The organism is Acinetobacter silvestris, from assembly GCF_002135235.1.
Classification (GTDB): Bacteria; Pseudomonadota; Gammaproteobacteria; order Pseudomonadales; family Moraxellaceae; genus Acinetobacter; species Acinetobacter silvestris.
Map to the genome: position 1 here is coordinate 1 of NZ_NEGB01000005.1, position 230,686 is coordinate 230,686.

General features: G+C 36.8%; 219 protein-coding genes and 8 pseudogenes (1 of these 227 cut by a window edge). 90 read left to right on the plus strand and 137 right to left on the minus strand.

Annotated features, from left to right (window positions below; genetic code table 11):
• Together B9T28_RS09225 and B9T28_RS09230 are read left to right on the plus strand one after the other, a co-directional pair.
• Positions 1–658, plus strand: a 658-nt coding sequence (locus B9T28_RS09225) for an IS3 family transposase (RefSeq protein ID WP_143222608.1), incomplete at its 5' end; no start/stop codon positions are given.
• A gap of 339 nt (positions 659–997) precedes the next feature.
• Positions 998–1,234: a VF530 family protein gene (locus B9T28_RS09230; protein WP_086203696.1), complete on the plus strand. Its 237-nt coding sequence runs from the start codon at positions 998–1,000 to the stop codon at positions 1,232–1,234.
• Positions 1,235–1,646: 412 nt separating this feature from the next.
• Here the strand turns inward: B9T28_RS09230 and B9T28_RS09235 are convergent.
• Positions 1,647–2,583 (minus strand): annotated as a pseudogene (locus B9T28_RS09235) (LysR family transcriptional regulator).
• 203 nt (positions 2,584–2,786) lie between these two features.
• Between B9T28_RS09235 and B9T28_RS09240 the strand changes: the two are divergent.
• A pseudogene (locus tag B9T28_RS09240) lies at positions 2,787–6,168 on the plus strand (indolepyruvate ferredoxin oxidoreductase family protein).
• 212 nt (positions 6,169–6,380) lie between these two features.
• Positions 6,381–7,079 carry a DUF1826 domain-containing protein gene (locus tag B9T28_RS09245; RefSeq protein ID WP_086203697.1) on the plus strand — a complete coding sequence of 233 codons (699 nt, stop codon included), beginning with the start codon at positions 6,381–6,383 and terminating at the stop codon, positions 7,077–7,079.
• Between the two features lie 140 nt (positions 7,080–7,219).
• Here B9T28_RS09245 and B9T28_RS09250 read toward each other — a convergent pair whose 3' ends face one another.
• From B9T28_RS09250 to salA, 7 genes are all read right to left on the minus strand, one after another.
• The gene (locus tag B9T28_RS09250) at positions 7,220–8,020 is read right to left on the minus strand and encodes a sulfite exporter TauE/SafE family protein (RefSeq protein WP_086203698.1); all 801 of its coding nucleotides are present in this window, start codon (positions 8,018–8,020) and stop codon (positions 7,220–7,222) included.
• 45 nt (positions 8,021–8,065) lie between these two features.
• Positions 8,066–8,557: a flavin reductase gene (locus tag B9T28_RS09255; RefSeq protein ID WP_086203699.1), complete on the minus strand. Its 492-nt coding sequence runs from the start codon at positions 8,555–8,557 to the stop codon at positions 8,066–8,068.
• A 165-nt stretch (positions 8,558–8,722) separates the two neighbouring features.
• The gene (locus tag B9T28_RS09260) at positions 8,723–9,769 is read right to left on the minus strand and encodes a methionine synthase (protein ID WP_086203700.1); all 1,047 of its coding nucleotides are present in this window, start codon (positions 9,767–9,769) and stop codon (positions 8,723–8,725) included.
• Positions 9,770–9,805: 36 nt separating this feature from the next.
• Positions 9,806–10,792 (minus strand): putative oxygenase MesX, encoded by a 987-nt coding sequence (locus tag B9T28_RS09265; RefSeq protein WP_086203701.1) that lies wholly within the window; start codon positions 10,790–10,792, stop codon positions 9,806–9,808.
• A gap of 679 nt (positions 10,793–11,471) precedes the next feature.
• Positions 11,472–12,362 carry a LysR family transcriptional regulator gene (locus B9T28_RS09275; protein ID WP_252053604.1) on the minus strand — a complete coding sequence of 297 codons (891 nt, stop codon included), beginning with the start codon at positions 12,360–12,362 and terminating at the stop codon, positions 11,472–11,474.
• 54 nt (positions 12,363–12,416) lie between these two features.
• Positions 12,417–13,769, minus strand: a complete 1,353-nt coding sequence (locus B9T28_RS09280) for an MFS transporter (RefSeq protein WP_086203704.1) — start codon at positions 13,767–13,769, stop codon at positions 12,417–12,419.
• A 45-nt stretch (positions 13,770–13,814) separates the two neighbouring features.
• Positions 13,815–15,104 carry a salicylate 1-monooxygenase gene (gene salA / locus B9T28_RS09285; RefSeq protein WP_086203705.1) on the minus strand — a complete coding sequence of 430 codons (1,290 nt, stop codon included), beginning with the start codon at positions 15,102–15,104 and terminating at the stop codon, positions 13,815–13,817.
• 234 nt (positions 15,105–15,338) lie between these two features.
• Here salA and B9T28_RS09290 point away from each other — a divergent pair, with 234 nt between their 5' ends.
• On the plus strand, positions 15,339–16,250 hold the full coding sequence (locus tag B9T28_RS09290; RefSeq protein WP_086203706.1) for a LysR family transcriptional regulator: 912 nt from the start codon (positions 15,339–15,341) through the stop codon (positions 16,248–16,250).
• A 65-nt stretch (positions 16,251–16,315) separates the two neighbouring features.
• Here B9T28_RS09290 and madM read toward each other — a convergent pair whose 3' ends face one another.
• The 10 genes from madM to B9T28_RS09340 form a co-directional block, all read right to left on the minus strand.
• Positions 16,316–17,077 carry a malonate transporter subunit MadM gene (madM, locus tag B9T28_RS09295; protein ID WP_086203707.1) on the minus strand — a complete coding sequence of 254 codons (762 nt, stop codon included), beginning with the start codon at positions 17,075–17,077 and terminating at the stop codon, positions 16,316–16,318.
• 48 nt (positions 17,078–17,125) lie between these two features.
• Positions 17,126–17,527, minus strand: coding sequence for a malonate transporter subunit MadL (gene madL, locus B9T28_RS09300; RefSeq protein WP_086203708.1), 402 nt, complete (start codon positions 17,525–17,527; stop codon positions 17,126–17,128).
• Between the two features lie 64 nt (positions 17,528–17,591).
• Positions 17,592–18,515, minus strand: a complete 924-nt coding sequence (mdcH, locus tag B9T28_RS09305; protein ID WP_086203709.1) for a malonate decarboxylase subunit epsilon — start codon at positions 18,513–18,515, stop codon at positions 17,592–17,594.
• A 12-nt stretch (positions 18,516–18,527) separates the two neighbouring features.
• Positions 18,528–19,136 carry a malonate decarboxylase holo-ACP synthase gene (locus B9T28_RS09310; protein WP_086203710.1) on the minus strand — a complete coding sequence of 203 codons (609 nt, stop codon included), beginning with the start codon at positions 19,134–19,136 and terminating at the stop codon, positions 18,528–18,530.
• A complete protein-coding gene (locus B9T28_RS15030; RefSeq protein ID WP_086203711.1) occupies positions 19,126–20,808 on the minus strand; it encodes a biotin-independent malonate decarboxylase subunit beta in 1,683 nt (560 codons plus the stop codon). The genes B9T28_RS09310 and B9T28_RS15030 overlap by 11 nt, the downstream gene beginning before the upstream one ends.
• Entirely contained in the window at positions 20,801–21,100 is a 300-nt protein-coding gene (locus B9T28_RS09320; RefSeq protein WP_086203712.1) for a malonate decarboxylase subunit delta, read from the minus strand. The genes B9T28_RS15030 and B9T28_RS09320 overlap by 8 nt, the downstream gene beginning before the upstream one ends.
• A gap of 2 nt (positions 21,101–21,102) precedes the next feature.
• Positions 21,103–21,987 carry a triphosphoribosyl-dephospho-CoA synthase gene (locus B9T28_RS09325; protein ID WP_086203713.1) on the minus strand — a complete coding sequence of 295 codons (885 nt, stop codon included), beginning with the start codon at positions 21,985–21,987 and terminating at the stop codon, positions 21,103–21,105.
• The gene (mdcA, locus tag B9T28_RS09330; RefSeq protein WP_086203714.1) at positions 21,987–23,666 is read right to left on the minus strand and encodes a malonate decarboxylase subunit alpha; all 1,680 of its coding nucleotides are present in this window, start codon (positions 23,664–23,666) and stop codon (positions 21,987–21,989) included. Before mdcA ends, B9T28_RS09325 begins: the two co-directional genes overlap by 1 nt.
• 601 nt (positions 23,667–24,267) lie before the next feature.
• A complete protein-coding gene (locus tag B9T28_RS09335; protein ID WP_086203715.1) occupies positions 24,268–25,233 on the minus strand; it encodes a lipase secretion chaperone in 966 nt (321 codons plus the stop codon).
• A gap of 9 nt (positions 25,234–25,242) precedes the next feature.
• Positions 25,243–26,565, minus strand: coding sequence for a sphingomyelin phosphodiesterase (locus tag B9T28_RS09340; RefSeq protein WP_171263502.1), 1,323 nt, complete (start codon positions 26,563–26,565; stop codon positions 25,243–25,245).
• Between the two features lie 403 nt (positions 26,566–26,968).
• Here B9T28_RS09340 and B9T28_RS09345 point away from each other — a divergent pair, with 403 nt between their 5' ends.
• From B9T28_RS09345 to B9T28_RS09360, 4 genes are all read left to right on the plus strand, one after another.
• Positions 26,969–27,283: an ArsR/SmtB family transcription factor gene (locus tag B9T28_RS09345; protein WP_086203717.1), complete on the plus strand. Its 315-nt coding sequence runs from the start codon at positions 26,969–26,971 to the stop codon at positions 27,281–27,283.
• A gap of 110 nt (positions 27,284–27,393) precedes the next feature.
• Positions 27,394–29,148 carry a SulP family inorganic anion transporter gene (locus tag B9T28_RS09350; protein ID WP_086203718.1) on the plus strand — a complete coding sequence of 585 codons (1,755 nt, stop codon included), beginning with the start codon at positions 27,394–27,396 and terminating at the stop codon, positions 29,146–29,148.
• A gap of 167 nt (positions 29,149–29,315) precedes the next feature.
• Positions 29,316–30,512, plus strand: a complete 1,197-nt coding sequence (gene sstT, locus B9T28_RS09355; protein WP_086203719.1) for a serine/threonine transporter SstT — start codon at positions 29,316–29,318, stop codon at positions 30,510–30,512.
• Positions 30,513–30,890: 378 nt separating this feature from the next.
• A complete protein-coding gene (locus B9T28_RS09360; RefSeq protein ID WP_086203720.1) occupies positions 30,891–31,427 on the plus strand; it encodes a DUF2058 domain-containing protein in 537 nt (178 codons plus the stop codon).
• Positions 31,428–31,521: 94 nt separating this feature from the next.
• Here the strand turns inward: B9T28_RS09360 and B9T28_RS09365 are convergent, their stop codons facing one another.
• Positions 31,522–32,178 carry a hypothetical protein gene (locus tag B9T28_RS09365; protein WP_252053588.1) on the minus strand — a complete coding sequence of 219 codons (657 nt, stop codon included), beginning with the start codon at positions 32,176–32,178 and terminating at the stop codon, positions 31,522–31,524.
• A 108-nt stretch (positions 32,179–32,286) separates the two neighbouring features.
• Complete coding sequence (locus tag B9T28_RS09370) at positions 32,287–34,407, minus strand: TonB-dependent siderophore receptor (protein WP_434057133.1); 2,121 nt, start codon at positions 34,405–34,407, stop codon at positions 32,287–32,289.
• 588 nt (positions 34,408–34,995) lie between these two features.
• On the opposite strand from B9T28_RS09370, the gene B9T28_RS09375 reads away from it, so the two are divergent.
• From B9T28_RS09375 to gcvH, 4 genes are all read left to right on the plus strand, one after another.
• The gene (locus tag B9T28_RS09375; protein WP_086203722.1) at positions 34,996–36,849 is read left to right on the plus strand and encodes an ABC transporter ATP-binding protein; all 1,854 of its coding nucleotides are present in this window, start codon (positions 34,996–34,998) and stop codon (positions 36,847–36,849) included.
• Position 36,850: 1 nt separating this feature from the next.
• Positions 36,851–37,294 (plus strand): MaoC family dehydratase, encoded by a 444-nt coding sequence (locus B9T28_RS09380; protein WP_086203723.1) that lies wholly within the window; start codon positions 36,851–36,853, stop codon positions 37,292–37,294.
• 102 nt (positions 37,295–37,396) lie between these two features.
• Entirely contained in the window at positions 37,397–38,425 is a 1,029-nt protein-coding gene (locus tag B9T28_RS09385) for an AraC family transcriptional regulator (RefSeq protein WP_086203724.1), read from the plus strand.
• Between the two features lie 70 nt (positions 38,426–38,495).
• The gene (gene gcvH, locus B9T28_RS09390; protein WP_086203725.1) at positions 38,496–38,870 is read left to right on the plus strand and encodes a glycine cleavage system protein GcvH; all 375 of its coding nucleotides are present in this window, start codon (positions 38,496–38,498) and stop codon (positions 38,868–38,870) included.
• Between the two features lie 164 nt (positions 38,871–39,034).
• Here the strand turns inward: gcvH and B9T28_RS09395 are convergent, their stop codons facing one another.
• Together B9T28_RS09395 and B9T28_RS09400 are read right to left on the minus strand one after the other, a co-directional pair.
• Positions 39,035–40,207, minus strand: a complete 1,173-nt coding sequence (locus tag B9T28_RS09395) for a PilT/PilU family type 4a pilus ATPase (protein WP_086203726.1) — start codon at positions 40,205–40,207, stop codon at positions 39,035–39,037.
• Between the two features lie 305 nt (positions 40,208–40,512).
• A complete protein-coding gene (locus B9T28_RS09400; protein WP_086203727.1) occupies positions 40,513–41,568 on the minus strand; it encodes a 3-deoxy-7-phosphoheptulonate synthase in 1,056 nt (351 codons plus the stop codon).
• Positions 41,569–42,235: 667 nt separating this feature from the next.
• Here B9T28_RS09400 and B9T28_RS09405 point away from each other — a divergent pair.
• Positions 42,236–43,837, plus strand: a complete 1,602-nt coding sequence (locus tag B9T28_RS09405) for an ATP-binding cassette domain-containing protein (RefSeq protein WP_086203728.1) — start codon at positions 42,236–42,238, stop codon at positions 43,835–43,837.
• Between the two features lie 149 nt (positions 43,838–43,986).
• Here the strand turns inward: B9T28_RS09405 and B9T28_RS09410 are convergent, their stop codons facing one another.
• Positions 43,987–44,751 carry an alpha/beta fold hydrolase gene (locus tag B9T28_RS09410; RefSeq protein WP_086203729.1) on the minus strand — a complete coding sequence of 255 codons (765 nt, stop codon included), beginning with the start codon at positions 44,749–44,751 and terminating at the stop codon, positions 43,987–43,989.
• A 447-nt stretch (positions 44,752–45,198) separates the two neighbouring features.
• On the opposite strand from B9T28_RS09410, the gene B9T28_RS09415 reads away from it, so the two are divergent.
• A complete protein-coding gene (locus B9T28_RS09415) occupies positions 45,199–46,404 on the plus strand; it encodes an amino acid aminotransferase (protein WP_086203730.1) in 1,206 nt (401 codons plus the stop codon).
• Positions 46,405–46,459: 55 nt separating this feature from the next.
• Here B9T28_RS09415 and B9T28_RS09420 read toward each other — a convergent pair whose 3' ends face one another.
• A complete protein-coding gene (locus B9T28_RS09420) occupies positions 46,460–47,569 on the minus strand; it encodes an S-(hydroxymethyl)glutathione dehydrogenase/class III alcohol dehydrogenase (RefSeq protein WP_086203731.1) in 1,110 nt (369 codons plus the stop codon).
• A 190-nt stretch (positions 47,570–47,759) separates the two neighbouring features.
• On the opposite strand from B9T28_RS09420, the gene B9T28_RS09425 reads away from it, so the two are divergent.
• The gene (locus B9T28_RS09425) at positions 47,760–49,238 is read left to right on the plus strand and encodes a phospholipase D family protein (protein WP_086203732.1); all 1,479 of its coding nucleotides are present in this window, start codon (positions 47,760–47,762) and stop codon (positions 49,236–49,238) included.
• Between the two features lie 33 nt (positions 49,239–49,271).
• On the opposite strand, the gene B9T28_RS09430 is transcribed toward B9T28_RS09425, so the two are convergent.
• Positions 49,272–50,690, minus strand: coding sequence for an aminotransferase-like domain-containing protein (locus B9T28_RS09430; protein ID WP_086203733.1), 1,419 nt, complete (start codon positions 50,688–50,690; stop codon positions 49,272–49,274).
• Positions 50,691–50,830: 140 nt separating this feature from the next.
• Here B9T28_RS09430 and B9T28_RS09435 point away from each other — a divergent pair, with 140 nt between their 5' ends.
• On the plus strand, positions 50,831–51,694 hold the full coding sequence (locus B9T28_RS09435; protein ID WP_086203734.1) for a DMT family transporter: 864 nt from the start codon (positions 50,831–50,833) through the stop codon (positions 51,692–51,694).
• Positions 51,695–51,727: 33 nt separating this feature from the next.
• Here the strand turns inward: B9T28_RS09435 and B9T28_RS09440 are convergent, their stop codons facing one another.
• From B9T28_RS09440 to B9T28_RS09465, 6 genes are all read right to left on the minus strand, one after another.
• Positions 51,728–52,321, minus strand: a complete 594-nt coding sequence (locus B9T28_RS09440; protein WP_086203735.1) for a uracil-DNA glycosylase family protein — start codon at positions 52,319–52,321, stop codon at positions 51,728–51,730.
• Positions 52,322–52,327: 6 nt separating this feature from the next.
• Positions 52,328–53,062: an SGNH/GDSL hydrolase family protein gene (locus B9T28_RS09445; RefSeq protein WP_086203736.1), complete on the minus strand. Its 735-nt coding sequence runs from the start codon at positions 53,060–53,062 to the stop codon at positions 52,328–52,330.
• 395 nt (positions 53,063–53,457) lie between these two features.
• Positions 53,458–54,201 (minus strand): SDR family oxidoreductase, encoded by a 744-nt coding sequence (locus tag B9T28_RS09450; RefSeq protein WP_086203737.1) that lies wholly within the window; start codon positions 54,199–54,201, stop codon positions 53,458–53,460.
• Positions 54,202–54,229: 28 nt separating this feature from the next.
• Positions 54,230–54,928 carry a histidine phosphatase family protein gene (locus B9T28_RS09455; RefSeq protein WP_086203738.1) on the minus strand — a complete coding sequence of 233 codons (699 nt, stop codon included), beginning with the start codon at positions 54,926–54,928 and terminating at the stop codon, positions 54,230–54,232.
• On the minus strand, positions 54,925–56,046 hold the full coding sequence (locus tag B9T28_RS09460) for a phosphotransferase family protein (RefSeq protein ID WP_086203739.1): 1,122 nt from the start codon (positions 56,044–56,046) through the stop codon (positions 54,925–54,927). The genes B9T28_RS09455 and B9T28_RS09460 overlap by 4 nt, the downstream gene beginning before the upstream one ends.
• A 133-nt stretch (positions 56,047–56,179) precedes the next feature.
• Entirely contained in the window at positions 56,180–57,418 is a 1,239-nt protein-coding gene (locus B9T28_RS09465) for an acyl-CoA dehydrogenase family protein (RefSeq protein WP_086203740.1), read from the minus strand.
• Between the two features lie 94 nt (positions 57,419–57,512).
• Here B9T28_RS09465 and B9T28_RS09470 point away from each other — a divergent pair, with 94 nt between their 5' ends.
• Both B9T28_RS09470 and B9T28_RS09475 read left to right on the plus strand, forming a co-directional pair.
• Positions 57,513–58,430 (plus strand): LysR family transcriptional regulator, encoded by a 918-nt coding sequence (locus B9T28_RS09470; RefSeq protein WP_086203741.1) that lies wholly within the window; start codon positions 57,513–57,515, stop codon positions 58,428–58,430.
• A 268-nt stretch (positions 58,431–58,698) separates the two neighbouring features.
• On the plus strand, positions 58,699–59,253 hold the full coding sequence (locus B9T28_RS09475; RefSeq protein ID WP_086203742.1) for a thermonuclease family protein: 555 nt from the start codon (positions 58,699–58,701) through the stop codon (positions 59,251–59,253).
• Between the two features lie 55 nt (positions 59,254–59,308).
• Here B9T28_RS09475 and B9T28_RS09480 read toward each other — a convergent pair whose 3' ends face one another.
• The 5 genes from B9T28_RS09480 to B9T28_RS09495 all read right to left on the minus strand — a co-directional run bounded on the left by B9T28_RS09480 (position 59,309) and on the right by B9T28_RS09495 (position 63,547).
• The gene (locus B9T28_RS09480) at positions 59,309–60,790 is read right to left on the minus strand and encodes an aminotransferase-like domain-containing protein (RefSeq protein ID WP_086203743.1); all 1,482 of its coding nucleotides are present in this window, start codon (positions 60,788–60,790) and stop codon (positions 59,309–59,311) included.
• A gap of 94 nt (positions 60,791–60,884) precedes the next feature.
• Entirely contained in the window at positions 60,885–61,049 is a 165-nt protein-coding gene (locus B9T28_RS14825) for a cbb3-type cytochrome oxidase assembly protein (RefSeq protein ID WP_143222610.1), read from the minus strand.
• Positions 61,046–61,714 (minus strand): hypothetical protein, encoded by a 669-nt coding sequence (locus B9T28_RS09485; RefSeq protein ID WP_086203744.1) that lies wholly within the window; start codon positions 61,712–61,714, stop codon positions 61,046–61,048. Before B9T28_RS09485 ends, B9T28_RS14825 begins: the two co-directional genes overlap by 4 nt.
• A gap of 586 nt (positions 61,715–62,300) precedes the next feature.
• The gene (locus B9T28_RS09490) at positions 62,301–62,903 is read right to left on the minus strand and encodes a nitroreductase family protein (RefSeq protein ID WP_086203745.1); all 603 of its coding nucleotides are present in this window, start codon (positions 62,901–62,903) and stop codon (positions 62,301–62,303) included.
• A gap of 149 nt (positions 62,904–63,052) precedes the next feature.
• Entirely contained in the window at positions 63,053–63,547 is a 495-nt protein-coding gene (locus tag B9T28_RS09495; protein WP_086203746.1) for a hypothetical protein, read from the minus strand.
• 435 nt (positions 63,548–63,982) lie between these two features.
• Here B9T28_RS09495 and B9T28_RS09500 point away from each other — a divergent pair, with 435 nt between their 5' ends.
• Together B9T28_RS09500 and B9T28_RS09505 are read left to right on the plus strand one after the other, a co-directional pair.
• Entirely contained in the window at positions 63,983–64,204 is a 222-nt protein-coding gene (locus tag B9T28_RS09500; protein ID WP_086203747.1) for a hypothetical protein, read from the plus strand.
• Between the two features lies 1 nt (position 64,205).
• Positions 64,206–64,910, plus strand: coding sequence for a hypothetical protein (locus B9T28_RS09505; RefSeq protein ID WP_086203748.1), 705 nt, complete (start codon positions 64,206–64,208; stop codon positions 64,908–64,910).
• 140 nt (positions 64,911–65,050) lie between these two features.
• Here B9T28_RS09505 and B9T28_RS09510 read toward each other — a convergent pair whose 3' ends face one another.
• From B9T28_RS09510 to B9T28_RS09525, 4 genes are all read right to left on the minus strand, one after another.
• Positions 65,051–66,094 carry a linear amide C-N hydrolase gene (locus tag B9T28_RS09510; RefSeq protein ID WP_086203749.1) on the minus strand — a complete coding sequence of 348 codons (1,044 nt, stop codon included), beginning with the start codon at positions 66,092–66,094 and terminating at the stop codon, positions 65,051–65,053.
• Positions 66,095–66,106: 12 nt separating this feature from the next.
• The gene (locus tag B9T28_RS09515) at positions 66,107–66,862 is read right to left on the minus strand and encodes a hypothetical protein (protein WP_086203750.1); all 756 of its coding nucleotides are present in this window, start codon (positions 66,860–66,862) and stop codon (positions 66,107–66,109) included.
• 318 nt (positions 66,863–67,180) lie between these two features.
• Positions 67,181–68,575 carry a class II fumarate hydratase gene (gene fumC / locus B9T28_RS09520; RefSeq protein WP_086203751.1) on the minus strand — a complete coding sequence of 465 codons (1,395 nt, stop codon included), beginning with the start codon at positions 68,573–68,575 and terminating at the stop codon, positions 67,181–67,183.
• 117 nt (positions 68,576–68,692) lie between these two features.
• Positions 68,693–69,697: an SDR family NAD(P)-dependent oxidoreductase gene (locus tag B9T28_RS09525; RefSeq protein ID WP_086203752.1), complete on the minus strand. Its 1,005-nt coding sequence runs from the start codon at positions 69,695–69,697 to the stop codon at positions 68,693–68,695.
• A gap of 70 nt (positions 69,698–69,767) precedes the next feature.
• Between B9T28_RS09525 and tusD the strand changes: the two genes are divergently transcribed.
• From tusD to B9T28_RS09545, 4 genes are all read left to right on the plus strand, one after another.
• On the plus strand, positions 69,768–70,136 hold the full coding sequence (tusD, locus tag B9T28_RS09530) for a sulfurtransferase complex subunit TusD (protein ID WP_086203753.1): 369 nt from the start codon (positions 69,768–69,770) through the stop codon (positions 70,134–70,136).
• Positions 70,137–70,179: 43 nt separating this feature from the next.
• The gene (locus B9T28_RS09535; protein ID WP_086203754.1) at positions 70,180–70,530 is read left to right on the plus strand and encodes a hypothetical protein; all 351 of its coding nucleotides are present in this window, start codon (positions 70,180–70,182) and stop codon (positions 70,528–70,530) included.
• Positions 70,531–70,541: 11 nt separating this feature from the next.
• Complete coding sequence (locus B9T28_RS09540) at positions 70,542–70,829, plus strand: DsrH/TusB family sulfur metabolism protein (protein ID WP_086203755.1); 288 nt, start codon at positions 70,542–70,544, stop codon at positions 70,827–70,829.
• A 79-nt stretch (positions 70,830–70,908) separates the two neighbouring features.
• A complete protein-coding gene (locus B9T28_RS09545; protein ID WP_434057134.1) occupies positions 70,909–71,217 on the plus strand; it encodes a TusE/DsrC/DsvC family sulfur relay protein in 309 nt (102 codons plus the stop codon).
• Between the two features lie 30 nt (positions 71,218–71,247).
• Here the strand turns inward: B9T28_RS09545 and B9T28_RS09550 are convergent, their stop codons facing one another.
• The 3 genes from B9T28_RS09550 to B9T28_RS09560 all read right to left on the minus strand — a co-directional run bounded on the left by B9T28_RS09550 (position 71,248) and on the right by B9T28_RS09560 (position 72,831).
• Positions 71,248–71,727 carry a winged helix-turn-helix transcriptional regulator gene (locus tag B9T28_RS09550; protein WP_086203756.1) on the minus strand — a complete coding sequence of 160 codons (480 nt, stop codon included), beginning with the start codon at positions 71,725–71,727 and terminating at the stop codon, positions 71,248–71,250.
• A gap of 360 nt (positions 71,728–72,087) precedes the next feature.
• Positions 72,088–72,480, minus strand: coding sequence for a hypothetical protein (locus B9T28_RS09555; protein ID WP_086203757.1), 393 nt, complete (start codon positions 72,478–72,480; stop codon positions 72,088–72,090).
• A 12-nt stretch (positions 72,481–72,492) separates the two neighbouring features.
• Positions 72,493–72,831 (minus strand): immunity protein Imm33 domain-containing protein, encoded by a 339-nt coding sequence (locus tag B9T28_RS09560; RefSeq protein WP_086203758.1) that lies wholly within the window; start codon positions 72,829–72,831, stop codon positions 72,493–72,495.
• Positions 72,832–74,001: 1,170 nt separating this feature from the next.
• Between B9T28_RS09560 and aroQ the strand changes: the two genes are divergently transcribed.
• The 3 genes from aroQ to accC are packed head-to-tail and all read left to right on the plus strand — an operon-like array spanning position 74,002 to position 76,257.
• Positions 74,002–74,457, plus strand: a complete 456-nt coding sequence (gene aroQ / locus B9T28_RS09565) for a type II 3-dehydroquinate dehydratase (RefSeq protein ID WP_086203759.1) — start codon at positions 74,002–74,004, stop codon at positions 74,455–74,457.
• An 18-nt stretch (positions 74,458–74,475) separates the two neighbouring features.
• Complete coding sequence (gene accB / locus B9T28_RS09570; protein ID WP_086203760.1) at positions 74,476–74,892, plus strand: acetyl-CoA carboxylase biotin carboxyl carrier protein; 417 nt, start codon at positions 74,476–74,478, stop codon at positions 74,890–74,892.
• A 15-nt stretch (positions 74,893–74,907) separates the two neighbouring features.
• Positions 74,908–76,257 (plus strand): acetyl-CoA carboxylase biotin carboxylase subunit, encoded by a 1,350-nt coding sequence (gene accC, locus B9T28_RS09575; protein ID WP_086203761.1) that lies wholly within the window; start codon positions 74,908–74,910, stop codon positions 76,255–76,257.
• A gap of 67 nt (positions 76,258–76,324) precedes the next feature.
• Here the strand turns inward: accC and B9T28_RS09580 are convergent, their stop codons facing one another.
• On the minus strand, positions 76,325–76,822 hold the full coding sequence (locus B9T28_RS09580; protein ID WP_086203762.1) for a hypothetical protein: 498 nt from the start codon (positions 76,820–76,822) through the stop codon (positions 76,325–76,327).
• A gap of 481 nt (positions 76,823–77,303) precedes the next feature.
• On the opposite strand from B9T28_RS09580, the gene B9T28_RS09585 reads away from it, so the two are divergent.
• Positions 77,304–78,794: an amidase gene (locus B9T28_RS09585; protein WP_086203763.1), complete on the plus strand. Its 1,491-nt coding sequence runs from the start codon at positions 77,304–77,306 to the stop codon at positions 78,792–78,794.
• 57 nt (positions 78,795–78,851) lie between these two features.
• On the opposite strand, the gene B9T28_RS09590 is transcribed toward B9T28_RS09585, so the two are convergent.
• The 12 genes and pseudogenes from B9T28_RS09590 to B9T28_RS09645 all read right to left on the minus strand — a co-directional run bounded on the left by B9T28_RS09590 (position 78,852) and on the right by B9T28_RS09645 (position 90,386).
• Positions 78,852–80,015: an MFS transporter gene (locus tag B9T28_RS09590; protein ID WP_086203764.1), complete on the minus strand. Its 1,164-nt coding sequence runs from the start codon at positions 80,013–80,015 to the stop codon at positions 78,852–78,854.
• A 228-nt stretch (positions 80,016–80,243) separates the two neighbouring features.
• Positions 80,244–80,417 carry a hypothetical protein gene (locus B9T28_RS09595; protein WP_252053593.1) on the minus strand — a complete coding sequence of 58 codons (174 nt, stop codon included), beginning with the start codon at positions 80,415–80,417 and terminating at the stop codon, positions 80,244–80,246.
• Between the two features lie 526 nt (positions 80,418–80,943).
• On the minus strand, positions 80,944–82,812 hold the full coding sequence (locus B9T28_RS15110; protein WP_086203765.1) for an autotransporter outer membrane beta-barrel domain-containing protein: 1,869 nt from the start codon (positions 82,810–82,812) through the stop codon (positions 80,944–80,946).
• A gap of 338 nt (positions 82,813–83,150) precedes the next feature.
• Positions 83,151–83,246, minus strand: a pseudogene (locus tag B9T28_RS14830) (glycoside hydrolase family protein); the annotation flags it as partial.
• 178 nt (positions 83,247–83,424) lie between these two features.
• Positions 83,425–84,222: a trimeric autotransporter adhesin/peptidogylcan-associated protein TpgA gene (tpgA, locus tag B9T28_RS09605; RefSeq protein ID WP_086203766.1), complete on the minus strand. Its 798-nt coding sequence runs from the start codon at positions 84,220–84,222 to the stop codon at positions 83,425–83,427.
• Between the two features lie 75 nt (positions 84,223–84,297).
• Positions 84,298–85,689, minus strand: a pseudogene (locus B9T28_RS09610) (YadA-like family protein); the annotation flags it as partial.
• A gap of 44 nt (positions 85,690–85,733) precedes the next feature.
• A complete protein-coding gene (locus B9T28_RS09615) occupies positions 85,734–86,972 on the minus strand; it encodes an ESPR-type extended signal peptide-containing protein (protein ID WP_171263499.1) in 1,239 nt (412 codons plus the stop codon).
• 418 nt (positions 86,973–87,390) lie between these two features.
• Positions 87,391–87,759 (minus strand): hypothetical protein, encoded by a 369-nt coding sequence (locus tag B9T28_RS09625; RefSeq protein WP_086203770.1) that lies wholly within the window; start codon positions 87,757–87,759, stop codon positions 87,391–87,393.
• Positions 87,759–88,151, minus strand: a pseudogene (locus B9T28_RS09630) (glycoside hydrolase family protein). Before B9T28_RS09630 ends, B9T28_RS09625 begins: the two are co-directional and overlap by 1 nt.
• Complete coding sequence (locus B9T28_RS09635) at positions 88,135–88,425, minus strand: hypothetical protein (RefSeq protein ID WP_143222611.1); 291 nt, start codon at positions 88,423–88,425, stop codon at positions 88,135–88,137. Before B9T28_RS09635 ends, B9T28_RS09630 begins: the two are co-directional and overlap by 17 nt.
• A gap of 61 nt (positions 88,426–88,486) precedes the next feature.
• Positions 88,487–89,446 (minus strand): acyltransferase family protein, encoded by a 960-nt coding sequence (locus B9T28_RS09640; RefSeq protein ID WP_086203771.1) that lies wholly within the window; start codon positions 89,444–89,446, stop codon positions 88,487–88,489.
• 37 nt (positions 89,447–89,483) lie between these two features.
• The gene (locus B9T28_RS09645) at positions 89,484–90,386 is read right to left on the minus strand and encodes a glycerophosphodiester phosphodiesterase (RefSeq protein ID WP_171263500.1); all 903 of its coding nucleotides are present in this window, start codon (positions 90,384–90,386) and stop codon (positions 89,484–89,486) included.
• A 117-nt stretch (positions 90,387–90,503) separates the two neighbouring features.
• Between B9T28_RS09645 and B9T28_RS09650 the strand changes: the two are divergent.
• The 4 genes and pseudogenes from B9T28_RS09650 to B9T28_RS09665 all read left to right on the plus strand — a co-directional run.
• A pseudogene (locus B9T28_RS09650) lies at positions 90,504–91,135 on the plus strand (exodeoxyribonuclease VII large subunit); the annotation flags it as partial.
• On the plus strand, positions 91,128–91,322 hold the full coding sequence (gene xseB, locus B9T28_RS09655) for an exodeoxyribonuclease VII small subunit (RefSeq protein WP_086203773.1): 195 nt from the start codon (positions 91,128–91,130) through the stop codon (positions 91,320–91,322). The pseudogene B9T28_RS09650 and the gene xseB, both read left to right, overlap by 8 nt.
• 107 nt (positions 91,323–91,429) lie before the next feature.
• Positions 91,430–92,248 carry a PAAR domain-containing protein gene (locus tag B9T28_RS09660; RefSeq protein WP_086203774.1) on the plus strand — a complete coding sequence of 273 codons (819 nt, stop codon included), beginning with the start codon at positions 91,430–91,432 and terminating at the stop codon, positions 92,246–92,248.
• An 8-nt stretch (positions 92,249–92,256) separates the two neighbouring features.
• Positions 92,257–92,928, plus strand: coding sequence for a hypothetical protein (locus B9T28_RS09665; RefSeq protein ID WP_086203775.1), 672 nt, complete (start codon positions 92,257–92,259; stop codon positions 92,926–92,928).
• 33 nt (positions 92,929–92,961) lie between these two features.
• Here the strand turns inward: B9T28_RS09665 and B9T28_RS15045 are convergent.
• Positions 92,962–93,173: pseudogene (locus tag B9T28_RS15045) on the minus strand (hypothetical protein); the annotation flags it as partial.
• Positions 93,174–93,561: 388 nt separating this feature from the next.
• Between B9T28_RS15045 and B9T28_RS09675 the strand changes: the two are divergent.
• The gene (locus B9T28_RS09675; protein WP_086203776.1) at positions 93,562–94,659 is read left to right on the plus strand and encodes an OmpW/AlkL family protein; all 1,098 of its coding nucleotides are present in this window, start codon (positions 93,562–93,564) and stop codon (positions 94,657–94,659) included.
• A gap of 392 nt (positions 94,660–95,051) precedes the next feature.
• Here B9T28_RS09675 and B9T28_RS09680 read toward each other — a convergent pair whose 3' ends face one another.
• The 5 genes from B9T28_RS09680 to B9T28_RS09700 form a co-directional block, all read right to left on the minus strand.
• A complete protein-coding gene (locus B9T28_RS09680) occupies positions 95,052–95,453 on the minus strand; it encodes a helix-turn-helix domain-containing protein (RefSeq protein WP_086203777.1) in 402 nt (133 codons plus the stop codon).
• A 1-nt stretch (position 95,454) separates the two neighbouring features.
• Positions 95,455–95,745: a type II toxin-antitoxin system HigB family toxin gene (locus B9T28_RS09685; RefSeq protein WP_086203778.1), complete on the minus strand. Its 291-nt coding sequence runs from the start codon at positions 95,743–95,745 to the stop codon at positions 95,455–95,457.
• 329 nt (positions 95,746–96,074) lie between these two features.
• Complete coding sequence (locus B9T28_RS09690) at positions 96,075–96,275, minus strand: hypothetical protein (RefSeq protein WP_086203953.1); 201 nt, start codon at positions 96,273–96,275, stop codon at positions 96,075–96,077.
• Positions 96,276–96,488: 213 nt separating this feature from the next.
• A complete protein-coding gene (locus B9T28_RS09695; protein WP_086203779.1) occupies positions 96,489–98,426 on the minus strand; it encodes an acyltransferase family protein in 1,938 nt (645 codons plus the stop codon).
• Between the two features lie 469 nt (positions 98,427–98,895).
• Entirely contained in the window at positions 98,896–99,165 is a 270-nt protein-coding gene (locus B9T28_RS09700) for a hypothetical protein (RefSeq protein ID WP_086203780.1), read from the minus strand.
• 313 nt (positions 99,166–99,478) lie between these two features.
• Between B9T28_RS09700 and B9T28_RS09705 the strand changes: the two genes are divergently transcribed.
• Positions 99,479–99,928, plus strand: a complete 450-nt coding sequence (locus B9T28_RS09705; protein ID WP_086203781.1) for a universal stress protein — start codon at positions 99,479–99,481, stop codon at positions 99,926–99,928.
• Positions 99,929–100,027: 99 nt separating this feature from the next.
• Here B9T28_RS09705 and B9T28_RS09710 read toward each other — a convergent pair whose 3' ends face one another.
• Positions 100,028–100,312 (minus strand): hypothetical protein, encoded by a 285-nt coding sequence (locus B9T28_RS09710; RefSeq protein ID WP_086203782.1) that lies wholly within the window; start codon positions 100,310–100,312, stop codon positions 100,028–100,030.
• Positions 100,313–100,536: 224 nt separating this feature from the next.
• Between B9T28_RS09710 and B9T28_RS09715 the strand changes: the two genes are divergently transcribed.
• On the plus strand, positions 100,537–100,986 hold the full coding sequence (locus B9T28_RS09715; protein ID WP_086203783.1) for a universal stress protein: 450 nt from the start codon (positions 100,537–100,539) through the stop codon (positions 100,984–100,986).
• A gap of 41 nt (positions 100,987–101,027) precedes the next feature.
• Positions 101,028–101,471 carry a universal stress protein gene (locus B9T28_RS09720; protein WP_086203784.1) on the plus strand — a complete coding sequence of 148 codons (444 nt, stop codon included), beginning with the start codon at positions 101,028–101,030 and terminating at the stop codon, positions 101,469–101,471.
• A gap of 70 nt (positions 101,472–101,541) precedes the next feature.
• On the opposite strand, the gene B9T28_RS09725 is transcribed toward B9T28_RS09720, so the two are convergent.
• The 5 genes from B9T28_RS09725 to B9T28_RS09745 all read right to left on the minus strand — a co-directional run bounded on the left by B9T28_RS09725 (position 101,542) and on the right by B9T28_RS09745 (position 105,893).
• Positions 101,542–101,778: a hypothetical protein gene (locus B9T28_RS09725; protein WP_086203785.1), complete on the minus strand. Its 237-nt coding sequence runs from the start codon at positions 101,776–101,778 to the stop codon at positions 101,542–101,544.
• A gap of 231 nt (positions 101,779–102,009) precedes the next feature.
• The gene (locus tag B9T28_RS09730; protein ID WP_086203786.1) at positions 102,010–102,768 is read right to left on the minus strand and encodes a COG4705 family protein; all 759 of its coding nucleotides are present in this window, start codon (positions 102,766–102,768) and stop codon (positions 102,010–102,012) included.
• Between the two features lie 529 nt (positions 102,769–103,297).
• Positions 103,298–104,392, minus strand: coding sequence for a chorismate synthase (gene aroC, locus B9T28_RS09735; protein WP_086203787.1), 1,095 nt, complete (start codon positions 104,390–104,392; stop codon positions 103,298–103,300).
• Between the two features lie 12 nt (positions 104,393–104,404).
• The gene (prmB, locus tag B9T28_RS09740) at positions 104,405–105,415 is read right to left on the minus strand and encodes a 50S ribosomal protein L3 N(5)-glutamine methyltransferase (RefSeq protein WP_086203788.1); all 1,011 of its coding nucleotides are present in this window, start codon (positions 105,413–105,415) and stop codon (positions 104,405–104,407) included.
• A gap of 94 nt (positions 105,416–105,509) precedes the next feature.
• The gene (locus B9T28_RS09745; RefSeq protein WP_086203789.1) at positions 105,510–105,893 is read right to left on the minus strand and encodes a lysozyme inhibitor LprI family protein; all 384 of its coding nucleotides are present in this window, start codon (positions 105,891–105,893) and stop codon (positions 105,510–105,512) included.
• 272 nt (positions 105,894–106,165) lie between these two features.
• Here B9T28_RS09745 and B9T28_RS09750 point away from each other — a divergent pair, with 272 nt between their 5' ends.
• The 5 genes from B9T28_RS09750 to B9T28_RS09770 all read left to right on the plus strand — a co-directional run bounded on the left by B9T28_RS09750 (position 106,166) and on the right by B9T28_RS09770 (position 111,337).
• The gene (locus B9T28_RS09750) at positions 106,166–106,471 is read left to right on the plus strand and encodes a hypothetical protein (protein ID WP_086203790.1); all 306 of its coding nucleotides are present in this window, start codon (positions 106,166–106,168) and stop codon (positions 106,469–106,471) included.
• Positions 106,472–106,618: 147 nt separating this feature from the next.
• Complete coding sequence (locus B9T28_RS09755) at positions 106,619–107,992, plus strand: ABC1 kinase family protein (RefSeq protein WP_086203791.1); 1,374 nt, start codon at positions 106,619–106,621, stop codon at positions 107,990–107,992.
• A gap of 245 nt (positions 107,993–108,237) precedes the next feature.
• Complete coding sequence (locus B9T28_RS09760) at positions 108,238–109,524, plus strand: acyl-CoA dehydrogenase family protein (protein ID WP_171263501.1); 1,287 nt, start codon at positions 108,238–108,240, stop codon at positions 109,522–109,524.
• A gap of 28 nt (positions 109,525–109,552) precedes the next feature.
• A complete protein-coding gene (locus B9T28_RS09765; RefSeq protein ID WP_086203793.1) occupies positions 109,553–110,752 on the plus strand; it encodes an acyl-CoA dehydrogenase family protein in 1,200 nt (399 codons plus the stop codon).
• 99 nt (positions 110,753–110,851) lie between these two features.
• Positions 110,852–111,337 carry a GNAT family N-acetyltransferase gene (locus tag B9T28_RS09770; RefSeq protein WP_086203794.1) on the plus strand — a complete coding sequence of 162 codons (486 nt, stop codon included), beginning with the start codon at positions 110,852–110,854 and terminating at the stop codon, positions 111,335–111,337.
• Between the two features lie 173 nt (positions 111,338–111,510).
• Here B9T28_RS09770 and B9T28_RS09775 read toward each other — a convergent pair whose 3' ends face one another.
• The 5 genes from B9T28_RS09775 to B9T28_RS09795 all read right to left on the minus strand — a co-directional run bounded on the left by B9T28_RS09775 (position 111,511) and on the right by B9T28_RS09795 (position 118,137).
• A complete protein-coding gene (locus tag B9T28_RS09775) occupies positions 111,511–112,536 on the minus strand; it encodes a fimbrial protein (protein WP_086203795.1) in 1,026 nt (341 codons plus the stop codon).
• Position 112,537: 1 nt separating this feature from the next.
• Positions 112,538–115,144: a fimbria/pilus outer membrane usher protein gene (locus B9T28_RS09780; RefSeq protein ID WP_086203796.1), complete on the minus strand. Its 2,607-nt coding sequence runs from the start codon at positions 115,142–115,144 to the stop codon at positions 112,538–112,540.
• A 30-nt stretch (positions 115,145–115,174) separates the two neighbouring features.
• Complete coding sequence (locus B9T28_RS09785; RefSeq protein ID WP_086203797.1) at positions 115,175–115,882, minus strand: fimbrial biogenesis chaperone; 708 nt, start codon at positions 115,880–115,882, stop codon at positions 115,175–115,177.
• Between the two features lie 21 nt (positions 115,883–115,903).
• Positions 115,904–116,506 (minus strand): fimbrial protein, encoded by a 603-nt coding sequence (locus B9T28_RS09790; RefSeq protein WP_086203798.1) that lies wholly within the window; start codon positions 116,504–116,506, stop codon positions 115,904–115,906.
• A 404-nt stretch (positions 116,507–116,910) separates the two neighbouring features.
• Positions 116,911–118,137 (minus strand): alkane 1-monooxygenase, encoded by a 1,227-nt coding sequence (locus B9T28_RS09795; RefSeq protein ID WP_086203799.1) that lies wholly within the window; start codon positions 118,135–118,137, stop codon positions 116,911–116,913.
• A 187-nt stretch (positions 118,138–118,324) separates the two neighbouring features.
• Here B9T28_RS09795 and B9T28_RS09800 point away from each other — a divergent pair, with 187 nt between their 5' ends.
• Complete coding sequence (locus B9T28_RS09800; RefSeq protein ID WP_086203800.1) at positions 118,325–119,281, plus strand: AraC family transcriptional regulator; 957 nt, start codon at positions 118,325–118,327, stop codon at positions 119,279–119,281.
• Positions 119,282–119,330: 49 nt separating this feature from the next.
• Here B9T28_RS09800 and B9T28_RS09805 read toward each other — a convergent pair whose 3' ends face one another.
• The 3 genes from B9T28_RS09805 to B9T28_RS09815 form a co-directional block, all read right to left on the minus strand.
• The gene (locus tag B9T28_RS09805) at positions 119,331–121,205 is read right to left on the minus strand and encodes a SurA N-terminal domain-containing protein (protein WP_086203801.1); all 1,875 of its coding nucleotides are present in this window, start codon (positions 121,203–121,205) and stop codon (positions 119,331–119,333) included.
• Positions 121,206–121,333: 128 nt separating this feature from the next.
• Entirely contained in the window at positions 121,334–121,606 is a 273-nt protein-coding gene (locus tag B9T28_RS09810; protein WP_010114788.1) for an HU family DNA-binding protein, read from the minus strand.
• Between the two features lie 158 nt (positions 121,607–121,764).
• Positions 121,765–122,232 carry a phasin family protein gene (locus B9T28_RS09815; RefSeq protein ID WP_086203802.1) on the minus strand — a complete coding sequence of 156 codons (468 nt, stop codon included), beginning with the start codon at positions 122,230–122,232 and terminating at the stop codon, positions 121,765–121,767.
• Positions 122,233–122,436: 204 nt separating this feature from the next.
• On the opposite strand from B9T28_RS09815, the gene B9T28_RS09820 reads away from it, so the two are divergent.
• The 8 genes from B9T28_RS09820 to fdx all read left to right on the plus strand — a co-directional run bounded on the left by B9T28_RS09820 (position 122,437) and on the right by fdx (position 128,633).
• The gene (locus B9T28_RS09820) at positions 122,437–123,090 is read left to right on the plus strand and encodes a hypothetical protein (RefSeq protein WP_086203803.1); all 654 of its coding nucleotides are present in this window, start codon (positions 122,437–122,439) and stop codon (positions 123,088–123,090) included.
• Between the two features lie 137 nt (positions 123,091–123,227).
• Positions 123,228–123,701 carry an Rrf2 family transcriptional regulator gene (locus B9T28_RS09825; RefSeq protein WP_086203804.1) on the plus strand — a complete coding sequence of 158 codons (474 nt, stop codon included), beginning with the start codon at positions 123,228–123,230 and terminating at the stop codon, positions 123,699–123,701.
• A gap of 1 nt (position 123,702) precedes the next feature.
• Positions 123,703–124,920: an IscS subfamily cysteine desulfurase gene (locus B9T28_RS09830; RefSeq protein ID WP_086203805.1), complete on the plus strand. Its 1,218-nt coding sequence runs from the start codon at positions 123,703–123,705 to the stop codon at positions 124,918–124,920.
• Between the two features lie 112 nt (positions 124,921–125,032).
• On the plus strand, positions 125,033–125,419 hold the full coding sequence (gene iscU / locus B9T28_RS09835) for a Fe-S cluster assembly scaffold IscU (RefSeq protein ID WP_086203806.1): 387 nt from the start codon (positions 125,033–125,035) through the stop codon (positions 125,417–125,419).
• Positions 125,420–125,448: 29 nt separating this feature from the next.
• Positions 125,449–125,769 (plus strand): iron-sulfur cluster assembly protein IscA, encoded by a 321-nt coding sequence (gene iscA / locus B9T28_RS09840; RefSeq protein ID WP_086203807.1) that lies wholly within the window; start codon positions 125,449–125,451, stop codon positions 125,767–125,769.
• 96 nt (positions 125,770–125,865) lie between these two features.
• On the plus strand, positions 125,866–126,381 hold the full coding sequence (hscB, locus tag B9T28_RS09845; protein WP_086203808.1) for a Fe-S protein assembly co-chaperone HscB: 516 nt from the start codon (positions 125,866–125,868) through the stop codon (positions 126,379–126,381).
• Positions 126,382–126,418: 37 nt separating this feature from the next.
• Positions 126,419–128,278, plus strand: coding sequence for a Fe-S protein assembly chaperone HscA (hscA, locus tag B9T28_RS09850; protein ID WP_086203809.1), 1,860 nt, complete (start codon positions 126,419–126,421; stop codon positions 128,276–128,278).
• Positions 128,279–128,294: 16 nt separating this feature from the next.
• Positions 128,295–128,633 carry an ISC system 2Fe-2S type ferredoxin gene (gene fdx / locus B9T28_RS09855; RefSeq protein WP_086203810.1) on the plus strand — a complete coding sequence of 113 codons (339 nt, stop codon included), beginning with the start codon at positions 128,295–128,297 and terminating at the stop codon, positions 128,631–128,633.
• A gap of 75 nt (positions 128,634–128,708) precedes the next feature.
• On the opposite strand, the gene B9T28_RS09860 is transcribed toward fdx, so the two are convergent.
• The 8 genes from B9T28_RS09860 to B9T28_RS09895 form a co-directional block, all read right to left on the minus strand.
• Positions 128,709–130,145 carry an adenylate/guanylate cyclase domain-containing protein gene (locus B9T28_RS09860; protein ID WP_086203811.1) on the minus strand — a complete coding sequence of 479 codons (1,437 nt, stop codon included), beginning with the start codon at positions 130,143–130,145 and terminating at the stop codon, positions 128,709–128,711.
• A gap of 51 nt (positions 130,146–130,196) precedes the next feature.
• On the minus strand, positions 130,197–130,631 hold the full coding sequence (locus B9T28_RS09865; RefSeq protein ID WP_086203812.1) for an HIT domain-containing protein: 435 nt from the start codon (positions 130,629–130,631) through the stop codon (positions 130,197–130,199).
• Between the two features lie 241 nt (positions 130,632–130,872).
• Entirely contained in the window at positions 130,873–134,337 is a 3,465-nt protein-coding gene (gene mfd / locus B9T28_RS09870; protein ID WP_086203813.1) for a transcription-repair coupling factor, read from the minus strand.
• 246 nt (positions 134,338–134,583) lie between these two features.
• A complete protein-coding gene (locus tag B9T28_RS09875) occupies positions 134,584–134,937 on the minus strand; it encodes a hypothetical protein (RefSeq protein ID WP_086203814.1) in 354 nt (117 codons plus the stop codon).
• 115 nt (positions 134,938–135,052) lie between these two features.
• Positions 135,053–135,994, minus strand: a complete 942-nt coding sequence (locus tag B9T28_RS09880; protein WP_086203815.1) for a Dyp-type peroxidase — start codon at positions 135,992–135,994, stop codon at positions 135,053–135,055.
• 161 nt (positions 135,995–136,155) lie between these two features.
• Positions 136,156–136,941: a glutathione S-transferase N-terminal domain-containing protein gene (locus B9T28_RS09885; RefSeq protein ID WP_086203816.1), complete on the minus strand. Its 786-nt coding sequence runs from the start codon at positions 136,939–136,941 to the stop codon at positions 136,156–136,158.
• A 33-nt stretch (positions 136,942–136,974) separates the two neighbouring features.
• Positions 136,975–137,487 (minus strand): ribonuclease E activity regulator RraA, encoded by a 513-nt coding sequence (gene rraA / locus B9T28_RS09890; RefSeq protein WP_086203817.1) that lies wholly within the window; start codon positions 137,485–137,487, stop codon positions 136,975–136,977.
• A 12-nt stretch (positions 137,488–137,499) separates the two neighbouring features.
• The gene (locus tag B9T28_RS09895) at positions 137,500–138,165 is read right to left on the minus strand and encodes a Rossmann-fold NAD(P)-binding domain-containing protein (protein WP_086203818.1); all 666 of its coding nucleotides are present in this window, start codon (positions 138,163–138,165) and stop codon (positions 137,500–137,502) included.
• Between the two features lie 215 nt (positions 138,166–138,380).
• Between B9T28_RS09895 and rpsT the strand changes: the two genes are divergently transcribed.
• Positions 138,381–138,647 (plus strand): 30S ribosomal protein S20, encoded by a 267-nt coding sequence (gene rpsT, locus B9T28_RS09900; RefSeq protein WP_086203819.1) that lies wholly within the window; start codon positions 138,381–138,383, stop codon positions 138,645–138,647.
• Between the two features lie 118 nt (positions 138,648–138,765).
• Here the strand turns inward: rpsT and B9T28_RS09905 are convergent, their stop codons facing one another.
• The 3 genes from B9T28_RS09905 to B9T28_RS09915 all read right to left on the minus strand — a co-directional run bounded on the left by B9T28_RS09905 (position 138,766) and on the right by B9T28_RS09915 (position 143,755).
• Positions 138,766–141,825 (minus strand): M66 family metalloprotease, encoded by a 3,060-nt coding sequence (locus B9T28_RS09905; RefSeq protein ID WP_086203820.1) that lies wholly within the window; start codon positions 141,823–141,825, stop codon positions 138,766–138,768.
• Between the two features lie 756 nt (positions 141,826–142,581).
• On the minus strand, positions 142,582–143,178 hold the full coding sequence (locus B9T28_RS09910) for a YidB family protein (protein ID WP_086203954.1): 597 nt from the start codon (positions 143,176–143,178) through the stop codon (positions 142,582–142,584).
• Positions 143,179–143,284: 106 nt separating this feature from the next.
• Positions 143,285–143,755 carry a DUF6231 family protein gene (locus B9T28_RS09915; RefSeq protein WP_086203821.1) on the minus strand — a complete coding sequence of 157 codons (471 nt, stop codon included), beginning with the start codon at positions 143,753–143,755 and terminating at the stop codon, positions 143,285–143,287.
• Positions 143,756–143,788: 33 nt separating this feature from the next.
• Between B9T28_RS09915 and B9T28_RS09920 the strand changes: the two genes are divergently transcribed.
• Positions 143,789–144,658: a DUF2797 domain-containing protein gene (locus B9T28_RS09920; RefSeq protein WP_086203822.1), complete on the plus strand. Its 870-nt coding sequence runs from the start codon at positions 143,789–143,791 to the stop codon at positions 144,656–144,658.
• 96 nt (positions 144,659–144,754) lie between these two features.
• Here B9T28_RS09920 and B9T28_RS09925 read toward each other — a convergent pair whose 3' ends face one another.
• Positions 144,755–147,124, minus strand: a complete 2,370-nt coding sequence (locus B9T28_RS09925; RefSeq protein ID WP_086203823.1) for an AAA family ATPase — start codon at positions 147,122–147,124, stop codon at positions 144,755–144,757.
• A gap of 599 nt (positions 147,125–147,723) precedes the next feature.
• Here B9T28_RS09925 and B9T28_RS09930 point away from each other — a divergent pair.
• Positions 147,724–148,377, plus strand: coding sequence for a TetR/AcrR family transcriptional regulator (locus B9T28_RS09930; protein WP_086203824.1), 654 nt, complete (start codon positions 147,724–147,726; stop codon positions 148,375–148,377).
• Positions 148,378–148,494: 117 nt separating this feature from the next.
• On the plus strand, positions 148,495–149,415 hold the full coding sequence (gene argF, locus B9T28_RS09935) for an ornithine carbamoyltransferase (protein ID WP_086203825.1): 921 nt from the start codon (positions 148,495–148,497) through the stop codon (positions 149,413–149,415).
• Positions 149,416–149,551: 136 nt separating this feature from the next.
• Here argF and B9T28_RS09940 read toward each other — a convergent pair whose 3' ends face one another.
• The 8 genes from B9T28_RS09940 to rpiA form a co-directional block, all read right to left on the minus strand.
• The gene (locus B9T28_RS09940; protein ID WP_086203826.1) at positions 149,552–149,905 is read right to left on the minus strand and encodes a YnfA family protein; all 354 of its coding nucleotides are present in this window, start codon (positions 149,903–149,905) and stop codon (positions 149,552–149,554) included.
• Positions 149,906–149,989: 84 nt separating this feature from the next.
• Positions 149,990–152,266 carry an ATP-dependent Clp protease ATP-binding subunit ClpA gene (clpA, locus tag B9T28_RS09945; RefSeq protein ID WP_086203827.1) on the minus strand — a complete coding sequence of 759 codons (2,277 nt, stop codon included), beginning with the start codon at positions 152,264–152,266 and terminating at the stop codon, positions 149,990–149,992.
• Positions 152,267–152,275: 9 nt separating this feature from the next.
• Positions 152,276–152,692: an ATP-dependent Clp protease adapter ClpS gene (gene clpS, locus B9T28_RS09950; RefSeq protein WP_086203955.1), complete on the minus strand. Its 417-nt coding sequence runs from the start codon at positions 152,690–152,692 to the stop codon at positions 152,276–152,278.
• Between the two features lie 18 nt (positions 152,693–152,710).
• Complete coding sequence (locus B9T28_RS09955; protein WP_086203956.1) at positions 152,711–153,460, minus strand: DUF6776 family protein; 750 nt, start codon at positions 153,458–153,460, stop codon at positions 152,711–152,713.
• Positions 153,461–153,539: 79 nt separating this feature from the next.
• Positions 153,540–154,589 carry an N-acetyl-gamma-glutamyl-phosphate reductase gene (gene argC / locus B9T28_RS09960; RefSeq protein WP_086203828.1) on the minus strand — a complete coding sequence of 350 codons (1,050 nt, stop codon included), beginning with the start codon at positions 154,587–154,589 and terminating at the stop codon, positions 153,540–153,542.
• 121 nt (positions 154,590–154,710) lie between these two features.
• Positions 154,711–155,817: a GGDEF domain-containing protein gene (locus tag B9T28_RS09965; RefSeq protein ID WP_086203829.1), complete on the minus strand. Its 1,107-nt coding sequence runs from the start codon at positions 155,815–155,817 to the stop codon at positions 154,711–154,713.
• 183 nt (positions 155,818–156,000) lie between these two features.
• Positions 156,001–156,681: a M48 family metallopeptidase gene (locus B9T28_RS09970; RefSeq protein ID WP_086203830.1), complete on the minus strand. Its 681-nt coding sequence runs from the start codon at positions 156,679–156,681 to the stop codon at positions 156,001–156,003.
• 23 nt (positions 156,682–156,704) lie between these two features.
• Positions 156,705–157,376 (minus strand): ribose-5-phosphate isomerase RpiA, encoded by a 672-nt coding sequence (gene rpiA / locus B9T28_RS09975; RefSeq protein WP_086203831.1) that lies wholly within the window; start codon positions 157,374–157,376, stop codon positions 156,705–156,707.
• 105 nt (positions 157,377–157,481) lie between these two features.
• On the opposite strand from rpiA, the gene ilvA reads away from it, so the two are divergent.
• The 3 genes from ilvA to B9T28_RS09990 all read left to right on the plus strand — a co-directional run bounded on the left by ilvA (position 157,482) and on the right by B9T28_RS09990 (position 161,418).
• Positions 157,482–159,020 carry a threonine ammonia-lyase, biosynthetic gene (ilvA, locus tag B9T28_RS09980; RefSeq protein WP_086203832.1) on the plus strand — a complete coding sequence of 513 codons (1,539 nt, stop codon included), beginning with the start codon at positions 157,482–157,484 and terminating at the stop codon, positions 159,018–159,020.
• A 384-nt stretch (positions 159,021–159,404) separates the two neighbouring features.
• Entirely contained in the window at positions 159,405–160,055 is a 651-nt protein-coding gene (locus tag B9T28_RS09985) for a potassium channel family protein (protein WP_086203833.1), read from the plus strand.
• A gap of 10 nt (positions 160,056–160,065) precedes the next feature.
• On the plus strand, positions 160,066–161,418 hold the full coding sequence (locus B9T28_RS09990; protein WP_086203834.1) for a TrkH family potassium uptake protein: 1,353 nt from the start codon (positions 160,066–160,068) through the stop codon (positions 161,416–161,418).
• A gap of 45 nt (positions 161,419–161,463) precedes the next feature.
• On the opposite strand, the gene B9T28_RS09995 is transcribed toward B9T28_RS09990, so the two are convergent.
• Both B9T28_RS09995 and B9T28_RS10000 read right to left on the minus strand, forming a co-directional pair.
• Positions 161,464–162,612, minus strand: a complete 1,149-nt coding sequence (locus B9T28_RS09995) for a phospholipase A (RefSeq protein WP_086203835.1) — start codon at positions 162,610–162,612, stop codon at positions 161,464–161,466.
• Between the two features lie 17 nt (positions 162,613–162,629).
• Complete coding sequence (locus tag B9T28_RS10000; RefSeq protein WP_086203836.1) at positions 162,630–165,569, minus strand: insulinase family protein; 2,940 nt, start codon at positions 165,567–165,569, stop codon at positions 162,630–162,632.
• A gap of 473 nt (positions 165,570–166,042) precedes the next feature.
• Here B9T28_RS10000 and B9T28_RS10005 point away from each other — a divergent pair, with 473 nt between their 5' ends.
• The 8 genes from B9T28_RS10005 to B9T28_RS10040 all read left to right on the plus strand — a co-directional run bounded on the left by B9T28_RS10005 (position 166,043) and on the right by B9T28_RS10040 (position 171,945).
• Positions 166,043–167,047: an adenosine kinase gene (locus B9T28_RS10005; RefSeq protein ID WP_086203837.1), complete on the plus strand. Its 1,005-nt coding sequence runs from the start codon at positions 166,043–166,045 to the stop codon at positions 167,045–167,047.
• Positions 167,048–167,062: 15 nt separating this feature from the next.
• On the plus strand, positions 167,063–167,380 hold the full coding sequence (locus tag B9T28_RS10010; RefSeq protein WP_171263505.1) for a Rieske (2Fe-2S) protein: 318 nt from the start codon (positions 167,063–167,065) through the stop codon (positions 167,378–167,380).
• 36 nt (positions 167,381–167,416) lie between these two features.
• Complete coding sequence (locus B9T28_RS10015) at positions 167,417–168,031, plus strand: OB-fold-containig protein (protein WP_086203839.1); 615 nt, start codon at positions 167,417–167,419, stop codon at positions 168,029–168,031.
• A gap of 547 nt (positions 168,032–168,578) precedes the next feature.
• Positions 168,579–168,770: a cytochrome oxidase putative small subunit CydP gene (gene cydP / locus B9T28_RS10020; protein WP_086203840.1), complete on the plus strand. Its 192-nt coding sequence runs from the start codon at positions 168,579–168,581 to the stop codon at positions 168,768–168,770.
• Positions 168,770–170,362, plus strand: coding sequence for a cytochrome ubiquinol oxidase subunit I (locus B9T28_RS10025; protein ID WP_086203841.1), 1,593 nt, complete (start codon positions 168,770–168,772; stop codon positions 170,360–170,362). Before cydP ends, B9T28_RS10025 begins: the two co-directional genes overlap by 1 nt.
• A 2-nt stretch (positions 170,363–170,364) precedes the next feature.
• Positions 170,365–171,510, plus strand: a complete 1,146-nt coding sequence (gene cydB, locus B9T28_RS10030; RefSeq protein ID WP_086203842.1) for a cytochrome d ubiquinol oxidase subunit II — start codon at positions 170,365–170,367, stop codon at positions 171,508–171,510.
• 32 nt (positions 171,511–171,542) lie between these two features.
• Positions 171,543–171,644, plus strand: coding sequence for a cytochrome bd-I oxidase subunit CydX (cydX, locus tag B9T28_RS10035; RefSeq protein ID WP_002120988.1), 102 nt, complete (start codon positions 171,543–171,545; stop codon positions 171,642–171,644).
• Positions 171,645–171,648: 4 nt separating this feature from the next.
• On the plus strand, positions 171,649–171,945 hold the full coding sequence (locus B9T28_RS10040) for a cyd operon YbgE family protein (RefSeq protein ID WP_086203957.1): 297 nt from the start codon (positions 171,649–171,651) through the stop codon (positions 171,943–171,945).
• 196 nt (positions 171,946–172,141) lie between these two features.
• Here B9T28_RS10040 and B9T28_RS10045 read toward each other — a convergent pair whose 3' ends face one another.
• Together B9T28_RS10045 and lpxB are read right to left on the minus strand one after the other, a co-directional pair.
• On the minus strand, positions 172,142–172,570 hold the full coding sequence (locus B9T28_RS10045) for a GNAT family N-acetyltransferase (protein ID WP_434057132.1): 429 nt from the start codon (positions 172,568–172,570) through the stop codon (positions 172,142–172,144).
• Between the two features lie 151 nt (positions 172,571–172,721).
• Entirely contained in the window at positions 172,722–173,894 is a 1,173-nt protein-coding gene (gene lpxB / locus B9T28_RS10050) for a lipid-A-disaccharide synthase (RefSeq protein WP_086203843.1), read from the minus strand.
• Between the two features lie 230 nt (positions 173,895–174,124).
• Here lpxB and B9T28_RS10055 point away from each other — a divergent pair, with 230 nt between their 5' ends.
• The 3 genes from B9T28_RS10055 to B9T28_RS10065 all read left to right on the plus strand — a co-directional run bounded on the left by B9T28_RS10055 (position 174,125) and on the right by B9T28_RS10065 (position 176,823).
• Complete coding sequence (locus B9T28_RS10055; RefSeq protein WP_086203844.1) at positions 174,125–175,000, plus strand: sulfite exporter TauE/SafE family protein; 876 nt, start codon at positions 174,125–174,127, stop codon at positions 174,998–175,000.
• Between the two features lie 148 nt (positions 175,001–175,148).
• Positions 175,149–176,240, plus strand: a complete 1,092-nt coding sequence (locus B9T28_RS10060) for a 3-deoxy-7-phosphoheptulonate synthase (RefSeq protein WP_086203958.1) — start codon at positions 175,149–175,151, stop codon at positions 176,238–176,240.
• A 58-nt stretch (positions 176,241–176,298) separates the two neighbouring features.
• The gene (locus tag B9T28_RS10065; protein ID WP_086203845.1) at positions 176,299–176,823 is read left to right on the plus strand and encodes a protein tyrosine phosphatase family protein; all 525 of its coding nucleotides are present in this window, start codon (positions 176,299–176,301) and stop codon (positions 176,821–176,823) included.
• Positions 176,824–176,916: 93 nt separating this feature from the next.
• On the opposite strand, the gene ispF is transcribed toward B9T28_RS10065, so the two are convergent.
• Positions 176,917–177,411, minus strand: coding sequence for a 2-C-methyl-D-erythritol 2,4-cyclodiphosphate synthase (gene ispF, locus B9T28_RS10070; protein ID WP_086203846.1), 495 nt, complete (start codon positions 177,409–177,411; stop codon positions 176,917–176,919).
• Positions 177,412–177,511: 100 nt separating this feature from the next.
• Between ispF and B9T28_RS10075 the strand changes: the two genes are divergently transcribed.
• Positions 177,512–178,165 carry an A1S_1983 family putative colistin resistance protein gene (locus tag B9T28_RS10075; protein WP_086203847.1) on the plus strand — a complete coding sequence of 218 codons (654 nt, stop codon included), beginning with the start codon at positions 177,512–177,514 and terminating at the stop codon, positions 178,163–178,165.
• Between the two features lie 52 nt (positions 178,166–178,217).
• Here the strand turns inward: B9T28_RS10075 and B9T28_RS10080 are convergent, their stop codons facing one another.
• The 4 genes from B9T28_RS10080 to B9T28_RS10095 all read right to left on the minus strand — a co-directional run bounded on the left by B9T28_RS10080 (position 178,218) and on the right by B9T28_RS10095 (position 181,909).
• Positions 178,218–179,066, minus strand: coding sequence for a DMT family transporter (locus B9T28_RS10080; RefSeq protein ID WP_086203848.1), 849 nt, complete (start codon positions 179,064–179,066; stop codon positions 178,218–178,220).
• A 75-nt stretch (positions 179,067–179,141) separates the two neighbouring features.
• Positions 179,142–180,179, minus strand: coding sequence for a class II fructose-bisphosphate aldolase (fba, locus tag B9T28_RS10085; RefSeq protein ID WP_086203849.1), 1,038 nt, complete (start codon positions 180,177–180,179; stop codon positions 179,142–179,144).
• Positions 180,180–180,307: 128 nt separating this feature from the next.
• Positions 180,308–180,571: a hypothetical protein gene (locus B9T28_RS10090; protein ID WP_086203959.1), complete on the minus strand. Its 264-nt coding sequence runs from the start codon at positions 180,569–180,571 to the stop codon at positions 180,308–180,310.
• A 150-nt stretch (positions 180,572–180,721) separates the two neighbouring features.
• Entirely contained in the window at positions 180,722–181,909 is a 1,188-nt protein-coding gene (locus B9T28_RS10095; protein WP_086203850.1) for a phosphoglycerate kinase, read from the minus strand.
• Positions 181,910–182,050: 141 nt separating this feature from the next.
• Here B9T28_RS10095 and B9T28_RS10100 point away from each other — a divergent pair, with 141 nt between their 5' ends.
• From B9T28_RS10100 to B9T28_RS10115, 4 genes are all read left to right on the plus strand, one after another.
• Positions 182,051–182,434, plus strand: coding sequence for a DUF2237 family protein (locus tag B9T28_RS10100; RefSeq protein WP_086203851.1), 384 nt, complete (start codon positions 182,051–182,053; stop codon positions 182,432–182,434).
• Between the two features lie 14 nt (positions 182,435–182,448).
• Positions 182,449–183,042: a Maf family protein gene (locus B9T28_RS10105; RefSeq protein WP_171263506.1), complete on the plus strand. Its 594-nt coding sequence runs from the start codon at positions 182,449–182,451 to the stop codon at positions 183,040–183,042.
• Positions 183,043–183,089: 47 nt separating this feature from the next.
• Positions 183,090–184,256, plus strand: coding sequence for a ribosomal protein uL16 3-hydroxylase (locus tag B9T28_RS10110; protein WP_086203853.1), 1,167 nt, complete (start codon positions 183,090–183,092; stop codon positions 184,254–184,256).
• Positions 184,257–184,443: 187 nt separating this feature from the next.
• Positions 184,444–186,114: an FMN-binding glutamate synthase family protein gene (locus tag B9T28_RS10115; protein ID WP_086203854.1), complete on the plus strand. Its 1,671-nt coding sequence runs from the start codon at positions 184,444–184,446 to the stop codon at positions 186,112–186,114.
• 115 nt (positions 186,115–186,229) lie between these two features.
• On the opposite strand, the gene B9T28_RS10120 is transcribed toward B9T28_RS10115, so the two are convergent.
• From B9T28_RS10120 to B9T28_RS10135, 4 genes are read right to left on the minus strand one after another with little or no spacing between them, the layout of a single operon-like run.
• Positions 186,230–187,258, minus strand: a complete 1,029-nt coding sequence (locus B9T28_RS10120; protein ID WP_086203855.1) for an alpha/beta hydrolase — start codon at positions 187,256–187,258, stop codon at positions 186,230–186,232.
• A complete protein-coding gene (locus B9T28_RS10125) occupies positions 187,259–188,389 on the minus strand; it encodes a YdcF family protein (protein ID WP_086203856.1) in 1,131 nt (376 codons plus the stop codon).
• A 5-nt stretch (positions 188,390–188,394) separates the two neighbouring features.
• Positions 188,395–189,429, minus strand: a complete 1,035-nt coding sequence (gene murB / locus B9T28_RS10130; protein ID WP_086203857.1) for a UDP-N-acetylmuramate dehydrogenase — start codon at positions 189,427–189,429, stop codon at positions 188,395–188,397.
• Positions 189,430–189,444: 15 nt separating this feature from the next.
• The gene (locus B9T28_RS10135; RefSeq protein ID WP_086203858.1) at positions 189,445–189,945 is read right to left on the minus strand and encodes a low molecular weight protein-tyrosine-phosphatase; all 501 of its coding nucleotides are present in this window, start codon (positions 189,943–189,945) and stop codon (positions 189,445–189,447) included.
• Positions 189,946–190,065: 120 nt separating this feature from the next.
• On the opposite strand from B9T28_RS10135, the gene B9T28_RS10140 reads away from it, so the two are divergent.
• Together B9T28_RS10140 and B9T28_RS10145 are read left to right on the plus strand one after the other, a co-directional pair.
• Positions 190,066–191,226: an iron-containing alcohol dehydrogenase gene (locus B9T28_RS10140; protein WP_086203859.1), complete on the plus strand. Its 1,161-nt coding sequence runs from the start codon at positions 190,066–190,068 to the stop codon at positions 191,224–191,226.
• A gap of 36 nt (positions 191,227–191,262) precedes the next feature.
• On the plus strand, positions 191,263–191,697 hold the full coding sequence (locus B9T28_RS10145; RefSeq protein ID WP_086203860.1) for an acyl-CoA thioesterase: 435 nt from the start codon (positions 191,263–191,265) through the stop codon (positions 191,695–191,697).
• 46 nt (positions 191,698–191,743) lie between these two features.
• On the opposite strand, the gene B9T28_RS10150 is transcribed toward B9T28_RS10145, so the two are convergent.
• The 8 genes from B9T28_RS10150 to B9T28_RS10185 form a co-directional block, all read right to left on the minus strand.
• Complete coding sequence (locus B9T28_RS10150; protein ID WP_086203861.1) at positions 191,744–193,987, minus strand: phosphocholine-specific phospholipase C; 2,244 nt, start codon at positions 193,985–193,987, stop codon at positions 191,744–191,746.
• Positions 193,988–194,280: 293 nt separating this feature from the next.
• Positions 194,281–196,380, minus strand: coding sequence for a DNA polymerase III subunit gamma/tau (dnaX, locus tag B9T28_RS10155; RefSeq protein ID WP_086203862.1), 2,100 nt, complete (start codon positions 196,378–196,380; stop codon positions 194,281–194,283).
• Between the two features lie 273 nt (positions 196,381–196,653).
• Positions 196,654–197,316 carry a YccT family protein gene (locus B9T28_RS10160; protein ID WP_086203863.1) on the minus strand — a complete coding sequence of 221 codons (663 nt, stop codon included), beginning with the start codon at positions 197,314–197,316 and terminating at the stop codon, positions 196,654–196,656.
• A 195-nt stretch (positions 197,317–197,511) separates the two neighbouring features.
• On the minus strand, positions 197,512–198,105 hold the full coding sequence (locus B9T28_RS10165) for a nitroreductase family protein (protein ID WP_086203864.1): 594 nt from the start codon (positions 198,103–198,105) through the stop codon (positions 197,512–197,514).
• Between the two features lie 210 nt (positions 198,106–198,315).
• Positions 198,316–198,999: a nitroreductase family protein gene (locus B9T28_RS10170; protein ID WP_086203960.1), complete on the minus strand. Its 684-nt coding sequence runs from the start codon at positions 198,997–198,999 to the stop codon at positions 198,316–198,318.
• A gap of 193 nt (positions 199,000–199,192) precedes the next feature.
• Positions 199,193–200,320 (minus strand): signal recognition particle-docking protein FtsY, encoded by a 1,128-nt coding sequence (gene ftsY, locus B9T28_RS10175; protein ID WP_086203961.1) that lies wholly within the window; start codon positions 200,318–200,320, stop codon positions 199,193–199,195.
• Positions 200,321–200,504: 184 nt separating this feature from the next.
• Positions 200,505–200,840 carry a hypothetical protein gene (locus tag B9T28_RS10180; protein WP_086203865.1) on the minus strand — a complete coding sequence of 112 codons (336 nt, stop codon included), beginning with the start codon at positions 200,838–200,840 and terminating at the stop codon, positions 200,505–200,507.
• Between the two features lie 117 nt (positions 200,841–200,957).
• Positions 200,958–201,317: a hypothetical protein gene (locus tag B9T28_RS10185; RefSeq protein ID WP_086203866.1), complete on the minus strand. Its 360-nt coding sequence runs from the start codon at positions 201,315–201,317 to the stop codon at positions 200,958–200,960.
• Positions 201,318–201,543: 226 nt separating this feature from the next.
• Between B9T28_RS10185 and B9T28_RS10190 the strand changes: the two genes are divergently transcribed.
• Together B9T28_RS10190 and B9T28_RS10195 are read left to right on the plus strand one after the other, a co-directional pair.
• Positions 201,544–201,777 (plus strand): hypothetical protein, encoded by a 234-nt coding sequence (locus B9T28_RS10190; RefSeq protein WP_086203867.1) that lies wholly within the window; start codon positions 201,544–201,546, stop codon positions 201,775–201,777.
• Between the two features lie 410 nt (positions 201,778–202,187).
• Complete coding sequence (locus B9T28_RS10195) at positions 202,188–202,619, plus strand: CBS domain-containing protein (protein ID WP_086203868.1); 432 nt, start codon at positions 202,188–202,190, stop codon at positions 202,617–202,619.
• A gap of 77 nt (positions 202,620–202,696) precedes the next feature.
• Here B9T28_RS10195 and trpB read toward each other — a convergent pair whose 3' ends face one another.
• From trpB to B9T28_RS10240, 9 genes are all read right to left on the minus strand, one after another.
• Positions 202,697–203,905, minus strand: coding sequence for a tryptophan synthase subunit beta (trpB, locus tag B9T28_RS10200; RefSeq protein ID WP_086203869.1), 1,209 nt, complete (start codon positions 203,903–203,905; stop codon positions 202,697–202,699).
• Positions 203,906–203,943: 38 nt separating this feature from the next.
• Positions 203,944–205,131, minus strand: a complete 1,188-nt coding sequence (locus B9T28_RS10205) for a vWA domain-containing protein (RefSeq protein ID WP_086203870.1) — start codon at positions 205,129–205,131, stop codon at positions 203,944–203,946.
• 14 nt (positions 205,132–205,145) lie between these two features.
• Positions 205,146–205,997, minus strand: a complete 852-nt coding sequence (locus B9T28_RS10210; RefSeq protein ID WP_086203871.1) for an AAA family ATPase — start codon at positions 205,995–205,997, stop codon at positions 205,146–205,148.
• A gap of 20 nt (positions 205,998–206,017) precedes the next feature.
• On the minus strand, positions 206,018–206,434 hold the full coding sequence (locus B9T28_RS10215; protein WP_086203872.1) for a hypothetical protein: 417 nt from the start codon (positions 206,432–206,434) through the stop codon (positions 206,018–206,020).
• Positions 206,427–206,732: a YcgL domain-containing protein gene (locus B9T28_RS10220; protein ID WP_086203873.1), complete on the minus strand. Its 306-nt coding sequence runs from the start codon at positions 206,730–206,732 to the stop codon at positions 206,427–206,429. The genes B9T28_RS10215 and B9T28_RS10220 overlap by 8 nt, the downstream gene beginning before the upstream one ends.
• A 141-nt stretch (positions 206,733–206,873) precedes the next feature.
• Positions 206,874–208,016, minus strand: coding sequence for a ribonuclease D (locus tag B9T28_RS10225; RefSeq protein WP_086203874.1), 1,143 nt, complete (start codon positions 208,014–208,016; stop codon positions 206,874–206,876).
• A 275-nt stretch (positions 208,017–208,291) separates the two neighbouring features.
• Positions 208,292–208,888 carry a recombination mediator RecR gene (gene recR, locus B9T28_RS10230; RefSeq protein ID WP_086203875.1) on the minus strand — a complete coding sequence of 199 codons (597 nt, stop codon included), beginning with the start codon at positions 208,886–208,888 and terminating at the stop codon, positions 208,292–208,294.
• Between the two features lie 29 nt (positions 208,889–208,917).
• Positions 208,918–209,247, minus strand: coding sequence for a YbaB/EbfC family nucleoid-associated protein (locus B9T28_RS10235; protein ID WP_086203876.1), 330 nt, complete (start codon positions 209,245–209,247; stop codon positions 208,918–208,920).
• 39 nt (positions 209,248–209,286) lie between these two features.
• Positions 209,287–210,474: an O-succinylhomoserine sulfhydrylase gene (locus B9T28_RS10240; RefSeq protein WP_086203877.1), complete on the minus strand. Its 1,188-nt coding sequence runs from the start codon at positions 210,472–210,474 to the stop codon at positions 209,287–209,289.
• Positions 210,475–210,614: 140 nt separating this feature from the next.
• Between B9T28_RS10240 and B9T28_RS10245 the strand changes: the two genes are divergently transcribed.
• From B9T28_RS10245 to B9T28_RS10265, 5 genes are all read left to right on the plus strand, one after another.
• Positions 210,615–211,706, plus strand: a complete 1,092-nt coding sequence (locus B9T28_RS10245) for an alpha/beta fold hydrolase (protein ID WP_086203878.1) — start codon at positions 210,615–210,617, stop codon at positions 211,704–211,706.
• A gap of 37 nt (positions 211,707–211,743) precedes the next feature.
• Positions 211,744–212,616, plus strand: coding sequence for an NAD(P)-dependent oxidoreductase (locus tag B9T28_RS10250; RefSeq protein WP_086203879.1), 873 nt, complete (start codon positions 211,744–211,746; stop codon positions 212,614–212,616).
• An 83-nt stretch (positions 212,617–212,699) separates the two neighbouring features.
• A complete protein-coding gene (locus tag B9T28_RS10255; protein ID WP_143222612.1) occupies positions 212,700–212,969 on the plus strand; it encodes a YARHG domain-containing protein in 270 nt (89 codons plus the stop codon).
• A gap of 32 nt (positions 212,970–213,001) precedes the next feature.
• Positions 213,002–213,415 carry an HIT family protein gene (locus B9T28_RS10260; protein ID WP_086203962.1) on the plus strand — a complete coding sequence of 138 codons (414 nt, stop codon included), beginning with the start codon at positions 213,002–213,004 and terminating at the stop codon, positions 213,413–213,415.
• Positions 213,416–213,653: 238 nt separating this feature from the next.
• The gene (locus B9T28_RS10265; protein ID WP_086203881.1) at positions 213,654–214,733 is read left to right on the plus strand and encodes a porin; all 1,080 of its coding nucleotides are present in this window, start codon (positions 213,654–213,656) and stop codon (positions 214,731–214,733) included.
• A 190-nt stretch (positions 214,734–214,923) separates the two neighbouring features.
• On the opposite strand, the gene B9T28_RS10270 is transcribed toward B9T28_RS10265, so the two are convergent.
• Together B9T28_RS10270 and B9T28_RS10275 are read right to left on the minus strand one after the other, a co-directional pair.
• A complete protein-coding gene (locus B9T28_RS10270; protein ID WP_086203882.1) occupies positions 214,924–216,147 on the minus strand; it encodes an acyl-CoA dehydrogenase in 1,224 nt (407 codons plus the stop codon).
• Between the two features lie 585 nt (positions 216,148–216,732).
• Complete coding sequence (locus B9T28_RS10275) at positions 216,733–217,071, minus strand: hypothetical protein (RefSeq protein ID WP_086203883.1); 339 nt, start codon at positions 217,069–217,071, stop codon at positions 216,733–216,735.
• A gap of 104 nt (positions 217,072–217,175) precedes the next feature.
• On the opposite strand from B9T28_RS10275, the gene B9T28_RS10280 reads away from it, so the two are divergent.
• From B9T28_RS10280 to B9T28_RS10300, 5 genes are all read left to right on the plus strand, one after another.
• Positions 217,176–217,601 carry an HD domain-containing protein gene (locus B9T28_RS10280; protein ID WP_086203963.1) on the plus strand — a complete coding sequence of 142 codons (426 nt, stop codon included), beginning with the start codon at positions 217,176–217,178 and terminating at the stop codon, positions 217,599–217,601.
• An 89-nt stretch (positions 217,602–217,690) separates the two neighbouring features.
• The gene (locus tag B9T28_RS10285; RefSeq protein WP_086203884.1) at positions 217,691–218,590 is read left to right on the plus strand and encodes a LysR substrate-binding domain-containing protein; all 900 of its coding nucleotides are present in this window, start codon (positions 217,691–217,693) and stop codon (positions 218,588–218,590) included.
• A gap of 126 nt (positions 218,591–218,716) precedes the next feature.
• The gene (gene trmA / locus B9T28_RS10290) at positions 218,717–219,802 is read left to right on the plus strand and encodes a tRNA (uridine(54)-C5)-methyltransferase TrmA (protein ID WP_086203885.1); all 1,086 of its coding nucleotides are present in this window, start codon (positions 218,717–218,719) and stop codon (positions 219,800–219,802) included.
• Positions 219,803–220,034: 232 nt separating this feature from the next.
• Complete coding sequence (locus tag B9T28_RS10295; RefSeq protein WP_086203886.1) at positions 220,035–220,262, plus strand: hypothetical protein; 228 nt, start codon at positions 220,035–220,037, stop codon at positions 220,260–220,262.
• 235 nt (positions 220,263–220,497) lie between these two features.
• A complete protein-coding gene (locus B9T28_RS10300; RefSeq protein ID WP_086203887.1) occupies positions 220,498–220,743 on the plus strand; it encodes a hypothetical protein in 246 nt (81 codons plus the stop codon).
• Between the two features lie 39 nt (positions 220,744–220,782).
• Here B9T28_RS10300 and B9T28_RS15160 read toward each other — a convergent pair whose 3' ends face one another.
• The 3 genes from B9T28_RS15160 to B9T28_RS10315 form a co-directional block, all read right to left on the minus strand.
• Complete coding sequence (locus tag B9T28_RS15160) at positions 220,783–220,911, minus strand: helix-turn-helix domain-containing protein (RefSeq protein WP_143222613.1); 129 nt, start codon at positions 220,909–220,911, stop codon at positions 220,783–220,785.
• Between the two features lie 66 nt (positions 220,912–220,977).
• A complete protein-coding gene (locus B9T28_RS10310) occupies positions 220,978–222,606 on the minus strand; it encodes a long-chain-fatty-acid--CoA ligase (RefSeq protein WP_086203888.1) in 1,629 nt (542 codons plus the stop codon).
• A 126-nt stretch (positions 222,607–222,732) separates the two neighbouring features.
• On the minus strand, positions 222,733–224,088 hold the full coding sequence (locus B9T28_RS10315; protein ID WP_086203889.1) for a flavin-containing monooxygenase: 1,356 nt from the start codon (positions 224,086–224,088) through the stop codon (positions 222,733–222,735).
• Positions 224,089–224,189: 101 nt separating this feature from the next.
• On the opposite strand from B9T28_RS10315, the gene B9T28_RS10320 reads away from it, so the two are divergent.
• Positions 224,190–224,807, plus strand: coding sequence for a TetR/AcrR family transcriptional regulator (locus B9T28_RS10320; protein WP_086203890.1), 618 nt, complete (start codon positions 224,190–224,192; stop codon positions 224,805–224,807).
• 1 nt (position 224,808) lies between these two features.
• On the opposite strand, the gene B9T28_RS10325 is transcribed toward B9T28_RS10320, so the two are convergent.
• Entirely contained in the window at positions 224,809–225,675 is an 867-nt protein-coding gene (locus B9T28_RS10325) for an alpha/beta hydrolase (protein ID WP_086203891.1), read from the minus strand.
• 183 nt (positions 225,676–225,858) lie between these two features.
• On the minus strand, positions 225,859–226,590 hold the full coding sequence (locus B9T28_RS10330; protein WP_086203965.1) for a phosphodiester glycosidase family protein: 732 nt from the start codon (positions 226,588–226,590) through the stop codon (positions 225,859–225,861).
• A 223-nt stretch (positions 226,591–226,813) separates the two neighbouring features.
• Here B9T28_RS10330 and B9T28_RS10335 point away from each other — a divergent pair, with 223 nt between their 5' ends.
• Positions 226,814–227,347 (plus strand): lecithin retinol acyltransferase family protein, encoded by a 534-nt coding sequence (locus tag B9T28_RS10335; RefSeq protein WP_086203892.1) that lies wholly within the window; start codon positions 226,814–226,816, stop codon positions 227,345–227,347.
• Positions 227,348–227,423: 76 nt separating this feature from the next.
• Here the strand turns inward: B9T28_RS10335 and B9T28_RS10340 are convergent.
• From B9T28_RS10340 to B9T28_RS10350, 4 genes and pseudogenes are all read right to left on the minus strand, one after another.
• A pseudogene (locus tag B9T28_RS10340) lies at positions 227,424–228,371 on the minus strand (IS5 family transposase).
• A 56-nt stretch (positions 228,372–228,427) separates the two neighbouring features.
• Entirely contained in the window at positions 228,428–228,529 is a 102-nt protein-coding gene (locus tag B9T28_RS15220) for a hypothetical protein (RefSeq protein ID WP_491046941.1), read from the minus strand.
• 30 nt (positions 228,530–228,559) lie between these two features.
• A complete protein-coding gene (locus tag B9T28_RS15050) occupies positions 228,560–228,769 on the minus strand; it encodes a biotin/lipoyl-binding protein (protein WP_252053600.1) in 210 nt (69 codons plus the stop codon).
• Between the two features lie 381 nt (positions 228,770–229,150).
• On the minus strand, positions 229,151–230,686 hold the 3' portion of the coding sequence (locus tag B9T28_RS10350; protein ID WP_086203893.1) for a glutamine--tRNA ligase/YqeY domain fusion protein. Its footprint extends 186 nt past the window's final position; 1,536 of the gene's 1,722 nt are visible here — the last part of the coding sequence; the start codon falls outside the window, past its right edge; it ends in the stop codon at positions 229,151–229,153.

Below are 230,686 nucleotides of genomic sequence, written 5' to 3' on the forward strand. Positions count from 1 at the left end.
ACACGCTCAAGGTGTTCAAATTAGCCAATATGCAGTACGTACAATAAAGAAGGTCAATAAACTCTTTTGCAAGCGCCATAAGCGCTTTAAAAGAACAACAAACAGTGATCACAACCGTCCCGTCTACAAAAACTTATTAGAGCAAAAATTTAACGTGAGCACTCCAAACCACGCGTGGGTAAGTGACATTACCTACATTTGGACAAACGAAGGATGGCTATATCTGGCTGCTTCAAAGGATCTTTATACAAAGCAGGTTGTTGGCTATAGTCTAAATGAACGTATGACAGCACAGTTGGTCTGTGATGCTCTTAAAATGGCTATTCGGAATCAAAAACCGCCACAAGGCTTAATTGTTCACTCAGACAGAGGCAGTCAATATTGCAGTCATGTATATCGAAATATGATTGAAAAATATGATTTTCAAGGTTCAATGAGTAAGCGTGGAGACGGCTTTGATAATGCACCAATTGAAAGCTTCTGGGGCATATTAAAGAATGAACTTATACACCATCGTACTTATGAAACGAGGGAAAAAGCGAAAGCAGATATTACAAAATACATAGAGCTATTTTATAATCAGCAAAGAATCCAAAAAGGATTGGATTTTAAGACACCAAATCAAATGGCAGAGGACTTTTACAGGTTGGCTGTCTAGAATCCTCCCAAGCGAAAGCCTCCGTTTTTATCAACACACATCAAAATAAAATAAGCAGTAAAAAGGGAAAAATTAAAATGAATTTTTCATACAGAATATATTAAAGCAAAATAAGACTGAGCATGATGACAAAAAATAGCCTGATAAGGGCTTTTTTTTTAATAGCTTGGAAATCGCATAACGGGATTTTATGTTAAATAGTGTGCACCTGAAAGAGGCCGTTTTCTTTAGGAAGATAAGCTGTAATTTTCTATGTTAATTACGTTTAAATTCCAACCCTCTCATTTTCCAACTAGCTCAGGTTATAATAATGGCCTCCCAAAATATGGTTGATCTATTATGAACACCTCCAATGACCCTCTACACGGCAAAAAACTTGCTGACATTTTGGATGAACTATTGGATTACTACGGTGGCTTTGAAGGCTTAAGTCGTAAAATTGAAATTAGATGTTTTTGCATAGATCCAAGTGTTAACTCATCATTACGATTTTTACGTACCACACCATGGGCACGTGAAAAAGTAGAAAGCTTATATTTGTATGTCTTACGCCAAAAAGCCAAACAAAAATCGTAGTTATCAAAACACAGGCCTCAGCAAAATATTTTATACCAAATACTAAACTTATTGAATAGCCATCGATTTTGTAGACACCTGTTAGTTAGTGGTGGACTGCCACTACTCTCCTAGACAAATTTAGTCTATTCTTAAGACTTTTTTAGTAGGAAACTATGTATTCATAGATAGGTTCATGAACTAAATAATTTATAAGTTATCATTTTAATACTCTAAGTAATTAAATTTATTGTTTATTAAACATAAATTTAATTGTGAACTAGATTCTAGGTGAACATAAGTTAAATAGAATATCTAAGACTGTGGCCTGCACAGTTCAACTTTCGTGGTTCGTGGTTCGTGGTTCGTGGTTCGTGGTAAATCTACTCTTTTATTTCATGTTTTCTTTAATGATTTGAATCACGAATTGGAATTATAAAAAATATTCTGTATCACTCTGAATTTTAGGCGAAATATACTGCTCAACCCACGTTAACCATGCTCTTGTTTTAGCATCAATAAAATGACGTGATGGTTAAGGTATAAACACCAATATCAGGTGATCTCCAATCGGCTAAGACGCGACGTAATCGTCCAGTGCGCACAGCCTCAATCACAGCAAAGGTTGGAAGCAATGCAATACCCATGTCTTGCTGAACCATGTCCAGTAATAGTTCTGGTGTATCTGCAATCAATGGCCCTGTAATATCGATTTGATACGAACAACTATTTTCACTTACGAGATGCCATTGCGGTGTAATCGATGGGTTCACCAATCTTAAACATGCGTGTTTTTGTAGATCGTCTAATGATTTCGGTTCGCCATATTTTTCTAAATAAGCTGGTGATGCGCAAAGTAATGAAAATATTGTTCCAATTCTGCGAGCAACAAATCTGGAGTCAGCCAAAGATTCGGTGAGATATAAACTGACATCAATTCCTTTGGCTAAAAGGTCTGGTACATTCTGCGAAGTACGGTATTCAACCGTAAGCTCTGGATAGGTTTGACAGAACTCGGCCAGCATCGGGGATACATAATGATGACCAAAACTGGCCATACTCAAAACACGTAACTTGCCCTGCGGTTTGCTTGCCATTCCCATGGCTTGAGCTTCAGCCTCTTCCACCATTGCAAGTACTTGACGGCATTGCTCTGCATAAGCTGCACCAATATCGGTCAATGCATGCTGTCTGGTAGATCGTTGTAGTAATTTTGTACCTAAACGCCCTTCTAACTCGCTAATGAGTCGAGACACTTGCGCTGTTGTCAGTTCCATCTGCTCTGCGGCAGCCGTAAAGCTGCCACTATCAATGACTTTTAGGAAAGCATGCATTGCATGGAGTAATCCACCATCAAGATTTTTGCGCATAACGTAAATATGTTTTTCTTAATTACGCATTGTTGCACCAGTCTGGATCACCCACAATGACATTAATGTACATACATTGAACAGTTTCATTGTCTTAAGTTGAACTGATCAATATTTTTCTCAGTATGTCATTTACTCCAAATATTCAACCGGATGTTGAGATAAGAAAGTAGCTCGAACTACAAAATTCTAAGGAGACATAAATGAATATCGCGACAAAATTTACTCCAAATAAAATTCCAACCAAGGATGTATCACTTGAAGATAAATATTTAAGAGATGACGGTACTGCTTACATGACAGGTATTCAGGCATAGTGCGCTTACCACTCGCGCAAAAACGTCGGGATACTTTAAACGGTTATCATACTGCTGGTTTTATTTCTGGTTATCGTGGTTCCCCTGTCGGAAATTATGATAATTTTCTCTGGCAAGTTGAAGGCATACTCAAAGACCATCATGTTGTTTTTCAACCTGGCGTAAATGAAGATCTCGCTGCTACTGCAATTTGGGGTACTCAACAAGCCAACCTTGCAGGTCAAGGTAAATATGATGGTGTAACCGCTTGGTGGTATGGCAAAGGCCCTGGTGTAGATCGTTCTGGAGATGTTCTCCGTCATGCCAACCTTGCAGGAACATCAGAGCGAGGTGGTGTGGTTGCCTTCTTTGGGGATGACCACTCTTGTAAATCTTCGAGTATTCCACACCAGTCAGAACATGTCATGATCGGTTGTGGCATTCCAATTTTTTATCCTACGTCAATACAACAAATTCTTGATTTAGGTGCGCATGCAGTCGTAATGTCACGCTTTGCTGGTGTATGGACGTCGATGAAGCTAGTCAGTGAAATCGTCGAAACCTCTGCTTCTGTTCATGTTGATTTAGATCGAATCATTCCTGTTTTACCCAAAAATGTTCAAATGCCTGAAAATGGTGTCAACATTCGTTGGCCTGATCATGGTATTCAACAAGAAGAACGTCTTTATAAATATCGCTTACCTGCGGTATTGGCTTATGCACGTGAAAATAAACTGAATCAGGTAACATGGCATTGTCCTGATGCTCGTATTGGTATTGCAGCAAGTGGTAAAGGTTATTTAGATACCATTGAAGCCTTACGTATTCTAGGAATTGAAGGTGAAACAGCCCAACAGCTCGGACTACGAGTATATCAAGTGGCTTTAATTTGGCCCTTAGAACCGCAAGGTCTTCGTGAGTTTGCCGAAGGTTTAGAAGAACTGATTGTTGTAAAAGAAAAACGCCCTATTCTTGAAGCACAGATTAAAGATGAACTCTATGCACTTCCAGATGACAAACGCCCTCGTGTCATCGGTAAAGCCTGTGATGGAAAAGGTGAATGGAGTACATCGATTGATGAAGCGCCTTTGATTGGTCACTATGAGTTCCAACCTGAACCGATTGCAAAAATGTTGGCCGCTCGATTCTTAAAATTAGATCTTCCAGAAAGCTTAAAAACACAAATTCAAAATAAAGTTGAGCTGTTACAAAAAGCAGAGCACGAATCACGGCGTGTTCTGGATATTGCAGAACGTAAACCTTTCTTTTGTAGCGGCTGCCCTCACAATTCATCAACAGCATTACCCGAAGGCAGTCGTGCACTGGGCGGGATCGGTTGTCATTATATTGCCGTGTTACAGAATCATGGCACAGAAACGTTCACGCAAATGGGTGGCGAAGGCGTAAGTTGGGCTGGTGCTTCCCATTTCACCAATGAAAAGCATATTTTTGCCAATCTAGGCGATGGAACGTATTTCCATTCAGGTTATCTTGCAATACGCCAAGCGATTGCTGCAAAACTCAATATGACCTACAAAATTCTTTATAACGACGCCGTTGCAATGACGGGTGGACAGCATGTCGATGGTCATCTCAGCGTGGCACAGTTAACACGACAACTTGATGCCGAAGGAATCACAAAACAAGTGATCGTCACGGATGAACCTGAGTTGATTCATGCCGAAGAAGGTATTGCTGCTCATGTCGAGATTTACCACAGAAATGAACTAGATGATGTACAACGCAAATTACGTGAGATTTCTGGGGTTACGGCGTTAATTTATGTTCAAACCTGTGCCAGTGAAAAACGTCGTCGCCGTAAACGCAATGCGTACCCTGATATTGCAGAGCGAATTTTTATCAATAGTGAGATTTGTGAAGGTTGCGGCGACTGTTCTAAACAATCGAACTGTTTATCGATCGAACCCGTTGAAACGGCGTTAGGAACAAAACGTCAAATTAATCAAAGCAGTTGTAACAAAGACTTTTCTTGTGTCGAAGGTTTCTGTCCAAGTTTTGTGACCGTACATACCCGCGACATGAAACGCCCAGAAATCTTCAAAGGTATAGAAGCTGGCTGGCCAGAAAAACCAATCATTCCCGAACTTGATCAACAACCGATCCGGATCATGGTCGGTGGTGTGGGCGGTACAGGTGTGGTGACAGCAGGCGCTTTACTGGGAATGGCTGCTCATTTGGAGGGTAAAGCTGCACGTATCATGGATATGGCTGGGCTTGCTCAAAAAGGTGGTACGGTTTACTCCTACATACAACTCGCGACTGAAGATGAGCAAATCTCTGCAACCAAAATCCCTGCAGGACAATGTGATGTTTTAATTGGTGCAGATGCGATTGTCGCAGGCAGTAATGCAGCACTTTCTCGTTTAAAAGCGGATGCTGTTGTCATCGTCAATGTAGAACGACTCAAGGAAAACTTACATCTTTACCTGTAACACGTATTGCCACACAAGTGCTGGGTGATGCGATCTTTACAAATCAAATCTTACTTGGTATGGCTTGGCAAGCAGGTCAAATTCCGTTGAAACGTGAAAGTATTGAACAGGCCATCCGTCTGAATGGTACGGCTGCTGAAAAAAACCTTGAAGCTTTCCGCATCGGTTGTCATCTGATGAATGACCTTAGCTTAGCCAAACGCATTATTGCAACCATACCTACAACGCGTAAACCAACCACATTGGCCGAACTCGTTGAAGATCGTTCTGCGCGTCTGGTCGACTATTGGAGTCAAGATTATGCAACTCAGTATCGAACCCTTGTTAAACAAGCTACCAAAGTATTGCCCGAAGAATTAGCAGGAACCATTGCGACTCAGCTATATAGAGTTATGGCGTATAAAGATGAATACGAAGTTGCGCGCTTACTCACGGGAAAAAGCTTTAAACAATCGATTGAAATGCAATTTGGTCAAGGTCTACGTTTACCTCCTGCTTTGGGTGCGCATGGCGCCATACGCAAACGTGCTTTCGGATATTGGATGCGTATTCCGATGATGATTCTTGCTCGTCTACAATTGCTTAGAGAAACTTTCCTTGATCCATTTGCTTTACAGCAAGAACGTCAAAAAGAACATGCTTGGCGTGATCGTTATATTACATTTGTGAAAGACATTAGTTCTGCACCTGAAAGCTATGACTTATCTGTTGCTGAGAAAATCGCTAAATTACCAGCAGATGTACGAGGTTTTGGTCATGTCAAAATGCAAGCGATGGACGCAGCGATACAACGTTGGGATGAGCTTTCCTTAAGTCTTCGTAAAGAACATAAATAGATTTATCTAAATAAGTAGCTGATGCAGGATCAAACTGAGGTTGTATTGATACTAAGGTTATAGATCAGGTTCAGCTACTTTATATTTAGAATCTAAAAGGTTATTTTGAATACAAAATCTTTAAATTTTTAAAAATCACCCTGCATCATTAATCATTTCTATTGTCAAACTGAACGTATATTATTGGGTGTAGTTTAATATTTAAGTCTGCTATGAAAAATTCATTTTCTGACACTCCTCAAATTGAAGTAGTTTCTACTTTTTCTGAACTTGTAAATTCCAATTTTCAAGGAGAGATGAATGCCATTTGTTGGAATAGAGAGTTGGTTGGTGATTTTAAAGAAATTTTGGCTAAACTTGAGTTAAAAGAGAATATTACAGAAGTTTCCATTGAGGATCTTTTAGCGTTAAAACTTTCAGAAGAAGGAAATTTAGCAAAGGAAATTATTTTAAAAGATATCCAGCGATTAACTGATTTCGGAGCATCCCCTACGCTTAACCTACTAAAAAGTTACGAACGAGATGAAGAGCTAGATTTTATTTCAACGGATGTATATTCATTTCATGTTGATCGCTCACCTATAGAAACAGATACTTTCTTATGTACCTATCACGGTGCTGCAAGTGATATCCTGCCTCATGATCAAGTTGAACAAAAGATTTTGATTCCAGAAATTAGGGGAAAGCTTAAAGAATTACATGACGGCCCAGAAGCTGAATTTGAAACTTTCTTAGAAGAGTATTTTTTTGATTTGCATTATCAGCCTAAACCCAATGCCAAACCTGTGAATTTAGGTTTAGGGCATCTTTGGCGTCTGGCTGTAGATCATCCAACACAACAGACCTTACCCTGTGTTCATAGAGCGCCTGTCGAAAAAGATGGTGAATATAGACTGCTATTGATTTGTTAAATATTGATTTGATATATAGTAAGTGAATTCGATCGCTATAAAATTTGGTTATTACATCTGCCCATTTCTTAAATGTTATAATCAAGAATAGAAAAGCCCATTAGATATGGGCTTTATCATAGGAATTAACTGAATATATTTTAAAGTAATCCCTTAAAAAGAAAAAAACATCCTACGCTAAGCAACAATACAGCAAAGCATTTTTTCAACATTTGTGGTGATAATGCATGTGCCACTTTAGCACCTAACTTTGCTGTAAAAAAACTCATTGAGCTTATGCCAATAAAAGCATAAATATGCACATAGCCAATACTGTTTGAAACCAGAATATTATCTTGCGCCCCAAAAAACATAAAGCCCAGTGCACCAGCGATTGCAATTGGTAAACCACATGCTGCTGATGTTCCAACCGCTTTTTGCATGACCACGCTATAATGATTTAGATAAGGTACAGTTAAACTACCACCGCCAATTCCAAAAATTGCTGATGCAACGCCTATTCCAGTACCTGCAAATACTTGTTTAGTCGTTGATGGAAGTACTTTATGCTGATCTACTACTTTTTTTGCACCAACAAACATGTTGTATGCAACCCAAATTGCAAATAATCCAATAATTAACTGTAACTTAGCACTCGATAATAATCCCGCAACACCTGCCCCTAAAAAAGATCCGATGACCAGCCCTGGCGCTAAATTTTTGAATACAGGCCAAATGACTGCACCATTTTTATGATGAGCCATCAATGAACTTATAGATGTCACAATAATGGTTGCTAACGATGTACCCAAAGCTAAATGCATCACCACCTCAGGATCATAGCCCATTTGCGTAAAGACCACATATAAAAGTGGTACGATGATCAGTCCACCGCCAACACCAAAGAGCCCAGCAGCAAATCCTGCTAATGCACCTATTGCTAAAAAAATGATTAATTCCACGACATACTTACTTGATTGAGAGTTAATGTTAAATAAAAAGTGAGTTTAAGCAGTTTCGGTCTGCCCCACCTGATGATAAGCACGATTAAAATAAACTAAACTTTGATCATGCTTGCTTTGCTGAATAGCGACAATACGACACATAAACACCGTATGCGTCCCAACTTCTTGAATGTCATCAATCTCACAATCAAAATTGACCAAAGCATCTTCTAAAACGGGTGCACCCGTTTCTAATTCTGTCCAAACGCCGTGTTTAAACCGCTGTTCTGAACTCATCTTGGACGAAAATACGTTGGAAATATGCTCATGATGTGAACCCAAAACATTCACTGTTAAAATTTTATTTTCTATAAAATGTGCATGTGACCGAGAAGCTTTATTCATACAGACCAATAATGTCGGCGGTGTATCCGTGACACTGCACACGGCAGATGCAGTAAATCCATGACGATCAGACATGCCAGCCGTAGTCACGACACTCACTGCACTGGTTAACAAAGACATTGCATTTCTAAAGTCTGTTGCTTCAATCATCATTTTATTCCTACATTGAACCGTACATTTTTGTTTAGATTGAACTATACCGCGTGTTGCGGTTATATAGATATATCATCTAAACGAGTTTCGACTAGGTCGGACACATGCTTTTTACTCGGATAAGAACTACCCATTTCGTTACAAATGGGTAGTTCTTTCACATCACGCTATGGATGCGTATGAAGGCGAAAGCTCTCTACGGATAATTTCTGCGCCAGCACTTAAAGCATTGAGTTTGCCTCTTGCAACGTGACGAGCCAAAGGTGCCATGCCACAGTTGGTCGAAGGATAGAGTTTATCTGCATCGACAAACTGAAGTGCTTTTCGTAGCGTATTGGCAACTTCCTCAGGCGTTTCAATGGTATTGGTTGCCACATCAATGGCACCAACCATGACTTTTTTACCGCGAATCAGCTCAATCAGATCCATTGGCACACGAGAATTTTGACATTCGAGTGAGATGATATCAATTTTAGATTGTTGCAGCTTAGGAAAAGCTTCTTCATATTGACGCCACTCTGAACCCAAAGTCTTTTTCCAATCGGTATTGGCTTTGATGCCGTAGCCATAGCAAATATGTACCGCAGTTTCGCACTTCAAACCTTCAAGCGCACGCTCTAAAGTCGCAACACCCCAGTCATTCACTTCATCAAAGAAGACGTTAAATGCAGGCTCATCAAACTGAATAATATCTACACCAGCAGCTTCTAACTCTCGTGCTTCTTGATTGAGAATTTTGGCAAACTCCCAAGCCAATTTTTCACGGCTCTTATAATGACCGTCGTATAAGGTATCGATCATGGTCATTGGACCAGGCAGTGCCCATTTGATCGGTTGATCTGTTTGACTGCGTAAAAATTTTGCATCTTCAACGAATACGGGTTGTTTACGAGATACTGCACCGACAACGCTTGGAACACTTGCATCATAGCGGTCACGGATACGAACTGTTTCACGTTTGGTGAAATCAACACCTTCTAGATGTTCAATAAATGTGGTGACAAAGTGCTGACGGGTTTGTTCACCGTCACTGACAATATTAATGCCTGCATGCACTTGTTCTTGTAATGACAAACGTAAAGCATCTTGTTTCGCTTCGAGTAATGCTTCACCGTCGAGTTTCCAAGGTGACCAAAGTTTCTCAGGCTCAGCAAGCCAAGAAGGTTTAGGTAAACTGCCAGCAGTTGATGTTGGTAATAAAATTGCCATTTTAAATCTTCTATCTCTATATTTTTTTCAGGTAAATTAAGCAGCTTTGCTGTTTACGGTGTAATTCGCAGCCCATTGCTCAAGAATGTTTTGATAAGGCTTAATAAAGTTCTCTTCCGTCCATTTACCTTGCTTGACCGCTAACTGACCACGTTCAACACGGTCATACACAATGCGTGTCAATGAATAATCTTGGAAGTTCAAGCTTGGTTGATACACCACACCTGCAGGTACATTGGTGTTATAAATCTCAGGGCGATAAATTTTTTGGAAGCTTTCCATAGTGCTGATCGCACTAATCAATTCAAAATCGGTGTAATCACGCAATAAATCGCCAGCAAAATAGAATGCCAAAGGCGCATTACCGTTTTCAGGTTTGAAATAACGAACGCTTAAACCCATTTTTGCGAAATAGTCATCTGTACGTGAATATTCATCATTTGTGTATTCCACACCAAGTACAGGATGAACGTTGGCTGTGCGGAAGTAGGTTTTACTGGTTGAAACACTCAAGCAAATGACCGGTTGTTTGGTAAATTCTGCTTTAAACACTTCTGAATTTACCAAATGTTGGTATAACTTACCGTGCAAATCACCAAAACTTTCTGGTTTTTCACCCGTTTTACAACCCAGTTCAGGTAGAACAACACTGAAGTCATAATCACGTACATAAGAAGAGAAGCTGTTACCAATCATGCCTTCAATGCGTTCATTGGTTTGGTGGTCAATAATGATACTTTTCAATGTTTCAATAAACGGGAAAGTTTGACCATTACCTTCAACATCAAGTTCAGCAGAGATAATGTCGATTTCTAGTGAATAGCGATCACCATTCGGGTTATCAACACTTGCTAAGCTGTTAAAGCGGTTGTTGATCATCGCTAGAGTACGACGAAGATTTTCTTCACGGCTTTCACCACGCGCCAAATTGGCAAAGTTTGTAGTCAAACGTGTGTTATCAGCAGGTTGATAGTTTTCGTCAAAACGAATGCGCTTAATTGAACATGCAAACTCTTTACTCATGGTGATCCGCTACCCTAAATTTTTTAATTAAAGCTAAATTTCTGTATGGCTTTATTTAAACTTGAATCATTAGATGAGTAAAACGATATAAATTCACAAAAAGATGAGTAAAATTCATGTTTGTCGATTGTTTTGTATTTATTAAGAAAGAAAGGTAGAAAGCAGGCTGCACTATCTTTGATAAATCCAGTCATTTAAAACACATGAAATCATTGGAAATAAACGTTTAGGTTCTGTCTTAGTGTATATCCAGCAAAAGTATAAAAAATGGAATCGACCTCAAAAGATGCCTAAAAGGAGAGTAAAGAAAGCTGCAATTCAAGAGTATCAATTGAATACGGTGCTTAAATTGGAAGATCCAATACAGGAAGTTTCTATATTGAAACAACCGCCCTTACTTATTATGAGGCCTCTAATATCACTCATAATGAAAATACTTCATGTTAGAGAGAATTAGTATATTCACCTTTTTAATTTATCCTAATGTTCCCACTAAATAATTTACCTTCTGTAGCTGTACATCACTTCTTTGAACAGCATGCAAAAAACGATAGGCAATTTTTTGCTCTTCTTAATTGGTTTATAATGCTGTTTTTGAATGACTTAAACTATATAAAATTATTTTGAGAATTTATGAAAAAATAGATCATTATTTTTTAATTTTCAATTCTAAAGAGCCTTACAAACACCGAAAAATATTCTGTAATACTTGAATAAACCAAGTTCGTGCTTCTAAATCATCACGATGATTGTACCAATTGATACTGACGTTAAATGGCTTGACTGTAAACGGTAATTCGAAAATGTTCACATCACTATTACGCTCATAGACCTTTGCTGCGCGTGAAGGTAGTGTAATCAATAATTCAGAACTGGTAATAACATCTTGTAATACACTAAAATGCGGCAGCTCAAGCATTATATTTCTTTTCAAGCCCAATTCTTTAAGCCTTTGATCAATTTCAATATGTCCAGTCGATGATTTAATTGCTGCATGCTTTTCTTGTAAATATTGTTCTAAACTTACATGATCTTGTACTCGCGGATGTTGCTTTTTCACAATACACATATACCGTTCTTCAAATAAATTACGTGATTCTATTTTTGGCATGACGGTATAACTACTATTAAATACGGCAACATCTAAAAAACCTTCTATGAGCCATTCTTCTACTTTATCGGATTGTATTTCTTCTATGTGTATTTTTATAAATGGCGCTTCTTTAGAAAGATATTCAATGAGTGATGGTAATAAACATATTTCCCCCAAATCTGATAATCCTAAGCGAAATACTCTGCTTGACGTCTTAGGATTAAATTGTTTCGAAGCGGTAATCGCCATTTCAATTTCAGCAATGGACTGACTAAAACTAGGATATAAACTTTGTGCCAGTTTGGTCGGCTTGACGCCAAACTTATCTCGTTCAAATAAAGGATCATTTAAAAATTTACGTAAGCGATTGAGGTTATAAGTCACAGAAGGTTGACTTAAATTCAGTTTTAAAGCGGCATGACTAATGTTTTTAGTTTCGTAAATAATAATAAAAACTTTAATAAGGCTAAGATCAATCAATTTTTAATCGTCCAATATCAATCAGGGAGGTTACCCTCCCTCAGTGCATTATTAAGCTTGTACAATTTCAGCTTTTAAACTTTTTTTCTTTAAGCGATAGTAAATCATGGAAACACTCATAACCGCTATGATACATGGTATGGCAAGTGCTATAAAATTATAATTGATCGGTAAACTTAAGCTAAGTAACCAGCCACACAAGATAGGACCCAAAATAGCACCTAGACGTCCAACACCTAGCGCCATACCTAAACCTGTTGCACGAATATTAGATGGATAGAATTGAGACATATATGCCAATAATAAGATTTGCCCGCCAATTGAAGCAGCACCCGCAATAGCAATACAAATATACAGAATAAAAGTAGGCAGACTGTAACTTAGTAAGAATAATGCAATGGCTCCACTTAAAAAGAGTGTACACAACACCTTGGCTAAATTAAAACGATCAGCAAAGTACCCACCGCCAATAGCACCTAACATTCCCCCAATATTTAAAGCCAAAAGGAAAACTAAACTGGTTGATAAATCATATCCAGCTTCAACCATAAGTTTAGGTAACCAATTTCCTAAGGCATAGACTAGAACCAGCGCCATAAATACACTCCCCCAGAATAAGAGCGTGATTGATCCACGATTCTCAGCAAATAAATCTTTCACAGGCGTTTGAGATGAAGTCTGATTTTCATGATGTAAATTAATTTGCGTCTTGGCGTTATATGTAAGACTGCTATCAATTTGTTTAAGAATTTGGAACGCTTTTTCCGTTTTCTTAGCACGTACTAAATAATCAATTGATTCTGGTAGTAACAACCAAATCATGGGTACTAATAGAAGTGGAACTCCTCCTAAAAGAAACATAATTTTCCAACCAAATTGTGGAACTAACCACATACCTAATAAGGCTGAACACATTCCTCCCACTGCATAACCACTAAACATTAAGGAAACTAAGGTGGCACGTAATTTTTTAGGTGCATATTCAGTCATCAATGCAATTACATTGGGCATAACCCCACCTAAGCCAAGGCCAGCTAGGAAGCGAAAAATACCAAAACTTTGCGGATTAGATGCATAACCACATAAAAAAGTGAAACTACTGAATAAACATATACATAAAATAATTAATTTTTTACGACTAAATCCATAACTTTCTAGTTTATCGCTAAGACTACCAAAAATGATGGCACCAAACATCATACCAAATAAGGCGATACTGCCGAGGAATCCAGCAGTGATGCTATCAATTTGCCATTCCACCATAAGTTTTGGTAGAGCCACGCCATAAATCACCAAATCATAACCATCAAAGATAATGATGAGCGCACTCAATAGAATCACACGCCAATGAATCGCTTTTAATTGAGCATGATCAATGACTTCATTTGCATTAATGTTCTGCATTACAGACCTCCCTGGTCATATTATTGCAATTTTTATTTTAGAGATTTAACCTGCTATTTTGAGTTGCTGCTGCATATCGAGCTGCAATGCTGTAGTCGCATTTTCAACATCTTGTTCAAGTGAGTATTGCCATAACCAGTCAAACCGATGAGCTAAATGTGCACCAATTTCTGCAAAACTTTGGTACTTGGGGGACTGAAACTCATAAATTTCACCTGATTCATGTGAAGTTTGCTGAACTTTAACAGCACGCTCTAAACGAACTTCCTCATAAATCTTTGATACCAAATGAATGTTTTGAGCAGTCAGTGCTGGATTGGCTAACAAATTGGCCAATATCAAAGCATCTTCTAATCCTTGCCCTGCACCTGCGCCTTGATGCGGCAACATAGCATGTGCTGCATCACCAATAATAATCACATTCTGAGTTTTATTCTTATAGGTTGTTAAAGGCGGTGTTTCATGTAATGCCCAAATGGTCGGATGTTCAATCAGACTCAATAATGCCTGACAGCTGTCACTCCAATCCGCAAAATCATCTAACATTTCTTGTTTAGAAACGGGTTTAGTCCAAGGTGTATTTGCTGGCAATGTGGTTTGAGTACGGTCTGATTTAAATGCGACAATATTAATTTCTTCGCCCTGACGAATCGGGAAAGTTAGAATATGTTTGTCTTTTCCCAACAGCATTTGTGGGACTTCAGCCAGTTCTAGATCATTCCCTAGTGTTTTGACTGCTTGCTTAAAGTCTTCAAATTTTATAATTCCACGATATGCCCAAGTTCCTGAAAATTCAGGACTCACCTTTGGTAATTGTTGGGACTCCAATACATGATTACGCACGACTGAATGAATGCCATCACAGCCAATTAAGTAATCGCATTTAACCACCTGCCCATCCATAAATTGAATTGAAACTTGATCTGCTGTGGCATCAATTGCTTGTACGCGTTTATTAAAATGCACATTATTCTGGGGAACCAATGGAATTAAGGTATCTAAAAAGTCTGCACGATGTACAGAAGACTGTCCTACATTTGGCGCTACAGAAGCAGATAAATATTCATCGGTATAACCATTACGCCATTGAAACCAAATATCAGTAAATGGAGCTTTTACTTTATCGGCAATACTTTCATATTCATTGCTCAATCCCAATAAATGAATCGCTTTTACAGCATTCGCACCGAAAGAAATACCTGCACCAATTTCAGAGAATTGTTCTGCTGCTTCATAAACATGAACGTCTAAATGTGAATATTTGACCAATTGTGTAGCCAATGCCAATCCTGCAATACCACCACCAATGACCGCAACTTTAACTTTTTTGTCCATTTTAATATTCCTTCATCATTTTCTTTTGTGTTCTTATCATTGGTTATTTTTTTAATTTTATCCAATTTATATTTTTTACATCAAACTATCTAATTTTTTGATAGTTCATAGTCATATTATTTTTAAAGTGATGAAAAATTAATATTCCTAAAATCAAATACAATTCTATTCATTTATCACTTCAATAGACTATATTCATACATTAATCCCATCAGTATTTAAGGATAAACCTCGGTGGAAATAGATGAAGAACTCACGCTCAAAAAAATTCAAATTTTTTTAGCTTTTATGCGCTGTGGTAATTTGTCAAAAACAGCTGTTGAAATGCAAATTAGTAATGTCAGTGTTCATAAAGCATTACATTCTCTTGAAAATTCATTACGTTGCCCTTTATTTAAAAATGAGGGACGAAATTTAATTCCCTTAAAAAGTGCCTATGTACTTGAAGAACATTCCAAAAAAATTGTTCAAGACATTGTCACGACCGTTAATAAAACACGTGAAGCCGCAGGATTTGCTTCAAAAATCTTTCATTTAGGTTCTTTATATTCTTTAACCGTCAATACTATTCCAAGTGTTATTAGTGGTTTAAAACTCAGACGAGGCGATTTAGATATACAACTTTTGTTAAATTCAAATCTAGATTTAGTCAAAAAGCTAAAAGCAACCGAATTAGACGCTATTATTGTCGCCCTCAATGAAACCACTCAAGATCAAGAATTTGAATGTTTGCCAATGTTTCAAGATGATATCTTTTTAGCTGTACATAAAAATTCGAAATATGCAGCACTTAAAGAAATTGATTTAAGTCAGCTTAAAGATGAAACTTTTTTGATACTGGCAAAAGGGTTTGCTACGCGTAATGACAGTGATTTTGTCTTTGAAAAAGCAGGGATTGAACCTAAAGTTTTTTTACAAGTTTCTGATATTTTTACTTTAATTAGTATGGTGAGCTCTGGCGTTGGACTTGCATTATTGCCTGGTCGAATTTCAACAATTTATGAAAATTCTGTCAAATTAATTCGGCTTAAGCGCCAATATCAAATTAAACAAGAAATTGGTTTGGTTTTTCTAAAAAGGAAGGAAAGAGACCCAAACCTATTGGCATTAATTGCTGAGTGCCGCATGTTTTCAAGAAATGTCTAAAAATAAAAAATTGGGCAATTTATGTGTCATCAATAAATTGCCCATACTGGATAAAACAAATTTATTTAGCCAAAAATAGCATTTATCGTAAGAAAGAATACAGAAGGCCCCAATAGGCAACCTAAACCAGTATAAAACGTTGCAACCAACGCACCATAAGGAACGAGACGGACATCAGTTCCAGCTAAACCAGCTGCCGTTCCACTTGTTGTTCCGGCCAAACCACCAAATACCATGGCAGATTTTGGGCTTTTTAAGTACATAAATTTAGCCAGTAATGGAGTTCCTACCATAAAGAACACTGACTTAATTAGTCCAATCGCAATTGATAATGCAATGACATCGGAACTCGCACCAATCGCGGTGCCTGTAATTGGGCCAACAATATAAGTCATTGCACCTGCACCAATGGTAGTCATTGAAACTGGGTCTTTATATCCCATTAACCATGCCACCATTGCGCCAATCACAAAAGGAACAACACAACCAAGTGCTAATGCAAGCAGCCCCACTTTTCCTGCCTTTTTAACTTCTTTCACATCTACTTCAAATGCAGTAGAAGCAATAGCAAGGTCACGAATCATTGCGCCACCAAGTAAAGCAAATCCAGAAAAAATGACAATATCTGAAACGCCTTTGGTTCCTTGTGTATATACACCCGCAAAATACGCCACGACCAAACCTAAGGTAATTGCAATTGCAGAACTTTGTAATTTACCTCGAGTCAAATACTTTGACAGTAGATGAGAAACAAACATCATCAATCCTGTGACTGCAAGTGCAGTCACTAGCGCATTTTTACTTAATACCGCAATTAAAGCATCCATTTAATTTAATTCCTTTTAATCATTGAACTCATCGTTTTATAACGAAAATTAAGCGGTCTTTTCCTGAGATTCGACTGGCCATTCATAAGTTTCATAGTCACTATTCATTTTATTTAAATAACGAATGACCAAAACAGTACCAATTAATGACGCCACTGAAACGATTAAACCCAACATTCCGCCTGATAATGCGGCAACAACATTTTGACCCGCAGACATGGCAACCACAATTGGGATGTACATGCCTGACCAATACAACACGCCGAACTGAGTTCCTTTAGGTAAATATCCTTTTTTTGCTAAAAGCTCTTTTGATAAAATAAGTAAAATCATAGAGATGGCAACACCACCGACATTTGCTTTAACCCCTAGCAACATACCTAAGGTATTACCAAAATAATCTCCTAACAGGTGGCAAATGGCTAAGAGTGCTGTTCCATATATAATCATTGTTAATTCCTCACATCCTTGGATAACGACTTTTTTAAAATTTATTTAGCGACTCATACCGTGATTAAGCACTTTCTTTATGCATTGCACAGATAAGACTATCTAAACGTGTTCCTTGAAAAGAAAGAATATTTCCTTCCTTAAAAATTTTTCTAGCAAGCCCAGTTAAAACTGAACCAGGTAAAACTTCGATATGTAACCTAACGCCACGCTCCCACGCTGCTTGAACCGTACTTTCCCAATCAATGGTTCGGCACATATTAAAGATCAGATCTTCTTTAATTTGCTCTGCTCTATGAATTAACCGCGCAGATGTACCACTTAAATATTTAAACTTTGCTGGATTCAAATCTATGTGTGCCATAGCCTGAACCAGTTGTTGCGCCTGTGCATCCAACAATTCACAATGTGATGGCACACTTATATTTAATTTTTTAGCAATCGCTCCCTGATTTTTTGCAATTTCTATCACCTGTTGCATCGCCATTTCTGAACCAGAAATAACAATCTGATTGGCTGCATTTAAATTAGCGACATAAACATCACCTACTTGTTGATAAATCTCTGCAACCCATTGGCTTACCTGCGATTTATCTGCATTGATGATGGCGGTCATCCCATAACCAGAAGGATAAGCGTCTTGCATGAGCTTTCCGCGTAATGACACGAGCTTTAGACCTTGTTCAAAACTATAAACACCTGCGACCGCTGCTGCTGTCCATGCACCAATCGATAGCCCTGCCACATAATCAGGCTGTCCTTGTCCATCAAGTAGGATGGCTGAACTGATATAACCTGCTAAATATAAGCACAGTTGTACTGCTTCTGTTGAACGCAGTGCCTCCGGTTGATCCAAGGTCAGTACATCACGCTGCAAAGCCACTGAAGCGCGTTCTAAATAGTGTTGAACCAGTCGATGTTCAGGCAAGTCATGCAACATATTGACTTTTTGTGCACCCTGACCCGGATATACCCAAATTGAACTCATGCCATCATCCCTTTACAGCCAAGGATTATTTACCAAAACGGCACCATCATTTCGTTTTAGTAATACTTTCCCTGTAGAGCTTGCCCATTCTTTAAGTGCTACACCACCCTTTGGTGTTTGTAGTTGCACATCCAGTTTTAATTCAGTTTGTTCCAGTTGTTGAAGCAATTGTTTAGCTTCATCCTTAGCCAAGAATTCCTCTGTCCGAATCAACAAGTCAATGTCACTGTTTTCAGTTACAGTCTGAATACCTGTTGCCAGCTCAAATCCAACGCTACCTGTATATCCCCATGTCCAACGTTTTTGATTCAATATGTTCTGAATCATCCGCAATTGGTTCATTAAATATGGAAAACGGTCTAAATCCACATTACTCAATGCCTCTGGTTTTAACTGCTTGGTAATTGCAGAAACTGGCATTTGTGTCGCATAACGTAGATGTCTTGCTGTACCACGAATTCCAACTGCAACGACTGTGGAATTTGTTGTCGCACGGCGCACCACAACGGGTTGCTCTTGTGCAATAGCAGCCTTGACCCACACAGGCGCATTACTATCCAAAAAATCATAGCGCATCCCCCATAACAGGTCATGTGCTTGAAGTGGAGTTTCAGTCTGCATACCATTGCTCACGCAATAATTCACGTACTTTTTTCGAGGCTTGTCGGTTTTCACCATGTAAACGATGTTCAAGTCCCGTTGAACCAATAACTTGGATGTCATTCAATGCATGTAAAAATGCATTTTGAACAGATGCAATATCTTCAATTGTCGGTTGTTCAGGGCTCACAACGGTTAAAAGATCAGATAACAAGCCTAATGTGGCATAGCTTTCAATGTCATAGGCCATAGGTGGAATATTTGCTGCAAGTTTTTCTAGCTCATCCACAGTACGCAGTGTCACACGGGCAGCAGACTCTTTCCCCATGGCATGCACCATAACACCTGTATCTTTAAGTGCAATGATACGATTTGCTTGGTAGCCATGTGCTAAAAATGCACCTGACATTGACTTGCCAACCAGTAAACTAATGATAGGATGCCCTGCCAACCGTGCTCGTGCATAACTATCGACAGCACCAGCGAGCGCTTGATGGATACCAAAAAGTTCTTCACGTCGACCATAAGCCTGACTTGGAACATCGACAATACATAAAATGGCACGTTTATGATCACGATCTAGATCAGCTTGGATGACATCATCCACGACTTTGGCTAAAGTCCAACCTTCTAGCAATCCCACTTCACCACTTTGGGCACGCGGATAAAGATTGTGTTGATGCGGAACAACAGCAATGACTCGAACTGTTTTCCCTGAAATTTGTCCATCTGCAATCCAAACAGACTCTACAGCATCTTTAATCTGGACAAAATCAGCAGTGAGTGCCTTAAACCAGTTTTGGCCACGTGTTGATGTTTTAACTGCATGTACATCCATATTCATGCTTGTTCTCCTTGATATAAAGTCCAAACTTGAAGCGGGTGTAGCCTGAACCGTAGTATCAACAGCCTGTAAATGATTCAAATAAAAATCATAGTTTGAGCTACGATGTAACTCTGGTTGCCCTTGAATTAAATACTGTAAAACTTGTTGCTGAATCTGCTGACAATCATCTTCAACATAAGCATCAACCAAGCCACTTGCAAAACGCTGTTGTCCGCCAGTAATACTCCAAATAAATGGTCGATCCTTAGAGTCATATTCTTGTACGCCAGCTTCTTGTTCAATGACTTGTGGGCCGTTTAGTCCTAAACGTCCTTCTTGGGTCATAATTAAATAACTGCATAATGCCGCTGCAATCGACATGCCACCAAAACAACCAACACTTCCAGCAATAACGCCGATAACAGGTTGATATTGTCTCAGTGCCACGATTGCGGCTTGTATTTCTGCAATGGCAGCCAACCCTAAATTTGCTTCTTGTAACCGAACGCCACCTGTTTCAAGCAATAAAATAGCGGCAGTCGGAATTCCTTTAAGGTTATCTTCGACAGCAAGTTCTAATGCACCCGCAATTTTTGCACCGCCAACTTCGCCTAGGCTTCCGCCCTGAAAATTACCTTCAATCGAAATAATAACGACTGGTTTTTGCTGCAGTGTACCTTTTGCAACCACAACACCATCATCCGCTTGTGGCACAATATTCTGCTTGGGTAGCCACGGCGACATCATTTGTGCAAAAGGATCTAATAACTCACGAAAGCTTTGTTCATCTAATAATGCTTTGGCACGTTCTCGAGCACTCAGTTCAATAAAGCTTTTCTTAGCCAGTAAAGTTTGTAAATCAGCCACGGCTCACCTCCTCAAATGCTTGTTCTAAACGTAAGCGAACAACACCGGGTGTTGCACCAAAATCATGAATATCAATATGTACAGCTAGTGGCTTTTGTTCAGCAAACATCCGCTCAAATAAGTTTTCCCAACGCTTTGAACTACCATCAACTGAGGTGACAACTTGAATTGAAATTTTTCCTGTTGAATTGGGTTGCATTAAAACTTCTAAATCACCAGAACCGACGCAACCAACCAATGCTTTTTTAGTGGGTGTACTACCCGCAGAAAATTCAAAATTAAGTGTTTCCATGACTACACATCCAATTTATTTTTAAAATAAAGTTGCTCAACACGATCAATAAATAATGTGGTTGCAAGTAAATCTGCCACTCCACCTGGTGAGGCTCTTAAACGTAAAAGGTCTTGTTCTAAGAAATCAAATTCACGTTGTCCAGCGACAGTTGAATAACCGCCCAGTGCGAGCACCTTTTGAGCACCTTGTTGCATACGCACTAATCCTGCTTCTCCTGCACGATATAAAACGCAGGTATCATCAAGCGTGGTCATCATGGCCAGCAAAGCATCTATTCGTGCGGTTGTTTCATTGCCCTGTGTTTGACGGCTTTTATACAGTTCAGGTAATCCAAAACTTACAATTGCAGGAAAACCTTGTTGTGCTTGTGCCTTAGCACCACTTATCCCTAAGGCTTTTTGTACTTGTTGACCGTGACTTAAGGCCTGTTGAGGAATAAACCGATCTTCCAGTTGCGCAATTTTCCCTGCCAATTGACATAGTTCAATGGCTTGTACTGGTTTGGCATCTAAGCTCATCAAGGCACTTGCTGTGACCAACAGTCCTAATGCCCAAATTGCGCCACGATGGGTATTCACCCCATGGGTTGTCTGTAACATAGTGGCTTCACCCACACGACCAATTTCACCAATTGCCTCACGTAAGGCTTGCGAACAAGTTCTATGTTGAACAGCAACCTGTGCCATTGCCACAAACATCGGATGTAAACTACGAGCTGAACGCTCCATCAAATCCAATGTTAAATCATCATGTGCGCCACTTCCACGTTGATCGACCAACGCAGGTTTTGGGGTTAAATTGACTTCTGCAACCAAGGCATTGACTGCAAAATCTGCAAGCAAAATACAATGTTGGCTAATATAGGATTGAACACGTGCATTCATTACCAACTCCTAAATTTTGCTGGAGGCTGATATAGTCCATCAGACCATGTCACAAGATCAGCAATATTTTTTGCAGCTAATAATTCACGTGTGGCATCGGTACGACGAATTCCCAAATCTTCTGGAAATACAACCAAGCCTTCACGTCTTAAACGTTCTGTTGTTTTAGGATTGTGGTTTAAGCCAATTTCAGTCACTCCTGCAACCGCAGCAATCATCTCCTGACGTTCTTCTAAACTTCTGGCTTTATACAGATATGCAATGCCTTCTTCTGTTAAAAGGTGCGTCACATCATCGCCATAAATCATAATTGGAGCGAGTGGCATGCCCGCTTTTTTAGCAACTTCTACTGCATCTAAGGTATGTACAAAAGTCGGTTTTCCACCTTCTTGGAAGGTTTCTACCATTTGTACAACCAATTTTTTACCACGTGCAAGATAAGTATCTGTTTCTGTTGCACCTGAAGGACGCATATCTAACCATGCAGGTGTCGCATGACGTCGCCCACGCGGATCATGCCCCATATTGGGTGCACCACCAAAACCAGCTAAACGACCTTTGGTTACTGTTGAAGAATGCCCACTACCATCGACTTGCAAGGTTGCGCCAATAAATAAATCCACCGCATATTGTCCTGCAAGCTGACACATCATTCGATTTGAACGTAGAGAACCATCCCGCCCTGTAAAAAATACATCTGGTCGTGCTGCAACGTATTTTTCCATGCCCAGTTCTGTACCAAAACAATGCACACTTTCAACCCAACCACTTTCAATTGCAGGAATTAAGGTTGGATGAGGGTTGAGCGTCCAATTGCGACAGATCTTGCCTTTTAAACCTAAAGACTCACCGTAAGTTGGTAAAATCAGTTCAATTGCCGCAGTATTAAACCCAATTCCGTGATTCAAAGACTGTACATTATGACGTTCATAAATCCCTCGAATTGCCATCATCGCCATTAAGATATGTACAGGTTTGATATGCTTCGGATCGCGAGTAAATAAAGGTTCAATATAGAAAGGCTTATCAGCAACAACCACAAAGTCGACCCAAGAAGCAGGAATATCAACCCGAGGTAGATCTTTAACGTCATCCACCAGCTCATTAACCTGCACAATTACAATGCCATCACTAAAGGCCGCAGGTTCAATCAGTGCAGGAGTATCTTCAGTACTTGCACCTGTATAAATATTGCCTTCGCGATCCGCCATGAAACCTGCGGAAAGCACAACATTTGGAATTAAATCGACCAATAAACGTGAGTAGAGTTCAATATAGGTATGAATTGCACCAATTTCGAGTAGTCCATCTTCAATAAGCTGGCTAATGCGTAAACTTTGTGTGCCAGCAAATGAAAAATCAAGCTTACGAGCAATACCTTTTTCAAATAAATCCAGATGTTCAGGACGCCCTACGCTTGGCATGATCATATGTAGGTCGTGTAAAATATCAGAGTTCGTTTGTGCCAATGAGCGAGAAAGGAAATCGGCTTGTTTTTGGTTATTTCCCTCTAAAACAACGCGGTCACCCGCCTTAATTAAGATTTCTAACACCTGAACAATATCTTGCGCTGGAATGACGACACCATCGGCATACTGACTGACCATGTCTATTTTTAGTTGTTTGGCATGTCGCCGTGTATTCCATTTACGCTCTATGTTCTGAACCGAACCATTCATGTCATTTATCCTAATTCTGTATTTTGATCTAAGCCTATAAGAGCCTTTTCTGAGTCTTTGATCAATCAACCTTAAGTCACTTTCATTAACTTTAAGTTAATATTGACATTGAATATTAGGTTTAAATAAATGGATTTTTAGAATGATGGTGGTGATTCAAGTTGAGATAATTTTAATAGATAAGCCAATTGCTAAATATTTTTGTACGACCAATCTTATTTTTATATAGTTGAAATTAATATTGAGTTGGTTTCTAATTTATATCAGGCCTTCAAATATAGAAAATACAGCCATTTGATAATAACTATTTCTAAACTTCATGAAGTTTTAAATTATTCATCTAACAAGAAAATTATTACTTTAATTAAAAATACTTGGTTTTTAATTAAAGTAATATCAATTTGTGAAGTAATTTTTTGGTAAGCATAAGTTAAATAAAATATCGGAGATTATGGCTTATACAACTCAGTTGTATTTACAGTTCAACATCATGGATATGAAAAATTTATTCATGATGTTGAGTAGGCTAAGTAATATAATATTCGTTATGAAGGAATCCTGTACTATCTAAACCGTTGGATCTAGTGATTAATTTTTATACCTAATTAAAATGCTTTTGTCGTAGTTGCTCAAGCCGTAGTTGATACTGCTGTTGCCAAGCACTGTCAGGCAAATTTTGTTTTTGCTGATTCATTTCTTGGTTTAAAGTCGCAAGCTCCGATTGATAACGTTCCATTTGTTGTTGTTGCTGAGTGACTTGTTGTTCTCGCTCAACCAATTGTGCGGCTTCTTTGGGCGAGAAGTAGCTGTTAAGCAATTGTTGGGTAATTTTATGTTGTTGTACAGGATCAGTGACACCAATTAAAGCCAATTTAAGTGCTTTATCATAACTACCACTTTGACCATCAATATTTTTGCTTGGATTTTTATACTGCTGTTGTAGTTGCGCAAGTTCACTCAGCCGTTGCTGTTGTGTCATTTGTGGTGCACGATTTAGGAGTTCACCATAGGCAAACTGATAGCTGGCAAATTCTTTTTCTTCGCCAAAGCCGAGTTGTGCTTCCTTTTGACCTAAAGTCTGCTCACGTAAATTCCAAATTTCCTGATAACGCTGCTGTGGCGTCATTTGCGTCGACATTATTTTAGCTTGCATGGCTTTTTCGTAGAGCGGTAGGCGTTCAATTAATTGCTCTAAAGTTTGGGCAAATTGTCGATCAGGATATTCCGCTAATATTTGTTTTAACAGTGCCTGACAATGTTTATCAGGGCAGTTTTGCTGTAACTGAGTCAATAATTGAGTGATATTGCCTGGATTTTTTTGAAAGAGTTGAATTATTTGTTTGATCAATTCTTGTTGCTGTTGTTGATGCATTTTTGATTCGTCATTGTTTGCATCAGCAAGCTTATCTTGCAAACCCATTGGCTGCCCAGTTTTTGTTAAGGATGGTGATGAGGTCTGAGTTTGATCCGAGTTTGATGTGGCATATGATGGGCCAAGACCCAACCATATACCAACACCAATCACCGATAAACTCAGCACCAAAGCGATAAACCTAAAGTGCTTCATTGATATTCCTTATGGGTTATATTGGAATTGACCCATGACTGGGAAGTGGTCAGATAAATCCCAAGTCATAAATAATGAATCAGCAGTTGAGCGAATAATGCGTACATCGTTACGTGCTTGCATGGGTTGACGATGATTATTAGATGACACAACATAATCTAAATATTCAACGGTAGAACCACCAGTTAAGCCAGCACCCGAGAGCTTGTTGACACGTGGATCAAAAGTCGACTCGGTATAACCCGTGCTAACTGGAACAGTACCATTGAGGTTGATTTGCATTTGAGCATAATCTTGAGGCCACAGTAGTTTGTTAACGTTAAAGTCACCTCCCATCAATACGGCATCAAATGATGGAATATTTTGTTTATCGACCAAAGCTCGAATTTGCTTAAATTGTTGCTGGCGTAGGTCTCGTGCCGCATCGGTATCAAATGAAGCAGTATGCGTTGAGGTTACATGGTAAGCCTTCCCATTTTTCAGAATTTCAGCATAAACCACGCCTTTATCTGCAAAACAATCAATGCCTGTACAGCTTGGATAAATAAAGTGGTCCATCTTCACAATTGGGTAACGACTCGCAATCAGTGTGCCACTGTCATAAATATTAAAGCCTGAACCCACAGGAATATATGTTTGATAAGGATATTCCTGTGCTAATTTAGCCAACATTGCAGTACGGCCAGCAGCAAAAGTTTCTTGAAATAAAATGGCGTCGTAGCCTTTGAGGTTTTGTGGTAGTTGACCTAAGCGTTCATCAATTTTACTCGCAACTAAAGGCAGCGCATAAATATTATAGGTTAATACTTTAAACTCGTTAGCACTACTTACAACAGGTTCTGGCACCGTGTTTTGATGAATGGTGTAGTGGAAATCATCATAACCGCCCGTGAGTTCAGCTTTAAATGCCGTTTGGGCTAATTTACCCGCATAGTTGGTGCTGTAGCGCTGAATATTACGATCGTTGAACCATGGTGCAGAAAAATCACTGCCAGAAGCCGAATGCTTAATATCACTGCCAGACCAAGTGCCGGTCATCGATTGTTTCAGCGTTACACTTGAGCCACCACCCGTAATCACGGTATCAAAATTATAAGTTTGACCCGACTTTACACCCGTATAACGGTTATAACGCAGTACACGCTTGGTCTCGTAAGGGGCAATTTGGGTGGCTTCTTGTGCCCATTCGCTTCCTTGGACTAAGGTGCGTGTCCCGTAATGATTAATATTGACAGATACCGTTTCAGGGGTAGTATTGGTCACATAAATGTATGAGTCGGCAATCGCTTGCTGACTGCATAGTAAGAATGATAGCCATACGATATTTGTCATTAAGTTTTTATTAGATTGGGTGATCATTAGTCCCCTCCATGATGTTTTTATTAAGTATTATGTAAACAATATGCAAGAGTCACTATGACATGAATTTTTTTCAAGTCAGTGACAATGTACGACAGTCATTTTACTTTCTGACGAATGAACAGCAAAAAAATGATTTAAAGTTAAAAGTGCGATTGCTTTCACCATGATAGTTAGATAAGTATAAAATCTTGAGGAACACTCAACTACTTTATGTCTATGTAACAAAGCCTATTTTCACTATAAAATAGTCGTCATCAATGTTTAACCTATCTGCTATCAAACAGATCATTTATTTGATTAAAAATATTTTTATAAAAAACTATTTACCCATAAAGCGTTATAATATTTCGTTCTCAAAATTAAGGGAAATGGGATGAGTCAAAATATCGAAATTGAAGCGATGCGCAATGCTGCTGATACCGTCGTTGTTGCTTTAAAATCTTTAGCCAATACAGATCGCTTACTTATTTTGTGCCATTTAGTTCAAGAAGAATTAAATGTTTCTGAAATTGAAGAAAAAACTCAAATTATGCAGCCAACACTTTCACAGCAATTGATGATGCTTAGAAAAAATGATGTCGTCAAAACACGCCGTGATGGGAAACAAATTTATTATTCAATTAAAGATGAAAAGCTGACGCTAATTTTAAGTCAGCTGTATCAACTCTATTGTCCCATTCAACTGTAATTATGATTTCGTTTTAACGAATCCTCGTTCTCTTTTATTCTAAAGTGTTCTCTGTCTTTTTTAGCTTTTTTTCTGCATAATATATACATAAATGTGATAAAGATTTATGTATGGCTCATTCAAAGTTTAAAGTTCTTACCTTTTTGCCAGCTTGGCAATGGTTAAAAGACTATGATTCGCCTACATTTAAAGCTGATTTACTCGCTTCACTCATTGTCATCGCCATGCTTGTCCCGCAGGGTATGGCTTATGCCATAGTTGCAGGCTTACCTCCAATTACTGGGTTATACGCAAGTATTCTTCCGATGATCATCTATGCATTGATTGGTGGCAGTTCTACACTGTCTATTGGCCCTGTTGCATTAATTTCAATGATGACTTTTGCGACATTGAGTCCATTGTTTGAAGTTGGATCAGCAATATATATTCAGGCAGCATGCTTACTTGCATTAATGGTCGGCATCATTTCCTTCTTACTGGGTATTTTTAAATTTGGTTTTTTAATTCGTTTAATTAGTCATCCCGTAATTAAAAGTTTCATTATTGCTTCGGCTGTTCTCATCGCCTTTAGTCAAATTAAATTATTATTTGATATCCCTTTAAAAGCCGATAATATTTCTAGTTTTATAGTCAGTACTTGGCAATATTTTCCTTATACGAATATCGCAACTTTTGTATTTGGAATGATTTCTATTTTATTCCTTGTTTTAACGCCTAAATTACTAAATTCAGCTTTTTTTTCCAAGAAAGTCTCAAGCGCTGTACGCTCAAATTTAACAAAAGCCTTGCCATTAATTTTGGTCTTTGCTTCTATTTTATTGGTACATTTTGCTCATTTGGATCATTTAGGGATTAAAACAGTGGGTGAAATCCCTTCAGAATTTCCTCCCATCAATATGCCATATTGGTCATGGGCATTAATTGTTAAACTGTTCCCTGGTGCAGTGATGATTGCCATGGTGAGCTTTGTGGAATCTATTTCCATTGCACAAGCGACCGCATTCCAAAAGCGTAAAAACCTCAATAGTAACCAAGAGCTTATCGCATTAGGTTTAGCAAATATAGGGGCGGGTCTCTCCTCCTCTTTCCCTGTCACCGGTAGTTTATCCCGTACAGTGGTCAATGCTGATGCAGGCGCAAAAACACCAATGGCAGGTGTAATTTCCTCAATCTTTATTATTATTGTCAGTCTATATTTTACTGGATTATTCCGTGAATTACCGCTAGCGATTTTAGCTGCAACAATCATGGTATCTATTTGGAAGTTGGTTGATTTTAAACCTTTTTTCGAGACATGGCATTATTCCAAAGCAGATGGTATTGCCATGTGGGTAACATTTTTTGGGGTACTTTGTTTTGATATTTCTACAGGTTTAATTATCGGGGTAATTTCAACATTTATACTTTTACTATGGCGAATCAGCCGCCCACATATTGCAGTCATTGGCTTAATACAAGATACGCAGCACTTTAGAAATATAAGCCGTCATAACGTTATTACCAATCCTCAAATTGTTTCAATACGAATTGATGAAAGTCTCACTTTTTTAAATGCCAATGCTTTAATGGAATTTATTATTGCTGAAGTAAGCCAAAATACCCTGCTGAAACATGTCATCATTAATTGTTCCAGTATCAGTTCTATAGATTTAAGCGCACTGGAAACTTTAGAAGAAATTAACGAAGAATTATTAAAATTAGATATTCAATTGCATTTTTCGGAAGTAAAAGGCCCTGTGATGGACAAATTGCAGCACTCTAAATTATTACAGCATCTTAGAGGTAAAATTTTTCTTTCACACTTTCAAGCCGTTCAAGAATTAGAAGCTGAAATTTCCTATTCACAGACATCGTATATGATCTAAATTTTTTCTGTTTTTTGGGTTTTATAAAAATTTTACAAAAAAACTTCTTATTTTTTAATATGATATTTTTTATCAACATTTTATTTTTAGCTGCAGCCATTTCGGTATAAAATAGCCGGCTTGTTTTTACTATTTTAAGCGCGAAAAGCTCTTGATAAGGCGCAATTATGTTCTCAGCCCTTGCACGGTTAAGTCTAGTTACTCGTATTCTCATTGCCATTATTTTAGGTGGTTTGGTTGCAATTTTATTTCCTAATGTTGCACCCTATGTGAGTATTTTGGGTGATATCTTCATTAAGGCTTTAAAATCAGTTGCTCCAATTTTAGTCTTTGTTTTAGTGCTGGCATCCATTACTAATTTTAAAGTGGGTGACGGTGCGAGCAATTTAAAACCTATTTTAATGATGTATGCGATTGGTATGTTATTAGCAGCGTTTAGTGCTGTTATTGCCAGTACCGCTTTTCCGAGTACGTTATTTTTATCAATCAGTCCAGAATCACAATTACAGCCCCCTGGAAGTATTGCTGAAGTTTTAAAAAATTTATTACTCAGCTTTATTACCAATCCAATTACAGCACTACATGAAGCAAACTTCATTGGTATTTTGGCTTGGGCAGTGGGATTGGGTGTTTCACTTCGTCATAGTTCAGATACGACCAAACGGGTGATTACCGATATTTCCGAAGCCGTAAATTCAATGATCCGTATGGTCATTAGTTTTGCGCCAGTCGGTATTTTTGGATTAGTCGTCACGACATTTGCTCAAGCGGGCTTAGAGACCTTAGCAAATTATGCTCATTTAGTTATTGTATTAGTCGTAACTATGGTTTTTGTCGCATTGGTCATTAATCCGATACTGGTTGCATTTGTAATGCGCAATAATCCCTATCCGTTGGTTTTTAAATGCCTAAAAGAAAGTGGGATTACTGCATTTTTTACCCGAAGTTCGGCTGCGAATATTCCTGTAAATTTAGATTTGGCCAAGCGTTTGGGTGTCACTGAATCAACTGCGAGCGTTGCTATTCCACTAGGGGCGACCATTAATATGGCAGGTGCAGCAGTAACCATTACTGTGCTGACCTTGGCAGCTGTAAATACGCTAAATATTCATGTTGACTTTGTGACCATGATTATTTTATCGGTAGTTTCAGTTATTACCGCATGTGGTGCATCTGGTGTTGCCGGTGGTTCATTATTACTGATTCCTATCGCTTGTGGTTTATTTGGTATCCCAACTGAAGTTTCAATGCAAATTGTTGCCATTGGTATGGTCATTAGCGTATTACAAGATTCAACTGAAACAGCATTAAACTCTTCTACTGATATCTTATTTACTGCAGCTGTCGATTTAAGTAAAAAGTAATATATGGATTCATATGGTATTTCTATTTTGACATCCCTATGCCTTTAACATTTTCCTATTTGGATTCAACCTGATGCTGTCATGCTCGCAACTCATGCGGGCATGATTAATCACTCTGCTTGATTAGAACCTTGCATCAAACTTTCACATGTGATGGGTAATGTCAGCCTATTGGCGTGAGCGCTTGTCTCTCAATACTTCGATCCATATATGAATCTTACCCAAATTTATTTTGAGGATTATTGCAACCCTGCTCTATCCTTATTTACAATTAAATACCTTCCTTTTACCCGCAGCACTAGTTTTACTTTATGCGTGGTATATTGGTGGCGATATTTTCAAAATTCTTTTGCTCAAAAGTAATGGTTGGTAGTTAAAATGGTTAAAAATGCGTTACAAGCTCAGTTGCTCAAAGCTGGCTTAGTTGATAATAAAAAAGCAAAAAAACTGTCTAAACAGGTGCAACATGAGCAACGAACGGGTCAGAGCAGTGAAACTGAACTTAAAGCTAAAATTGAGCAAGATAAACAGGAAAAAATTGCAAAAGATCAATCGTTAAATATGGAGAAACAACGCCAACTTGACGAGAAAGCCCTTAAAGCTTCAATCATCCAAATGATTAGTCAACATCAAATTAAAGATACCGATGGTGACGTTGCTTACCAATTCATTGATGATGCTAAAATTAAGAAGGTCTATATTAATCAGCAAATCTATAATGCCCTAGTTTCAGGAAGTTTGATTATTGCCAAAGATCATGATCGTTATGCTTTTTTACCGAAAGAACTCGCAGAGCGAATCAATGAGAAAATGCAAGGTTTCTTAATTATGAATAATTCTGAAAAAAATGAAGAAATTACTGAAGAAGTAGATCCTTATGCTGCTTATGTCATTCCAGATGATTTGATGTGGTAAGTTTATAATCCAAGGTGCTTAGTGATTTAAGCACAATAAAATACATAGAAAATTAAAAACCAGCGAAATTAGCGCTGGTTTTTATATGAAAAAGTTAACCTTTTTGAGAGTGGGACAACAGCCATATGATTGCTGTATCAAATAGCTTCACTCCATCCGGATTTAAATTGGTGAAAGTGTCATTATTTAAAAAAAACATCATCCTTTTTGCAGGTGCAACAGTTTCATAATCCATTGTAGCTCCCTTTTCATAAGCCCAAATGGCAGGTTTTTCTGGTTGGCCATAAATGGTTGCGATGATCGTTGCACCTAAACCTGGTTTCCCCCAACTCATTGGTGCTTGAGCTTGATAGACATTTAATGTTCCTGCAGCTAAATTAGCCGATAAAGGATGTGGTGCATTCACCATCCATAAATGTCGATCTTTTTCAACTTCACCAAAGTCGGTATCTGAACGTTTTCCTGTCATTGCCAAATCATCTAGATAATCATTTTCCCAAGTCAGTAAAGGAATTGCTAATTGTCGCCATCCTTGCTTCAAATTTTTTGAAGCAACCGTTGAAGAAATAATAACTAAATCGATATTCTTAATTTGATTAGGTGATTGAGTCTGATCTACGACTTGAACATCATAGCCCAAATTTTGTAGATGTTTCTGAATCGCAAAATCAGTAACTGCTGATAGACTTTTAATTTGAGAAACAAGCATAATATTAGCTGATTTCGCAAAAATAGAATTTGCAGTTAGCATACAAATACTCATCGTGATTAATTTTAAAAATAGCTTTATCAACATTAATACTCTTTTAATGGAGCAATCACAGTAACGTAATTGCTCCTATTTAATCTTTCAAAATCATTAGAATTTTACAGTTGCACGTAAAACAGCTTGACGAGAATCACCTTGAGAAACTGTTAGGTTATTCACACTGGCTGTGTAATATGTAGTATCGAACATATTATTCAAATTCAATTTAAAATTAACATCTTGCTTTGCAATTTTAGTGTCATAACTAATAAAAGCATTGGCAATGGTATAATCTGGTAAGATAAATTTATTCTCAGTATCACCCGCACGTTTACCAACATAATTTCCAGCAAGACCCATTCGCAGTTGACCATTTAAGAAGTCACCATAATTATAAACCAGTGCTAAAGATGTGGTATTTTTTGCAACATTACCTAAACGGTTACCTACAAGGCTCGCCTTTTCATCTTCTTTAATTCCTGCATCTGTATAAGCATAGGTTAAAGTTGCATCGAGTTGATCGGTTAAACGCCCAGTAAGGTCAAGTTCTACACCTTTTGAGCCAACCTCGCCTGCTGTATGTAATTGAGTTTCACCATTCACCGTAATGGTATTCAATACATTTTGCTTTTTAATGTTATATAAGGCGAAATTGGCCTGTATACGATTATTTAACTCATATTTAGCACCTAATTCATAAGACTTAGACTTTTCAGGAGCAAGATTAGAGTCAATCACTTCACCGCTCATAGGAGCAATTGATGAAGATGGTTTAAGCGACTCGGTATAACTACCATATAGTGATAGTTGATCATTCCACTTATAAACTAAACCAGCATGAGGTAACCATGCATGATCATCCGTATTGGTATTTAAGCTAAATGGCCGTCCGCGTCCAGCCTGTTGTTGATATGCAAGATAACGTCCACCGAGTACAGCAATCCACTGATCATTTAAATGAATTGCATCCTGTAGATAAAAACCATAGGTATGGAGTTTATCCATTTGATCACTATCCGATGCAACAATATTTTTCGAGGGCTCGACTTGACCAAAAATTGGATTTAAATAATCCAATGTCGAAGTATTACCGCGCACCATATCAGGTCTAAAATATTTACGATATTCAATATCAGTTCCAAGTTGAATATCATTTTTTAAGCCAAAAATATTCATTGACCCATTTAAATAAGCTTGTGCTGCACTATCTACACTTTCAGCATTTAAGGTGGCATCAGTACGACGGGTGACGGTATGTTTGATAGTATCCAGTTTAGTTATACGGAGTTGATTGGCATCATAGCTTTCATAGTTATAGCTATACCCTAAATGCGCACTCCAATTGTCATTAATTTTATGGTCAACAGACAATTGTGCTAAATGATCTTCACCTTGCATTTGGTTGAAAGCTTCGTCTAAACGTGTATATTTTGAGATAGGTAAGGCTTTACCAGTGTTTAAATCAAAAACTGTTGAACGATCAAATGGCACATTAAAATCACGATATTGATAACTTAAATTAACTTGAGTTTGTCCATTATCCCAAGCCAAAGATGGTGCAATTAAAGTTTGTTTTGAATTACCAAAATTACGCCAATAGTCTGCATCAGAACGGTCCACAATCAATCGATATGCAAAATTACTATTCTCTATCGCACCTGTGGTATCAAAACTTGCACCATAACCATTTTTACCTGCTTCATAGCTTGAACCATACAATGAAACTTCTGTACTTTGTTCTTTCAAAGGCTTTTTAGTAACCACATTTATAACGCCACCAGGGTCCATAATACCGTAAAGTAAAGAAGCTGGACCTTTCAATACTTCAACTTGATCAACGGCTGCATTCATTACGCGACCTTGAACAATTGGCATACCATTGACCATAATTGAACCGTCTCGGTTATCTCCGAAACCACGTTTCATAACGGTATCTTGTGTTCCACCCAGAGTATTTCCTTGGGTAATACCACTCACTTGTGTCAGTGCATTATCTAAATTGGCAGGGTCATAATCCTGAATATATTGTTTTGAAACAATATTTACAGTTTGAGGTATTTCTAGATTTTTTGTATTACCTCTTAGTGTACTACCTGAAGATTGAGCCAAATAATGTGATATATCATCACTTTGTGCTATGACTTGAATGGTTTCGAGTTGCTGAATACTTTGTTGTTCTGTTGCATGTGTGATGCTCGGAAGAATGCAACCAAAACTAAATAATAATTTAATGCTAAGACTTAAAGTGTTTGATTTACGCACAGATATCTCAATATTGAAGTGGGAGAATTAAATTGGATATATTTTCCACAGATATTTCACTATCTAGGTCAGATAATGAGAATCACTTGTATTATACTTATCATAATATTTTAAATCCAATACAACCATTGATAAAAATCATAGGATATTGATTGCTTTATTTTAATAATTATTTGGTAAGGTAATGCAGTTATTATCAAATCAATATCTAGACAGATAAACAATCTATACTGACGGTCTTTAATCAACAATTAGAAAATCAATCGGTATATAATTGCAGATGCTTCATCAATATTGGTGCATTTAGACGGTGTAGAGATAGATATACCTTAAGGAACAGACTCAAAATTTATTGCTAATCGTGTGTCAATGCCAACCTTTTAGCAATATCAAATTTAGAATAGTTATGAAAGCTTCGATTAGGTATATTCGATACTTTAATGATGATTATTCCCGCATGTGACTTAAGTATGTATCAAACACACCTTTGGTTTCACTCCTCGATCGCCATCTATGCGCATGTATTGACAAATAATATCAACACCATAAGAGAATTTTATGCTGCAATGGTTCGAAAAATTAGTTGACCCCTATCCATCTAAAGGTTTAAACGAACCATTGCCACAAAAGTTTTTTCCTTTTGTTTGGCAAGCGGCTCATGGGGTAAAACGCTATTTATTGGTACTTATTTTACTAACTGCTGCCACTGCAAGTTTTGAAGCAATCTTTTTCTCTCAGATAGGACATTTGGTCGATTGGCTTACTCAGTCTAAACCAGAGAATTTTCTACAGAACCATAAATCAAATCTGATCGTACTCAGTTTCTTCTTATTTGGTAATATTTTATTTGCCAGTATGCAATCTGTAATACGTCATCAAATTTTATATAGTAGCTTTCCAATGCGTTTGCGTTGGAGATTTCATAACTTATTATTATTACAAGGTTTAGATTTTTTTCATAACGATTTTGCAGGACGGCTTTCTGCCAAAGTGATGCAAACCTCACTTGCTGTTCGTGAGTTTTGGGTCATTTTAGGTGATATGCTCACCTATGTTATTATTTATTTTATTACCATTAGTATTGTATTTGGTTCAATTTCACCCATTCTATTATTACCATTGTTTTTATGGTTAATTCTATTTGTTAGTTCTGCGTGCTTTTTTATTCCCAAACTAGGTAAAATCTCCAAAGAACAAGCCGATGCACGTGCTGTTATGACAGGTCGTGTTACAGATGCTTATACCAATATTCAGACAGTAAAACTTTTCGCACATGCAGGTCGTGAAAGCCAATATGCAAAAGAATCCATGCAAGAATTTATGCGCACTGTCTTTAAGCAAATGCGTTTGGGTACACTTTATGAAATAAGTACCAATATTTTGACAGCAGTTTTATTTTTTGGTGTATTGGGAACAGCTGTTTGGCTATGGTTACAAGGTCAGGCTGCAATTGGTGTTATCGCCGCAACTACAGCGATGATTCTTAAATTAAATAGTATGGCATCATTTATGATGTGGCAGACTTCTGCTCTGTTTGAAAATGTTGGAACCATTCAAGATGGGATGATGACACTGGGTAAGCCCATCAATATTCAAGATAAAGAAGATGCCAAACCGCTAAAAATTAGTGCGGGTGAAATTAAATTTGAAGACGTTACTTTTGCTTATAATGATAAAAATGTCATTGATCATTTTAATTTAACCATTCAACCAGGCGAAAAAATTGGTATTGTCGGCCGTTCCGGTGCTGGTAAATCAACGCTCATTCAGTTACTACTACATTTTTACACCATCAACCAAGGTCGTATTTCTATCGATGGACAAAATATAGAAGATATTACCCAAGATAGTTTACATAAAAATATTGCCTTAGTTACACAAGATACCTCGTTATTACATCGTTCTGTAGCAGAAAATATTAAATATGGACGACCCGATGCATCAGATGAAGAAATGTATGAGGCTGTTCGTAAAGCTAAAGCCGAGGAATTTATTCCAAGTTTGACTGACTTGCGTGGTAAAAAAGGTTATGAAGCGTATGTCGGTGAACGTGGCGTAAAATTATCAGGTGGACAACGCCAACGGATTGCAATTGCTCGAGTATTTTTAAAAGATGCGCCAATTCTGATTTTAGATGAAGCAACCAGTGCTTTAGATTCTGAAGTTGAGGCTGCGATTCAATCCAGTTTAGATGATTTAATGGCGGGTAAAACGGTCATTGCCATTGCTCATCGTTTATCGACCATTGCACAGATGGATCGTTTAATTGTATTAGATCAGGGGCATATTGCGGAGCAAGGAACGCATGAAGAACTCATTGCACAGCATGGTATTTATGCACAGCTTTGGCAGCGTCAAACAGGTGGTTTTTTAGTAGAACAACAGCAAATAAAGAACAAGGAACAAGTTTAATATGTTGTATTTAGAAGATTTAAATATAGGGGATCATTTTCAAAGTCGTGAATATGAAATCACTTTAGAAGAGGTTTTAGAATTTGCTCATAAATATGACCCTCAAGTCTTTCATACCGATGTTGAAAAAGCCAAGGAACATCCTATTTTTCAGGGTCTTGCCGCAAGTGGATGGCATACGTCAGCCATTACCATGCGTCTTTGGACTGAATGCTTTCCTATTGCGAAAGGTTTAATTGGTTCAGAATCCAGTCTACGTTGGCCAAAACCTACCCGCGTTGGCGATAAGATTCATGTAGAAGTCGAAATTGTCGCGATTACACCATCGAGAACTAAAATTGATCGTGCAATTGTGACCTATGTAACCCAAGCAAAAAATCAATATGGCGATGTGTTACTCATTTCTACGACTAAAATTGTGGTATTTAAAAGAGAATTTGAATAAAGACATTTTGTCTGTTAGACAATTTTTCTATGTCATGCCACAACTTCATGACAATATGTCGTTTAGCCAGCACGGATAATATGTGAGAGCAATGGATCGCAAATGAAAACAATGTCAACTCGTCCAGATCAGGGAATTCCTGGCGTTTATGGTCTTTTGTTACTAGATGTCGTTTCACGTTGGGGCTATAGTGCAGAAACCTTATTTGCACCGTTTCACTTTACCAGCGAAGAACTTGCAGAACCAGATTTTCGTATTTCTACACCAATCGCAAATGAATTGGTCAAACATGCTTTAAAAATGACGGGAGAAAGTACGCTAGGCTACCATCTTGGTACACAAATGCGTATTTCGATTCATGGCTTTATTGGTTATGCCATTATGACAGCCAGTGATATCACCGATGCATTGGTCTTAGCGAATCGATTTATTCAACTACGTATGCCCTTTTTACAACTGTATTTTTCAACTTTTGGTGAAAAAGCAACCTTACAATTACAATGTGATATTGCGATCGAACCATTACGCACAGAAATTGTCACCAGTTTGACCTTTGGCATTATGACCATGGCTAAAGCACTTACTGGAATTAGTGAATTAGAAGCGGATGTGGATTTTGATTTCCCACAGCCTGAAGGCTTTGATAAATATCTATCCAAAACCTCCTCTTATCATTTTCGCTTTGACCAACCGCATTTATTATCCAGTTTCGATAAAAAATATTTGGGCTTGAAAATGGTCAATGCGGATCCTATCTCTAGTCAAATTGCAATTAACCAATGCGAGTCCGAGCTTTCTGCATTAGGAGAGCGTCGTCGTTTAGCGATGCGAGTTCGTGATATTTTAACGCACTCAGAACAGCATTATTTAAGTATCGAAAATGTAGCTGACCGTTTACATATGTCAGATCGCACCTTAAAACGTCAACTAGCGGCAGAAGGAACATCCTTCTCGACCTTAGTGGATGAAGTTCGGTATCGGCATGCAACTTCTTTGCTTTCTCGTACAGATTATTCGCTAGAGCAAATTGCAGATGAACTTGGATATTCTGATGTTGCAAATTTCAGTCGTGCATTTAAACGTTGGAGTGGTCGTAGCCCAAGCAGTTGGCGTAAAGACCCCTATTTATAAACCTTTTGTTTTTATCGAAAAACCTGTATAACAATGGCAAAAAATAATTGAAACACTTTAAGGACTCATGATGAATCATCCTGCTGATTTAAAATATGCAACCACACATGAATGGGTAAAAATTGAGGGTGATTTGATCATCACTGGTATTTCTGATCATGCGCAAGATGCTTTAGGCGACTTAGTTTATGTAGAAGCACCTGAAGTCGGAACTCATTTAACCGCTGGACAACAAGCAGGCGGCGTTGAATCCGTTAAAACAGCTTCTGATATTCATGCACCTGTTTCAGGTACAGTGATTGAAGTAAATTCTGCGCTTGAAGATGATCCAGATTTTGTGAATGATGAACCATATGGTAAGGGTTGGATCTATAAAATTAAACCTGACAATATTGCTGATGTTGAAACACTATTAAATAGTAGTGAATATGAAGCTGGTCTTTAATTCTATTTGAATTATAAAAAAATCAGCCTGCCGGCTGATTTTTTTGTTGATCACATCCAAAAACCACGTCATGAACTCAAACAGCATTCTATTTCTTCCACTATAAATCATAAAATAGCATCTTTATGGATGCTGCTTTAAAGTAGAATAAAAAGTAAGCTTTTTTAAGCCCCGGCAGTTTCTGCTTCTTTCCTTTCAGCCATGCCAAATGATGATGTACTCTGTGGTTCTTCTCGCTGACGGGTACTTTTTAATTTAATTTGTAGACGAATTTCATTGACCGAATCAGCATTGCGCAATGCTTCATCATAACCAATCGAACCCTCATTATATAAATCAAACAAAGCCTGATCGAAAGTCTGCATACCGAGTTCACGTGACTTGGTCATGACTTCTTTTAATTCGTGGAAATTTCCTTTTAAAATAATATCTGAAACTAAAGGGGTATTCAGCATGATTTCTACTGCCGCACGACGACCTTTTCCATCTTCTGTTCGAATTAAACGTTGTGAAATAATCGCCTTCATATTGGATGATAAATCCATGAGTAACTGATTACGTCGTTCTTCTGGGAAAAAGTTAATAATTCGATCCAAGGTTTGGTTGGCATTATTAGAGTGCAGAGTACCTAAACATAAATGGCCAGTTTCAGCAAAAGCAATCGCATGCTCCATAGTTTCAGTATCACGGATTTCACCAATTAAAATGACATCTGGCGCCTGACGTAACGTGTTTTTTAAAGCATTATGCCAAGAATGGCAATCAACCCCCACTTCACGATGCGTAATCATTGATTTTTTATGTTTATGTACATATTCAACTGGATCTTCAACCGTAATAATGTGCCCTGCTGAATTTTCATTACGATGATCAATCATGGCAGCTAAAGACGTCGATTTACCTGAACCCGTACCACCCACAACCAAAATTAAGCCACGTTTTTCCATAATCACATCTTTCAGTGATTCAGGTAATTTTAATTTTTCAAAATTAGGAATTTCTGCGGTAATGGTACGAATAACCATCCCAACTTGTAATTGTTGTTGGAAAATATTGACACGAAAACGCGATACATTGGGAATTTGAATCGCAAAATTACATTCAAGTTCTGATGTAAATTCAGCACGTTGCTTTTCATTCATTAAACTATGTGCAAATAACTTGGTTTTTTCTGCACTTAAAGCTTGTTGCCCAATTGGCTTCATTAAACCTTGATGTTTAATACTGGGAGGAAAATCTGCTGAAATAAATAAATCTGAACCCCCATATTCCACTACTTTTGTCAGCATATGGAACATAAACTTTTGGGCTTCATCTAATAATTCATCAGTATACATAAAGCAGATTTCCCTTTGATTTGGATGTATTTTATACAGGTGTCGTGTTTTAAATGTATGTTTTAACAGTAAGTTAGCACATATTTATTATCTGTTTTATATGATGCACAAATCCAAATTCAGGCTCAAATTTATAAATTCAACTATTTCAAAGAAATATTAAAAAATGTATATTTAGTCCTATTGTTTGAGCTGTATATTTAATCAATTGAATTAAATTGCATTTGATCGTTATAAATGAAAAATAAAGCCCCAGTAAAGGAGCTATATTTTATAAAAAGCAAAATAATGATATTGAAATAAAATTAAGCACTTCGTTTTAATGGGCTCAATTGTAATGACGTAGCAACTTCAAGTAGCAATTGCTGGGTTTTATCCCAACCTAAACAGCCATCCGTCACAGATTGTCCATAAGTCATTTCAGCCGAAATTTTTTGTTGACCGTCAACCAAATAACTTTCTAGCATCACGCCACGTACTTGAGTGGAATGCCGTTCTGCAATAATTTGCTTTAATACCTCAGATTGCAGTAATGGATTTTTAGCACTATTACCATGGCTACAGTCAATGACGATGGCTGGCACATGTAAATGATGCTTTTCTTGAATTTTTTGGATTGATTTTAAGTCGAAATTTGGCCCTGTATTAGAGCCACGTAAAATTAAGTGTGCCAATGGATTACCTTGACTATGTAAAATACTTGGTAAACCTGTTTGACCCATGCCTAAAAATTGATGTTGATGTGAAGACGATTGAATTGCATCTAAAGCAATTTGAATAGACCCATCTGTACCATTTTTAAAACCAATGCTGTACGGCATATGACTGGCTATTTCACGATGGATCTGTGATTCACTGGTTCGTGCGCCAATTGCGCCCCAAGCCAATATGTCATCAAAATAAGCCGTTGCCATTGGGCTTAAAATTTCACTCGCAATCGGTAAACCGAGTTCAGTAATTTTTAGATATAAGTCACGAGACTTTTCTAAACCCAATTGTAAATTTGATGATCCATCCAAATTTGGATCATATAAAAAACCTTTCCAGCCCACTGTTGTACGTGGTTTTTCGATATAAGCACGCATCACAAAGAAAATTTGATCTGAAACTTGTTGTTGTAATTTTAGTAATTTTCCAGCGTATTCCATTGCAGATTGAGGATCATGAATGGAACAAGGCCCTGTCACCACCAATAAGCGTGAATCTTGACCTGATAAAATATTTTGAATGGTTTGTCGATGTTCAGCAATTTGCTGCGCCAAAACTTGACTAAGCGGGTATTGGGTTTTTAATTGTTGTGGCAGACTCAGTTTAATTACTGTTGCAGTATTATCTGTAAGTGTTTGGTTTAAAGCATTCATGGGTATATCCTTTGGACTGGTTTATTCAGTCCGATCTTTTATTTGAGCTTATGTGGTCTATTCGATTGCAAGATTTGAGTCATGAATTGACTAAAGTAAAACCAAAAAAAGTTGCTAAAATATGATAAATTTAAGTTATACATCATGTTCTCCAAAAGTTAAAAATAAAGCATAAAAAAACCTGATCGGTGTTGCCGATCAGGTATAAACTTTGATGGGCAACTTATATTTTGCCCAAACGTATTTAGGCAACTATCTAAAGAATTGCCAAAAATAATATCCGTTACTAATCAAAGGTTGTTTTAACATCTTTATTTCAATATTTAATAAATTCGTCTAAATCCTACAATACCCGTAGTTATTGCCTTTGACAAGTAATTTTCATTAAATTATTTTAATAGTACATATAATTAAATAGAATCAATTCCCACTGAGAGAGTTGACTAAAAATAACTCAAATACTATGATTGCTCTTCTCTCCATTTTATTATTCGAGTATCTGCCAATGAAGTAAGTCATTTTTTTCATCATTCCATTTATTTGTTTTTGATGTGCAAAATAGACTTACTCAAAAGATACCATTCAGCTTGAATTTGCATTCAATTTTTTGATGCTTTCTGTAATTGATTATTATTCTATTTTGCACTGCTTTTTAGGAGTTCATCTTATGACTCAACCAGCATGTGTAATTTCCAAACTCGATTTAGAGATTGGCCATTCCCGTATTTTTCACCAACTTAACTTTCAACTTTTTTATGGACAATGTTCGGGATTAATTGGAAGAAATGGTCAGGGGAAATCCTTATTATTAAAAATTTTACGAAAAAATTCTGTAGATGATGCTGATTTTTATCATGGATGCCATCAAAGTGGTAAAATTCATTGGCAAATCTCGCATGCCTATTTACCTCAATTAAACCGCTTAAATGGACTGACCATTGCTGATGCTTTGGGTGTTACAGAACGAGCCAATAGTTTTCATCGTATTAAACAAGGCCATGCAGAATTAGAGGATTATGAGCGTGTGGAAAATTATTGGCATCTTCCACAACAGTGGAATCAATTATTAGCTGATGCGCATTTACCCATAGATTTACACTTCCTTAGCCAAAATCTAAGTGAGGGACAAAAAACTAAACTGGCCTTATGTCGCTTATTTCAGATGAAAGATCATTACTTATTATTAGATGAACCCAGTAATCATTTAGATCTTGAAAGTCGTGCTTGGCTTATTCATCAAATTCAAAAGCATCCAGCAGGATGTTTGATTGTTAGCCATGATCGTGACTTATTAAATCAAATGCAGCATATTTATGCTTTAAATGAACATGGAATACAGCATTTTTCAGGAAATTATACACTTTATGAAAATCAAAAACTGCTAGAAACAGAAGCTTTACAACGCACTGTAAATCAAGAAAATCGTGAGTTTAAGCAATTAAAACATCAACAACAGCAAACTTTAATCAAGGCACAGAAAAGGCAACAAACAAGTCAACAACTTCGGAAGAGTCAATCACAAGCTAAAGTTCTTTTAGATTACAATAAAGAGCAAGCGGAACAATCGCGCTCTAGCTTAACGCGACAATTAGATAAACAGCTTGATCAGGCTAAAAATAGTTTAAATGAGAAACAAAAGCTATTGGAGATTACTAAGCCACAACGACTTTTTCTTAACTATCAGCATCAGAAAAAATCAGGTGAATTACTGAGATTAACGCAAATCAAGTGGCCTTATCTACATTGCCAGCCAATTCATTTTTCAATGAACTACGGGGATAAACTACATCTTACTGGTCGAAATGGGATTGGAAAATCAACTTTACTCAAGGCTATTCAGCTTCAATCTAGACCTGTTTCAGGTGAAATTTATGTACACGCTCAAAGTTTTTATTTAGATCAAAATTTTAGTTTTTTAAATACTGAATTAAATGCAGTAGAGAATTTGAAGAATCTTAGCCCACATTTAACTGAATTAGAATGTAGAACTGCTTTAGGCCAATTAAGATTGCGACTAGAAAAGTCGATACAACCGTTAAAGCAATTGAGTGGTGGTGAGCGTTTAAAAGTCGCTTTATTGGCTATTTCTCAGCTAAGTCAGCAAATTTCTTTATTATTACTTGATGAACCAGAAAATCATTTAGATATTGAATCACGTGCATTACTGGTGGAAGCAATTAAAAATTATCAAGGTGCAGTTGTGCTTATTTCTCATGATCCTCAATTTGTACAAGACTGCGGCATTGAGCAGTATTATCATCTCGAATAATCAATTGAAATCAACACTTAAGCTAAGCACAGTTTGATCTATGCTTAGCACGTTATTTAAATAATTCTGCCTAGCATTTTATTAGCTAATCAAAACCCTGAAGAACTAGATATATAAATCTGAATATTTAACAAAATATATTGTTCTGATTAGATTAAAAATTCAGAAATTAGTGTATTTACTTCGGATGTTTTCTCAGCATGTAACCAATGACCAGCATTTTCAACTGTTTCTAGCCGAGCTTGTGAAAACTGTCGTTCAATCGCTTGTAGATGGATATTTTGACTCATATAGGGTGAATGACCACCACGAATAAAGAGTGTCGGTTTATGCCAAACTGGAATTTCTTGCCAATCTATGATTTCTTGATAATGCTTAAATAACGCATTGACATTGAAGAGCCATTGCCCTTGATGAAATGATTTTAAAAGGAATTGAATGACCATTTCTTCATTTAATAGACTACGCATGATTTCAGTGGCTTCTTTTCGTGATTCAATCTGGGCATTTTTCACTGCAAATAATGCCTTAAAAACTTGATCATGATGATTTTCATGATAGGCAAATGGCGCCATATCTAGAATGACTAATTGCTGTAGACGCTCTAATGCTACTTCAGTCAATTTCATCGCTAACTTTCCGCCCATAGAGTGGCCAATTACAGAAAATTGTTTAATCTTTAAATGATCTAGAGTCTCGACAACATCTTGAGCCATCGCCGTGTAACTCATCTCATTTGAGTGTGGTGAATGACCATGATTTCTGATATCAATCAGAACAATATCATGTGTGCCATTTAAAGCACGACCAATCATTCCTAAATTTGTTAAACTTCCAAATAACCCATGAATTAGAACAACTGGGATATTTTGATTAGGCTGAATTGTTTGATGATATTGAAAATTGAGTAGCATTTTGAGCATCCAGATTTTTAAATAGTACAAGTATTTATATATATATGATGTCAATATCTATGCATTGGAACAATCGTTCATTACATTAATCTAATCATCTTGCTTTAAATCGCTACAACGTATGGCTCAATATCAATATTAAAGCAGCAATTGTATCTACAACCTGTAGTGTTATACAGCTGAAGGCAAAGTTATTACTGAAAAACTCAAAGATGCACATATCCAAACTGATGCTCTACAAGCAGTACATATATTAAAAACGGATTTAAATGCTGAGTGGAAATAAAGGTAATCGTTTTAAAATCGATACCTTTAAAGGTTTACTCAATAGATAACCTAAAGTTGAATAAATAATAAAAAATAATCCGCGATCAACTGTTGAGTCATCTATCCACTTACCTATATGATCTCATTCAAATATCTTCGTTTAATTTAGGACTTTGAGCCATGTTTCAACATGTAGATCCTTATGCAGGTGATCCAATTCTATCGTTGATGGAAGAATTTGGTAAGGATGAACGGATAGAAAAAGTAAATTTAAGTATTGGTCTATATTACAATGAAGACAATATTGTTCCACAATTAGAAGCCGTTAAAACCGCATATAAAAATATTGAACCAAGTAATGATCAAGTAAAACTTTATTTACCGATGGATGGTCTAAAGTCTTATAACCTCGTTACTCAAAAACTCCTTTTAGGAAAAAATAGTCAAGCAGCTAAAGATGGCCGTGCTGTAACAATTCAAACACTGGGTGGTTCAGGTGCTTTAAAAGTAGGTGCAGACTTTCTTAAAAAGTATTTCCCAGAATCTGATATTTGGGTGAGCCAACCAACGTGGGAAAACCATATTGCTATCTTTAATGGTGCAGGTATTGCTTCTCACTTTTATACCTATTTTGATGCCACTACCAATGGCGTTAATGTTCCTGCGATGTTGGATGAGTTAAATAAAATTCCAGCAAAAGGGATTGTATTACTTCATCCTTGTTGCCACAACCCAACAGGTGCTGATCTAACCCCAGCTGAATGGGACCAAGTGATTGCTGTACTCAAAGCGCGTGATCTGATTCCTTTCCTGGACATTGCTTATCAAGGCTTTGGTCAAGGTATAGAAGAAGATGCATATGCGATTCGTGCTTTAGATCAATCTGGTATGAATTTCATAGTCAGTAATTCATTCTCTAAGATTTTCTCATTATATGGTGAGCGTGTCGGTGGTTTAACATTTGTTTGTGATGATGCTGTAACTGCACAAACAATACTGGGTCAACTCAAAGCAACTGTACGCCGTATTTACTCTAGCCCGCCAACAACTGGGGCTTTACTGGTCAATAACGTACTCACTGATGCTGCATTAACAGCTGAATGGGAAGCTGAATTACAAAAAATGCGTGAACGTATTATTCAAATGCGTGAAATACTCAAAGAAAAATTGAGTCATGCTTTACCGGCACGTGATTTTAGTTATTTAACAACACAGCAAGGGATGTTTAGTTATACCGGACTCACCGCTGAACAAGTAGATATTCTAAAAAATAAATACGGTATTTATTTACTCCGTAGTGGTCGTATGTGCGCGGCTGGCCTTAATCTTAAAAATATTGATTATGTTGCAACATCCATTGTTGATGTTATTCAAGCGACTAGCTAAAATTTAAATTCCAATAAAAAACGGGCAAAAGGCCCGTTTTTTTTAACATCAAAAATTAAAAATGAATCACTGTTCGAATAGACTTCCCTTCATGCATTAAATCAAATGCTTCATTAATTTTATCTAATCCCATCGTATGGGTGACAAAAGGAGCCAGTTGGATATCACCTTTCATGGCCTCTTCAACCATTCCTGGCAATTGTGTACGACCTTTAACACCACCAAATGCCGTGCCTTTCCAAGTACGCCCAGTGACCAATTGGAACGGACGAGTTGAAATCTCTTGACCTGCACCAGCGACCCCAATAATGACTGATTGCCCCCAACCACGATGTGCTGATTCAAGTGCAGAACGCATAACATTGGTATTACCAATACATTCAAATGAATGATCAACACCCCAGCCCGTCATTTCTACAATCACTTGTTGAATCGGTTGATCATAATCTTTAGGATTTAAAAAGTCAGTCGCACCAAATTCTTTTGCCAATTCGAATTTATCCGGATTAGTATCAATAACGATAATCCGTCCTGCTTTAGCTTTTTGGGTACCCTGCACTACGGCTAAACCAATTCCACCTAAACCAAAGACAGCAACAGAATCACCTGCTTGTACTTTGGCTGTATTAGATACCGCACCTAAACCAGTGGTTACGCCACAGCCCAGTAAGCAAACATGTTCATGATTGGCTTCAGGATTAATTTTAGCTAAAGACACTTCAGCAACTACAGTATATTCACTAAACGTTGAACAGCCCATGTAGTGGTAAATCGGCTCACCTTTATACGAAAAACGAGTCGTACCATCTGGCATGACGCCTTTACCTTGAGTAGCACGTACAGCGACACAGAGATTGGTCTTATCTGATTTACAAAATAAACATTCACCACATTCAGCAGTATAGAGTGGAATGACATGATCACCGACTTGAACAGACGTCACACCTTCACCGATTTCAACTACAACTCCAGCACCTTCATGTCCTAGAACGGCAGGAAAAACACCTTCTGGATCATCACCTGATAACGTAAATGCATCGGTATGACATACGCCTGTATGACTGATTTTAACTAAAACTTCACCTTTTTGCGGTGGTGCAACATCAATCTCAACAATTTCTAAAGGCTGACCAGGTCCAAAAGCAACAGCAGCACGTGATTTCATTTGACTTTTATCCTTAAATTAATTTGCTTATTTAACAGTTAAGCTACAGTAACCTTTTTCACTTTACAGATTCAAGCTGTAACTAATGTTATGATTTATCTAAGATAGATTTTTGTACAGCGCAATGAAACATCGAAAGACAACTTTAGTTATTTTTTCTGTTTTTATGTTAACAGGATGTAGTCTGCCTATGAATCAATCTAAACAACAAGAACCTACGATTACACATTCTGAAGGTTGGGTCAGTGAACCCGACACTGAGTCAAAATTAAAACAAGGATTGACTGCTTATTTGGCCATGAACGAAGCTTTCCAAAGTATTGCTGCACGCGTACATCTTATTCGTAAAGCCAAATACAATTTAGATTTGCAATATTATATTTGGGCCGATGATTTCATTGGTCAGTTAATGTTACATGAGTTATTAAAAGCGGCCGACCGTGGTGTGAAAGTTCGGATTTTAATTGATGACCAAAATGGAAATAAACTTGATCAGCAACTAAAAGCCCTCAGCACGCATCCGAATATACAAATTAAATTATATAATCCGTATACTTTTCGGAAATTTCGAATTTTTGATTATCTATTTCGTCTGAAACTAATCAATCATCGTATGCATAATAAATTGATTATTGCTGATGGTGCTATCGCCGTTACAGGTGGCCGTAATATTAGCAGTGAATATTTTGATGCAAGCGAATCATTTCAATTTACAGACATGGATATTTTATTTTTTGGAACTGCGGTTAGTCGAGCCAACGATGTTTTTTCAGAATTTTGGAATTTTTCTTTAAGTTATCCAGTTCAGCAATTTATTGGTCAAGGTGAACCTAAAGATTTAAAAAAATTACGCATTAAATATCAAAAGCTTGAACATAATGATAACCCAACGGATGAGAAAGTAAATGCAGAGCAGCAAGAACTTGCCAAAGAACTGCATTACAATAAACTCAACTGGGCACATGCCGAATTTTTAGCAGATTCTCCCAAAAAGTCATTAGGCCAAGCGCAAGGAAATGAATTAATTTCTTATCAAATACAAAAGTATATGGGTGAACCCACTCAAGAGATGGATCTCATTGCCGCGTATTTTGTACCCACAAAAAATGGAACCCATTATCTTAGTCAATTTCCAAAGCGTAATGTAAAGGTTCGAGTTTTAACCAATTCTTTTATCGCTAATGATGTCGCCGTGGTACATGCTTTTTATCAGAAATATCGTGTTGATTTACTCAAAAATGGTGTTCAACTTTATGAGTTTAAACCCTATATTGAACGAAAGCGTCGTACTTGGTATGAAGTCATGACCGGTAATGTCATACCGAAAAAAGGAAAAAATAAATCCAGCTTACATGCTAAATTTATTGATATCGATGACAAAGTCTTTATTGGTTCCTTTAATTTAGATCCCCGCTCATTTAATTTAAATACAGAAGTCGGTTTAGTGGTTAAATCTGATCAGTTGCAAGAACAAATTTCAAATTTACTCGATAAAACCTTGCTGACAGTTGCTTATGAATTAAAACTCAATGAGCATCATCAAATTATTTGGTTAGATCATCAACACAATGGCAAAATGATTGAATATACAGTGGATCCGAAAACAACCCGTTTTCAGCGCTTTATGATGTACAGTATTTCTTACCTACCAATTGAATGGATGATGTAATGACATTGGTATGACGTATTAAAAGATTAAATTTTAATTATTTAAATTTACTAGGTTCATTGATTGATGTTGGTCTTTTAATACCTGTAATGCATCTTGTAGTACCTCAAAAATTCGCTGATCAATACATTGTGCCACATTAAAGCGGACAAAGTGTTTGGCCTCTTTAGATTGGCTAAAGGCATTGCCCGGGGCAAGAATGACGCCTTGTTTTAAACACAGTTTGGACAGTTCAGATGCATCAATCATTTCTGGCAATTTACACCATAAGAAAATACCCGCTTTAGGAATGATCCATGGCTGAATATCGAGTAATTCTAATTTTTTAATACACTCATTGCTGACCTTGAGTAGTTTCTTCTTTAAGCTATCCAAATGTTTAGGATAGCTACTGTCCATTAAAGCTTGATACGTAATTTCTGCATTTAAATTACTAGAACTAAAATTTGTAGCAATTCTTAAATTTATGAGTTTTTCAATGTTTTCTGTATGAGAGATGATATATCCGCAACGTACTGAAGCCGATAAGGTTTTTGTATAACTGCCAATCTGTATTACATGATTCAACCCTACGAAAGAGATATATCTTGGTGCGGGAGCATATTCAAAATCTGCAAAAATCTCATCTTCAATAATGAATACATTGGCACGTTCAACCAACTTTGAAATTTGGTATGCTGTTTGAAGAGATAGACTCGCTCCAGTAGGGTTATGAATTCCAGAATTGGTCAAATAAATTTTAGGTTTGAATGTAAGAGCCTGTTCAAATTGAGCTATATCTGGACCTGTTTCGGTAAAGGGAATCGCAACGGCCTGTAGATGATGCGCTTGGATGAGTGCTTGAAAATTAAAATAACAAGGATCATCAATTAAAATGACATCACCTGCTTGAAGCAATAATCTAAAAATTAAATCAATCGATTGTGTTGCTGAATCAGTAATGAGTATTTGATTAGGATGAAGATTTAAATCATAGACTTCTTTTTTACGGATAATTAATTGTCTCAAAGCCAAATGTCCATGTGGCGCTGCATAATCCATCAATATATTCGCATCAGATTTAGAAACCAATTTCAATGCTTTACGAATACTGTGTTCTGGCATCCAATGTGTTGGTAACCATCCACATCCAGGTTTTAAAATTTCTGTTTTTGCCTCAAGTGATTGTCTAGAAATCCATAAAGGATCAACTTCTCGATGATATTTAATTTCAGTGTCAATCAAAGTAACTTGCGTGGTTTTACCTAATACAAAATAGCCAGCTCCGATTCGTGATTCAATAATTCCTTCGGCAACCAATCGTGCATAAGCTTCAACTATAGTCGATACGGAACAATCAAGTTGTATTGCACTTTGACGCACAGACGGTAAGCGAGCGCCCGCTGTTAATCGCTTATTGCTGATTTGCAGTTTAATTATTTCAATCGTAGTTTCAATTTTAGTTTTACGCATTATTGACTCAAAATTGACTCAAATTTTAAAATTGTACTGGTATTTAAGGCATAACAGTTTCTTTAAACTGTATTGCATTGTCTATATTCAATAAACCGTTATTACCGTTTAATCATCATAAATACAATGAGTCTTTTATCATGGACAAAACAAATTTAGGTTGGATAAATGGTTTAATGGGTGTCGTTATTTTTGCAGGGTCAATGCCAGCAACTCGAATGGCTGTGATGGACTTTACCCCTGAATTTCTTACAGGCGCACGTGCAGTTATTGCGGGTATTCTTGGGCTAATATGCTTAATCATTTTTTCTAATATTAAACCAAACCTGCAGCAGATTGGATCTTTAATTATTGTCGCAATTGGGGTTGTGATTGGTTTTCCATTATTTACTGCATTAGCTTTACAAACGATTAGCTCAGCCCATGCGTTAATTTTTATTGCGCTACTTCCACTTTCAACTGCAATTTTTAGCGTAGTACGTACGGGAGAAAAACCAAGTTTAAAATTTTGGTTATTTGCGTTGTTAGGCAGTAGTTTTGTGATGAGCTTTATGTTGTTTAATGGACAGCGTCATAGACCCTCTATAGGTGATTTATATATTATTTTATCCATTATTTTCTGTGGTTTAGGTTATGCCGAAGGTGGAAAGCTCTCAAAGGAATTGGGTGGATGGCAAGTTATCTGCTGGGCGCTAGTGATCGCTTTACCATTTATGCTTTTATTTAGTTTGTATTATTACCCTGTAAATTTTGATCAGGTCAAAACAGCATCCCTGCTAGGACTGTTATATGTTGCTATATTTAGTATGCTTATTGGCTTTTTCTTTTGGTATAAAGGCTTAGCTTTGGGTGGAATTGCTAAAGTTGGACAAATACAATTGCTTCAACCTTTCATTGGACTCTCTTTATCTGCACTTTTACTCGGTGAGCATGTTAGTACGGCTATGATCTGTGTTTCTATTGCTGTGGTTATTTGTGTTGCGATGGCGAAAAAATTTGCGTGATCACTATAAAGCTTACGATTAGTAAGCTTATTTCTAAAAGTTGAGTTGATTAAATAATTTACGGTACGCTTCTGCCTTCTTATCTAAAGCCAAAGGATAAGCTCGAGATGAAGAAGGCATTCGATATAATGTCATTTCACGCTGCATAAAAGATACCTTTGAAGACTCACCAATAATCGGTTTATGAGTTCCTTCGGGCATAGAAAGCATTAACGTATCCGTTGCTTTATCTCCAGTGGTCATAATGCTATGACATAACGGAATTTGAGCTAAAAGTTTAGATAAATTGGTTGCAGTTTTAATTTGTAAAAACTTATCTGAAGCATTTTCTTTTAAACGAATCACTTGATAGGCTGTATCAAAAATTGCAATGCCTTTATCAATTAAAAAATTGCGAATCAAATCTTCTTTAAACTTTTTATTGGCTAGATCTAAGAAGTAGTCTTTATTCTCAAAAAAGATTAATCCAAAAATTCGCCACATATCATTCTGATAATTAGGATAATAAAAATCCATTTTCCAGCGTGCTTTGGGTGGTGGAAAACTTCCCAGCATTAATAATTTAGCATGAGCTGGAAGAAATGGTTGTAATGGATGAGTCTCTATTTTTAATTCGGTATCATTCATAATTGTTTATTCATTCATGAGTATTTTATCTGAAAAATTTTGGCGAATTTTATCAGCCAATTGTTTCGCCCAAAGCTGATAAATCTCCTGACTTGGATGAAAACCATCTTCTGCCATATCTAAATTTAAAGATTTAAATTTTGCTAAATCAAACTGAATCAATTGATACGCTGCTCTTCTTTGAATAAATTTCGCTAAGGTATAATTCATTTGTTGTGAATACTGCCCAAATAACCACGAAATTGGGTTGGGCAATGCTGGAAATAAATTCATGGGCGGCACGCCAGTGACCAAAACTAATTCGGGTGTAAAGCGTTGTTCAATTTCAGCATAAAATAATTGTTGCTGTTTAATCCATTTTTGTGGATCGATGAGTTTAGTCACATCATTTACACCAACGGAGGTGATCACCACATCAAAATTTTGATGTGGAATATTCTGCATTTTTTGAATCACTTGAATAGTGGTATCACCCGTTTTGGCTTGCAATTGATAGCTGATTTGAAACTGATGTTTTAATTCAGATAAAATAGAACCCAACAAAGCATGATCTTGAGATTGAACACCCACGCCTGCTGCTGCGGAATCTCCAAGTATAAGCATAGATAAAGGCTGACCTTGACCAATTACACCTGAACGGGATCCTTTAGGTTCAGGTAAATGTGGTATCTTTTGCTTGACCAGATAGCCTTGAATTATTAATGCAGGAAGTAAGGCAATGGTCGACAATTTTAAGAACATATTTAACCTAATCTGTAATTTATTACATCATTGTTGTTATAAAGTACGCAAAACCAAATATTCCCAAGAAATTAATTAAACGCCAATAATTTCGATCTTGATAATATAAGTACATCATTTGCGCACCCATTAGAATTAGGATGCTATAAGAAACAATATAACTTGTTGTAATATCTAAGTTACATTGCAATGTATTACACAAATTATTTAAGGTGAAATATACGTATCTTGCGGAGAACACTAAAATTGTACTTATAGCAAAACCAAGTACAGCAAAAAAATACTTCATTTAGATTTTCCATATCATCATATTTTAAATTATACAGTTTTCAACGCTGATAAAGATAAAAGACTCATTTGAGTCTTTGTCACAATAACGATTCATACATAATCAATTAACTTAATTTATTCACTAATTTTAATGGCAATATTTTCATTGCCAAGCCAAGTGGCAACCACGGCCATTGTGGTACATATGCTTTCACGGGTTGTTTTTCTATCGCGCTCACCAGTAAGCGTGAGCCAGTTTCCACATCTACCTCAAAAGGTAATTTTTTAGCACCTTCATTAATTTCAGTACGAATATATCCTGGGAAAATAGTCGATACTTTAATAGAAGTATTTATTAACTCAGCTCGAATACCTTCAGCTAATGCAGCAACACCTGCTTTACTGGCACCATAAGCAGTTAAATGTTTTGGCATACCACGAATTGCGCTCATTGATGAAATCATGACTAAGTGTCCAAATTTCTGTTCGCGAAAAATTTCAACAGCGGCTTCAGCTTGTGCTAATGCAGAAATAAAATTGGTTTCAACGGTTACTTTATTAATGTCAAAATGTCCTTGACCAATACGACGACCATTACCAATACCTGCATTGACAATAATTCGGTCAATCGTGCTGAATTCTGCCTTAAATGCTTTAAACACCTCAAACACTTGATCGTAATGAGTCACATCTAAAGTTTTTGCGATGACTTTAATGCCATATTTACTTTCAAGTTCTTGTTTTAAAGTTTCAAGACGCTCTAAACGACGTGCACAAATTGCAAGATTATAGCCTTTCTGTGCAAATTCACGCGCCATTCCTGCACCGATACCAGAACTGGCACCTGTAATTAAAATTGTTTTTGCCATGCGGTCTATTTTTCCTATTTTTTTAAAATTAAATCCATGTCAGTAATTGAGGATCTTCGGCTTTTATAAAATGATGTTCATTTAAACTCAGAAGTTGTGGTTCATTTCCAACCAAACGTAACGTAGTTATACTGGTATTGGTAATTGCCAAATTTAAAGCAAAAGTTCGATTTGCATTTAACTCAAGTAATTTACCTGCTGCGACTGAAATCACACCACCCGATGTAAAGACCACCGCATAACGCGGCTTGGTTTTTGCAAGTTCATCACTTAAATTTTGCAGAGCTGTTTCTACACGGTTTTTAAAATCGGGCCAAGACTCATCATATTCATGGTGATAGTCACCCCCCGTCCAACGTTCAATCGCACCTTCAAAAAATTTAGCTAAATAAGCATGTGGATTCGTTTCTTTCTCTACATCTGCTTTAAGTAAATGTGGTTGATTAAAGCGTGGTTCATATTGGGAAAAAACTTGTTGATGATTAAACTCATTCCAAGCATGATCAGTGACGATATTGGCTTCTGGAAAACATTCTACTAAAGCTAAATTTGCTGTTTGTTGATGGCGCTGCATAGAACCCGCCACGACATAGGGTTCTTCTTTTAAAATCTTATCAAAATACTGACCTAATAACTTTGCCTGAAATTCACCATTTGGGGAAAGTTTGTCATAATTTTCTGCACCAAAGGAAGCTTGCCCGTGACGGATGAGATAAATTGTAGTCATTTTGGTAAAATTTCCTTAAATTTTTCAATATATTTTTGTGCAATTTCATTGGCTTCTATTTTTTGTTTGCCAATAAGTTTTAAGGCACGGATATGTAAAGCATGAATAATAATCCAAAAATCTTTAAACGCTGGATTATCAGTTTGCTTGTGGTAATAACGATAGTAAATTTGCTGGGCAATGACGGCTAAACGAAAAACACCGAACACTTCGTAAAAAGTCCAATTTTCAGTCTGTAAACCTGTTTTATTTAAATAATATTCAACCACTTGTTGACGCGTAAACATCCCTTTTAAATTGGTTGGTTGACGACGCGTAGACTTGAAAATGTGATTGTCTGATTCTTCTACCCAGTAAGCCAAAGCTGAACCTAAATCCATTAATGGATCACCCAAAGTCGCCATCTCCCAATCTAACACACCAATCACTTCAGTTGGATTTTGTGGATTTAAAATCACATTATCCAAACGCCAGTCATTATGAATAATGCAGGTTTTAGAATCTGCGGGGATATTGTCATGTAGCCATTTCCGTACATACTTAAATGAAGGTACATTGATGGTATGGGCTTTTATATAACGAGCATCCCAACCTTCGACTTGACGACGACAATAACCGTCGCCTTTGCCTAATTGTTCAAGTTCAGTCCCTTGAAAAGGTACTTGATGTAATTCAATTAGTTTATCTAAAAAATTAATACACAGTTGATGTACATCGGCTTCATCAAATTGCAATTCAGGTGGTAATTTTGCACGAGGAATAATGCCTTTGATGCGTTTCATCACATAAAAATCACAGCCAATAACGGACTCGTCTTGACACAGTGCAACCATTTCAGGCAGTGCTGAATAAAAAGGTACCAGATTTTTTTGTACATGATATTCACGCGCCATATCGTGTGCCGATTTAGCTTTAGTGCCTTTTGGTGGGCGACGCAGAATTAAATCAGTATTGTCATATTTTAAACGGTAAGTCCAATTGGAAGCACCACCTGAATATTGAGTCACTTCAACTTGACCTTGTAGATCAACACCTTGTGCTTTGAGCCAATTTTCTACCGCAACGATATCAAGTTCTTCGCCTTCACGGACATTTCCGCCAACATCAATTACTGACATGATTTTTTCCCTAAATCTTCAATTTTAAAAAGACTTCTTACTTTATTTATACCTTTTTAACTTTCGTGCATAAACATAAAAATTTAAGCAAAATTGTAAGAGGTCTCATTGAGCATCATTTATATTTTTAATCTTACTTACGACGTGAGCCATACCCGCGCTTTGCCAATTCAAGTTTAGCAATCATACCTTTATGCACTTCATCTGGGCCGTCGGCTAAACGTAGGCTACGTGCTTGAGCAAAGAAACCTGTTAGTGGTGTATCGCGTGAAACCCCTGCACCGCCGTGAATTTGAATGGCCATATCGACCACTTTTTCAAGCACACTTGGCGCAACTACTTTAATGGCTGAAATTTCAGTTAAAGCGGCCATATTGCCTAAAGTATCCATTTTATACGCAGCATACAAAGTTAATAAGCGTGCTTGATCAATCGCAACTCGTGCTTCTGCAACACGTTCTAAATTACCACCCAGTTTAAGAATTTCTTGACCAAAAGCAGTACGGCTCATACCACGGTCAATCATCAACTCTAACGATTTTTCCGCAGCGCCAACACAACGCATGCAATGGTGAATACGTCCAGGCCCTAAACGTCCTTGAGCAATTTCAAAACCTTGACCTGCACCACCAATAAAATTACTCACAGGCACACGAACATTATCGAAGCTAATTTCGCCGTGACCATGTGGCGCATCATAATCACCAAATACAGGCAACATACGTTCAATTTTCACACCTACCGTTTCAATAGGAACTAAAACCATAGAATGTTGATGATGACGATCTTTGGTTTCGTCTGGTGTATGTGCCATAAAAATAATAATTTTTGCGTTTGGATCACCTAAACCTGACGACCACCATTTACGACCATTCAGGACAATTTCATCACCAACCACGACTGCTGTCGCTTGCATATTGGTCGCATCACTTGAAGCAACTTCAGGTTCAGTCATACAAAATACTGAACGGATTTTTCCATCTAATAGTGGCATTAACCATTGTTGTTTTTGTGCTTCACTACCGTAATGCCACAATACTTCCATATTACCACTGTCAGGTGCATTGCAATTAAACACGGTTGGAGCAATTAAACTGCGTCCTGTAAGTTCGGCAATATGTGCATATTCTTGAACAGATAAGCCCTGACCTAATTCAGCATCGGGCAAAAACATATTCCAAAGCCCCGCGGTTTTAGCTTTGTCTTTTAGATCTTCAATCTGTTTGGGCCATTGCCATTTCGTCCAATTACCACCTTGATTTAGCTCATGAACTTCATTCCAAAAATCTGTTTCAATCGGTTCAATTTCATTTTTTATAAAGACTTTGGTTCGTTCAATATAATCTTGCGCACGTGCTGATAATTCAAACATCTCATGATCCCTTAAAATATTATGCTAACTTCGCTTTACAACAACATAACTTGAAAACTATTATGAATAAAATGATTTAATTCCATACTTCACTATGAATAATATTCATCATAAAGATGTCTTAGACATGGCTGTCTTTCATAAAATTGATATCAATTTATATCCATTGTTTATTGCTATTTTTGAACAGAAAAGTATTTCTAAATCTGCACAGTTACTCTGCATTAGTCAGTCAGCAGCCAGTCATGCCCTGCAACGACTACGACAACATTTGCAGGATGATTTATTTATTCGTGCTGGCAGTCAGATGTTGCCGACACCATTTGCTGAACGGATTTATCCTGTCATTAAAAATGCTTTGTTTGCTATTCAAAGTATTTCTCTACAAAAGCAAAACTTTGACCCAAGCATGGTACAGACACTTAAAATTGCGATTCATGATGAAATTGAACCGATTATTTTTCCGAAACTGGTTGAGCATTTTCATCAACTTAATTTAGAGGTGCAATTTTCCAGTATTAAATTAGATCGTAAGAATGTGCTAACCGATCTGGCTACGCAACAAATCGATTTTGTAATTGATTTAGAACAAAATTTTAACGATAAAATTCAATTTAAAAAATTGGTACAAGACCAATTTGTCGTCTGTACTCAGCAGAAAAATATGACTGCTGAAATTTATTTTGCTTTGCCACATATCGGCGTTTCTTCGCGACGTACAGGTGTACTGGTTGAGGATATTTATTTAAACCGTAAACAACTTTCTCGGAAGATTTTTTTACGCTGTCAACATTATTCAACAGCTTTACAAATTTTAGCGCAACAAGCCGCTGTCATTTTGACCATTCCTAAGAATATGCTTGCTCATTTACATATGGCAGAATGTTTAAATATTTTTGAGGTACCTGTAGAACTGCCGAATATTAATATAGGGATGTATTGGCATAAAGATTTGCAGGAAAATGCAAGACATGAGTTTTTACGAAGTGAAATCTTAGAAATTTTTGCTTAGGCTATTTATGTGTGGTTGCTCAATTTGCTTAGGCTATTTTGAATGAAGATTTTTCATTCTTTTTGCTTATTGTCCTTGAGCTTTATTACACGTTCAATTTGTTGCTTAAATAGGCAAAACTCTTAATTAATCATGCTTACAGCACTATTTGCTTATTTATTCAGCGCTTATTTTCCGCGATTTCAATTAAACTGATACTTCATTTCTCTCTTTTTATTGTTGAATTTAGATTGAATTTTTCAAACTAATTTCAACAAAGTTCTCTTTTATGTTGGCAAATCTCTCCCCTGTTTCGCTTATGGTTTTAGGCTTCATCTGTTGTCTAATTTTTTTATTTATTTTCCGTAAAATTTATACATTTTTAAGTACTTTTTTTAAGCCGTTTAAAAAAGGGAAAAGCTATTATTGCCGTGTCACTGCCATTAGTGATGGCGATACCCTCACCTGTCACCGCTTAAACTTCCGACGCTCAGAAACCAAATTACGTTTTGCCTATGTCGATGCACCAGAATCGAGTCAAGCTTATGGCAAAGAGTCAGCACACCTAATTAAAAGTATGGTGCACAAAAAATGGGTACGGGTAAAAATTACCGATATTGACCGTTATGGGCGCTGCGTGGGGGTGATTTACCGCTATCGTAAAAGCATGAATGAAGAGATGGTCAAACGCGGTGCGGCTTGGGTATATGAGGAATACATCAAAGATAAAAAATATCTGCAATATATGCTGTCACTGCAAGATAAAGCCAAAAAGCAGAAAAAAGGTTTATGGAACAGTAGCCGCCCTATACACCCTAGCCTTTACCGTAAACAAAATAAATAAATTTCTATAGCATGAATTACAAGGAACTCTAGCTATTCTTTTTTATTTCGATTATCTAAGTCAAACGAGCCAATTCATTTTGAATAAGTTCTCGTAATTGAGCCATACAGAGCCCAATTTCTGTATGGTTTAAAGATGAAAAACCCAGTACAAACCCATATTCAATATCAAACTCATAAAATTGACTGAGTGCTGTTAATGCAATTCCTTTTATTTCAGCACTTTTCACCAATGCTCTTTCTAAACTTATAGGAATTTCTTTTTTAAAATAACAGGCGATTTGCATACTTGGGTGATGATCTTTAATTAAACAAAAATCAGCTAAATACAGATGATAGTAATGAATAAAATATTGATATCGCTGCAAATATAGATGTTGCATTTGCCTTAAATACTCAAAATAATGTCCTTTTTGCATAAAATTTGCGAGTAACACCTGAAAATATTTAGACGGTGCACTGCCATCAATATAGTTTCTATAGCGTTTAAATGGCTCAACTAAAGCTTTAGGTACCACTAAATAAGATAGCCTTAAACTGGGTAAAATATATTTACTAAATGAACCAAGATAAATGGTGCGCTGATAAGGGTCTAAACCTAAAATTGCAGTATTTTTTGACTTATTTAATAACAAAGCATCATAGTCATCTTCAATAATATAACTATTGTTTTTTTCCGCATATTCAATAATTTCTTTTTTTCTTTGCTCCCCCATTTGAATCCCACTAGGATATTGATTTGCTGGTGTGACAAATACTGCTTTAGGATTAACAATATTTTCACATTCTTGGATTTTTAAACCTTCAGCATCTAAATTGACACAATGCAAATCTAAGCCCATCGATTTAAATAAAATATAAGCTCCTGAATAGTATGGATTCTCTAATATTATTTTATCTTTCGGGCTAAAGAGAACACGTCCGCATAAATACAAAGCTTGTTGCGTACTATTAACAATAAGTACTTGATCTGGAGAAATAGTTGTATTGCGATGTAAATTAATTAGCTGAGTAATCTGCTCGCGTAATAACGTATCACCGGCTTCATTATCTTTCAAAAAGATCTTTAGACCTTGTTGGCTTAATACATTTTTTTCATTTTCATACCATTTTCGGAATGGGAAATTTCGAATTTCTGGCATGCCATCTGCAAAAAAATTTAAATTTTGATCAAAAAATAAGCTTTCTAAATTCTCTGTATTTTCTGGTAGTTGATAATCGATATCAGCTTCTAAGCTATGTGTAGGCGTTAGAATTAATTTTGTGGAATCTTGTTGGATACAAATGAATGTCCCTTTCCCTTTAATTCTTAGAAAGAAACCTTCTTGTTCTAATTGTGCGTAGACCTTTTCCAAGGTATCACGGGATACGCCTAAATTTTCAGATAAAAATCGGGTAGATGGACATTTAAAATCTTGTTGTAATTTAAGATGTGGCAGTATAGCTTTAATTGCTAAATAAATTTTAGTTCTAAGTTTCTTTTCCTGAATCTGAGCCAGCTGTATCGTTAGTAACTGGATAAACTCATTTTGTGTCATTACGAATCCAAATAGCTACATGATAAAAGAATAAAATCTCATGCCTTACCGTAATAAGGCATTTCATCGTTTGATTATATATAAAATTAAAGTCTTAGTGATTATTCTGTGTCGTTGTTGCAACAGCAGCCCTTTTTTGAGATGGCATATATTCAGGTTCATTGGTCACGGCTAAATAGAAAAAACCTAAAAACATACAACCTAATAATAGGCTAATACCAACGACTAAATAGGGAAATGGCTTTTGTGGTTTAGTCATGAATAGACCTCTTTTTCAGATTTAAATGTGTGTTTGAAAATAGTTTCAGTGAATTCACCAAATACCGATAGTTTTTCCAATAGGTGCTCGCTATACATGAGGTCATCAATAAGACGCTCTGCATCGTGTAATTTCATATTGAACTGTTGGCTAATTAACGGCGCATTGGCTTGAGTAATGCTTTTACATAGTTCAGCACTATCTTCTGACTTCTTTTTCCAAAATAATGTTTTGAAATCGATTAGATTTAAATTGAAATGCTCTTGTCTGATTTTAATTTCATCAATTTTAATTTTGGCCATTTCTGCAATCTGTTGTTTAATACCAGCATCTAAACCACTTTGCCCAATTAAAAAAATATGCTGACAGTTCGGATCAAGTAATGCTTTTGCTAAAGCATAAATACGGAATTCAGTCGCATTAAACTCTGAACTGACTAAATCTAAGTCCATATCCATTTCAATTAAGGTTTGGCACTTATTCAACTTAAGTGCATCTAAACGAAAATATTCAGCATAAACATGTTCAACAATATTTTGTCGTGGTGCGATATAGATTGTTTTTTGATTGAGAATGGCATTAATAAAAGGTGAAAATAAATAGCTTAGGCTATTTTCTAGCGTTGAGGTCTGAATAATATATTGATGCTGTGCCGTTTGAGTCATTCTCAATGCCAGACTAATATTTAGACTCTGATCAAAATTTTCGACTGATTGTAGTCCCAATCTCTGTAAAATTTTGGATTTATTTATTGAAGTAAATTCAAATAGATCGATAAGATATTCGAAGTTAATACTATGCGACATGATTGCCTCGTTGGATTGAAGCCAGATAAATTTATTTTTCTAATATAAATGTTCTTATTACAAAAGTGGTCTGTGTTATAAAAACAAAGTGGTCTGTTTTGTGCAAATTACGTTGTTAAAAGTTACTTTAATAACTCAAATAATTTATACATTGAATAGCATTCACATCAGCGATATTATAAAAGTTTAAACAGCTAAAAATTTCAGTTATATGCTAGAAATCAACCCCATTATTTTAATTAATCAACTTGAAACCATTCCAATTAAATACTAATTCTAAACAATTATTCAAAATATCATAAAATTCTTGGATATTTACTCGGGAAAATACGATACTCCGCGAGAATATTATTAAGAATTTCTTAAATTATTAATAATTACGTAATCAACATAAAAAGAGCAGATATTTATCTGCTCTTTAGTTTTTATCTACACCATAAGGTAATTATTTAAACACTTTAAAACGAACCGCATTGTCAATAAATGATTTTTCACCAGCAGGTGCTTCAATCGAACCTAAGACCAGTTGTGCTCGTAATTTCCAATTCGATGGAATTTCCCATTTAGCATGTACTTGATCATCAATGATTGGATTATAATGTTGTAACGACGCACCTACACCCTGTTCAGCCAAAGCCGTCCAAGTTGCCAATTGTGCCATAGCAGTGGAATGTTCAGACCAAACAGGAAAGTTATCTGCATAAGCGGGGAACTGATCCTGCATCATTTTAACCACGTCCATATCTTCAAAAAATAATACTGTTCCTACACCTGCCGCAAAACTTGCAATTTTGGCTTGAGTTCGTGCTTCTGCTTCTTCATCACGTAAAAACTCTTTTAACTTCTCAAAAACCACCTTCCAAAAAGCTTCATGTTCCTGACCAAACAACAAAACTGCGCGTGATGATTGTGAGTTAAAGGATGATGGCGAATGAATAATGGCATTTTCAATAATTTCAGTCAGCGCTTCAGTACTGTGTTTGACATTTTTACCAATTGAATAAATGGTACGACGATTTTCTAGCAAGCTTTGGAAGTTATTTGACATTGTTAAGTCCTGTTTTTGATTATTGAATGAGTATAAGCTGCGATTTAAACTTAAAAAATATTTTTATGATTGTTTTTCGTTGCTTTTTATAAACAAAATAAAAGGACAGAATTTCTGTCCTTTTATTGATATTTCAAGACGATATGTGATTATGAAAATTTTGCATTTAATACACTGCTAGATACATCATTTTTCCACAAATCACGTAATACAGGTAAATAAAACTTTTCACCTAAATCTATAAGTTCTGCATCAATCAAACCATGAATTTCATGCATAAATAAATAGTCCAGTTCCACGCTTGTTAACAGTTTGTGTTGCTTGGCAAATTCTTTACGTTTTACTTGTGCTTTTTTCACCATTTGATCGGCAAAATCTTTATTTTTAAATTGGCGAATAGCTTGTAAGCGAAGTTCAATAATGCCCCAACCGCTGAGTAATTTCTTAAATATCTCAAAATCTTTATTGGTTGATTCCCAAGTCATATTATCCAAGTTTTCATCATCTGGAAGTACAGGCAGAAGCAATTCCATGACACTTGGAAAAATCTTTTTAAAACTTAAAACGAATTTAACTGGATGCTCACCTGGATAATCTTTAAATTGAACATGGCTCTGAACATCAGTTAAATAAATATCGAACATTAAAAAGATCCTAAAGTAAAATTCTGTTTTTTATCGCTTTATTTTTAGGCTCGCAAAATAAATGCAAAACTAAAACAAAATGAGAAAAGAAAAAGAGAGGCATTTTAACAATTATGACAGTTTATGCAATGCCAATTGAGGTATTAAAAATCACAACGATATGAGTCATAGCGGACTAGATTCACTCTGCATGAATCAAATATCCATCTACAAGCTTTATACATTTTGATGTGCAACTTTCGGGTAGCTCTGGTTGGGTTACTCTGCTTATACTAGTAAAGAAGTTGAGCAAACAGCTCATACAGCAATTGAAGCTATTGTTAAATGCTTTATTGAGAAAAAATTAGGTAGTGATATTTAGTTTAAACAAGAAGCTAACTTGCTCATTTCTACAAGTTTATTCAATATTTAGAGAGTTACAATCTATGCAAAAATTTGACGGTAACATTAAAAATAACTGATGAAAAACTAACACAACAGTTAATTCCTGCTCGCTTTATTCCAGAAACACCAGAAGAGCATAAAGGCAAAAATATGGTTTATATTTTTGATAGCGAGGATTCATTTAATCTAACTTATGATGAATTAGTTGAAATTGTGAGCAAAGCCAAAATGGCTGGTCCTAGAATGATTCCAGTGTTAGGGATAGTAAAATAATATGAAATTAAAATCACCAATGTTTTGGGTGTACCTTACTGTAAATTTATATCTAATAAGTATGCTTGTATTTGTGAGTGTCGAATTTTTTGGAGATTCTGATTTTAATAAAATTTCAGCATTTGGGTCAGTGTTAGGTGGGATAGGAACATGTTTTGCTGCTTTTGTTGCTCTTTACTTTTATAATGATTGGAAGGAACAACACAATGCTCAAATTAAATACAACTATCTAAATAATACTATCTCCATCTTAAGAAGTGATTTAGTTTCAATAGCCCCTATTTTGAATAAGGTGATTATTGCTGGTGAAAAATATCAACATGAAGATATTGTAAGCTTAGTGGATTTTGATCTAAAAATAGTCCATGAATTATACTCCTCACATAAAACCGCAGATTTACTTTTTAAAGAATATTATTCAGTTTTTAAAGATGATAGCACTTATCTGCTATATCTAAAATTTAGTTACATAATGGAAAAAACACTTAACTCACTACTTACGATACACTCAATTGCTTCAGATCTAGAAAAACTTGAAGAAATAACCAGACAACTGCAAATCGTCGCGATACCCCATAAATTCAATAAAAATACCATTACAAGTCATAATATTTGTAAAATGCTTCCATTAGATCTGTACAGACAAGTTGAAGTCTATTATTTTTCTATTATTGACTATCTAACCAATTATAAAATAAAAGAATAATACATTTTAAAATCCTCTAAAACAAAGCCCTCACTTAGAGAGCTTTCACACATATCCCGACATTAACACTGATATTAATTGAATGGGCTGTGCAGCCTGAGAACAAAATACACAGCATTATAAATAATTTTTTAGATTTTCTAATTACCTAAAAATGTAAATGGTTTTGTTATTACAAATGATAAATTAGTCTTACCTGCGTATACCTTTGCCTGATCAACGCCCAAATCTAATTTTTTTGTTTGACCATCATTAAAGTTTATATCATTTAAATCGACCCAAAATATATTTGGTGATACAGCTGATTCAAAAAAATAGCGACCACGTTTATGATCAACTACAGTTCTCCATCTTGTAGATGAAATATTAGGCTCTTCCTCGGTATTCAGCCCAAATGGTACAGATGCATTTCGAATTACACTAAATACGCTGGCGAGTGAATGTTCAGCTGACGTATTTTTAGGAATAGCATTTATATAGAAAGATGCTCGAGCAAAACGATCTGCTGCTCGATTTGTCCCTGGTAGCATAGTTGTACCACCTATTGCCTTCCAATAACTATTTAAAGCAAGCTGTTGTTCAAAAATAGGAGAGTTGGTCATTACTTGATAAGCACGATTATGATGAATTACCTGTTTTCCATTAATGTATTCAATAATCGCACTATCACCTGTAGCATCTGAAATAGATAAATGTAATGTTGCTAATCGCTTCTCACCTGGTACCGCATCTGTTACAACTAGAAACGGTTCTTTTTCCAAGGCTGTAATTGCCTCATTAACCGTGGAAAAATTATCTAAAACATATTGTGCCCAAAGTGAAATACTCAGCTGTGGTTTATTGTTATTTTTTATCTCTGGATATTCTGACTCAACCAACCAGAGTAAATTTGCATTCAATCCTTTTTCATTTACACCATCAGTTGTGGAAATATCATAACCTGTCGCAACAACACTCCCATATTTAGACGTCCATTTAATCGACTTAGGACCTGACATTCCCGTACGATTTACTTTATTAGGCAGAATCCATAGATTAGTCCCAACATCACTTTTCCAATCCATAGAACGCGCGGTCATTACATCATTATCGCCAAGATAAACAACACGAGTACATGCCATCGTAAGCTCTCCAACAATTAAAAGACCCGTAGTAAACAACATTTTTTTTAGAGTTTTATTCATTATCTTATCCTTTTAAAAAATAGGTAAATTTAGACCAATAACTGGACCATGTTGCCTAATATCCCAGTTAAAATTATTAGAATGATAGTCCTGTTTAAGATAGCGATAACCACCCCTTATGTTTACCTCTCGATTAAATATGGGCAAGCGATATCCTAGATAAGTTTGAGCAGAGATAGTATTTTCTGTACCAAAAGTAATCTCAGTTGCTAAATTCCATGGTGAATCGAAATTATATTTAAATCGACTCCCCCAATAAAACTCATGCCAAGATTTATCTGTTTCAGCAATTTTATTTAAAATCGTAAGTTTTGCATTTACTTTAGTGTGATGTATGCCAATGGTGGGCTCAACAATCAATTTATTTTGATTCTTTTTTGTTATTTGTGGTGAATTAAAGGCTTGAAAATATATACCATAACTGCTTTGATCTAATTTAGTACTCAAAGCTATAGGAAGCTGCATTAACTCTTTTTCCTGAGAAATTTTTACAATTTTTTTATCTACATATACCCCCCATTTTCCTTTGCTCACATCAATGTGTGCCATAAAAGATTGATCAAGGTTCTTAAGAGTCTCTTTGAAAGGTTGATCTACATCATATTTAATATTTCCTTTACCAATCGAACCATCTACATCTGCTGCAAATACATATAGATTTAAATTGATTTTAGGTGTTCCCTTGAATGTTTCTATAAAGCTATTTGCAAAAGAGAATGGGGTTAATACCATCCCCGTGATTAGAAATAAATAACGCTTAATTTTCATAATACTTCCAATATTTTTATAATTAAGTAATATATTTTTATCATATGTTCAAATTTTAGACCACGACCAAATGAATCATTTTTTATTCTAATTATTACTCAAAGCCCCCTAAAGGGCTTTTTTAAACACTACTTTTTTACTTGCTCTTCAATTTAAAAAATTACACTAAACTCTAATCATCTGTTTGCAAATCTTGTATTTAATGACCATTGAAAGATGCACAATCCATTTTAAAATGAATAATCTTAAAGTTGGTAAATCAGCATAAACTTTGGCAGGTCATGCAACTCAACAGATGATTAAATTTATGCTTTAGCTTTATTTAGCATTAGGATGAACCATTTTTTCAGGTTGAACGACTTCATCAAATTGCTCAGCTGTGACCAATTCTAATTCCACGGCGACCTCTTTAAGTGTCTTACCTTGCTTATAGGCAGTTTTTGCAACTTTGGCAGCATTTTCATACCCAATTACAGGGTTTAATGCAGTCACCAACATCAATGAGTTATGTAGGAAGTAATCAATTTTTTCACGGTTTGGTTCAATTCCGACTGCGCAATGTTCATTAAAGCTATTACAGGCATCACCCAAAAGTTGAATGGACTGAATCAAGTTATAGCCTATTACGGGCATAAATACATTTAACTCGAAATTACCTGAAGCACCCGCAATATTAATGGTAGTGTCATTCCCCATGACTTGGGCAACCACCATAGTCATCGCTTCGCACTGCGTTGGATTAACTTTACCCGGCATAATACTTGAACCTGGCTCATTTTCAGGGAGATGAAATTCGCCCAAACCACAACGAGGGCCACTTGCCAACCATCGAATATCATTGGCGATTTTATTTAGACTTGCCGCCAATGTTTTGAGCGAGCCTGAAGCAAATACAGCAGCATCACGTCCAGCTAATGCTTCAAATTTATTCGGTGCTGTAATAAAAGGTAAACCAGTCAATCGTGCTAATTCTGTAGCCGCTTTTTCTGCATAATCTAGATGAGCATTTAAACCAGTACCTACTGCAGTACCCCCGAGAGGTAATTCATACAGCCAAACTAAAGCTTGTTGTAGGCGTTTAATGCCATGATCTAATTGAGAAACATAACCACTAAATTCTTGTCCAAGTGTTAATGGCGTTGCATCTTGCAAATGCGTCCGTCCAATTTTAACAATATCTTTAAAATCGATAACTTTTTGGTTCAAAGTGTCACGCAACTGCTGAACCGCAGGTATTAATAACTCGTTAATTTGTAAACTTGCCGCCACATGAATCGCGGTTGGAAATGAATCATTGGTTGATTGCGCACGGTTGACATGATCATTGGGATGTACTGGTTTCTGAGAACCTAAAGCATTACCTAATTTTTGATTGGCAATGTTAGCAATCACTTCATTACAGTTCATATTACTTTGCGTACCAGAGCCTGTTTGCCAAACCACCAATGGAAATTGAGAATCCCATTTTCCAGCAATCACTTCATCCGCTGCATTAACAATATATTGAGATAATTCATGCGGAATTTGCTGTAATTCAGCATTGGTAATAGCAGCCGCCTTTTTAACCAAGCCCATGGCACGAATCATTGGCCTAGGCATGCGTTCCGTGCCTATTTTAAAATTCTCCACGCTCCGCTGAGTCTGTGCACCCCACATTGCGTCACTAGGAACTTCAACATCACCCATGGTGTCATGTTCGGTACGTGTTTGCATATCAACCTCTAGTTTTTTAATTAAGATGATCACGGTTTTTGAACGTTTACTTGCAATCGCTAGCCTAATAGATGATAATCAAGCCACCCATTAATGTAAATAATTATCATTATCAATTTATTTGAAATTTAATGTATTCTGATAAAAACGCCACTCATCTTCAATCATTTGTTTTAATGCTCGTTTTGAATGCCAATTCAATTGTTCCTTAGCTTTTTTACTATTTGAAGCCGTTTGTGCTAATTCTTCAAATTGATACGCCGCTTCTACTGTTTTAATACGACTATTTGTAACGGATGTAACAATCTCAAGTAATTTTTGGATAGAAGATACTTCGCCAGCAATATCAAAACTTTCACAACAATTATGCTGTTGTTGTAACCAATATAAACTGGCTTGAATCGCTTCGCAAACATCAAGTACATGTACAAAACTTCGCTCTGTTGTTTTATCTGTCGTATCTACATAATTTTGTAATTCAATCGAATCACGTTGCATTGCAGCAACTTGCATCGCCAAAGGCACTATGTTTTTAGGCAACGGTGGAACCAACTCTCCCATTACTCCATGTTCAAATGCACCAGCAACATTCGCAATACGTAAAATAGCAATTCGCCATTCATTATCCGTCCGGAAAGTATCACCAATAATCGCTTCAATCATTTGTTGAGATTTTATATAAGGATTTGGATAAGTGTAATTAAAGGGTGTATTTTCATTCAAGGTTAAACTAGATTGCCCATACACCGCTAAACTAGACAAATGAACTAAGTTACGAATCCCTGTACGTTGCATAGCACGCAACAAACTCATAATACAACTTACATTATCATTATAATATTCAAGTGGTTTAAGTCGTGATTCTTCTATCGATTTGAAACCTGCTGCATGAATAACCGCATCAATCGGATATTGCTCAAACACTTTATTCAATGCAGGTGTATTGCGCACATCAATTTTAACAAAAGGCACAAACATACCCGTTATATACTCGAGTCGCTCCAAGACTTGTAAGTTCGCATTGGCTAAGTTATCCACAATGACGACTTCTTGTCCCTGAGCAAGCAAGCTTAAAACCACATGCGAGCCAATAAAGCCTAAACCACCAGTCACCAAAATCATTGTATACTACCTATTTGTTATCAAGTTTGAATCACGCCTAAGTTGCCGTGTATTCATCAAGTGAAGTTCAATGAGTACCTTATTACTAATTACCGCTACACCGAGTTCTATCCATGCTTGGCATGCTTTGGGTCTTGCCCAAGCTTTAAAAGCGAAAAATGTAGATTTCCGCGTGTTCTTCTATCAAGACGCTGTTGCTGTTGCGAATAGCTTGCAATGGGTTCCGGATGATCAGCGAAATTTAACTGTAGAATGGCAAAAATTGTCTGTCAGACTTCCTGTCTGTGTAAGTGCTGCTTTAGCACGCGGTATTACAGATCAGGAGAATGCACAACGTCATCAGATTCACACCCATAATCTTGCTCAAGGCTTTGAGCTGGTTGGTCTAGGTGAACTTGCTGATGCAGTTCAATCTACAGAGCGTCTTATTCAATTCTAAGTCGTTATTCTAGTTATATTGTTGCAATTCAAAGGTAAATTGTGTGAAAACTGTACTCATTATTTTAACTCAGTCCAATTTGACTAGCTTACAAGTGCATGAAAGCTTATCTGCAACCATGGTACTTGCAACCTTTGGTAGTGAAGTTAAGGTTTTGCTGCAAGAAGCTGGACTAAGTTTGTTAAAATCAGAACTCACTTTTGATCACTTAAAACAAGCCTTTAAAGTGGCCTCAAATATGGTCGATAGTTTTGAATTTTATGACTTAACACCAATTCTCATCGAACATAAGAACAAGAATTCTCACTTTGTTACAGAGTCTCAACAAGAACTTGAGTTTATCGAGCTTAATGCTGCATTCATTCAATCTTTTGATCATGTTTTGTATTGGTAATTGAGTAAATTATGAAATCTAATCAAACCCTATATTTAGTCCAATCGACTTATGCACATACTGATGCAGCACTCAATAAACTGCTTCAAATACATACTATGCATGATGCCATTATTCTCATGGGTGATTCTGTTCTTTTTGCCGAGGATCAACGGCTGATGCATTTAGAAAATATCTATATATTAGAAAATGATGCTGAAATTTTAGTGAGTAACCTACCTACTCATATTCAGTGTATTCACTATGCACAATTTGCAGATTTAATTCTTAACTTCACACGCAGCATAAGTTTAAAATAGTGCGAACCTTGATAGCTCAGTTTAACTCTTGAGAATTTTAATTTGCTTAGGCTAATTTATGAATATGGAACAAAATTTAATGCTTGAACTTGATCAAGATGGTCATTTAGTTGATTACACAATCTGGAATGAAACTGTTGCTCAAACCTTAGCAAAAAGTTTAGCAATAGAGTTAACGCCATGGCATTTTGAAGTTTTACTGGCTGTCCGTCAGTTTTATGCTCAATTTGGGCATTCCCCTTCAACGCGACCTTTAATTAAATTTTTAATGAAAACAGTGAACCCTGAAATTAATAATACTATATTACAAGAAAGATTTAATACTGGTTTAGTTGCACGTCATTTAAGCCGTTTGGCTGGCGTACCCAAACCAGCCAATTGTTTATAATCATTTTATATAATGATCTTTAATACAGAATTAAGCCTGTTGTTGTCGTTCTAAATAGTGAAAATAGGCGGGCATTAATTGTGGTTTAACTTGCTTAGCGTGAACTTTTTCTCCGCATTCTGAGCAGCTTAATGTTGGTTTAAACGTATGACCACAACTATTATGTACATAGCTTACAGGCTGCCCAAGTCCTTCGTCCATCCATGTATCCGCCCATGTCGCCATAGAAAGTAAAATCGGATACAGCTCTAAACCTTTTTCAGTCAGTTTATATTCAAAGCGTTCTTGACGATCTATATAGGGTGTTTTTACCAAAATTTCATGTTCAACCAAGCGTTTTAATCGCTCAGAAAGTACATGCCGTGTCACACCTAAATTTTGTTGAAAATCATCAAAACGACGTATCCCAAGAAAAGCATTACGTAGAATAAGCATAGTCCATCTATCCCCCACGACAGATAAAGTACGGGCGATTGAACATGGTTGATGGCCTATTTCATCCCATTTCATTAATGTTCCAAACCTAAAAACATGATGTGTTTAATGTACCGATATCGGAATATTTTTTAAAGGCTTATTTCTCAATCATCATAATAAAGCCAATAGGCTCTATACATCGACGAAAATTAAAATAGTTTGTAATGCGCAATAAACAAAAAACTTAATTAGAATATTAAAAAACCCGCCTTTAACAGCGGGTTTAAGATTTAATCAAGCAGAACTTGATAACTAAAACATTAAAATAGATCTGATCAGGGAAAATCAAATACCACTTTGTTTTAACACGCTTATTATTCCTGTTTTTAGTAAAAATACTTTATCATTTCCTGCCATTTTCATGTCATTTCCTGACAACAGGTCTTTTCAAGTTTAATGTTCTACCTTAGATGCAGCACAGAATACTTGTTCTGTCATTCCCGAATCAGTAAAGCTTTGCTTTTGTCGCTCTAAAAAACTATTGGCTGCCATCAACATAATATTTGCACCGCCCAACTTAATATTGGCTTGAGACATATCTGCAATCTGTTGATAAACCTTTAAACGGGTACAAAAAGCGTGTTTTTGTGTCGCTGCATCTGACTTTGCACTAGGATCATCTAAAACTTTCTTCGTTTCATTAATCTGCACTGTATATTGTTGAAGGCGCTGATCATATTGAGTTTGACTCAATTTCTGAACGAGTTCAGCATAGCTAAGATTACTCATGACAATCATAAGTAATCCTAGACCAAATTTTGAAATTAATATTTTTTCAAATTCCATTTTATTTAATCTTTAGCATGCATCTGCTTTCCACACATCTTCATATTCATCAGCATCAATCATAAAACGAAAACCTTCTTCAAGTGCTAAATATACAATCGCATCTGGAAAAATTGCTTCTAGTTCCTTTACGGTGACAATATCAAAAAAGTCAGATCCGTCTTCTAACTCTCCCCCATAAATAAACCAAGCCACATTATCTGCATCTGGTTTTTTACGTAACCCAACAATAGGCTCTTTATTTAATGTTTGTTTTGCAATAGCGACTAAATCATCTTCATTGACTTTAATATATTTAGAATCAAACTCTTCACAGAGGAGTTTTTGTTCTTCAATAAAATCTTGTAACATGAGTGATTCCAACATCTTTAAAAGTTTAAGCCCTGATTCTAAGCCGATGACGTTATAGACACAATAAAACAGATAAAAGAATCTTTTGAAAAATGTATATTCTGGTAATTTTGAATCGGTTTCATCTTCAATAGGATTGTTAATGTCTTAACTTGATGTATTATTATTTATTCATAAGCATTCAATTTATTTTAAAACACTTTCCACCATACAAATTGGTCGTAAAATCAGCCAATCATTAAAAGCTTATAAAATTTATACCTACTTAGGCTTAACTTTTGCCAATAATAAGCCTTTGTCGAATCAATTTTCTATACTCATCGCACACAACATCTGTGAACTAAATGGTCAATCCTGTATTCACTTCAATCCCCCATCAATTCCATCCAAACGCATACTATCTTCACGAAGTTTTGCTTCTGCACTCATTAATAAAGAAATAACCAAACAAGCTGCCATTTTTCATATACATCAAGCACATTGTCGGCTCATCAAACAACAATTTTGTGCCTGTATACAGGCTTATTTCTATAAAAAGACAACTCAGCCCCCCCCTATAAAATGGATTTCATATACTTTTGGAATAGCATGTAAAACCGATAATTTACTCTTATTTTACAAAATAGTATTAAAGCAAACATATGTTTTATTTAAAGAAAGTATAAAGTATCTAAAAATCTCAATGAAGTTCTTAGCCCAACACCCTAAATTCATGATTTGACACCCCATAGCACATATTCAACAGTGGGATCATCTCATACGAACATTACATACAATGTAAGATCATTTTTTTCAGATGTATTCAAATCGGTTTTTTATTCTAGAAGTTCTGCGTAGCAAATGCTTAACAATATCGCTCACCTCGCTTAGCACCTGTTGGAAAGAAATTCCTACGATTAGCGATTCGCATAGTGCTGTTACACAAAACAAATGAACAGTTTTCGCCAATCTGGTTTACAATAAAATAAATAAAACCACAATAAAAAATGTCATATTTTAACATTGCTAATTCGCTGCAAAGTTTACATTATATAGCGTATCAAGGGCACCGATTTTCTACTGCAAATAAAAACAAATTATAAAGATTGAGTAGAAAAACATGCCATAATATGCAAACTTTGCAGACATCTTGCAAAAAATTATTGCAACTTTCAAATTGGAGCAAGCTCAATGAGTTCGACCATTTTGGTCATACATGGACCAAATTTAAATTTGCTAGGAAAGCGCGAGCCTGAGGTCTATGGTCACCTCACCCTAGACAATATTAACCAACAACTCATTGCTCAAGCTCAGCAATCTCAAATTTCATTAGAAACTTTCCAAAGTAATTGGGAAGGTGCTGTGGTTGATCGTATTCACCAAGCACAACAAGATGGTGTGAAATTCATCATTATTAATCCTGCAGCATTGACACATACCTCTGTTGCAGTTCGGGATGCTCTTTTGGGCGTTGCAATTCCGTTTATTGAAGTACATTTATCCAATGTACATGCGCGTGAAGCATTCCGACATCACTCATATTTATCAGATAAAGCTGTTGGCATCATCTGTGGTTTAGGCGCACAAGGCTATTCTTATGCACTGAACTTCGCCATCAGTAAACTTCAATCTAATCAGCAATCATAATATTAGGAATACGTATCCATGGATATTCGCAAAATCAAAAAGCTCATCGATTTGATGATTGAGTCAGACCTTCAAGCGATTGAAGTTAAAGAAGGCGATCAATCAATTGCATTAACCCGTCGTAATCCTGTTATTGCTGGTGTTGCACAGATGGCTGCTCCAGTTGCAGATGCCCCTGTGGTAAAAGCAGCGTCACGTGGAGCTGTCGAGACTTCACCAATGGTAGGCGTATTCTATTCAGCACCTAGCCCAGGTGAAGCGCCGTTTGTAAATGTGGGTCAAACAGTATCTGCTGGCGAAACACTCGGTATTATTGAAGCCATGAAAATCATGAACCCAATTGAAGCAACTCAAAGTGGTGTGGTTGAAGAAATTTTAGTTAAAAATGGTGATGTAATCCAATTCGGTCAACCATTATTCCGCTACCGCGCGTAATACTCGGGGATTGATATGTTGCAAAAAGTACTGATTGCAAACCGAGGTGAAATTGCGTTACGCATTACGCGTGCCTGCAAAACCCTCGGGATTAAAACCGTTGGGATTTATTCCGACGCAGACAAAGATTTAATGCACTTACGCTTTGTAGATGAAGCGGTATGTATTGGACCGGGCGCAAGTAGCGAAAGCTATTTAAATATCCCAGCGATTATTACTGCGGCTGAAATCACCGGTGCAGATGCGATTCATCCGGGTTATGGCTTTCTTTCTGAAAATGCTGAATTCGCTGAAATCGTAGAAAGCTCAGGATTCATTTTCATTGGTCCGCGCCCTGAACATATTCGCCAAATGGGGAATAAAGTTTCTGCAATTCTCGCAATGCGTAAAGCTGGTGTACCGACTGTACCCGGCTCTGCACATGCAGTGACTACCAGCAATGCCCTAGCCGAAGCGAAAGAAATTGGCTTTCCATTGATTGTAAAAGCTGCTTCTGGCGGTGGTGGTCGTGGTATGCGCATTGTAGAGCGAGTAGATACACTACTTGAATCTGTACAAGCGGCACAGCGTGATGCAGAAATGTGGTTTGGTGATGATACGGTCTATATGGAACGTTTTCTACAAAAGCCTCGCCATGTAGAAGTTCAAGTACTAGCTGATGGTAATGGTCATGCTGTACATTTATATGATCGCGACTGTTCACTGCAACGCCGTCATCAAAAAGTACTTGAAGAAGCACCTGCACCGAACTTACCAGAACAAGCACGTGCTGATATTTTAGAAGCCTGTGTGAATGCTTGTAAAATGATTCAATATCGTGGCGCAGGTACATTTGAGTTTTTATTTGAAGAAGATGAATTCTTCTTTATTGAAATGAATACACGTGTGCAAGTTGAACACCCTGTAACTGAAATGGTCACTGGGATTGATATTATTGAACAACAGCTCCGTATTGCTGCTGGTTTAGGTTTAAACCTACAACAGGAAGATATTCATGTCCAAGGGCATGCGATTGAATGTCGTATTAATGCAGAAGATCCCACCAATTTTTTACCTTCACCAGGTAAAATTGAAAGTTTCTATGCACCAGGCGGCGCAGGTATTCGTTTAGATTCGCATATCTATCAAGGTTATAGTATTCCACCTTACTATGACTCTATGATTGCCAAAGTTATTGCACACGGTCAAGATCGTCAAACTTCAATTGCGCGTATGAAACAAGCCTTAGATGAAATGATCTTAACAGGAATTAAAACCAATATCCCTCTGCATAAAGATTTGATTTTAGAAGATAAAAACTTTTGTGAAAAAGCAATGGATATCCATTATTTGGAAAACCATTTATTGAAACAAATTCAAGGTTAGGCAAACGATGTCTAAAAAAACCTCTTATCATTAAGAGGTTTTTTTATTTTTACACCGCGAGATTGGCTTAAGGTAAAACACGATGTAAAGTTGCGAAACACTTATCTTCTTTTTCTGAAGTACAAAAATTAATTGTATGATTGTTTTTCCAACGTACAAAATATTGTGAAACTTCACCAGCTTGATTTTCTTGCTGCCCCGAACAATCGACCTTATTGTTTTCATATTTAATTTGCATAATTAAAGCTGGCAATTTTTCCATAGTATTATCTGGAGATGGCTGATAATCGAACAGACCAACCGACCATTCTTCACCACTATTAACAACAACTTCGTTTGCACCTCTAAAATTATAGAGTTCTATGCATTTCTTGTTGTTTGGAATATTCATTCCCCATAAGCCCAATATTTCAGGTCGAGTGTCAATACGAATCGTATTCGCTGGTTGACTATTAGTATTCGGAGTCAAATTATGACTGGTGTTCACGGCAGTCGTCGTTTCTTCAGCCAAGACCGAACAAGATATCAAAATTAATAAAGGTACAATAAGTGCTGTTTTATTCATACTTCATCAGTATCAAGTTTTATTCATGATAAATTAGCACAGATTTATAATATTGCATGTAAAATTAACCATATATGAACAATCAATATTGTTGCTTTTTTAGCAATGATTCTCACAACTTCTGAATTAAAAAATTAAGGTGTAACCTATTCAAATGATGTTGGCTATGGGAATTAACACTCGCAATGATTAATTTAAACTGTCAAAATATTAATGATCATGCTATTGATGGTTTATTTTTGCAAGAAGTCAGCAATCACGTTAAAGTACAGATCAAATCGAATGATGTATAGGTCTTTTAGCTGATGAAAATTTTCTATTTTATTAAAAAATTGAACATTAAAATAACACATTGAAATAGTACAACGAATTTGCAATATTGGGCTGATGTCACATTGTATCAAGCTAAAGAAAAAGGTCGAAATCAACTTTATTTAGAAACTCAATTACAAACCCTTTAAAATAATATGCAAGGATTGCGATGAAATTTTCAGAATATAGCCAATATGATGGCTTAGGCTTAGCAAAACTTATTCAAAACAAAGAGGCTCAAGCATCGGAATTACTTGAAGTTGCCATACAAAGAACTCAACATATTAATCCGCAATTAAATGCTATTGTCATTAAAATGTATGAACAAGCTCGACAACGTGCCCATCATAACTTAACAGGTCCATTCGCTGGCGTACCCTTTTTACTCAAAGATCTACACCAAGAATATGCGGGAGTACCGACATCTTTTGGTTCAAATACGTTTAAACGCTTAAACTATATGCCTACTCAAAATTCTGAAATGGTCAACCGTTGGGAAAATTCAGGGGTCATTATGTTTGGTTTAACCAATACTCCTGAATTTGGAATTAAAGGCATTACTGAACCAGAAGCTTGGGGAAGTTGTCATAATCCGTGGAATTTAAAACATAATAGCGGTGGTTCTTCTGGTGGTTCAGCATCAGCTGTAGCGGCAGGAATCGTCCCAATCGCAGGTGCGAGTGACGGTGGAGGTTCTATTCGTATTCCTGCATCATACTGTGGCTTATTTGGTTTGAAACCAAGTCGAGGCCGCACTCCATGGGGCCCCAATAGCAGTGAGGCGATGCATGGTGCGGCAATGCAACATGTCTTAACCAAATCTGTGCGGGATAGTGCTGCAATGCTAGATGCAACTCAAGGCCCAGATCACACTTCATTATTTAACATTCAAGCACCAACACAGAGCTACTTAGAACTTATTAAAAAATCCCCTAAACCGCTTAAAATTGCATTTAGTACTGAATCCCCAATTGGGACACAAGTGTCTCAAGATGCTATCCAAGCCATTCAACAGACTGCCAAACTTTTAGAGTCTTTAGGCCATCAGGTTGTTGAAGCCAAACCTCAAATTGATGGTATGGCACTGGCTACAGACTTTATTACCACATGGTTTAGTCAATGCGCCTATACGGTACAACAGTTCAAAAAATTATATGCTGTGACTGATCATGACTTTGAATTAGATACTTTAGCCATTGCAGGCTTAGGTGCGAAAGCCACAGCTTTAGACTATATACATAATTTAAATAATTGGGGTGTTTATGTCACCAAAATGAATCGCTTTTTTGATGATTATGACTTATATCTCCTGCCATCCACCGCTTCTGTCGCGCCTAAAAATGGTGAAGTTAAAACACCTGCTTGGCAGATCCCCATTTTAAAAGGCTTATTAAAAGTTGATAAAGTCCATTTACTCGCGAAAGGTAAATTAGTTGAACAACTCATTAAAAATAATCTGCAGTGGGTTCCTTTTACACAACTGGCCAACATTACCGGCCTGCCAGCAATGTCTGTTCCACTCTACTGGAATAAAGATAATTTACCATTAGGCTCGCAGTTTATTGCACCATTTGGAGGTGAAGATATCTTATTACAACTCGCTGCCCAATTAGAACAAGCTCAACCTTGGATGCCAAAATACCAAGAAATCCACATTTAATTTAGTCTAAATGCGACATTCATCGAGATGTCGCATTTTCAATATTATGATATAACTTTATGGAGATTTGTTTTCAATACGATTGGGCAACCAGTACACAAATAATAAGCCAAACAGACTCGATAATCCCGCTAGAATAAAAACCATTTCACCCGAAATTATTTGCCAATAATGCCCCGCTAAAATACTCCCTGATGCAACTCCCAAGCCCCACATCGTACTATAAAGAGCCTGTCCACGACCTTGTTGACCAGCTGAAAAGTTTTGAAAAATTATACGCATGGCGATCATATGAAATAGACCAAAACTAAATGCATGCAGGCTTTGTGCAAAAAATTGCAATATGAACGATTGAGGAAATAAACCTACCAATACAAAGCGCAACCCTGTGAGTAATAAGCAAAAAATTACCAATCGTCGCCATGAAAAATGATTTAATAGCAATGTGGCATAAGCAAACATCACAATTTCCGCAATAACTCCCACAGACCATAAAAAACCAATTTCAGTCGTGCTATAACCTGCATTTTTTAGATAATTACTATAAAAACTATAAAATGGTGCTTGAGCAAATAGCATTACAAATTCAATTACAAAAAATGCAGCCACAACTGGTTGCTTTAATATGGGGAATAGCGGCTCTAATTTTTTTTGCGGTAAAGGTGCAGACTGTGGTTCTTTAACTGTAAACGACCAAATAAATGCAGTAAATGCAATACATAACAACATGATGGGTAGCATTGTTATGGGTACAATTTCTAATAAAGCACCTATACTAAAAACACCGAAAATAAATCCAATTGATCCCCACTTACGTACTTTTCCATATAATTTTGCCCTTTTCTCACCTAGCCAAAATAATGTCACGCCTTCAAATTGCGCTAAAATGGCATTCTGAAAAAAACTAAAGATCAACATCAATAAAGCGATTGATTGAAAATTATTAGGGATGATAAAAATCAAAAACCAAATTGTTGCTTCCATCCATGTTGCAATACGTACCAATAACATACGCTTACCAGACTTATCTGCAACCCACCCCCAAATAAACGGCGCAAAAAAACGCGTTATTATCGCAATTGAAGATAAAACACCAATTTCTTGAAAACTAAAGCCCTGATCTTGAAGATATAAACTCCAATAAGGCATAAACGTTCCAACTATTGAATAGTAGAAGAAGTAGAAACCACCTAGTCTGTGTTGAACTGGAATTGGTTGCATCGAGTTGCATATCCCTGTATTTTCAATAACTTAAAATATTAAATAGTTGCACTAGGTTGCATCAAGTTTGCTTCAATTGCATATCAACAGTCTACAAAATCTAAAAAAATATTTTTTAGATTTTGTAGACTAATCTATAAATACATCTAAATTTCACTATTTCGTGATATTTAATAGCTATATATTTTGGCTATACGGAATAAGGTGTATAAAACTACTCCCAAAACATTATTTCTCAAAAAACTTCCTACACCCTTCTAAAAAGTCATTACCAATATTCATTTCAGGGATATCCTTTTCATCATCACACTGATCAGCCGACTTTAAATTGTCCTGAGCATATAGATAGCCGGAGTATTGCTCGGTATCCTCTTTGTATCCACCCAATTCATCAGGCTTCATTGAATACTGAAAATACAGAAACGCTAAAAACTGCAAACACACCATTTATGATTTTGAATTGTTTTGAGACCATGATTTTTATACTTTGTAATTTCAGAAGAATGATAATTAAAAAATAATCAGGTCCTCTACCTAGATTCACATTGGTATTGGTCGAATGAACTGTGCAGCCTGAATGCGCCGTAGTCTTTATTCAGGCCATGCATCACTTAATCATTCGACATCAATTGCGTGTCCATCTGCTCTCCACCTGTAATACTGAATTATAATAACTCTAGAGATACTAAAATTATAAATTCTGAGAATCAAATGAAAATATGGTTCTATTTTTACATCAAACTCACAGTTAATAAAGTAGTTCATCATTCCAGGTTGTTATTAGATTTGGCTCTCAAGCTATTCACAACCTTAATATTCCTTTCAAAAAAATTTCCCTTCAAAGAAATAAAAGATTCTAAACGATATATATTCTTATGCATGACAAGAGCTTTATTATTAAAACTCTTGTCAAAGATCAAACTAAATTTTAAAGCTTGGCAATAGTTAACGTTGACACATTACTTCTTACAATAGCTGCATAATTTGCGTTAGCACTTACTGCTCGTACAGAAACCTTTGTTCCTTTGGTCAAATATATAGTTGCGTTAACAACGCCTCTCTGTCTATATGGATCTGGAGCAACTGTATTACTTAATCCAGAAGCAACTCCATAAATATCATTTTCATCATATCCATTGTCACCAATGTCTAGCATTGGAGTTGCGGCACTTGCTATTGGCTGTACCGAACCATCTGTAATAAGTTGAACATTAAATTGATACAGACCAGATAAACCTGCAGTAAATACCGTCCCATTCCAAGAATTTCCACCAGTTAAATTTGCATTTGCTCCATTCGATGAAGAAAAATCAATCCTATCGGGGGTATTCAAAGTTACTACTGGCGAACCTAGTGTCTGATTTGTAGGTTTAGTTACGTACAGTTGCAAAGAAGCGCCTGAAACCACATTGTTAATGTTAACACCAGTTCCCCACTCTCCTCCCAACTTACTATAAATTAGGCCTGTCCCTGTCTGAATATAAAGATCACCATTATTCCCAAAGCTATCTATTGGTACTGATGCTCCTGTATGAATAATTGTACCCGCAGTGCCTTGAGGACCAGTTGCTCCCGTTTCACCTTGAGGACCAGTTGCTCCCGTTCCGCCTTGAGGACCAGTTGCTCCCGTTTCGCCTTGAGGACCAGTTGCTCCCGTTTCACCTTTTAACGAAATACGCAGTGTCCAAACAGATATAGTTGTTTTTTCATATAGCATACCATTGGTATCAATATATAAATCACCAATATTCCCAGCTGTAGATAATGGAGCTGTTATGCCATAAAATATTTTATTACCTGCCGCGCCAGTTGCCCCTGTAGCACCCGTTTGACCTTTTAACGAAAGTGCTAAAGAAGTCCAATTAGCACCTGTTTTACTATAAAGCCCACCTTCAGTTGTATCAATATACAGGTCTCCCACTTTTCCTAAAACTAATGGTGGTTGACCTACTCCAGATAAAATGGTCGCACCAGCAGCTCCTTGTAATACAATACCCGAACCCCAAGTATCTGCCGCTTTAGGCCCATAAAAGGTATTGCTTGTTGTATCAATGTAAAAATCACCTGTACTACCATCGGAAGCTAATGGAGCACGAGCAGCATTTAAAATTGTCCGACCGTTCTGACCAGCCGCACCAGTATTTCCTATTAATGAAGTAAAATTAGCATAATTCCAACCATTTACTGTTTTTGCAGAATAAAGCCGTCCATTAACTATATCAATGTACAAGTCACCTACATTACCATCACTTAAAGTAGGTGCTCCCTGACCACTAATAATAGAGAAACCTGCAATACCTTGTGGACCTGTGGCACCTGCTGACCCTGCTGCTCCTGTAGCACCAATTAAGGAGATACCAGACTTTGGCCAACCTGTGCTTGTTTTAGCTCCATACAAAATAGTGCTATTCGTATCAATATAAAAATCACCAACACGACCTATTTCTTCAGATGGGGTTCCCTGCCCGCTGAGAATACTGTAACCATTGACTCCATTACTCCCTGCTGCTCCAACTAGAGAAACACCAATTTCAGGCCATACTCCATTTTTCTTTGGTCCATACAACACATAAGAATCAGTATCAATATAGAATCCACTTTCAACACCAACATCAGCCTGTGGTTTTCCAGAACCACTACTAAAAGAGTTCACAGCGTTAATCTCTTTTACTGTTTCAGTAATATGCTTAGTATTATCGCAAGCAGTTAAACCTAGCATACTCCCCAAAATCATTGCACTTAAAACTGCTTTACGAACAGAAACTAAGCCTTTATCTACCCCATAACTTCCTATCATTGTATTTTCCTGATCTAAAATTTTAAACTTTATAATAAAGCACCTGCTTATCCTTAAAATTTATTCCCAATGAATTGTCCGATGTCCATTCCATTTTTGTTTTAATTCTAAAAATTCAGTTCGCCTCACCTAATAATTCCCCCTTCATTCTATAGAAGAGACTTAATAAAAAAACTTTTTCATTAAAGTTTTTGATATTTCTTAGGTATAGGGGCAAGCCTATTACACGAAAGTTAAAACTCCATAAAATCAGTGTTTTCTCACAGTTTATTATATTGGCTCTACGGATTAAGTCCGCTATTACGTTATTCATGAAATTTCTTATACGAGAAAGCCCCCTAAAGGGATTTTCCAAACAACTCTTTTTCAACTTTACGACGATTCACCAAACCCTGCATCGTCTTACCACCAGCCTTCACCCACACATCACATTGATATAGAAGTAGGTAATTCAAGTATTTCACATAAGGTGTATTATGTTGATTCTAGATATTATTAACTTCGGATAGTTTCAAAAAATCACCCCATCACAAGATGGGGTAATTTTTTGTTTTAATTAACGAATTTAATAACATAGCTATTCTTCAATTAAAATCTGGTCCTATATAAGGCTTACCAACTAATATTCACCCGTCGATTTGGTGTTAAGCATGGCACAATTTCAACCTGTGCAGATACTGCACAACTTTGATATTCTTCAGTTACGCCTTTTGCTTCGATACGAATACGCTCAGATGATAGACCTGATCTAACTAAATAATCAGCAACCGTCGAGGCACGTTTTTGTGATAGTTTCTGGTTATAGCCGACATTACCTAAACGGTCAGTAAAACCTGTAATTACCACAGGATTTTGAGATGCCGTAGCTTTGATATTTGTAACTATACCATCCAGAATTTGAGGACCTTCAAGAATGGCCTGCTCATCAAAACGATCAAAGTTAAAAAGGACATTAGCATTTCGCTGTGAAACTGTCTCATCAACAATTTGAGTCTCAGGAACAGGTACTATATTTTCAGAACGCAACATAAGCTCTTCACATGCTTCACCTTTCCAGCTTAAACGTTCAGATAAGCCTTTTTTGTCAAAATCGATACGCAATTGGCAGCGCTTATAATCTTGTGTGTTCGGCTTGCGGATATCTAAAACATAATTCCATGTTTTAACAAAGAAAATACCTTCACTAAAATGTGGGTTTCCTAAAATATGATGGAATTGATCTTTGGTCAAATCAGTACTTAAACGTGCTACATCTGCATACTCATAGCGTTGGACTTGTTTCAAATAACTATTTTCAATTTTTGGAAATATCACTTCTTGCTGGGTTTGTACTGGTTCAATCTCAGCATAAATTGACATTGTAGTTACAAGCAATACACCACCGATGATGCTTTTAACAATTTTTTTCATAAATCATTGAATCTCTAAAGTTAAATATATAAGGAAGACTGCAGACAGTCTTTCTTAGTTTTCATCGATTGTGTATTAATCAATTACACCGCTGACACCGATACGAAAACTTGGATCGCCTTCAGAAGCAGCAGCAATACCACCTGTTAATGACCAACGCCCATTATCAGCAGTTTTTCTTAAAGTCACACCTACAGCATTTTCACCACTATGATGAGCCGCAGCTGCTGCATAAGTCCATTTACCTGCTACATAAGGAGCTGTTTCTAATGCCATAGCAGCAGCAATACCAGCATTTGCACGTTTTTCCACACTATCAATACGTTGATTTGTGCTAGTAAAGACTTGCTCTAGCTGATTGCCTAGATTTGTGATTTTTTGGTCAAGTTGATTGTCCCGATTATTTAATGCACTTAAAGCATCACCCACATTATTATGAGTCCCCCCACCGACGTTATAAGTCGGACCGGTATTGGTTTCATAGTTTGCACCACCACCTAAGTGGTTATAAATATTAGTATTACTTGTATGAAGTTGAGATCCATTAATGGCATCTTTTGAATCTTTGCTAATAGATCCATCAGCAACACCATTCACCTTCTTATGACCAGCATTGATGCCTGTGTCTTTATCTATAGAAACATCGCCAACGGTAATTTTATTGGTATTTACAGAGTCGAAATTTACATCTTTCTTGGCTGCAACCTTATAGTTAGTACTACCATCTTGATTGGTAGACTGGCTGACAATAATGTTGTCGCCTTCTGAAACTGTTGTTTTAGCTTTAGTTACATTGTTAATCGCATCATGTAACTGACCACCGTTCACAGCATCTTTTGAACCTTTGGCTATCGTACCATCTTCTACATTCGTGATTTTTTTGCTTCCAGCATCGATACCATCTTTGGTTACACTTGGACCACCTTTGATGGTTAAGCCATCATTATTGACTATTGTATCACCAGTTTGAATACTACCGTCTTTACCTAAATTAAGATCTTTAGCTAAATCCATCTTAATTTGATTACCGTTTTTACTCACTTGGATGTTGCCATCAGTATTTGTAAAATCAACCGTATCACCAGGTTTTACAGCGCTTGAATTTTTTCCATTTGCTGTTAAATTCCAACCTTGATTAGCAATGTTTACTTTATTATTAATTGAATCAATCGCATCATGAATAGTGTTCTTACCAGTATTACCTACATTTGAGGTCGTTACACCTCCATCAGTATTTAGTGACGTATTACCACCAATACTGTTTTTAATGCTATTTGTAGTATTATGAAGCTGGCTACCATTCACTGCATCTTGTGATGTACTGTTAATATCGCCATTTGCAACATTGGTAATTTTCTTTTTACCCGCATCAATGCCTAATGCTGAAATGCTTGGACCATCTTTGATGCTTAAGCCAGCATGATTAATTAGGGTATCGCCAAGCGTGACTGAGTCGAATTTAACGTCTTTTTTAGTTGTAACTTTATATTCTTTGCTACCATCAAGATTAGTTACATCTGTACCGTAATGTTGTCGCCTTCCACAACGGTAGTTTTTGTACCAGATCCAGCATTTTTTTCAATTGCTTCTGCGATAGAAGTATAGTCATTACCAGCAACATTAAATGGCCCTGTTAGCTTGCCATTATCACCTACTGTAACACCCCCACCAATAATATTTGCAGCGCTATTTGCGATATTACCCAACACCACATTGGTTCTATAAAGCTGGCTACCATTAATACCATCGGTACTTGTAGCACTAATTTTACCAGCCGCAACATTTTTAAGTTGACGTTCAGCTCCTGCAGATCCTAAAGAAACTTGATCACCTGCTTGACTAGCAGCACCAGCAAATGATCCAAATTTTATGCCATCAATCGTTGTTTCTGTTTCTTTTGTTGCATCTGTATCGGTATTTGATTTTGAACCAATTGCGACAGCATTAATTTTTGTTACTTTAGAGGAATTACCAATGGCAATACCATTACTTTGTTCTACTCTTGAACCAAAGCCTAAAGCTGTTGATTCTTTTGCATTGGCAGAAATCAAAGAATTTGACCCCAAGGCTAAACTTTTTTCAGCACCACCTTCAACAGATGCTCTACGACCAATCGCTACAGTATCTGCAGTATTATCACCAATTTTAGAAGCAATACCGATTGCAACACCACCGTCAGAATTTCCTGAATTAGCTTTAGCACCAATCGCAACCGATGCATTTTCTACATTCGTTTGTGCTTGATCAGCAATAGCCCCTGTACCAATAGCAACACTATGCGCCCATGCCCAAGAATCATTACCAATGGCAACCCCACCTTTATCATCCCCACTATTTGCATTTGCATTACGACCAATTGCAATACCATCATTAATTACACGTGCGTTATCCCCTAAGGCAATCCCACCAACAATTCCTGTTCCGCCTGAGACGCTGGCAGAACAACCTATTGCAATTGAGTTCGGTAAGTTGGTATTGGCAGAACCACAATTTGGATCTGAAATTGCAATAGCTCCATCATTACCACTTCCAACATTTACCGCATATAACTGGGGTGAAAGTGAAAGTAAAGCTGAGGCTAATAGACTTAAATTAATAGTTTTCTTTGTTTTTACTATTGTTAATTCAGTACTAGAGTTTAAAACCGCTTTGCTACGAGATGAAGAAGGTCCTTTCGCCATTGCTAGCTCAGAAACGGCAACCCATGCACCCACTGAAGCGTTCCAAATCACTTTATAAATTTTATTCACACCAACCCCATAAAAGCGACGCAAGTCTCATTACCAAAAAATAAAGAGACAATATTTGCAGAAGCTGGGCATTATATTCATTTTTTATAATTTATCCATACTTGATATATAATTTTTTAATCTTTTTGCAGAAAACCTATCTAAATCATTGATGATACCAAGTTAAATCTGAGTATCCATGCCACCAAACCTATGATGATAAAAACCATCATAGACCAGACATTTTTACTTTGGAGAAACCGGATATTTCTATTTGGGGTTTACATGCCCTCACTTGAGGGCTTTTCCAATCTCTATCCATGCATCAATTTGAGCCGAACATTCATTATATTTAGCCACAGTATCCACTGCCCAAGGCAAAACTGACCTACCCTGTCCTGATTCCAGTATTTGAAGATCAGGACAAGGTTGCATTAAATTAGCTGGAATCACTGGCGATAAGTGAGTTGAGCTGCTGCACCCCATCATCATCAAAACAATGGTTGAGATACACAGGACACTCAATGATCTTTTGCACTTCACGTGTAACTGTTTCGACTTTGACTCGTTGTTCTGATTTGACTTGCTCATAGTCTGCACTCACTTGGTTGATTTCATTTTGTTTGACGGCTAAAGCTTTTAATTGCTTTTGTTCCATTGCTTGAATGGTGGCTTTGCACTTGGCATCCGCTGCTTTGAGCTTTCCGCTTAAATGGTTGGTGTATGCAATTTGCGACAGCCATAAAATAAAAAAGACCGCTATTGCGATCCAAGTTTTAAATTTCCATAAGATTTGAATGATTGGCATCAATTTTCCCCTATACATTTGGAATGTCGTTCAACCTGTCTGGTCCATACCCCATAACAACCATTGGATCGGATGGAACAATCCCGCTTTGCAACGTATTTCCATTTCAGCAATGCATCACAGGCTTGTTTGTAATTGCCCTGTTTTAAGTTACGCAGCATTGAAGAGGTAGATCAAGCGGGAGTGCCAAATTGATATGAAAAATCTAAATAGCTGTCATATTCAGTTTGGGATAATTTCACTCCAGTTAAAGTTTTTTTAAATACCACTTCACGTTTAGATACAACAGGAATAACGGGATATGCGGTATATCCCTCTTTCACCTTCACCCCTGTGAAAAATAAAACTGATGCTGTTATGGTTGAAACGAGAACTTTACTCTTTGCTGACATCAGATAGCCCCTGTAATTGTTTTTTAGTAAGTTCGTGAATTTCTTCTTCGCGCTTATCTTTTTTGCGCTGAAATTTAAGATTGGTGATGTAGTTATAGAGGCTAATCAATAGACCAACTAAACCAATCCCGACACCAATCCAAAAGCCCCAATCGATTGCTGCTGCCCAGCCTGTAATCATCACCCCTACACCTGTTGCCGTGGTTGCTGTTGCAAACTTTCCTACTACCGCTGATGTTGTTTCTTCCACTGCACTGACTGCGGTTTCAGACATTTCGCCCCCTTATTTTTGGCAATAAAAAAGCACCCTACTGGGTGCTCAATGAAAGTATGTTCTAGAGTTTTATAGATTTCATCAATAGAGATGACATTGATTTAATCGATTTTTCAAACACATCAAATCTTAAAATTAAACAAGTATTTACAGACAAGAAAACACTCATCATTAACCCTAAAGCAAAACTATCTTGGTATTTAAAAAAGTGAGATAAGACAATAACTATAAAACCGTGTAACAAATAAATTGGCAATGTATGTTGCCCTAAGCTCACAAATTTAGTTTTAAAAATTTGAGTTATTGCTAATATTGATAAAACACCCAAACTAGAAATTACAAATACTAAAAGGCGCGTCAATAAACCTTCAAACATTCCTACATCTGATTGTTTATAACTCAAACTCCCAAAAAGCCAACTGCTCTCTATATCACTAAATTTGACAATAAATACTATGAAAATTAGAAACAAAAAACCCAAAAATGCATAAACCCTATTGGTCTTTAATACCTCAATTATTTGCTTACCATACACACTTCCAATTACAAAAAAAGGCAAAAATACAAAAACTCGCCCCACTGAAAACAAATAGTTATCAATCGGCGACAGCCCTATTAACATAGATAAAACTATTGATATTAGAACTGGATAGCCAATTTTTTTTAAAAGTGGTGTAAGAATTGTCCAAACTACCATTCCCACTAAATACCACAAAATCCAATAGGGTTTTATTAACCATGCAAATGAAATTTGATGGTTAATAATTGAATCAAATAATACATACGCAATTTGAAATGGTATTAACAATGATAAAAAATAGACAACTTTTTGGAAAATATCTTTATGCTTAAAGAACACTCCTGATATAAAAATAAAAGCTGGCATATGTACAAAATATATAGTGCTCAATAAAATTCTATTAGTTTCATTATCCCACCCAATTATTCTTTCTAAGAAGTGCCCAAAAACAACCAAAAAAATTAAAATTCCTTTTGATGTATCTAAATAGGTATCTCGCATATATCTAATTTTAAGTAAAATATGCGAGAAGTTTAACTCAAATTCCTTCCGCAGCGTTGAGGATTTTCCTGATATTAAGTGTGTCAGTAGTTACACCAGAAACAGCTAAATCTACATATTGTTTCACTAAGTTTTGATCATTCATTGTCCAGATTTCTACAGGTATTTCTTGATCAAAGGCATAATTACATCGATCCTTATTTACAGAAGAGTATTGAGAATCAATGAACACTTGATTCGTTCCTGTTTTTAATAAATTTGTTTTATCAATCATGTCGGGTGTTACATCTGCTAAATAGCCTAATCTCGCATAAGGGTCATAACTCTTAATCATGACTAAAGCATCATAATTAAAGCTAATATAAGTAACTTTTCCTTTAAGTCCTGCATGTCTAACCATTTCTGCTAATTTAGTGGCTCTTGCTACCGTGATTGGCATACCTTGCTTTAATTCAATGTAAGGATGCATTCCAATACGATGACATAAACTCAAAAACTCTTCATAAGATGGAATTTTTGTTCCTGCATATTGACTGCCTTTCCAAGCTCCAAAATCATATTGGCGAGCTTGGCTAAAGGTCATTTGAGTAATATTACCCGTACCATTACTTGTACGATTAATAGTATCGTCATGAAGTAAAATAGGGATTTCATCACTGGTGAAATTAATGTCTGTTTCAGCGTATGAATAGCCTTTTTTCTTGGCTAATGTATAAGCAAGAAGTGTGTTTTCAGGGGCTTCGATAGAATATCCACGATGAGCAATTGCTTTTACCGTATCGTCTAAACGATTTTGTGCAACACCACCATCAGAAGAACCGCCATTTTTAATATCATAAATGACACCATCAATAGCATAAGGTGCACCAATATCTAATGAGATACGTCCCTGATTGGATTCACCCCAGTAATTACCCCTATCACGAATAGAAGCGACCAATACATAACGGTATTTTTGCAGTGCTGTTAGTTTATCATTCCATTTCTTAGCTATAAGCGTATCAGTTGCAATATCCCATCATAGTTGAATCGCACTAGATTCAATGCTACCAAAAGAGCTTCTAATTTTAAAACTGCACCGGATCTAATCGTTATTATTCGTGGCGGTGGAGCTGTGAATGATTTAGCTTATTTAAACGACTACAATTTAGCAGCCCTACTCTGTAAACGCTCTGTTCCTATTTGGGTCGGCATTGGCCATGAAAAAGACCGTACGATTTTAGATGAAGTGGCCAACCGTTCTTTCGACACCCCAAGTAAAGTGATTAGTGGTATTCGTAATTTGATTGTTAAACGAACTCAGGAAGTACTGGAATCACTACAAACGATAAAGCTCTTATTTCAACACCAGATTACGGCGTATCAAAGCCAAAATAAAACATCAAACTGATTAAAACACTCACTCATGGTCAAATCCATGAATCAAATAAAACCTTGGATTTAATGAAAGGTACAACTCAATATTTAGCTCAACAACAGATAAAATTAGCATCTAATCAAGTTGAATCATTGATGCGTGAAACTCTTCTACAAAATCCAAAAAATGTGATGGCCAAAGGTTTCGGTATTATTCGAAGTCAAGGCAAAGCTATTCGCTCAGTTAAACAGATTTCAGGTGATAGCATCCAAGTAGAATTACTGGATGGAACTATCGAAGCCAATGTGATACAGGTACAAAGTAATGACTAAAAAAGAATTAACATTTAAAGAAGGTTATGAAGTTCTTAAGAAGAATGCTGGCTTGCTTGAATCACAAGAAGAACCTGATATTGATAATTTGATGAAAATTGTCGAAGAGTCTATGTCTGCATACAAAGCCTGTAAAACACGTGTAGATGCTGTACAACAGGCTTTAAATGAGACTTTTAAAGAATAAAATATTGCTTTTAAGAAATTATCTATTAAATTGTCTCATTATAATATTTAGAATCACTCTATAACATTAATCATAACAATCGGTTTAAACATACTAGAGATATAACAATGCAAGCGACAATTACAATCGGAGATAAGACAACTCATGGCGGCACAGTTTTAGAAGTTGATTCATCTTTTATAGTTCAAGGTAAAGCCGCTCATTTAAATGGAATGCAACACTTCTGCCCTAAATGCAAAATTATTACATCAGCTATTGCAAGCAATCATTTAGTCACAATCAATGGTAAAGCCATGATTGTTGCTGGTGATAAAACTACTTGCGGTGCAACTTTTATTCAAAGCCAAAATTTAGTTGTAAAGGATCGAGGATCTTCTAATGGCTCTGATAGCTCCGTAAGCTCATCACAATCTTCAATTTCAAACTCAAATCTAAATAATAATTTTAGTGAGAAAAAAGATAAGACTAAAATTTACTATGTCGAAAGGCATACAACAGACGTCTTTATTAGTCATAAAGCTATAATTATGCCATTTGATGAAGGTGTACAGGGATTGTCAGGAGCTGTGAGTTACTTCTTAAACTATGTACTTACAGGTAAAAATCTTTTTTTAAGTGTAACCATGGACCCTAATCCGATAATTCATAGTGCTAAAATTTTCCCATATGGCAAAGCTACAATAACCAGAGAAGGAGAAAACTTTGGCACCACGAAACTTAAAGTTGGTTCAGGAATTTGGAATACAGACAAAGGACGAATTCCTTTAGGCAGCTGCAACATTATCCTTCCAGATCCCAACATACAAATTGTGGAAGTATCTCTTGAACTTGGATATACAGCTCAACCAAGTGATAGCGTAGGTGCTGTATCCCCTTTACCTCCGTATAAAAAATATAAATTCACATTAAATTCATATGCAAAATGAGTAGAGTTATGAAAAATTTAATATTGCCATTTATCATTGCAGTGGCTCCACTGACGGCTTGTAATAGTTCAGAAAATATCTCTATACCAGACTCAAGCATTCATTCTAAAGAAGTTTTGAGTCCAGAAAGCCTAAAAATTATTAATGAATATAACTCTATTATTCAGAATGCACACAATTTTGAAAACGATGATGTCACTAAATCAAAACTTAAAAGCATTCTTCCTCAATTAAATAAAATTAATAGCGCCAAAGAGCGTAATAGCATTTTATTAAATACTTACTTACGTTTAGAGGAATTCGATCAAGCTTATAATTTGACAGAAAAAATCTTAGCAACAGAAAAAAAACCTAATATGCAAAATTTTCAATGCCTATTAATGGAAACATTGAATAAAGATAAACCTCAAATCAAGAAATGCTATGAACTTGCTTCTGCATTATACAAAATAGATGTTGAAAAACTAAAATCCAACAATCCAAAGTATACTTTTACCTTATGGAACTATTACTCAAATATGTACCAAGCTGGTCATGAGGAATATATTGGTAAACTTAAACAAATTATTAAAGATCAGAAGCATGAAAGTGATAAGCAAATGTATCAAACCTTATATGAGATAGAAACGAATCCAAATGAAAGGAAATCTCTTTTAGATTCACTAAAGCTTCCAAACTAAGTTTTAAATTAAAGCACCAATATTGGTGCTTTTTTAATATCCAATAAACCCATACCGACTATGCAAAACAGCCAATCCACACTTCACATCAGATCGTGCATCATTTGAGTACGATCTTCTCTTACCATCTCCAACCATGAACAGCCATAAAAGTAACGGCTAATGATTGCATCCCCCCAGTCATCTAGTACTTCTGACTGCCCTTTGACATCTAAAATCAAACACTGAACTGCTCGAGCCTCATTATGAATAAGCCTTCAATGGTAGGTTTGTGCAACAAAGCCCCTATAAGTTAAATATGCATCATAAAAACCACACTATTAGGCCTTATTTTATATTCTTCCAAGAAACACTATTCCACCAAATGAATCGAAATAAAATACAGGTTTTCATACATTAGAAATTACGTGCACCATTATGTAAAGCTATAAAAAAACAATATCGAAATACCATAATACCTCCATAATCGCTTATCATTTTGCGCCAAAAAATCATATAAATTTGCATAAAATATCACTTTTAAACCTGTTTATTGGTTGACCAATAGAGTATTCACTCTAATAATGTGTGCTATGTTTCAGAAAGGATCCGCTGAAACTATAAAAAAAATATTGAACTTTAAGGAAGTTAGTCATGAGTCAATTTTCTAAAATTGTATTGCCAATAGCATGTCTATTATCTACAAATTTAGCGTACGCGGATTCTTCAAATTATAAACGCTGGGCAGTCAGTGCGGGTTGGATGCATGTAATGCCACAAGGAAAAGCCAATTCCACTCATGTAACAACTGCTGTCGAAGAAGGCGGTAGTTATGGTGTTGGGTCATTGTGGGGGGCAGATCTTGATAAATATGCAACCAACAGAGATAAACTAACTGGTATGGGCAAATTGATGTTTGACAGTTTTGTCAAACACAGTCAAAAAGATCCTGAATATAAAGTACCTAACAGTTTAATGAATGGTGCAAGATCTGATATTTCAGGAATTTCAGATTATACTGCTACGGGTGGTATGGAAGCTGAAAATACCGATACACTGGGACTGACTTTAAGCTATTTCGTGAATGATAATGTTTCCTTAGAGTTGGTCGGTGGTATTCCACCTAAAGTTGATATTAAAGGTGTGGGAGAAATTCGTGCTGTTGCTTTATCCACCTCTAATTCACCTCCACCACTTGGAACACCACCGACTTATTTTAATGGTTTACAACTGCTTAAAGATACCTTAATTACCGATCTTGGTGCTCATGGTACGGTTGCTGAAGTCACAGCTTGGACTCCTGCTGTTACCGCTAAATACCATTTTGGCACATCAGGTAAGGATCGCTTCCGTCCATTTGTTGGTGCAGGTGTTACATATGGTCATTTCAATAAATTAAAACTTAATGGTGGTGTAGAAGAAGACTTAATTCAAGCCGGTTATATGATTGATAATATTTTAAGTGGTCGTGCAGGAGAGGCTCTGCATGGTGGTAAAGGTAGCTCGACAGCTACACCTAAAGTGAAGGTTGAAACCAGCGATGCTTTTGCACCTGTCTTTACTGCAGGCTTTACCTATGACTTTACCGACCGTTGGTTCAGTACTGGTTCACTCAGCTATATGCCAAACTTCAATAATGTTGCAACGGTTACTGTAACTGATACCTCTACAGGTAGAGAACTAATTAAGTCCAACACGAAAATTGATCTAGACCCATTAGTAACTTATGTAGGTGTGGGCTATCGTTTTTAATATAAGTACTATTTAACATTCATATGTGCTCATTTAACATAATGGGCCTTATACTAAAAAGCCCTCTCCCTAGGGGCTTTTTTTTAAATACTACCTTTTCACCTGCTCATCTATACACTAAACTTTACCAAACTCAAATCTTGTATTTAATGACCATTAAAAGATATACAATCAACATTCAAACACTTTGAACAATCTTTAATTAAGATATCTGAAGATGATTTTAATCAATTAATATTTGATGCTTTAGCTAAATTAGAAATTTCAAAGAAAAAACATCAGCTTTATATTGTTCAATAATGCTTAGAGTACTGACTTTCTTCAAAATCAGTACTAAATTTAAATACCTTAATCCCCAAAGAAAAAAAAAGAATACTTAAGTACCCTATTGATTAAAAAAATGTATCCACAGAAACATTAAATCGCTCAGACAATGCTTTAATATGGCGAATATTTAACTGACGTTTACCACTCAATATTTCAGAAATAACAGATTGTGTTGCAACTTCGGCTAAGTCTGATTGACCCAATCTATGTTGCTCCATCAAAAAGGCTAAAGCAGTACGTCCATCACCTTCGGGCATAGGTAAGTGTTCATTTTCATAAGATGATACTAAATCACCAAGCTGATGAATTAGCCCCATTAAAGAATGTGCCTCATCATCACCTACAATATCTAAAAGCTCATCTAAGGCTTCAGTAATTGCATTAAAGTCTTCGTCATTCTCTGGCTTACTGAGCAATGGTGCAACATAACGCCAGTGATCAACGGCCTGTTTAATCATCGCATTCATATTAGCCTTCCTTCCAATAACCTTTGTCATACTCATTGTGAGACAGAACATGACGGATATACACACGCTTTGCCTGATACATTACAACGGCAATAAGCCGAATCTTATTTCCACCAATATCAAATACATGAAGTTTTCCAACCTTATCGACTGCATGAAAAAATTGTTTCATCTCGGCAAAATTTTTAGGATCATTTGCCTTAATAATGCGATACCAACCATCTAATGCATTTTCAGCCTGTGGCCACTTTTGGATTGCTTCAATAATTCGAGCGTGGGTGATCACATGCATAACATTTTATCGCATTTTGCTATAAATCGAGTATATACCAAATATCGCATTTTGCAATAACCCACTAATTGATGCTTTTATCAGGCTGATATATGGCTTTTTGAAGCCAACACTCAATAAAATTTGCTCCAGTGCGCTAAACTCTGGAACAGCTAAATATAAATATAATCATCGACCTATTCATTCTAGTTAGACTTTCCATTGTGCATTTGATTTAAAATTCAATTATCTTAAATTATCAAAAAGATGACTAGGCCGCTATTCATTTAAATAAAACTGCTCAATAAAAAACTCACCTTTTCAATAGGCTTCTATTATTTAGTCTTTTGCTATAAATCAGTACCAACAAACACATTTTCAATAAAAGCAGATGCATCATAATCATCGGGCAATTCTATATTTACCTCAAAATGAATAACTTCGGCGCCAGTCTTTTCTTTAAAATCAGCAAACTTTTGAGTAAGAAATTCATGGATTTCATCTTCAAGCTTAGCTCTTTCAATTCGATATTCTTCTAGTGCTTCTTTCACAGCGACCACCATGGTTTTTAATTGTGCAATTAATTTACCATAAAAATTTAAAAGCCCGACTCGTTACCGAGCTTTTATTATTATACGAAATCAATCTGGTAATGAACTAAAATTAAACGACTTAGAATAAAGAAATCCACCAATAAAAAGCACTTACCTGAAGATCGTCTAGGCGTACCCCAAATTAAATTGGATATATTTTAGTCGCAAAACCTAATAATTTTGATCTGCTATAAATAATTTTAGAGTCTGATATTTCGGTTGAGTTTCAAAATATTTTTCAGATTCAAAGGAACCAATAATCGACATATGCCTTCCATCAAGAGAATAAGGTGTATTCTTCAGTGCTAATTGATCGGGTTTAAATAAGTCCGCTTGTGTAAGCAAAAGTGCATTGTGATAATTTGAAACAATAGCCGAAATTGTATTTAAAGCCAACTTTTGTTCAGTAGCTTTACTGTTACTTAAGTAATTGTTTAAATTAAAATCTTGATTTAGCCACATTGATCTTTTATAGAGTAAACTGATATTTTTATCAAAAGCATAAGGTTCAGACATAACAATGACTTTTTTATGATGCTGTGTTGCAACGTCTAATAAGTCTTTAAATCCATTTTGTTGATTCTGCCCAACAATATCAGACCATCTACCTGCAAAAATAAGAACCTCATATTGATCTATATTCTTTTTTAAATAGTTCCTATTGACCAAACATTGGGCATAAGCGCTCGTATCTTTAGACCCCGTAAAGTTTTTATTCAAACTTGGATAACACCAGTTTGTTGCAACAACATTGATATCTAAATTTAATTTTCGTCCTAATACATCCCAAAAAGGAATATTATGACCAGCAAAAGAATCTCCAAATAAAAGTGCTTTTTTTGCATTTGGTTGTTGTGAGGCAACATGACATTTAAGTCCATCTTCACCGACAGTCAGTGATTGATTATCTTTGATATTGTAAAAGCACCATCCATTTGAAGGAGAAGGCATCTTAATTAAAGAGGTTGATTTAAGATAAGCTGGACTTGCGCGTGATGGAATCCCATCTTTTTGAATCAATTCAAATAAAGTATAGAAAACAATCACCACACTCAATAATAATAAGTAGGCCGTTTTAAAATTAAATTTTGATAGCAAGGCCCGACTGGTGTTTTCTATATATTTATAACTCAACCAACCCAATATTATAGATAATGTAATGGCAAGAGAAAGAGTGATGATATTTCGCTGAAACGCAAAATAGGCAAAGAAAAAAACAATAGGCCAATGCCATAAATAAATTGAATAGGATGAACTTCCTATCATTTGAATAAACTTAGATCGAGTGAAAAAAGATTGCTGATTATTGGAAATTAGAATTAATACTGTTCCAAAAATTGGAAGAATGGCTGCATAACCTGGCCATGGGGTATTTTTATTAATGACCATTAGGCTGATAAAAAGGCAGGCATAACCTATAATTTCACTCGATCTTTGAATAAATGGAGTGAGCGTACGATTATTAAAGTAAACATAGACTATTCCACCAGCGAGCATTTCCCAAGCCCGTGTTGATAGCATAAAAAAAGATGAAATAGAGTTCTTAGGCGTTATTATCACTGATAATAGCAATGATAAAATAGAAATAAAGACGAGCAATAAACCAATAGAATGTAAATTTTTTCTAACTTTGATAAAGAGTGAAAGGATAATGGGGAATAAAATATAAAATTGCCACTCTACAGCCAAAGACCAGGTATGCAATAAAATTTTATCACCCGCGCTGACAGCGAAATAATCTCCAGCTTGCCTGCTATACAGCCAATTCGATAAAAATGTTATACTATACTTGGCATCTTTCGCGTAGTTTTTAAATTCTTCTGGAATAAGAATAAACCATCCTAAAAGAGTAATAATCAAAACTAAAAACAATAATGCAGGAAAAATCCGAATAGCTCTTGATAAATAAAAGTTTGCAAATGAAAATTGATTATTTAATAGCTTTTCAATAAGTATTTTCGACATTAAATAACCAGAAATGACGAAAAATATATCAACCCCCATAAAGCCTGCAGAAAATCCCAATATTTTAAAGTGGTATAAAACAACAAAAATTATGGCGTAAGCTCTTAATCCATTAACATCCGATCTAAATACTTTATCTTTCATATAGATACAAACAATTGCTTATTCTTGAGTAGCGGTATTATATGTAATGAATAAATAACTGTATAAGTGAAATGTGTTGAGAAAATGTAGCCTTTAAGATGGAAACTATACGGACTCAACCGAACAGTATGTAATGCCAATCATTGTATAAAAAGCACCTAGAATGCCCCCTATTACTCACTCATACAAGGATGCCCTATTGTAGCCACAACTATAGAAATATACTCGGAATTTGCCTAGTTGGAATCTCTAGTATATTCAGCACACATCAACCAACTATAAGTTAATATTTTTATATAAAAATAAAGCACTTAAAAAATTCGATCATTAATAGACAATAAAAAGTCCGCAATTTTATACAGACTTTTTAAATTGATATACAACAAATATATACTTTATATTTGAAGCTTAAAATTACTGGTATTAGTCTAATTTACACACAGGAATGCAATCATTTTTTTAGCTAAAACTAATTTACCTGCCCTAATGCCCAAGCCAAAAAATCATCTTTATTGGTAAATTCTGGTGCTTTCATGCCATTAATTTTCCGCACAATACCGCCAAATGAGCCAATATAGGTAGAATGATTTTCCATAACAATTCTTTCTGAATCCTTATCCTTCATGACATCTAAGAAAGCTTTCAATTTTTCATGCTGACTTAATTCTCTATATTCTGGCCGCTCTATTAAATAGTAATATACCTGTTCTACGACATGTTTTTGATTTGATAAAATCATATTTACCTCATATTCATTTTAGTTATAAAGCTTGCACATTCTTTTAAAATAATGCTTTTCAGTCTAGCTTTTTAACAAAAAATACATGATGGCTCAATGACTTTTTTTAACATTCGGTAAATTATTTTTTAATTCCTATATATTCCAAACACATAAAATCACACCACAACTTTAGCTTTAAAAGTCTTCAAGTTAATTGTTTATATTTATTATCCAATACAATAATAAATTCATACAAAATCTGCCATAAATTGAATATAAGAAGTGTTATATTTTAATCAGATAAAGAATCTTGTAATAAGAGGAAGATCTTATGAATTACCAACACCTTCTTGTTGCTGTTGATGATTCTGCTGTATCGCTTGAAGCGGCTGAAAAAGCAATGATTTTAGCAAAAGCCCTAGAGAGTAAAGTTACCCTAGTCAGCGTTGTCTCTATGGATCCTTTAAGTAGTATTAGCTTCTATGGAAAGGCTTCTCGCTCTGTGGATTATTACTCAGAAGCAGAAGATCATGCGAAAAATGTATTAACAGCGTTAAAACTCAAATTTACCAATAAAGGGATTGATACAGAGACTAAAATTCTTGGAAATTTATCTGAAAGTTATGCCATAACCCAATTAGCTGATGAATTAAATGTTGATTTGATTGTGATGGGTTCGCATGGTCGCACAGGGTTTAAAAAATTAGCTCTAGGCAGTATCACTCAAGATGTGCTCACATTAAGCCATGTCCCTGTATTGATTATAAAACACACACAGTAATATGACATCCCCCCCCTTAAAAAAACCCACGATTGTGGGTTTTTTAAAAATCAACCTTTCCCAAAAAAGCCCTAGCAATTTAGAAACTAATTAATCCCGTTAAATTGTAGATTCAGTTTTAAAATAAGGATGATTACAACGATATACACTTAATTTTTTTAATTCTATTTTTAGAAAAGATTCAGACTCTTGTTCCCAAGTCGGCTGACCACTGTAAAAATCGGTATTATTAACTGTCCAATCAGAGACTAAACCATATATAAATGAATTATCAGCAAAAACTAATTTCGATTTATTACTCGTTTCACTCTTAAAAACTTTATGTGTTGGTAAAGAACCAAACACATTAAAACAAGTATATAAATATTGATAATTAAGATTCATCGTGCGAGCTCACTTCCATTGAGCATACTATAACAGTAAAGCCTCCTCTCTATCCCCCTAAATCACCGCCGATAAAACTCTAAGCGTATTATAAATATTGCTTATCATCTTGATCATTACTACAAACTCATCAACGAATATTAACGGATTCAAATTGCGAGCTGAACCACGATGTGCTATCAATAAGAATAAGAATTAAATACGATATCCAAAGGATAAAAACCATGTCATATAAACATATTTTAATTCCAGTTGATGATTCTCCTATCTCTTATGCAGCAATTGAACATGCTGAAAAACTTGCGAAAGCTTTTGGTAGCAAAGTGACAGTGATGAGCGTTATTGCCTTAGATCCATTCACAGGTGTAGATTTTTATAAAATCGCTCCTGCTGTCACTCAATATATTCTTGAAGCAGAAGCAAATGCTGAAGGTCGCTTAAAAGATATTAAAGAGACTCTAAGCCATCACGGCATCCTTGTTGAAACAAAAATCATTCGAGAAGTTCCGACAGCAACCGGAATTTTAAATATTGCAGATGAAATCAATGCGGATCTGATTGTAATGGGATCTCATGGCCGTACAGGTCTTAAAAAACTATTTTTAGGCAGTGTCGCTCAAGAAGTGCTTACGATCAGTCCTATCCCTGTACTCATCGTCAAACAATCAAATTAAGTTAGCTTAAATTTTATTTTCAATCATGTAGGATATTAATCATGTCATACCAAAATATTTTAGTCCCAATTGATGGTTCAGAAATTTCCTTATCAGCTGCCAAACATGCAGCCGAAATTGCCAAAGCTCTTGGCAGCCAATTAACTGCGATTAGTATTGTATCTGAAGACCCTTTTTCAGCTGCAGATTTTTATTACAGCCCAGATATGTTGAAAGATTATATTCTTGAGGCATATAAAACTGCTGAAGAAGCACTTGAAAAAGTAAAGAGTATTGCTTCTGAAATAGGCGTTAGTATTAATACCCAAGTGATTAAAGGTCCCGTTTTTGCTGAAACCATTTCCGAAACTGCTGAGAAATTAGGTACAGATCTTATTGTGATGGGTTCACATGGTCGTAAAGGCTTTAAAAAGTTTCTGCTGGGTAGTTTTGCACAAGATGTTTTAGCAAATACTCATCTTCCTGTACTGATCATCAAACAATAGATTTCTCATAAATAGTGAGCATAAAACCCACTATGTGGGTTTTATTAAGTCTGATCATAATAAATATTATCTAATCATGAGTCGCAATCACTTTAATCAAAATCGTTTGTGATTCCTCAAAATCATCAAAGATTTGCTTACGCGTAAGCTCCTTGGACTTTACTTTAAAATTATGGCTTTGATAATGAATAACTGAAGGAATTTCATCAAAGTATTGACTTCCCGCATCAAGTGTCTCTTCAAATAATGGTGTACCAAGCTGATATTCTTTACTTTTTAAGACAACATATTTAACTGTTGTTTTCATGGTTTACACTCCTTTTTCACATACACTTTATTTTTATTTATATCATCTTTTGGGTTATATAAAAGAATTAAATGAATGACTTTGCATAATATTCCCACAAATAAGACCAAAACATAAAATCTTTGCTGTGGTTGAAATCACTCCTTACGACTTGAAGTACAGCATAAAACGTCTTCTTATTATCCCTTTTGCAAAAATGGCATCAATTTTTTAAACCAATCAACATTTCAATTAGCTAATTTTTTTCTGTGTCCGATTTGATAAACCGACACAAATCGTAATTAACACCAATAAAATGAACGATGCCGTAAATCGACTTAAAGCTAAACCACCATGATCAATCGGTTTATCTAAAAAGTCCCCAACCACTGCACCTAAAGGTCGTGTTAAAACAAAAGCGACCCAAAACAACAAGGTTCTAGAAAGGTTTGTCCAAAGATATAGTGCTAAAATTAATAGAATTAAACCACCATAAAGATATATCCCACCCGTATAGCCAAGACCTGCGGTATCTGCAGACCAATCCCCCAATGCTGTACCTAAAGTCTGTGAAAACGTAATCGTCAACCAGTAGAAAATTTCTATACGTGGACGATCTACGCTATGTGGAGAAATTGAACCTTCTGATTTATACCAAATTAGTAATGAACCAAGCACTAATGCCAATAAAATAGTACTTCCACCAACATAGCCAATCCCTAAGGAACGATCGACAAAATCTGCTAAGGTTGTTCCAACCGTCGTACTGGCAATAATGGTTGCCCAATATAAAGCTGGCTTATAGGTTTTACTTGAAATTTGTAAATATAAAAATGCAATAAAAATAAAAGCAAAAATAGTCGTGCTTAATAAATATCCTAAATTTAAGGACATTGATAGCGCATCACCAGCTGTTTCACCAAATGTCGTGGCAAAAATTTTTGTGATCCAAAATAAACCCGTGATTTGAGGAACTTTCACCAAGGTGTTTTTCAAAATTTCGTTCATCATAAAACTCGAACTAAGGTTATATTTATAGTTCAACGCTAACACCTTAAAATCGGCTTAACCTACTTTTAAAATCAAGTAAGCGACACTCATTCAGATGGTAGATATTGAGAAGCTTATTTGTGATATTAACTCAACATTATGAACTTTTTTAAAGAGCAAAATCTTAAAAAGTCTTCATAATAAGTTCAAAACAAGATGAGTTATTTGCTATACAAACTTCACAAATTAAAAAAATTAATAGAAAAACCAATTAACTAAAACTCAAACACATCAAGTTTATTGCAGTCTGAATGGAACATCCTGTAACAAAGTTAAAGACTTTCATCAATTATATGATTAGGACAATTGTTTATCTTTTTAATATTCAATCAATTTAAACTGTTATTATCACTTTCAAATAAATACAATTTTACAACTAGTTAATTACTCTACTCTGTTTAGTTTTAGATATAAAAAACTCGATTCAACGCTAACTTTAGACAATAAAAAACCAGACATATCATCTGGTTTTTTATTGATCCTGATCAAATTATTTAGGTTCAATCGGATTAAACGGTGCAACTACATCCGCATTCTGTGCACGATGACGCATGAAGTGATCCATCAATACAATTGCAAACATTGCCTCAGCAATGGGTGTCGCACGGACACCGACGCAAGGATCATGACGACCTTTAGTTAATACATCGGTATCTTGACGATCAATATTAATGGTTTTACCCGGTGTGGTGATACTTGCTGTTGGTTTTAAAGCAATTGCCACACGAATGGTTTGCCCAGATGAAATACCACCCAGAATTCCGCCTGCATGATTGGCTAAGAAACCATCGGTAGTGAGTTCATCACGTGTTTCATGACCAAATTGTTCTGCAACTGCAAAACCATCACCAATTTCAACGCCCTTTACCGCATTGATACTCATCATCGCATGGGCAATATCGGCATCTAAACGATCAAATACAGGCTCGCCCCAGCCCACTGGAACTTTTTCGGCAACAATTTCAAGCTTTGCACCACAACTGGTACCTTGTTCACGTAGTGAAGTGACAAGCGCTTCAAAACGAGGAACTGCATCCACATCTCCACAGAAAAATGGATTATTCGGCACTTCATTCCAATCTAAGACCTTGGCTTTTTCCGTTCCAATTTGAGTGACATGACCACGAATCACTATACCAAATTTTTCAAAAAGATATTTTTTCGCAATCGCACCTGCAGCCACGCGCATTGCCGTTTCACGAGCACTAGAACGACCACCGCCACGGTAATCACGAAAGCCATACTTTTGGGTATAAGTATAATCTGCATGACCCGGACGGAACGTTTGTGCAATATTGCCATAATCTTTCGATTTCTGATCCGTATTACGAATCAGTAAACCAATCGATGTACCTGTCGTTTTACCTTCAAATACACCAGAAATAATTTGTACTTCATCAGGTTCTTTACGCTGAGTTGCAAATTTAGATGTCCCCGGTTTACGGCGGTCTAAATCTTTTTGCAAATCTGCTTCACAAAGTTCGATCCCAGGCGGCACACCATCGACAATCGCCATGAGGCCAACGCCATGAGATTCACCACAAGTCGTTACACGGAAGAGTTGCCCAATACTATTACCAGCCATGTTCACAACTCCTTATGCTTGAACAGATTCTACAAATAAATCACGATATTTTCGGCATTGCTCAGCAGTTAAAGCAAAAATACCAGAACCACCTTTTTGGAAAGTTAACCAATGGAAATCAACAGTATTAAAGTTTTGCTTCATTGCCCATTCTGAATTACCCACTTCGATGACAATTAAACCATCTTCAGTTAAGTAATCGGCTGCTTGCGCTAACATTTTACGTACCAGATCTAAACCATCTTGACCTGCGGCTAATGCCAATTCAGGTTCATGTAAAAACTCAGCAGGAAGATCAGCCATATCTTCCGCATCTACATAAGGTGGGTTCGATATAATTAAATCATATTGATTTTCAGCTGGTATTTTAGTAAATAGGTCTGATTCCATCCATGCAATTTGATACTGCATATTGTGATGTTCAGCATTAATGCTTGCAACCTCTAAAGCCTCTTTAGAAATATCAGTAGCATCAACTTCTGCATCTGGGAATGCATATGCCAAAGCAATGGCGATACAACCTGAACCCGTGCACATATCTAAGATACGGCGTGGCATTGTCGGATTTGGGTTCTCAGGTAAGTTATTTACAGCCTGTCCCATTTCGCCATTTTCATCGATACAATACGGCGCAAATTTGTTTTGAATGAGTTCAGCAATGGGTGAACGTGGAATCAATACACGCTCATCAACGTAATATGGTTTGTCACAGAAATAAGCCAGATTCAATAAATATGAAGTTGGAACTTTTTCATTAATTCGACGTTCAAGTAGGCTAATAAATTCAGCTTTTTCACTTGGTAATAATTTTGCATCGAGAATATCTGGATTAACCTTCCAATCTAATGCCAATGTTTGTAAAACCAAGGCAGAACTTTCAGCAAAGAAATCTTCAGTACCTTGACCTAAATGTGCATCATATTGACGTAAAGCCGAAACACCAAAGCGAATAAAATCGCGTATGGTTGTTAAATTTTCAGCGGCTTCCTGTAAATGTTCAGGGCTAATAGTCAGTTGATCCACTTAAGGCTTCTCCAAGGTCAATTTTTTAAACGCTTTATGATACCTTGTTTTGCTTACATTTATAATGCTTTCGTTATCATCAATTCCATAACTGTTATCGATATCGATATGTTTTTTGTTCTAAACTATTGGCTTGTTGCACTGTCATTTTTAAAGCGCAATTATAATATCTAGATTTATGCCCGAGTGATTCTGATTTATTTTTTTCAGCACAACGCTGATCACGTGTATCAAACCACTGTTTTTGCAAATCTTTCTGTGCTTTTCTTTCATCAGAATTATCGTATTGCATTAACAACACATTAAAATAAGATTTTACCCGCTTATCTTGCTGCTTTAATTCATCCTGCATACAGGCAGTAGTATTGTTCGATCCCGCTGAATTCATACACGAGACATATTCCGAGCTATACCCCATCGCAAATATTTGTGTAGGCAAAAAAATGGCGAAGATCGCACCCCACAATTTATAATTCATTACTATTCCCCAAATTTAAAACTGATTTTTATATTGAAATTTCTCATTCAAATGAATTTTAAAAGAATAATGTCAAATAACAAAGAAATGTTTTAAAAACTTCACACTTCGCATAGAACTTAAATGATTCATCTAATACATGATACAAGAGATATTAATGTGTAATTTTTATATGAAAAGAAGCCTTCCTTATTTTAGAAACATTAAGCCACTTGATTTCGATCACAACGATCATTATATACTTGACACAATTTTCAAGATTTACAATCTCGATGAGCTATAAGCACAATAATTTAATGGCCATGCGCCAAAATTACTGGAATGATGAATCATCTGCTAACGTGATTTCAGAAAAACATTATTTCCAACAGACTCTCATAGAACACGGTGTGTTTGAATCTGCATCAATTGAGGATGCTAAATACTTCTTTTTTAGCTTACCCAGTATCATTATCGTTAAGGGTTATGCTTTAGGGTTTATGGATCACACAGTGAAAATTTTGATTTCAAAATATATTCATGACAATAAGCAAATGTTGATGCTTCGCCAAGACATTAAAATTCAATTCCGTATGTAAATGCTTCACATATAAAACTTTAAATACGATTCATTGACTTTAATTTAATCAATTATCCGTCAAGTTGAACTATTTTAATACGGTCAGACCATGTAATATTCATTACTATGATTTATGTGCTCGTATTGCTTAAAGGATTTAATCTTCATGTCAGATCGGAACCAGAAGCTTAAACAGTTAAAAACCTCCTCTATGGATCGACGCTTATCGATTGCTAAAGCCTCTTTACTTGCGGGTACGCGCTGGGCTGCTTCTAGTGCAAGCTCTATGTTCTCAAGCGAAGAAGAAAAAGAAAAAAACCGCAAAAAAGCACTAAGAGAACAAGCAAATTATCTTGTTTCTGAGATTGGGAAACTTAAAGGTTCAATCGTTAAAATTGGCCAAATGATGGCGCTATACGGCGAACATTTTTTGCCAGAAGAAATCACACAAGCACTCAACACACTCAACAATCAAACTGTTGCATTGGCTTGGCCAGCCATTAAAACACAATTGGTCAGTCAACTCGGTTCAAAACTAGATGATTTAACCATTGACCATGAACCTATTGGCACTGCTTCACTGGCTCAAGTCCATCGTGCAACGCGTAAATCAGATGGTCTAGAAATTGTCCTTAAAATACAATATCCAGGCGTAGCAGATGCCATTGATTCCGATATGAGCTTATTTAAAAATATGCTCAAATTAACTCGAATGGTTCCACAGACCCGTGAGTTTGACCAATGGTTTGATGAGGTCAAAGAAATGATGCATCGTGAGGTGAATTATCACGTTGAAGCTGCCACGACGCGTCGTTTTGCAGAACGTTTACACGATGATCCTCGTTATGCTGTGCCACAAATTATTAATGAATATTGCACCGATCAAGTACTTTGCATGACTTTTGAACGTGGTGTACCCATTAATAGTCCAGTGATGTTGTCACTTCCTCAAGAACGCCGTAACCAATTGGGTGAAGCATCCCTTGAAATTGCGGTGCGTGAAATTTTCGAATGGGGCGAAATGCAAACCGACCCTAATTTTGGGAACTACCTCGTTCGCTTAGGTAATGGTATAGACATCAAAGACAAGATCATTTTGTTAGATTTTGGTGCTATTCGCCAGTTTGATACACAACTCTTAAGCGTAGCACGTAATTTGATTAAATCTGGCTATGAGCATGACGCGGAAGCTATGGTCAATGCCATGACGGGTTATGAGTTCTTTGATGCTATGCCATTGAGTATTAAACCAGATATGGCAAAAGTCTTCTTACTGGCAACTGAAGCCTTTAGTACGCCAAGCAATAATCCAGATCTACCTGAGGGTGTCATGGATGAGCATAATCGTTATGATTGGAAAAAGAGTCAGCTACATAGCCGTGTAATGCAACGTGCATCTAAATCAATGACCTCACGTTATTTTAGTATTCCCCCAAAAGAATTTATGTTTATTAGCCGTAAATTTATTGGTGCATATACGTTTATGACTGTAATTGAAGCGAAAACCAATGTCCGTAAAATGATCACGCCTTTTTTATAATTTATATCCCAAATTATTACTAAGCAAAAAAGATCAAATTGTCATTTAAGTCAATATCCTACTTTTGTAGGATATTTTTTATTTATTAAACAATAATAAATCATAAACTTACACATAAACACCCATTAGTAAAACCGTTTATCTTTGGTCAATGAGTTTGTCAGCTTCGACATGGTTTTTTAATCATGCTCATGTCAGGATAATTACATACCAACAAAAAATACAGAGTAGTATAAATGGGTAACATGGCAAACAAAGCTCAAGGCTTCGGCTTAGCATTTATTACAAAACTAGCAGGCAGTGACTTACTTGATCAATTAAAACTTCGAAAATTCGTAGAAAAATCTTTATACCAAGGTTCGAAGGTCAGTTTCAAAACATTAAGTACAACGCAGAAAGTATTTAAATCCAATGCCAAAATCGGCAAGCAAAGATTACCCAATCAACAAAAATCATTATTTGATTTAAGTCTGACTGAAGAACAACAAATGACGACTGATGCCATGGATCAGTTTGCATCAGAAGTACTTTATCCTTTAGCGCATAATGCGGATCACAACGAGAAATTCCCCGTAGAACTTTGGCAACACATTACAGACCTTGGGTTAAACTTTTACGCCTTACCTGAAGCTTTAGGTGGTGTTGCTTCAGAAAAAAATATTCTGAGTAATATTTTAATTGCTGAACGCTTAGCCAAAGGTGATTTTACCCTTACCGCAGGTCTACTCTCGACATTTAGTGTAATTAATGCCATTACACAATGGGGTTCAGAACACATTCAATCGACCTATTTAAACAGTTTTGCTGAAGACACAGAAATTCATGCAACCTTTGCTATGCAAGAAGCAACCCCTGCTTTTAATCCCTTCAAACTAAAAACCAAAGCAACATTAAACAATGGTCAATATTTAATTTCAGGCGAAAAAACCTTAGTTATATTAGGTGAAACCGCAGATTTATTTTTGATTAATGCCGAATTTAATGGATCAGCAGAAGTTTTCATTCTAAAACGTGACCCCAGTATTACTGTAAAAAAATCATCAGCAATGGGTTTAAAAGCTGCAGAAACCGTGACTTTAAAATTTGAAAATACTCCTGCTGAACGCTTAGGTGATGAGGATTTTAATTATACAACCTTCCTCGACCTCGGTAATTTAATGTGGTGTGCCATGGCTGTGGGTACCTGCGAAGCCGTAAAAGAATATTGCATAAAATATGCGAATGAACGAATTGCATTTGGTGAACCTATTTCGCACCGTCAAAGTGTCGCATTTATGATTGCAGATATGAGCATTGAACTTGAAGCAATGCGCATGTTGATCTTAAATGCTGCAAGCCTTGCTGAAGCTGGCCAACCTTTTCATCGTGAAGCATATTTAGCCCGTTTATTATGTGCTGAAAAATCCATGAAAATTGGTACTGACGGCGTACAACTGCTCGGTGGTCATGGTTTTACCAAAGAACACCCCGTAGAACGTTGGTATCGTGATTTACGTGCCACAGCAATTTTGCACTCAGGCTTACATGCTTAATCCATCAGTATAAATAGGAATATAGATCATGAATTTACAAAATCCTAAAAAATTCCAAATGCTTTTGGATCAGGCACATGAAACCGCCTTAAATGTACTCCGCCCAATTTCGCGTAAATATGACAAAGCAGAACATGCTTATCCTAAAGAGCTGAATATGTTGGCCTCTTTATTAGATGGCATGAACGATGGTGGTGATGGCATGAATGCGGGCGCTGCGGTCAATAAACGCGGTGACACCGATTCCAGCAATAAAAATGGCGTTAACATGTCCACCGCATTGGGTGTGATTGAAATGTGCTATGGCGATACCGGCTTATTACTCTCCATGCCACGCCAAGGCTTAGGTAACTCAGCGATAGCCGCTGTTGCCAATGATGAGCAATTGGAACGCTTTAAAGGCACTTGGGCGGCAATGGCCATTACTGAACCTGGCTGCGGTTCAGATTCAGCAGCCATTCGTACAACTGCAATTAAAGACGGTGATGATTACATCCTCAATGGCGAAAAAATCTTTGTGACTTCAGGTGAGCGTGCCGACTCTGTTGTGGTTTGGGCCACCCTAGATAAAAAACTGGGTAAAGCAGCAATTAAATCATTTGTGGTGCCTAAAGGCACATTAGGCATGAAAATAGAACGGCTTGAGCATAAATTGGGGATTAAAGCCTCAGATACCGCTGCAATTAGCTTCATTGACTGTCGTGTTCCTGCTGCAAACTTATTGGGAAATCCTGAGATTGATATCGCCAAAGGTTTTGCGGGAGTTATGGAAACCTTTGACAATACTCGCCCATTGGTAGCAGCAATGGCAGTGGGTTGTGCTAAAGCTTCTTTAGAGCGAATTAAAGAGATTTTTAAAGATAGTCTAGACCCAGACTACAACACACCATATTTACAAACCTCATATCTTGCCTCGCAAATTTATCGGATGGAGGCTGAATGGGAAGCTGCTCGCCTACTCACCATGAAAGCGACATGGATGGCAGACAATCGCAAACCAAACTCTCGTGAAGCATCAATTGCAAAAGCCAAAGCGGGACGTATTTGTAATGAAATCACGCTGAAATGTGTCGAACTGGCTGCAAGTGTGGGTTATAATGAAGATGAGTTATTAGAAAAATGGGCACGTGATTCTAAAATTCTGGATATTTTTGAAGGTACGCAACAAATTCAACAATTGATTATTGCCCGCCGTGAGCTGGGTAAATCATCAAGTGAATTAAAATAATTTTCATCCTTTAGGATGCAATACCTTACAAGAGATGGATTTATACGCAATATCGTATTATAACAATCCATCTCTTTTTATTTTAATACTTTGATCCATATGTACCAGCTCAGACTCATTCAAGCCAAAGACAATCCTAAAATCGCTGAGATTATTCGTGACGTTTCCAAAGAATTTGGCTTAGCAGCAGAATCTGGTTTTGCTGTTGCAGATCCAATTTTAGATAATCTTTTTGAAGTTTATTCACAACCCCATTCGCAGTATTGGGTGGTTGAAAATAAACAAGGACAAATTTTAGGCGGTGGTGGTTTATCACCTTTAGCAGGTGATAACTCGATACTTGAAATACAAAAAATGTATTTTCTGACTGAGGTGCGTGGCTTCGGTTTTGCTAAACAGATTTTAGAAAATGGTTTTAAATTTGCTCAACAAAATAATTTTAAATCTTGCTATTTAGAAACCACCAAAGACCTGTGGCAGGCTGTTAAATTGTATGAAAAATTAGGTTTTGAGTATTTAAAGCAACCTAAAGGCAATACTGGCCATAGCCATGCGTGTGAAATTTGGATGGAAAAAGTTTTATAAGCGTATCTTACAAACTAAAAACGCTGTCTAAATAAAAACATTGAAATCATTACAGTGTGCTGCGTACTTTAATGACTTTAACTAAAAGAGTCTGGCTTCTTCGATGAGCTAAATGCAATAATTCTTATCTGCAACATGATGATTAATCGAGTGAATATATAAACCGATCAAATCTAGTCATAAATTAAATTGAGTACAGCTACACTTTTGACTAAACCTACAGTTACAGGTATTGTTTCTGCATAATATGCGGCTTGCAGGCTTTTAGTTACTGTTTTAGAGTTATTTAACATACCAAATGTAAACTTATTGTTTAATAACAATGGACCTATTGGTATCACATTATTTGAAGGATCTATTAATTTAATTTTAATATTTGAACCACCAGAAGATGCTGAAATACTATTTGTTAATATTCCATTCATATTACTAGCAGATGAGAAATTATCAGTGATTGCTGCAGAATAGCTCGTATTAACAGCATCATTTGGACAGTTCGCTGTAATAGAAAAACTTGTTGTACCACCGATTTGATTAATACTACTAAAATCGGAGCTTCGCATAGAAGGCAAGGTAATATTAGAACTATCTACAACACAAGTAGATGGTGAAATTGTATAACTTAAATTAGAAATATTAATATTTTTAGATGAAGTTTTTGTGCCAGTAGCCGTGTAAGTACCTAAAATAATATTACTTATACTATATGTACCAGGAGTTAAATTCGTTCCACGAATTAATACACCGACTTGCTCTAAACGCATACCTCTGGTCGAGCTTGATCCAGTAAATAAGCTATATGATGTCGTAGACGAGTCAACAGGATACAATGTTGCAGAATCCTGATTATCTTTAACACTGAAAGCAATATAAATTTGAGCTGGGCTTGCAGCTACAGGATTTTGCGGAGTATTAATTCTATAATATGTACGACTATTTAAATTAATGATGTCTGATGTACTTAAACTTGTACCATTAATTTGAAAAGAATTAGATCCTGTATTATTACAATTATTAATGATTGTGCCATAACGATCAGGAGTCGTGGTTGCAGTAACTCTTTGATTATTCGCATTCGTTTTAAAATTACCCAAATTACTCAATGTAAAATTAGGATTTTCAGTTCCAGTCGTATTACAAGCATTTACGTCAAGTGAAAAAAATAATACGAATGAACTTAAAAGTAATGGATTTCTCATATCAATGACACTCCACACTAAGTATTTCAAATTGATAGTTTTTCTTATCTTTTTTAGTCTTTGGTGACGATATTGGTGGAACATTACAACTTTCATTCATTTCACTCCCCCATTCGACCGTTAAAGGTTGTTCAAATATATCATTTCTATTCTCTAGTATGACTTGATTCGACTGACCCAAAATCCCAACAAAAGTTCCACTTTGATTTAAGACACGACTTCCAATTGGCAATTTAATCTCTTTTCCAGTTGATATTCGCAGCAAAATATTTGAAGTTTTCTTCGCATTAAAAGTTGCTAATGTCGAACTAAATTTTCGTGGAATCACCTTAACTTGATTTGAATCTAGAACCACATCTATCGGTAAATCTTGCGGGTTTATACTAATATCATTTTCACTATAAGCTGAGTTTGCCGGATAAATTGCATTCCCAAAACGATCTAACTTTACACCCCATGCATTGTTAACTTTTGCACCTTTACCATTCTCTACATGGACAATCGTATATGTATCAGATAATGAGTTTACTGGCGTCAAACCAAATTGATGAGCGACAAGTGCTCCACGTGCTGACAATGAATATTGTTGATGATTATCATACGTATATGCTGTAGCGCCTAACGTTATTTTAGGAAGCATATAATTTGCATAAGCTTGTAGTGAGGTTTCCGCATCACTATTTTGGTAAGTATTTGATAAACCGATACCATAGTTAAAATTATTTTGATTTCCTAAAGTACCTGAAAGATTCATATTTGCAGTATTTATATTGCGATCATTTCTACTATTTTGAATATTAGAATTTATAAATAATCGATTTTCTTTCCAATCCAATGGTAATGAAAAACTCATATAAAGTGTTTTATCATCGGTATTGAATAATGAATAATCTGTTTGACTATATCCCAAGGTGTAACTTAATTTTTTCCAAACATTACTGTAACTTAAGTTGTACTGTTGCGCGCTTTTTTGCTTATCCCAATACTTATTATTTGAATAACTCAAGTTAAAGCTAGCTGTATTATTTACAAAGTTAGACTTCATAATATTTACAGAAAACTGATCTTTTAAGTTATTTGTAAATATATAATTATTGTACTCGGAAGCACTTAAATCATCGAAGTTAAGCTTAGATAATGTATTTGAAACTGTTAAATAGTTTTTACTTTGATGCAATGTATTAAAAAAAAGGCTTAAACCTTTATTTTCAAAGCTATACCGATAATCAAAATTAAATTGATCCCCACGATACTTCTCCGAAAAAATGTTGGCTTGACTTGAGTTGACTTTAAAATTCATCCCACCAATTGCCGAACTAATACCCGCACCAAGCAATAGACTTTTATAGTGTTCAGAAGCATTAACACCTCCTAAAAGTGTTAAATTATTACTGATTCCATATCCATAATTAACTTGAGAAATAATCTCATCCGTTATTTTATTAAAAAAATGATAACGCCCTAAAGCAGCACTATAATTATACCGATCAGGTTTAATTAAATTAAGATTTTGTTGTAGAGGCATCGTGTATGTTTTTATTTCACCACTATTTTCTACAATCTCAACCATCAAACTTCCATTACCAACGGAACCTAAATCAGTAATTTTAAAAGGCCCTGCTGGAACAGTACGTTCATATATTTTGATACCATTTTGATAAACTTTGACGACTGCATTTGAGTTCGCAACATTCTCAATGACTGGAGAATAAGTTTGTTGTAACCACGGCAACATCGTTTGATCTGAAGCAATCTGTGCCCCGATAATCGGTAAACTTTCTAGCTGATAATTCTGGGTACTAAACTGCCCTAAACTCAATCGTGAATAAATTGGTACTATATCTGTATGTAATACATTTTCATTTGATCTATAGGTTCCTAGACTAGAATCCTCTGAGTCAAAGCTACCTTGATGTCTAAAGTACCAACCATTCAAGTTTACACCACCATTTAAGCTCAAATATTGGGTATTTTTTTCATTATTATGATTTGTATTATAATTATAAGAAATAAATGAAGAATTTACCCCTTTATCGAATAATTTTGGATTTATATATCCATCTGGATGTTCTGTACGCAATGCTTGAGGTATATAAATATTTAAAATTAATTTAGATTCATCAAATTCATAATATGCACTGCTACTAATATCTTTAACATTTAAACAATTTACAGAAGGTAAATTTTTAATCACCCCCTTAGTCAAATCAAGATGATTCAATAAACCTTGATCAATACACAATATTGCAGAATCTTTATTCTTTGGTTTTGCAAATGTTACCGTTGAATCGACCATTCTTTTTTGATTTATGTTTAATTGAACAAAGTACATTCCTTCAATAATACTATTTTTAACATTAAAGTCTTTAAGATTAATATTTCGATTACTTTGACCATAAAGCGAATTTGAGTTAAAAAATACAAAATTCGATGTATCAAATGCCTGTAAATTTTCAATTGAATTATCAACGGGTTTGACAACCGTCTTCTGAGTCGATGTGTTGTCCAAAGGGATTTGAATATTCTCTAGATTATTGGGGTTACTTGCATGAGTGCCAAAGGATACAAACATTAGAATATAGAGATGTTTGTATTTAAAATTTTTCATTGACGACTATCCAACCTAACTAATACTAAATTAATTCATGCTTTTAGAAATTGATTGCACGCCGCCTAGATCATTAATAAATGAATAATTTACATTATTCGGTTTATTTTCTAGCTTAAAATCAATTTTTTGACTTGAAAATGGAAGGACCATGATTGATTTTTTGTAATCACCATCACCTGAAGAAGTTTTAAAATTTAAACTGACAAATGTGATGTAATAAGGCGTTGGATTTTTTAGTTCAACTGTTTTTTCATCAGCAAGGTAATTAAACTGAATTTGATTAAATGCATCATTAACTGAAATTTTTAATTTACTTGGTCGATAAAATAGTTTTATACGAGTCCGTACAGTAAATGATAATAAGTTTTGCCCCACTAAATTAGGATTATCTGGTGGTATATCTAGCATATTAAACCAAAATAAAGACTCTCTATCTTCTGGTAGTTTTGATGACCCAGTCTGAATAATACGTATAATCTGACCTTGATTCGGCTCTACTCGACTCAGTGGAGGCGTCAATACAAATGGAATTTCTTCAGCTGTAGGTATTTCATCTATATTTCCATTATCGATCCAAGTTTGAACCAATGCTGGAGTATTAAATTCATTACGAACCTGCACACCGACATTGGTTGAACCTGCAGGAAAAATGATGCGCGTACCATCAATGCTTACACCCGCCTGAGTCAAATTAATCCAACATACAGTGAGTAGCGTTAAGACAATCTTTCGCATAACTTTTCCTTTTTATTAAAATTATGGATAAGTAATATTATAAGTAACAACAGCATTTACATCCTGAGCAGCAGGAAGAATGGATCCTGTTCCTGCATAATATTGAGCTGAGTAATAAAACTTATTCGCAGTAGAATCATATGCAGCTTTTGCTTGCGTAGAAGTATTGCTGTAATCAACGAGTGTGCCTGCGCCGACTGAAGTAGGCTTAGCTAAAATTTGAACAAACACAGGATTTGTTGTTGATTTTGTTCCTGCTTTATTGACTAACGCAGTAGTCTCAGTCGCACTATAATCAGCTGATGTTGAAGTACTCAAAGTAACTACTGGTGCTAAGTTCGCACTTAAACCTGTTGCCGTATAACATGCCGTACCATCAGTTTTACTCAATGTCACATCAAAGTTTTTCAAACCACTCATACGTGTCGTTGTTGTGAAGTTAGAGCTAGGAATCGTATCTAAAGTAACAACCACATTGGTTGTACCTAGCGCATTTGTTCCCCCAGTTAAAACACAAGTTTCATTATAGATTTTACCATTAATGGTAATCGTCCCTGGATTTGCGAAGGTAATAGAAGACAGACTTAATGCTGTAATAGCCAATACGATTTTTAAAGTTTTCATTTTAGTATCTCATAGAGAATTCAGTTTTTAATTTCAGATACGCAACACAACACACAATATGCAAAAAAGTGTGAATCAATTAACGCTATCTGAGCGAATTATACATAAAAACTAAACAATTAATACAATAATGACTATCAAGTTATACTTTTTATTTTTGAGATATATGAAGCTTATTCTCAACATTGGATAATTGAAGATGAACAGAGATAATTTCTAGGGGGTATATTGCCTTTAATAGGTGATAAATCGATACTTGAAATACAACAATGTATTTTCTGACAAAGGGTATATAGCTTAGGTTTTGTTATACAAATTTTAGAAAATGGCTTTAAACTTACTCAACAAAACAACTGTAAATCTTGCTACATAGAAACTACGAAAGCCCCTTTTGGGGCTTTTACTCAAACAGCTTCTTTACTTAAAAGCTTATCAATCACACCAAATTTTTTAAAGATTTGAGCCCGACGTTTTGGATGAATATTGGCTTTATTCAAATTCCCTCGATAATGCTCAAATACACGTTTATCCATTATCTTAAACCACAATGAAGGAATCAGTGCTGGTAACAACATACTTGCATAACCACTGGGTAATTCTGGTGCTTCATCAAAATGGCGCAAAGCTTGAAATGGTCGTGTTGGATAAGCATGGTGATCCGAATGACGTTGCAATTGATAGAGGAATAAATTAGTCACAATATTATTGTTATTCCAACTATGCTCAGGCATGGTTCGCTCATACTTACCATTTTCATCTTGTTGACGTAACAAGCCATAATGTTCAATATAGTTAATAATCTCAAATAAACTTAAACCATAGAAAGCTTGTGTTGCTAAATAAGGAATCGTTCCTTTTCCAAACACTGCAACCATACTTGAATGAAATGTAGCACTCATCCCCCAACCTTGTAATAACTCATTCTCCTTAGACCAAAAAGATAAACCTTTTCGTTTAAGGCGCTTGGTTTCTATTTCTATTGAAGATTTTAAGGAACCAAATACGGTACGTGGCCAAAATTCGTAAAATGTTTCACCCATCTTTGAAGATGCTGGGTCTTCAGGTGTTGCTGCGCATTTATGATGCCCATAAGGATGTTCAATACGAAAATGATTATATCCAGTTGGAACCAATGCTAAATGTGACAAAATGTGGTCTAAACGATCAGATTTATGACTCAATTCATGGGCTGTATTAATGGCAATCCCATTGATTGCACCCATTGAAACACCTAATAAAATCTTATCAAGTAATGAGGTTTCTTTACGGCTGGCTAAATAACACGCATAAACATTAGCAATATACTGTAAAGGAATAAAAGACTTTACCAATCTAGAATAATAAGGATCTTGCTCCAACAATTTAATATCTTCTGTGGTTGGATTATTACTATCTTTACCAATTAGAGTATCTATGCTCGGAATCACGATGTGCAATACAATTGGGCCACCTAATGCAAAAAACTTTTTTAGTGGCTTCGGTGAAAATTGGTATCCGGCTAAAATACCAATCCCAATAACAGGTAATGCTGGACTAATCATCCATAAATAACGTTTTTTATCGAGTGCCATCCCTGATTTTTGTACGCTATCTTGAATCTGGTGTTCAGTTAAATTTACTGGTGCATTCATCGCATTACCTTCCCTATCTTTTTATAGCTCTATATTTCAGTAAAGCCCTCCATAAAAACAGTTGTAAGCGTCCAAAAAAGCTATGAAAAAGTCCTTGGCACCTTTAACATTCTATTTGTCCTTTTCGCACATGCTTTAATTGCATATCCTTTTTATAATTGATCATGACAGTGTTTGAATCGAACCTATGGATGCACTCAGTAAAATTTTTGATGATATTCATCTCAATCGATCAGAATATATTTATTTACAAGCGCAAGGAAATTGGGAGTTTTTTTGCCCTGAACAATCGGCAGTGATTGCACATATTGTTTTATTTGGACAAGCACACATTCATTTTTCCCCTGAGCTCAACTTAACCTTAAATACTGGCGATATGCTGCTGATTCCTGCCGGATTAGAACATCACGGCATGAATAACACGCATCAAAAATTGATTGAACCGTTAAATATAGAACCATTATTTAATGGCTTAAGACATGATTCCATACATTTTGGACAAGGTGATACTGAAAAAGCCCTAATTCTAACTATACGCTGTCATCTTAATGCCATTATGGCACGCCCATTGGTGAATGCTTTACCGCCATATTTACACCTGAAAAATGCGCTCAGTGATGAAGCTCCTGAATGGCTGAAAATTGGCTTGTATTTTGTGGCGTCAGAAACCCAAAGAACGGCTGCTGGTAAAAACAAAATTATGGATCATGTCGTAAGTATCATGGTGCTCGAATGTGTCCGAGATTATATTGAACAACTCAATGATCAAACTATCAATAAACAAAATAATTGGCTTAATGCACTTATTCATCCAGAACTGGCAAATGCTTTAGCCGTTATTCATAGTCAACCAGAACTTGCATGGACGGTTGAAACGTTGGCTGAAAAATGTTGTATGTCCCGCTCAAAATTTGCCAATTTATTTAATCAAATTATTGGTGAAACACCCCTAGCTTATTTACAACAACACCGCTTACGTTTAGCCAGCCAACATTTAAAACATGGTCAACTTTCCATTCAGCAAATTTCACATCAGGTTGGTTATTCATCAGAAACGGCTTTCAGCCAAGCTTTTAAAAAGTATTATCAACAAAGCCCAAGTCAATATCGCAACCAATCCAATTTAAAAAGTAAGTTTGTCTAAAATATAACGCATAAAAAAAGCGCCGAAGCGCTTTTTTTATCAATCCAAATTATTTAATTTTGGCTTTAGATTTTAAGTATTGGGTATAGTCATCCAATTCTTGCTGACCACGTAACTGTTGATACAATTGCGTTAACTGTTGTGCTTCTTGCGGATTAAGCGATTCAGCCGAAGACTTGGTCACATCTGCAACAGCAATTACCACCATTTCATTTGGCAATGTCGCTGTAGTGACTGACCACATTCCCGCTTTAGGTGCAGGTAAACTAAAGGCAACGCGTTCAATTTCACGTTTTAAACCTTGTGAACGGGTGAATATACCCGCATGTTCAAAAGCAAATTTATTTTTCGCTAACACTTGTTGTGCAGGTTGTGTTTTGAACTCTACTAACATCGTCGCAATTTTTGCTTTTGCTGCCTCATACGCTTTTTGCTCAATCAATAAAGCTTTAATTTTGGCACTAGCTTGCGCTAAAGGTTGTACACCAGCCGCATGATAATTACGCACTTTCACCCAAACAGTATCGCCATTGGCCAATTGGATGTTACTTGATGCATTACGATCACCATTTTTAACATCATCATTAAACAATTTAGTTTTTACGTTAGGATCGGCCAATACAACATTTTGAGTCGCTAAAGTAACACCGTTAACCGATTGTACTTTGGTGTCTTTGACTTGCTGTGAAACAGGATCTAAGGCGTCGCTACTTACAACCAATTCATTCAAACTATTCACTGTATCTGAAAAAATATTAGCAGATTTTGCTTTAATCACTTCAGCAGTTAACTCAGCTTTTTTCGCTTCAAAACTTGGCACTGAATTGGCCGCTTGAGCCACTTCAATAATATGATAACCGAACTGTGTTTTAACTGGCTTAGAGATTTGACCTTTTTGTGCGCTATTGACTGCTTGATCAAATTCATTTCCAAATACACCAACGGTATAAGACTCAACTAAACCGCCGTTAGACTTTGAACTAGGATCTTCAGAGAACTGTGCAGCGGCTTGGGCAAAAGGTAGACCCGCTTTAATTTTGGCATAAACCTCATTTGCAAGTTTTTCAGCTTCCGCTGCAGAACGTGCATCTGTAGTAATTAAAATATGCTTAACTTCACGCTTTACATCTTGATTCTGTTTTTCCACAAACTGTGCATAAGCTTGCTTTAGCTCTGCTTCCGTTACTTCAGTATTCAGCTTAGTTAACATTGCAGGGCTTAAAACCACATAATCAACATCAACCGATGCGACCTGTTTAAATTTATTTGGATACTTTTTATAATAATCTGCAACTTCTTGATTGGTTACCTTCACATCTTTTTTATAATCATCGAGCTTAATACTTGATAAAAACAAATTACGTTGTTCAGACTGTAAATTATACACTTGCTGAATATCTAACTTACTGACTAAAGCATAATCAGTAATTGAGCTCATTAACATTTTAAGTGCATGATCTTGACGCAGATTTGCAATCAAAGCCTGACTGGTCATGCCAATTGAGCGTAGATAATTTGCATAAAGTGTATCTGAAAACTTACCATTTTCTTGGAAGTTTGGCTGCTGTGCAATCATTTGTTCAATTTGAGCATCACTTAATGAAATACCCAGTTTTTCGGCTTGTTGAATCAATAATGTACGCGCAATTAAATTATCCAAAACTGAATTTTGAATAAAACCCATATTCAGTAATGACTCATCACCTTTAACTCTTTCACTATTTAATAACTGATCTTTATAACTTTTCGTCTGGGCTTCCAGATCTTTTTTAGAAATATCTTGACCATTTACCGTTTTGGCTACGTCTTCTTTCTGCCCCCCACTAAAATAACCCTCAATACCCACTAAAGCTAAAGGAGTTAAAAATAAAATGAGTAGGAGTTTGCCGAGCCAACCCCTGATGACATTACGAAAAGATTCCATAAGTATTCCAATATTTTATTTCGTAGGATTCTAACTGATATTCAAAAATGAATGAATGAGCAAAGCATTATAATTTTAAATAATTCATAAAAAACGCGCCCCAAAGGCGCGTTTTCAACAAGCAAAGATTAAGCTACAGAATCTTTTAAGCCTTTACCAGCTTTGAAGCTAGGAACTTTACTTGCTTTAATTTGTAGTTCTTCACCAGTTTTAGGGTTACGACCAGTACGTGCAGCGCGGTCTTTAACACTAAATGTACCAAAACCAACCAAAGTAACGGTATCACCTGTTTTTAACGCTTCACCAATTGAAGCAATAGTCGCATCTAACGCTTTACCAGCATCGGACTTAGACAATCCCCCTTTCTCTGCAATTGCGTCGATTAATTCTGATTTATTCATGAAGATTACGTCCTCTTATATCGTTTGTTTAAATTCCAAGGCTGTTGTTTAAAAGGCCATGACGACTTTATAGCAATGCTTTGGGGGGAAACGCAAGACTACAATTCCGTATTTCACTAAAATATAGGCTAAAAATTATCAAAAAATGTATTTTTTACTCATTTTTTTGGAATTTGAGTTTTCAAACGCAAATTCTCTGCGGTCAATGCATCAACCTTATGATGTAATTCTAAAATTAAACTTTCTAAATGTTTTAAATCTTTGGCCGTCACCAAACCCAGTCTATTTAATGAGTGATTAATGCGCTGATCTAACGCTTTTTCAACTTTATCTTTCGTCTCTATCACAGATTCTTTGGTTTTTTCTGTGACTTTAGCTACAGTTTGATCTGTGATTTCAACTGTCTTAGATTCTAGCTCTTCCCCAACCTTGACTAAAGAGTCAAATAATTTATTACCTTCTTCCTCAGCACGTGAAAATGCCCCTAAACCAGCCAACCAAATTTGTTTAGTATACTTCCTAAAATCAAGTGAAGATTTACGTGATGACTTTGATTTTGAATGACTTATATTATCTTCAAGATTTTCAGATTGAGTAATTAAAATATCTTTAGCTTCTTGATCCATCTACATAAACTCCAATTTTTATGACTGCAAATCGCTTATTTTGCATAAAATATCACTACTATAACAAATAAAGCCCTTGAACCTTTGGCAAAACTGTTCTACAAAGCTAAGCTATACATAGTTTTGTATAGATATACGACCTTTCGTTATCATGTTTTATATTTGAGATTGGATTCTCAACAGTTTTTTGTATAGGAATTTTTTATGAATGAATCGCAACAAAAACAAGGTCAAACTCGTTTGTTGCTAAACATTGTCATGATTATATTAGAAACCATTTATTCTTTTGTATTAAAACATGATCGTGTTGTTCGCTTGCAGGCTAAGAAATTTGTCGAACAACAAATTACAATCAAAATGAATAGCTATATTCCTTACTTAGACTTTTATATTCAATTTACTGACAAAGGTATACTGTTTGATCTAAAAGCACCTGAAAAACCTATAGATTTAGCCGTCAGTAGCACTATCTTTGATTTTCTACAAATTTTTGTATTTGCCAATAAACGTAGTATGAAAAAAATGCGTTTAGAAGGTGATGCTATTTTAAAAGATGAATTTAGAGATTTAGTATTACATCTCACTGCGCCAAAACTACTTTCCGACTGGAAAAACTGGCTCACCAATGCAGATGACGATGATAAAAGTCGTGCTTCTAAAAAACGAATCAAACCACTAATAGAAAAAATTGATGCGCAGCGCTCTAAAATTAATGCACTACAAGTTGAAGTAAAACAATACCAAAACCGCATTAAGAAAATGCAGCGAAATCAACAACGCATAACAACTGCTTTTTATGTAACAGGGGTACTCTTTATTGCGTTACTCGTGTATAATTTTTGGGTATTTTTCAAATAATTTTAAATATAAATAAGCTTTTAAAGCTTCGCTCAAAAATCCTGACAAATTTAGTAGGAATTATCAATAAAAAACTTGACTATTTTAGTCAGGATTCATAAAATCCAATCATCTAGTCTAAACATGTGTATCGAATCATGCGCTTAACCACTCGCGGTCGCTACGCAGTGACTGCTCTACTTGATTTAGCTTTGCAGCCACCTGAACAAACGATTACGCTAGCAGAAATTGCAACTCGTCAAACGATCTCCGTCGCCTATTTAGAGCAATTATTTGCCAAACTTAAGCGTCATGGTCTCGTTTCAAGTGTACGTGGTGCGAATGGTGGCTATCATTTAGCGCGCAATGCTGAAGAGATTACTGTTTTAGAAATTATTGAAGCTGTAAACGAAACTGTTGATGCAACACGTTGCGACCATAAAGGGAATTGTCAGAATGGTGCAATGTGTCTCACTCATGATTTATGGCAAGAACTCTCCCTCCATATTGCCGATTACTTAGCTAAAATTACTCTTGCCGATCTTGTCGCTCGTGACAACGTACAAACCGTTGCATTACGCCAAAACCCAGCAAGTTTTGATACAGCTCTTTTATCAGTTACAGGTATTTGACATGAAACGTCCGATTTATCTTGATTACGCAGCAACCACTCCTGTTGATCCTCAAGTAGCAGACCGCATGATGGAGTGTTTAACTTTTGACGGTATATTTGGTAATCCTGCATCGCGTTCACACGCTTATGGATGGCAAGCCGAAGAAAAAGTTGAATATGCACGTGAACAAGTTGCCAATTTAATTAAAGCAGATCCTCGTGAGATTGTTTGGACGTCTGGTGCAACTGAATCAGATAACCTTGCGCTTAAAGGTGTAGCACAGTTCTATGCATCTAAAGGCAAACACATTATTACCAGTAAAATTGAACACAAAGCAATTTTAGATCCTTGCCGTGAATTAGAAGAAGAAGGCTTTGAAATTACGTATCTTGAACCAGAAGCCAAAACGGGTTTAATTACTCCTGAAATGGTTCAAGCTGCAATTCGTCCAGATACTGTTCTTGTTTCCCTGATGATGGTTAACAATGAACTTGGTACGATTACTGATGTTGCTGCAATTGGCGAAATCACACGTGCCAACAAAACATTCTTTCATGTCGATGCTGCACAAGCTGCGGGCAAAGTTGAAATTGACCTTTCAACGATGAAAATTGACTTAATGAGTTTCTCTGCACATAAAATTTATGGCCCGAAAGGCATGGGCGCATTGTATGTTCGTCGTAGCCCACGTGTTCGCTTAAAAGCGCAAATACATGGTGGTGGTCATGAACGTGGTATGCGTTCAGGTACACTTGCGACCCACCAAATTGTAGGTATGGGCGAAGCATTTGAACTTGCTGGTAAAAACCTTGTTGCTGAACAAACGCGTTTACGTGTATTACGTGACAAGTTATGGAATGGCCTGCAAGGTTTAGAACAAGTCTTCTTAAATGGTCATCCTGAACATAACGTTGCCAACTACTTAAACGTAAGTTTCAACTTTGTTGAAGGTGAATCACTCATGATGGCACTGAAAGATGCAGCAGTATCTTCAGGTTCAGCATGTACTTCTGCAACATTAGAACCATCTTATGTACTTCGTGCATTAGGTTTATCTGATGAACTTGCACACAGCTCAATTCGTTTCAGCTTTGGTAAATACACCACTGAAGAAGATATTGATCATGTACTTGAAATTACTAAAGCAGCAGTAGAAAAATTACGTGATCTTTCTCCACTTTGGGACATGTACAAAGACGGTATCGACTTAAGCACAGTTGAATGGGCTGAACACTAATATATTACAGGCATCTTATTGAAAACATTCAATTGAACTTCATTAAGATGCCCCAATATATAAATATACGATACATATTATCAACGCTGACCCCGAGGTATGGAGACGCATCATGGCTTATAGCGAAAAAGTAATTGATCATTACGAAAACCCCCGTAATGTTGGTGTTTTAGATAAAAATGCTGAAAATGTGGGTACTGGCATGGTCGGTGCACCTGCATGTGGTGATGTAATGCGTCTTCAAATTCAAGTGAATGATGATGGCATTATTGAAGAAGCGCGTTTTAAAACTTATGGCTGTGGCTCTGCAATTGCCTCTAGTTCATTGGTTACAGAATGGCTTAAAGGTAAATCTTTAGACCAAGCGCAAGCCATCAAAAATATTGATATTGCAACTGAACTTGCACTTCCTCCTGTAAAAGTTCACTGCTCTGTACTTGCTGAAGATGCGATTAAAGCGGCTGTTGAAGATTACCGTAGCAAAAAATCTAAAGCTTAATTTTTACCAAATTGATAAATGGAGTTTTCATGATCAATTTAACTGAAAATGCTGCAACTCATATCAGCAATTATTTAAAAAATCGCGGTAAGGGTGAAGGTATTCGCGTTGGCGTGAAAACTTCTGGCTGTTCTGGTTTAGCTTATGTACTCGAATTCGTTGATGAAGTTGATACGCATGACCAAGCATTTGAACAGTTTGGTGTTAAGGTTTTCGTTGATCCAAAGAGTCTAGTTTACCTAGAGGGCATGGAAATGGACTATGTTAAAAATGGTCTAAACGAAGGCTTCGAATTTAACAACCCAAATAAAAAAGGTGAATGTGGTTGCGGTGAGTCTTTCACTGTTTAAATAGCCTTTTTTGTTGCATTAAAACAGTGTATTACACTGTTTTAATTGCATTAACATCTTGTTTTTATTGTACTACTATCTTGGAATTCACTCCCAATGAATCATTTTGAGTTGTTCAATCTCCCTGTAGCACTCGATATTGATTTAGCAAGCTTAAAAGCTCAGTTTTTAATATTGCAGCAACAATATCATCCCGACAAAGCTGAAGATAAAGATCAAGCCTTGATTAAATCAAGTGAGATCAATCAAGCATTCAAAACTTTATCAAATGTCGATAGTCGTGCTGGGTATTTACTGTCTCTAAAAAAACAAGACCATCACCTTGACCAATCCATCAGTGATTTCGAATTTCTACAATCTGCTCTAGACATCCGTGAACAATTGGATGAAGCAACCAATATCGAACAACTCCTCTCCTTAAAAAAAGAAGTGCAGCAATGGATCGATGGCTTAGTTCGTGAATTCAAAATTGATTATGATGATGAAGATTGGGCTGAAGCACGCGATACTGTACGTAAGTTACGTTTTTTTCAAAAAGTGATGCTGGATCTCGACAAAGCTGAAGATCGACTGCTTGATGATGAAGATTTTGATTTAGATGATGATTTTTAATTTTATTTTTTTGACTGATGACCAAGGGATTTAACATATGGCACTCTTGCAAATTGCAGAACCTGGACAATCAAGTGCGCCACATGAACATCGTATTGCAATTGGCATAGATTTAGGTACAACCCATTCTTTAGTTGCTACGGTTCTTTCTGGTAAAGCCAAAGTTCTCAATGATGAACAAGGTCGCGTATTACTCCCTTCTATTGTTCACTATGCTCAAAATTCAACAGAATATGGTGATGCTGCAAAACCATTTACCACCACAGATCCTAAAAATACGATCGTATCTATAAAACGCTTTATGGGGCGCTCTAAAGCAGACATTAAATTTCAACATCCCTATACACTTGTGGGTGAAGACCACCAGATGCCTGCTTTTGAAACAGCACAAGGTCGTAAAACCCCTGTTGAAATTTCCGCTGAAATCTTAAAACAACTCAAAGATCGCGCTGAAGCCAGCTTAAACAACCCTATCAATGGTGCGGTAATTACCGTTCCTGCTTATTTTGATGAAGCACAACGTCAAGCAACTCGTGATGCAGCTCAACTCGCTGGTTTAAATGTATTACGCTTACTCAATGAACCTACCGCTGCAGCCGTAGCCTATGGTTTAGACCAAGATACCAATCTGGAAAATGATCGCAACTATGTGATTTATGATCTCGGTGGCGGTACCTTTGACGTATCAATTCTACGCTTTTCACAAGGTGTTTTTGAAGTTTTAGCAACTGGTGGGCACACTGCTCTAGGTGGCGATGACCTCGATCGCTTAATTGTAAAATGGGCCAAAAAACAATTAAATATTGAAACTCTAGATGATGCTGAATATGCACATTTCATTGTTGCCGCGCGTAAGGCCAAAGAAGCATTAAGCGACAATGAAGCTACTGATCTTAAAGTACTTGATCAACACCTCAGTCTAGACCGTGCTACATTTGAAAATATTATTAAAGTCGCATTAGATAAAACCATTAATGTCTGTAACCGTGTTTTACGTGATGCTAAATTAGATTTAAGTGACATCCAAAATGTAGTTTTAGTGGGCGGATCGACTCGTTCTTATGCTGTACAACAAGCTGTGCGTGAAGTGTTTAAGCAAGAACCTCTGTGCACCATCAACCCAGATGAAGTGGTTGCCATTGGTGCTTCCATTACCGCTAATCAATTGATTGGTAATAGTCAGGATGGCTCACTACTGCTTGATGTTACCCCGCTTTCCCTTGGCTTAGAAACCATGGGCGGATTAGTTGAACGTTTAATTTCCCGTAATACCGCAATTCCAGTTGCACGTCGCCAAGAATTTACCACCTATCAAGATGGTCAAACCGCCATGTTAATTCATGTCGTTCAGGGTGAACGTGATTTGGTTGAACATTGCCGTAGTTTAGGTCGTTTTGTACTCCATGGTATTCCACCCATGACTGCAGGTCAGGCACGTATTGAAGTGACTTTCCAAGTCGATGCTGATGGACTACTCAGCGTTGCAGCAAAAGAAACGACTTCTGGTGTCAATGCACATATCGATATTAAGCCATCTTATGGTTTAGCCGATGATGATATGCAACGCTTGCTGCTCGATGGCTACAAGTTTGCTGAAGAGGATAAAAATCTTCGTCATTTGCAGGAAACGAAAGTAGAAGCAAAACGTGAACTTGAAGCATTAGAGCAGGCATTAAAAGTTGACTCAGCACTGCTTTCAAGTGTTCAATTAACTGATTTAAATCATGCTAAAGAACAGCTTGAGCAACAGTTAACAACATCAGATATTAAAGCCATAGAAACTGCTGTAGAACAGCTTAAAATTCATAGTGATGCTTTTGCTGCCGCACGAATGAATCAACATATTGATCAGGCTTTAAAAGGCACAAAGCTTGATGATTGGTCAAACTCAAACTAATTAATAGGTAAAGACTATGCCACGTATTAAAGTCCTCCCCCACGCGCAAATTTGCCCGAATGGTGCTGAGTTTGAAGTTGAGCAAAATGCCAATCTTTGCCAAAGCTTACTCAACAACGGCATCAAGATTGAGCATGCTTGTGACATGTCAAAAGCATGTACCACATGTCATATCGTTGTGCGTCAGGGTTTTGATAACCTTGAAGAAATGGATGATATTGAAGCAGACTTACTTGATCGTGCTTGGGGATTAGAACCCGATTCTCGTCTATCTTGCCAAGTTAAAATTACAGATCAAGATTTGGAAATTGAAATTCCAAAATACACGATTAATCATGCATCAGAAAATCATTAAGATTAGATTTCCTCTCGTTAAAAGATTAAAACCACTCAATTAGAGTGGTTTTTTATACTTAGCAAAAAATACGGCTTATTTAATTTCATCTTCCAAATTCAACCGCGCAATACCCTGTGAATTGGTCAAATGCTGTTGCACATGAATTCGATCAATCATTTTTTCTAAAATATCCACCAACTCAGGATATTCATAATTCTGAACTTCCTCTAAATTCAAGACCAAATGAAAACCTTTATATTCATAATCAAACCATTGCTGATTTTCATTTCTATTGGCAGCATGTTTTTCCATTACTTGCCATGTTTTCACTAAACCTTGAATCCCTTTTAAAGCAATCGGTTTTTTGGGCGCACAGAGATAGTCATTCTTAATCAACTTATAAGTTTCATCTGAAACTAAAATTTCATCAATATCCGCCGCACTTTGTAATCGAGCTGCTAAATTTGCATCACGGCCAACAATGGTATATGCCATACGATGGACTGCGCCATAATTACCAACGTGACAATAACCCGTACTAACCCCCATACGAATATGTAAGGTTGCATACCCCATTTTAACCCATCGTTCTCGCAGCAGCTTCATCTGATGACGCATTGAAATTGCCATATCAATACAATTTCGTGCATCTTGCTCTACCCCTTGAGAATCAGGATCCCCAAAAAAGATTAAGATCGCATCACCCATGAACTTATCAATAGTCGCACCATACTGTTTGGCAATTTCAGTCATTTGACTTAAATAATCATTCAGTAAAAATGCTAAATCATCGGGAATCAGTGTTTCAGATAGCTCAGTAAAACCTTGAATATCCGAGAAAAATACAGTTATTTTTTTACGCTTATATTCTAATTTTGCCTCAGTTTCACCACGCATAATGGCTTGCCAAAGTTGCAATGGTGCGTAACGGCTTAATTTATTTGAAAGTTCAATATAGCGGTTCATTTCCTTAAAGTAATTTTGTTTTTGCTCTTCTATGCGTTTCATTCTTCTATTTTGATAATAATTACCAATATTGGTAAATATTGCGATACACACAAAAGCAAGGACTGAAAGCTCTGGATTGGTTTGTTGAAAATATTCATCAAAACCAAAAATAAAAATAATATTCAGATAAAAAACAATAATTGCAATAAGGCTCGCGAAAGAGCCCATCATAAAAGAAATTTTATTATTAATTGCATTGTAAACAAGTGCTGAGAGCAATACAAAAGATACAACCAAACTCAAATGTACGGCTGCTAAGGCTGAAGCAATGACAATGACATCAATGACAAAAAATACATTTCTACGTATATGATTATCAAATCTATATTGAATCCAATGCGATAGCTTTTGACTAATCACAAAGATCAACAATAAAAAAAATGGAAAATATAGTTGATAACTTGCATCTGGGGAGGTGAAATAATACACCACCACCAGCAAAGCAATCATGATATATCCCATTAAACGTTGGAATACCTCAAATTGCTTTGGCTCTCTATCTAACATTCGATCTAATGGCACTGAATTAAATCACTCCAATTTCACTTCTACACAAATCCATGTGTATATTCGTTAGTCCATACGCCAGTCAAATGGCATATCCCCTTGACCACGTAAAGCGAGCATTAAAGTTTGGCGCATATGTGCTAAAACATCATTGCTGTATGGTACTGCTGGTGTACCCCAAACTGGTCTTGGCCAAGCCACATCATTTTGGTAACGCACGACATGGTGAAAATGCAGTTGTGGAACCATATTTCCCAAAGCAGCAACATTCATTTTATCTGCGCGGAACACACGAGCTAGCTGACTTGACAACCAACTAGACTCTCTTAAAAACTGCTCTTGGTCAGATTGACTCAATTCATACAGTTCAGTGATTCCTGGCACACGTGGAATTAAAATTAACCACGGAAACTGCATATCATTCATTAAACGACATGTAGAAAGCGGAAAATCGCCAACAAAAAAAGTATCTTGAGCAAGTTGTGGATGCAAACTAAACATATCTTTATAAATGACGTAAAATTAGAAGGATGGCTAATACTAACACATCAATTTTGGCATGAATATTATTAGTCTTGTGTTTTACTACAAATAAATACAGATTAGCTTAAATCCAATCATGCCATATACATTAAAGCTAAATACCAATACTTTAAGCTCTTGACTCAATTTCAAACCCTCTATGCAAATTCACACGAGGGCTATAAGATTTTGTTTTTTAAGCTGAGACGCTAGTATCTGTTTAGCTTAAACTTACTTCACTTAATAATTTATTTAATAAATCTAAAATAAACTGAATCCGCTTATCAAACTCCTGCAACATCACCATCACTTTTAAGCGTTGCCCACCATCCATTTTGTAATAGGTCGGATGCTTTTGCATCAACTGTATGATACTCATTGCTTGTACTGGCGTATCTGGAGAAAATTCTAGAGCACCACCATTGGCATGTATATCAATTTTCATGATCCCCAATTGTTCGGCTTTAATCCGAATTTGATGCACACTGAAAAGTTGTTTAACGGGTTGCGGTGGCACACCAAAACGGTCAATTAACTCCATACGAATGTTATCTAGTTTTTCTTGGGTATTAGTATTACTAATACGTTTATAAAATAACAATCGCTGATGCACATCTCCCAAATAGTCATCTGGGATCAAGGCAGGCATATGCAAATTAATTTCAGCAGTTAACGACAATGGCACATCAAAATTTGGGGTTTTCCCTTGTTGAATGGCCTTGGTGGCTTTTTCCAACATTTCCATATACAAACTATAACCAATGGCTTGCATAGATCCACTTTGTTGTTCACCCAACAACTCGCCTGCACCACGAATTTCCAAATCTTCAGTGGCTAACATAAAACCAGCACCTAGATTTGAAGCACGTTGAATGGCATCTAAGCGTTTTTCAGCATCACCTTTTAAGCCTTTCAGTGAAGGCACCATCAAATAAGCATACGCTTGGTGATGTGAACGCCCTACACGACCACGTAGCTGATGCAATTGTGCCAAGCCCAGTTTATCTGCCCGTTCAATAATAATGGTATTGGCATTTGGAACATCAATCCCTGTTTCAATAATGGTCGAACAAACAAGGACGTTGTACTCTTTATGATAGAACTGTTGCATTACCTGCTCAAGTTCACGCTCTCGCATTTGACCATGTGCTACAGCAACACGTGCTTCAGGTACTAAATGGCGAATGTTTTCTGCAGCACGTTCAATCGTATCGACTTCATTATGCAAGATATAAACCTGACCACCACGCAATAATTCCCGCAGAATCGCCTCTTTCATGGTTGCATCAGTTTGATCAAGCACAAAGGTTTTTACCGCTAAACGACGCGCAGGTGGCGTCGCAATAATAGATAAATCCCGCATACCAGAAAAAGCCATATTCAATGTACGTGGAATTGGGGTCGCGGTTAAGGTCAACATATCTACGTCTGCACGCATTGCTTTAATCCGCTCTTTATCACGCACGCCAAAACGATGTTCTTCATCCACAATCATCAAACCTAGATTTTTAAATTGGATATTTTCCTGAAGAATTTTATGTGTGCCAATGACAATATCCACTTTACCATCTGCTAAATCTTCTATTGTTTTAGTATGGGCTTTATTGGTGCCAAAACGTGATAAAACTTCAATCCGAATCGGCCAATCGGCAAAACGATCTTTAAAAGATTCAAAATGCTGTTGCGCCAACAATGTAGTTGGAACGAGTACAGCAACTTGCTTATTATTTTGGACAGCAACAAATGCTGCACGCATTGCGACTTCAGTTTTACCAAAACCAACATCACCACACACCAAACGATCCATGGGTTTGGCCAATTGCATATCATGTAATACCGCTTCTATCGCATTGGCTTGATCGAGCGTTTCCTCATAAGCAAAACCACTGGCGAACTGCATATATGAACTTTGCTCAAGTTCAAAACTAATTCCCGGTTTAGACTGACGACGTGCTTGAATATGTAATAGTTCGGCAGCAACATCATGAATTTGCTCTAAAGCTTTACGTTTCGCTTTATTCCATGCATCAGTACCCAATTTATGTAAAGGAGCCAGATCAGGATCACCACCACTATAACGACTAATCAGATGCAGGTTGGTCACTGGCACATAAACTTTTGCCGCATCCGCATAGTCCAGCTGCAAAAACTCATAATCCTGATCATCAATATTTAAAGTGACTAACCCCGCATAACGACCTACGCCATAGTCGATATGTACAACTGGTGCTCCAAGACTTAATTCCGTCAAACTACGAATTAAAAACTCTTCTGAAACTTCTTGTTGGCGTTTGCGGCGACGTTGTACGACCCGATGTTCATATAACTGATTTTCAGAAATAACGGTTAAATGATTGGTAATGACCAGCCCTCGGTCTAAAGGGGCATTGGTAATAGCTACGGAATAATTGCTTTTTTTAAACTCTGCAAAATTTTCAACAACTGGAATATCACCCAAACTTGGGCGTAAAGCATCCTTTAAAGTTTCACGACGGCCTGGGCTTTCGGCGACCAATAGCACAGGGTGATTGGCTGAATTAATATATTTTTTAACAACTGAAAATGGTTTTTCTTGTTTAGGATCAACTGGAAGCCGAGATGGTAGCTCTACTGATAAGTTAATAACACCAGCTTTTTCAATAATTTCATCAGTTGATACAATGATTCTTGCAAAATGATTTAAAGCTTCAAAAATTTGATTCGGTTGTAAAAACAAATCTTCTGGTGCAAGTAGCGGCTGGTCAATATTATGACGTCGATCTTCATAACGGCGTATTACATCTTTCCAGAAAGTTGCTAATCCATCATCCAACTGATTATCTGTAATGACAACAGCATTACTAGGTAAGTACGAAGTAATGCTGCTTTGATTGTGCATTGCTTCTTTACTAAAGAACAATGGAAAGTAAAAATCTAATCCAGGTGATGCAATACCTTCTAAAACATCCTGATAGATTGGATTTTTCTTCGGATTTGCTGTTGGAAAACTTTCCGCATAACGATCTCTGAATGTTGATCGTGCTTCTTTGAGTGGAAACTCTTTCGCTGGTAAAACCGTAAATCGATCTAATTTTGTGGTGGTTCGTTGTGTTTCAGGATCAAAAAATTTAAGCGTATCAATCTCGTCATCAAACAAATCAATACGGATTGGTGAGTTTTGCCCTGATGCATATATATCCATAATACTGCCACGGACTGCAAACTCCCCATGATCATAGACCGTATCCACCAAGTGGTAACCAGCCTGAATCAATTTCATTTTTTGTTGTTCTAAATCAAATTTTTGACCGACTTTGATATCGAAATGCTCGCCCAATATCCATGAAGTTGGTGCAACACGCTGTGCGAATGTCGTTGCAGAGATCAGTAAAATGCCTTTTTTGGGCATATTAGAAAGAATGGATAAACGCTCTGAAATAATGTCTTGATGCGGTGATAATCGATCATAAGGTAAAATTTCCCAATCGGGGAAAATGGTTGGCTTAAGACCATAAAATTCGAGTTCACTTTCCAATTGCCCTAAATGCTGATTGTTCCGTGCAACCAAGACAAATAACTGCTCAGACTGCTCAGATATTTCTTTAAACAATAAAGATGCAGATGAACCAAGCATTGAGCCGATCCATCGTTTTTCACCTGCTTTGAGTCTTTTTAAATTGAGTTCAGAGATTTCTTTTTGGAACATAGTCGCTATCGGTCTAAAAGACATGGCTACTATTTTAGCATGATGAATTTTATATAAGCTTATTTATCAACACAGTCTTACTTTTATTTTCTAAGAAAATTGCTGCATTTTTGTAAAATAATCTATTGCTCTTTAACCTAGCTCTACTCGAAGGGTTTCACTTTACATATTAATGCATAGGTGATTTCTTTCTTTAGGAACTACTACATACCAAATGAAATATAAGTCATGCTCTCTTCTTTGTTTTTATTTATCTCTTTTAAAAATTTTATAATAATCATTTAATTTTTGAATAATCACCTTAAACTGTTTTAAGTTTTCTTCGGTATTTCCTAAACGTGTAACATAACGACCAGAAGCAATTTCTAAATCAATTTTTTCATTGATCAAAATAGCTTTATAAAATAGCTCTTTTAAATCATCGAAATTGGTTAATTTTCGGTTAGAAAAATATTCTAGACGCTCTGAGCATTTATTTACAACGATACCATCAACGATATAGCCTTGCTCTATATCAAATTGGATATTGTTTTCACGTAGATAGACTTGTTCAGCTGTTTCCTTACTGCCTTTCAACAACGCAACCAACTTATTCAACATGCTTGTTCTTTTCCAAACCCAAAACTTCCAGCCATCATAGCAAATTAAATACTTTACAGCCGCAACATAAAAATGGGGATGCCTCACACGGCCCCCCCACTTTCTTTACAATAAATTATTCATCACCTAAATCATCTAGAAAATCGATGGTAGGAACAAAAAATAAAGTTCCGGTTTTAGCCGTACTAAAATCCAGTAGTCGATCTAAATTACCTGCTGCATCACCTTGAAACATATGTTTTAGCATTTGATTGGTGGTACTAAACTTACCTGCATAACCAATAAAGAATGTGCCATATTCATTTTTTGAAGGATTTGAAAAAGGCATATTCGCTCGCATAATTTTGAGTTCATTGCCGTCACGATCATGTGCTTTACTCACCACATTATGCGCAGTGCCCGGCTTAACATCATCACCTAGCTCAACATCATTAAATTTTTTGCGTCCAATAACTTTTTCCTGCTCTTCATCACTTAAGCCACGCCATTTATCCATATCATGCATATATTTTTGAATAAAGGCATAACTTCCCCCTCTAAATTTTGGATCTTCTTTCCCAACCAAGGCATATTCAGCGGCAATTTCAGGTTCAGGATTCTCTGTTCCATCCACAAAACCAATAATTGCCCGACCATCAAAATAACGAAAACCATGCACCTCATCAATCGAATGTGCTACATCTTTGAGTTGCTCTTGAATAATACTCGCCAACTCAAAGCATAGATCTTGACGACCTGCACGAATATGAAAAAATAAATCCCCAGCTGTTGAAACAGCAGTATATTTTGGACCTTTAAGCTCTTTAAATGTTATTAATTCTTTTGGTTTACTTAACTTCGGAAACAATCGATCCCACGCATTTGAACCAAAACCCATGGTCGCATTAAATTGAGCTTCAGGAAATCGGTTGCTTAAGCTCCGTGTTAATGCTGAAAAGTTAGCTGAAAAATCTATAACCGTTTCTACAACTGCATCAGTTTGATTCAACCCCAATACGATGAATAACGCATTTTCGCCCGGACGGCTCATGACCGGTTGAATTCTCGTACTTTTCATAAATGCATGCTCTCATTTTATTATAAATATTCATAATCTAGCATATTGCAAAACTTCTTTTGTAACATTGAGCAACAATCATGATCCAATAGTTCAATTTCACTACCCATACATACAAAAAAAGCACCTCAAGGATGCTTTTATTATTCAAGTATTTAATATCAACCATATTTTTGCTGTAAATACTTCACAATATCTTCAGATTCAAATAACTTCGCACCCGTATTAGGATCTTCCAAGTAAGGAACTTGAATATCTTTCTTAAAACGACTCATCACTTCAATCACTTTTTCACGCTTACCGCCCTGTAAAGGCACATATTGTCCCGGTTTTAAACGTAATACCGCAGGCCCCTGATCTTGCCAACGCTCTTTTGCTACATTGTGAAAAACAAAAGGAATTTCTAATTCTGTAAGAACACCACGCACAACCCGCGTATAAGGACTCGCTTCAAAACCCCATAGTTTCAATAATTTTTCAGGAGCAGCACGATCAACAATTTTCTGGTTAATCCACACACCTCGAGCACCATTAATGAGCGTACCCGCCAGAGCCACAACTGGATATTTTGGATAATGTGTATACTTTTTAGGTGTTGTACCGCTTTTCCCATAATGCTGAAATAAATAATCAATAATGGCTTTCGACTCATACATTTCAGTGCCCGTATTCTCATCCACAAAAAAAGGAAATTGTTTTTTCCCACCTTTCTCTTTAACGATTTTACGGTATTTCACTCCACCTTTTGGGCATGGATAAACTTCATAATCTAGATTTAATAACGTCATAACTTCACGTACACGACGACAAAATGGCGAACCTTCAAACTCATACAACTTAATTGCTTTTTCAGGCTGATTCGGAAAAGCTGTACCAGTAGCTCCACGCCCTCCTGCTGTTATAGATGAAGCAAGTGCTTGAACGACTTTAATTTGATGATGCACCATTTTATTATCCTTGAGCTTTCGATGGTTATTAACTTATAAATCGACCAATTTTTCTTTTGAAACAACAATTCCATTATTATCTGCATAGAGATAATCACCTGAATCAATGCTTACACCTCCAAAATAAAGGCTAATTTCAGTCTCGCCTATGCCTTTACGCTGACTTTTTTGTGGAATTGCAGCCAATGCATGCACACCTAAATCAAGTTCTGCAATTGCATCAACATCACGTACACAGCCATAAATGACCACGCCATTCCAATGATTTTTTACCGCTGACTCCGCAATCATATCGCCCATGAGCGCACAACGCATAGACGCTCCACCATCCACAACAAGGACCTTTCCTGTACCATCCGTTGCCAATAACTCTTTAACTCGCGAATTATCTTCGAAACATTTCACCGTGATAACCTGCCCCCCGAAGCTTTTACGTGCACCATAGCTTTTAAAAAACTTACCATCCATAGATGGTGTCACGACTTGAATGTCTTTTTCAGGATGATCATCTAATAAATCACAGGTTACGAAAGGTATTGAAGTCACTCTATATCTCCATTATTTGGTGTTTTGTATGTGTAAATTATCATAAATTTCAAACTTATCAGTCTGATTTTGTGCTGCCTCAATCATAGTATGAGCCACTTGTTCTGCTGTCACTGGCTTATATTTGAATGTATTAGGCACCAAATGCGAAAATCTTTGATAAAGCTTTTGAGTCACATCTTCGAACACCCGTTTTTCTTGACGCTCACCCAATAATAATGATGGCTGAAAAATAGAAGTACAGCTTAAATTCAAATTGTGGATATAATTTTCTAATTCGCCTTTAACCTTATTATAAAAAATTTTAGAGGTCGAATTTGCCCCCATTGCACTGATTAATAAAAAATGAGTCGGTGTCATTTCAAATAAATCTGCAAAATGTGCATTAATGCCATAATCGATGTTGTAAAAAGTCTGCTTTGAACCCGCTTTTTTAATGGTTGTGCCTAAGCAGCTAAAGGCGTGGCTATATTCACTCACATCCTCATCATTCAATAATAAGAAGTCATCTAAAATAAACTGTTTTACTTTTGAATAATTTTTAAATGCTTGATCTTCGTGACGCACAACCACTGTTATACGCTCACAACCTACATTTGAATTGAGTTGTTTCACTAGCTCCCGGCCAACCAGCCCAGTCGCTCCAATCACAATTGCACTTCTTATTAATTTAGCCATTTTTTAATCAATCCCACTAAGATTCGGATAATTTAACGTTTTCTTTCAACTTTATCTGCATCTAAAATGTTGCCAAAGCAAGTCAAGTCTTGACTTTGATGCTTTATTTAATCACAATATGGCACTTGTTTACGGGCTGGTGATAATTCTTCTGATGAAGGTTTTCAGATGCAATTTCAGCCCGCCCAGACCAATCTATTTCAAGGAGTGCACGAGTGGCAAACTCTGCTCAAGCTAAAAAACGTGCCCGTCAAAACGTTAAAGCACGTAAACACAACGCTAGCTTACGTTCAATGGTTCGTACTTATCTTAAACGTACAGTAGCTGCTATTTCTGCTGGTGACTATGCTGTTGCTTCAGAAGCTTACAAAACTGCTGTACCAGTAATTGACCGTATGGCTGATAAAGGCATCATCCATAAGAACAAAGCTGCTCGTCATAAGAGCCGTTTAAATGCACAAATTAAAGCTTTAGCTAACTAATTTATGTATGTGAAAAAAGCCCTATAAAGGGCTTTTTTTGTGTCTATTTATAATCAATATTTAATAAAATAAGCCCTTTATAGAGCTTATTTTATTTACTCAATAATTAAAAGTATAATTATTTCGTTAAAAGTCTCGAGATCAATGGTAAATTTTTACCATTAGACATCGCTAAAATTAAACTTTGATTCTGCTGAACAATAGTCCACTTCTGGTTATTACCACCGCCACAACCATACATGGTAATTGCACCACGCCCATCTGCAGCTGGGGTATAACCACCACTCAAGTCTAAACAACTGTTTCCTTGACGAAGTTGTTGTGTATTATCAGCATTTACAGCAACTTCCCACACTTGACCTTGCAAATCATTATTACATGAAGAAAGTGTTCTAGAATTGGTTAAACATAAATCTGGATACTGTTGACTGTGAATTTTACCAATTGCATCATGAATCCATACTGTGGATGGCTCTCCCGTACAGCCATTCTTACCACTCATATAAACATTCAATGCTCCAGTATCAAGTTTCTCTACTTTAAGACAACTATTGCCCATTTTTGGCATGGTTAACATGCTGGCATTTGCCAATGGAAGATCATTGTTTAAGCCGATTTCATTCACAAAAGCATGGAATGCCTCTAGTGCTTCTGTATTGCCGCTACTTAAGTCAGCATAATAAGTATTTACCCAACGATTCAAACGATAAACTTTGATTTGTTGTTGTGTATAACGCACCATTTCAGCTTGAGCATCTGAAGAAAACTCATCTTTAAAAAGACGATAAGAATCATAAAACATTCTAAAAGTAGGTGATAAATTAACGACTTCTTTACCCTGATTTTGCAAGAATGCTTGGCTCAATTGTGGCAGTTCAACATGCTTTAACGCTGAATAACCGTCCTCCTTGCCAATACTTACATACGGTGACATAGCATCAACACTAACAGGAATCGTAATACTTGAAAGTTGAACTGCTACCTCATTTTCTTTTTTACAATACAAATCAACCACTTGAGGCTGGTCACTTTGTGCCAAATTAACATGGAACTTATTCACAACAGCTAAATTATTGGGATCAAGGTTAGGATTCATTCGTTGTGGTGCCAATGCAATATTTTGCACACCACCAGCAGACTGCACTTTTAACCAGCAACTCGCAGCTGTACCGCCAGTATTGGCTTGCGGCAAATCAAACACATTACCCCAGTTACCACGTGCCGCAGGATAAATTAAACCCAACTGATTGACGGGATCATATCCACCCACAATGGTATATACAGGCACACTAAATAAACGGGGTTTTAGAAAATTCCCATTCGCACTGTTATACCAAACATTATTCGATTTCGCAGGTACTCTAGGCTGTGATACCTCCATCATTCGAGTTTCTTTATTCCACTTTTTATAACCCGTAGCGGAATCGCTCGCCCAAACATCGCGATCAAGCGCAGGTTGGATTTTTTGCTGTGCCGCATAGCCAGTATAGTACGTGTATTGTGACAACGATCCCGATGGATAACCACTAGACATCGCATTCATACCATAGGCATAAAGATTGAGGAAACTCGGAATATTACTTTCTGGGAAACCCCGATTACCACTATTCCAATCTAAGTTACCACGCATACGATTACGATTTGCTATATAACCCCAGCCACTATCTGCATGATGTGTTTCTAGTGAACGATCTGTGCCATTTTTCCCAAAATAGTCACTCATACCAAAGTGATGTCCAATTTCATGACTAAATTCATTACCAATTGAATTATATAAAGTCAGGATACCATTACCCCCACTTAAACCATGACTGTACTCACCATTATTGGACTGGCCTTTATCATTGATCTCTTCATTAATGTATTTACCGCGAGCATGATGAATCACAACACTTTGGGTTAGTTGTGGTTGTTCCTGACTCTGCATTGATGAACTGGTCACACCCCAGTTTGCAAGGTTAATACCCACACTGAAGGTTGATTTAGCTGTATTCTCACGCATGTCGCCACTATACGTACCGCCATTGCTTGCACTTACTGAGTCATAAATAACACCACTTGCGACCATCACTTTGTTAAGCTTCATATCTTCATATTTACTAACAATCATGCGTGCTGCTGGAACGGTCTGGAAATAATCCGTCCCTGCTTTCTCAGGCTCGAGCAACATATAGTGACTCGTTGACTTTGGTGGATCTGTCAATAAGCCCAATCGAATACTTTGGACAACCAACTCACCAGGTGCTGCAAAATCAATGTCTTCTGCACGTAAATCGCCAGTCTTATTATTTACAGGATCAACGATTCGAATAGATAATCCCGGACGGACTTCACTCCATGACAATGCTGTTGACCATGCACGTTTTGAAAATTGTACCCGTGGCCGATCATCAGCATTGGACTGATCTGATGACGCAATACGCGAAGGTTCTTTTAATTCAACCGTCCGAATCAACTGATTATTTAAATATATTTCTGCATTTAAAGTTTCAGGATCACCCATTTCTATCGTTGGTGTCACGAGAAGCAAAGCATCTTTTTCAGTGGTTAATCGCGGTAAAAATTGCGATTCATTATTCTTAGGATTGACCACATGACTTTGTGCAAATTGCACCATCGCCGAAAAACTACCATTTAAATCATTTCTGATTTGGCGAGTAAGTCCAAGTTTATCAAAATCGAAAAAACCCAAAATAGAACTATCCAATCTATCTCTTTTAGGTTCAGGATATTTTGAGATAAATGGTGGTTTTACTGGCGTACTTGGTTCTATTGGTATTATAGGTATACCCGTATCTGGCTTTACTGGTGTACTTGGCCCAATTGGCGTTAAAGGTATACCCGTATCTGGCTTTACTGGTGTACTTGGTCCAATTGGCGTTAAAGGTATACCTGTATCTGGCTTTATTGGCGTACTTGGTCCAATTGGGGTTGTGGGTATACTCGTATCTGGAATTTCTGGCTTACCATCTCCTGGAATTTCTGGCTTACCATCTCCTGGAGTTTCTGGTCTACCATCCCCTGGAAGCTCATTCGTTCCATCCCCTGGAACTTGATTTGAGCCACCACCAGAACTGTTAGTTGAATCATTGTCTTTATCGTAATAACCAGAGCCACCACAAGCTACCAGCATTGCAGACAACGTACATAATGTTAAATACTTAAACCTTAGTTGCATCACATTCCCCAATGAAAAACATTACTGCTTCACCTATTATCAAAATTAAGTGAAACAATAAAATAATATTCAATATCAATGGGTTAAATTAACACAATTCAAATGACTGTCAATTTCTTACCAATCAACAAGCGAAAAAACACCCAAAATGGCTTTTTTATCTTTTTAAGCATCAATATTTAATTTATTCAGAAAAAAACAGCACAATTTTTTATGATTTATAAAGTAAGTTAAATCACTCGAATCACAGATAAAAATGCATCTAAAAGACGATCGCACAAAACCATTAGGTCACTATATCTTTGACTGCAAATAATATTTAAACATGAATTAATCAGGTGAAATTGTCAGTATAGCTGTTGAGCAAATATCTAAATAGTTAAACAACCAGCAAGAGGATTAAAAGCAACTCTTTATGCCGATCAAGAGCAGATCAGCCAAGAACTTTAAATCTAATTTTAAAGAAAAAGCTATTGATTTAATTAAATATAAATAAAAAAACTATTTCAGCTTATTAAAAGATCAGTACGAAACTTAATAATGAGTAAACCTTATACTGTTATAGATTAATTCTCTGGAATTTATGCATCTTTATATGCTAAATAGCATCATCAAAAGTAAATCAAATAACGAAATCATTGGCTTAAGTAGGATTCAAGTTAAATCGTTTTAAATATACTCAATTTTTTATTTTTAATCATTAATACTTCAAAAAGCCAACTCAGCACTCACCAAATTGACTTTTCTTACCAAAAGTTACTTCATAAATCCAGAAACTAAATTCATTACATTCTGAATATCATTATTCGCTTCTTTGGGATCGGTCGCATCACCTTGAGGTGTTAATGAATTAATAATTTGCGGAAGCACTGAAGAAATTGCACCATAAACTTCTTGAGTGGGTACCTGAGCTTGTTGTGCAACTTGCTCTATATCTTGTGAATTAAATAGACTTTGAATTTGTTGTGCAGGGACATCACTATTACCTTGATTTGGATCAACCCAACTTTGTACTTGTCCAGTTAAACCTGCGCCTTGTAATTTAGCTAAAGCTCCTTGTAAACCACCATTCTGTTGAATCCAACCAAGTACCAATGGAACGACGGCTATCAATAACGATTGCGCATTAAAACCACTTGCTTGCGCTGTTGGTTGTTGCTGACCACCACCGAGGCTACCAAGAACTGACCCTAAAATACCACCTAAACCACCTTGTTGAGTTTGCTGCTGACTACCACCCAAACCACCAATAACCGACCCTAAAATACCGCCTAAACCACTTTGTGATGATTGTTGTTGTCCACCCAGTGCTTGCTTCGCTAAAATTTCAACAATATTACTTAAATCCGTCATGAGCTTTCCTAATTTGATTTTATACTCATCAACAGAATACTTGGCTTTATTTACAAAACCAAAATGCATATTGTTATTTTTTGCAAGAGCTTTAAAAGCCCCACATTTACCAACGAAATTTATTCCAATTTTCAGGGTTCGCCCAAAATTTAGAATTAAACCAATCAGGCACATGCTTATACGTTAAAATATTGAACTGCCATAAAGCAAAATCACAATCATGCGAAGTTTTATCAATTAATTGAGTAAAACCTAAAGAGCGCAATAATTTTTCATCTTGGCGTTTACACACGACAATAATACGCTTAGCCATCAAATCTCTTAATTTCACCAATAACTGTGATTTCTGCTGATCATTTACATTTATGAGTTCATCAGTATCTAACAACACAAAGCCTAAATCATAACGCCCAGTAAAAGGCAGACTTAAAAAGTCAGTTAAGTTAAAATACTGCCATTGAATTGAATGATTAATATTGTATTGGGCAAGATCTTGACCAATGCACAATGCAGTTGTAATTGGCTGTTCTACTGATAAATCGTCTAGCATTGAAGTGATGACATTGTACTCAGCCATAACTGCACCTTTATTTTGAGTGAGTAATTAAATATGGAACTACAAGGCATTTGCCATAAAATGCATGCAGGTTTAAAAAACCTTAGTGTAACTGATCAACAAACTCACAAGGCAAATGTTGAATATAAATTTATATTGGATCGCTCAGAAGTTGATCTACCCTTCAATTTAGGTCAAGAAATTGAAATTGAAGCGACAGGAAATATTTATTGTATTTCCTGCGGCACCAAAACGCCAAAATCTTATTCTCAAGGTCATTGTTTCAAATGCATGAAAACTAAAGCGTCCTGCGATATGTGCATCATGAAACCGGAAACCTGTCACTATCATCTAGGGACTTGTCGTGAAGATAGTTTTGCTCACGAAGTGTGCTTTCAACCGCATATTGTCTATTTAGCCAATTCAAGCGCTTTAAAAGTTGGCATTACCCGCTTAGGACAAATGCCAACACGTTGGTTAGATCAAGGTGCAACACAAGCCCTACCCATAATGAAAGTCGGTTCACGTCGTTTATCTGGTCAACTTGAGGTTATGTTCGGCACACAAGTTGCAGATAAAACCGATTGGCGTAAATTGCTTAAAGGTGAAGCTGAACCCGTGAATCTAATTGAAATTCGTGATCAACTCATTGAAGATTTTGCACCAAAAATTCAAAGCATTCGGGATGAATTTAGCCAACATTTAGAATTTAATGAAACGGTTGAGTTACTGGAGACTGAATTACCACGTGAATTCGTTTATCCTGTCGATGAATATCCTGAAAAAATTAAATCACATAACTTGGATAAAACCCCAGTTATCCGTGGCAAATTACAAGGGATTAAAGGTCAATATTTAATTTTAGATACCGGCGTGATTAATATTCGAAAATATACCGGCTATGAATTAAAAATTAGAATTTAATCTCAAATTTATACGCTCTCTAAAAATAAAAGCCCATCAATTTATAATGATGGGCTTTTATTTATCTAAGGCTTTATTTAATCAAAGTTAATTATATTAAGCCTCATTCAACACGCCAATATCTAATGATTTTTCAAGATCAGACCGATTTAATTTAATCGACTCAATATCATCACCTGATTGCATCGCTCGACTTACCGCACGTCGTGTTGCACGAGTTACTAAAGAGTTCAAATCACGCCCAGAATATCCTTGACTATTTTCAGCAATTTCTTGAGCGACAGCATTGATATCAAAGTCAGTCGGTTTTTTCGCCAACATTCCTACTAAAATTTTTACTCGCGCGTCTAAATCTGGTAATCCAATTTCAATCTTTCGCTCCAATCTCGACATCAATGCACCATCAATATTTTCAGGATGGTTACTTGCAGCAAGTAGAAAAACTTGGCCTTCTTTCGTTGCAACACCATCTAGCTCTTGAAGCATTTGCCCTACGATTTCTTGCGTAAAATTATCATTCTTACCACCTCGAGCACCTGCCACAATATCAATTTCATCAATAAAAACAATACAAGGTGCTTGTGAACGTGCTTGCTCAAACAATTGCTTTACTTTACTACCAGATTGACCCGTAAAATTGGCTTTTAAATCTGAAGTAGCCGCGGCAATAAACGATAGGCCAGATTGACTTGCTAATACCCGAGCAATTTGCGTTTTACCTGTTCCCGGTGGGCCATATAGCAAGATTCCTTTCGGCGTTGAAATACCTAATTTTGCTAATTTCTCAGCATTTTTAAGCTCTTTGCCTAGATTTTGAAATTCCATTAGAGTCTCAGAGGGTAATACCACATCATCCCAAGTCAAAGATCTCACTTGAGTAGAACCCTTTCCTCTAATTTTACGTACTTGTTCAATTAAATTTTCTGGTTTGAATTCTCGATTAATATTTTCAGCAACGATCGTGGCAACCAAAGTATGAATATCACGCCCTGACATGCCTGTAGTTTCTGTCACTAAGTCTTCAGTGACCTCTAGTGCAATTTCTGCTTCTTTAAACTCATTTTCGAGTATACGCTTACGTGCTTGATCATTAGGTAAGCCAATTTCTACACTTGCGGTAAAGCGAGATAAGATTGCATTATCAATAATATCGTGACGATTGGTTGCTGCAATGACTAAAACTTTCCCAGATGCTTGATTAAACCCATCCCATTCGGATAAAAAGGTTTGTACTAACTCATTACCAAAGGCATCATTATCTGTACCACCACGTTTTGCAAATGCACTTTCACATTCATCAACAAATAACAAAGTCGGTGCATTTTCACGACAACGCTCCCACAGCTCTTTGACTTTCGGAGCAGTCTGACCAATATACCCTGCCTTTAAATCAGAAATATTTACCGCTTCAAAGTGACAATTTGCATGTTTAGCCAGTTTACGTGCAATTAATGTTTTACCTGTACCCGGAGGACCATATAACAAAATACCTTTAGGCGATGGCTTGCGCCCTGAGACAAACAGATCAACTAATTTTAAAACACGATCAAGTGTTTCTTCTTCTATCGCAACATCTGACCAATTTTGCGTAACATCACTTAATGTTTTAAAGCGCTGTTCAAGTGATGCAATATACTCATACGCCCTAACCCATGCTTCAGCATGCTCAGAAAAAACTTGAACTGCCGAAATATCTTGAGAAAATTCAGGAACTAAATCAAGTGCGATTTGTTTGTAAATCGGCCAATTCCATGCTTCTGTATTGGCGTTAATATCAATAAACTGAGCTGGTTGTCCATCTTTAGGCATCAGTAAAATTGCAAATTCATTGTCGGCTTGATTTAAACCATGGAAAACTACAAAATCCGCACCAAAAACTTTGCCTGATTTGTCACTAATACGCCAATTTTTTGAAATATTTTTCTCAGAAGCAGGGGCGCAAATAGCTTTATACGGATATCCTTTTTCACTACTTTCTTTGTCCCCAAAATGCATATAGCTAAGTTTGCACTGTCCCAATAAATGGATGCTTTCAACTTCACTTTTACTTTTTCGATCACCTTCTTTTTGCATCCCCTTTCTTACTAAAAACACATAGACAGTAATCGCTAAAATATAGCTCAAAAAACTACCAATTAGTGCTTTTGCAAAAAATGGAATAAGCAAAAAAATACAGCCCCACAAAAGAGCCAAAATGATTCCATTTTGGCTTAGTGGCTTTAAAGTTAAAGCATTTAATAGACTATCTTTACGTGCTTTTTCGCGAACAGCATTTGCTTTTATAGCCGTATAATTCTGTAGAATTAGTTCTGCCTTATGCGCAGCAGCTTCCACGGCAGGATAATACTCAAAAGTTTCAGCTTTAATTTTCTGTAAACTTTCTCTAGCTTCGCTAAGCTCACTCTTGGCTTGATTAAGCTGTTGTCCTAAATAGCTTTCCTGTTCAGCAGATGAATTATTATCCATAAGAGGTTTTTCTCATAAAGTTTCTTATTCCTCCATTATGCATAAAATAACTTTTTTTACATTATTCATTTAATTTGATCACACTTTTTCTTTAAAAAAATCAGATATCTATAAATATAGCTAATTATTAAGTTTATATTTCAATATCATAAAAAGCCTTTTACGCTGCTGAATACCCCTAATCAATACATTTTTACGTCTTCAGATCAGTTGAATATACGGTATTCACCAAATTCAGTGATACGTTTGCGATACCTGTACCTAAGATATAAATGGCTTTACAACCGATTCATTTTTAGATCATGCTGCAAAAAATTGACTATACTGATAATTTATAATAGTTTTTCTACTTAAAAATTTATCCAAAGCTTAGAGCTAAAAATACTTATTGTGTCACACTCTCTTCACCATAGTCACTTTATTAATTAAGGCTTAAATATAGCTTTAATCAACTCTAGTACTCTGTATTTTAGGTAAAATAAATTTAAATTCATTAACCGATATACCTCAAAGTAATTAAATATATTTTCAAAACAGAAATTCATTGACATATTTGCTATAATCTGCACAGCCTAATTATTCTTTCCTTGTATTGTTCTATGCATAAACATTTAGCTGAATTTGAAGCTTCTGGTTGCGATCAACCACAAACTCGTAGAGGTCATGAACGACGTCTTGCGCTTTTATTCAGTGCGAATGATTTATTTTTGGAACGAGGTTTTGATGCGGTTTCATTAGATGATATCGTTAATCACGCTGGCGGCTCAAAAGCTTCCATTTATAAATACTTTGGGAATAAAGATGGTCTCTTCACTGCAATTTGTGATTATCGGCGTGAACAGTTTTTCAAAGATATTTGTGTACCCTTTAATTTTACGACAGATGATCTGCGCTCTTATTTAATTCAAACACTCATGAGTTTTAAGCAACATCTGATCATTCCAGAAAATGCAGCATTCCTTCGTTTAATTTTAGAACAAGCCCAACGCAATCCAGCACTTGCTCACTATATTAATGAACAAGGTCCAAGACATATTCAATTGGCAATTGCTTGTGCACTCACCAAAGCGGATGAGCTTGGTATTATTGAATGCAAACAGCCTATTTACTCCGCTCAGCTATATTTCGGAATTATCCGTAATATTGAATGGTGTGTCCTCATGAATATTCACATCCAGAAAGATGATCAAGAAACAATCGAATACATCAGTTTTTGCGTTGATCGCTTCTTAGCCGGTCATCAAAGAAGCTAGTTTTTTTGCAATTCTGTTGTCTTATAGTATATTACTTGAATCTTTTTTACTTTCTACCAACCAACAATACATTGTGGGTCAATTTTTTATTGGCTAAACAATGATTGTGGAGTGACCATGGCTCTACGACATTTTCTAACTTTACGTGACCTATCCACCGCTGAGCTGAACCGCATTATTGATCGTGCGCAAGAGCTTAAGCTTAAGCAACATAACAATGAAGTGTTTCAACCCTTTGTTGGCAAAGTAATGGGGATGATTTTTGAAAAGTCGAGCACACGTACCCGTGTGTCTTTTGAAGCTGGTATGAGCCAATTTGGTGGTAGTGCTATTTTTCTTTCTTCACGTGATACTCAATTAGGTCGTGGCGAACCTATTGAAGATGCTGCACGCGTCATTTCCAGTATGCTTGATATCGTAATGATTCGTACTTTTGGTCATGACATCGTCACGCGTTTTGCTGAATATTCAAAAGTTCCAGTGATCAATGCATTGACTGATGATCACCACCCTTGTCAACTTCTTGCCGATGTGCAAACTTTTGTCGAATATCGTGGCTCGATCCAAGGTAAAACCGTAGCTTGGATTGGGGATGGCAACAATATGTGTAATTCATATATTGAAGCCGCACACATGTGGGGATTCAAATTAAAAATCGCATCACCTAAAGGTTATGAACCAAAACCAGAATTTTTATCTGAATATGCACATTGTGTAGATCTTGTTGATTCTGCTGAAGATGCCGCTGTGAATGCTGACTTAATCGTAACTGATGTTTGGGCAAGTATGGGACAGGAAGAAGAACAAAAAATTCGTGAAAAAGCTTTTGCTGCTTACCAAGTTAATGAACAATTGATGAGTTTAGCTCATCCTGATTGTTTATTTATGCATTGCTTACCTGCACACCGTGGTGAAGAAATTTCAGAAAATATGCTAGAGCATAAAAATGCAGTCGTTTGGGCGGAAGCTGAAAATCGCTTACATGCGCAAAAAGCTTTAGTTGAGTTTCTAATCAATGAAAATTTAAAGAAAAATTAATTTTATCAGTTAAATAAAAGGCTTTGTAAATCAAAGCCTTTTTTATTTTTATGCATTATGTATGCTTAAAGTAGATATCACTCAATCATATAAAATCTCAAACAAATACTTTAACAGAATTCAATAACATTTTAATTTAACGTATCAAACCATGTGGTTGTAAAATAATTAGTGCCGCACCAATTAATACCACAGCCCCACCCATCAGATCCCATCGCGTTAAAGATACCTGATCAACAAACTTTAACCACATTAAAGCAGTGAAAATATAAATTCCGCCATAAGCCGCATAAATCCGACCGGAAGCCGCAGGATGTAATGTCAACAACCATACAAATACCGCTAAACTTAATACCGTTGGCACCCATAACCACTGGGATTTCCCTTGATTCAAAATTAAATAAGGGAAATAACAGCCTAGAATTTCTGCAACTGCAGTGATTAAAAATAAAAAAAACGTTGTTACTACTTTGGTAATTTGAATATCCATCATCTTCTCAAACATTCAGTTCAAATTAAGCCTCAATAAAAATAACCCGTGAATTCACGGGTTATTTTTATTTAAATTAATGCGTTATGCAGGCTCTGCCGTTTCATCTTCAAAAACTTCTAATTTCAAACCAACGGCTTTACCATTTTCTTTTTGTACAGAAACAGCAACATTACCACCATGATCTGCCAACTCACCGAATAAAATCATTTCTGCAAGTGGTTTCTTCAAATGATCTTGAATCAAACGTTGCATTGGACGAGCGCCCATTAAACGGTCATAACCTTGCTCGCACATCCAATCACGCGCACTTTGATCCACTTCGAGCACAACTTTTTTATCATCCAATTGCGCTTGTAATTCAGTTAAGAATTTATCAACCACCGACTCGATTACAGTCGTTGGTAAAGCTTTAAATTGAATCACACCATCCAAACGATTACGGAACTCTGGAGAAAATGCTCGCTTCATCGCCTCCTGATTATCATTACTATTGTCTTGCTCAGTAAAACCAATACTGGTACGAGAAATACTTTCTGCACCAATATTGGTTGTCAAAACAATGATGACATTGCGGAAATCTGATTTACGACCATTATTGTCAGTTAATGCACCATGATCCATCACTTGCAATAACAAGTTGAAAACATCTGGATGTGCTTTTTCAATTTCATCCAATAATAAGACACAATGTGGATTTTTGTGAATTGCATCCGTGAGCAAACCACCTTGATCATAGCCAACATAACCTGGAGGTGCGCCAATTAAGCGAGAAACTGCATGACGTTCCATATATTCAGACATATCGAAACGCACCAACTCCACACCCAACAATTTAGCCAATTGCTTGGTCACTTCAGTTTTACCAACACCAGTAGGACCCGCAAAGACAAAACTACCGACCGGTTTATCTGGAGATTTCAAACCAGCACGAGATAACTTAATTGCTGAAGAAAGCGCACCAATGGCCTCATCCTGCCCAAAGACCACACGTTTTAAATCACGTTCAAGATTTTCAAGTACAGATTTATCATCTTTTGACACAGTTTTCGGTGGAATACGTGCAATTTTTGAAATAATATCTTCAATATTTTCAATCGTAATGACCGTATTATCTTGTTCCGCTTTTAAACGGCGTTGAGCACCGGCTTCATCAATAACATCAATGGCTTTATCTGGTAAAAAGCGATCATTAATAAATTTAGCAGACAACTCTACCGCTGAAACCAATGCGTTATCATCATATTGAACATGATGAAATTCTTCAAATTTACTTTTTAGTCCACGTAAAATATCAATCGTTTCAGAAATTGATGGTTCATTGACATCAATTTTTTGGAAACGACGAGACAATGCATGATCCTTTTCAAAGACTTGACGATATTCTTGGAACGTTGTTGAACCAATGCAACGTAAAGAACCATTGGCTAAAGCTGGCTTAATTAAATTCGATGCATCCATGGTACTACCCATACTTGAGCCAGCACCAATAATCATGTGAATTTCATCAATAAATAAAATTGCTTCAGGTTTCTTTTTCAAGGCATTTAACAATTGTTTTAAACGCTTTTCAAAATCACCCCGATATTTTGTTCCTGCAACCAAGGCACCAATATCAAGACTAAATACCTCTGCATTCGCCAATGGCTTAGGTGCTCGTCCATTCACGATTAACCATGCCAAACCTTCTGCAATTGAAGTTTTACCGACACCCGGATCACCTACAAGCAAAGGATTGTTTTTACGACGACGACACAAAATTTGTGCTGTACGTTCAATTTCTTTCTCACGACCAATTAACGGATCAGTTTTTCCTTTTTGTGCTTCGACGTTGAGGTTAAGGGTATACAACTCAAGTGGCCCAGCATTAGCTGAAGAACTTGATTCACCATCTAAATCTTCAACTTCTTCTTCAACTTGAATTTCTTCTTTACGTCCACCGTGTGATAAATACTGCGTCAAAGTTAAACGATTAATTTGATGGCGTTTTAGTAAGTAGACGGCGAATGAATCACGTTCCGAATACATCGCAACCAGTACATCCGCCCCCTCAACGGTACGATCACCACCACTGGATTGCACATGAAAAATTGCACGTTGTAAAATTCGATCAAAGCTTTCAGTTGGATGTGGCGCTTGGTCACTATTTTCACCAAGTTTAGGGGTATGTTGTTCTACGTATTCTTCTAATTCTTTACGCAAACCGATAATTTCTGCACCACAAGCTTTCAGTGCATTTACAGCAGAGTCATTATCGAGTAATGCCAATAGCAAATGTTCGACCGTAAGAAACTCATGTCTCTTTTGACGAGCCATGCTAACAGCCAAACGTAAAGAAACTTCTAATTGACGACTGAGCATGAGATCCCCTTATTCTTGTGGCTCAATCTGACAAAGTAATGGATGACCTTGAGATCGAGCATAGTTGTTTACTAGGTTTGCTTTTGTTTCCGCAATGTCTCGCGGATAAACAGCTGCAACACCTTTGCCTTCATAATGTACTGTTAACATTACTTGAGTAGCTTGGTCAAGATTCAAAGCAAAGTATTGTTGTAAAATTTCAATAACAAAGTCCATTGGCGTGTAATCATCGTTCATTAAAACGACCGCATACAGTGGTGGACGCTTAAATTCAGGCGGTGCGGTTTGTACTGCAACATCACCTTCCTTTTCTTCCTGATGATCTGAATCACTCAGCCGAGGACTCAAATGCCAATCCACATAACCAGTATGATTAAAAGAGGCTTTTACTTCAGATAAACTGATTTGACGTTTGTAACTGCACATATATTTAAAATTCACCACTTATTGAGCATTCGCTTCTGCTTGCGGAACTTCCGCAGCTGAAGCAGCTGAGCTTTCTATAGGTTTTCCACGCGACCAACTAAAGCGTTTAATTACTGGTGTTGCTCCGTTTAAGCGCACTTCGATAAATTGAGGATTAAAACCTTTCGGCATAGTCCAACGACCCGTTAAACGCTCAAAAGCTGCAAAATTAAAATTACTATCTTCCATTGGAACAACTAAAACTTCTGTTCCACTAATTAAGCGTAACTCTGCACTTCCTGAAGCCTGTCGATTATTTGGGCTCACTTGCACCAAATCAATTTGGTATTCATAAGCATTTTCAGGCAAGCTTTTAACTGCTATGTTTTGCACCGTCAAACTCATACCACCACGTTGCTTTAGCACTTCACGATAAATCGCACTCATACCATCTACTTGGGCTTTTTCAGCATTTGCCAAGTTAAGGGCCTGAAATAAATCATTTGAATTACTAACAGCAACATCACGCTCTTGCACTGCTGCATTCAGATTTTTATTGAGCGTGCTGAGGGTTACCTTTTGCTTCTCAACCACATCGACCAATTGTTTTGCATCAGCATCATAACCGACCACTGTTAAACCTTGACGATGCCCCACGGTGTATCCCAATAATATACTGCCTGCACAAAGCACCACCCCACCAATAATGAGCGGCATACTTCCTTTCATCAAAGATTTTTTTGGCGTCTGAATTTGTTGTGACGTAGTATCTATTTCTGTGTTCTGCATCGTCATCTCTGATCATGGATAGAGTCAAAACACACATTTAACGCGAATGTGAAATGTGTGTGAAGTTTAAAAACGTTTTTTATGGTAATAATCCGATGCCTTGTAAACCTGCATCCTCAACAAAACCAAACATTAAGTTCATATTTTGCACAGCCTGTCCTGCTGCACCTTTAACCAAATTATCTTGTACCGATAAAACAATCAACTTTTTCGGTTGTGGTTTATACAATGCGATTCGTAATTGATTAGCACCACGCACCGAACGAGTTTCGGGTGAGCTATTCGCAGGCATCACATCTACAAACTGCTCATTTGCATAGAACTGTTCATATAAACTTTGCAAATCGGTTGCATCACCAGCCTCGGTTAAATCAACATAGATCGTACTCAGCATGCCACGAATCATAGGCACTAAGTGCGGTACAAAAATAATGTGATCAAACACACCCGTTTGACCTGAAATATTTTCCAATGCTTCAACAATTTCAGGATGATGACGATGACCAGCAACGCCATAAGCTTTAAAGTTATCTGCATTTTCAGAATAAATCATACCTAAACTAGCTTTACGACCTGCACCTGAAACACCTGATTTTGCATCAATAATAATACTTTCAGGTTTAATTAGTGTTTCAGCTTGTTTAAATAATGGCGCTAAACCCAGTTGTACCGTGGTTGGATAACAACCGGGATTGCCCACAACATTGGCTAGTTTAATTTTGTCACGGTTTAACTCTGATAAACCATAAACAGAATCTTTTAAAATTTCTGGACAGCTATGCTCTAAACCATACCATTTTTCAAATTGTGCTAAATTTTGGAATCGGAAATCTGCAGCTAAATCGATAACTTTGGTCTTTGCTGCAACCAATTCAGTAGCATGTTTCATTGCCACGCCATGTGGTGTTGCAAAAAATACAACATCACATTTTTTTAGTTCATCAATATTTAAATCTGAATAGCAAAGTTCGGTGTGACCACGCAGGCTTGGGAACATGTCATCAACACGACGGCCATTTTCAGTTCGTGAAGTCAGTACATTAACTTGTACATTTGGGTGTCGTAGTAAAAGACGCAACAATTCAACGCCTGTATAACCTGTGCCGCCGACAATACCAACTGAAATCACGTTCTTTACCTCAATTCAAAGCATCCATTTCGTAACTGTGCAGTATGACAGGAAGTTGAGGTTTTCTAAACTATTTTGCTTGGTTTTCATTATTTTTTCTCATTACGACGACTGGTTCCATCTATCCCTTCATCATTTTTTCATGCGTTTCCAATAAAGTACAATTACGTCCAGCACGTTTCGCTGCATACAATAATTTATCCGCAACCCCAATAGCATGCGTTAGATCTTGATTTTTCACCTGAGTAAGACCAAAACTGGCTGTGACTGATATTTTTTGCTCTAAAAATAATTCCATTTCAATTGCGGTACGAATACGCTCGGAAAGTTGATATGCCACAATTAAATCTTCAACTTGCAATAAAACAATAAATTCTTCACCACCAAAACGTCCAACCAAATCATGTTCACGGACATTTTGACTAATAATCAGACCGACTTCATTTAAAATTCCATCTCCAGCCAAATGCCCATAACGATCATTAATTTTTTTAAAATGATCCACATCACACATCAACAAAAAATATTTTTTTATAGGCGATTTTACTAAATTTTCTTCAGCATAATCATAAAAACCACGCCGATTCAGCAAATGAGTCAGAGGATCCCGTGAACGTTCATCTTTTAGTTTTAAAATAATATCTCTCACTAAAGTCCCTAATAGAACCATTGCGAACCACATACTCAGTAAAATACTGGCGGCTAACATCATCAACCACCACACTGATTTTGAAAGCATGGCAATCTTAATATCCTCTAAAAAATGAAAAATAATAAGACAACGAATGAAGGTATAAAGCACGATAAATAAATATGAAAGATCAACAATTTTATTTAACCAGTCGTTATTCTTATAACCCCGAAACATTGAAACCAAAACTAAGCTGCTTACAGTTGCTATACCGAAATTCAAAATCAACATACGCATCCACAATTGTTGATCTATATATGAATAATAACTCAGTAAAGCGGTAAGTATCACAATCAAAAACCATGCGACTTTAGAATGTGCATGTGCTTTTTTTCTTAAAGCCATGGCATATGCACTGGCCCAAGCACCAAATAAATACATCCCCCCCAACACAGGAGCGGCCACATTCAGCTGATCACCAGACATCAAGCATTGTGCAGCTAAAGAAAATGCAGGAACAATATAACCCACGCCCAACCACAACAAATAATGCGGAGCTTTAAATAAAAAATGACAAATTAAGAATAGGCTACCCATCAAAATTAGACAGCTAGGGACTATGAGTATGAAATAATGAATATCTGTAAAATTCAAATTTAAGTTCTTTATTAATATAACGACAATGGATAAATAGTTGTTTTAACATAGTACAAATTTTAAATCATTTTTTTATATCTTCTCAATTCATACTTAAAAATATATTTATAATATCATTCAATATTAACAGAACCACCAATATGGCATTGAACTCGTTTTTAATATCTTTTGATGGCTTTTATAAAATATATCATGTTTAGTAACTTCTGCCCAAAATTTTTTACTATGATCAAAATGCTTGGTGTGCGCCAACTCATGCACACATACATAACGCGTAATTGTTTGAGGAAATAAAACCAAACCACCGTTCAACATAATATCGTGTTTAGAGGTACAGCTTCCCCAACGTGTTTTGGGCTGACGGATGCTACATTTACCAAAATTTAAACCAGTTTCAGCACTCACTTGCGCCAAATAAATAGGCAAATGATGCTTTGCATAAGCAACGATGAACGCTTTTAAATATTGTTCAGGCTGACGATCACTAATCAAAATTAAATGATTTTTAGAATCAAAAATAAAAGATGGCTTTTGAGGTTGATATTTAATTTGTAGAGGTTGATCTACATTAAATAATTGTAATTCTGTAGGTAAAGTTTGCTCGTTAAATTTTAATTTTTGTTGTTGCTTCTGCCAAGTTTCACACAACCACTGTTGCGATTGATCCACAAAGTTCTGAATTTGTCTTTGACTACAGAACACAGGAGCTGTTAAACGAATCTGCGTGGGTTCAACACGTAAGTGCAAACGTGTTGCCCTCACATGTCGAACGATTTTAATTTCAGGTAAATCAGCAAAATTCATCGAAATTTCAAACCCAACAACAATTAAACTGCTGTACGTTCTTCAATTCCATTATCAGTAGCAACAACCGCAATATCTGCTTTTTGAATAGCAAAGATACCGTTACAAACCACACCTGGAATATTATTCAATGTTTTTTCAAGCTCGAGTGCATTTAAGATATTCAAATTATAAATATCTAAAATCACATTACCATTATCCGTTACTACACCTTCACGGTAGACTGGATCACCACCAAGTGAAACAATTTTACGCGCCACAGCAGAACGTGCCATAGGAATCACTTCAACAGGAAGTGGGAATTCACGACCCAACTGCTCAACCCATTTCGAGTCATCCACGATACATACGAATTTTTTCGCAATCGACGCGACAATTTTTTCACGGGTCAGTGCAGCACCACCACCTTTGATCATATGCATATGACGATCAATTTCATCCGCACCATCGACATAAGCATCTAAACCACCAACATGGTTCATATCCACTACTTCAATGCCTAATTTTTTAAGACGTTGTGCAGTGGCTTCAGAACTTGCAACCGCTGCTTCTAATTGCAATTCTGGTAATAATTCAATGAGGAAGTTCACAGTACTTCCTGTACCTACACCCAAAATACCGCCCTTCGGCAAGTGCTTTAACGCAGCTTTTGCGACAGCTTGTTTCTTTTCATCTTGGGTAGCATACAGACTCATAACTTGGCTCAACTATTTTCGACATTTGTTGCTGATTTTACAGCCTAAATGCACAGGGTTTGTTACAATAAAAATCTATTTTAAACTGTTAGATGGAAAATTAACATGCTGTCTCGTTTGGTTCGACAAATATTACAAGCAACTGTCTATGATGTTGCAATCGAAACTCCACTCGAAGCAGCGCCACGAATTAGTGAAAAACTAAACAATAATATTCGCTTCAAACGCGAAGACTTACAACCGGTCTTTTCTTTCAAACTACGCGGTGCTTATAACCGTATTAGTCAATTACCGAAATCTCAGTTAGAACGTGGCGTTATTACAGCTTCTGCAGGTAACCATGCGCAAGGCGTAGCTCTATCTGGTCAAAAACTGGGAATCCACGCCATTATTGTGATGCCAAAAACTACACCTGACATCAAGGTACAAGCGGTAAAACGCTTAGGTGGTGATGTAGTTTTATACGGCGATTCATTTGATGTTGCCAACAAATATGCCATTCAACGTGCTAAAGATGAAGGGCTAACCTTTATTCCGCCATACGATGATGAATTAGTCATGGCTGGACAAGGTACCATTGCCAACGAAATTTTACGTCAATGGCGTGATGTCGACTATGTATTTGTGGCTGTAGGTGGTGGTGGTTTAATTGCGGGTGTTGCCGCATATTTGGGCGATGTTGCGCCCCATGTGAAAGTCATTCCTGTGGAATACGATGAATCGGCATGCCTCAAAGCCGCTTTTGAAGCCAATGAACGTGTGATTCTGCCACAAGTCGGCTTATTTGCCGATGGTACGGCGGTAGCACAAATTGGTGAAAAACCATTTCAAGTGATCCAACTCCAAAAATCAGATAATTCAGGGCCAATTGTTGAACGTGATGTCGTTTTGGTCAATACAGATGAAATCTGTGCTGCCATTAAAGACACTTATGATGAATGCCGTAGTATTGTTGAGCCTTCTGGTGCAATGGCACTGGCAGGCATTAAAAAATATGTTGAACAACATGGTCTAAAACATAAGAACATCGTTTCGATTGTGTGCGGTGCCAACATGAATTTTGACCGCCTACGTTATATCGCAGAACGAACAGAACTCGGTGAACGTAAAGAAGCCATTTTTGCCGTGACCATTCCTGAAGAAAAAGGTTCTTTCCTGAACTTCTGCCGTGCTTTACAAGGTCGTAATATTACTGAGTTTAACTACCGTGCCAGCACTTCAAGTGCCGCTCAAGTCTTTGTCGGCATTAGTCTCAAAGGTGGCGAAAAAGAACGTCATGACATCCATGAACTCTTACAAGCCCACTATGATGTCGATGATTTATCGGATGACGAAGTAGCCAAATTACATATTCGTTACTTGGTTGGTGGACATGCGGATATCGAAAATGAGCGTTTGTTCCGCGTAGAATTCCCAGAACGTCCGGGTGCGTTATTAACCTTCTTAGAACGTCTTGGGCCAACGCATAATATTACTCTATTCCACTATCGTAATCATGGTGCTGCTGAAGGTCGTGTACTGGTGGGTCTTGAAGCAACCGATGCCAAACAAAACCCCGATGGTTTAATTGAAACATTGGAAAAAATCACTTATCCATATGCTGAAATTACCAACAATTTAGGTTATCAGCGCTTTTTAAAATAAGATAAACCACTATATATTTCAAATATCTAAGCCAAATAAAAAAGAACCTCAGTTGAGGTTCTTTTTTTAAAACAACATACCAAATCGATCGTAGGTAGTAAAAGCTTTGTAATACTCTATCTTTAGAGCATCTTCCTTTTCGCTATATCGATTACGACCAACTTTTATCCAAAACTTACGAATATGTTTTTCTAATAACATCCTTTCCAAGCAAACCAACTATTTATAACCATCAAATACATAAGTCGTTGGCTGAATCGTGTTTTTAAAGATAAAATAGAAACATGATTTCAATCACGTGAATACCTATTATATTCTTGATGCCTAATTTCGTGATCATCAAACATCTATCAGATTTTCATTTATAAAAGGATATTTTTAAATATGGCACTGTTTGCTGTCATCGGTTTAGGAAGTTTTGGTGGAACAGTTGCCCTAGAACTCACAAAGCTCAATCATGATGTGATCGGAATCGATACCATTAAGAAAAACGTGGAAAATATAGCCGATCAAATTAGCCATGCTGTTATTGCCGATGCGACTGATGAGCATGTTTTAAATGAGCTAAATGTCAAAAATTGTGATGCTGTGGTGGTTGCTATTGGTGAAGATATTGAAGCCAGTATTCTATGTGTATTGCACTTAAAAAACTTAGGGATTGAAAGAATTTTAGTCAAAGCAAAATCTAAAGCTCATCATATGATTTTGTCACATCTTGGAATTACTAAAATTATTCATCCTGAAGAAGATATGGGGATTCGAATTGCACAGAGCTTGAGTTTCCCCATGGTTCAACGCTATATGGAACTCAATAACGAGCGCTATATCGTAAAAGCTGAAATTGGTGCTAATCTACAAGGTAAAGAATATCAAACACTCATGGAAGAGGCATATGACTTAAAAACACTCTTATTGCAGCGCGGCTCACATGTGCTTTATGAGATTGCACCCGGTACAATTTTACAGGAAAAAGATATTTTAATTATTGAAGGTCCTGTAGAAATGTTAAGAAAACTTTCGTCCCGTTTCTTATAAAGAAGCTTTTATGAAATTTAAAAAAACTGAGCTGATTAATAAAAAGCAAAATAGCATCAATCTAAGTCCACCCAGTTTACTGGCCCTAGGCTTTTTAAGTTTTATTGTCATCGGTACAATTTTACTCAAACTCCCCTTTGCACATCACGGTGAACTGCCTTGGCTTAAAGCACTTTTTACGGCAACATCAGCCGTCACCATTACTGGGCTTTCCGTTGTTAACGTTGGTGAATCTTTTACGCTGTTTGGTGAAATTATCATCATGATCTTAATCCAATGTGGCGGCTTAGGTTTTATGACTTTTGCCATATTGGCAGCACTCAGCCTATCTTCCAAAGTCGGCTTAAAACAACAGATTATGGCTCAAGAAACGATTGGACAAACCAGTCTGGCGAGAGCTACCTTTACCGTAAAAGGCGTATTACTGTACTCTTTATTTTTTGAAGGTGTCGGTACCTTTATCTTAACCATCGCTTGGATGCAACATTATGACTTTGGGCATGCTTTTTTCTATGCCTTATTCTATAGTGTTTCGGCATTTAACAATGGTGGATTTTCCTTATTTCCCAATAGTTTAATGAGTTTCTCAGACCAATATATGGTGACATTCACCATTAGTATGTTGTACATCATTGGTGGTATTGGCTTTGTTGTGTTAATGGATATTAAACGCGCCAAACGCTGGAAAAAATTATCGACCAATAGCAAACTCATTTTATCGACCATTGCAGGTTTAAATCTATTCGCCTTCATTGTGATTTGGTGTTTAGAGGCCAGCAATCCTCTGACACTTGCTCCCATGTCAGTTGGAGACCAAGCTTTAAATGCATGGTTCCATGCAACTGTTCCTCGATCTTCTGGCTTTAATAGTGTTGAAGTCAGTAGCATGACCGATGCTTCAGCTTTAGTCACCATGGTACTGATGTTTATTGGCGGTGGTTCACTCAGTACTGCTGGTGGTATTAAGGTAGGTACCTTTATTATTATGGTATTGAGCGTGATTACCTTTTTAAGGCGTTCTGATGAGTTGACGGTATTTAAACATTCTATTCCCTATCACATTACCTTTAAGGCCTTAGCCGTCATTTCTATTACGTTTATGCTGATTTTAGTCGGTTTTTTTGCACTGCTAATTTTAGAACCGAATAAACGCTTTCTCGACTTACTCTTTGAAGCTGTTTCCGCAGCCTGCACCGTTGGCTTATCCAGAGGTGTGACCGAGGATTTACGACCTGCTAGTTTAATTACACTCATCATGTTGATGTTTGCAGGACGCTTAGGCCCGCTTACTTTGGCTTATTTAATCGCAACACCGAAAAAAAGCAGAGTCAACCACCCAAGTACCGAAATTCAAATTGGTTAATAAATTAAGTTAAAAAAATCGCTCGATTGAGCGATTTTTTTAGGTTTAGAACCAGTTCATCAAGGAAACACCCAAACCAACATAGGTAGCTCGATGGTTATAATCAATCAGACTTTCCCCATAGCCATCAAACAATTGAAAATGACCACGTAATTTGCCTTTAATCGGAAAAGCCCAATCAAACTGCATCGCACCATGCGAATCATCACCACCTTTAAGCGAGTGGCGTAACATCAATGAAAAATCATGCTCGTTCCAACGATAGAATGCAGTTAAGTCACCGCGTCCAACATAATCCTTAATATCAGGATTGTTATCATCTTTCGCTGACTCATCCATACGATACCAAGGACGAATCATCATTGCGAAATTTCCTTCTTCAAAACCTAGGTTCAGCATCACGCGATTCCAACTACGTGACAAAGGATCTGAACGCCCATTCGATTGGTGATTAAAAGTAACTCCCAATAAACGCCCATTCAAACCTAAAATTTCATAGTTGGTACGAAATATCAGACTTGCTTCAGGTTCATAATTGGTTTCACGAAATGGACGAGACTCTCCAGAATTATAAACTTGCCAACGCGAAGACTGAGTATAACCTAACCACACATCACCATTATCACCAATCAAATTTTCAACCGCTTTGGTCTTAAGGGAAATTTGAAATTTCGCTTCCATCGATTTTAAATTTTGATCTTCCGTCACAGTATTTTGTGGATTTGGGCTGTGTGGAAATTCATTTTTACTACTCGACCAAAATGCAGGTAATAAATACACCGGCTGATTGGCCCGAATATTCCAAGTGCCTAATTTACTATCCGCTGAAAGTTCCCAACGCTTATCCAACAATGATGTATTTGGATCAATCTTAGGCCCCTCAACTGCAAACAGACTCCCAACCTTCTGTTCAATTTTATCTTTCAAAGTCACTGGTTCAGTAGCTGGCTGAACCAATGCTTCTGCTGCACGCTTTTCTGAAACTAAAACTGGAGCTATAACACCTGACGTTTTAAATATTTTGTCATAACATGCCAAACGATCTGCATTTGACTCTAAAGCAACACATGCTTGCGTACTTGCAGGGTTAACTTGAGTGGAATCATCTGCTTGCGCGGTAGACACCCAACCAAAATTGAGCATCATTAAGATGCTCAGATTAAGTGGTGTACGTTCAAAAGACTTGAACGACATATTTTTCTCCAGAATATTTATTTGACTTGTTTTATTTCAAATCCAAGTTGTTCCAAAGTCTCTTTTTTAGCGACAGGTGCAACTACGGCTTTAACTGGTTTTTGTTCAATTAGATACGTTTGTGCCACACGTTTTAAATCTTGCAATGTGACTTCTAGTAATCGTGTACGTAACATTTTTCTAAATGCAGGTGTACGCCCATGCAACAACGCATAACATGCCGTAATTGCCTCACCTGCTGGTGAACCTGGTTTATCCATACTCGAAACTAAGCCCAAAATCGCTTCTTCAAGCTGATGTGATTGTTGTTCAACATTCATCAACCAGTCAATACTCGCTTCAAAGTCTTTAAAAGTTTCTGCTAAACGTGGATCACGATAACTATAGAAGCGGAATGAGCAGGCATTCCCATCATAACTTGCCCCGCCACCATAAGCGCCACCTTTTTCACGAATCGCACTATGCAAGAATCCATTACGTAAATAACCTGCGAGGACCATTAATGGCGCTGCATCTGGATGAGCAACGTCAACAGCAGCATAAGCCGCAGCACAGAATTGTACATTGCTCTGAATGAGCCAAGCTTGGTCTTTGTCGCTATTTTCTTGTTCAACTTGAGTTAAAGCAACTGGCGTTTTATCTATAGCCAATTTATCCCAAACCTCTTGAACTTCTGCCACCAAAGCGTCTGAATGATGCTCTTCACAGACCAACAAAAATTGTTTTGGTGCCAACATTAATTCGCGATGAATTGCTTGCAGTTCTGCAATGAGTGCATCGTATGCAGCATCGTCTTTTTCAATTTGAGCAACCAGCTCACTTAACCAATTTAATGCACCTAAACCAGTATTTTGATAATCACGTTGTGCCAATGCACTCATATTCCGCGATGCAATTTGCATGGCATAACTATGACCAGAATCTGACAAACGCGAAGCCCAACGAGTTTTACGTTGTTGTAATAACTCAATAATACGATCTTTTTCATCAAATCGAAGCTGTTCAAACGCCAGTTTAAGCAATTGAATAGCATTTAGCTTATGCGTCAACGATTTAGTCGTTAAAGTTAACCATGCAGTAATTTTACCTTTATCATCCACTTGAGAGCGTAATGATGCTCCCATGCCCAAACCACCACTCACAGCTGTTTGTAATTGTTGCAAGGCTAAATAATCATATTCACCAGCACCAACCTCACCCATTAAAATAGATAACAAGTTAAAATATGGTGATTTTACAATTTGGTCAGGAATTTGAATCAACACTTGCTGATAATAAATACCATTGGTTCCAGCATGATATAGATTTAAAGGAGTATCTAAACCATTGGAGATAATTTCACGCAATTGACCTTGTACAATCGCCAATTCTGCTGGAATATCCTCTAAACCAACTTTTGGCAATAAATCTAAATCATCAGGAGTTGCTTGACGAATATTTAAAGCTTCCGTTTGTTGGATAATTTCAGCTTTCTGTTCCTCAGTTAAAGCTGCACCTATTTTTGCCAAACGTGCTTTTTCATCTTCAGCTTCTTTTGCAGATTTCGTCGCATCGGGTACTAAAGTCATTTGCACACGATGTGGATTATCCAAAAGATGTGTGGTGATAAGATTAGACAGCCACATTGGATCTTTAAGCTCTTCTTTTACCAAATCCATAGCAGCATCGACATCCCATACATGAATAGGATCACTATGATGAATTGCACTACTCAACCCATTCAAAATCAAGGTCAAGCCATATGGCGTACCATCCCCACTAATTTCACGTTGATGCAATTCTATTTGATGCAAGATTGCATCAACCATGTCTTGATCAGCAGGTTTTGATGCCACATCTTGTAAAATATTCAACACACCTTGTTTGAATTCTTCTGCATGTTCAGGGTTCGAACCTTGTACACCACAATAAAACGTCATTTCAAAATTAGAATCATCGACGCCCATAATTGGCCCAGTCGATTGTGCATAGTCACATGTTTCTAAATAATAACGTAATGGAGATGCTGAGTCTTCGAGTAAAATTCCTTCAACCAAGCGCATACCTAAACGTAGTTTAATATCACTTGATTCTGGTAATAACCACGAAAGAATATGATAGGTCTTATCTTTTAAATCTTCTGCATCAACCGCATATGTTTCAGTCACTTCAAGCGGTGCAGTCAAACGTTGTTCATGTTTAGAATAAAGCGTTTCGCCTTTTCCAAATTTTGCCAACGCTAATTTTTCAAATTGCTCTTGTAAATGATAGGCAGGTTCATTGCCAAAAGTCATAAATACCGCATTACTTGGATGATAATGGGACTTATAAAAAGTTACCAATTCTTCATAGGTAAGATCAGGAATATCTTTGGGATCACCGCCAGAATTGTAGTGATAGGTTGTTTTCGGGAATAAATGATGTGCCAATTGATGGTACAGTTGATCTGACGGTGAACTCATAGCACCTTTCATTTCATTAAAGACCACCCCTTTATAAACAGGCTGACCTTCCTCCAATTCAATACGAATACCTTCTTGAGCAAAATCAAGTGGATTCAAATTGGCTGCAAAAGCGGCATCCAAATACACTTCCAATAAATTTTGAAAGTCTTTCTTATTTTGTGTTGCGAATGGATACGCTGTCCAATCGGCAGCCGTAAATGCATTCATAAATGTGTTTAATGAACGACGAATCATTAAAAAGAATGGGTCACGTACTGGAAATTTCTCTGAACCACATAACGCCGTGTGTTCAAGAATATGCGCCTCACCTTTTGAATCCATCGGTTGAGTACGAAATGCAACGAGAAAAACATTCTCATCGTGTTCAGTCGCCAAGTGATAATGCATCGCACCAGTGACTTTGTGTTTATATTCAGAAACTAAAATATCTAAAGCTTCAACATGGTGTTGACGTACCAACTGAAACGCAGGATGAACAGTATGGGTTATGGTTTCAGTGACATCTACAGTCATGTGATCTCCTCAAAATTTGTAATATTTAACTTAACGGCATTATACATTCACTGTCCCATACAATTCACCCTTTAATCACAGTGCGATGATAAATTTAACCGACTATTTCAATCGGAATTATCTAATAACTGAGTGAACATGCTAACTTATTATTTTTAAATGGGTAATTTTAGAATTAGTTAAGATTGATTGGTAGTTGCAGAAATATAGCAATTAGATGCACTTTCTGTAGCTATCAATAAAGTTATCACTTGAAAGTCTGGGGACTCAAATCCTTCAATGTCAGCAAGTAATAATTTCACCAAGCCTGATTTTCAACAACAAGAATGTACATACCCCCCTTATCATCATCTAATCTGTTTTAGTAAATTTAAAATTTATATAAGAATAAACATGAATTTTATTCATCAATCTACAGTAAAACTGAGCATTGGTGTAAACTTTGCATTTTTAACATTGATGTGATGAAGAACATGGCTACAGTTGACCTTTTTGCAATTGGTAATGCACTGATTGATCAGGAGTTTAAAGTAACTGATGAATTCCTAATTCAACAAAACCTGCAAAAAGGCACCATGCAATTAGCAGATGGTGATACACAAGCTCAATTATATCAAAACTTACAAGCAAGCCAAATCTATAAAGGTCAAACTTCAGGTGGTTCTGCAGCCAATACCTCAGTTGCTTTCAGCGCATTAGGTGGTTCTACATTTTATGCTTGCCGTGTTGGTCATGATGACTTAGGTGCCATTTATCTCAATGGCTTAAATGAAGCCAAAATTCACACTACACCTAAATCAATCAGCCAAGGTGTAACCGGTACATGCATGGTTCTCGTGAGTGCTGACTCAGAACGCACTATGCAAACTTACTTAGGGATCACTGCGGAATTGACTGCCGAGCAAATCGATTTCACAGCTTTAAAGACTGCAAAATGGCTATACATCGAAGGTTATTTATCATCTAGCGATACTGCACGTGTTGCAGTAAAACAAGCTCGTCAAATTGCACGAGACAACGGTGTTAAAATTGCTTTGACATTATCTGATCCCGCTATGGTGCAATATGCACGTGCAGGTTTAGATGAACTTTTAGATGATGGCGTAGATTTAATTTTCTGTAATCAACAAGAAGCAATGATGTATACAGAAACTGATTCTGTAGAAGCAGCATTGACTAAACTGAAATTACTTAGTAATGAGGTTGTCATTACATTAAGTGAAAAAGGTGCCCTTGTAGCAAATGCAGAGCAACATATTCACGTTGCTGGTCGCAAAGTAACAGCAATAGATGCCAATGGTGCAGGTGATGCTTTTGCGGGTAGCTTCCTATACGCTTTAAATGCGGGCTTAGGCTTACAGACTGCTGCTGAATTGGCAATTCTAATTTCAAGTGAAGTTGTTGCACAATATGGCGCACGTTTAGACGTTGCCAACTATGCTAAACTTTTGCAAAATTTTCAAAAGGAATGTGCATAAATGTCTAAAATTGCAATGACCGAAGAGATTCCTGAAAGAGAAGCACGTGCTTTTGACACAGATGACGGTAGAACCATTTTTATCACTCAACGTGATGGGGCTTACTATGCTTACAATAATCTTTGCCCGCATCTACAAACTGAATTGGAATTTTTAGAAAATCAGTTTTTAGATCAAGATGGTGAATATATTCAATGTTCAACTCATGGCGCATTATTTAATGTCGAAACGGGTGAATGTATTTCAGGACCTTGCTTAGGTGAAAATCTTGAAAAAATAAATATTAAAGTTCATTCTGATGGTGGAATTTACATCGAAGACTCACCACGATAGGTCTTTAAATTAGACTCAATTGCCTCAAGGACAGCCATGCTAGCGTTTTTTTTAGAACATGACTTAATGCCATTTCATTTAAGTGTCTGTGCTCTAATCTTACTTAGCACGGCTGAAACTATTGGCTATTATATTGGACTTCGCCCCAGCACTTTTTTCAAGCGAATTTCTCCTGATTGGCTCACTCACTCCCCTTTTATCCAAGTAAAGTTTGCCAAAGTTCTGATTGTGGTCTTCTTTTTCATTACCTTTAGTTTTGCTGGATACCTGCTACAACTCATCGTATATGCCAGTCAACATTATTTTTTCGCATGGTATTACATGATTATACCGGCACTGGTTATCGCCATTTTCTTTACGGTATTTATGATTCATTGCTTAGATCAAGTTATTAAACCGCAAGTCATAAAAACTCAAGTCGATCTTTTAGGTCGCTTAGCAACCGTTTCAAGTGGAAATGCTCGTCCAGGTTTTTCAGCGCAAGCTCGCGTTCGTGATGAATTTGGACAACTCCACTACGTTCAAGTTGAACCTGAATTCGGCGAACTCGAATTCCAATCACAAATTATTTTAATTCGCTTTAGTAAATCTCATTACATTGCAAAAAATATTTCAAAATCGAACCATCTTTTTAGCTCAGAGCAATTTTAAATAAACACAAAAATAAACAAACCAAGTCCAACATTTAGCTCTCATTCAAAAATATCATTTCAGTCAACCTAGTGTTTGCCAGCTCTGTACAAAAGTATTATTTCCTAATAATCAATCAAAGCTCATAGCTATTCCTTCATCAATATAAATGGCATATTTAAAAATCGTCCGTGCCATTTACTGACTAAAAATCTTTACAATTTATCGCACTAAACGACTTGAATTAAAAATTATAACCAACTAATTTACTATGAATACTTTACGAAAAAACCAAACAAAATTTTATTAAAATATTCAATCCATATTAATTCAGTTGGTTTATTTTAAATAAACAATACCAATTTAGTTGGTTTATTTCTTAATAATCACAACTGTTTTAATCAACTTTAAAACAGCATAAACCTAGATTATTTTTATTTAATTAAACAACTAACATGCTGTTTATAAATAAAATAATAATATATTTTTATTTTAATTGTTTTATCTGTTTATTTTATGTCTAATTTTGTTTAATAATATAAAAGAAGCTAAATAATAGGCTTATCTTATGAGCTTAAAATCCAACGATATAAATCGTCGTCTTGTTAAAGAAATCACAATCATATTAATAATTAAGATTGTGATTTTATTAACCATCAAGCATATCTGGTTTGATGCGCCAACGATCCCTAAAAATTTTGACAATCAAGTTGCTGAGCATATTGCTGGCAATCCTTCCCAAATCAAGGAGACACGTTGATGATTTCTGAAAGCGTGGTCGATCTTTCGCGGTTCCAATTTGCAATGACCGCGATGTATCACTTTTTATTTGTACCACTGACTTTAGGTCTGGCTTTTATTCTTGCCATTATGGAAACCACATATGTGATTTCTGGTAAAGAAATTTATAAAGATATGACCAAATTTTGGGGAAAACTTTTTGGTATTAACTTTGCTTTAGGTGTAACCACGGGTTTAACCATGGAGTTCCAGTTTGGTACAAACTGGGCGTATTACTCACATTATGTCGGTGATATTTTTGGCGCACCACTGGCGATTGAAGGCTTAATGGCCTTCTTCCTAGAATCAACCTTTATTGGTTTATTCTTTTTTGGCTGGGATCGCCTTTCTAAAGTTCAACATTTGGGTGTAACGTGGTTAGTTGCCATTGGTTCGAATTTATCCGCCTTGTGGATTTTAGTCGCCAATGCGTGGATGCAAAACCCAGTGGGTTCGGCATTTAACTTTGAAACCATGCGTATGGAACTGGTTGACTTTGGTGCGCTCATTTTTAACCCTGTTGCGCAAGTTAAATTTGTACATACCGTCTCTGCAGGCTATGTAACGGGTGCCATTTTTGTATTGGCTATTTCAAGTTATTACTTACTTAAAAAACAAGACTTACCCTTTGCCCGTCGTTCATTCGCAATCGCCGCAATCTTTGGCTTAGCGTCTACACTATCGGTTATTTTACTGGGTGATGAATCTGGTTACGAATTGGGTGATGTTCAAAAAACCAAACTTGCTGCGATTGAAGCAGAATGGGATACCCATCCTGCGCCTGCACCTTTTACTTTATTTGGTATTCCAAACCAAGAAGAAATGCGTACTGACCATGCCATCCGTATTCCTTATGTCATGGGCATCATTGCAACACGCTCTTTAGACAAAGAAGTCATGGGGCTTAAAGACCTCATGGTTCAACACGAGATTCGTATTCGTAATGGTATGTTGGCATATAGCGAACTAGAAAAACTTCGTGCAGGCGACCGCTCTCCTGAACTTATGGCATCATTCTCTGAGAACCAAAAAGATTTAGGTTATGGCTTACTTCTTAAAAAATATACTCCGAATGTTGTAGATGCATCTGAAGAACACATTAAAGCGGCAACCAAAGATACCATTCCAAATGTAACAGCTCTGTTCTTTTCATTCCGTGCCATGGTTGCTTCTGGCTTCTTGATGTTACTTCTGTTCATTCTTGCAACCTATGCAGTGGCTAAACGCAATGCAGAAAATAAACCGTGGTTGCTCAAATTTGCCTTATTTGCTCTACCATTACCTTGGATCGCAGCGCAAACAGGTTGGTATGTCGCTGAAGGTGGTCGTCAACCTTGGTCTATTGGTGAAATACTCCCGACACACTTATCTGCCTCTAGCTTAAGCACGGGTGATGTGTGGGGCTCAATCATTGCACTTGCAGCGTTCTATACGGTACTTCTCATTATCGAAATGTATTTGATGATCAAATTCTCGCGTTTAGGCCCAAGTTCGCTACATACGGGTAAATATCATTTCGAAAAATTAGCTGCAAAAGATCATACCCATCACGCTAAAGTTGAGGAGTCTTAATCATGATCGAATATGAACTTCTCAAAATCATCTGGTGGGTGTTGGTTGGTGTATTACTGATTGGTTTTGCACTCACAGATGGTTTTGATATGGGCTCAATGGCACTCATGCCATTTGTAGGCAAAACAGATGATGAACGCCGTGCTGCAATCAATACGATTGCACCACACTGGGAAGGCAACCAAGTTTGGTTCGTGACTGCTGGCGGTGCACTTTTCGCCGCATGGCCAATGGTCTATGCCACTGCTTTCTCTGGCATGTACTGGGCACTATTACTAGTCTTATTTGCACTATTTTTACGACCTGTAGGTTTTGATTACCGCTCTAAACTACAAAATACTCAATGGCGTACTTCATGGGATTGGGGCTTAGCAATTGGTGGTGCTGTTCCTGCATTAGTGTTTGGTGTCGCATTTGGCAACATGTTCCTTGGCGTACCTTTTACTTTAGATGAAACGGTTCGCTCAACCTACACAGGTAGCTTCTTTGCCCTACTCAATCCATTTGCTTTAGTTTGTGGTTTAGTCAGTTTATCTATGCTATGTGCACATGGTGGTGCATGGTTAATGCTGCGTACCGATGGTGTGTTACGTCAACGCTCTGCCAAAGCAACACAACTAATGGGAATCATCTTTTTAGTCTGTTTCTTAGGTGCTGGTGCTTGGTTGTATTTCGGCGGTATTCAAGGTTATACCTTAGTACAACCTTTTGATACCAATGGTGTCGCGAATCCATTAGCAAAACAAGTACTCACCAATGCAAACCCAGGTTGGATGAATAACTATTCAACTTATCCAATCACTATGCTCGCTCCAATTGCAGCAACCTTAGGTGGATTACTGATTGTCTTTGCCGCAGCTAAAAATAAAGCAGGACTGAGTTTTACAGGCTCGACTCTAGCGGTCACAGGTTCAATCTTAACCGCTGGTTTTGCACTGTTCCCGTTCCTCATGCCATCAAGTATTAATCCAACTGTCAGCTTAACCATGTGGGATGCTGTTTCAAGTAAAAATACACTTACAGTAATGACCGTTGTGGCCGGTATTTTTGTGCCAATTATTATCGCTTACACTACTTGGTGCTACTATAAAATGTGGGGTGTCATTACCAACAAGCACATTCAAGATAACTCACACAGCCTTTACTAAGGTTGTGTTTACAAGAAATAAGGAGAATAGTTATGTGGTATTTCGCTTGGATTCTTGGCATCTTGATGGCATGTTTTGCGGGTGTACTCAGCGCCCTCTACATTGAGCATCATCAAGATTTAGATGAGGAATAAGACCATGACAGAAGTCGCAATGACAACAAAAGAAAAGAAGCCGAATAAATTTGCAATGGCCATTTCGTTTTTGATGGCATTGCCACTGGCTGCGGTATTATTAATCCATCCAAGTCTGATGCTTGATGTTCATGGTCACTATAATCATAGTGCCTTAATGATGATCATGATTGGTATTTCAGGTGGATTCATACACGGCGTAGGATTTCTGCCTAGGTTTTGGTTATGGAAATGGTTATTTAGTCCCTATATTGCATGGCCACTCATGCTTTGGGGTTATTACACTTGGTTCTTTACCTAATAAACCACCTTATCTTTAAGCCCTCAAAATGAGGGCTTATTTAATTATTGATTTTTTAATTTTAAACTCTACCCAACGACTCATTAAATATATAACACTCGAACTGCATCATTATTATTGATCATTTATTTAAAGCTATAGAATGATTGATCTTCTAAAAAATTATACCAACCAATTACTTAATTACACCCGAAATTTATATTACTACGGATTTCTTCATTTTAATCAAATGTAAGTCCACAATGGGCTGACCCACATTTGCATCGACTGGATAAGCTTCTATCTCACCCGTTTGTACATAACCACGACGTTCATAATATTCAATTAACTCATTACGAACATTGAGCACCCACATCACATAATAGTTTAATTCTGCTTGCTGCTGTTTTACATAAGCCTGAGAATAGCTCTCCGCATACGCTAAAACATGCTTACCTATGCCTTGATTCTGCCAATGTGGTGCTATACAAAAAGTACCTATTTCAAACTCTAAGTTAAGATATGTCAAACCAATACAAGCAATGATGGTTTTCTTATCCTTACTTTGTATTTCAGCGATTAAGAGTTGATTATTCTGTTGCTTGATTAAGTCTTCTAATTGCTGTTGCTGGATACGATCACCCACCACAATATGTGATTCACTAGTCCAGCTTTGCCCTGAATTTTAACGATAGGCAGAATTAATCAATGGAACCAATTCTGGAATATCTGATGTAGTTCCAATTCTAAACTCTAGTTTTTGCATAATAAATCCATTTATCCCAACGACTTTTAGGTTACTGGACAAGGCCTAAAATTGCCTGAACGGGATCTTCACTATTACCTGCCAATAACTTCTTATGCATGGTAATCAATTGCATCACTTGAATTTGTGAGGTTTCGATATTCATCAACTTTTCAATTTCCGCAGCTAATTTTTCAGGGGTTGCATCACTTTGAATTAATTCTTGAATCACTTTTTTACCAGCAATAATATTTGGTAAAGAGTAATACTGAATTTTGACCAATAATTTCGCAATAATATAAGTCAACCAATTAAGCTGATAAAAAGTCACCATTGGTCTATGGAGTAGCATCGCTTCTAATGTCGCCGTGCCAGATGCCAAAGCGACAATGTTCGCAGCGTTCATGACCTGACGACCGATTTTAGATTCTTTATCTGAGTTTTCCATTAAGCGAATTTTAGCAACCAAACTTGCAGGACATTGTTTTAGCAAATCTTCAATTTGTAGTTTTCGAGCATCATTAATGGCTGGAATTAAAAACTCATATTCAGGATATTTTTTATGAATAATGGCTGCTGCATCTAAAACCAAAGGACCAAGTCGTTCAACTTCTCCACGACGACTTCCTGGCAATAAGGCAATATGCTTTTGATTCACATCTAAACCTAATTCTAGTTTCGCATCATGAACTGGGTTCTGTAAGGGCAATTGACTGGCCAAAGGATGTCCAACAAAAGCAGCTGGTACTGCAAACCGTTGATAAAATGATTTTTCAAATGGGAATAGGCATAACACTAAATCAATCGAAGCTTTAATACCATGTACGCGCCCCTGACGCCAAGCCCATACCGATGGACTCACATATTGCACAGTTTTAATCGGCAAATGATTTTGCTTAATACTTTTAGCAAGACGTAAATTAAAATCAGGTGCATCAATACCAATAAAAATATCGACTGGATTTGCGGTCCATTTTTCTACCAAACCATCACGTACAGCAAATAACTTTTTAATATCTTTAAGGACTTCAACAATCCCCATCACCGATAAAATATCCATGGGATAGTAGCTTATAAATCCTTCAGCGATCATTTGAGGACCACCAATCCCCTCAAATTCAACCTCAATACCTTGCTCGCGAAAACTTCGAATTAGCTTTGCTCCCAATGTATCACCAGAAACTTCGCCCACCACCATTCCAATTTTAAGCTTTCGATTTTGCAAGACTTAAGTCCCCTAGAAATTCCAAGCCATCTTAGCATAATCCATCCTGGCTTAAAGTTGTATTTCTAGATAAGCCTCACCCTGAAAAATTTATAGTACCCAAAAGCAAGAATAAATACGAACCGATTTACTTTAGCATTTTTTAGAATAAGTAAATCAACAATCAAGACAACCACTTATATGAAAAAGTCATAAGATAAGTCTGATTTTGATATTTGGCATTTTAAGTCATGTTTGGTCCAATGGAATTTATTTTAGCAGGCGTTTTAGTCGGTTTTTGCGTAGGTATTACTGGAGTTGGCGGAGGATCTTTAATGACCCCTATTCTAATCAGCCTATTCAAAATAGAACCCCATATTGCCATTGGTACCGACTTATTATATGCCGCGATCTCAAAATTTTGCGGTTCAATGGTACATGCCAAAAAACTCAATATTGTTTGGCCTATCGTAATTTGGTTGGCATTGGGTAGTATTCCCGCGTCATTAATGACCCATTGGATTTTAGATCATTATTTAAGCCAATCGAGTCATTACAAAGCAGTACTCACCACTGTTCTTGGGTTTATGCTGACATTAACCGGCCTTTCCATCATGTTCCGCGTCCATATCGAACGGTTTTTTAGTCGTTTCCGCCAAACTAGCGATCTGGAGCAAACACCAAAATTTGATATTGAAGGTAAACGCATATATGTGGTGATTATGGGGTTTACTCTCGGTGTGTTAGTAACCTTATCTTCAGTTGGCGCAGGCGCTTTTGGTATCATGGCACTGATCCTCATGTTCCCAAACTTACCCATGATCCGTATTATCGGTTCAGATGTGGTACATGCAGTATTACTGACCTCAGTCGCGGGCTTTGCGCACATGAGTTCTGGAAATGTTGATTTTCACTTACTTGGATGGTTATTAATGGGCTCAATTCCTGCCATTATTATTGGTACATTGATCAGCTCACACTTACCAGAAAGAATGATTCGTAAGATTTTAGGGATTACTTTATTTGCCCTAGGTATCAATTTTATTCTCCACCCAGTGAAAACCAAACCCATAGAAAAACCACACACAGTTCAACTCATCAGTACGGAAAAATCATTCCATGTATAACTTAAACGATCTTATCTCCAATATTTCACGATTTTATTGATGTTTTATATAGATTTTATTGATGTTATCTATAGCAATAACTCAATCAAATCGTGTTATATTCGGACAACTATAAATACTTTCGTATGATCCAATACCAGTGACGGCAATGAATACAGTAAAGTCAAATCCTATTACTCAATCAGATATTGATGACGTGAATGTACAGAGCATTCAACCGCTTGTAACTCCAGCTGAACTTAAAGCTGAACTTCCTTTAAATGAAAAGGCCTATCAAACTGTGCTGCATGGTCGTGAAACTGTGCGCAATATTTTAGATGGCAATGACAAACGTCTTTTCGTTGTGATTGGGCCATGCTCTATTCATGACATTGCGGCTGCCCATGATTATGCAGATCGCCTCAAAGTTTTAAGTGAAAAAGTAAAAGATACGCTATTCATTATTATGCGTGTTTATTTTGAAAAACCACGTACAACCGTTGGTTGGAAAGGTTTAATTAATGATCCTGACATGAATGACTCTTTCAACATTGAAAAAGGTCTTCGTTTAGGTCGTAAACTTTTATTAGAGTTAAATGATAAGGGTTTACCATGTGCAACTGAAGCACTTGACCCAAACTCACCACAATATTATCAAGATTTAATTTCATGGTCTGCGATTGGCGCTCGTACTACGGAAAGTCAAACACATCGTGAAATGTCTTCTGGTCTATCTTCACCTGTTGGCTTTAAAAATGGTACAGATGGCGGTTTAACCGTTGCAACCAATGCTATGCAATCAGTTAAACATGGTCATAGTTTCCTTGGTCTAAATAACGAAGGTCAAGTTTCTGTTATTCGCACCAATGGTAATCCTTATGCACACGTCGTTTTACGTGGTGGTAATGGCAAACCAAACTATGATGCTGGCTCTGTTGCAGATGCTGAAAATGCTTTAGCCAAAGCTAAAGTTAGCAATAAAATTATGATTGATACGAGTCACGCCAATTCCAACAAAGACCCCTACTTACAACCGCTTGTTCTGAAAAACATCACAGAACAAATTTTGGAGGGGAATAAGTCTATCGTTGGTATTATGGTTGAAAGCCATATTAAAGGCGGTCGCCAAGATATTCCTGAAAACCTTGCTGATTTAGAGTATGGCAAATCAGTAACTGATGGTTGTATCGACTGGGAAACTACTGAAAAAGCATTATTGGAAATGGATCTTGCTTTAAAAGAAGTCTTACCAAAACGATAAGATAATAACGAACGCCATCCTTCGTGATGGCGTTTTTATTTAAAGATTGACAATTATTATGAATGATATCGAAACAGAATTAACACAAATCCCGAATTTTCAGTTTATCCATGAGCACTTGTATAGTTCTGGACAACCTACGGCTGAACAGTTCAAACATATCAAAGAATACGGTGTGGACACTGTGATTAATCTCGCATTTACTGATGCAGATTCGCACTTACAACATGAAGATAAAATTTGTGCTGAACTGGGTTTAAATTACATTCAATTGCCCATTTTATGGGAAACACCTGCTGATGATCAATGCCTCTTTATTTTAGATTTGCTTGCTCATTTAGTTCAAAATAAAATGGTCTGGATACATAGCAACCAAAATAGATCTGTCAGCAGTTTAATCTATTTATATCGTCAATATTTTCTTGATATGGATATGCCGTCAGCACAAGAACTCATGCATCAAATATGGGAACCCAATGAAACTTGGACCGGTTTGATTTATGCAGTGAGTTTACAACTGCAAGGGCGTAAAGCAACACAAGACTTACAACAGTCTTTAATGCATGTTGATCAGTTTGCATAAATGCCCCGTGATTTTAGATACAACCAAAATCACTTTTGCATCCCTTCACCCAAAAGCATCTCAAATTAGCCCTATAAAGGGCTAGTGTTAAAGTTACTTTTTAACCTGATGAGAAATTAACACGGTCGCTGTCGCTAAAATCCCTTCTTGCCTACCCGTAAAACCCAACTGTTCGGTTGTGGTTGCTTTAATACTAATTTGTGTTACATCGACCTCTAAAACATCAGCGATACTTTGGCGCATTGCTAAATTATGTTTTGCTAATTTTGGTCGCTCACACGCAACTGTCATATCAGCATTATTCAAAATATAACCACGATCCAAAATCAGTTGATACACATGTTTTAATAATTTTCGACTATCTGCACCTTTAAACTCAGGATCAGTATCAGGAAAATGCTGTCCAATATCACCTAAAGCCAAAGCACCTAACAATGCATCACATAGTGCATGTAATACCACATCACCATCAGAGTGCGCTTTTAAGCCCTGTGTATGTGGAATTTTAACCCCTGCCAAAGTCACAAAATCACCTTGTTCAAAGGCGTGTACATCCATTCCTTGTCCAATACGGATTTGAGCGATCACTTTAGGCTCCTTTATACAGTTTTTAAATTTGAAAATGTTGTATTCATACTTTCTATTTCGCTATAGTACGCATGCAAGCATTATGAAAGTATAAGCGATCATGTTGTTGAAAACCGAGATTAATCTGATTAAAAATATCGTTAAAGTTCTATGGCTAGGCTATTTGGGAATGAGTGCTGCGTATGCTCAACCAATCCAATGCGACCAAGAAAAATTGTCGCCTAGTCTTAAAAAACTCTGCCATGACGATTTAAAACCATTACGTCATAAATTTAATGAAAAATATCTTACCGCTTTTCTCATTACTGATGCGCCCACACGCCTAGTGGAAGATACCAATACACTTTGGCTCAACCATATTCAACAATGTAAAAATATACAATGCTATAAACAACAATTTGATTTACGTCTTGAAGATTTGAATTTTTATAGCTCTATGAACCAAAGTCTGACTCAACATTTTATTAAATATGAAAATGGTAAAATTGCTAAACAGCCTGTGCACGTACAAGTTCATCAACTCACTAAAGAGCGAGTCAAAATCGAAGGCATTGCTTACCGCAATCCGAACAATCGCACAGAAACACAAACGGTCTCCTTACTGGCCTACACTACAGCCAATAAAAAAAATGAAATTACAGACAATGAGCATGACTGTAAATATCAATTAAATTTCCAAAAAGCCCTTTTAGTAATTAAAACCAATCAAAAAGGTTGTGAACGTTTCGTTGGTACTTATCGCTTGTATGACTAACAGGGTAATGACTCTTGTGAAACTTTTTAGAAGATAGTTTTTATCTTATGTTTTAAGCCAAAGCCAAACAAATCACACCAATCAATCCGAATATAAGACTCAAAGCTGTCAGGATTTTGAATTTTTCTTTAAATATGAGTAATCCTGCAACAACACCGAATAATACAACTAAAATATTCATTCCTGCAAAAACCACTGCCGGTGAATCTTTAAATAACATATGTGCATTCACATACAGTGCAATATTCGCGAAGTTTAAACAACCTAAAGCGAATCCAGCCCAGACATTCTGTAACTTCCATCCAGTTTGAGTAACCACTAAATACAGCATAGAAAAAATAAAAGAGCAACCAAACATTAAGTTTAGAGTCACTGGAAATTGCAGCCCTAAATTCGTTGTATACTTCAACAAAATATCAATCAATGCATAACCGCCCCACACACTCAACAAATAAGCACTACCATTACCTTTTTGTCCTTGTTTTGATGTGGTAGCTTGCGAAAATAATAAACATAACACTGCACCAATACCAAGCATTACACCCAATATTTTAAATAGGTTAAATTGTTCTTGAAATAGCAAATATGCAGCCAACAACGATAAAACCACAGATAAGCGCTGTGCAATCTCTGTTTTTAAAATACCCGCTGTTTGTAATGATTTAGTAAGGGCTAGAAAGATACTCGGAAGAATTATTCCTAATACAACAATCAGCCACCATGGTGTATCAGAAAGTGTAATATGAGCTAAATCGGGCTTGAACCAGAAAAATGATAAAATACTGGCAACCGCATAATTCCATGCAATCATTTGTAATGCATCAAAACCGTTCGCCTTACAAAACTTCAAGAGTATTGAGACCAGCACACTACACATTGCTGCTGCAAATATTAGTTCCATCTATTACCCTACTTTAAGCATAAGAAAAAAACCCGCAATAAATGCGGGCTTTTGATTATAGATAACCTTTAACGATTATTTATAACGACTCACCATTTTCTCTAAAGAAATAGGACGAATCTTGTCTGCATGACCTGCTGTACCAAATGATGTATAACGATCTACACAAATTTGTTTCATTGCATCAACTGTTGCAGCGAAGAATTTACGTGGATCAAATTCACTTGGTTTTTCAGCCATCATACGGCGCATTGCACCTGTAGATGCTAAGCGTAAATCTGTATCAATGTTAATCTTACGCACACCGTGCTTAATTGCTTCAACCAATTGCTCAACAGGCACACCATAAGTTTCGCCAATTTCGCCGCCATATTGGTTAATAATCGCTAACCATTCTTGTGGCACAGAGCTTGAACCGTGCATTACAAGATGTGTGTTTGGCAATGCTGCATGAATTTCTTTAATGCGATCAATGGCTAAAATATCGCCTGTAGGTGGGCGTGTGAATTTGTATGCACCGTGTGAAGTACCCACTGCAATTGCCAAAGCATCCACATTGGTATCGGCAACAAACTGAGTTGCTTCTTCTACAGATGTAAGCAGTTGAGAATGATCGAGTACGCCTTCTGCGCCAACACCATCTTCTTCACCTGCCATACCTGTTTCAAGGCTACCCAAACAACCAATTTCACCTTCAACAGAAACACCACATGCATGTGCTAGAGCAACAGTACGACGTGTAACGTCTACATTATATTCATATGAAGTTGGTGTTTTACCATCTGCACCCAATGAACCATCCATCATAACTGATGAAAAGCCCAACTGAATCGAGCGTTGGCATACATCTGGATCTGTACCATGATCTTGATGCATCACCACTGGAATATGTGGCCATTCTTCAATCGCAGCCAAAATTAAATGGCGTAAAAATGGAGCACCTGCGTATTTACGCGCACCCGCAGAAGCTTGTACGATCACAGGTGAATTTGTTTCATCCGCGGCTAACATAATTGCGCGCATTTGTTCTAAATTGTTTACGTTAAATGCTGGTACGCCGTAGTTGTATTCGCCGGCGTGATCCAAGAGCTGGCGCAATGAAATAAGAGCCATAATGTCCTCCCAGGTAATGCCCCGTATTCTACATGTGGATTTATTTCAATTCAGCAACAATATGTACTTTTTCAAAAAAAATCCCTGCTTTCGCGGAGACTTTTAACAAAATACAACAATTACTCAAATTATTGCGCTTTGGATGCTTCTACTTCAGTTGCAGGTGTAGCAACATCAGTAGCTACATTGGCTTTTTCGGCAGAAATATCTATGTTTTTTTCATCCAAAACTGGCTTATCAATCGCATCAATAGCTGCCTGCTGTTCTGGCGTTACCACTGTAGGCTCACTCATCGTTGTTTGTTCTGAAGCAGGTGCTTTTTCTTGTTTAGAACATGCTGTAAGTGCTAAAGGAGTAATAATCAGTGCCGCAAAGATCAATTTAAAATTCATTACATCATTCACATTGGAGATTCATTAGCGATGAGTTTATTGCAGTAATATTTCATTTTTATTACTTAGCCATGAATCAAATAATCTCCACAACAAAAAAAAGGCCAACATCAAGTCAGCCTTTTTTATAATTACCTTAAAAACAGATAATTATGCGCGTTCTAACAATACCGCAACTGCAGGAAGTGTCTTACCTTCTACAAATTCAAGGAATGCACCACCACCCGTAGAAATATAACCAATTTTGTCAGCTACATCATATTTATCAATTGCGGCTAAAGTATCACCACCACCGGCGATAGAAAAACCTTGAGACTCAGCAATTGCCAATGAAAGTGTTTTTGTTCCTTCGCCAAATTGATCGACTTCAAATACACCTACTGGACCATTCCAAAGTATTGTTTTTGAAATTTTTAAGATTTCAGCAAATGCTTTTGCAGTTTCTGGACCAACATCCAGAATCATATCGTTGTCTGCAACATCAGCAACATTCTTAATTACGGCTTTGGCTTTTGTTAAAGAACCTAAGAAATCTGAAAAATCAATTTCAGCAGCATCAGCCACAACAACATCCGTTGGAAGTGGTACAGATACTTTTGCAGCAATCGCCTTTGCTGTATCTAATAAATCAGCTTCATACAGTGATTTACCGACATTGAAGCCTGCTGCTGCAAGGAAGGTATTGGCAATTCCGCCACCCACGATCAATTGATCACAAATTGTAGCAAGAGACGTTAATACATCTAATTTCGTCGATACTTTAGAACCTGCAACAATTGCAACCATTGGCTTTTCAGGCGTTTGTAATGCACGACCAAGTGCATCTAATTCAGCCGCAAGTAAAGGACCTGCTGCGGCAATTTGAGCATAACGCGCAACACCTTCAGTCGAAGCTTCTGCACGATGTGCTGTACCAAATGCATCCATTACAAATACATCGCAAAGTGCGGCATATTTCTGTGCAAGTTCTGGATTATTTTTCTTTTCACCAACATTAAAACGACAGTTTTCAAGCAAAACCACTTGACCTGCAACAACTTCAACGCCATCTAAATAATCAGTTAATAATTTAACATCTTGACCTAGAGCTTCGGTCAAATAAGCAGCCACAGGAGCAAGTGATTGTTCCGCTTTTGGTTCACCTTCAACTGGACGACCTAAGTGAGAATACACCATCACTGCCGCACCTTTTGCAAGCGCAGCTTTAATGGTTGGTAATGCTGCACGTAAACGAGCATCACTGGTAATCACACCATTTTTAACAGGAACGTTTAAGTCTTCACGAATAAGTACACGCTTACCTGTTAAATCAAGGTCAGTCATACGCTGAAAATTCATGGATTGCTCACTTTATAGATATTAAAAATCGCGTAGATTCTAAATGATTACTGAAAAAAAGGTTAGCTTCTTTGAAAGAAAAGCTGTAGAAATATTGAGTTTTGATTATCATAGTCTCAAACTTATTCATCTTGTGTGCTTATGTCATTTCATCCAGATCCAAAAATCAACGGTTTAAATGTTTTAGGTGAGCCTTTGGCGAGCTGTTGTTTCTCTCCTATTACTGGCTATTTTCGTAATGGCTTTTGCCACACCGCACCTTCAGACTTAGGTCAACACACTATTTGTGTCGAAATGACCTCGGAATTTCTCAATTACTCACAGAAAGTGGGCAATGATTTAATTACCCCACTGCCTGAACATAACTTCCACGGCTTACAACCGGGAGATTTTTGGTGTCTATGTGTCACGCGTTGGGTTGAGGCATATCAAGCAGGTATGGCACCCAATGTAAAACTACAAGCTTGTCATCAGGCTGTATTATCTTATGTACCGTTAGATATTTTAATGGAATATGCGGTTTAATGACTGATTGCAAAGTGAATAATCCAAAAATAATTTTGGCATCATCAAGCCGAACCCGTCAGGATTTAATGAACCGTTTAGGTTTGAAATATCATTGTATTTCACCTGAAATTGATGAATCTCCTCGTGGTGAAACTCATGCAGATGATTTAGCTAAAAGATTGGCTTTTGAAAAAGCATATTTAATAGCTCAAGATCATCCCAATGCCATTGTTATAGGTTCTGACCAAGTTGCTTGGCGTGAACATATGCCACATGAATTTATTGGTAAACCCCTGACAATTGAAAATGCCATTCTACAATTACAAGCCAATTCAGGTCAGAATGTGTATTTCAGCACTGCTTTGAGTGTACAGCATCTTGCTTCAGGTTTTGAGCAGACTTTAATCGAGCATTATCACGTCAAATTCAGAGATTTAACTTTAGCTGAAATTGAACGTTATATTGAGATTGATCAACCTTTACATTGTGCCGGTAGCTTTAAATGTGAAAGCTTAGGCATCAGCTTATTTGAGCACATGATTGGTCAAGATCAAACCACGTTAATGGGTATGCCAATGATTCAATTGTGTCATATTTTACGCCAACTCGAAATTCAACTCCCTTAAATTTAGTGTTTGCATTAAATTAACCCAAATTTACTTAGGCTATTTCCATGTCCCAACCTATCGACGTTTTAGGCGGTATTACCGCAGAGCAATTCCTTTCAGAATACTGGCAAAAAAAACCATTATTGGTTCGCAATGCACTACCTGAGATCGCCAATATTTTAGAACCTAATGATGTTATGGAGTTGGCACTCGATGAAAATGTCACAGCCCGTTTAATTAAACAAAAAGATAAAGACCCAAATCAGTGGACTGTTAAAACATCACCACTAATTAAAGGTGATTTCCAAAAAATGCCAAAACTATGGACATTACTGGTTCAAGCGATTGATCATTATTCTTTTGATCTAGCTGAAATGTGGAAAAAATTTCCTTTTATTCCACAATGGCGCCGTGACGATATTATGGTGTCTTATGCCCCTAAAGGTGGCTCAGTCGGTAAACATTTCGATTTTTACGATGTCTTTCTAGTGCAAGGTTATGGACACCGTCGTTGGCAGTTGGGGCAAATGTGCGATGCTGACACTGATTTTATTGCAGGACAGCCTTTAAAATTACTCCCTGAAATAGATGTAAATTTTGATGAAGTTTTGGCACCTGGCGATTTTCTCTATGTGCCACCAGGGTTATCACATTATGGTGTTGCTGAAGATGATTGCCTAACCTACTCATTAGGTTTCCGCATGCCAAACATTTCTGACATGATGGATCGTGTCAGCGAAAAATTTGCTACAAATACAATACTTCGTAACCCACTATTGGACATTGCCCGCACCAACCCAACTCAAGTTGGTGAAATGACTCCCCAAGAATTAAGCTATTTAAAAGCTGAATTACTTGCTCACCTACAAGATTCTAGCATTTTAGATGATGCTATTATGAGTTTAATGGCTGAATCAAAGTATCCAGAAAATATTCCTGAAGTAGATGAAATTGGGACAGGCGATTTAGAAGCAGCACTAGATCAAGGCTATTTATTAATGCTAGAACCTGCTTCGCGCTTACTGTATACCGAACAGGAACATGAATTATTGTTTTGGGCAAATGGTGAGGCGATTTGTATTTCTAAAGCATTTACACCAATTTTAAAAGCAATTGCAGACGGCCAGGCGATCTTGCTGGATGCTAAACTAGCAAACGAAGACATTCTTGAAGATATTGCTCATCTACTCAATGAATCTATTTTAATGCTATTACCACCAGTAGAAGAATAGTTCCATCAGATTCGAATGATCTAAATTCTAATTTGGATCATTCGAATCTTCTTAATATAAAAAATCAGTCTTCAATTTTGCATAATTAAAAACAATTCTCAATACCAACAAATCATTACTTGAGCTTACTCAGCATTATTGGCAACGTAAGTTTATATATTTTAATTCATTGGAAAATCACACAACAATGGCCAGCCCCTCTCAAGCAGTCAGAAGTCGACTTTTAAATACTTTTTTTTCAAGATTCTCCATTTGGTTCACTTGTATTTTTATCGCAATTTATTTGACATGGATTATTTTCTTTACTGAATCCCATTTTATTTATTATTTTTTTTCCGACACTATCTTAAATCTTATTTGGCTCATTAGCACCTTACTCAGCTTAGTCGGTTTATTCGATGTCTTACAAAATAAACATGCCATTCTAAGAAATTATCCGATTATGGGACATTTCCGTTTTTTCTTTGAAAGTTTTCGTCCTGAAATTCGCCAGTATTTCATTGAATCAGATAACGATGCCTTACCTTTCTCTCGTTCACAACGGAGTTTGGTTTATCAACGCGCAAAGAATGAAAATGCTGATAAACCTTTTGGATCAATTATTGATGTCTATCAAGAAGATTACCGCTTTTTGACACATTCCTTATCTCCATGTGCACCTGCTGACATTAAAACATTCCGTATTCATATTGGAAATGAACAATGTGCTCAACCTTATAGCGCCTCAATTATGAATATTTCAGCAATGAGCTTTGGGAGCTTAAGCGCTAATGCGATTCTTGCACTGAATAAAGGTGCAGAAATGGGAGGCTTTTACCATGACACAGGTGAAGGCAGTTTAAGCCCATATCACTTAGAAAATAATGGTGATATCGTTTGGGAGATTGGTAGTGGTTATTTTGGTTGTCGAACTTTAGATGGACAATTTGATCCAGACAAGTTTGCTCAACAAGCAATTTTACCTCAAATTAAGATGATTGAAATTAAGCTTTCCCAAGGTGCTAAACCTGGTCATGGTGGTATTTTACCTAAAAATAAAATCAGCGATGAAATTGCACAAATACGCGGTGTGAGCCAAGATGAAGATTGTGTTTCTCCAGCGAAACATTCTGCTTTTACTACTCCCATAGAAATGATGCAGTTTATTCAAAAATTACGAGATCTTTCTGAAGGAAAACCGGTCGGTTTTAAACTCTGTATCGGACAGCCTTGGCAATTTATGAGCATTGTCAAAGCAATGTTAGATACTCAAATCTTTCCTGATTTTATCGTTATCGATGGTTCTGAAGGTGGAACAGGTGCAGCGCCTATTGAGCTTATTGACCACATGGGTACGCCATTACGTGAAGGTTTATTATTTGTGCATAATACACTCGTAGGCGCAGGTCTTCGAGATAAAATAAAAGTCGGTGCAAGTGGTAAAATCATTAGTGCTTTTGATATTGCCAGTACTATGGCCATTGGCGCAGATTGGGTCAATTCTGCACGTGGATTCATGTTTGCAGTTGGTTGTATTCAAGCGCAAAGTTGTCACACCAATCAATGTCCAGTCGGTGTTGCCACACAAGATAAAGAGCGCCAAAAAGCCATTGATATACCGACCAAAGCAGATCGGGTTTTTAATTTTCAAAAAAACACCTTAAAAGCACTGGCTGAAATGATAGCAGCAGCAGGTTTACAACACCCTGCTGAGATCAAAGCCCATCATTTAGCCCAACGCATTAATGACCGAGAAATTAAAAATTATGCACAATTACACTTTTGGTTAAAAGATGGTGAACTACTCAATTGTGAACATAAAGATGAAGAAAATTTTTATTTTAGAATGTGGAATTTAGCTCAATTAGATCGATTTTAACTATCAGGAATGAACACTGGCAAGCTAAGATCACTTCAAGATGATATGGCTTGCCAGTCTTTTATAAAAAAATTCACTTAATAATCTTCTTGAATTTTTAAATACAGATGATTTTTTAATAATAATCACCGCTGGATTGTGCATGGAGAAATGCAGGAATTAATCCAGTCAAAGCCGCACGTATATCTGCCCGCTCATTAATCAATTGATGAGAACCCTCTTCTAACATCAACAACGTCTGTAATCTAAATTTACGACGAATAAAATCAATGTTGTAACGCCAATCCACAGTTTGATCTTGCGCACCTTGTGCTAACCATACCGGAATTCGACAAGGTGGATAATTTTCCATTTCTTGCATCCATTTTGACATTGCAAGAATCCAATCCATTCCCATCATCCGAGGTTGTAATGGATCTTTTAAACGTACAAATCTTAAAAACTCAGGGTTATGGTTATTTCGTCTAAAATGGCGCGGTACTTCACGCTTAATTCGACGAATAATCCCCAAACCAATAGAGTTATGCCACCATGCCGATTTGGCTGGGCGTACCAATGGAGACAATAAAAGTACGCGCTCCACAATGGGATTTTCACGGCGCTGTGCATATTCCAATAAATGATGCATCCAGATTGCACCGCCTGTACTTTGCCCAATTCCTACCCACGGTTTAGGCAGTTGGTTTGCATTTTTAACATATTGATAGACTGCATGCAGAACGTCTTGATAATGGTCAAAACTTTGAATATTTGCAGGAGAACCATCGGTTAAACCATGGCCCGGTAAATCATATGTCAGAACACTAAAGCCCTGCTCTAAAAGTTCTTTGACGATGGGCTGATAAATTCCGCTATGTTCTAAATAACCATGCAATAGACAAACCGTGCCTTTACTTTTTTCAATTTTCGGCTGGAATACGTGTACATGCAATTTAAACAGCGGCATTTTGATATAGCCTTGCCAGTGCTCACAATTAAGTTGATCAAAACCATACAATCGGCAATAGGCTTGAATTTCTCGTGATGGAATAAATACTCGATTTAAATTTAAAGGTTCTAATAATTGTGGTGTTACATCCCGACTTGGTACGGGTAAATCAAGCTGCTTTAAAATAACTGGATTTAAAAAAGGAATATCTGACATTTATGGTACCTCCCTACAACCGCTGGTTCCAAAAAGTACATCACGTATGGTCGCAAGCATTTCATAATTTGCTCTACGACTATGGTCATAATTCAATTTGCTTGGTTTCCATTCGGTTAATTGGGTCGGCATTGGTGCTTCAACCGCAATTGTTTCGACACCGTTAAGAGCAAATAAACGCCGTGTTCTGGGCATATGATATCGATCAGTCACCAATAACACAGTCGGCGCGCCGCCTTTTTTTTGTAAAAGTAATGAACTAAATCTGGTGTTTTCACAGGTATTCATACTACTATTTTCTAATAAGTTGGCATCAACTCCACGCGCATTTAACCATTTTTGCATATAAGGTGCTTCCACACCACTCAATACGATCGGAAGCTTGGTTGCTTTTCGAATCTTTAACGTAGTTTCTAATCGTAATCTTGTATAGTCATTTACAATAATATCTTTTTGATTTTTATCCAGTGTCAAACCACCACCTACGACAACAATGGCATAAGGTTGTGACAACGTCCGTTTTTTATCTTCATTTTGATTCTGTATTAATGCAATATCTTTATAAACTTGTTGATCTACAGATAACTGTTCAGCACTTTCAGCTATTTGATAGCTTTTTAAAAAATGCACATACTTATCCATTAACGCTTTATCATCATCACTATTTTGCGTTAAAAGTTCAGCCACATCTATTTTAGCAAAAGTCGCTTGAACTTCCGATGTCGCATTTTCAGGCTTAAGCATTAGAGGAATATGAGGCTTTTCTTGTGACTCATCTTCCTCTGCTTGTTCTTTTTGAATATCTGCTTGCAACACTTTATAACGGGCTTGAATCAATGCTAACGCTTGTGAATTCTGATGCTTAATTGCATCTTCAACCACCGTAAGATACGCTTGTCGAGCAATCCATTCATCCGACCCTGGTTCTAAGTCTTCAGTATCTGTTAAAGACGCCATTTGCTGGCTTTTAGCGGCAACTCGATTAACTTCTATAGGTACAAATTGATCTAAAGCTTTAACAATTAAGTTTGAATAAAACGGCGTATACCAGAAAACCACCAGACATGCCAAAAGTACAAATAATATTGCCGCCATTCGTACCAATTTGATCATCCAATGCAGCTTTCGCATAAACCTTAACTCAAATGTGATTGTATTAAACCGACTTCATTAAATAATACAGGTTCAGGTTCTAATAAAATATTAAATTTTTTAAATACATCGTGTTGAACAGCGTGATAAGTCGCTTGCACTTCTTTCAATGTTGCATCTGCATAATTCACAAGAACCAAAGCTTGCTTATCAAACATTCCGACTTGAGCCAGTTTTTTTCCTTTCCAACCAGACTGATCAATCAACCAACCTGCTGCAATTTTAACACAACCATGATTTTGTGGATAATGCGGAATACTAGGTGCATCAATCATAATTTTCTGCAAATCATGTTCAGAAATAATCGGATTTTTGAAAAAGCTCCCCACATTTGGAAACTCTTGAGGATCTGGAAGTTTACTTTGACGAATGCGAATCACTTGTTCTTGTAAATTTTTTGCCGTGAGTTCATCCATCATTGCAGTTTTTAAATCGCCATAATTCATTTTCAAATCTGGCGTTTTAAGCAGTTTAAAGACCACATGGCTAATTACATAACGGTTTGGATTAGTTTTAAAAATACTATGCCGATAAGCAAAATCACAATCTTCCATCTGAATAGTCGTGAACTGATTTAAATGACGATCATATACATCGACAGATTCAATAAATTCTCCCACTTCTACACCATAGGCACCAATATTTTGCACAGGTGAAGCGCCAACCAACCCAGGAATCAAGGCTAAATTTTGTAAACCATACAACTGCTGATCTGTAGTCCATAACACAAAGTCATGCCAAACTTGTCCTGCACCCACCTTAATGGTTTTGGTTAACTCATCTTCAGCTAAAAATTCAATGCCCTGAATATCCATGTGCATGACCAAAGCATGCAATTGTTGTGGCAATAACATATTACTGCCACCCGATAAAATAAGAATATTTAACTGTTGTGTTTGTGCAAAATGAATAGCATCCACGACATCATCTGTAGAATGAATTTTGACATAATGTGAAGCTATCGCATCTAAATTTAAAGTATTAAAAGGTCTAAGCTGAACCTGTTGCTGAATATTCATCATGTTCCTTTTATTTTACTGTAAATGTTGCTTAAAAATATTCACCCAAGCTATGCTACTAGACTCGCACTGATCCAACACCTGTTCAAATCCATCATCGCCACCATAATAAGGATCAGGTAATGCTTGTTTTGGATAGCTCAGATCATGTTCGCTCATCAAAGCAACTCTGGCACGGATGTGCTTCATTTCATGCTTTGCTTGTTGCATTAAAGCTTGAATTTCACTTAAATTTTCAAAATCCATAGCCAAAATTAAATCAAACTCCACAAAGTCCGCTATTTTTAGCTGCCGTGCACGCAAAGAAGATAAATCATAACCCCGTCTTAATGCGTGTTTTTGACTGCGTAAGTCAGGTGCTTTATTGGGATGATAATTACTTGTTCCAGCGGAATCGATAAAAATAGCCAGTTGCTGCCTGTCACAATAATGTCGCAAAACGACTTCAGCCGTGGGTGAACGACATATATTTCCTAAACACACACATAACACCTTGTATGGCGTTTTGGACGGCATAACAACCTCAAAAGTTCATTTCTTTTCAAGGCTGTTATGTTAAGTTATTTACAAGGCGAATCCTATAGAACTACAAAACAATAATGTTTAATTTACGATGAAAGATTAAGGAAAATACATATGAGCCACTTTCAATTCCAAACTGTTTCTAACATCATTTCTGGTCTAGGCTCTATTCAAGAACTCAAAACAATTTTTACGCAACAATCTTATAAAAAAATATTAATTGTGACTGATGCCGGCATGATTCGACATCAATTGCATCTTCCTATTATTGATATACTTGATCAAATCAAACTACCTGTTGTGATTTATGCAGATGTTCAAGCAGATCCATCTGAAGCAATCATTTTACAAGCTGTAGCATTCGCCAAGTCGGAACAAGTCGATGCCATTATTGGATTTGGGGGTGGCAGTTCAATGGATGTCGCAAAAGTCATTGCCATACTTGCAGACCCACGACAAACACAACCAATTCAAGCACTTTATGGTGTAAATAATGCCAAACGACCTCGCCTACCATTGATTCTCATTCCAACAACAGCAGGAACGGGTTCAGAAGTTACACCTATTGCAATTGTCACTACTGGTGAAACCACAAAAACAGGCATTGTATCTCCAGTACTTTATGCCGATGTTACTATTTTGGATGCAAACTTCACCCAAGGATTACCTGCACATATCACCGCTGCAACTGGCATTGATGCGATGGTGCATGCAATAGAAGCCTATACCTCTAAAATAAAAAAGAATTTTTATACGGATATGCTCGCAAAACAAGCCTTAAAATTACTGCATAAAAATTTAAAACTGGTTCTGAAAGATGGTTCAAATTTAGAAGCACGGCAAAATATGCTCTTAGGCTCTATGCTTGCAGGACAGGCTTTTGCCAACGCACCTGTTGGCGCTGTACATGCATTAGCCTATCCACTCGGTGGGCATTTTCATCTGTCTCATGGTCATACCAATGCACTGGTTTTAGTTGAAGTCATGAAATTTAATATGTCAGAAGCAAAACAACATTATGCTGAGCTGATGCAATGTATTAACCCCTTTAGCCAAGGCAGTATCGATGGCTTATCTGATTTATTTATTGACCATATGCAACAGCATTTAGCAGAAAGTGGATTAACTTTAAAACTCAAAGATCTTCATGTACCTAAAGGTCACTTAGAAATTTTGGCACAAGATGCCATGCTCCAAACACGCTTACTGCAAAATAATCCCCGTGAATTAGTACATGCGGATGCATTAAATATTTATCGCGCTATTTATGAATAGCCTTTTATAATATCCACATATAAAAATTTATCGCTTATGAAACCTAAAACGCAATTACGTTCTCAATATACTTTTTTCTTCGCGATTCAAACCCGCTGGGCAGACAATGACATCTATGGTCATGTGAATAACGTGATGTACTATAGTTATTTTGACACAGCTGCAAATGCCTTACTCATTCAAAAAGCAGCTTTCAATATTCATCACTCACCTATTATTGGTTTAGTCGTAAATTCATCTTGTCACTTTTTACAAGAACTGACTTATCCTGAAATTATTGAGGTGGGTGTTGCCATTCAAAAAATGGGGAATTCTTCATTAACCTATGAATTGGCTATTTTTAAACAGGAGCAAGAACAAGCCTCTGCACAAGGTCATTTCGTTCATGTTTTTGTGGATCGCCACAGTAAAAAAAGCACCCCGCTTCCACAAGAAATGCGTGATGCTTTGAATCCATTTCTATCGAATTAGCAATCAGACCACGTTGGATAGAAATGGGATGAGTTATTAAAAATCATTATCCATTCAAGAAGTAGGTCATTGCGGGATCACTGACAGAGTGCTCACCTATTTCAACCCGCCCTGCAAAACGTCGGTAAAACTTAAGATCACTATTACAGGTCACAGCAAAATCATACCAACACCCCACATCTTTTAAATTCCAATGTCGAGTCACTGTTTGCTCTGCCTTAACAATAATTTTCTGTACAGGGTCCATTCGATAAGCAATTGAAGTGATACTGAATTCCGTATCTTTCAGACCATAATTAGTTAAATCAACATATACATGACCATTTGCAATGTCATAACAAACGTGAATCTCAGGATTCACTTGAGCATCCGCCAACGTATTAATATCACCTTTAAAATGACGATGATATCCATTGGGACCAAGAACCCATAAGTCATACATTCCCAAATTATCTTTATTCACATTCCATACATCATCTATACTTTTTCCAGCTTCAACAACATAACGACGAGGAATCCGAGTCAAATTCAATTTGTCATAGACATGGAATACAACTCCCTGTGTTCCCGTATTTGAAAATAGCAGTTTGATATTGCCATCTACCTGACAACGAGCACTGGTGTGTAATTCATAAGGTAATGCACGAGATGGACGGATTCCACTTTGTTGAATTGGAAGCTTAATGTCACTTGGAATAGGTACAGCAGGCAATAATTGCTGACTTTGACGTAATTGATCAGCTTGGTCACGAGTTTGTTTACCGCTTAATTGTGGTAATGGCTCTTCATTTGGTGTTTTAAAATTAAAAGTACTGCTTAAATCCCCACAAATAGCACGGCGATAAGGGCTAATATTGGTTTCTTTCACCCCAAAACGTTTTTCTAAAAACATTAATACTGATGTGTGATCAAAAACTTGAGAATTAACCCAACCACCACGACTCCATGGAGAAATCACAAATAATGGAACACGTGGTCCTGGGCCATAAACAGCATTATCTTTCTTTGGTTGTTTGGTACTTCCAAGCGGTGCATCATGTACAAAATATTCATATTGCATCTCCGCATCACTTAAAGTCGATTTACCCGCATAGGTTTTATCCGCTTGGAATGAAGGTGCAGATGGCGATGGTACATGGTCAAAATAACCATCATTTTCATCAAAGTTAATCAACACTACTGTTTTACTCCAAACCTCTGGCACAGCAGTTAATGCATCAATGATCTCTTGAATAAACCATGCTCCTTGAGCTGGACTTGAAGGACTAGGATGCTCACAGTAAATTGATGGCGCATTAACCCATGAAACTTGTGGCAATTTTCCAGTTTTAATATCATTTTTAAATGCATCTAAATATTCTTCAGGCTTGGTTCCCGGCAAAGTATTTGCAATACCTTTATATAAGGGATTTTTGGCATTATCAGTATCATGATTATAAGCTTTATAAGGTAGAGCTTGCCCTGTTTGTGCATATGGACTGTTTGGAGCACCCCCACTACAGACTGGATAACCTGAATCTATATTCGCCTTCTTAAAGGTTTGAAATGCCCCCAACATATTATCACCCCATTCATCGGGCATATTCTGGTAGCACATCCAACTCACGCCTGCCTCTTCTAAGCGCTCAGCATAAGTTTTCCACGTATAACCTATATTTACAGTGGCTGGATTTCCATCAACCCAATCCCACTCATTATTTACAAAGGAGGTGTTTGTTGCTGTCGCACCATTGGTTCCAGTCAAATGAAATGAGCGATTTGCATCCGTACCTGTATGCATCGAACAATGATATGCATCACAAATTGTAAAGGCATTGGCTAGAGAAAACTGGTATGGAATTTCTTGCTCTTTAAAATACCCCATTGAAGTATCGGTTTTATGCGTAGGCCAATTTGCCATTCGCCCATTGTCCCAAGCTTTTTGACTATCACTCCATGAGTGTGGTGTACCACTGGTACGCTGCGCATTGTTTGCCGTTCCATCCAAGTGATAAGGCGTTAAAACATTGCCATTACTACGCTGTTGCTGCCAGACAGAACGCCCATTAGCCAGTGGGACTGTGAAACGGTCACCAAAACCACGCACACCTTTTAAAGTTCCAAAATAGTGATCAAATGACCGATTTTCTTGCATAAGAATAATGACATGTTCAACATCTTGAATTGTGCCTGTTTTATTATTTGCAGGAATGGCTAAAGCTTTTTGAATACTGGCAGGGAATGAGGCTAGCGCAGCTGCACCAAAACCCGTCTTAATTGTGTTTGATAAAAATTTACGACGACTAATCATTATTCTTTCCTTGATTAATTACGGAGCACAACGCATCACAGGCTTTTTAGATGTATCTGGATGAGATACCACTTGATTTTCTTTAGAATCATTACAAGCAGTGAGCACCGAAATTAAAGGAAGAATAAAAATAAAAGCAAAATATCGCTGAAACGGTATAAACATATAAATGAACCTAACAAAGTTTAGAATAAACTAGACTGCGCAGGTGACATTAGAATTACATTAATATTTCAAAGTGATGATAAAAAAATAAGCCCGTAGGCTTATTTAAAATTAAAGAAAACAAGGTTTTATTTCAATTGGATATTTTGTAAACCTGCATCAAACATCTCGACCAAATTTTTCACTACAGGCTCTTGATGCAACATAACAGCAGCACGATCAAAAGCTTTTATTTTTCGTTCGTTTTGCATATTGAAAGGCGTAATTTCATCAACATTACCATATTGTACCAAGAAACGTGAATTAGGCCATTTTTGCTTTAATTCTGCTTCTAAGTCATGTTGAGCTTGAAACAATAACTTTTCATATTTTTGCGGAATATGAAACAGCGATTCACCATCAATATGACCAGTCATCACGCCATGCTGAGCCAACTCCTGAACCGCAGGTGAAAGTGCACTATTTCTAAACCAATATTCCCACTTATCGACATTCCATTCACCTTCTAAAACTTGTGGAACGAGCTTTAAAATCTCTTGTGGTGTTTGATTTGTTGCAACAGCATGTGATCGTTCAGGTTGATTCACAGACAATGCAACATCAACATCTACGTTTTTGACAGCTTGAGTATCTTCAAGTAACGCTGAAGAAACTACATCTGCTTGCGCCTCGAGTTCTGGTGCTAAAAAGAAAACATCAGAATTATGATTTGACACATTAACAGCTATCATTGGTGTATTATTTTGGAGTGATTCTCCCCCAAACAATGATAATTCAGGCTCTGTTTCTAGCGTGATATTTTCAGTTACTGACTGCGTCTGCTCAATTTCTTGGACATCACTAGGCTGCTCTACAGACTCAATACTTTGCGCTTCAATCGGCTCATCTAAAAAATCATCGCTACTCGGTTCGTGCGTATTCTGCTGTTGATCCTCTATAATGTCTTCTGGCTGATTAAATCCATCAACTTGAGAATTCTGTAGATCATCGATCTGATGAGTTTGAACATGTTGAGGTTGAGAATTTTGCTCTTGAACTACGATCGTATTTTGGTGAGTGGAATGTGTTTCATTATTCACGATTTGAGGTTGTGTAGCTTCTGAAGGTACAATCTGCGTACTGGACACTAAAATTTCATTAACCTGTAACGGTCTAAAAGCCAATAACCGCAGAATGGTCATTTCAAAACCTTGCTCTTGCGTGACTGCAATTTGCAATTCAGCACGACCTTTACATGCAATTTGATAATACAACTGTAAATCTTGAGCAGAAATCAACTGAGATAATTGCATGATTTTTTTATTAATTTCAGCACTGTATTTCAGACTTAAATCGGGTAAATATTGCAACATTGCTAATTCATGCAAAGTTGAAATAAATTGATCTAAAACCAAAGACACATCTAAGGCTTGCTGTCTAAATTGCAATAACAGTTGGCTTACGCGTTCACGTTGATTTTGGTGAATCGCTAAAATTAAATCATAAATAATGGTTCGGTCGATTAAACCCAACATCTCTTTGACATCTTGATGATGTATCGCACCTTGACCATAAGCAATCGCTTGATCGGTTAAAGACAATGCATCGCGTAATGAACCTTGAGCCGATTCAGCCAATTGCCACAGTGCATCTTGCTCAGATTGAATGTCTTCTTTCTTTAAAATATCCGTTAAATGATGGGTAATTTCATCTACGGCCAATGGGCGTAAAGTAAACTGCAAACAACGTGAAATCACCGTAATTGGTAATTTTTGTGGATCTGTGGTGGCAAATAAAAATTTCACATGCTCAGGTGGTTCTTCTAGCGTTTTAAGCAGCGCATTAAATGAATGCGTTGAAAGCATGTGCACTTCATCAATCAGATAAACTTTAAAACGTCCTTGAGTCGGCGCATAAGGAACATTATCTAACAGCTCTCGAGTATCTTCCACTTTAGTTCGAGATGCCGCATCGATTTCAATCAGATCGATAAAACGCCCTTCATTTACAGCAGTACACGTTGCACACACTTCACAAGGTGTCGATGTAATACCAGTTTCACAATTGAGACATTTTGCCAAAATACGTGCAATCGTGGTTTTACCAACGCCGCGAGTTCCTGTAAACAAATACGCATGATGCAAACGCCCACGATCTAAGGCACTGGTCAAAGCACGTGATACATGATTTTGACCAACCAATTCGTTAAAGTTGCGTGGACGATATTTACGTGCAAGTACCTGATACATGGATGCTCCTAGTGACAGGTCTAAGGATACTGGTTTTTTACCTATTAGTGAATGAAGTTATGCAGAGTTATTTCCGCTTAGAGATAATTCGAGCAATTTCAGCAAATTTATTATTTTAATTTAAATGTTTGATTAAAAAATAATATCAATAATCACCCTAAATTAATTTAAATCAAAACGACTAATGGAGTTAAATTTCACTTAAAATTTCAAAAGCCGTTCAAAACACTTTTCCTTATCATCATTATTTATTTTGATTAACGATTACCTCAACTATTGCTCAGCCAACCAACTCATAAAACGTTGGCGTTCCACTTTAGTTGCTTTTTGCCAAACTTGAATTAATTGCTGATCTACTGAGTTAGACATAGTATTAGCTTGTGGACTCACTACTGGAGTAGCAGCAACTGTTGGTAAAGATAAGTTTTGTGCATACATTGCCGCAGGCTGATTGGTACTTTTCTTTTGTGTTAAATCCAATACCTGACCAAACACTCCACTACTTAACCACGGTTTTGCTTGATTATTCGCACCCATTTGCTGCACCAAGAGTTGGTTATTTTTATCATATATCGCGATCGTTGGTTGTACTGCATAAGCTTTTGCTGCATCAAAACTTTTGGGTGGATTGACCAATGCCAATGTATAAGCTTGTCCATCTTGCAAATTAGGTGCTTCAATCGTTACCACACCTGACTTCAAAATATCATGCTCACCGTTCAAATGTTCAAAATACTGTTGATACCGCACACTTAAAGAAATATTCCCAGCATCCACTTTATAATCATTTTTATGATTTCTTAAAAATCCAGCATTAATTTCCTGATCATTCACTGCCAACATGACAATTTCTTCTGGTACTGAAAGCGTCACTGCTGCAAAAATGGAGCTACTCATCATTAAACTTAATGCAGCCACGCTTAACTTGAATGTCATATAATCTACTCTGCTGTCAAAAACTGTAAAATTTAATGCACTATGCAATGTAATGATGACGAATTTATGACAACATACATGTAGATTAAGGCTGAACTCCTCAAATAAAAAAAGTGATGATTACTCTCAGACAGAAACATTGTTGCATAAAAAAAAGAACGCCAAAACGTTCTTTTTAAACATCAATTACTTTATTTAGTTAAATGTTTTAAAACGGACTGCATCATCCATAAATGTTTTTTCAGCAGCAGGTGCTTCAATTGAACCAAAAACCAGTTGAGCACGTAATTTCCAACTTGCAGGAACATCAAATATTTCAGCAACCTCTGTATCTACAATTGGATTGTAGTGTTGTAATGACGCTCCAATACCTGCTTCATGTAATGCAGTCCAAGTCGCAAATTGTGCAATGGCTGTAGAATGTTCTGCCCAAACAGGGAAGTTATCTGCATACAAAGCAAATTTTTCTTGTAGATCTGTAATAACATCCATATCTTCATAAAATAAAACAGTGCCTGCACCAGCAATAAAGCTGTTTAATTTTGCACTGGTACCTTCAAATACTTCGACAGGTACGATTTTACGCAACGTTTCTAAAACAATCGTCCAAAATTGAACATGAGAATCACCAAATAAAATGACTGCACGTGAAGATTGTGAGTTAAAAGAGGATGGACTCTGTTTTACTGCTTCTTTAATAATGTCTTCAATTTTCGCTTGCTCTAAAGTTACATTTTTACCAATTGCATAAATTGAGCGACGTTGTTTGATTTGATCTAAAAATGACATACTTACAATCCTTCTATGACCAATGGTCGTATTCTTTAAGATGATCGTAGTGTATTGCATTCTTTAAATGGACGTCAGCCTTATAAGAATAACAAAGTGTTCTAATTTTAGAACAATAAGATGCTTTTAAAGATTATAGTCTAGATAACATACATTATATTGATATCAATTAATTTTTAAAAATGATTAACCCAAATAACAGCCATCTCCTTAGAAAAACACCCGAAATAACACATCATCCTCTTTTCGCTCTTTGGGTTCAGGTGCAACTAAGATAGAACCAAAAATTAATTGTGCTTTAAGCTCCCAACTTTTAGGTAGCTGTAAAAATGTAGTCAATTCTGTGTTAATTGCAGGGTTGTAATGATGTAATGAGGCACCCAATTCTATACTTGATAATGCCGTCCATACTGCAAACTGCGCCATTCCAGAAGTTTGCTCTGACCACCGTTTAAACTCTTCCGCTTGTAAAGGTTTTTGCTTTTGCAAATTTTTTACAATCTCTTGATCTTCAAAAAATAAAACTGTGCCATACGCTTCAGCACAACGATCCACTTTTAGCGCCACACCTTCATAAATATGTGCAGGCACCTGCGTACGCTGTACCTCTTTCACCAATTGCCAAAATTGGTAATGTGTATCTTCATATAAGATCACCACACGCACACTTTGTGAGTTGAGTACTGAAGGACAACAATGTACAGCTTCTTTAATTAAATCAGTTAAATATTCACGACTTTGAATAACACGATTACTTAATTTATAAACACTACGCCGCTTTTTCATATCATCAAGCAAGCTATATTCTGTAAATTCAGTCTTCTTCTTTTTGAACATAAAATCTGTTGATATATCAGTAGTCAGCACCTGACTTAATTTTGTTAATAATGCCATTTTATTTTTCCCAACCAAGTTGCCTAAAGGCATACATTTTGTAGGTATTTTAACTTTATATTTACAGAGATATTTAAATAAATATTTTATTATGTTTCTTTTTAAATCAAATAGATAATTTAAAGCAAAAAAACTCCGCACTTGGCGGAGTTTATGTGAAATATATCGCTTTCAACAATTAATCATTACACGCTTATTTATCTGTCTCAAACAAAGCAGCAACAAATGATTTTGCCGAGAATGGACGCAAATCATCAATTTTTTCGCCAACACCAATAAAACGAATAGGCACATGCGTACGACTTGCAATATTAAACAGTACGCCACCTTTGGCAGTACCATCAAGTTTGGTAATGGTCAGACCCGTTAAACCGACAGCCTCATCAAACATTTCGACTTGGTTAATGGCATTCTGACCAGTCCCTGCATCAACCACCAACATGATTTCATGCGGTGCAGTTGCATCAATTTTTTGCATTACTCGTTTAACTTTTTTAAGCTCTTCCATCAAATGGCTTTTATTGTGTAAACGACCTGCAGTATCAGCAATCAGAACATCGATACCTTTGGCACGTGCGCTTTCAAAGGCATCAAAAATCACAGATGCGCTATCAGCACCATGACCTTGTGCCACGACAGAAATATTATTACGCTCGCCCCAAATTTCCAACTGTTCCGTTGCTGCGGCACGGAACGTATCCCCTGCAGCAAGCATCACTTTTTTACCTTCACCTTGTAAACGCTTAGCGAGTTTACCAATTGTTGTAGTTTTACCCACACCATTTACACCAACCACCAAAATAACAAATGGCGTCTTATTAGGATCAATATGTAAAGGTTTTACCCGTGGTGCAAGTAAAGCAACCAACTCTTCTTGTAGTGCTTTATAGAGTGAATGTGAATAAATTAAATCGCCACGAGCAGTACGCTCAGTTAAATTGGTGATAATTGTTTTAGTAGCCTCTACCCCAATATCAGCAACCAGTAATTGCTCTTCAACTTCCTCAAGCAATTCATCATCAATTTCTTTACCACCGATCAGAATATTAACCATTCCATCAGCAAGGTTTTTGCGTGACTTGCTCAAACCTTCTTTCATTCGGCTAAAAAAACCGCCTTTTTCTTTTTCCTGAACTTCAGCTAGACTTTCTGATTCGATTGTTGCACTTATGCCTTGCTCAGTAACTTTAGCTTCTTTTGGGCTACTTTCGATGCTTTGAGTTTCAATAATAGGCACATTAACGGCTGGTAAACTAGGTAAAGTGATATCGTCATCACCGATATCCGCATCAATCAAAAATTTATTTTGCTGTTGTTGCATGCCGAATCCTTGAAAAGCATAGCGTAAAGGAACAAGTTTAACATAGAATCCATACCATTCGCGCTGTAATGACACTTTTTGAATTTGCACTCAAAACTCTACTGAATACGACACTTAATCTCAGCAAAATTTTACGCCTTGTAATGACTGACTGCACGCTGATTTTGTATTTTTCCTATAAGAATTAATTTGCTTGCTCTGCATCATCCTGTGCCATAGCTGGATATTCTTTTACTTTAGACGATTCTGTACGATGCGCCCACATCAATCTAAAATAATCTGACGTAACAATATCATCTTGCAAAATCAAATGATTTGCCATTTTTTGCGTTGCAGGATAAGTGTACTGTTCTGTGAGAAGCATAACTTTGTGATATTTTTGTGATTCAATCGGTCGCTTTAATGCCAGTACAGCACAAAAAATAATGCTTAGAATAACCAGAACGACCACTGTATTAAGTACATCTTCCAAATTGAATTTAGATTTAAACTTTAAAAACTGATCTTTAGAAATGAGCATGAACTACCTCGAATTGCGCGTAGTTTAATATTGCTCAACGAAAAGTAAAAGACTTGATTACCTGACTAGCCAAATAAATCATTACTAGTCAGGTCATTTTAAGTCGATTTATATGTACTAACCCACTAATGCGCGAATTACCGCAAAATATAAAATAATCGCGATAATAGCTAATGCTAAAAAAACGGTAAAAATACTTAAACCATTTTCAGCATACATTGGATGCAGATCATCATCATCTGCCAAGCGCCTCAACTCGCCATCATAAGCCTGATAGAATGCCTTTTTTTGCAAAGGTTCTAAAAGTCTGGTATAGTCGTACACGCGTTTTCGTTGTGCAAGACAAAAATCACCTAGGTGTATTTCTTGATGATAAATTGCTTCATCAAGTTGTTTACGATGGAATTGAGCCAAAGCGATAATTTGAGACTCAGCCAGAGGTAGTTCGAAGTTAAACCCATCAATTGTGTTTGTCATTTTTGTTCTCCTTTTTTCATATTTCTCATATTGATTTTAATAAAAATTATTTCTGATTATTGTTTAATCATGTAATCTTGAATTATCCAACACCACCCACATATATTAGTTGACAAGTTAAGTAATTTGTAATATTAGTTTAATATAACTTAGTTAAAGTAGTAAGAAGACCAAATTGGTCGTTTGTTAAAGATGTAGCAATCATAATTACAATAAGGAGTTTTATATGATTCAACAATTTTCCCATCATGACTTAGAGCATGTATACGCAAATGCTGTAAATACGATTCAATGTGAAATGATTTTTGTAGATGCAGTACAACAGTTAGAAGAAGCAGCACGTGCTGGACATGGCAAAGCAGCAATGTTTCTTGCAGAGCTCTATTTCCAAGGTTTCCGTGTAGAACGTGACTCAATGAAAGCACAATACTGGCAAAAAATGGCCACGATGCAAGCTTAGTAAAACGTCACCTAGGTGGCGTTTTTTTCACTCTGTTATCCAACAGATCACATTCAGATAAACACGAACAACAATTTCAACTTCCGTACAAAAATCTATAATCAATGTGATCTGAATTAAAATAGATCACATTGCGAGCAAAAATTGAGTCACTTTAACTCCTCACACGTACATGGCTAAAACCTACCCTTAATCAGTTTTTGAAACAGCAATCCAATCAATACAGCATTTTTAGCAAAATACTGAAAGATCGAACATCTCATTCAAATAACTGTCATCATTTTGATTTAAAAATTGACATAAGTGAGAAAATTACCATCTTATGACTGGAAAGTATTTGCATTCTTTAAAAATACAGCTAATTTAAAGGTATGTGAGATTCAAAATAAAATGAATAGAGGAAAAAGAATATGACCACAGTTGCACAAGTGATTCAAAATAAATTAGGTCAAGAAATTTACACCATTTCACCATCAGCAACAGTACTTGAAGCAATTACGCTTATGGCCAATAAGGGTATTGGCGCAGTCGTGGTTTCAGAAGACTCCAAAGTGGTCGGCATTCTTTCTGAACGAGATTACACTCGAAAAATTGCTTTAATGCAGCGAACATCTGATCACACGACTGTTGCTGAAATTATGACGAGCAAAGTAATTTCAGTCACACGCAGCAATACTGTTGATGAGTGCTTGGAACTCATGACCAATCGTCACCTACGTCATTTACCTGTCCTAGAAGAAGGATTCTTAATCGGCTTTATCTCTATTGGTGATTTAGTCAAAGCAACAATGGAAGATCAACGTAAATTAATTGACCAATTACAACAATATATTTCAGGTTAAATTTATTCAATAAAAAACCTCTCAATATGAGAGGTTTTTTTATTTTTTATCTTTCAAAAAAGACTACGCCCAATGCTTTAGTTTAATCCTAATTTTTCAGCCACATAATCAGCATCTTTATCACCACGACCAGATAAATTCACAACAATATTAATATATTTTGACATCTTAGGCGCTTCACGTAAAGCCCACGCGACTGCATGTGAACTCTCTAAAGCCGGCACGATTCCTTCTACACGGGACAAAATCATAAAGGCATCTAAACATTCTTGATCCGTTGCCGTTGAATACTCCACACGCCCCAAATCTTTTAAGAAGCTGTGTTGTGGCCCCACTCCTGGATAATCCAAGCCAGATGCAATCGAATGCACAGGCAATGGCTCCCCCTGCTCATCCTCAAGCACATAACATGCCATACCATGCAGTTGGCTTGGCTTGCCTAAGGTTAAGGTAGCTGAGTGCATATCTGTATCCAAACCATGTCCTGCAGGTTCCACTCCCACAAGTTTCACATCAGCTTCATTTAAAAAAGCAGTGAAAGCACCTATGGCATTAGAACCACCACCCACACACGCCACAATATAATCAGGATGACGACTAAAGCGTGCATTACTCTGAATCTTGATTTCATCACCTATAATGGCTTGAAAATCACGAACCATTTTTGGGAAAGGATGTGGCCCAACCACTGAGCCGATCGCATAAATAAAGTTTTGTGGGTCTTTCAAATATTCTTCAAATGCACTATCTACAGCATCTTTCAAGGTTGCTGTACCACGCGTTACTGAAACAAGTTTTGCACCCAAAATTTTCATTTTAACGACATTAGGATGCTCTTTTTCAATATCGACTTGTCCCATATGAATTTCACATGGAATCCCGACCAAAGCACACGCTGTCGCCAAAGCTACACCATGTTGCCCTGCACCAGTCTCCGCAATAACTTTACTTTTCCCCATATATTTAGCAAGTAAAGCTTCACCTAAACAGTGATTAATTTTATGCGCACCCGTGTGATTTAAATCTTCGCGCTTTAAATAAATTTGCGCACCACCCAATTGATCAGATAATCGTTTTGCATGGAATAATGGACTTGGACGACCAACATAGTTGGCAAATAAATCAGCCAACTCATCCTTAAACTCAGAGGTATGACGAATTTCTTCATAAGCAACATTAATTTCATCCATCGCAATTTTTAAATGCGGCGGAATAAATTGGCCACCATATTCACCAAAAAAACCATCTTCATTCGGTAATGCAATACCATTAATTTGAAAATCCATTTCAATTCCCCATGCTAAAACCAATGTATTGGTTAAGTTTATCTCGCTAAATATTTAGTCATATCTTCAATGCCTTTTAAGGTCATTGGAAACATATGATCTTCAAAAGTTTGTTTAATTAAACCGATGGTTTGCGTGTAATGCCAATAATTTTGTTCTTCAGGATTAAGCCACGCTGTTTTTTCAAAGTGATTCCGCAAACGATGCAACCAAACCTCACCCGCCTCATCATTCATATACTCAACTGAACCACCAACTGATTTCAGCTCATAAGGTGCCATACTCGCATCACCTACAACGATGACACGGTAGTCTTTACCATAAGTATTGAGCAAATCCCAAGTATTCATTTTAGAGGATGAACGACGGTGATTATCTTTCCAAACATAATCATACAAACAATTATGGAAATAAAAATAATCTAGAGTTTTAAATTCAGTCTTCGCTGCACTAAATAGTTTTTCGCATTGCGCAATATGTGAATCCATCGATCCCCCCACATCAAATAACATTAGCACTTTAATACGATTACGACGTTCAGGCACCATCTGTACATTTAAAATGCCTTGCTTTGCTGTTTCATAAATCGTGCTATTGATATCCAGTTCTTCAGCTGCACCCTGACGGGCAAACTTACGCAAACGACGTAATGCCATTTGCATTTGTCGAGTACCCAAAATTTGATCATCATCTAAATTTTGGTATTTACGCTGCTCCCAAACCTTGACTGCAGAACGTTTACGCCCCGGCCCACCAATACGGACACCTTCAGGATGATCTCCGAAAGCACCAAAAGGTGAAGTTCCGCCTGTACCAATCATGCGATTGCCGCCTTGATGCTTTTTATGTTGTTCGCGTAACCGCTCTTCCAACATTTTCATCAATTCTTCAAGTGAACCTGCTTTCTTTAATTCTTCACGCTGTTCAGGTGTTAAATGCTTTTCTAGCAGTTCTAAATCAAACCAATCTTTCGGAAGACCTTGAACTTTATTCAACAATTCATCTAAATCGAAAGTATGAATACCTTCAAAATAGTCTTTCATCGCACGGTCAAATTTATCAAAGAATCTTTCATCTTTAACCATGACGGTTTTTACAAGCTGATAAAAATCTTCTTGATCTGCAAACACTAAGCCCGCACTAATCGCCTGATTTAAATCAATCAATTCACGAGTCGATACGGGTACACCGTATTTTCTGAGCGTATAAAATAATCGCACAAACATTTGGCGATTACCTCTTAGCGACGTGACATAAAGGCTAAACGTTCTAACAGTTGCACATCTTGTTCATTTTTAATGAGTGCGCCATAAAGCGGTGGAATAGCTTTAGATTTATCATGATTACGCAAAACATCTTCAGGCATATCATCCGCCATCAATAAACTTAACCAGTCAATCAACTCAGAGGTTGATGGTGGTTTCTTTAAACCCGGTATTTGACGGAGTTTAAAGAAAACCTGTAAAGCTTCACTGACCAAAGTAGAAGAAATTTTTGGGAAATGTACCGCAATGATTTCACGCATAGTGGCTTCATCAGGGAATTCAATATAATGAAAGAAACAACGGCGCAAAAAGGCATCTGGCAGTTCTTTCTCGTTATTCGATGTAATAATCACAATCGGACGCTGAGTTGCAGTAATGGTTTCGCCAGTTTCATAAACAAAAAATGACATTTTATCCAGTTCATGCAACAAGTCATTCGGGAACTCAATATCTGCTTTATCAATTTCATCAATTAATAAAACGCAGCGCTCCTCACTGGTAAATGCATCCCATAATTTACCAGGCTTGATATAATTTTTAATATCATAAACACGATCATCACCGAGTTGACTATCACGCAAACGTGATACTGCATCATACTCATACAAGCCTTGTTGTGCTTTGGTGGTTGATTTAATGTGCCATGTAATCAGTTTTAGACCTAAACTTTCTGCAACTTGTTCAGCAAGTAAAGTTTTTCCTGTCCCTGGCTCGCCTTTGATGAGCAATGGTTTTTGCAAGGCACGAGCAGCTTTTACAGCTAGTTTTAAACTATCAGTGGCAATGTACTGTGCTGTACCTGTAAATTGTTGAGAATTAACAGACATAATTAACCTTTATTTTTTCTTTAAAGTGGTGAAATATTTTTTACTGGAGCGCTATTAGTGACCATATTTTTATTGATTTTGTATTTTGACCACAAATAACCAGTAATTAAACCGAGCCCAATAACAAAAGTGATAAGTGCTGAGTTTGACCAAATCAATGGCGTATCTTTAGTTAAAATACCAAAAAGTAGACCAAAAATTGCAGGAGCAACCTCAGAGTTTGGTCCTTCAGAAATGGTTGGGGTTGCGATTACCGCAAATACAATAATCCATGTAATACCACCAAACGGTGCTGGCAAACGTTTTGAAATGGCATACCAACACCATAGAATAATCAATACACCAAGAACATAGACCGTAATGGCGATACTATCTTCAGGAATTGAATCTAGTAATGCGAATAAATTTGTCCATATTCCTGATTGATCTTCACGCACCGCGTAATCCCTCTGGTTCAACCGCATTTGGATTAATTAACCCTTCAGGCGGCACTTGAATAAAGAAGCCTTTGGTTTGTAATGAATCAATCACATGCAATACGTTCACACGTGCTAATTTTTTTGATTCACTGAGCTCTAAATGCATGACGAAAGTCGCACGACCAAAAGCAGACCGCAAAGCTTCAGATAAAACAGCTAAAGGATCAACGCCCTCTTCTTCATGAGGATGGTTTGGACGAGCCACATAAAGATACATTTCATCTTTTTTGCTCGATTTATAAATATCACAATGCATTTTTTTTCAACAGCGCTTACTAAACTCAGGTCACAGCATACATGAAAAAAACGACAGATACATTAGCCTTTGTTAACGCATCAGTCGTATTTCTAAGCCAACCGCTACAACTTTAAACAGTTTTTAAAAATATCAATTGACTTACTCAATGACTGTCATTTGAGTAGAAAGATATTCTTTATCTTTATTGAGCAATTCAAGCAAAGGTCGTGTGAGAATCTCATAACGCCAACCCAATAAATAGCGTGGTAAATCTTGCTCATCCGCTTGAAAAACCACATGCTGATACAATGAATTTAACCATTTTTTACGCATTAGCACTTCTTTAGGTACTTGATATTCCTGAACAGCCAAATCAATAAATGCATCAACGGCTTGCGTTACGCCCTTAGAAGAGTGCCGAATAGGTCTTGCCATCCGTAAAGGCCATTCTCCACTTTCAGGTAGAAATTTAAGTAGATCTAAAATTGTTTTGCCATGCTCACGTACAACATTGGGACGAATGTCTTTAACTTGTGCTAACTGAAAATTATTTTTAGGATTTTTTTCCACCAAATCATAGATGGTTGAATTCTTGAGCAGAAAACTACGCGGTTGATTCAGCGCTTTGACCATTTCTTCTCGCCATACCATCAATTGCTGTAATTGCATCAATTGCTTACGTGAATGACGATAGTTACCGATATCCATATACAACTTGTCTTTGGGTGTTTCGACTGAAATTTCATAGGTTAAACTTTTACAATCTTCCAACACACAATGATATAACTGTTTTTCTTCTAATTCCGTTTTAAGCTTCTGTGCCAATTCTGTAATGTACAGTACATCATTGGCGGCATAACTCATTTGCTCAGCTGAAAGCGGACGTGCTAACCAATCTGAACGAGTCTGATCTTTATCAATATCGATATCGAGCATTTGTTTTAACGCATTTTGATAACTCACTTGCAGACCATGCCCTAGAAATGACATCGCAACTTGAGTATCAAAGACATTATCTAAACTCGAATGATCTGCATAATGATAAATTAAATCAATATCTTCACTACATGCATGAAAAATATTTTGTTGTGCTTGAAAAATCTTTTTCCAAAAACCTGCCAAATCAAGTGCCGTCCCATCCAGAAGGAATACTTTTCCATCAACATTAATTTGAAAGACACCTAATTTTGGCCAAAAAGTATCGACTTTAATAAATTCTGTGTCTAAGCCATAAATTGAGCTTTGCTTCATGTGTTGCAACACATTTTCAAGGTCAGACTGTTGATTGATAAATTGGAACATGTTTATACGATTCAAACGACTACATTCAAATATAAATTATACGTTACTTTCATCTATAAATATTAAATATAAACGTTTCAATCAATCTCCTCACAAAAGCTTTTATTTTTTAAATTAATCTTTTTTACTATTTCTATTTTTTCATTTTAATAAATACAATTATCGACTCATTCAAAATTAAATAACTATTTATTTTTCAAAATCTTAATCTAATTTCTAAAAAAGAAAACCACCAAATTAAACATCAGCTACAGTTAAAATAAGCACAAGTGTGCTTATTTCATCCGCATTCGATTATGTACAGCCTGACTTAAAGTATGACTATCGACATACTCCAACTCTCCGCCTTGCGGCACACCTTGCGCAATTCGAGTCATTTGAATCGACAAATGTTTGGTTGCTTCAACCAAATAATGGGCTGTCGCCTGACCTTCAACTGTGGCATTGGTAGCTAAAATGACTTCTTCAACACTACCTTGAGCCAAGCGCTGAATTAAATAAGGGATACCTATTTCTTCAGGTCCAATTCCATCCAAAGGTGATAAATGACCACCTAGTACGTGATATTTCCCTCGAAAACTACCACTTTGCTCAATCGCCATAACATCTGCTGGTGACTCAACTACACATAATAAATGATCATCACGCTCTGTTGATATGCAAATATCACACACTTCATTTTCAGTTAAAGAATGACACATCGTGCATTCATGAATATAAGAAGTCGCTTCGTTTAACGCATGCGCCAAACCAATTGCACCTTCTCTATTTTTCATGATCATATGTAAAGCCATGCGCTGAGCCGATTTCGGCCCTACGCTTGGCAATATTCTTAACGCTTGAACAAGTTGATCAAAACGATCACTAAACACAAATCGTATCCTTAGAATATTTTAGTGGCTTAAAATAAACCTGAAAGACCTGGCGGTAAGCCCATACCAGATTTAGCACCGTTCAATTTCTCTTCTGAAATAACTTCAACTTGACGTGCAGCATCATTCATTGCAGCAGCAATTAAGTCTTCAATCATATCTGCATCATCTTGAAGTAATTCAGGATTAATCTCGATACGTTTAACTACATTACGACATGTCATAGTCACTTTAACTAAACCGCCACCCGCTTCTGCATGTACCTCAGTTTGAGCCAGTTCTTCTTTGGCTTTTTTAACATTGCTTTCCATGTCTTTTTGCATGCGCTGAGCTTGCTGCATGAGCATATTAATGTTCATAAAATTCTCCGAACAAAATCAATTTTCAATCAAAATATTTTAAAGTAAATCTAAGCCGCGTTTGATATCAGCAATAATATCATCCACATCTTCCAAGCCCACAGATAAGCGAATAAGTCCTTCGCCAATACCCGCTGCAAGTTTTGCTTCCGCAGATAGTTTACCGTGAGTTGTGGTCGCTGGGTGAGTAATTGTCGATTTTACATCGCCTAAATTACCTGTAATTGATATAAATTTTGTATTATCAATCACTTTCCAAGCACTTTCACGCTCACCTTTGACCTCAAAAGCAACAATACCACCGAAACCCGTTTGTTGTTTTGCTGCCAATGCATGACCAATGTGATCGACTAAACCTGCAAAATACACTTTTTTAACCTGTGGATGTGTATTCAACCATTCCGCTATTTTTTGCGCACTACTTGAATGTGCTTTCATACGTAAACTTAAAGTTTCTAAACCTTTTAAGAATACCCACGCATTAAATGGACTCATTGATGGTCCAGTCGTACGTACATAAGCAAAAACTTCTTCAAGCAGTTTGTGATTTCCAACGACCGCACCACCTAAAGCTCGCCCCTGACCATCTAAATATTTAGTGGCTGAATACACCACAAGGTCAGCACCCAATTTTAGTGGTTGTTGTAATATAGGCGTACAAAAACTGTTATCTATCGCCAACAATGCATCATTTGCATGCGCGAGATCAGCTAATGCTTGGATATCTGCAATTTCAGCCAATGGATTAGATGGTGACTCAACAAACAGTAATTTTGTTTCAGGACGTACTGCATTTTTCCATGCATCTAAATCAGTTAAATCGACAAAATCAACTGCGACACCAAACTTCACCACATATTTTTCGAACAAGGAAACGGTTGAACCAAAGACAGCACGTGAACAAATGACATGATCACCTGTTTTTAAAAATGACATTGCTACAGCCATAATCGCAGCCATACCAGAACTCGTCGCAACAGCACGCTCACCACCTTCTAATGCTGCTAGGCGCTTTTCAAACATGGCAACGGTAGGATTGGTAAAACGAGAGTAAATATTACCAGACTCAGCACCAGAGAACTTAGCAGCTGCTTCTGCTGCATTTTCATAAACAAAAGATGAGGTGAGGTAAATTGGCTCACTATGCTCACCTTCAAAACTGCGGGTATGACCAGTGCGAATTGCCAAAGTATCAAGTTGATATTCGATGTCGTCTTGTTGGCTCATTTTATTGCTCAGTCCGAAAACTGCCTTTGCGAAGAATTGCCAACATTTTGAGCGTCTAGTGTATTTAAGGTCAAGGTATAATGTAAAAATATCGCTTAGACTTCGAACAAACTTACATGAAAATGAGACTAAAATTGCGTATGGAACAACTCAAAAAGAAAGTACAGGATCGTTCTCTCAAATTTAAAAACCTTTCTACCCGTATTTTCAATGGGAAATCTCTGGTTCTCTCCCAAAGCACGCCCTATGAAGTCATTACAGAATATAAACAGGCACGTGTGCGCTATTACGCTGCATCTGAAAGAAAATATAAAGAACCCCTCGTTTTTGTTGCTCCACTGGCGATTAACATGGCCATTTATGATCTATATCCCTACCGCTCCTTAGTCAAATATTTCTGTGATCAAGGCTTTGATGTGTATTTGCTTGATTGGGGACAACTCAATTATAAAGATCGTTTTTTAAATTTTCTTAATTTCATTGATGAAGCCATTCCCTACTGTATCCATAAAATTAGAGAACACGCTCAGAGTGATCAGATTTCACTCCACGGTTGGAGCATGGCAGGAATTTTTGTACTTTTATATACCGCGCTCCATCAGCCCAATTATGTGAAAAACTTGATAGTATTAGGGAGCCCGATTGACAGTTATGCTTCTGGAAGTATTGGTAAACTATATCGCAAAATTAACTATTACTTATCCCAAAATAAAAAAATTAAACAAGCAATTTACTCCGGTCTTATTCCCAAACAATTTTTACATACCCCTGGTTTACTCAATGCGATTGGCTTTAAAGTTTTAGATCCAAAAGGATGGTATGAAGGTCATAAACAACTGTTACTCAATTTAGATGATCAACAATTACTCCATGAACATGCGACTTTAGGTAACTTTCTGAATCATATGGTGGATTACCCTGGTGGCGTAAACCAAGACATGCTCTTTAATATTTGGCTTCAGAATCCACTCAAGCAAGGTATGATTCAGTTAAAAGATAAAAAAATTGAGCTCAAAAAAATTGATTGTTCACTCTTGATTGGTGCAGGTCGCAGTGATCAAATGATCACGGCAGATGCAGTTAGGCCTTTAAGCGAATTGACAAATAGCCATGATGTCACGTTTACTCTCATTCCAGGTGGACACTTAGGGCTGATGTCGAGCCAAAAAAGTGCCGATGAGTTTTGGCCAGTTCTGAGCGAATGGTTAGACCAGCGTTCAACCAAGTTGTAGACATATTGCTACAATCATCAATATAGGAAAATCAATCATGATTCAATCAGTTGCATTTATAGGCTTAGGCGCAATGGGTTACCGTATGGCGGCACATTTACCTCAACATTTCGATACCGTTTATGTTTGGAATCGTAATTTTGAAAAAGCACAACAACATGCAACTGAGTTTGGAACTTTGGCAATTGAACTACAAAATGCAGTACAAGCCGATATTATTTTTTCTTGTTTACCGACTAGCCAACAAGTTGATGAAATTCTTGCACAAGTTCAACTTAAGTCAGGTTCAATTTGGGTAGATTGTACTAGCGGTGTTCCCGAATCTGCGCGTGCACAATCCGAACAACTCTTACAACAAGGTGTTCGCTTTTTAGATGCACCTGTGAGCGGTCAAACGATTGGGGCTGAAAATGCAACGTTAACCTTTATGGTGGGTGGCAATACTGAAGCTTTTGCTCAAGCCCTGCCTATTATGCAGACTATGGGAAAAATCATTAAGCATGTGGGTGAGTCTGGTACTGGTTTTGCGGTTAAAGCAGTCAATAACATGATGATGGCGGTACATTTATGCGCAGCAGCAGAAGGATTTACCACGTTAAAAGCACACGGCGTACATCTTCAGGAAGCACTTGATTGTATTAATGCATCGAGTGGTAAAAGTGGTGTAACCGAAACTGTACTACCACAACGTGTATTCAACCGTAGCTTTCCTTTAACTTTTGCACTTCCATTACTGGCCAAAGATACTGGAATTGCTGTTGATTTAGTGCGTGAAGCTCGAATTTCCGCACCCGTTATTGGACTAACACAAAACTTAATTCAAGTTGCTAATGACTTAGCTGAACCCAATAGTGATTTTTCTACTGCAATAAAAATGTATGAATCATGGAGTAAAATTACATTAGAGTAATTTTTCAACATTGAATATCGCATAACACCCCATATAATTGATGTAATACCTAGACAATTTAAAGTGTCAATTGAAGGATTCTTATGAAGAAGCGTTCTATCACAATTATTTCTATACTATCGATGTTTTTTGGCGCTCAAGTTTATGCAGCCGATGCTGCTCAAGAATGTCAAAAGCTACAAGATGACTATAACGTAATCTATGCGTCTAAGGGATTTTGCTTTAAAGATCCTGATGCAAAAGCTAAATTTGGTAATGAAAACTGCTTTACCAGCAAACCTAAATTTTCAGAAAAAGAGCAACAACGACTTGACGAAATCAAAGCGCGTCAAAAAGAATTGAACTGCAAATAATGACTTTAAACACCATCAAGGAACTCAGTACAATGGCTTACGATGATCAAAATATATTTGCTCGAATTTTACGTAACGAACTTCCAGCCATTAAAGTATATGAAGATGATCAAGTACTTGCATTTATGGATATTATGCCACAAGCCGAAGGTCATACTTTAGTTATTCCGAAAACACCTGCCGTCACTTTATTAGACCTACCACCCGAAGCTGCGGCTTACACCATTCAAATTGTGCAGAAAATTGCCAAGGCAATTGAAACTGCCTTGAATGCGAAAGGCATTGTCTTAATGCAACTTTCGGGTGCTGCCGCGGGTCAAACTGTTCCGCACGTGCATTTTCATTTGATTCCAAGTTCGGTTCATGAGCTTGGTCGCCATGCGGTGCAAATGGGCGATCAAGAAAAAATTAAAGCATTGGCGGAGAAAATCAAAGCGCTACTTTAATTTTGAAATTGATAAAAAACGAGGCTTATGCCTCATTTTTTTGCATTCTATTTTCTCCAATCTTTCAAGGATCAAAGCGTCATAAAACTGTCATTTACTCTTCACCCATTTGTAACAAAAATTACAGATACTGCATGCAAGTTAGTCAGCATCTGTAATTTTTTGTACCAGAAGCTTGCTAAATAAAAAGAGTAAATCAGGCAGACGCCATTTTTGAACAAGTTTTGGAGAAATCTCAATGAAAAAAGTGCTACTCGCTGCAGCAGTTGCATCATTCGGCTTAAGCGCAGCGCAAGCAGCGCCAACATTGTATGGTAAGCTCAATGTATCTTTAAATCAGGTCGATAACAAAGACTTTAAAGGGACTAATGAAACTCAATTAAATTCAAATGCTTCACGTATTGGGGTTAAAGGTGAAGAGAAACTTACCGACAACGTAGGAGTTGTATACCAAGCAGAATGGGCAATTTCAACAGATGGTTCTGGTTCTGATACAGATTTAAGTGCTCGAAATCGCTTTTTAGGTCTTAAATTTAAAGATATCGGTACACTAAAAGCTGGGCAATACGATTCATATTTCAAAACATCTGCAGGTAAATACCAAGATATCTTCAATGATGATACCAATCTTGATATTACCAAAACCATGTATGGTGAAGAACGTTTAAAAAATGCCGTGGGTTTTGAAACGGATAAAAATCTGCTCATTCCGGGTTTACAATTCAATCTTATGGCACAAACAGGTGAAAATATAACATCTGTATATTCAACCAAAAAACGTGACAGTTTTAGCGGTGTTTCAACCTCACTGTCTTATGAAAACAAGGATTATGGTTTTGCGACTGCCCTTGCTGGAAACTTTGCTGTAGCAGGTGCTTATAATGCACTCAGCTTGAAAGATATTGACTCCAATGCTTATCGTGTAACAGGTTCTCTCGATCTAAGCAAAGCAGGTCTTAACGGTTTAGTTTTAGGTGCATTGTTCCAACATGCTGAACCCTCTAATTCGCCTTCCGCTGCGGATTTAACGGCTGCTAAACTTGATGCTCGTGTTGCATCACTAAAAGAACAAGCTTGGATTCTTCAGGCAACTTATAATGTTGCTAATACGCCATGGACTGTTAAAGGGCAATATCAATCAGCTAAAACTGAGTGGACAGGTGATGATCGCGTCCTTGACCAATATGGTGTTGGTGTGGATTATAACTTGAATAAACAAGCACGATTGTATGGTGTTCTGGCCCAACAAAAACGTGATTGGCAAACTGATGATAATAAAAAAACCGTGTTTGGTTTAGGTATGGAATATAACTTCTAATTAGAGGCTGTTTCCCTATCTAAAAAGAACATGCAATTGCATGTTCTTTTTTATGCACTCTATCCAAGCAACAAATGGATTGTTTTTTATACATGTTATAAAAAATAAGTAAAACCCAAATGCTCAATACTTCTTGTCGTACTCAATACCAGTCTGAATATCACTTAAGAAGCATGACTGAATTGACTCATTAATTACAAAAAGCAGCAATTCCTGTTTGTGCACGCCCTAGAATCAATGCATGGATATCGTGTGTTCCTTCATACGTATTCACAACTTCAAGATTGACCAAATGTCGAGCAATGCCAAACTCATCGCTCATGCCATTTCCCCCCATCATGTCACGTGCGACACGTGCAATATCAAGTGCCTTTCCGCAATTATTACGCTTAATTAAAGATGTTCCTTCTACTGAAGCAATTCCCTCATCTTTCATTCGACCGAACCGTAAAGCAATTTGTAAACCCAAAGCAATTTCAGTCTGCATATCTGCCAATTTCTTTTGAATTAATTGATTTGCAGCCAAGGGGCGTCCAAATTGTTTACGATCCATCGTGTATTGATGTGCCGTCTGCCAGCAAAATTCTGCAGCACCCATTGCTCCCCATGCAATTCCGTAGCGAGCGCTGTTTAAACAAGTGAATGGACCACGTAAACCACGAATTTCTGGAAAAGCATTTTCTTCAGGTACAAAAACATGATCCATCACAATTTCACCTGTGATTGAGGCGCGTAAACCCACTTTTCCATGAATGACCGGTGCTGAAAGCCCTTCCCAACCTTTTTCTAAAATAAAGCCACGAATTTCACCGACATTGCCTGCAACAGACACTTCCTTAGCCCAAACCACAAATACATCGGCAATTGGACTATTAGTGATCCACATTTTGGCGCCACTTAGAAGATATCCACCATCGACTTTTTTCGCACGAGTAATCATGCTATCTGGGTCTGAGCCATGATCAGGTTCAGTTAAACCAAAACAGCCAATCAATTCACCAGAAGCTAATTTAGGCAAATACTTGTGTTTTTGCTCTTCAGAACCAAATTCATTAATCGGCACCATCACCAAAGAACTTTGTACACTTGCCATAGAACGATAACCAGAATCTACTCGTTCAATTTCACGGGCGATTAAACCATAACTCACATAATTTAGACCTGCACCACCATATTGTTCTGGAATGGTTGATCCAAGTAAACCCAACTCTCCCATTTCACGAAAGATAGAGATATCAGTCTTTTCATGCCGGAATTGTTCAAGTACGCGGGGCATTAACTTCGCTTGACTATATGCATATGCCGTATCACGAACCATGCGTTCTTCTGCAGTCAATTGTTGTTCGATTAAAAATGGGTCTTGCCAATTGAATTGCACACGTTCTTTTTTTACTGTTTTGTTCATTTGATTCATTGCATCCTCTGCATAATAATTTTGTTTATCGTTAATCTGATGTTATGTGCGAACAGAAAATTATTAATTTATATTCGGAAATTCTATTTATACCTATTTTGATTCTATTGATGTCATTTTTAATGGTTAAACTGCTTAAGCTTGCTATTTTGAGACTTAAATAATTTAGAATATTTCTATATAAATGTTCTTCACAAATACCTTTATCAACAGCCATTCTAGGAATGGATATGCCTTCTATGATTCCATCATTATAATCATTAAAGTATTTTGAATCTGCGATAAAGCATTTCTTACAACAAACGACACGCCCGATATTGAGGAAGCATAGTTTAAGATCACTAACGATGATTATCACAATACTCGGCACTTACACCGCAAAACGTTGAGGAACAAAGTTAAATACAAGCTCAAATAAGTTAGTAATTAAAACATCAAATTATGGGTTTAGATCTTATTACTTTGTTTATGCTGAATAACAACAATCGTCATTCATCAAAAAATTTGTAACCTGACTAGAAACTGAAATTCAGCTTCCTTAGAGCTAAACTTAGTTCATAACTTACTGCCATTGGCCAAAGCAACTCAATCAATTGCCTTTGCTGTTAAGCCAATGTAGCGATACATTCCTTCTACCCCTAAATCAGCTTGGTAAATGACATAATCTGGAAAAGTAGATTGTGAAATTTCATGCCAGATATTAATGCTGTCATCATCATGTGCATGAATTTCATCTACTGTTCGTTGCATGGTTGCTTCATATGCATCTGAAATATATTCAAAGCCCAAATCCATGGCAATAAATAAGGTGTGTGCACACGGCTGTATATATTGCTCTTGAGACCAATCTAGAACATCTTGCTGACAATAAGGACATGTTACATTTACCTGGTTTTTTTCAAGTTGAATCAGTTGAAAAGACATAATCTTTGGAACAAAATAAAAGGATATTTTAAACGAGTCAGAATATTTTAAATACTGGTTTAAATTTCTTTAAAGTAATAATTTTTATAAAGAAGACCAAAATGATGTCAATAATTGAAAAAGCAATTGCATTGGCTGTGCAAAAACATGCAGGACAAGTCGATAAAGGTAACCAACCCTATATTTTGCATCCCCTTCGACTGATGTTAAAAATGAAAACACCAGAGCAACAAATTGTTGCTGTACTCCACGATATTTTAGAAGATACAGATACCACAGTAGTTGATCTAATTTCATTGGGTTTTAGCCAAGAAGTTATTGAGGCAATTCAAGCACTCACCAAAAAGGAGAATGAATCTCGAATTGAAGCTGCATATAGAGCGGTAAAAAATCCAATTGCTCGTACAGTTAAATTGGCCGATATTACGGACAATATGGATTTAACACGTATTCCACATCCGTCTGCTAAAGATTTATTAAGACTGGAAGAATACAAGCATGTACAACAAATATTATTGTCTGGTGCTTAGTCCTTGAAATAATAAAACAAGATCTAAATTGACAAAATGCAACAAAGTATTTTTACAATGCAAGATTGTTGCATTAATGGAATGTTCTCATGCTCACCGATTTAGATGATTTTTACTGCTTCGCCCTTGTTGTAGAACATGGCGGATTCAGTGCTGCAGAACGAGCAACAGATATTCCAAAATCTAAATTAAGCCGCCGCGTTTACCATTTAGAAGAAAATTTAGGGGTGCGCTTAATTCAACGCAGTTCTAGACATTTTGCAGTGACTGATATTGGCATGAATATTTATCGTCATGCACAAGTCATGATGAACGCCGCGCAGTCTGCACATGATTTGGTTGATCATTTAAGTGCTCAACCACGTGGCGTCATTAAAGTCAGCCTGCCAGTTTCTATCGCACAGAGCGAAATGGCAAAAATTCTGCCTGATTTTTTGAAAACATACCCTGAAATTAAAGTGCAATTATTGATTAGTAATCGTCGGGTAGATATTATTAATGAAGGCATTGATATTGCACTTCGTGTGCGTGCCAATTTGGATGATGACCCCAGTTTAGTACTCAGAAAATTTGAAAATATTGAACAACATTTATTTGCCAGTCAGGCTTATTTAAATGAATATGGCATGCTCAAGACCCCAGAAGACTTAACCGAACATCGAATTTTAAGTATGGTGGATGAACATTTAGATCAACAGATGATTTTGCATGATGATAGCAATCATCAGAAAAAGATTACGATCAATCCAGTCGTTATGGGATCTGACTTATTAATGCTGGCTAAACTAGCCAGTCAAAACTGCGGGATTGCTCTACTTCCAGATACCACTGCCGGTGATTATGTAAAATCAGGTGAGTTGGTTCGTGTCCTTCCTGAATGGAAAGCCCCCCATGGTATTTTCCATGCGGTTTATCCATCACGTCGTGGCTTACTTCCAGCGGTACGTGTGTTTATTGATTACTTAGTTGAACACTTAGCCAAAAGATAGGTTTTATACATTTTATAAAATTTATTTACAGCGTTTATTCGAGAGGATGGGCATTTAAAAATTGTCCATCTCCCTCAATTTTTGATACCATCCTTGCTTGCTTTGTCTTAGTGCTTTTGATTTTTTATGACTTCATCTTATCAACAACAGCTTGCTGCTAAAATTGAACGTATTCGTACTCAATTTGCCGAATTTAATCCTCCTGAATTAGAAGTGTTTGAATCGCCTGAACAAAATTTTCGTATGCGTGCAGAGTTTAGAATCTGGCATACAGAAGATGATATGTTCTATGCGATGTTTGAACGCAGTGAAGATGGCACAGAAAAAAAAGTTGTCCGTATTGATGAATTTCCAATTGCACATCAAAGCATTAATCAACTTATGCCGGTTTTACTCAAGCAGCTTAAAAGCAATCCAATCCTTGAAAAACGTTTATTTGAAGTTCACTTTCTCGCCACTTTAAGTGGTGAGGTTTTGGTTTCCCTAATTTATCATCGTAAACTAGATGAAGAATGGGAGCCTGTAGCGAAACAACTGGCCGATAAACTCAACATTAAATTGATTGGTCGTAGTCGTGGTCAAAAATTTGTATTAAGTGATGAGTTTGTCGTTGAAGAACTCCAAGTCTTGGATCGTACATTTAAATACAAACAAATTGAAAGCAGTTTTACTCAACCCAATGCACATGTATGCCAAAAAATGTTGGAATGGGCATGTAATGCTGCGGAAACAACGCAAAAAGATTTATTAGAATTGTATTGTGGCAATGGTAATTTTACTCTGCCTTTATCGCTTAAATTCAATCGTGTTCTAGCAACAGAACTGGCTAAACCATCGGTTTATGCAGCGCAATGGAATATTGAACAGAATCACATTGATAATATTCAAGTCGCACGACTTTCTGCTGAAGATTTCACTCAAGCCTATAATGGGATTCGTGAATTCCGCCGCTTACAAGAAGCAGAAATTGATATTCAAAGTTATGATTTTGAAACTGTCTTTGTTGACCCTCCTCGTGCAGGTATAGATGATGATACTTTAAAATTACTACAGGGTTTTGAGCAAATTATTTATATTTCATGTAATCCAGATACCTTGCATGACAACCTGAAAACTTTACTACAAACGCATAAAATTCAAAAATTTGCGATGTTTGATCAATTTCCATATACCCACCATGTCGAATCAGGTGTGTTATTGAAAAAGATTTAAACAATTTATTTTAGCTTTATAATGGACTACATTCTCGTAGTCCATTTTTTTTGCACGATGAATCATATAGTTATAATTTATCAAGCGCTATGGCTGTCATAATTTCGTTAAATTGAGCTGTTATTATCGATATTTTTACTTATAAATTGATAATTGCATCACCTTCTAATACTTGAATTTTATTTTAAAGCGACTATATTTCAAACTATATTAGGTTATGTATGAAGGCTCTATGAGTTTTTGGCAAAAGCTGTTAATGGCAAATCAACAGCAAAACGAGCATAAAAATCAAATTGCTTGTGTTGAAAATGATTGCTCTTGTAAATCCAATGATCAACTTCTTTCCGTGCTCTTAAAAGCACAAGATGAAGATGTCATTATTGGGATTAAAAAAGTACTGATGTCACGAGGCTATAGCCGTAAAGAGTTAAGCCAACTACAGCATCCACCTATTCAATAGTTATGGATGACCGTATAAAAAAGCACTTAGTTGAACTAAGTGCTTTTTTATACGGCAGTAAAATAGCTAAAGCGTGGAAAAAAGGATATCAATATACGTATTCAGTCCCATCTACTCAGATTTTTTGCATATTATCGATGTGTAATCGTTCTGCAGCGACTTAAGCATAGAATGCTTTTATAATCAAAATTCTCTGTTATGATTGATTAACCTACAATAAATTAAAGCGTTATATATGAAAAAAATATTATTACTAAGTCTTGCCAGTCTGAGTGTCAGTCTTACTGCATGCAGCAATATGCCAAAGGAATGCGAGCAATCTTGGAAGTACATGGAAGATTTAGCTAAGAAAAGTGGTATTCCAGCAGATGCCATTCAAGCACAGAAAAAGCAATTTGAAGAACAAATCAAAAACATGTCTAAGGATCAAGCGATACAAGCTTGCCAAGCTCAAAGCTCTATTTTAGGGATGGTGAAATAGCCAGTTAACGTAAAATAAGCTGTAAGGCATTTTTTCTATTCAGCACCCTATTTTATTTTTCACCCGTTTTAAGCGATAATCTAAAGTAGCTCGACTCATGTTTAATAGTCGAGCTACTCTAATACCTTTTACTGAGTTTTGATGATTACGGATACAATCACATCTTATTAATACTAATCAGTAATTTAAGATTTAGATCATAAAACAGACTAATCTTTAGCTACTCAATTCGCTTTAACTGTCTAATAAAATATTGACAAAATCTTCCCGTAATTTACGTTTTAACATTTTCCCAGTTCCACTCAATGGAATTGCATCTACAAAAATCACTTTATCGGGAATCTGCCATTTCGCAATTTTATCGTGGTAATAATCTAAGATTTCCATCTCAGTAATTGGACTATTTGGCTGTTTAACCGCAACCAAGACTGGTCGTTCATCCCATTTTTCATGTTTAGCAGCAATCACCGCAGCCATAGCCACCTCAGGATGTCCCATAGCAATATTTTCTAATTCTACAGATGAAATCCATTCCCCTCCTGATTTAATTAAATCTTTCGCACGATCTGAAATCGTTAAATAACCATCCGAATTCAGTCTTGCAATATCTCCTGTATCAAACCAACCATCGCTGGTTAACAGTGCATCAGATGCGCCAAAATAATGTTTAACGATCCAATGACCTTTGATTTGTAAATTACCAATTGCTCCTACATCCTGCTGTATAGATGTTGTGTCATTTTCTTGATTAACAATACGTACTTGAATCCCAAAAGGTGGGCGACCTTGAGACAAACGTATTTCAGCTTGCTCAGATGCCGATAAATCCTTATGTTTGGCTTTTAATTGATTAACTGTTCCAAGAGGACTGGCTTCTGTCATTCCCCAAGCATGAATCGTTTCACAATGATAATCCTGTTTAAAAGTCGCAATCATTGAAGGTGGGCAAGCTGAACCACCGACCACATTTCGAGTCATACTACACAGCTGACTTCCTAACTTTTGAGCTGCACTAATTAAGCCTTGCCAAATGGTTGGAACACCCAGTGCAACAGTCACCTGATAGTCATCAATCATCTTAACTAAGCTTTCACCATCTAAATACGGCCCAGGTAAAATCAACGTACAGCCAACCATAGCAGCAGCATAAGGTGAACCCCAAGCATGGACATGGAACATCGGAACAACTGGCAACATCACATCTTGCGCAGATAAATTTAATGAGTCCGGAATACATGCAGCCAAGGTATGTAATACGGTAGAACGATGACTGTATAAAACTCCTTTCGGGTGACCTGTTGTTCCTGAGGTATAGCATAATGAACTTGCGGTAAGTTCATCAAATTCTGGCCAATCATAATCTGCGGTTTGTTGTTGAACTAAATCATCATAAAATTGAACTTCTGGAAGTGCCTGTTTTATGTCTTCATCATACGCGTCTAAACAAATAAACGTTTCTACATTCGAAATATGGGTCTTAATCGCCAAAATTAAAGGTAAAAAAGTTTTATCAAATATCAGCACTCGATCTTTTGCATCATTCACAATAAATATTAATTGTTCTGGAAATAATCTTGGATTAATCGTGTGACAAATGAGGCCACTTCCAGAAATGGCATACCATGCTTCGACATGCCGATAATTATTCCAAGCCAATGTTGCCACACAATCTCCATGCTGCACATTTAATGCATTTAAAGCTTTGGCAAAACGTTTGGCATTGGCTGATACTTCACCCCAATTCGTAGTATGTAGACTTGTATCCAAATTTTTAGAGATAATTGCTGTATCCGCATGAAAATTGGCTGCATGCTCTAATAAACTACTAATCAATAGTGGTTTAAACATCATTTGTCCGTACATTGTCACGTCCTCATTGTTTTATTTATTGTGAATATGGCGCTTAAGTTGCTTGGAAAATTGCAATGCCAATGCATCCATTGCAATTTGTACGCATCGCTTGGGCATCCAGCATTGCAATATCACGGTTTATGCGGTTAATAACGTTCCAACAAATTGACGTAAATTAAGTTTTGGTTTACGTTCTGGGACATGAATTCCAGCCGATTTTAGGTCAGCAACTAACTCTGCTCTAAAATCGTTATAGTCCACTTCAACTGCATGTCGTTGTCCACCATCAAAATGGTGATGTGGATGGTCTAGTTCATATTGAATCGCTTTTTTCATATCCGTAGGACGTTGGTATCTACCCAAAATTTCCTGACAAGCAATTTTTGCTTGGAAATCAGACAATGGCCAAATACAACCTAAAGGCTGGAACAATCCAATAAAATATAAATTGTCATGTTCTGCAGACATCATTTTGCGATACAACGGTACTTTTTCCACATGTTTAAAATTGATAAGTTTTTGATCAAAGAATGGGAAAACGGTCCAAAATCCCGTGCAGCAACAAATAATATCAAATGTTTCAACCGTGCCATCTACAAATTCAACCTGTTGGCCATTGAAGCGTTTAATGGCTGGTTTAGGTTTAATTTTTCCATGACGAACATAATCTATAAAATCCGAGTTTGCAGTCGGATGCTGAGTCAACATCGGTCTGGTATTTTCCGGTAAACCGAAATCTGAATATTTGCCTGTGAATGCTTTAACTGTTTTTGTTAAAACCATTTGTCTCACTTTAGGTGGCAATTTCTCCAATGCTTTAACTAAAATATCTGCAGGCTGACCCAGCATAAACTTAGGAACAAACCACTGTGGACTACGCATCGAAATATAAATATCTTTAGACACTCGTGCTGACTCTACAGCGACATCACAACCCGAATTTCCCGCACCGATCACCAATATTTTCTTATTCCGCCACTCATCATTCACACCTTTGAAATCATGTGAGTGCATCCATTGCCCAGTAAACTCACCTTCATAAGTAGGATACTTTGGCATCCAATGATGGCCATTGGACACCATTAAATAGTCATATTCTTTGCACTGAGTTTGGCCTTGATCATCAGTAAAGTTTACTTGCCATTGTCCAGCAGCATTCTTTTCAACATGATCAACGGTATGATGAAATTTTATGTTTTCATATATCCCAAAATTTTTGGCATAATTTTCAAAATATTGTTGTAATTGATCATGCCGAGGATAGTCTGGATAATGCGCAGGCATGGGATAATCTTCATACTCTGACATGATTTTTGAGCTAATAATATGGGTATTTTCATATACTGAAGAATGCCCAGTTTTTGCGTTAAATACCCAATTACCTCCGACTTTGTCATTTTTTTCAAAGAGATCAAAAACAATACCTGACTCTTTACAATTTTTAGCAGCAGTAATACCTGAAGGACCAGCGCCGATGATGCATACAGTTTTCATTTTGCTTCCTTGAAATTTTATTTTTATAAAACCCAACTATAGTTGGATATTTAAACTATAATTGGTTTTTTTTTAATCATCAAGATCGGAAAACAAAATACATGCTTTTAAATGAAATTAAATTACCCGTTCAAAAAAGAAGCAAAGAACGACTTGAAATAGTCATTGCCACAGCCATCAGTATTTTAGAAACAAGAGGAATTAATGCCTGTACAATTCCTGAAATAGCATTCATTTCAAATATTCCAAAAACCTACATATATCAATACTTCACAACCATTAATCATTTGTATATTGTCATTATTCAACGCTATTTAGATGCCTTACAAACATATGTTTCATTTAGAAGCGAGACCTATCATACGTGGACAGTGAAAGCGATTACAGCCAATCTCATTACTAAAGTCACTCATTTTTACAACAGTAACAAAGCTGCAAGTATTTTAATTTTGGGTGGCCCAGTCAATGTTGAAGGCTTTAATTTACAAGAAATTGTCATTGAAAAAATTTCTAGTGATTTAGCTTATTTGTTTAGCCATAAAAAGAATCCTTTAAATTTCAATCAAATTGAAGATCTCACCTATTTGGTCGAAATTGTTTTTGCACTCATGAAACATAGCTTTTATAAATATCATTACATTACTTCGAACATCCAAAAAGAATCGATATTCTTGAGTGATACTTATCTGATAGGCAAAGGTTATCAGATTGAAACTTAATTTATAAACTTTGCATAAAATGATGATGTTGTTGCATTAGCTGAGATTTATACGGTTCTTTAAATAAATCAAAATGCCCGCAATATTCTTCATAATATTCAATATTTTGGTTTTTTTGCACCATCTTTCGGGTTGCTTGAATCGGAATGAGTGAATCCTGTTGGGCACCGATCACCAAAGTCGGTGATTGGATTTTATGAACGACTCGAGTCGGTCGATAAAAGCCAATACTGGCAATAATACGAGCTGGAACGGCATTATCCCATACCGATGTTGTGGGAATTATAGAATGATAACCCTCATAACAATCCTCACCTGCCAATATTGCAAACCGTTGCGGATCCACAACGGGCATGGTCTTTACCTTACCAAAAGACTGATAAACAAGATCCTGTATGGCGTATAAAGACGCTGGTATTAAATATTTCTTAGGATATAGTGCCAAACTTGCCAATCCGTCGACATGCGGAAAATTGGCAATAATTCCTTTAAAATTCATAGTACTTGCGAGCATGAGTACATGTGCCCCACTAAAAGAATACCCCCATAAAATCATATTGTTTTTTTTAATATTTAAGTTCGACTCTAGGTAAGCTATGGCAGCGTACCAATCTTGTAATTGACTATTTTTGTCCACTAAATTTTTGACTTTTCCTGTGCTTTGACCAAATCCACGATGATCAAACACGCAAACGTTATAACCAATATCCTGATAAGCTTGTGCAAAAAAATCTAAGCCATATTGCTTTTCACCCGCCAAGCCATGCGCCATGATAATCGTAGCAGAAGAAGCATTACGAGGATTGTGATAATAATCTGCTTGAATTTGATCATTTTCAACGGGGATCCAGAGTTTATCGATATTCATTTTTATTCCTTTTTTTTATTTTTAAAATACTTCATCATCATAGACCGAAATTATTTTATAGTAAATCCAACTTTTATCGGATTTTTAGTTCTGCATCTTTTTCGAATAATCTGCTACATGTCTATTCCAGATCATTCGCTTTTATTTTCCTTCATTAAAAGTCATGACTATAAATGACATATTTTAGCGCTGTTGGCATCCATCTTTAGGTTCAATATAAGCAATGATTGGGCCTAAATCAAAGGCTTGATCATCCCTTTGGGCTTGAGGAATATATGCACTTGAAATAGAACCATCTAGATATAATGCATTTTTAATTTTCAGCTGATCCTTAAAGATCATCGCAAAATCATAGAAATTAATCGGATGATGACTAATCATAAAATACAGTTCATTATTTTTCAGACCCACGCCATTTCTTATTTTTAATGAATCTGAACTTTCACTAAATTGAGAATTTATCTTTCCATCAATAACTAACATTGGACCAGATTGAGTTGCATATTTTGCTTTAAAATTCATTTTTTTATAATCTGTGGTCGTTTGAATGACCGCTCGTTGACTATTCCATGCCAATACCCCATTGGGCTGCATATAAAAATTGCCAAAAGCTTGCATTTCATTCAATATATTAAGCTGCTTTGAATTTTCAATATATAAACCAACAGGTGAAAAATCGGCTTGATACATGCCCGCATTCATCGCAAAGTGCATTTTATCGCAAGGCTTTAAGCTATTTTGAATGGCTAAAAAATGATGATATGGCTTGGCGTTGACATCATCTAACCACAGTGTTAGATCTTTGAGCCATTCAATTTTAATCACATCAACTTCATTCTTTTCCGTTTTAATCTGTTGATATTGCACATCTGCAAAAGTTGTAGATACCGCAGATAGTATTACGAAAAATAACATTCCTAATTCTGCTGACTTCATTTTTAATTCATTCTATTGCTCTCTTCATTCACACATTTTATAGCAAAAACAATCATCAATTAAATACAATTACTCCATCACAATTTTGTACAATTCACCCTCATACACCACATAGAATACAAGCACTTTGTGATCATTTTAGCTATAATCGAGGCTCTTTCAATAAAAAGACATTTGTACAATTTATTGGAACTCAGTAACTATGTTAGAAAGTTCAAGAAAATATCCTTTAGGATCACACTTAATCGTCTATCACTTTGGCTATAGCCATCATGGAATTTATGCTGGCAAAGGTCGAGTGATTCATTATTCTGGGTTTGCACATTTTTTTAGAAAGCAGCCTATAGAAGTTACGTCTATTGAAAATTTTGCTCGTGGCAAAAAAATTATCATTCGGCATTATGAAAGCTCGAAATATAAAAATCGTGCAGTTGTACGACGTATGCGCTCACGCATGCATGAAAATAATTACCATTTGATTATTAATAATTGTGAACATTTATGCAGTTGGGCTATTACTGGCGTTGAAAGTAGTCCGCAAGTCATCAGAATGATGGGCCGCTTAACTACTCTCGGTTATATTAGTTCAATTATGAGTTATATGAACGGCGTGTTTTTAACGCTAGCAACTGCATGTTTTGCTTTGGTGCTGTATATAAAAATGAAACTTAAAACTCAAGCAAAAATGGAACTTCCGACGTATGTATCATTACGTGATCGACAACAGAAAAAATAGTGTTGATGACCACTCTTGTATATAAAGACGGCTTTGTTGCATAAATAAGTTGAAGCTCCCCCAGAACTACTCAAATTTAAGAGACAACTTGGGTATGAGGTCGACCTAATTCCGTGAATTTATTGAGGACTGCTACACGTGCATGAATCTCATTAACTTGGCTTTGAAAGCCCCTTACACTGAGTTTATCGCCCAATAATTTGATGCAATGCATCTTAGTTTCTACCAAACTTCGACGATGGTCCCCAGACCACTTTTTTCAAATTGTTCTTCCTAGGCATTTGACTGTTTTCAATAATTCATTCCTTTCTAAAGATCTCACTTGCTTGTCTTTCCAAGGCTTCGCATTTTTTCTTGGTGGAGTGACTGCATGTGCCTGTCGACCTAAAATGACTTTTCTACAGTATTTCGTATCATAAGCCCCATCTGTATACACAGAATCAATTTTCGCATCTAGTGGAATTTGATCAAGTAAATCCCCAAATACTTGCGAATCACTGACATTATTCGTAGTTAACTGTATAGCACGTATTTGTAGGGTTTTAGCATTTATACCGATATGGAGCTTACGCCATTGCCGACGATACTCAAGCTGATGTTTCTTACGTTTCCATCCACCTTCACCTAAAAACTTCAGGCCTGTGGAATCTATGATGAACAGTGTACTGCGCAAGGCAGTCCATCACGACTTTTTTTGATAGCTAATCGCAATATCAATAGGCTTTTGTCTTCTGCAAAGTGTTGAATAATCTGGTGCTGTCCAATCTAAACTACAAAGTTGAATCAGGCTTTGAACAAAGCCTGTGACCATTCGTAAAGCAAGGCGAAATAGAGATTTAATCATCAAACAGCATTGAATTACTGTATCAGAGTAGGTTTGATTTCGTCCATGCTTGCCTTGTGGCTGAGCATACCCTTGAGTATTAGGATCAAACCAAATTGAAATATTTCCTCGCTTAATTAAAGCTTGGTTATACGAGGAGCAATTGGTTGTACGGTAGATTTTGGGTACTGGCTTCTTCATTTGGAAATTATATTGCTGAAGAAGACGTTAATAATAGCTTTATTCACAAAGCCCTGTTAAACCAAAGATGCTTGAGTATCATATTGTTGCTTGGCGATTGAATCTTGTTTCCAAAGCTGCGCATAACGTTGCAAATCCAATTTTGCATTACTCAGCAACGCTTCATCTCTTAACAGTTGTCCGTGACTTTATAATAAGACAGCTTTCGGTGCTCGGTCATCAATCTGTGCTAAAAGTTGCCCTTTCTGCACAAAACTCCCCTCTTTAAAATAGACCTGCATGAGTACGCCGCTCACGAGTGGATGAACAACAACGGTATTAGAAGAAGTAATCGTACCTAAAGCTTGTATTGAAGCATTAACATCTTGTTGTATGACGGTGGCGACACCCCACGACAATTGGGGCAGCCTTGGTACTACCTTTTTTGCTTTGATCCGAACCTTGAGTAGATTGCACTGGTTTATGGGTGAAATGCCAAATCCCCCAAGCGACTAAAAAGAGGAGGATAAACAAAATACTGTAACTTATTATGCCTTTAATTTTAGAGGTTTTTTACGACTTTATTCTCTTCAGATGCATTATTCATGTTGTCATCATTAGTATTATTTTATTCTAATATAAATCATTCAATCGCTTTAATTTCAGTTTAAATGTTTCTTAGTTATAACCTATATATAGGAAAATTCAGCAATAATTTTATACATTATTGACTGCCACCTTAAACATTGAACCCATAAAAAAGCCCAACCGAAGTTGAGCTTTTAATGATTAAGACAGGACTACTTACCTGGCTTAAAGCTGTCTTTTAAATCCAAAATACGGTTAAACACTGGCTTTTCAGTCGTATGGTCATACTGATCTGCAACAAAATAACCTTCACGTTCAAACTGGAAACGATCTTCAGGTTTCGCTTGTGCCAATGCAGGTTCAATCACAGCTTGAAGCACTGTTAAAGAATCTGGGTTTAAGTTTGCCAAGAAATCATCATCTGCATCTGGTGCAGCTTCAGTAAATAAACGATCGTAAACACGAACTTCAGCAGCAATCCCTTTTTCCGCAGAAACCCAATGTACCACCCCTTTCACTTTACGCCCTTCAGGATTTTTACCTAAAGTTTCAGGGTCAATCGAACATTTCAGCTCAATCACTTCACCATTGACATCTTTAATTACTTCATCGCATTTAATCACATAAGCATGACGTAAACGTACTTCACCTTCAGGAATTAAACGTTTAAAGCCTTTCGGTGGCACTTCTTCGAAATCTTTACGGTCAATATAAATTTCTTTAGATAAAGGAATAATACGTTCGCCCATGTCCACATTGGGATGGCGTGAATGCGTTAAATCCATATCTTCAGGAAGATTAGTTAAGGTCACTTTAAGCGGGTTTAACACAGCCATACCACGTGCAGCGATATTTTCCAGTGATTGACGAATACAAAACTCAAGCATTGCTACATCGACAATACCATCTGTTTTAGACACGCCTACACGTTTACAGAAATCACGTAGTCCTTCCGCAGTAAAACCACGACGACGCATACCCACAACAGTTGGCATACGCGGGTCATCCCAACCATTAACAAAACCACCTTCAACCAACTTACGTAATTTACGTTTAGAGGTAATCGTGTAATCAATATTTAAACGGCTCGATTCATACTGATGTGGAACGGCTTCAGATTTAACTTTTTCCACTACCCAATCATAGAATGGACGGTGATCTTGGAATTCAAGCGTACACAGTGAATGAGTAATGCCTTCAATCGCATCTGATAACGGATGTGCATAGTCATACATTGGATACATTTTCCATGTATTACCCGTTTGATGATGCTCAGAATGCAATACACGATACAAAATCGGGTCACGCATATGCACGTTTGGAGAAGCCATATCAATTTTGGCACGTAGCACCGCTTGACCTTCGCCCAATTCACCATTATTCATTTGAATAAAAAGTGCAAGATTTTCTTCCACACTTACATCACGATAAGGTGAGTTTTTCCCCAATTCAACAAAATTACCACGGTTTAAACGAATTTCTTCAGGCGATTGCAAATCGACATAAGCATCCCCTTGATTGATCAATTGAATTGCCCACGTATGCAGTTGGTCAAAATAGCTTGATGCATAGCGCGGTTCGCCATTCCAGTCAAAACCTAACCATTTTACATCGTTGGCAATCCCATCAACGTATTCTTGTTCTTCTGCATCAGGATTGGTATCGTCAAAACGCAAATTACATAAGCCTTCAAATTCTTCTGCAATACCAAAGTTTAGGCAAATCGCTTTGACATGACCAATATGTAA

Bases quoted from the DNA above. Each gene is read 5' to 3' on its own strand.
- B9T28_RS09555 (WP_086203757.1), bottom strand. From the start codon at position 72,480: ATGGAATTTGAAAAAATATTAATTTCAAAATTTGGTCTAGGATTACTT.
- B9T28_RS09805 (WP_086203801.1), bottom strand. From the start codon at position 121,205: ATGGAATCTTTTCGTAATGTCATCAGGGGTTGGCTCGGCAAACTCCTA.
- B9T28_RS09510 (WP_086203749.1), bottom strand. From the start codon at position 66,094: ATGAATAAAACTCTAAAAAAAATGTTGTTTACTACGGGTCTTTTAATT.
- B9T28_RS09515 (WP_086203750.1), bottom strand. From the start codon at position 66,862: ATGAAAATTAAGCGTTATTTATTTCTAATCACGGGGATGGTATTAACC.
- accB (WP_086203760.1), top strand. From the start codon at position 74,476: ATGGATATTCGCAAAATCAAAAAGCTCATCGATTTGATGATTGAGTCA.
- B9T28_RS10310 (WP_086203888.1), bottom strand. From the start codon at position 222,606: ATGTACGGACAAATGATGTTTAAACCACTATTGATTAGTAGTTTATTA.
- tusD (WP_086203753.1), top strand. From the start codon at position 69,768: ATGAGTACCTTATTACTAATTACCGCTACACCGAGTTCTATCCATGCT.
- mfd (WP_086203813.1), bottom strand. From the start codon at position 134,337: ATGTTCCAAAAAGAAATCTCTGAACTCAATTTAAAAAGACTCAAAGCA.
- B9T28_RS09340 (WP_171263502.1), bottom strand. From the start codon at position 26,565: ATGACAAATATCGTATGGCTATCATTCTTACTATGCAGTCAGCAAGCG.
- B9T28_RS09700 (WP_086203780.1), bottom strand. From the start codon at position 99,165: ATGATTTTATCAAATCAAAAACATGTCGTAGAACAGGTATATTACTAT.
- B9T28_RS09780 (WP_086203796.1), bottom strand. From the start codon at position 115,144: ATGAAAAATTTTAAATACAAACATCTCTATATTCTAATGTTTGTATCC.
- B9T28_RS09450 (WP_086203737.1), bottom strand. From the start codon at position 54,201: ATGGCAAAAACAATTTTAATTACAGGTGCCAGTTCTGGTATCGGTGCA.
- B9T28_RS09550 (WP_086203756.1), bottom strand. From the start codon at position 71,727: ATGAAATGGGATGAAATAGGCCATCAACCATGTTCAATCGCCCGTACT.
- B9T28_RS09335 (WP_086203715.1), bottom strand. From the start codon at position 25,233: ATGAAGCACTTTAGGTTTATCGCTTTGGTGCTGAGTTTATCGGTGATT.
- B9T28_RS10270 (WP_086203882.1), bottom strand. From the start codon at position 216,147: ATGAATCAAATGAACAAAACAGTAAAAAAAGAACGTGTGCAATTCAAT.
- aroC (WP_086203787.1), bottom strand. From the start codon at position 104,392: ATGGCTGGTAATAGTATTGGGCAACTCTTCCGTGTAACGACTTGTGGT.
- argF (WP_086203825.1), top strand. From the start codon at position 148,495: ATGGCTCTACGACATTTTCTAACTTTACGTGACCTATCCACCGCTGAG.
- B9T28_RS09580 (WP_086203762.1), bottom strand. From the start codon at position 76,822: ATGAATAAAACAGCACTTATTGTACCTTTATTAATTTTGATATCTTGT.
- B9T28_RS09435 (WP_086203734.1), top strand. From the start codon at position 50,831: ATGGACAAAACAAATTTAGGTTGGATAAATGGTTTAATGGGTGTCGTT.
- B9T28_RS10225 (WP_086203874.1), bottom strand. From the start codon at position 208,016: ATGTTCCAATTTATCAATCAACAGTCTGACCTTGAAAATGTGTTGCAA.
- trpB (WP_086203869.1), bottom strand. From the start codon at position 203,905: ATGGATTTTCAAATTAATGGTATTGCATTACCGAATGAAGATGGTTTT.
- B9T28_RS09445 (WP_086203736.1), bottom strand. From the start codon at position 53,062: ATGTTCTTAAAATTGTCGACCATTGCCTTACTTCCTGCATTAATAATT.
- aroQ (WP_086203759.1), top strand. From the start codon at position 74,002: ATGAGTTCGACCATTTTGGTCATACATGGACCAAATTTAAATTTGCTA.
- B9T28_RS10180 (WP_086203865.1), bottom strand. From the start codon at position 200,840: ATGCTCATTTCTAAAGATCAGTTTTTAAAGTTTAAATCTAAATTCAAT.
- B9T28_RS09480 (WP_086203743.1), bottom strand. From the start codon at position 60,790: ATGACACAAAATGAGTTTATCCAGTTACTAACGATACAGCTGGCTCAG.
- fba (WP_086203849.1), bottom strand. From the start codon at position 180,179: ATGGCTCTTATTTCATTGCGCCAGCTCTTGGATCACGCCGGCGAATAC.
- B9T28_RS09875 (WP_086203814.1), bottom strand. From the start codon at position 134,937: ATGTTGAATAAGTTGGTTGCGTTGTTGAAAGGCAGTAAGGAAACAGCT.
- mdcH (WP_086203709.1), bottom strand. From the start codon at position 18,515: ATGAGTTCAATTTGGGTATATCCGGGTCAGGGTGCACAAAAAGTCAAT.
- B9T28_RS10115 (WP_086203854.1), top strand. From the start codon at position 184,444: ATGGCCAGCCCCTCTCAAGCAGTCAGAAGTCGACTTTTAAATACTTTT.
- B9T28_RS10275 (WP_086203883.1), bottom strand. From the start codon at position 217,071: ATGTCTTTTCAACTGATTCAACTTGAAAAAAACCAGGTAAATGTAACA.
- B9T28_RS09310 (WP_086203710.1), bottom strand. From the start codon at position 19,136: ATGCAGACTGAAACTCCACTTCAAGCACATGACCTGTTATGGGGGATG.
- B9T28_RS09940 (WP_086203826.1), bottom strand. From the start codon at position 149,905: ATGGATATTCAAATTACCAAAGTAGTAACAACGTTTTTTTTATTTTTA.
- B9T28_RS09755 (WP_086203791.1), top strand. From the start codon at position 106,619: ATGTCAGATCGGAACCAGAAGCTTAAACAGTTAAAAACCTCCTCTATG.
- B9T28_RS09430 (WP_086203733.1), bottom strand. From the start codon at position 50,690: ATGCGTAAAACTAAAATTGAAACTACGATTGAAATAATTAAACTGCAA.
- B9T28_RS10280 (WP_086203963.1), top strand. From the start codon at position 217,176: ATGTCAATAATTGAAAAAGCAATTGCATTGGCTGTGCAAAAACATGCA.
- B9T28_RS10100 (WP_086203851.1), top strand. From the start codon at position 182,051: ATGTCATTTCATCCAGATCCAAAAATCAACGGTTTAAATGTTTTAGGT.
- B9T28_RS10005 (WP_086203837.1), top strand. From the start codon at position 166,043: ATGGCTACAGTTGACCTTTTTGCAATTGGTAATGCACTGATTGATCAG.
- B9T28_RS09625 (WP_086203770.1), bottom strand. From the start codon at position 87,759: ATGCCAATCATTCAAATCTTATGGAAATTTAAAACTTGGATCGCAATA.
- B9T28_RS10110 (WP_086203853.1), top strand. From the start codon at position 183,090: ATGTCCCAACCTATCGACGTTTTAGGCGGTATTACCGCAGAGCAATTC.
- B9T28_RS10060 (WP_086203958.1), top strand. From the start codon at position 175,149: ATGAATACAGTAAAGTCAAATCCTATTACTCAATCAGATATTGATGAC.
- B9T28_RS09400 (WP_086203727.1), bottom strand. From the start codon at position 41,568: ATGAATGCTTTAAACCAAACACTTACAGATAATACTGCAACAGTAATT.
- iscU (WP_086203806.1), top strand. From the start codon at position 125,033: ATGGCTTATAGCGAAAAAGTAATTGATCATTACGAAAACCCCCGTAAT.
- B9T28_RS09770 (WP_086203794.1), top strand. From the start codon at position 110,852: ATGTACCAGCTCAGACTCATTCAAGCCAAAGACAATCCTAAAATCGCT.
- B9T28_RS09495 (WP_086203746.1), bottom strand. From the start codon at position 63,547: ATGTTCGATATTTATTTAACTGATGTTCAGAGCCATGTTCAATTTAAA.
- B9T28_RS09545 (WP_434057134.1), top strand. From the start codon at position 70,909: ATGCTTGAACTTGATCAAGATGGTCATTTAGTTGATTACACAATCTGG.
- B9T28_RS09725 (WP_086203785.1), bottom strand. From the start codon at position 101,778: ATGAAAACAACAGTTAAATATGTTGTCTTAAAAAGTAAAGAATATCAG.
- B9T28_RS09955 (WP_086203956.1), bottom strand. From the start codon at position 153,460: ATGCAGAACACAGAAATAGATACTACGTCACAACAAATTCAGACGCCA.
- B9T28_RS09360 (WP_086203720.1), top strand. From the start codon at position 30,891: ATGGTTAAAAATGCGTTACAAGCTCAGTTGCTCAAAGCTGGCTTAGTT.
- B9T28_RS10125 (WP_086203856.1), bottom strand. From the start codon at position 188,389: ATGCGAAAGCTGCATTGGATGATCAAATTGGTACGAATGGCGGCAATA.
- B9T28_RS09815 (WP_086203802.1), bottom strand. From the start codon at position 122,232: ATGGATCAAGAAGCTAAAGATATTTTAATTACTCAATCTGAAAATCTT.
- B9T28_RS09790 (WP_086203798.1), bottom strand. From the start codon at position 116,506: ATGAAAACTTTAAAAATCGTATTGGCTATTACAGCATTAAGTCTGTCT.
- B9T28_RS10255 (WP_143222612.1), top strand. From the start codon at position 212,700: ATGAAGAAGCGTTCTATCACAATTATTTCTATACTATCGATGTTTTTT.
- B9T28_RS09490 (WP_086203745.1), bottom strand. From the start codon at position 62,903: ATGTCAAATAACTTCCAAAGCTTGCTAGAAAATCGTCGTACCATTTAT.
- B9T28_RS10065 (WP_086203845.1), top strand. From the start codon at position 176,299: ATGAATGATATCGAAACAGAATTAACACAAATCCCGAATTTTCAGTTT.
- B9T28_RS10075 (WP_086203847.1), top strand. From the start codon at position 177,512: ATGTTGTTGAAAACCGAGATTAATCTGATTAAAAATATCGTTAAAGTT.
- B9T28_RS09915 (WP_086203821.1), bottom strand. From the start codon at position 143,755: ATGGCTGAGTACAATGTCATCACTTCAATGCTAGACGATTTATCAGTA.
- B9T28_RS09320 (WP_086203712.1), bottom strand. From the start codon at position 21,100: ATGGAAACACTTAATTTTGAATTTTCTGCGGGTAGTACACCCACTAAA.
- B9T28_RS09865 (WP_086203812.1), bottom strand. From the start codon at position 130,631: ATGTTTAGTTTGCATCCACAACTTGCTCAAGATACTTTTTTTGTTGGC.
- B9T28_RS10295 (WP_086203886.1), top strand. From the start codon at position 220,035: ATGAGTTTTTGGCAAAAGCTGTTAATGGCAAATCAACAGCAAAACGAG.
- B9T28_RS09280 (WP_086203704.1), bottom strand. From the start codon at position 13,769: ATGCAGAACATTAATGCAAATGAAGTCATTGATCATGCTCAATTAAAA.
- cydX (WP_002120988.1), top strand. From the start codon at position 171,543: ATGTGGTATTTCGCTTGGATTCTTGGCATCTTGATGGCATGTTTTGCG.
- B9T28_RS10135 (WP_086203858.1), bottom strand. From the start codon at position 189,945: ATGCCGTCCAAAACGCCATACAAGGTGTTATGTGTGTGTTTAGGAAAT.
- B9T28_RS10245 (WP_086203878.1), top strand. From the start codon at position 210,615: ATGGAACAACTCAAAAAGAAAGTACAGGATCGTTCTCTCAAATTTAAA.
- B9T28_RS10265 (WP_086203881.1), top strand. From the start codon at position 213,654: ATGAAAAAAGTGCTACTCGCTGCAGCAGTTGCATCATTCGGCTTAAGC.
- gcvH (WP_086203725.1), top strand. From the start codon at position 38,496: ATGAATCATCCTGCTGATTTAAAATATGCAACCACACATGAATGGGTA.
- B9T28_RS09365 (WP_252053588.1), bottom strand. From the start codon at position 32,178: ATGCTAACTGCAAATTCTATTTTTGCGAAATCAGCTAATATTATGCTT.
- madM (WP_086203707.1), bottom strand. From the start codon at position 17,077: ATGGATGCTTTAATTGCGGTATTAAGTAAAAATGCGCTAGTGACTGCA.
- B9T28_RS09895 (WP_086203818.1), bottom strand. From the start codon at position 138,165: ATGGCTAAATTAATAAGAAGTGCAATTGTGATTGGAGCGACTGGGCTG.
- cydB (WP_086203842.1), top strand. From the start codon at position 170,365: ATGATCGAATATGAACTTCTCAAAATCATCTGGTGGGTGTTGGTTGGT.
- B9T28_RS09705 (WP_086203781.1), top strand. From the start codon at position 99,479: ATGAATTACCAACACCTTCTTGTTGCTGTTGATGATTCTGCTGTATCG.
- B9T28_RS09885 (WP_086203816.1), bottom strand. From the start codon at position 136,941: ATGGTGCATCATCAAATTAAAGTCGTTCAAGCACTTGCTTCATCTATA.
- salA (WP_086203705.1), bottom strand. From the start codon at position 15,104: ATGGACAAAAAAGTTAAAGTTGCGGTCATTGGTGGTGGTATTGCAGGA.
- B9T28_RS09350 (WP_086203718.1), top strand. From the start codon at position 27,394: ATGGCTCATTCAAAGTTTAAAGTTCTTACCTTTTTGCCAGCTTGGCAA.
- B9T28_RS10185 (WP_086203866.1), bottom strand. From the start codon at position 201,317: ATGACAAACACAATTGATGGGTTTAACTTCGAACTACCTCTGGCTGAG.
- B9T28_RS09810 (WP_010114788.1), bottom strand. From the start codon at position 121,606: ATGAATAAATCAGAATTAATCGACGCAATTGCAGAGAAAGGGGGATTG.
- B9T28_RS09325 (WP_086203713.1), bottom strand. From the start codon at position 21,987: ATGAATGCACGTGTTCAATCCTATATTAGCCAACATTGTATTTTGCTT.
- B9T28_RS10335 (WP_086203892.1), top strand. From the start codon at position 226,814: ATGTTAGAAAGTTCAAGAAAATATCCTTTAGGATCACACTTAATCGTC.
- B9T28_RS09420 (WP_086203731.1), bottom strand. From the start codon at position 47,569: ATGAAATCACGTGCTGCTGTTGCTTTTGGACCTGGTCAGCCTTTAGAA.
- B9T28_RS09245 (WP_086203697.1), top strand. From the start codon at position 6,381: ATGAAAAATTCATTTTCTGACACTCCTCAAATTGAAGTAGTTTCTACT.
- B9T28_RS10140 (WP_086203859.1), top strand. From the start codon at position 190,066: ATGAGCCACTTTCAATTCCAAACTGTTTCTAACATCATTTCTGGTCTA.
- B9T28_RS10220 (WP_086203873.1), bottom strand. From the start codon at position 206,732: ATGCATTGTGATATTTATAAATCGAGCAAAAAAGATGAAATGTATCTT.
- B9T28_RS09680 (WP_086203777.1), bottom strand. From the start codon at position 95,453: ATGAATGCGATGATTAAACAGGCCGTTGATCACTGGCGTTATGTTGCA.
- tpgA (WP_086203766.1), bottom strand. From the start codon at position 84,222: ATGAAAAAAATTGTTAAAAGCATCATCGGTGGTGTATTGCTTGTAACT.
- B9T28_RS09470 (WP_086203741.1), top strand. From the start codon at position 57,513: ATGAATAATATTCATCATAAAGATGTCTTAGACATGGCTGTCTTTCAT.
- B9T28_RS09965 (WP_086203829.1), bottom strand. From the start codon at position 155,817: ATGGGTAGCCTATTCTTAATTTGTCATTTTTTATTTAAAGCTCCGCAT.
- B9T28_RS09475 (WP_086203742.1), top strand. From the start codon at position 58,699: ATGTTGGCAAATCTCTCCCCTGTTTCGCTTATGGTTTTAGGCTTCATC.
- B9T28_RS09380 (WP_086203723.1), top strand. From the start codon at position 36,851: ATGTTGTATTTAGAAGATTTAAATATAGGGGATCATTTTCAAAGTCGT.
- clpS (WP_086203955.1), bottom strand. From the start codon at position 152,692: ATGTGCAGTTACAAACGTCAAATCAGTTTATCTGAAGTAAAAGCCTCT.
- B9T28_RS09465 (WP_086203740.1), bottom strand. From the start codon at position 57,418: ATGTTTGAATTATCAGCACGTGCGCAAGATTATATTGAACGAACCAAA.
- B9T28_RS09385 (WP_086203724.1), top strand. From the start codon at position 37,397: ATGAAAACAATGTCAACTCGTCCAGATCAGGGAATTCCTGGCGTTTAT.
- B9T28_RS09595 (WP_252053593.1), bottom strand. From the start codon at position 80,417: ATGAAGCCTGATGAATTGGGTGGATACAAAGAGGATACCGAGCAATAC.
- B9T28_RS09675 (WP_086203776.1), top strand. From the start codon at position 93,562: ATGAGTCAATTTTCTAAAATTGTATTGCCAATAGCATGTCTATTATCT.
- B9T28_RS09970 (WP_086203830.1), bottom strand. From the start codon at position 156,681: ATGAATTTTGCTGATTTACCTGAAATTAAAATCGTTCGACATGTGAGG.
- B9T28_RS09460 (WP_086203739.1), bottom strand. From the start codon at position 56,046: ATGTCAGTAATTGATGTTGGCGGAAATGTCCGTGAAGGCGAAGAACTT.
- B9T28_RS09665 (WP_086203775.1), top strand. From the start codon at position 92,257: ATGAAAAATTTAATATTGCCATTTATCATTGCAGTGGCTCCACTGACG.
- B9T28_RS10150 (WP_086203861.1), bottom strand. From the start codon at position 193,987: ATGATTAGTCGTCGTAAATTTTTATCAAACACAATTAAGACGGGTTTT.
- rpiA (WP_086203831.1), bottom strand. From the start codon at position 157,376: ATGAGTCTGTATGCTACCCAAGATGAAAAGAAACAAGCTGTCGCAAAA.
- B9T28_RS09585 (WP_086203763.1), top strand. From the start codon at position 77,304: ATGAAATTTTCAGAATATAGCCAATATGATGGCTTAGGCTTAGCAAAA.
- B9T28_RS09920 (WP_086203822.1), top strand. From the start codon at position 143,789: ATGGAACTACAAGGCATTTGCCATAAAATGCATGCAGGTTTAAAAAAC.
- B9T28_RS09880 (WP_086203815.1), bottom strand. From the start codon at position 135,994: ATGAAAAGTACGAGAATTCAACCGGTCATGAGCCGTCCGGGCGAAAAT.
- B9T28_RS10195 (WP_086203868.1), top strand. From the start codon at position 202,188: ATGACCACAGTTGCACAAGTGATTCAAAATAAATTAGGTCAAGAAATT.
- B9T28_RS10190 (WP_086203867.1), top strand. From the start codon at position 201,544: ATGATTCAACAATTTTCCCATCATGACTTAGAGCATGTATACGCAAAT.
- B9T28_RS09660 (WP_086203774.1), top strand. From the start codon at position 91,430: ATGCAAGCGACAATTACAATCGGAGATAAGACAACTCATGGCGGCACA.
- B9T28_RS09260 (WP_086203700.1), bottom strand. From the start codon at position 9,769: ATGGCAATTTTATTACCAACATCAACTGCTGGCAGTTTACCTAAACCT.
- B9T28_RS10160 (WP_086203863.1), bottom strand. From the start codon at position 197,316: ATGACATTCAAGTTAAGCGTGGCTGCATTAAGTTTAATGATGAGTAGC.
- B9T28_RS10300 (WP_086203887.1), top strand. From the start codon at position 220,498: ATGAAAAAAATATTATTACTAAGTCTTGCCAGTCTGAGTGTCAGTCTT.
- cydP (WP_086203840.1), top strand. From the start codon at position 168,579: ATGAGCTTAAAATCCAACGATATAAATCGTCGTCTTGTTAAAGAAATC.
- B9T28_RS10025 (WP_086203841.1), top strand. From the start codon at position 168,770: ATGATTTCTGAAAGCGTGGTCGATCTTTCGCGGTTCCAATTTGCAATG.
- B9T28_RS10240 (WP_086203877.1), bottom strand. From the start codon at position 210,474: ATGAGCCAACAAGACGACATCGAATATCAACTTGATACTTTGGCAATT.
- B9T28_RS09775 (WP_086203795.1), bottom strand. From the start codon at position 112,536: ATGAGAAATCCATTACTTTTAAGTTCATTCGTATTATTTTTTTCACTT.
- B9T28_RS09415 (WP_086203730.1), top strand. From the start codon at position 45,199: ATGTTTCAACATGTAGATCCTTATGCAGGTGATCCAATTCTATCGTTG.
- dnaX (WP_086203862.1), bottom strand. From the start codon at position 196,380: ATGTATCAGGTACTTGCACGTAAATATCGTCCACGCAACTTTAACGAA.
- B9T28_RS09685 (WP_086203778.1), bottom strand. From the start codon at position 95,745: ATGCATGTGATCACCCACGCTCGAATTATTGAAGCAATCCAAAAGTGG.
- B9T28_RS09525 (WP_086203752.1), bottom strand. From the start codon at position 69,697: ATGATTTTGGTGACTGGTGGTTTAGGCTTTATTGGCTCGCATGTGGTT.
- B9T28_RS10145 (WP_086203860.1), top strand. From the start codon at position 191,263: ATGAAACCTAAAACGCAATTACGTTCTCAATATACTTTTTTCTTCGCG.
- B9T28_RS09760 (WP_171263501.1), top strand. From the start codon at position 108,238: ATGGCAAACAAAGCTCAAGGCTTCGGCTTAGCATTTATTACAAAACTA.
- B9T28_RS09640 (WP_086203771.1), bottom strand. From the start codon at position 89,446: ATGCGAGATACCTATTTAGATACATCAAAAGGAATTTTAATTTTTTTG.
- B9T28_RS09985 (WP_086203833.1), top strand. From the start codon at position 159,405: ATGGCACTGTTTGCTGTCATCGGTTTAGGAAGTTTTGGTGGAACAGTT.
- B9T28_RS10250 (WP_086203879.1), top strand. From the start codon at position 211,744: ATGATTCAATCAGTTGCATTTATAGGCTTAGGCGCAATGGGTTACCGT.
- B9T28_RS10285 (WP_086203884.1), top strand. From the start codon at position 217,691: ATGCTCACCGATTTAGATGATTTTTACTGCTTCGCCCTTGTTGTAGAA.
- B9T28_RS09720 (WP_086203784.1), top strand. From the start codon at position 101,028: ATGTCATACCAAAATATTTTAGTCCCAATTGATGGTTCAGAAATTTCC.
- B9T28_RS09230 (WP_086203696.1), top strand. From the start codon at position 998: ATGAACACCTCCAATGACCCTCTACACGGCAAAAAACTTGCTGACATT.
- B9T28_RS09345 (WP_086203717.1), top strand. From the start codon at position 26,969: ATGAGTCAAAATATCGAAATTGAAGCGATGCGCAATGCTGCTGATACC.
- B9T28_RS09395 (WP_086203726.1), bottom strand. From the start codon at position 40,207: ATGTATACTGATGAATTATTAGATGAAGCCCAAAAGTTTATGTTCCAT.
- accC (WP_086203761.1), top strand. From the start codon at position 74,908: ATGTTGCAAAAAGTACTGATTGCAAACCGAGGTGAAATTGCGTTACGC.
- B9T28_RS10015 (WP_086203839.1), top strand. From the start codon at position 167,417: ATGCTAGCGTTTTTTTTAGAACATGACTTAATGCCATTTCATTTAAGT.
- B9T28_RS10315 (WP_086203889.1), bottom strand. From the start codon at position 224,088: ATGAAAACTGTATGCATCATCGGCGCTGGTCCTTCAGGTATTACTGCT.
- B9T28_RS10170 (WP_086203960.1), bottom strand. From the start codon at position 198,999: ATGGCATTATTAACAAAATTAAGTCAGGTGCTGACTACTGATATATCA.
- B9T28_RS09695 (WP_086203779.1), bottom strand. From the start codon at position 98,426: ATGAAAGATAAAGTATTTAGATCGGATGTTAATGGATTAAGAGCTTAC.
- B9T28_RS09745 (WP_086203789.1), bottom strand. From the start codon at position 105,893: ATGAATTATAAATTGTGGGGTGCGATCTTCGCCATTTTTTTGCCTACA.
- B9T28_RS09905 (WP_086203820.1), bottom strand. From the start codon at position 141,825: ATGCAACTAAGGTTTAAGTATTTAACATTATGTACGTTGTCTGCAATG.
- B9T28_RS09910 (WP_086203954.1), bottom strand. From the start codon at position 143,178: ATGACGGATTTAAGTAATATTGTTGAAATTTTAGCGAAGCAAGCACTG.
- B9T28_RS10055 (WP_086203844.1), top strand. From the start codon at position 174,125: ATGTTTGGTCCAATGGAATTTATTTTAGCAGGCGTTTTAGTCGGTTTT.
- hscA (WP_086203809.1), top strand. From the start codon at position 126,419: ATGGCACTCTTGCAAATTGCAGAACCTGGACAATCAAGTGCGCCACAT.
- B9T28_RS09830 (WP_086203805.1), top strand. From the start codon at position 123,703: ATGAAACGTCCGATTTATCTTGATTACGCAGCAACCACTCCTGTTGAT.
- xseB (WP_086203773.1), top strand. From the start codon at position 91,128: ATGACTAAAAAAGAATTAACATTTAAAGAAGGTTATGAAGTTCTTAAG.
- B9T28_RS09560 (WP_086203758.1), bottom strand. From the start codon at position 72,831: ATGTTACAAGATTTTATTGAAGAACAAAAACTCCTCTGTGAAGAGTTT.
- B9T28_RS09265 (WP_086203701.1), bottom strand. From the start codon at position 10,792: ATGAGTAAAGAGTTTGCATGTTCAATTAAGCGCATTCGTTTTGACGAA.
- B9T28_RS10010 (WP_171263505.1), top strand. From the start codon at position 167,063: ATGACCGAAGAGATTCCTGAAAGAGAAGCACGTGCTTTTGACACAGAT.
- B9T28_RS10210 (WP_086203871.1), bottom strand. From the start codon at position 205,997: ATGTCTGTTAATTCTCAACAATTTACAGGTACAGCACAGTACATTGCC.
- B9T28_RS09590 (WP_086203764.1), bottom strand. From the start codon at position 80,015: ATGCAACCAATTCCAGTTCAACACAGACTAGGTGGTTTCTACTTCTTC.
- madL (WP_086203708.1), bottom strand. From the start codon at position 17,527: ATGATTATATATGGAACAGCACTCTTAGCCATTTGCCACCTGTTAGGA.
- B9T28_RS09485 (WP_086203744.1), bottom strand. From the start codon at position 61,714: ATGACTCAAACGGCACAGCATCAATATATTATTCAGACCTCAACGCTA.
- B9T28_RS09715 (WP_086203783.1), top strand. From the start codon at position 100,537: ATGTCATATAAACATATTTTAATTCCAGTTGATGATTCTCCTATCTCT.
- B9T28_RS09505 (WP_086203748.1), top strand. From the start codon at position 64,206: ATGAAATTAAAATCACCAATGTTTTGGGTGTACCTTACTGTAAATTTA.
- ilvA (WP_086203832.1), top strand. From the start codon at position 157,482: ATGCTGTCTCGTTTGGTTCGACAAATATTACAAGCAACTGTCTATGAT.
- B9T28_RS09765 (WP_086203793.1), top strand. From the start codon at position 109,553: ATGAATTTACAAAATCCTAAAAAATTCCAAATGCTTTTGGATCAGGCA.
- B9T28_RS09795 (WP_086203799.1), bottom strand. From the start codon at position 118,137: ATGAATGCACCAGTAAATTTAACTGAACACCAGATTCAAGATAGCGTA.
- clpA (WP_086203827.1), bottom strand. From the start codon at position 152,266: ATGCTCAGTCGTCAATTAGAAGTTTCTTTACGTTTGGCTGTTAGCATG.
- mdcA (WP_086203714.1), bottom strand. From the start codon at position 23,666: ATGAATGGTTCGGTTCAGAACATAGAGCGTAAATGGAATACACGGCGA.
- B9T28_RS14825 (WP_143222610.1), bottom strand. From the start codon at position 61,049: ATGACTAAACCACAAAAGCCATTTCCCTATTTAGTCGTTGGTATTAGC.
- B9T28_RS10120 (WP_086203855.1), bottom strand. From the start codon at position 187,258: ATGTCAGATATTCCTTTTTTAAATCCAGTTATTTTAAAGCAGCTTGAT.
- ftsY (WP_086203961.1), bottom strand. From the start codon at position 200,320: ATGCAACAACAGCAAAATAAATTTTTGATTGATGCGGATATCGGTGAT.
- B9T28_RS09800 (WP_086203800.1), top strand. From the start codon at position 118,325: ATGGATGCACTCAGTAAAATTTTTGATGATATTCATCTCAATCGATCA.
- B9T28_RS09995 (WP_086203835.1), bottom strand. From the start codon at position 162,612: ATGTCGTTCAAGTCTTTTGAACGTACACCACTTAATCTGAGCATCTTA.
- B9T28_RS10000 (WP_086203836.1), bottom strand. From the start codon at position 165,569: ATGACTGTAGATGTCACTGAAACCATAACCCATACTGTTCATCCTGCG.
- B9T28_RS10235 (WP_086203876.1), bottom strand. From the start codon at position 209,247: ATGAACATTAATATGCTCATGCAGCAAGCTCAGCGCATGCAAAAAGAC.
- B9T28_RS09425 (WP_086203732.1), top strand. From the start codon at position 47,760: ATGAATCAATCTAAACAACAAGAACCTACGATTACACATTCTGAAGGT.
- murB (WP_086203857.1), bottom strand. From the start codon at position 189,429: ATGAATATTCAGCAACAGGTTCAGCTTAGACCTTTTAATACTTTAAAT.
- B9T28_RS09405 (WP_086203728.1), top strand. From the start codon at position 42,236: ATGACTCAACCAGCATGTGTAATTTCCAAACTCGATTTAGAGATTGGC.
- B9T28_RS10040 (WP_086203957.1), top strand. From the start codon at position 171,649: ATGACAGAAGTCGCAATGACAACAAAAGAAAAGAAGCCGAATAAATTT.
- B9T28_RS10090 (WP_086203959.1), bottom strand. From the start codon at position 180,571: ATGAATTTTAAATTGATCTTTGCGGCACTGATTATTACTCCTTTAGCA.
- fumC (WP_086203751.1), bottom strand. From the start codon at position 68,575: ATGCAAACACGTACCGAACATGACACCATGGGTGATGTTGAAGTTCCT.
- B9T28_RS09635 (WP_143222611.1), bottom strand. From the start codon at position 88,425: ATGTCTGAAACCGCAGTCAGTGCAGTGGAAGAAACAACATCAGCGGTA.
- B9T28_RS09825 (WP_086203804.1), top strand. From the start codon at position 123,228: ATGCGCTTAACCACTCGCGGTCGCTACGCAGTGACTGCTCTACTTGAT.
- hscB (WP_086203808.1), top strand. From the start codon at position 125,866: ATGAATCATTTTGAGTTGTTCAATCTCCCTGTAGCACTCGATATTGAT.
- B9T28_RS09750 (WP_086203790.1), top strand. From the start codon at position 106,166: ATGAGCTATAAGCACAATAATTTAATGGCCATGCGCCAAAATTACTGG.
- B9T28_RS09375 (WP_086203722.1), top strand. From the start codon at position 34,996: ATGCTGCAATGGTTCGAAAAATTAGTTGACCCCTATCCATCTAAAGGT.
- B9T28_RS10165 (WP_086203864.1), bottom strand. From the start codon at position 198,105: ATGTCATTTTTAGATCAAATCAAACAACGTCGCTCAATTTATGCAATT.
- B9T28_RS10095 (WP_086203850.1), bottom strand. From the start codon at position 181,909: ATGAATTTTCAGCGTATGACTGACCTTGATTTAACAGGTAAGCGTGTA.
- B9T28_RS10320 (WP_086203890.1), top strand. From the start codon at position 224,190: ATGCTTTTAAATGAAATTAAATTACCCGTTCAAAAAAGAAGCAAAGAA.
- B9T28_RS10330 (WP_086203965.1), bottom strand. From the start codon at position 226,590: ATGTTATTTTTCGTAATACTATCTGCGGTATCTACAACTTTTGCAGAT.
- B9T28_RS09820 (WP_086203803.1), top strand. From the start codon at position 122,437: ATGAATGAATCGCAACAAAAACAAGGTCAAACTCGTTTGTTGCTAAAC.
- fdx (WP_086203810.1), top strand. From the start codon at position 128,295: ATGCCACGTATTAAAGTCCTCCCCCACGCGCAAATTTGCCCGAATGGT.
- B9T28_RS15110 (WP_086203765.1), bottom strand. From the start codon at position 82,812: ATGATAGGAAGTTATGGGGTAGATAAAGGCTTAGTTTCTGTTCGTAAA.
- B9T28_RS09540 (WP_086203755.1), top strand. From the start codon at position 70,542: ATGAAATCTAATCAAACCCTATATTTAGTCCAATCGACTTATGCACAT.
- B9T28_RS09455 (WP_086203738.1), bottom strand. From the start codon at position 54,928: ATGACTACAATTTATCTCATCCGTCACGGGCAAGCTTCCTTTGGTGCA.
- B9T28_RS10205 (WP_086203870.1), bottom strand. From the start codon at position 205,131: ATGTTTGTGCGATTATTTTATACGCTCAGAAAATACGGTGTACCCGTA.
- B9T28_RS10325 (WP_086203891.1), bottom strand. From the start codon at position 225,675: ATGAATATCGATAAACTCTGGATCCCCGTTGAAAATGATCAAATTCAA.
- B9T28_RS09785 (WP_086203797.1), bottom strand. From the start codon at position 115,882: ATGCGAAAGATTGTCTTAACGCTACTCACTGTATGTTGGATTAATTTG.
- sstT (WP_086203719.1), top strand. From the start codon at position 29,316: ATGTTCTCAGCCCTTGCACGGTTAAGTCTAGTTACTCGTATTCTCATT.
- B9T28_RS09440 (WP_086203735.1), bottom strand. From the start codon at position 52,321: ATGAATGATACCGAATTAAAAATAGAGACTCATCCATTACAACCATTT.
- B9T28_RS10260 (WP_086203962.1), top strand. From the start codon at position 213,002: ATGGCTTACGATGATCAAAATATATTTGCTCGAATTTTACGTAACGAA.
- B9T28_RS09255 (WP_086203699.1), bottom strand. From the start codon at position 8,557: ATGATTGAAGCAACAGACTTTAGAAATGCAATGTCTTTGTTAACCAGT.
- B9T28_RS09930 (WP_086203824.1), top strand. From the start codon at position 147,724: ATGCATAAACATTTAGCTGAATTTGAAGCTTCTGGTTGCGATCAACCA.
- trmA (WP_086203885.1), top strand. From the start codon at position 218,717: ATGACTTCATCTTATCAACAACAGCTTGCTGCTAAAATTGAACGTATT.
- B9T28_RS09710 (WP_086203782.1), bottom strand. From the start codon at position 100,312: ATGAATCTTAATTATCAATATTTATATACTTGTTTTAATGTGTTTGGT.
- B9T28_RS09730 (WP_086203786.1), bottom strand. From the start codon at position 102,768: ATGATGAACGAAATTTTGAAAAACACCTTGGTGAAAGTTCCTCAAATC.
- B9T28_RS10080 (WP_086203848.1), bottom strand. From the start codon at position 179,066: ATGGAACTAATATTTGCAGCAGCAATGTGTAGTGTGCTGGTCTCAATA.
- B9T28_RS09410 (WP_086203729.1), bottom strand. From the start codon at position 44,751: ATGCTACTCAATTTTCAATATCATCAAACAATTCAGCCTAATCAAAAT.
- B9T28_RS09925 (WP_086203823.1), bottom strand. From the start codon at position 147,124: ATGGATAATAATTCATCTGCTGAACAGGAAAGCTATTTAGGACAACAG.
- iscA (WP_086203807.1), top strand. From the start codon at position 125,449: ATGATCAATTTAACTGAAAATGCTGCAACTCATATCAGCAATTATTTA.
- B9T28_RS09990 (WP_086203834.1), top strand. From the start codon at position 160,066: ATGAAATTTAAAAAAACTGAGCTGATTAATAAAAAGCAAAATAGCATC.